The sequence below is a fragment of the Flagellimonas sp. S3867 genome (assembly GCF_014698935.1).
Classification (GTDB): Bacteria; Bacteroidota; Bacteroidia; order Flavobacteriales; family Flavobacteriaceae; genus Flagellimonas.
The window spans coordinates 461,374-692,059 of sequence record NZ_JACVMN010000002.1 but is presented as its reverse complement, the minus strand read 5'-3'; the positions used below and the strand labels follow the sequence as shown (position 1 = coordinate 692,059).

The 230,686-nt window shown below is 38.7% G+C and carries 203 protein-coding genes and 2 tRNA genes (2 of these 205 running past the window's edge); 90 read left to right on the top strand and 115 right to left on the bottom strand.

Features of this window, described 5'->3' with window-relative positions; translation table 11 throughout:
• The 4 genes from IAG46_RS10805 to IAG46_RS10790 form a co-directional block, all read right to left on the bottom strand.
• On the bottom strand, positions 1-146 hold the 5' end (the start) of the coding sequence (locus tag IAG46_RS10805; protein ID WP_190810367.1) for a S8 family peptidase. 1,504 nt of this gene lie to the left of the window's left edge; the window shows 146 of its 1,650 coding nt (coding positions 1-146); its start codon is at positions 144-146; its stop codon lies beyond the left edge, outside the window.
• A 27-nt stretch (positions 147-173) separates the two neighbouring features.
• A complete protein-coding gene (locus tag IAG46_RS10800) occupies positions 174-1,043 on the bottom strand; it encodes an MBL fold metallo-hydrolase (RefSeq protein ID WP_190810366.1) in 870 nt (289 codons plus the stop codon).
• Positions 1,044-1,128: 85 nt separating this feature from the next.
• Entirely contained in the window at positions 1,129-3,351 is a 2,223-nt protein-coding gene (locus IAG46_RS10795; protein ID WP_190810365.1) for a SulP family inorganic anion transporter, read from the bottom strand.
• A complete protein-coding gene (locus IAG46_RS10790; RefSeq protein ID WP_190810364.1) occupies positions 3,348-4,136 on the bottom strand; it encodes a universal stress protein in 789 nt (262 codons plus the stop codon). Before IAG46_RS10790 ends, IAG46_RS10795 begins: the two co-directional genes overlap by 4 nt.
• Before the next feature lie 185 nt (positions 4,137-4,321).
• On the opposite strand from IAG46_RS10790, the gene IAG46_RS10785 reads away from it, so the two are divergent.
• Entirely contained in the window at positions 4,322-6,148 is a 1,827-nt protein-coding gene (locus tag IAG46_RS10785) for a sodium:proton antiporter (RefSeq protein WP_190810363.1), read from the top strand.
• A 24-nt stretch (positions 6,149-6,172) separates the two neighbouring features.
• Here the strand turns inward: IAG46_RS10785 and IAG46_RS10780 are convergent, their stop codons facing one another.
• The 4 genes from IAG46_RS10780 to IAG46_RS17840 form a co-directional block, all read right to left on the bottom strand.
• The gene (locus IAG46_RS10780; protein WP_190810362.1) at positions 6,173-6,748 is read right to left on the bottom strand and encodes an outer membrane beta-barrel protein; all 576 of its coding nucleotides are present in this window, start codon (positions 6,746-6,748) and stop codon (positions 6,173-6,175) included.
• An 87-nt stretch (positions 6,749-6,835) separates the two neighbouring features.
• Positions 6,836-8,374 carry a hypothetical protein gene (locus IAG46_RS10775; RefSeq protein ID WP_190810361.1) on the bottom strand — a complete coding sequence of 513 codons (1,539 nt, stop codon included), beginning with the start codon at positions 8,372-8,374 and terminating at the stop codon, positions 6,836-6,838.
• A 171-nt stretch (positions 8,375-8,545) separates the two neighbouring features.
• Positions 8,546-10,225 (bottom strand): sensor histidine kinase, encoded by a 1,680-nt coding sequence (locus tag IAG46_RS10770; RefSeq protein ID WP_190810360.1) that lies wholly within the window; start codon positions 10,223-10,225, stop codon positions 8,546-8,548.
• Between the two features lie 148 nt (positions 10,226-10,373).
• Entirely contained in the window at positions 10,374-11,018 is a 645-nt protein-coding gene (locus tag IAG46_RS17840; protein WP_368668178.1) for a response regulator, read from the bottom strand.
• Positions 11,019-11,161: 143 nt separating this feature from the next.
• Here IAG46_RS17840 and IAG46_RS10760 point away from each other — a divergent pair, with 143 nt between their 5' ends.
• Positions 11,162-11,416 carry a hypothetical protein gene (locus IAG46_RS10760; RefSeq protein WP_190810358.1) on the top strand — a complete coding sequence of 85 codons (255 nt, stop codon included), beginning with the start codon at positions 11,162-11,164 and terminating at the stop codon, positions 11,414-11,416.
• Positions 11,417-11,447: 31 nt separating this feature from the next.
• On the opposite strand, the gene lepA is transcribed toward IAG46_RS10760, so the two are convergent.
• Positions 11,448-13,244, bottom strand: a complete 1,797-nt coding sequence (lepA, locus tag IAG46_RS10755; RefSeq protein ID WP_190810357.1) for a translation elongation factor 4 — start codon at positions 13,242-13,244, stop codon at positions 11,448-11,450.
• Positions 13,245-13,400: 156 nt separating this feature from the next.
• On the opposite strand from lepA, the gene IAG46_RS10750 reads away from it, so the two are divergent.
• Together IAG46_RS10750 and dusB are read left to right on the top strand one after the other, a co-directional pair.
• Positions 13,401-15,818 (top strand): outer membrane beta-barrel protein, encoded by a 2,418-nt coding sequence (locus IAG46_RS10750; protein WP_190810356.1) that lies wholly within the window; start codon positions 13,401-13,403, stop codon positions 15,816-15,818.
• A 50-nt stretch (positions 15,819-15,868) separates the two neighbouring features.
• Complete coding sequence (gene dusB, locus IAG46_RS10745) at positions 15,869-16,861, top strand: tRNA dihydrouridine synthase DusB (protein WP_190810355.1); 993 nt, start codon at positions 15,869-15,871, stop codon at positions 16,859-16,861.
• Here dusB and IAG46_RS10740 read toward each other — a convergent pair.
• Entirely contained in the window at positions 16,858-18,066 is a 1,209-nt protein-coding gene (locus IAG46_RS10740; protein ID WP_190810354.1) for an ABC transporter permease, read from the bottom strand. The genes dusB and IAG46_RS10740 overlap by 4 nt on opposite strands.
• Before the next feature lie 2 nt (positions 18,067-18,068).
• A complete protein-coding gene (gene rbfA / locus IAG46_RS10735) occupies positions 18,069-18,461 on the bottom strand; it encodes a 30S ribosome-binding factor RbfA (RefSeq protein WP_190810353.1) in 393 nt (130 codons plus the stop codon).
• Positions 18,462-18,562: 101 nt separating this feature from the next.
• On the opposite strand from rbfA, the gene mce reads away from it, so the two are divergent.
• Together mce and IAG46_RS10725 are read left to right on the top strand one after the other, a co-directional pair.
• Positions 18,563-18,970 carry a methylmalonyl-CoA epimerase gene (gene mce / locus IAG46_RS10730; RefSeq protein WP_190810352.1) on the top strand — a complete coding sequence of 136 codons (408 nt, stop codon included), beginning with the start codon at positions 18,563-18,565 and terminating at the stop codon, positions 18,968-18,970.
• Between the two features lie 59 nt (positions 18,971-19,029).
• Positions 19,030-19,106: transfer RNA gene (locus tag IAG46_RS10725), tRNA-Ile, on the top strand.
• Between the two features lie 171 nt (positions 19,107-19,277).
• Here IAG46_RS10725 and IAG46_RS10720 read toward each other — a convergent pair.
• Entirely contained in the window at positions 19,278-19,508 is a 231-nt protein-coding gene (locus IAG46_RS10720) for a helix-turn-helix domain-containing protein (RefSeq protein WP_190810351.1), read from the bottom strand.
• A gap of 128 nt (positions 19,509-19,636) precedes the next feature.
• On the opposite strand from IAG46_RS10720, the gene IAG46_RS10715 reads away from it, so the two are divergent.
• On the top strand, positions 19,637-19,894 hold the full coding sequence (locus IAG46_RS10715) for a hypothetical protein (protein ID WP_190810350.1): 258 nt from the start codon (positions 19,637-19,639) through the stop codon (positions 19,892-19,894).
• A gap of 623 nt (positions 19,895-20,517) precedes the next feature.
• On the opposite strand, the gene IAG46_RS10710 is transcribed toward IAG46_RS10715, so the two are convergent.
• A complete protein-coding gene (locus IAG46_RS10710) occupies positions 20,518-21,024 on the bottom strand; it encodes a hypothetical protein (RefSeq protein WP_190810349.1) in 507 nt (168 codons plus the stop codon).
• Between the two features lie 9 nt (positions 21,025-21,033).
• Positions 21,034-21,342, bottom strand: a complete 309-nt coding sequence (locus tag IAG46_RS10705; protein ID WP_190810348.1) for a hypothetical protein — start codon at positions 21,340-21,342, stop codon at positions 21,034-21,036.
• A 185-nt stretch (positions 21,343-21,527) separates the two neighbouring features.
• On the opposite strand from IAG46_RS10705, the gene IAG46_RS10700 reads away from it, so the two are divergent.
• The 9 genes from IAG46_RS10700 (at position 21,528) to IAG46_RS10660 (ending at position 34,555) form a co-directional block, all read left to right on the top strand.
• Entirely contained in the window at positions 21,528-22,577 is a 1,050-nt protein-coding gene (locus IAG46_RS10700) for a hypothetical protein (protein WP_190810347.1), read from the top strand.
• A gap of 218 nt (positions 22,578-22,795) precedes the next feature.
• Positions 22,796-25,030 (top strand): N-6 DNA methylase, encoded by a 2,235-nt coding sequence (locus tag IAG46_RS10695; protein WP_190810346.1) that lies wholly within the window; start codon positions 22,796-22,798, stop codon positions 25,028-25,030.
• A gap of 35 nt (positions 25,031-25,065) precedes the next feature.
• Positions 25,066-26,514 (top strand): restriction endonuclease subunit S, encoded by a 1,449-nt coding sequence (locus IAG46_RS17665; protein WP_223826653.1) that lies wholly within the window; start codon positions 25,066-25,068, stop codon positions 26,512-26,514.
• Entirely contained in the window at positions 26,511-27,341 is an 831-nt protein-coding gene (locus tag IAG46_RS10685) for a hypothetical protein (RefSeq protein WP_190810345.1), read from the top strand. Before IAG46_RS17665 ends, IAG46_RS10685 begins: the two co-directional genes overlap by 4 nt.
• Position 27,342: 1 nt before the next feature.
• Entirely contained in the window at positions 27,343-28,182 is an 840-nt protein-coding gene (locus IAG46_RS10680) for a GIY-YIG nuclease family protein (RefSeq protein ID WP_190810344.1), read from the top strand.
• 107 nt (positions 28,183-28,289) lie between these two features.
• Positions 28,290-31,070, top strand: coding sequence for a sugar transferase (locus IAG46_RS10675; protein ID WP_190810343.1), 2,781 nt, complete (start codon positions 28,290-28,292; stop codon positions 31,068-31,070).
• A 371-nt stretch (positions 31,071-31,441) separates the two neighbouring features.
• Positions 31,442-32,758 (top strand): hypothetical protein, encoded by a 1,317-nt coding sequence (locus IAG46_RS10670; RefSeq protein ID WP_190810342.1) that lies wholly within the window; start codon positions 31,442-31,444, stop codon positions 32,756-32,758.
• 4 nt (positions 32,759-32,762) lie between these two features.
• Positions 32,763-33,779 (top strand): hypothetical protein, encoded by a 1,017-nt coding sequence (locus IAG46_RS10665; protein WP_190810341.1) that lies wholly within the window; start codon positions 32,763-32,765, stop codon positions 33,777-33,779.
• Complete coding sequence (locus IAG46_RS10660) at positions 33,767-34,555, top strand: OmpA family protein (protein ID WP_190810340.1); 789 nt, start codon at positions 33,767-33,769, stop codon at positions 34,553-34,555. Before IAG46_RS10665 ends, IAG46_RS10660 begins: the two co-directional genes overlap by 13 nt.
• Positions 34,556-35,562: 1,007 nt before the next feature.
• Here IAG46_RS10660 and IAG46_RS10655 read toward each other — a convergent pair.
• The 7 genes from IAG46_RS10655 to IAG46_RS10625 all read right to left on the bottom strand — a co-directional run bounded on the left by IAG46_RS10655 (position 35,563) and on the right by IAG46_RS10625 (position 40,451).
• Positions 35,563-37,149, bottom strand: coding sequence for a type IV secretory system conjugative DNA transfer family protein (locus IAG46_RS10655; protein ID WP_223826652.1), 1,587 nt, complete (start codon positions 37,147-37,149; stop codon positions 35,563-35,565).
• A gap of 4 nt (positions 37,150-37,153) precedes the next feature.
• Positions 37,154-38,182: a MobB family relaxase gene (gene mobB, locus IAG46_RS10650; RefSeq protein WP_190810339.1), complete on the bottom strand. Its 1,029-nt coding sequence runs from the start codon at positions 38,180-38,182 to the stop codon at positions 37,154-37,156.
• A 2-nt stretch (positions 38,183-38,184) separates the two neighbouring features.
• Positions 38,185-38,730, bottom strand: coding sequence for a BfmA/BtgA family mobilization protein (locus tag IAG46_RS10645; protein ID WP_190810338.1), 546 nt, complete (start codon positions 38,728-38,730; stop codon positions 38,185-38,187).
• A gap of 391 nt (positions 38,731-39,121) precedes the next feature.
• Positions 39,122-39,319, bottom strand: a complete 198-nt coding sequence (locus tag IAG46_RS10640; protein WP_190810337.1) for a hypothetical protein — start codon at positions 39,317-39,319, stop codon at positions 39,122-39,124.
• 10 nt (positions 39,320-39,329) lie between these two features.
• Complete coding sequence (locus IAG46_RS10635) at positions 39,330-39,779, bottom strand: JAB domain-containing protein (protein ID WP_190810336.1); 450 nt, start codon at positions 39,777-39,779, stop codon at positions 39,330-39,332.
• Between the two features lie 85 nt (positions 39,780-39,864).
• Positions 39,865-40,302, bottom strand: a complete 438-nt coding sequence (locus tag IAG46_RS10630; protein WP_190810335.1) for a single-stranded DNA-binding protein — start codon at positions 40,300-40,302, stop codon at positions 39,865-39,867.
• A gap of 11 nt (positions 40,303-40,313) precedes the next feature.
• The gene (locus tag IAG46_RS10625) at positions 40,314-40,451 is read right to left on the bottom strand and encodes a hypothetical protein (RefSeq protein WP_190810334.1); all 138 of its coding nucleotides are present in this window, start codon (positions 40,449-40,451) and stop codon (positions 40,314-40,316) included.
• A 211-nt stretch (positions 40,452-40,662) separates the two neighbouring features.
• Between IAG46_RS10625 and IAG46_RS10620 the strand changes: the two genes are divergently transcribed.
• Positions 40,663-40,824, top strand: coding sequence for a hypothetical protein (locus IAG46_RS10620; RefSeq protein ID WP_190810333.1), 162 nt, complete (start codon positions 40,663-40,665; stop codon positions 40,822-40,824).
• A 92-nt stretch (positions 40,825-40,916) separates the two neighbouring features.
• Complete coding sequence (locus IAG46_RS10615) at positions 40,917-42,098, top strand: ComEC/Rec2 family competence protein (RefSeq protein WP_190810332.1); 1,182 nt, start codon at positions 40,917-40,919, stop codon at positions 42,096-42,098.
• Between the two features lie 90 nt (positions 42,099-42,188).
• Here IAG46_RS10615 and IAG46_RS10610 read toward each other — a convergent pair whose 3' ends face one another.
• Genes IAG46_RS10610 through IAG46_RS10575 form a run of 8 tightly spaced genes read right to left on the bottom strand, consistent with a single transcriptional unit; the run spans position 42,189 to position 49,031 of the window.
• Positions 42,189-43,019: a DUF4138 domain-containing protein gene (locus IAG46_RS10610; RefSeq protein ID WP_190810331.1), complete on the bottom strand. Its 831-nt coding sequence runs from the start codon at positions 43,017-43,019 to the stop codon at positions 42,189-42,191.
• A 12-nt stretch (positions 43,020-43,031) separates the two neighbouring features.
• Positions 43,032-43,973: a conjugative transposon protein TraM gene (traM, locus tag IAG46_RS10605; RefSeq protein WP_190810330.1), complete on the bottom strand. Its 942-nt coding sequence runs from the start codon at positions 43,971-43,973 to the stop codon at positions 43,032-43,034.
• A gap of 11 nt (positions 43,974-43,984) precedes the next feature.
• On the bottom strand, positions 43,985-44,599 hold the full coding sequence (locus IAG46_RS10600; protein WP_190810329.1) for a conjugal transfer protein TraK: 615 nt from the start codon (positions 44,597-44,599) through the stop codon (positions 43,985-43,987).
• 24 nt (positions 44,600-44,623) lie between these two features.
• Entirely contained in the window at positions 44,624-45,463 is an 840-nt protein-coding gene (locus IAG46_RS10595; protein ID WP_190810328.1) for a hypothetical protein, read from the bottom strand.
• Positions 45,464-45,465: 2 nt separating this feature from the next.
• Complete coding sequence (locus tag IAG46_RS10590; RefSeq protein ID WP_190810327.1) at positions 45,466-46,047, bottom strand: conjugal transfer protein; 582 nt, start codon at positions 46,045-46,047, stop codon at positions 45,466-45,468.
• Complete coding sequence (locus IAG46_RS10585) at positions 46,037-48,457, bottom strand: TraG family conjugative transposon ATPase (RefSeq protein WP_190810326.1); 2,421 nt, start codon at positions 48,455-48,457, stop codon at positions 46,037-46,039. Before IAG46_RS10585 ends, IAG46_RS10590 begins: the two co-directional genes overlap by 11 nt.
• On the bottom strand, positions 48,444-48,728 hold the full coding sequence (locus IAG46_RS10580) for a hypothetical protein (RefSeq protein WP_190810325.1): 285 nt from the start codon (positions 48,726-48,728) through the stop codon (positions 48,444-48,446). The genes IAG46_RS10585 and IAG46_RS10580 overlap by 14 nt, the downstream gene beginning before the upstream one ends.
• Before the next feature lie 15 nt (positions 48,729-48,743).
• The gene (locus tag IAG46_RS10575) at positions 48,744-49,031 is read right to left on the bottom strand and encodes a hypothetical protein (protein ID WP_190810324.1); all 288 of its coding nucleotides are present in this window, start codon (positions 49,029-49,031) and stop codon (positions 48,744-48,746) included.
• Positions 49,032-49,231: 200 nt separating this feature from the next.
• On the opposite strand from IAG46_RS10575, the gene IAG46_RS10570 reads away from it, so the two are divergent.
• The 3 genes from IAG46_RS10570 (at position 49,232) to IAG46_RS10560 (ending at position 50,958) form a co-directional block, all read left to right on the top strand.
• Positions 49,232-49,867: an N-acetylmuramoyl-L-alanine amidase gene (locus IAG46_RS10570; RefSeq protein ID WP_190810323.1), complete on the top strand. Its 636-nt coding sequence runs from the start codon at positions 49,232-49,234 to the stop codon at positions 49,865-49,867.
• Between the two features lie 288 nt (positions 49,868-50,155).
• Positions 50,156-50,761 carry a tlde1 domain-containing protein gene (locus IAG46_RS10565; protein ID WP_190810322.1) on the top strand — a complete coding sequence of 202 codons (606 nt, stop codon included), beginning with the start codon at positions 50,156-50,158 and terminating at the stop codon, positions 50,759-50,761.
• A complete protein-coding gene (locus IAG46_RS10560) occupies positions 50,758-50,958 on the top strand; it encodes a hypothetical protein (protein WP_190810321.1) in 201 nt (66 codons plus the stop codon). Before IAG46_RS10565 ends, IAG46_RS10560 begins: the two co-directional genes overlap by 4 nt.
• A gap of 4 nt (positions 50,959-50,962) precedes the next feature.
• On the opposite strand, the gene IAG46_RS10555 is transcribed toward IAG46_RS10560, so the two are convergent.
• Together IAG46_RS10555 and IAG46_RS10550 are read right to left on the bottom strand one after the other, a co-directional pair.
• Positions 50,963-52,090, bottom strand: a complete 1,128-nt coding sequence (locus IAG46_RS10555; protein ID WP_190810320.1) for a hypothetical protein — start codon at positions 52,088-52,090, stop codon at positions 50,963-50,965.
• Positions 52,087-52,374 carry a helix-turn-helix domain-containing protein gene (locus tag IAG46_RS10550; RefSeq protein ID WP_190810319.1) on the bottom strand — a complete coding sequence of 96 codons (288 nt, stop codon included), beginning with the start codon at positions 52,372-52,374 and terminating at the stop codon, positions 52,087-52,089. The genes IAG46_RS10555 and IAG46_RS10550 overlap by 4 nt, the downstream gene beginning before the upstream one ends.
• A gap of 183 nt (positions 52,375-52,557) precedes the next feature.
• Here IAG46_RS10550 and IAG46_RS10545 point away from each other — a divergent pair, with 183 nt between their 5' ends.
• The 4 genes from IAG46_RS10545 to IAG46_RS10530 all read left to right on the top strand — a co-directional run bounded on the left by IAG46_RS10545 (position 52,558) and on the right by IAG46_RS10530 (position 60,136).
• Positions 52,558-54,753, top strand: a complete 2,196-nt coding sequence (locus tag IAG46_RS10545) for a peptidase domain-containing ABC transporter (protein WP_190810318.1) — start codon at positions 52,558-52,560, stop codon at positions 54,751-54,753.
• On the top strand, positions 54,740-56,035 hold the full coding sequence (locus tag IAG46_RS10540) for an HlyD family secretion protein (RefSeq protein ID WP_190810317.1): 1,296 nt from the start codon (positions 54,740-54,742) through the stop codon (positions 56,033-56,035). The genes IAG46_RS10545 and IAG46_RS10540 overlap by 14 nt, the downstream gene beginning before the upstream one ends.
• 26 nt (positions 56,036-56,061) lie before the next feature.
• Positions 56,062-57,723, top strand: coding sequence for an AraC family transcriptional regulator (locus IAG46_RS10535; RefSeq protein ID WP_190810316.1), 1,662 nt, complete (start codon positions 56,062-56,064; stop codon positions 57,721-57,723).
• Positions 57,724-57,988: 265 nt separating this feature from the next.
• Positions 57,989-60,136: a prolyl oligopeptidase family serine peptidase gene (locus tag IAG46_RS10530; protein WP_190810315.1), complete on the top strand. Its 2,148-nt coding sequence runs from the start codon at positions 57,989-57,991 to the stop codon at positions 60,134-60,136.
• Here the strand turns inward: IAG46_RS10530 and IAG46_RS10525 are convergent.
• A complete protein-coding gene (locus tag IAG46_RS10525) occupies positions 60,133-60,933 on the bottom strand; it encodes an RteC domain-containing protein (RefSeq protein WP_223826696.1) in 801 nt (266 codons plus the stop codon). The genes IAG46_RS10530 and IAG46_RS10525 overlap by 4 nt on opposite strands.
• A 318-nt stretch (positions 60,934-61,251) precedes the next feature.
• Here IAG46_RS10525 and IAG46_RS10520 point away from each other — a divergent pair, with 318 nt between their 5' ends.
• The 8 genes from IAG46_RS10520 to IAG46_RS10485 all read left to right on the top strand — a co-directional run bounded on the left by IAG46_RS10520 (position 61,252) and on the right by IAG46_RS10485 (position 68,009).
• Positions 61,252-62,418: an HlyD family secretion protein gene (locus IAG46_RS10520; RefSeq protein WP_190810313.1), complete on the top strand. Its 1,167-nt coding sequence runs from the start codon at positions 61,252-61,254 to the stop codon at positions 62,416-62,418.
• 1 nt (position 62,419) lies between these two features.
• Positions 62,420-64,597, top strand: a complete 2,178-nt coding sequence (locus IAG46_RS10515) for a peptidase domain-containing ABC transporter (protein WP_190810312.1) — start codon at positions 62,420-62,422, stop codon at positions 64,595-64,597.
• A 21-nt stretch (positions 64,598-64,618) separates the two neighbouring features.
• Positions 64,619-64,930, top strand: a complete 312-nt coding sequence (locus tag IAG46_RS10510; RefSeq protein WP_190810311.1) for an HTH domain-containing protein — start codon at positions 64,619-64,621, stop codon at positions 64,928-64,930.
• 128 nt (positions 64,931-65,058) lie between these two features.
• Positions 65,059-65,202: a hypothetical protein gene (locus tag IAG46_RS10505; RefSeq protein WP_190810310.1), complete on the top strand. Its 144-nt coding sequence runs from the start codon at positions 65,059-65,061 to the stop codon at positions 65,200-65,202.
• 40 nt (positions 65,203-65,242) lie between these two features.
• Complete coding sequence (locus IAG46_RS10500; protein ID WP_190810309.1) at positions 65,243-65,398, top strand: class IIb bacteriocin, lactobin A/cerein 7B family; 156 nt, start codon at positions 65,243-65,245, stop codon at positions 65,396-65,398.
• A gap of 464 nt (positions 65,399-65,862) precedes the next feature.
• A complete protein-coding gene (locus tag IAG46_RS10495) occupies positions 65,863-67,236 on the top strand; it encodes a hypothetical protein (protein WP_190810308.1) in 1,374 nt (457 codons plus the stop codon).
• 15 nt (positions 67,237-67,251) lie between these two features.
• Positions 67,252-67,800 (top strand): hypothetical protein, encoded by a 549-nt coding sequence (locus IAG46_RS10490; RefSeq protein ID WP_190810307.1) that lies wholly within the window; start codon positions 67,252-67,254, stop codon positions 67,798-67,800.
• 5 nt (positions 67,801-67,805) lie between these two features.
• The gene (locus IAG46_RS10485) at positions 67,806-68,009 is read left to right on the top strand and encodes a hypothetical protein (protein ID WP_190810306.1); all 204 of its coding nucleotides are present in this window, start codon (positions 67,806-67,808) and stop codon (positions 68,007-68,009) included.
• Positions 68,010-68,207: 198 nt separating this feature from the next.
• Here the strand turns inward: IAG46_RS10485 and IAG46_RS10480 are convergent, their stop codons facing one another.
• Positions 68,208-69,428, bottom strand: a complete 1,221-nt coding sequence (locus tag IAG46_RS10480; protein ID WP_190810305.1) for a site-specific integrase — start codon at positions 69,426-69,428, stop codon at positions 68,208-68,210.
• Between the two features lie 413 nt (positions 69,429-69,841).
• Between IAG46_RS10480 and IAG46_RS10475 the strand changes: the two genes are divergently transcribed.
• Positions 69,842-71,065 carry a site-specific integrase gene (locus IAG46_RS10475; protein WP_190810304.1) on the top strand — a complete coding sequence of 408 codons (1,224 nt, stop codon included), beginning with the start codon at positions 69,842-69,844 and terminating at the stop codon, positions 71,063-71,065.
• Positions 71,066-71,383: 318 nt separating this feature from the next.
• Here the strand turns inward: IAG46_RS10475 and IAG46_RS17660 are convergent, their stop codons facing one another.
• Positions 71,384-71,602, bottom strand: a complete 219-nt coding sequence (locus tag IAG46_RS17660; RefSeq protein WP_223826651.1) for a hypothetical protein — start codon at positions 71,600-71,602, stop codon at positions 71,384-71,386.
• Positions 71,603-71,828: 226 nt separating this feature from the next.
• Here IAG46_RS17660 and dcm point away from each other — a divergent pair, with 226 nt between their 5' ends.
• The gene (gene dcm / locus IAG46_RS10470) at positions 71,829-73,055 is read left to right on the top strand and encodes a DNA (cytosine-5-)-methyltransferase (RefSeq protein WP_190810303.1); all 1,227 of its coding nucleotides are present in this window, start codon (positions 71,829-71,831) and stop codon (positions 73,053-73,055) included.
• A 14-nt stretch (positions 73,056-73,069) separates the two neighbouring features.
• Here dcm and IAG46_RS10465 read toward each other — a convergent pair whose 3' ends face one another.
• Positions 73,070-73,846, bottom strand: a complete 777-nt coding sequence (locus IAG46_RS10465) for a BglII/BstYI family type II restriction endonuclease (protein WP_223826650.1) — start codon at positions 73,844-73,846, stop codon at positions 73,070-73,072.
• A 90-nt stretch (positions 73,847-73,936) separates the two neighbouring features.
• On the opposite strand from IAG46_RS10465, the gene IAG46_RS10460 reads away from it, so the two are divergent.
• The 6 genes from IAG46_RS10460 (at position 73,937) to IAG46_RS10435 (ending at position 79,542) form a co-directional block, all read left to right on the top strand.
• Positions 73,937-74,857 carry a DUF1837 domain-containing protein gene (locus IAG46_RS10460; protein ID WP_190810301.1) on the top strand — a complete coding sequence of 307 codons (921 nt, stop codon included), beginning with the start codon at positions 73,937-73,939 and terminating at the stop codon, positions 74,855-74,857.
• Position 74,858: 1 nt separating this feature from the next.
• Positions 74,859-76,964 carry a DEAD/DEAH box helicase gene (locus IAG46_RS10455; RefSeq protein ID WP_190810300.1) on the top strand — a complete coding sequence of 702 codons (2,106 nt, stop codon included), beginning with the start codon at positions 74,859-74,861 and terminating at the stop codon, positions 76,962-76,964.
• A 43-nt stretch (positions 76,965-77,007) separates the two neighbouring features.
• On the top strand, positions 77,008-77,442 hold the full coding sequence (locus tag IAG46_RS10450; RefSeq protein ID WP_190810299.1) for a hypothetical protein: 435 nt from the start codon (positions 77,008-77,010) through the stop codon (positions 77,440-77,442).
• A 96-nt stretch (positions 77,443-77,538) separates the two neighbouring features.
• Entirely contained in the window at positions 77,539-78,459 is a 921-nt protein-coding gene (locus IAG46_RS10445) for a hypothetical protein (protein WP_190810298.1), read from the top strand.
• A 1-nt stretch (position 78,460) separates the two neighbouring features.
• Positions 78,461-78,952: an SLATT domain-containing protein gene (locus IAG46_RS10440; protein ID WP_190810297.1), complete on the top strand. Its 492-nt coding sequence runs from the start codon at positions 78,461-78,463 to the stop codon at positions 78,950-78,952.
• 26 nt (positions 78,953-78,978) lie between these two features.
• Entirely contained in the window at positions 78,979-79,542 is a 564-nt protein-coding gene (locus IAG46_RS10435) for a GGDEF domain-containing protein (protein ID WP_223826695.1), read from the top strand.
• 207 nt (positions 79,543-79,749) lie between these two features.
• Here IAG46_RS10435 and IAG46_RS10430 read toward each other — a convergent pair whose 3' ends face one another.
• Positions 79,750-80,727 carry a ParB/RepB/Spo0J family partition protein gene (locus IAG46_RS10430; protein ID WP_190810295.1) on the bottom strand — a complete coding sequence of 326 codons (978 nt, stop codon included), beginning with the start codon at positions 80,725-80,727 and terminating at the stop codon, positions 79,750-79,752.
• A gap of 158 nt (positions 80,728-80,885) precedes the next feature.
• Between IAG46_RS10430 and IAG46_RS10425 the strand changes: the two genes are divergently transcribed.
• From IAG46_RS10425 to IAG46_RS10415, 3 genes are all read left to right on the top strand, one after another.
• Positions 80,886-81,449 (top strand): hypothetical protein, encoded by a 564-nt coding sequence (locus IAG46_RS10425; protein WP_190810294.1) that lies wholly within the window; start codon positions 80,886-80,888, stop codon positions 81,447-81,449.
• Entirely contained in the window at positions 81,427-82,710 is a 1,284-nt protein-coding gene (locus IAG46_RS10420) for a hypothetical protein (RefSeq protein ID WP_190810293.1), read from the top strand. Before IAG46_RS10425 ends, IAG46_RS10420 begins: the two co-directional genes overlap by 23 nt.
• A gap of 135 nt (positions 82,711-82,845) precedes the next feature.
• Complete coding sequence (locus IAG46_RS10415; protein WP_190810292.1) at positions 82,846-83,157, top strand: hypothetical protein; 312 nt, start codon at positions 82,846-82,848, stop codon at positions 83,155-83,157.
• 453 nt (positions 83,158-83,610) lie between these two features.
• On the opposite strand, the gene IAG46_RS10410 is transcribed toward IAG46_RS10415, so the two are convergent.
• The 8 genes from IAG46_RS10410 to IAG46_RS10375 form a co-directional block, all read right to left on the bottom strand.
• On the bottom strand, positions 83,611-85,215 hold the full coding sequence (locus IAG46_RS10410) for a sulfatase (protein WP_190810291.1): 1,605 nt from the start codon (positions 85,213-85,215) through the stop codon (positions 83,611-83,613).
• Between the two features lie 28 nt (positions 85,216-85,243).
• Positions 85,244-87,469, bottom strand: a complete 2,226-nt coding sequence (bglX, locus tag IAG46_RS10405) for a beta-glucosidase BglX (RefSeq protein ID WP_223826694.1) — start codon at positions 87,467-87,469, stop codon at positions 85,244-85,246.
• A 90-nt stretch (positions 87,470-87,559) separates the two neighbouring features.
• Positions 87,560-88,939: a glucoamylase family protein gene (locus IAG46_RS10400; RefSeq protein ID WP_190810289.1), complete on the bottom strand. Its 1,380-nt coding sequence runs from the start codon at positions 88,937-88,939 to the stop codon at positions 87,560-87,562.
• Positions 88,932-90,305, bottom strand: a complete 1,374-nt coding sequence (locus IAG46_RS10395; RefSeq protein ID WP_190810288.1) for a glucoamylase family protein — start codon at positions 90,303-90,305, stop codon at positions 88,932-88,934. The genes IAG46_RS10400 and IAG46_RS10395 overlap by 8 nt, the downstream gene beginning before the upstream one ends.
• 38 nt (positions 90,306-90,343) lie before the next feature.
• Positions 90,344-92,134, bottom strand: a complete 1,791-nt coding sequence (locus tag IAG46_RS10390) for a LamG-like jellyroll fold domain-containing protein (RefSeq protein ID WP_190810287.1) — start codon at positions 92,132-92,134, stop codon at positions 90,344-90,346.
• Between the two features lie 25 nt (positions 92,135-92,159).
• The gene (locus IAG46_RS10385) at positions 92,160-93,698 is read right to left on the bottom strand and encodes a RagB/SusD family nutrient uptake outer membrane protein (protein ID WP_190810286.1); all 1,539 of its coding nucleotides are present in this window, start codon (positions 93,696-93,698) and stop codon (positions 92,160-92,162) included.
• Between the two features lie 10 nt (positions 93,699-93,708).
• The gene (locus IAG46_RS10380; protein ID WP_190810285.1) at positions 93,709-96,732 is read right to left on the bottom strand and encodes a TonB-dependent receptor; all 3,024 of its coding nucleotides are present in this window, start codon (positions 96,730-96,732) and stop codon (positions 93,709-93,711) included.
• A 234-nt stretch (positions 96,733-96,966) separates the two neighbouring features.
• Positions 96,967-99,615, bottom strand: a complete 2,649-nt coding sequence (locus IAG46_RS10375; RefSeq protein ID WP_223826649.1) for a Two component regulator three Y domain-containing protein — start codon at positions 99,613-99,615, stop codon at positions 96,967-96,969.
• 430 nt (positions 99,616-100,045) lie between these two features.
• Here IAG46_RS10375 and IAG46_RS10370 point away from each other — a divergent pair, with 430 nt between their 5' ends.
• The 3 genes from IAG46_RS10370 to IAG46_RS10360 all read left to right on the top strand — a co-directional run bounded on the left by IAG46_RS10370 (position 100,046) and on the right by IAG46_RS10360 (position 103,651).
• Entirely contained in the window at positions 100,046-101,158 is a 1,113-nt protein-coding gene (locus tag IAG46_RS10370; protein WP_190810283.1) for an AraC family transcriptional regulator, read from the top strand.
• Positions 101,159-101,303: 145 nt separating this feature from the next.
• On the top strand, positions 101,304-102,278 hold the full coding sequence (locus tag IAG46_RS10365) for a hypothetical protein (protein WP_190810282.1): 975 nt from the start codon (positions 101,304-101,306) through the stop codon (positions 102,276-102,278).
• Between the two features lie 263 nt (positions 102,279-102,541).
• Positions 102,542-103,651: an AraC family transcriptional regulator gene (locus tag IAG46_RS10360; RefSeq protein ID WP_190810281.1), complete on the top strand. Its 1,110-nt coding sequence runs from the start codon at positions 102,542-102,544 to the stop codon at positions 103,649-103,651.
• Positions 103,652-103,698: 47 nt separating this feature from the next.
• Here the strand turns inward: IAG46_RS10360 and IAG46_RS10355 are convergent, their stop codons facing one another.
• The 6 genes from IAG46_RS10355 to IAG46_RS10330 form a co-directional block, all read right to left on the bottom strand.
• A complete protein-coding gene (locus tag IAG46_RS10355; RefSeq protein ID WP_190810280.1) occupies positions 103,699-104,058 on the bottom strand; it encodes a cupin domain-containing protein in 360 nt (119 codons plus the stop codon).
• A 121-nt stretch (positions 104,059-104,179) separates the two neighbouring features.
• On the bottom strand, positions 104,180-104,725 hold the full coding sequence (locus tag IAG46_RS10350; protein ID WP_190810279.1) for a hypothetical protein: 546 nt from the start codon (positions 104,723-104,725) through the stop codon (positions 104,180-104,182).
• Positions 104,726-104,901: 176 nt separating this feature from the next.
• Entirely contained in the window at positions 104,902-105,816 is a 915-nt protein-coding gene (locus tag IAG46_RS10345) for a hypothetical protein (protein WP_190810278.1), read from the bottom strand.
• A gap of 17 nt (positions 105,817-105,833) precedes the next feature.
• Positions 105,834-107,567, bottom strand: a complete 1,734-nt coding sequence (locus tag IAG46_RS10340; RefSeq protein ID WP_190810277.1) for a SusD/RagB family nutrient-binding outer membrane lipoprotein — start codon at positions 107,565-107,567, stop codon at positions 105,834-105,836.
• Between the two features lie 19 nt (positions 107,568-107,586).
• Positions 107,587-110,838 carry a SusC/RagA family TonB-linked outer membrane protein gene (locus tag IAG46_RS10335; RefSeq protein ID WP_190810276.1) on the bottom strand — a complete coding sequence of 1,084 codons (3,252 nt, stop codon included), beginning with the start codon at positions 110,836-110,838 and terminating at the stop codon, positions 107,587-107,589.
• Between the two features lie 379 nt (positions 110,839-111,217).
• On the bottom strand, positions 111,218-111,973 hold the full coding sequence (locus tag IAG46_RS10330) for a sulfite exporter TauE/SafE family protein (RefSeq protein WP_223826648.1): 756 nt from the start codon (positions 111,971-111,973) through the stop codon (positions 111,218-111,220).
• A 77-nt stretch (positions 111,974-112,050) separates the two neighbouring features.
• On the opposite strand from IAG46_RS10330, the gene IAG46_RS10325 reads away from it, so the two are divergent.
• Positions 112,051-113,862: a sodium:solute symporter family protein gene (locus IAG46_RS10325; protein WP_190810275.1), complete on the top strand. Its 1,812-nt coding sequence runs from the start codon at positions 112,051-112,053 to the stop codon at positions 113,860-113,862.
• A 6-nt stretch (positions 113,863-113,868) separates the two neighbouring features.
• Positions 113,869-114,957 (top strand): acyltransferase family protein, encoded by a 1,089-nt coding sequence (locus tag IAG46_RS10320; RefSeq protein ID WP_190810274.1) that lies wholly within the window; start codon positions 113,869-113,871, stop codon positions 114,955-114,957.
• An 89-nt stretch (positions 114,958-115,046) separates the two neighbouring features.
• Here the strand turns inward: IAG46_RS10320 and IAG46_RS10315 are convergent, their stop codons facing one another.
• A complete protein-coding gene (locus IAG46_RS10315) occupies positions 115,047-115,670 on the bottom strand; it encodes a hypothetical protein (protein ID WP_190810273.1) in 624 nt (207 codons plus the stop codon).
• Between the two features lie 35 nt (positions 115,671-115,705).
• Positions 115,706-116,293, bottom strand: coding sequence for a riboflavin synthase (locus tag IAG46_RS10310; protein WP_190810272.1), 588 nt, complete (start codon positions 116,291-116,293; stop codon positions 115,706-115,708).
• A 58-nt stretch (positions 116,294-116,351) separates the two neighbouring features.
• Between IAG46_RS10310 and pdxA the strand changes: the two genes are divergently transcribed.
• From pdxA to IAG46_RS10275, 7 genes are all read left to right on the top strand, one after another.
• Positions 116,352-117,410 (top strand): 4-hydroxythreonine-4-phosphate dehydrogenase PdxA, encoded by a 1,059-nt coding sequence (gene pdxA / locus IAG46_RS10305; protein WP_190810271.1) that lies wholly within the window; start codon positions 116,352-116,354, stop codon positions 117,408-117,410.
• Positions 117,411-117,512: 102 nt separating this feature from the next.
• Positions 117,513-118,046 (top strand): DUF177 domain-containing protein, encoded by a 534-nt coding sequence (locus IAG46_RS10300; RefSeq protein WP_190810270.1) that lies wholly within the window; start codon positions 117,513-117,515, stop codon positions 118,044-118,046.
• A 7-nt stretch (positions 118,047-118,053) separates the two neighbouring features.
• A complete protein-coding gene (rpmF, locus tag IAG46_RS10295) occupies positions 118,054-118,254 on the top strand; it encodes a 50S ribosomal protein L32 (RefSeq protein WP_097044276.1) in 201 nt (66 codons plus the stop codon).
• A 175-nt stretch (positions 118,255-118,429) separates the two neighbouring features.
• Positions 118,430-119,425, top strand: coding sequence for a beta-ketoacyl-ACP synthase III (locus IAG46_RS10290; RefSeq protein ID WP_190810269.1), 996 nt, complete (start codon positions 118,430-118,432; stop codon positions 119,423-119,425).
• A 30-nt stretch (positions 119,426-119,455) separates the two neighbouring features.
• Positions 119,456-119,950 carry an acetyl-CoA carboxylase biotin carboxyl carrier protein gene (gene accB, locus IAG46_RS10285; RefSeq protein ID WP_190810268.1) on the top strand — a complete coding sequence of 165 codons (495 nt, stop codon included), beginning with the start codon at positions 119,456-119,458 and terminating at the stop codon, positions 119,948-119,950.
• An 89-nt stretch (positions 119,951-120,039) separates the two neighbouring features.
• Positions 120,040-121,392, top strand: coding sequence for an acetyl-CoA carboxylase biotin carboxylase subunit (accC, locus tag IAG46_RS10280; protein WP_190810267.1), 1,353 nt, complete (start codon positions 120,040-120,042; stop codon positions 121,390-121,392).
• Between the two features lie 33 nt (positions 121,393-121,425).
• Positions 121,426-122,544, top strand: a complete 1,119-nt coding sequence (locus IAG46_RS10275) for an FAD-binding oxidoreductase (RefSeq protein ID WP_190810266.1) — start codon at positions 121,426-121,428, stop codon at positions 122,542-122,544.
• Here the strand turns inward: IAG46_RS10275 and IAG46_RS10270 are convergent.
• The 13 genes from IAG46_RS10270 to IAG46_RS10210 form a co-directional block, all read right to left on the bottom strand.
• Complete coding sequence (locus tag IAG46_RS10270) at positions 122,541-123,203, bottom strand: ABC transporter ATP-binding protein (protein ID WP_190810265.1); 663 nt, start codon at positions 123,201-123,203, stop codon at positions 122,541-122,543. The two genes, IAG46_RS10275 and IAG46_RS10270, sit on opposite strands and share 4 nt — an antisense overlap.
• A gap of 55 nt (positions 123,204-123,258) precedes the next feature.
• On the bottom strand, positions 123,259-125,613 hold the full coding sequence (locus tag IAG46_RS10265; RefSeq protein WP_190810264.1) for an ABC transporter permease: 2,355 nt from the start codon (positions 125,611-125,613) through the stop codon (positions 123,259-123,261).
• 41 nt (positions 125,614-125,654) lie between these two features.
• Positions 125,655-128,036 (bottom strand): ABC transporter permease, encoded by a 2,382-nt coding sequence (locus IAG46_RS10260; RefSeq protein WP_190810263.1) that lies wholly within the window; start codon positions 128,034-128,036, stop codon positions 125,655-125,657.
• A 20-nt stretch (positions 128,037-128,056) separates the two neighbouring features.
• Complete coding sequence (locus IAG46_RS10255) at positions 128,057-130,477, bottom strand: ABC transporter permease (RefSeq protein WP_190810262.1); 2,421 nt, start codon at positions 130,475-130,477, stop codon at positions 128,057-128,059.
• A 17-nt stretch (positions 130,478-130,494) separates the two neighbouring features.
• Positions 130,495-132,894, bottom strand: a complete 2,400-nt coding sequence (locus IAG46_RS10250; RefSeq protein WP_190810261.1) for an ABC transporter permease — start codon at positions 132,892-132,894, stop codon at positions 130,495-130,497.
• Between the two features lie 45 nt (positions 132,895-132,939).
• Entirely contained in the window at positions 132,940-135,426 is a 2,487-nt protein-coding gene (locus tag IAG46_RS10245; protein WP_190810260.1) for an ABC transporter permease, read from the bottom strand.
• 21 nt (positions 135,427-135,447) lie between these two features.
• Entirely contained in the window at positions 135,448-137,883 is a 2,436-nt protein-coding gene (locus IAG46_RS10240; RefSeq protein WP_190810259.1) for an ABC transporter permease, read from the bottom strand.
• Between the two features lie 21 nt (positions 137,884-137,904).
• Positions 137,905-140,337 (bottom strand): ABC transporter permease, encoded by a 2,433-nt coding sequence (locus tag IAG46_RS10235; protein WP_190810258.1) that lies wholly within the window; start codon positions 140,335-140,337, stop codon positions 137,905-137,907.
• Between the two features lie 18 nt (positions 140,338-140,355).
• Positions 140,356-142,728, bottom strand: coding sequence for an FtsX-like permease family protein (locus IAG46_RS10230; protein ID WP_190810257.1), 2,373 nt, complete (start codon positions 142,726-142,728; stop codon positions 140,356-140,358).
• Between the two features lie 21 nt (positions 142,729-142,749).
• Complete coding sequence (locus IAG46_RS10225) at positions 142,750-145,134, bottom strand: ABC transporter permease (RefSeq protein WP_190810256.1); 2,385 nt, start codon at positions 145,132-145,134, stop codon at positions 142,750-142,752.
• Between the two features lie 42 nt (positions 145,135-145,176).
• Positions 145,177-145,872, bottom strand: a complete 696-nt coding sequence (locus tag IAG46_RS10220) for an ABC transporter ATP-binding protein (RefSeq protein ID WP_190810255.1) — start codon at positions 145,870-145,872, stop codon at positions 145,177-145,179.
• Positions 145,873-145,941: 69 nt separating this feature from the next.
• On the bottom strand, positions 145,942-147,192 hold the full coding sequence (locus IAG46_RS10215; RefSeq protein ID WP_190810254.1) for an efflux RND transporter periplasmic adaptor subunit: 1,251 nt from the start codon (positions 147,190-147,192) through the stop codon (positions 145,942-145,944).
• Between the two features lie 8 nt (positions 147,193-147,200).
• The gene (locus tag IAG46_RS10210) at positions 147,201-148,541 is read right to left on the bottom strand and encodes a TolC family protein (protein ID WP_190810253.1); all 1,341 of its coding nucleotides are present in this window, start codon (positions 148,539-148,541) and stop codon (positions 147,201-147,203) included.
• Positions 148,542-148,742: 201 nt separating this feature from the next.
• Between IAG46_RS10210 and IAG46_RS10205 the strand changes: the two genes are divergently transcribed.
• The 4 genes from IAG46_RS10205 (at position 148,743) to IAG46_RS10190 (ending at position 152,838) form a co-directional block, all read left to right on the top strand.
• Entirely contained in the window at positions 148,743-150,107 is a 1,365-nt protein-coding gene (locus IAG46_RS10205) for a sigma-54 dependent transcriptional regulator (protein WP_190810252.1), read from the top strand.
• Entirely contained in the window at positions 150,107-151,456 is a 1,350-nt protein-coding gene (locus IAG46_RS10200; protein ID WP_190810251.1) for a PAS domain-containing sensor histidine kinase, read from the top strand. The genes IAG46_RS10205 and IAG46_RS10200 overlap by 1 nt, the downstream gene beginning before the upstream one ends.
• 103 nt (positions 151,457-151,559) lie before the next feature.
• Entirely contained in the window at positions 151,560-152,012 is a 453-nt protein-coding gene (locus IAG46_RS10195) for a 3-oxoacyl-ACP synthase (RefSeq protein WP_190810250.1), read from the top strand.
• 232 nt (positions 152,013-152,244) lie between these two features.
• On the top strand, positions 152,245-152,838 hold the full coding sequence (locus tag IAG46_RS10190) for a hypothetical protein (RefSeq protein WP_190810249.1): 594 nt from the start codon (positions 152,245-152,247) through the stop codon (positions 152,836-152,838).
• Positions 152,839-152,948: 110 nt separating this feature from the next.
• Here IAG46_RS10190 and arfB read toward each other — a convergent pair whose 3' ends face one another.
• From arfB to IAG46_RS10155, 7 genes are all read right to left on the bottom strand, one after another.
• Positions 152,949-153,353 (bottom strand): alternative ribosome rescue aminoacyl-tRNA hydrolase ArfB, encoded by a 405-nt coding sequence (gene arfB / locus IAG46_RS10185; RefSeq protein WP_190810855.1) that lies wholly within the window; start codon positions 153,351-153,353, stop codon positions 152,949-152,951.
• A complete protein-coding gene (locus IAG46_RS10180; protein WP_190810248.1) occupies positions 153,331-154,323 on the bottom strand; it encodes a sulfate/molybdate ABC transporter ATP-binding protein in 993 nt (330 codons plus the stop codon). The genes arfB and IAG46_RS10180 overlap by 23 nt, the downstream gene beginning before the upstream one ends.
• A gap of 64 nt (positions 154,324-154,387) precedes the next feature.
• Entirely contained in the window at positions 154,388-156,541 is a 2,154-nt protein-coding gene (locus tag IAG46_RS10175; RefSeq protein ID WP_190810247.1) for a prolyl oligopeptidase family protein, read from the bottom strand.
• Positions 156,542-156,612: 71 nt separating this feature from the next.
• Positions 156,613-157,626 carry an aspartate-semialdehyde dehydrogenase gene (locus tag IAG46_RS10170; protein ID WP_190810246.1) on the bottom strand — a complete coding sequence of 338 codons (1,014 nt, stop codon included), beginning with the start codon at positions 157,624-157,626 and terminating at the stop codon, positions 156,613-156,615.
• Positions 157,627-157,813: 187 nt separating this feature from the next.
• Entirely contained in the window at positions 157,814-158,215 is a 402-nt protein-coding gene (gene mscL, locus IAG46_RS10165; RefSeq protein ID WP_190810245.1) for a large-conductance mechanosensitive channel protein MscL, read from the bottom strand.
• A gap of 77 nt (positions 158,216-158,292) precedes the next feature.
• Entirely contained in the window at positions 158,293-159,399 is a 1,107-nt protein-coding gene (alr, locus tag IAG46_RS10160; RefSeq protein WP_190810244.1) for an alanine racemase, read from the bottom strand.
• Complete coding sequence (locus IAG46_RS10155; protein WP_190810243.1) at positions 159,392-160,036, bottom strand: thymidine kinase; 645 nt, start codon at positions 160,034-160,036, stop codon at positions 159,392-159,394. Before IAG46_RS10155 ends, alr begins: the two co-directional genes overlap by 8 nt.
• Positions 160,037-160,195: 159 nt before the next feature.
• Between IAG46_RS10155 and IAG46_RS10150 the strand changes: the two genes are divergently transcribed.
• From IAG46_RS10150 to IAG46_RS10115, 8 genes are all read left to right on the top strand, one after another.
• A complete protein-coding gene (locus IAG46_RS10150; protein WP_190810242.1) occupies positions 160,196-160,870 on the top strand; it encodes a hypothetical protein in 675 nt (224 codons plus the stop codon).
• A gap of 55 nt (positions 160,871-160,925) precedes the next feature.
• Positions 160,926-161,282, top strand: coding sequence for a DoxX family protein (locus tag IAG46_RS10145; RefSeq protein ID WP_190810241.1), 357 nt, complete (start codon positions 160,926-160,928; stop codon positions 161,280-161,282).
• 10 nt (positions 161,283-161,292) lie between these two features.
• Entirely contained in the window at positions 161,293-161,964 is a 672-nt protein-coding gene (gene rsmI, locus IAG46_RS10140) for a 16S rRNA (cytidine(1402)-2'-O)-methyltransferase (protein WP_190810240.1), read from the top strand.
• Between the two features lie 55 nt (positions 161,965-162,019).
• A complete protein-coding gene (locus tag IAG46_RS10135; RefSeq protein ID WP_190810239.1) occupies positions 162,020-163,072 on the top strand; it encodes an AraC family transcriptional regulator in 1,053 nt (350 codons plus the stop codon).
• 92 nt (positions 163,073-163,164) lie between these two features.
• Positions 163,165-163,518, top strand: a complete 354-nt coding sequence (locus IAG46_RS10130; protein WP_190810238.1) for a hypothetical protein — start codon at positions 163,165-163,167, stop codon at positions 163,516-163,518.
• 1 nt (position 163,519) lies between these two features.
• The gene (locus tag IAG46_RS10125) at positions 163,520-163,879 is read left to right on the top strand and encodes a hypothetical protein (RefSeq protein ID WP_190810237.1); all 360 of its coding nucleotides are present in this window, start codon (positions 163,520-163,522) and stop codon (positions 163,877-163,879) included.
• A 33-nt stretch (positions 163,880-163,912) separates the two neighbouring features.
• Positions 163,913-164,386 (top strand): YHS domain-containing (seleno)protein, encoded by a 474-nt coding sequence (locus tag IAG46_RS10120; RefSeq protein ID WP_190810236.1) that lies wholly within the window; start codon positions 163,913-163,915, stop codon positions 164,384-164,386.
• A gap of 89 nt (positions 164,387-164,475) precedes the next feature.
• Positions 164,476-165,051, top strand: a complete 576-nt coding sequence (locus IAG46_RS10115; RefSeq protein ID WP_190810235.1) for a uracil-DNA glycosylase family protein — start codon at positions 164,476-164,478, stop codon at positions 165,049-165,051.
• On the opposite strand, the gene IAG46_RS10110 is transcribed toward IAG46_RS10115, so the two are convergent.
• Positions 165,048-165,632 carry a Crp/Fnr family transcriptional regulator gene (locus IAG46_RS10110; protein ID WP_190810234.1) on the bottom strand — a complete coding sequence of 195 codons (585 nt, stop codon included), beginning with the start codon at positions 165,630-165,632 and terminating at the stop codon, positions 165,048-165,050. The two genes, IAG46_RS10115 and IAG46_RS10110, sit on opposite strands and share 4 nt — an antisense overlap.
• A 213-nt stretch (positions 165,633-165,845) precedes the next feature.
• Between IAG46_RS10110 and IAG46_RS10105 the strand changes: the two genes are divergently transcribed.
• Both IAG46_RS10105 and IAG46_RS10100 read left to right on the top strand, forming a co-directional pair.
• Entirely contained in the window at positions 165,846-166,559 is a 714-nt protein-coding gene (locus IAG46_RS10105; RefSeq protein ID WP_190810233.1) for a hypothetical protein, read from the top strand.
• Positions 166,560-166,561: 2 nt separating this feature from the next.
• Positions 166,562-167,284: a M23 family metallopeptidase gene (locus IAG46_RS10100; RefSeq protein WP_190810232.1), complete on the top strand. Its 723-nt coding sequence runs from the start codon at positions 166,562-166,564 to the stop codon at positions 167,282-167,284.
• Between the two features lie 7 nt (positions 167,285-167,291).
• On the opposite strand, the gene IAG46_RS10095 is transcribed toward IAG46_RS10100, so the two are convergent.
• The 3 genes from IAG46_RS10095 to IAG46_RS10085 form a co-directional block, all read right to left on the bottom strand.
• Complete coding sequence (locus IAG46_RS10095) at positions 167,292-167,879, bottom strand: DinB family protein (RefSeq protein WP_190810231.1); 588 nt, start codon at positions 167,877-167,879, stop codon at positions 167,292-167,294.
• A gap of 105 nt (positions 167,880-167,984) precedes the next feature.
• On the bottom strand, positions 167,985-169,517 hold the full coding sequence (locus IAG46_RS10090; protein ID WP_190810230.1) for an alpha/beta hydrolase: 1,533 nt from the start codon (positions 169,515-169,517) through the stop codon (positions 167,985-167,987).
• A gap of 121 nt (positions 169,518-169,638) precedes the next feature.
• Positions 169,639-170,241 carry a carboxymuconolactone decarboxylase family protein gene (locus IAG46_RS10085; RefSeq protein WP_190810229.1) on the bottom strand — a complete coding sequence of 201 codons (603 nt, stop codon included), beginning with the start codon at positions 170,239-170,241 and terminating at the stop codon, positions 169,639-169,641.
• A 55-nt stretch (positions 170,242-170,296) separates the two neighbouring features.
• On the opposite strand from IAG46_RS10085, the gene IAG46_RS10080 reads away from it, so the two are divergent.
• From IAG46_RS10080 to IAG46_RS10065, 4 genes are all read left to right on the top strand, one after another.
• Positions 170,297-170,719, top strand: a complete 423-nt coding sequence (locus tag IAG46_RS10080) for an OsmC family protein (protein WP_190810228.1) — start codon at positions 170,297-170,299, stop codon at positions 170,717-170,719.
• Positions 170,720-170,818: 99 nt separating this feature from the next.
• Positions 170,819-171,172, top strand: coding sequence for a four helix bundle protein (locus IAG46_RS10075; RefSeq protein ID WP_190810227.1), 354 nt, complete (start codon positions 170,819-170,821; stop codon positions 171,170-171,172).
• A 40-nt stretch (positions 171,173-171,212) separates the two neighbouring features.
• On the top strand, positions 171,213-172,901 hold the full coding sequence (gene recJ / locus IAG46_RS10070) for a single-stranded-DNA-specific exonuclease RecJ (protein ID WP_190810226.1): 1,689 nt from the start codon (positions 171,213-171,215) through the stop codon (positions 172,899-172,901).
• A 6-nt stretch (positions 172,902-172,907) separates the two neighbouring features.
• Positions 172,908-174,164 (top strand): MFS transporter, encoded by a 1,257-nt coding sequence (locus tag IAG46_RS10065; RefSeq protein ID WP_190810225.1) that lies wholly within the window; start codon positions 172,908-172,910, stop codon positions 174,162-174,164.
• On the opposite strand, the gene IAG46_RS10060 is transcribed toward IAG46_RS10065, so the two are convergent.
• The 5 genes from IAG46_RS10060 to IAG46_RS10040 form a co-directional block, all read right to left on the bottom strand.
• Positions 174,161-174,928, bottom strand: coding sequence for a UDP-2,3-diacylglucosamine diphosphatase (locus IAG46_RS10060; protein ID WP_190810224.1), 768 nt, complete (start codon positions 174,926-174,928; stop codon positions 174,161-174,163). The two genes, IAG46_RS10065 and IAG46_RS10060, sit on opposite strands and share 4 nt — an antisense overlap.
• 45 nt (positions 174,929-174,973) lie before the next feature.
• Positions 174,974-175,423, bottom strand: coding sequence for a 6-carboxytetrahydropterin synthase (locus IAG46_RS10055; protein WP_190810223.1), 450 nt, complete (start codon positions 175,421-175,423; stop codon positions 174,974-174,976).
• Between the two features lie 170 nt (positions 175,424-175,593).
• The gene (locus tag IAG46_RS10050) at positions 175,594-176,361 is read right to left on the bottom strand and encodes an enoyl-CoA hydratase/isomerase family protein (protein WP_190810222.1); all 768 of its coding nucleotides are present in this window, start codon (positions 176,359-176,361) and stop codon (positions 175,594-175,596) included.
• 75 nt (positions 176,362-176,436) lie between these two features.
• Positions 176,437-177,771: an MATE family efflux transporter gene (locus IAG46_RS10045; protein WP_190810221.1), complete on the bottom strand. Its 1,335-nt coding sequence runs from the start codon at positions 177,769-177,771 to the stop codon at positions 176,437-176,439.
• A gap of 12 nt (positions 177,772-177,783) precedes the next feature.
• On the bottom strand, positions 177,784-178,284 hold the full coding sequence (locus IAG46_RS10040) for a GNAT family N-acetyltransferase (protein WP_190810220.1): 501 nt from the start codon (positions 178,282-178,284) through the stop codon (positions 177,784-177,786).
• A 53-nt stretch (positions 178,285-178,337) separates the two neighbouring features.
• Between IAG46_RS10040 and IAG46_RS10035 the strand changes: the two genes are divergently transcribed.
• Together IAG46_RS10035 and IAG46_RS10030 are read left to right on the top strand one after the other, a co-directional pair.
• Positions 178,338-179,132 carry a universal stress protein gene (locus tag IAG46_RS10035; protein WP_190810219.1) on the top strand — a complete coding sequence of 265 codons (795 nt, stop codon included), beginning with the start codon at positions 178,338-178,340 and terminating at the stop codon, positions 179,130-179,132.
• A 65-nt stretch (positions 179,133-179,197) separates the two neighbouring features.
• Positions 179,198-179,271 (top strand) — tRNA-Ala (locus tag IAG46_RS10030).
• 679 nt (positions 179,272-179,950) lie between these two features.
• Here IAG46_RS10030 and IAG46_RS10025 read toward each other — a convergent pair.
• From IAG46_RS10025 to IAG46_RS09980, 10 genes are all read right to left on the bottom strand, one after another.
• Complete coding sequence (locus IAG46_RS10025) at positions 179,951-182,947, bottom strand: TonB-dependent receptor (RefSeq protein WP_190810218.1); 2,997 nt, start codon at positions 182,945-182,947, stop codon at positions 179,951-179,953.
• Positions 182,948-182,967: 20 nt separating this feature from the next.
• Positions 182,968-183,948 carry a FecR family protein gene (locus tag IAG46_RS10020; RefSeq protein ID WP_190810217.1) on the bottom strand — a complete coding sequence of 327 codons (981 nt, stop codon included), beginning with the start codon at positions 183,946-183,948 and terminating at the stop codon, positions 182,968-182,970.
• 60 nt (positions 183,949-184,008) lie between these two features.
• Positions 184,009-184,584 (bottom strand): RNA polymerase sigma factor, encoded by a 576-nt coding sequence (locus IAG46_RS10015; protein ID WP_190810216.1) that lies wholly within the window; start codon positions 184,582-184,584, stop codon positions 184,009-184,011.
• A gap of 806 nt (positions 184,585-185,390) precedes the next feature.
• On the bottom strand, positions 185,391-186,608 hold the full coding sequence (locus IAG46_RS10010) for a site-specific integrase (protein WP_190810215.1): 1,218 nt from the start codon (positions 186,606-186,608) through the stop codon (positions 185,391-185,393).
• Positions 186,609-187,110: 502 nt separating this feature from the next.
• A complete protein-coding gene (locus IAG46_RS10005) occupies positions 187,111-187,308 on the bottom strand; it encodes a hypothetical protein (RefSeq protein ID WP_190810214.1) in 198 nt (65 codons plus the stop codon).
• 99 nt (positions 187,309-187,407) lie between these two features.
• Positions 187,408-188,289 (bottom strand): helix-turn-helix domain-containing protein, encoded by an 882-nt coding sequence (locus IAG46_RS10000; protein WP_190810213.1) that lies wholly within the window; start codon positions 188,287-188,289, stop codon positions 187,408-187,410.
• Positions 188,290-188,304: 15 nt separating this feature from the next.
• The gene (locus IAG46_RS09995; RefSeq protein WP_223826647.1) at positions 188,305-188,721 is read right to left on the bottom strand and encodes a nuclear transport factor 2 family protein; all 417 of its coding nucleotides are present in this window, start codon (positions 188,719-188,721) and stop codon (positions 188,305-188,307) included.
• Positions 188,722-188,781: 60 nt separating this feature from the next.
• Positions 188,782-189,249, bottom strand: a complete 468-nt coding sequence (locus IAG46_RS09990) for a YHS domain-containing (seleno)protein (RefSeq protein ID WP_190810212.1) — start codon at positions 189,247-189,249, stop codon at positions 188,782-188,784.
• Positions 189,250-189,272: 23 nt separating this feature from the next.
• The gene (locus IAG46_RS09985) at positions 189,273-189,818 is read right to left on the bottom strand and encodes a carboxymuconolactone decarboxylase family protein (RefSeq protein ID WP_190810211.1); all 546 of its coding nucleotides are present in this window, start codon (positions 189,816-189,818) and stop codon (positions 189,273-189,275) included.
• A gap of 179 nt (positions 189,819-189,997) precedes the next feature.
• Positions 189,998-190,732 (bottom strand): cysteine hydrolase, encoded by a 735-nt coding sequence (locus IAG46_RS09980; protein WP_190810210.1) that lies wholly within the window; start codon positions 190,730-190,732, stop codon positions 189,998-190,000.
• A 404-nt stretch (positions 190,733-191,136) separates the two neighbouring features.
• Between IAG46_RS09980 and IAG46_RS09975 the strand changes: the two genes are divergently transcribed.
• Positions 191,137-191,847 (top strand): SDR family oxidoreductase, encoded by a 711-nt coding sequence (locus IAG46_RS09975; RefSeq protein ID WP_190810209.1) that lies wholly within the window; start codon positions 191,137-191,139, stop codon positions 191,845-191,847.
• Position 191,848: 1 nt separating this feature from the next.
• Here IAG46_RS09975 and IAG46_RS09970 read toward each other — a convergent pair whose 3' ends face one another.
• The 4 genes from IAG46_RS09970 to IAG46_RS09955 form a co-directional block, all read right to left on the bottom strand.
• Complete coding sequence (locus tag IAG46_RS09970) at positions 191,849-194,467, bottom strand: PD-(D/E)XK nuclease family protein (RefSeq protein WP_223826646.1); 2,619 nt, start codon at positions 194,465-194,467, stop codon at positions 191,849-191,851.
• Between the two features lie 174 nt (positions 194,468-194,641).
• Positions 194,642-196,000: an OmpA family protein gene (locus IAG46_RS09965; protein ID WP_190810207.1), complete on the bottom strand. Its 1,359-nt coding sequence runs from the start codon at positions 195,998-196,000 to the stop codon at positions 194,642-194,644.
• Between the two features lie 104 nt (positions 196,001-196,104).
• On the bottom strand, positions 196,105-197,307 hold the full coding sequence (gene kbl / locus IAG46_RS09960; protein WP_190810206.1) for a glycine C-acetyltransferase: 1,203 nt from the start codon (positions 197,305-197,307) through the stop codon (positions 196,105-196,107).
• A gap of 9 nt (positions 197,308-197,316) precedes the next feature.
• Positions 197,317-200,436 (bottom strand): exodeoxyribonuclease V subunit beta, encoded by a 3,120-nt coding sequence (locus IAG46_RS09955; RefSeq protein ID WP_190810205.1) that lies wholly within the window; start codon positions 200,434-200,436, stop codon positions 197,317-197,319.
• A 115-nt stretch (positions 200,437-200,551) separates the two neighbouring features.
• Between IAG46_RS09955 and IAG46_RS09950 the strand changes: the two genes are divergently transcribed.
• Positions 200,552-201,160 carry a superoxide dismutase gene (locus IAG46_RS09950; protein ID WP_190810204.1) on the top strand — a complete coding sequence of 203 codons (609 nt, stop codon included), beginning with the start codon at positions 200,552-200,554 and terminating at the stop codon, positions 201,158-201,160.
• 663 nt (positions 201,161-201,823) lie between these two features.
• Here the strand turns inward: IAG46_RS09950 and IAG46_RS09945 are convergent.
• The 4 genes from IAG46_RS09945 to IAG46_RS09930 form a co-directional block, all read right to left on the bottom strand.
• Positions 201,824-203,722: an amidophosphoribosyltransferase gene (locus IAG46_RS09945; protein WP_190810203.1), complete on the bottom strand. Its 1,899-nt coding sequence runs from the start codon at positions 203,720-203,722 to the stop codon at positions 201,824-201,826.
• Between the two features lie 43 nt (positions 203,723-203,765).
• On the bottom strand, positions 203,766-204,692 hold the full coding sequence (locus IAG46_RS09940; RefSeq protein WP_190810202.1) for a PfkB family carbohydrate kinase: 927 nt from the start codon (positions 204,690-204,692) through the stop codon (positions 203,766-203,768).
• A gap of 97 nt (positions 204,693-204,789) precedes the next feature.
• Entirely contained in the window at positions 204,790-205,425 is a 636-nt protein-coding gene (locus IAG46_RS09935; RefSeq protein ID WP_190810201.1) for a viroplasmin family protein, read from the bottom strand.
• Position 205,426: 1 nt separating this feature from the next.
• A complete protein-coding gene (locus IAG46_RS09930; RefSeq protein WP_190810200.1) occupies positions 205,427-205,990 on the bottom strand; it encodes a phosphoribosylglycinamide formyltransferase in 564 nt (187 codons plus the stop codon).
• 161 nt (positions 205,991-206,151) lie between these two features.
• Between IAG46_RS09930 and IAG46_RS09925 the strand changes: the two genes are divergently transcribed.
• From IAG46_RS09925 to pyk, 5 genes are all read left to right on the top strand, one after another.
• Positions 206,152-206,385: an acyl carrier protein gene (locus IAG46_RS09925; protein WP_009778413.1), complete on the top strand. Its 234-nt coding sequence runs from the start codon at positions 206,152-206,154 to the stop codon at positions 206,383-206,385.
• Positions 206,386-206,486: 101 nt separating this feature from the next.
• Positions 206,487-207,737: a beta-ketoacyl-ACP synthase II gene (fabF, locus tag IAG46_RS09920; protein WP_190810199.1), complete on the top strand. Its 1,251-nt coding sequence runs from the start codon at positions 206,487-206,489 to the stop codon at positions 207,735-207,737.
• 10 nt (positions 207,738-207,747) lie between these two features.
• Positions 207,748-208,485: a ribonuclease III gene (gene rnc / locus IAG46_RS09915; protein ID WP_190810198.1), complete on the top strand. Its 738-nt coding sequence runs from the start codon at positions 207,748-207,750 to the stop codon at positions 208,483-208,485.
• 112 nt (positions 208,486-208,597) lie between these two features.
• Complete coding sequence (locus tag IAG46_RS09910) at positions 208,598-209,062, top strand: IPExxxVDY family protein (RefSeq protein WP_190810197.1); 465 nt, start codon at positions 208,598-208,600, stop codon at positions 209,060-209,062.
• Positions 209,063-209,064: 2 nt separating this feature from the next.
• The gene (gene pyk, locus IAG46_RS09905) at positions 209,065-210,507 is read left to right on the top strand and encodes a pyruvate kinase (protein WP_190810196.1); all 1,443 of its coding nucleotides are present in this window, start codon (positions 209,065-209,067) and stop codon (positions 210,505-210,507) included.
• Positions 210,508-210,525: 18 nt separating this feature from the next.
• On the opposite strand, the gene IAG46_RS09900 is transcribed toward pyk, so the two are convergent.
• Complete coding sequence (locus IAG46_RS09900; protein WP_190810195.1) at positions 210,526-211,047, bottom strand: PAS domain-containing protein; 522 nt, start codon at positions 211,045-211,047, stop codon at positions 210,526-210,528.
• A gap of 173 nt (positions 211,048-211,220) precedes the next feature.
• On the opposite strand from IAG46_RS09900, the gene IAG46_RS09895 reads away from it, so the two are divergent.
• From IAG46_RS09895 to IAG46_RS09880, 4 genes are all read left to right on the top strand, one after another.
• Positions 211,221-212,069, top strand: a complete 849-nt coding sequence (locus IAG46_RS09895) for a helix-turn-helix domain-containing protein (protein WP_190810194.1) — start codon at positions 211,221-211,223, stop codon at positions 212,067-212,069.
• Between the two features lie 90 nt (positions 212,070-212,159).
• The gene (locus IAG46_RS09890; RefSeq protein WP_190810193.1) at positions 212,160-212,318 is read left to right on the top strand and encodes a hypothetical protein; all 159 of its coding nucleotides are present in this window, start codon (positions 212,160-212,162) and stop codon (positions 212,316-212,318) included.
• A gap of 32 nt (positions 212,319-212,350) precedes the next feature.
• A complete protein-coding gene (locus IAG46_RS09885) occupies positions 212,351-212,899 on the top strand; it encodes a carboxymuconolactone decarboxylase family protein (RefSeq protein WP_190810192.1) in 549 nt (182 codons plus the stop codon).
• A gap of 37 nt (positions 212,900-212,936) precedes the next feature.
• Positions 212,937-213,329 carry a plastocyanin/azurin family copper-binding protein gene (locus IAG46_RS09880; protein ID WP_190810191.1) on the top strand — a complete coding sequence of 131 codons (393 nt, stop codon included), beginning with the start codon at positions 212,937-212,939 and terminating at the stop codon, positions 213,327-213,329.
• A 50-nt stretch (positions 213,330-213,379) separates the two neighbouring features.
• Here the strand turns inward: IAG46_RS09880 and IAG46_RS09875 are convergent, their stop codons facing one another.
• On the bottom strand, positions 213,380-213,958 hold the full coding sequence (locus IAG46_RS09875; RefSeq protein WP_190810190.1) for a TetR/AcrR family transcriptional regulator: 579 nt from the start codon (positions 213,956-213,958) through the stop codon (positions 213,380-213,382).
• A gap of 140 nt (positions 213,959-214,098) precedes the next feature.
• On the opposite strand from IAG46_RS09875, the gene IAG46_RS09870 reads away from it, so the two are divergent.
• Positions 214,099-214,548 carry a small multi-drug export protein gene (locus IAG46_RS09870; RefSeq protein WP_255512540.1) on the top strand — a complete coding sequence of 150 codons (450 nt, stop codon included), beginning with the start codon at positions 214,099-214,101 and terminating at the stop codon, positions 214,546-214,548.
• Positions 214,549-214,571: 23 nt separating this feature from the next.
• Here IAG46_RS09870 and dinB read toward each other — a convergent pair whose 3' ends face one another.
• Positions 214,572-215,672, bottom strand: a complete 1,101-nt coding sequence (gene dinB, locus IAG46_RS09865; protein WP_190810189.1) for a DNA polymerase IV — start codon at positions 215,670-215,672, stop codon at positions 214,572-214,574.
• Between the two features lie 27 nt (positions 215,673-215,699).
• Here dinB and IAG46_RS09860 point away from each other — a divergent pair, with 27 nt between their 5' ends.
• Together IAG46_RS09860 and IAG46_RS09855 are read left to right on the top strand one after the other, a co-directional pair.
• Positions 215,700-216,173: a CYTH domain-containing protein gene (locus tag IAG46_RS09860; protein WP_190810188.1), complete on the top strand. Its 474-nt coding sequence runs from the start codon at positions 215,700-215,702 to the stop codon at positions 216,171-216,173.
• Complete coding sequence (locus tag IAG46_RS09855) at positions 216,173-216,844, top strand: lysoplasmalogenase (RefSeq protein ID WP_190810187.1); 672 nt, start codon at positions 216,173-216,175, stop codon at positions 216,842-216,844. Before IAG46_RS09860 ends, IAG46_RS09855 begins: the two co-directional genes overlap by 1 nt.
• Here the strand turns inward: IAG46_RS09855 and IAG46_RS09850 are convergent.
• The 13 genes from IAG46_RS09850 to IAG46_RS09790 all read right to left on the bottom strand — a co-directional run.
• The gene (locus IAG46_RS09850; protein ID WP_190810186.1) at positions 216,841-218,136 is read right to left on the bottom strand and encodes a Zn-dependent hydrolase; all 1,296 of its coding nucleotides are present in this window, start codon (positions 218,134-218,136) and stop codon (positions 216,841-216,843) included. The two genes, IAG46_RS09855 and IAG46_RS09850, sit on opposite strands and share 4 nt — an antisense overlap.
• Positions 218,137-218,248: 112 nt before the next feature.
• Positions 218,249-219,268 carry a phenylalanine--tRNA ligase subunit alpha gene (pheS, locus tag IAG46_RS09845; protein WP_190810185.1) on the bottom strand — a complete coding sequence of 340 codons (1,020 nt, stop codon included), beginning with the start codon at positions 219,266-219,268 and terminating at the stop codon, positions 218,249-218,251.
• 139 nt (positions 219,269-219,407) lie between these two features.
• The gene (locus IAG46_RS09840) at positions 219,408-221,261 is read right to left on the bottom strand and encodes a SulP family inorganic anion transporter (protein ID WP_190810184.1); all 1,854 of its coding nucleotides are present in this window, start codon (positions 221,259-221,261) and stop codon (positions 219,408-219,410) included.
• 18 nt (positions 221,262-221,279) lie between these two features.
• Positions 221,280-221,909, bottom strand: coding sequence for a carbonic anhydrase family protein (locus IAG46_RS09835; RefSeq protein WP_190810183.1), 630 nt, complete (start codon positions 221,907-221,909; stop codon positions 221,280-221,282).
• Positions 221,910-222,009: 100 nt separating this feature from the next.
• A complete protein-coding gene (locus IAG46_RS09830) occupies positions 222,010-222,321 on the bottom strand; it encodes a hypothetical protein (RefSeq protein WP_190810182.1) in 312 nt (103 codons plus the stop codon).
• A 63-nt stretch (positions 222,322-222,384) separates the two neighbouring features.
• Positions 222,385-223,143, bottom strand: coding sequence for a tetratricopeptide repeat protein (locus IAG46_RS09825; protein WP_190810181.1), 759 nt, complete (start codon positions 223,141-223,143; stop codon positions 222,385-222,387).
• A gap of 2 nt (positions 223,144-223,145) precedes the next feature.
• Positions 223,146-224,930, bottom strand: a complete 1,785-nt coding sequence (locus IAG46_RS09820; protein ID WP_190810180.1) for a BatD family protein — start codon at positions 224,928-224,930, stop codon at positions 223,146-223,148.
• Positions 224,930-225,802, bottom strand: coding sequence for a tetratricopeptide repeat protein (locus IAG46_RS09815; protein WP_190810179.1), 873 nt, complete (start codon positions 225,800-225,802; stop codon positions 224,930-224,932). Before IAG46_RS09815 ends, IAG46_RS09820 begins: the two co-directional genes overlap by 1 nt.
• Positions 225,795-226,841, bottom strand: a complete 1,047-nt coding sequence (locus tag IAG46_RS09810) for a VWA domain-containing protein (RefSeq protein ID WP_190810178.1) — start codon at positions 226,839-226,841, stop codon at positions 225,795-225,797. Before IAG46_RS09810 ends, IAG46_RS09815 begins: the two co-directional genes overlap by 8 nt.
• Before the next feature lie 3 nt (positions 226,842-226,844).
• Complete coding sequence (locus tag IAG46_RS09805; RefSeq protein WP_190810177.1) at positions 226,845-227,843, bottom strand: VWA domain-containing protein; 999 nt, start codon at positions 227,841-227,843, stop codon at positions 226,845-226,847.
• On the bottom strand, positions 227,844-229,508 hold the full coding sequence (locus IAG46_RS09800; RefSeq protein WP_223826644.1) for a BatD family protein: 1,665 nt from the start codon (positions 229,506-229,508) through the stop codon (positions 227,844-227,846).
• Positions 229,508-230,374, bottom strand: a complete 867-nt coding sequence (locus IAG46_RS09795) for a DUF58 domain-containing protein (RefSeq protein WP_190810176.1) — start codon at positions 230,372-230,374, stop codon at positions 229,508-229,510. The genes IAG46_RS09800 and IAG46_RS09795 overlap by 1 nt, the downstream gene beginning before the upstream one ends.
• Positions 230,375-230,446: 72 nt before the next feature.
• Positions 230,447-230,686, bottom strand: the end of a protein-coding gene (locus IAG46_RS09790) for a MoxR family ATPase (RefSeq protein ID WP_190810175.1). It continues 762 nt past the right edge of the window; the window shows 240 of its 1,002 coding nt (coding positions 763-1,002); its start codon lies beyond the right edge, outside the window; it ends in the stop codon at positions 230,447-230,449.

Genomic DNA, 230,686 nt, shown 5'->3' with positions numbered 1-230,686 from the left:
TGGGTTTCTGAGAGCTCTGTAATTTTTAGGGGAACGGTGTCAATATTTGCTACGGGGGTGGAAACTAAAGTTGTAGCGCCACAGCCCATCAAAAAAATTGATAAGGAAAGCGAAGCGAATGTTAGCCTGGAGTATTTGATGTTCATAATCTTATTTTGTTGAAATGTAAAACTTTATTGTGAATTGAATATTTCATCGAAGGAAAACAATTCGTTCAATCGCACCCCTTTTTCTGTTTGTTTTAGGGTACACAATTGATTGTGTGCATCATGTTCAAAGAACAGAAGTAAATTGCTTTCAACTGCGTTGTTCAAAAATTTGGCCTTTTCTTCCAAGGTCAGTAATGGTCTTGTATCATAGCCCATAACATATGGCAACGGGATGTGTCCAACCGTGGGAATCAAATCTGCCATGAAGACAATGGTTTTCCCTTTATAATTTATGTGGGGAAGCATCATTTTTTCGGTATGTCCATCAACAAAAAAGATACCAAACCCCAATTCTGATGTTTCAAGGAACGAAACATTTTTGTTCTGTTGTACAAAATTGAGCTGTCCGCTTTCTTGCATGGGAAGCAGGTTTTCTTTTAAAAAAGATGCCTTTTCCCGTGCATTGGGTTTTGTGGCCCATTCCCAATGATTATTGTTGGTCCAAAAACGCGCATTTTTAAATGCAGGCTCGTAGCCCGTTCTGTCTTTATTCCATTGGATGCTACCCCCGCAATGGTCAAAGTGCAAATGCGTTAAGAAAACATCTGTAATGTCATCCCTGTGAAAGCCCAATTCCTTTAAGGAATTATCAAGCGAATGATTGCCCCAACGGTAATAGTAGCTAAAAAACTTTTCAGATTGTTTGTTGCCGAGCCCGTTGTCTATTAAAATGAGATTATCTCCATCTTCAATAAGCAAACATCTGGCCGCAAGGTCTATCATGTTGTTTGAATCTGCCGGATTGGTTTTGCTCCAAATGGATTTTGGGACAACTCCAAACATTGCGCCTCCATCTAGCTTAAAATTACCGGTCTCAACAGGATAAATAGTCATTCAGAAAATAAATGCCGTGCAAAATAAGAAAAGCTTGATGCAAATAGTTAAAAAACATTGGTTTATTGGCCGTATTTTAACAAAATTAGTCGTCAGGAAATTGGTTTAGGAGTTTTTGCAGCTGTAATCCGAAATAAATCATGGCCTTGATTTCCTGAACACTCAACAAGCGTTCTTTTTTAAGAATGAATAACGATTTTCCGTTTGACTCTATGTGGTAATAGGGGTTGCTTTCTAAAAACAGAATGAGCTCATCATGAAACAAAGCTCGTATTTCTCTTGTTTTTTCACCACTTAAATAGAATCTTCGGTTAAAGTCTGGATGGTTTTCAATAGAGATGTCCTTGAATCCTGCCAACTTGTAAATTCGTTCCAGAAGCCCTTCTTTGTCCAAAGTAAAGACAGGAAAACGCTGCGACAATTCAATGTGCATTACAGTTGACTTTATAACTTCTTTGGCGACAAAAGCTCCTTCTGTAAATTCAAGGTCGAATACAGAACAATGGTCTTTTTCATCAATAAGATGGTTGTACAAATAACTAACCTCACGTGTCTTAAAAAAGATGAAATCGGATAAAAAACTGGTCTCTATGTTCTTCTCGGCACGATAGTCCCATGCAAGTTCGGCTGCGGTTTCTTCCAGATGGGATTGTCTTCGCGTAAAGTACTTTTCAATGGGTTTTAAAGTTCCCAACGGAAGTATTTTTCGGATGGCGAAGGGGTGTTTTGAATCGGTTTCGTGCTTATCCAGCCCTACAATTTCAATGCTTCCGCCTTTTTTTGAGAAAATATGCATATACGATTCCAGTCCTTCCATAGTGGTATGATCTACAAATCCACACATGGAAAAATCCACAATTACGTTTTGGTCTTCAGGAATGGCATCCAACTTGTTTTTGAGCTTAAAAAAATTGAGGAAGCTACAGAAGTATTTTACACTTACATAGTAATTTTTATCCTCATGCTCTTGAAAAAGCAGCACATTGGGTTTAAAAAAATTTCCAACAAACAGAAATGCGCTTCTATTGATAACAATATGGATTAGTAAAGTGGTAAGGATTCCCATCCCTATACCGGTAATGAGATTGGTAAACAGTGTGGTAATCAAAGTGGCCAAGAAAATTATGATTTGTTCCTTTCCAATTTTTGCAATCTTTCTAAAAGTTTTTGGAGTGGCAAGTTTATAGCCTGTATATACCAGAATAGCTGCTAGCGCCGCCAATGGAATTTTTTTAAGCTGCTCTTGGAACAATAGGATAAAAATGACCAAAAATGAAGCATGGAAAAAGTTTGCAGACCTATTTGTTGCCCCATTATGTACATTGACCGAGCTTCTTGCAATCACCGTAACCACATTTAGCCCTCCGACCAAGCCACTTAATGAAGTAGCGAGCCCCAATGCCTTCAAATCTTTGTTTACATTAGATCGCCGGGTTTGAGGGTCCAACTTGTCAACAGCTTTGATACTCAATAATGATTCAATACTGGCTATAAGGGTAATGGCAAATACGCTGACAATAAATTCTTTCTGCAACACTTTGGAAAAGTCTGGGAAAGCAAGATTGGAGAGCACATTTTCCGGAATAGAAATGAGATAAGACCCATCCATGGGAAATGGAAGGTTGAGCCACCCAAAAGAATAACTAAAACCTACGGACAAAATCAAAATCCACATGGGTGCCGGAATCAATTGAAAATATTGGTTTCTGATCTTAGAGTAAAAAACCATTATAAAAAGACTTATTATTCCAATTCCGGCCGCAACGAGCTCTTCTGCTGTCCCATTTTGGAAAAGATCTGTTAAGCCATTTGGAATTTGAGCCAACAACTTTACAATGGACCCACTTTCATTATTATGACCCACCATAATATGAAATTGCTTTGCAAAGATTCCCCAGCCAATTGCGGCCAACATACCCTCAATGGCGGAAGCCGGAAAAAAATCGGCTAGGCGCCCCATTTTTAGGAAGCCGAGCAATAACATCAATATTCCAGAAACGACAATAGCTGCCAAGGTGAATAAATAGCCTTGATAAAGATCGCCACCTCCCAGTGTAGTAATGGCTCCTAAAAGCACGATGACCAAGCCGTTACCGGGACCAGTGATGGTAACATTTGACCCGCCCAATAAGGCAACGACTGTTCCACCGACAATTGCAGCAATAATTCCAGAGATTGGTGGGGCATCACTTGCAATGGCCAGACCAAGCCCCAACGGAAGGGCAATCAGAGAAACCACAAAACCAGAAAACAGGTTTTTGGGCAGATCTTTGACAAATAGTTTAGTATGGTTGGTTTTTGGCGTCAATTGTTTTTTCTAACTATCAAAAGGTCGGTTGGTAAATCAGATAAAATATATTCTATGTCGTGTGGGAAAACCCGATCAAGCAGACCTGTTTTTTTTGGGGCGTTCATCACCAATAAATCTGCACGGACAACTTCGGCATAATGGCCGATGGAGTATCCTCTTTTTCCGAAAATACTCTGTGTTTTAACTTTTAAATCTTTCAGATAATCCTCGGGTATGGATTTAAGGAGTTTTCTAACCCTTGAGTCTTCGCGATGCCTTAAGCGCTCTTTTTTAATGGCAGCTTTTTTAAGGGATTTATCATCTTCAATGCTTACGGCCACTTCTTTTTGCCGAATTTCTTCAACTATGGTCAATTGTTTTGCGCCCAAAGCATTTGACACGTAAACTGCGATGGAAATAGCCAATGCGGTGCCTTCATCTTCCAATCCATTAACAACTACATGTTTGCACGGCACCCTTTCTTCAGAAGGTTTTATCAACAGCAATACTGAACAACAAACTTTTCTTGTCAACTTTCTGGCGATGGACCCTACATAAAATTGATAGAGGTTTTCATGTTGAAGGGCACCAAGAATAAGAAGATCAATATTTGAATTTTCACAGGTTTCCAACAACACCTGATCTGGCTTTCCTGTTTTCCATTCAATGGAAACCTCAAGACTTTTGTGTTCAATTTGTGATAGAATCTCGAGAATTTGTTGTTCTTTTTCCTTTGTTTTCACACCCACATGTAGCAGCAACAATTTAGCCCCAAAAAAATGAGTTATCCTAGAAGTTTCCATGATATTGATTTTCAAGGAAGGGGAGAAGGCAAATCCAAATAAAACAGTTTTAAAGGGTGGATTCAAGGATTCTTTCTTAAAGATTGAGGCCAATATAACACTTAATCAATTAAGAGCTAAAACGGCTTTTTTATAATAGTTAAATTTTTGAGGGAAAATCTGTATTTTTCAAGAAAACTAGAACAATGCTAGAGCTTGCGGGAATTATTATACTTGGAATTATTGCACAATGGGTTGCATGGCGTTTTAAATTACCTGCGATCTTACCGCTTATTTTGATTGGTTTGTTGGTTGGCCCCATCGCTACATTGTACACGGAAGATGGCGCAAAATTGATAGAACCTATTTGGAATGGGGAAAAAGGGCTCTTTCCTGGCGATGGACTGTATTATTTTGTTTCGTTGGCCATTAGCATCATTCTTTTCGAAGGTGGACTTACCTTAAAGCGCTCGGAAATCAAAAACGTTGGCCCCGTTATTACCAAACTGATAACCTTGGGGTCTTTAGTGACATTTTTTGGTGCAGGTATTGCAGCGCATTATATTTTTGGGCTTTCATGGCAGATCTCATTCTTGTTTTCGGCATTGATCATAGTTACAGGGCCTACTGTTATAACCCCCATCCTAAGAAACATTCCATTAAAAAAGGATGTTTCTGCGGTGTTAAAATGGGAAGGGATTCTCATTGATCCCATTGGGGCTTTGGCGGCGGTATTGGTTTTTGAATTTATAAGTGTAGGTGAGGGCAGTGCTTTCACCCAGACCGCATTGATAGAATTTGGTAAAATCCTGTTGTTTGGAACCACCTTTGGGTTCACGTTCGCCCACGCGTTGGCATTTGCCATCAAAAAGAATTTTATTCCCCATTACTTAATGAACGTGGTATCCCTTTCCGTGGTGCTGTTGGTATTTGTGGAATCGGATGTGTTTGCCCACGAATCTGGATTATTGGCTGTTGTTGTTATGGGAATGGTGCTGGGTAACATGAACCTGCCCAATCTTAAAGAGCTGTTATATTTTAAAGAATCGTTGAGTGTACTGCTAATTTCAATTCTATTTATTCTATTGGCGGCGAACATCAACATTAGCGATATGGAATTGATTCTTAATTGGAATACTGCCATCCTTTTTGCTGTAATTGTTTTTGTAATTAGGCCATTGGGTGTTTTTTTGAGCACGAGAGGTTCTGGGTTAAAATTGAATGAAAAACTGTTCATTGGTTGGGTTGGACCAAGAGGTATTGTGGCCGCGGGTATTGCCTCTTTATTTGGCTCAAAACTATTGGTCAAGGGAGTACCAGGAGCGGAATATATTACACCTTTAGTATTTATGGTCGTTCTGGGAACCGTGCTTTTAAACGCCACCACAGCGAGGGCCTTTGCCAAGATGATAGGGGTATTCTTGACAAAATCGGAGGGAATCTTGATTATTGGTGCTTCAAAAGTATCCAGGTTGATTGGAAACTACCTTAAGAAAAATGACAGGCATGTGGTACTTATTGACAACAATGACACTAATGTTGAAAAAGCAAAAAAAATAGGACTAGAAGCTATGTCGGCCAACATTTTTTCTGATACGCTAACGGATAATATTGAATTGAACGATATGGGCTACCTGATGGCGTTGACAGGCAATTCAGACATCAACAAGTTTGCCATTGACAAATTTAAAAAACAGTTTGGGGAAAACGGGGCATTCCGTCTGGTGAATACCGATGAAATGAAAGACCCGGAAAACAATCCGGAAGAAGGACTTTTTTCTCATACTGATGATTTCATCAAACTTATGGATGCCGTGCGTAAATACCCGGCTATCCATGAAATTGACTTGAGAGACAAGAAACACTATGATAATCTTATCGATATTACCCTAAAAGACAATGATATTGTCCCCGTGTTTACCAAATCACCAGATGGAAGCATAGAAATAATTCCAGCCAACAGTAAAGACTTCACTCCCAAAGGTGATGGACACAAATTGGTGTATCTCGGAAAAATGTTTGACATAGACTAACGCTAAGCCTAAATTTGACAAGACTTAGAATGTACGATATACTCTAACACTGTATTGCTCACTATCATTTTGAAAAGTAAGTTCAGGCCTAATCACAAGTCCTGGTACTGGACGTATGTCAAGGCCTACGGTAATATAATCTTCAAAATCAGAGTTCTCTTCCAAATAAGTGCCATATCCATAATTGGCACCCACTCCAAATGTATCACTCAGATGGTAACCAACTCGTGCACTTACTCCGAGGAAATCAAAACCTTCACCTTCTACGGTAATGTCACCAAATTCCCGATCCTTCCCTACAAAGTGAGTGTAATTAACTTCAGGACCCAAACTAATACATTTAGAAACTCCAAAAGAATAACCGGCAATTGCACCGTAAGTAAATGAGCTGGCATCACCAAGACTTCCCGTGGGTATACCTACACTTACACCTGCGTAATATGAATTAAATGCTTTCTCCAAATCCTCTTCAGTAATTTCATCTACTGAAATTGGAACATCTTGTGTGGTTTCTGTTTTTCTTTGGGCATTGGCAGCTACGACACATACCAAAAGTAATAGGCAAAATAAAATAACGGAATTATGGGTTGTAGTTTTCATATTGTTCTAGTTTAATTTATTCACTTAAAATTTTTGAATTTCGATGGATTGAAACTTATGTGTTTAGGAAGTCATAATTACTGAGCGCTATTTTTTTGAAAGTGAAACACGCCCGCTAAGAATAAAAGCGCCCAAGCTACCTTCTCCAAAAGCAATACTCCGATATCCCACAAATAGTACTATTGCTTCAAGGGGTCTCCAAAAGGGGCCAAGGCTATAGGTAAGACCACCTTCTCCACCCTCAGTTGCGGAAATAGCATACCCCAAACCTGCTTCTGCACCAAAAGCATTGCTGAATTCGTAGGCGGCTATAGCCGTAAGGGGTATATAACTTTCACCTTCTGTCTCAAAGCCGAAGTCTGTTTCTTTTCCCGTAAATCGTGTATAGCCGGCGGTTGCGCCAATTAGGAAATCATCACTTAGCTTATGATAATAAGCTACCTCTGTACCATAGGTAAGCCCATAAAAATCCTTTTCTTTACCAACATTATTTCCAAGGTATACCCCATAAGCAAATGAACCTGCTTCTCTAAAAAACCCACCCTCAGTATTATTATCCTCTTCTTCTTTAGACTCGCCCCATTCAGTATTAACATACTCTTTATATTCATTGACTGCTTTGGGATCCAAAAAAATATTTCTGGTATCCTTTATAAAATGTGAGGATTTCTCAGTTGATTTGGTACCTTCTTCCATATGATCTGGAATGCCGTCTCCATCGGCATCAGGTTGAGGACAACCTCTCAATTCTGGGATACCAGGAACTTTTGGGCAATCATCATCTGAGTCAAGCAATCCATCACCATCCGTATCCGGCTCAGGGCAACCTTTCCATTTAGGAGGACCAGGGTAATCGGGGCAGTCATCATCTTTGTCGTAGATTCCGTCACCATCGGTATCAATTTCATTTGATGTTGAACTAATATCTTGTTGCAGACGGGAATCTTCTTCGTCTTTTTTTTGTGAACAACAATTAAGACTTAATATTTTGAGTGTGGGATTTTCAGGTTTGTCCATGGTCATAACCTTACCCGTAAAACTGCCTTCAGCAGTTGCTCTATATTCGTACTTGGCATCATCAACAAACCGGGGATTATCCGAAATACAATCACATGATACTTTTGTGCTTATTTTAATATCCCATAATGCTTTGGGGTAATTCCATTCTTTTATGTTGGCTTCAAAGTGATAAGACCTTTTACAAAGATAATCTGAAGTGTACTCTTGCTTACTTTCAACAAACCAGTCTACTTCATTATTGGTTAGATAGTTATTATAGTAATCTTTTAATTCATTCTTCGTAGAATATTCAATTTGGCTTACAGATTTACCTGTGAAATATTGAACAAAGGCATCAAAATTTGGCGTATTATGAAAAGCAAAAATAGCTTTGTCTGTATAATCTTTAAAAGGGCCCAATTCAATACCTGAGACTTCAGAATCGAAAATTAAGGAGTTTTGAACACCCTTTACAGCGATTAAAAGATTTGTTCTTAAGGGGTGTAAGGTTGATTTATCATTTGCTAAAATTTCATTTAAGTGTGCTGCGCAAGGTTTGTTAGATTCTTTAGGTCCTTTGGCATTTTTTATAACATCTCTAAATGCATCATGGATTGTTTCTACCATTTCTACCCGTGTTGGAGGACGGTTATTTTGCGAATGAATTGGAAGTGTAAAAATGAGAGTGAAGATTGCTAAAACGAATAATCTTGTCGTAAATGATTTCATAACACTTTTGGTTGGATACTAGAATTATCCAAATAGAAGATTTTAAAGAAGATGAAACAATACCTGAACTCAGGTATATTTTGTAGGAATTATGACCAAGACGGAGGTTCCTTTGCCCCGCTCGGAATCAAAAAGAAATTGTCCATTCATTTGTGTTACCCTAGACCGGATGTTCTTTAGACCAATTCCGCTGCTTTTCTTTTGTTCGGAAGATCCTTGGCCATTATCCTCAAAACTTAGTGTAACAGAATTTTTATGTCCGAACAACTGAATATCGACCAAAGAAGCATTGGCATGTTTGATGACATTCTGAAGCAATTCTTGAACAATTCTAAAAAGATGAGTGGAAATGTTTTCATTGAGGCTTTCGGGAAACTGAAAAGTGTTGAAATTTACTGTAAGTTGCTCCGTCTTCCCAATGGTATCCAACAATTCGTCAATGGCACCTGAGAGTCCTACAAGTGAAATTTCGGAGGGGGTAATACTGTGTGCCACACCTCTCACATCTTCGCATATATCATCAAACTCTTTTTGCATTTTTTCATCATCATATTTGGTGCTGAACAATCTTTTTAAATTGGCTATTTTGCTTCCAATATTGTCATGAAGCTCACCACCCACTCGTTTACGCTCGTCTTCTTGACCTTGTACAAAGGCGTTAAGGAATTTTTGTTGTTGAAGCACAAGTTTGTTCGCGAAGGAGTTCCTTTCCGTATAAATCTGCCCAACAACTAAAGTAAGTGTTATGGTAAGAAAAAAGATTTCGATTGCGGAGGCATAAAAAATTCCAGGGAGACCGTAAAACGAGAACTTTAAGAAACCAAAACTATGGTGCAATACCAATAAGATTGACCCCACCGCCATGAACAGGTATGAAATTGTAAAATAAGCTCCAATTTTTTTGTTGTGTTTAAGGTATACGAAGATTTCAAATACGATTGCACAGATCAAAAACACAAGGGATAGGTACCATAATTTCATAAAGAATTCAATGTGTACAGCATACATGGAATTTGCCATAAAATGAAGGAAAATCCGAAACACAAATTGAAAAACGATTACAATCTCAACACTTTTTTTGAGTTTTGGCAAATACTCCTTCACCATAAGAATCTGTTGGGCGAAAAGAACAAAAAGTACTGTTGATAGTTCAATTGAAATTACATAAATGGCACGCCCAAGATCAAGAGATACGGATGGCAATAACACATTGGTAAAGCCAAGGTAGGAAGCAATGAAAATTAACAGTACCGTTAGATAAAGACCATATAATAAGAAAAGGGTACGTTTTATAAATACAAATAAAAGAGTTGTAAAAAGAAGTGACAACAGAATAAGTCCAACATAAGAGCCAATGGCGATGCTTTGAAAGGAACCGGTGCCATAGTAGGTGTCTTTGTCCTGAATAGAAACATCGGTGGCCAGGGGTTTACCTTTGGATTTTTTAAAGAACAAAAAATAGGCCGCCTTTTCGTTTGGCATTAAGCGCATTGATACTTTCCAGGTGCGTTCTATAGATTGTTCTAATGTCCTTATTCCAATGTTTCCTTCTAGTTTTAAATCATCCTCGACAGCCTTATACACCTTAACATCTTCCAAGAATGGATATGAAAAGGACAAGATGATTTCTTTTGAGGTATTAGAATCATTTTTTAAAATAAACTTAGAATAGGCTTGTACTATATCAAAACTCAGATAAAAAAATGACCTATCGTCATCCATAGGGTTGAATCGATGGAGTGTTTTCATAGAAAACGGAGCATCTTTTTCAGAAACAAAAACCGTTGAAAAATCCTTAAGATTTTTCGAAAATGAGGCTTCACTTATGACAAGGGTATCATTGGAATGTATCGGAAATGAACAAACGGAAAACAGAAGAAAAAGGAACCAGCAATGATTATAACAATTGATTTTCATGGACAAAGGTTACAAGTTTAATACTGCTATCTACCCCCAGTTTGCGGTAGATGTTTTTTTTATGGGTTTCTACGGTCAATGGACTAATATGCATTGTTTCTGCTATATCCGGAACCTTATTGCCAGCGCATAAATGTTTTATTATTTCTTTTTCTCGTGGAGTTAATTGTATCCGTTTGTAAAATTCATCCTGTTTTAATGGGTCTTCTTTTTTGCCTTTCACCACACCTTCGCCATAATAAAAACTGCTTTCTTTAGAAACATGTTTTAGTCCGTCCAGCAGGTCTTCGGAAGAGCAGTTTTTTAGCAAAAACCCATTTGCGCCTTTTGCAATGGACTTGCTAACAATGGTTTTTTTGTTGTACATGGTAAGGATAAGCACTTTTATGACATTTCCCGTTTGCCTCAGCTCTTGCAGAATTTCCATACCGTTTTTATGGGGTAGGTTTAAGTCGAGCAAAAGAATGTTTGGCTTGTGTTTTTCAAGTGAGGCATATAAGTTGGAATAACTACTTACGGCATCCACAACCTGAAACCCGGAGAAATTTTGGATAATTGAACACAAACCATCTATTACGATTTGATGGTCTTCACAAATAAGGATTTTAAGAGGTTGATCGGTCACAGGCACTACATCTGTGAAGTAAGTTACAAAAGATTAGCTGTTTAATGACCTATTCGTCAATTGGTTTGGAGCATTCATGAATTTGCTCCGAAAAAGAAAAAAGGACCCACTTATTTTCACCCAATAAACCATTTAAACTTAAAATGATGAAAAAAATCTCACTATTTGTGGCACTTGCAGGTTTATTATTTGTTGGCTGCTCCAAAGATGATCAGGAAAAATGTTCGACATGTACATTTTCACTGGCGGAATTATCCGTGACTTCCAAATATTGTGATAAAGGTGATGGTAATGTAGAAATAACCACAGATGGTCAAACCCAAACTGTAAGCATGAATGGGGCTACATTTGATGATTTCATAGACGGATTAAAACGGGCTGGCGCAAATTGTAAATAAAAGATGTCAAGGAACAAAATTGAATGTCAAATCAATCATTCAACTTTAAAACGGCCATAAACGCTTGTTGCGGGATTTCCACATTTCCAACTTGGCGCATACGCTTTTTACCTTTTTTCTGTTTTTCGAGCAGTTTTCGCTTACGTGAAATATCCCCCCCGTAACATTTTGCGGTTACGTCTTTACGCAAAGCCTTTATAGTTTCCCTTGAAATAATTTTAGAACCAATGGCCGCTTGTATCGGAATATCAAATTGCTGTCTTGGGATAAGCTCCTTCAACTTTTCACACATTTTTTTGCCAATGGTATGTGCATTATCAAAATGAACCAATGCAGATAAGGCATCTACGGGTTGTGCGTTCAAGAGGATATCAACTCTCACCAATTTGGAAGTTCGCATTCCTATTGGGGTATAATCGAAAGAAGCATACCCTTTTGAAACGGTTTTCAATCGGTCGTAAAAATCAAAAACGATTTCGGCCAAGGGCATATCAAAAGTAAGTTCAACCCGCTCGGTGGTCAAATAGGTCTGATTGGTGATTTGCCCTCTTTTTTCAATGCAAAGCGACATTACATTCCCGACGAAATCGGATTTCGTGATAATCGTGGCCTTAATATAAGGCTCCTCAACCCGATCAACTGTAGACGGGTCTGGCAAATCCGATGGATTATTGACGATCAGTGCGGTTTCCCTGTCTTTGGTGGTAAAAGCGTTATAACTTACGTTGGGCACCGTGGTAATTACCGTCATATTGAATTCTCGTTCCAACCGTTCCTGGATAATCTCCATATGCAACATACCCAAAAACCCACAACGGAAACCAAAACCAAGCGCGGCACTACTTTCAGGAGTAAATACCAAAGATGCGTCATTAAGCTGAAGTTTTTCCATGGAAGACCTTAGTTCCTCAAAATCTTCAGTGTCAACAGGATATATACCTGCAAAAACCATGGGTTTTACATCCTCAAAACCTTCAATGGCATTTTGAGTGGGATTTTTGGCGTCTGTAATGGTATCTCCAACTTTTACCTCTCGGGCGTCCTTTATTCCGGTAATCAAATACCCCACATCTCCCGAGGAAATGATGGTTTTCGGAACCTGTTCCAGTTTCAAGGTGCCAATCTCGTCGGCAAAATAGTCTTTGTTGGTAGCAACGAATTTTATTTTTTGTCCTTTTTTGATTTCACCATTGATGACCCTAAAATAGGTCTCAACCCCACGAAAAGGATTATAAACCGAATCGAAAACCAATGCTTGAAGTGGCTCATCTGGATTTCCATCCGGCGCAGGTACCCTTTCAATAATTGCGGTTAAGATATCTTCAATTCCAATCCCCGTTTTGGCACTTGCCGGAATCACTTCTTCAGCATCACACCCCAACAAATCAACAATATCATCCGTAACCTCTTCAGGACTGGCACTTGGCAAATCGACTTTATTGAGTACGGGTATGATCTCCAAATCATTCTCTAGGGCCAAATATAAATTGGAGATGGTCTGTGCTTGAATGCTCTGTGCTGCATCAACAACCAATAACGCACCCTCGCATGCTGCAATAGAGCGCGATACCTCATAAGAGAAATCAACATGTCCGGGAGTGTCTATTAAATTCAAAACATAGGTTTCTCCCTTGTGCACATACTCCATTTGAATGGCATGACTTTTTATGGTAATGCCACGCTCTCGTTCCAGGTCCATATTGTCTAAAAGCTGATCTTGTTTTTGACGCTCTGTTACAGAACCGGTAAAGTCCAACAGACGGTCGGCCAAGGTGCTCTTGCCATGATCAATATGTGCAATTATGCAAAAATTTCTAATCTTCTTCATTAATAGCTATTACCCAATAAATTGGGAGTGTTTCAGAAATGCAAATATAGGCCTTTTCGACACCTCAGAATGGGATTTTTGGAAATATGAAAAAGGGACAAATGGATGGCTCTAAAATATTTTCTTAGATTTGATATTGAACCCCAAACTCAACTAATGCGAATCACCTGTATTTTTTTATTGGTGTTTTTGACATCTCACATTCTGACTGCACAAACGTATCAGATTAAAGGAAAGGTAGTTGATAGAAGTAACAACGCTATTCCATTTGCCAACATTTTACTGCTTCAAGCTTCGGATTCCACTTTTGTGAAAGGCACCTCGGCCGATGGTACTGGCAAGTTCGCACTTTCTGAAGTAAAAGCTAATGTGTATTTATTACAAGCAAGCTATGTAGGTCGAGGCTCCGAACCTAGGGCTTTGGATGTTTCAAGTGATATTTTGTTGGGAGCACTGGTAATTCCGTTGGAAGAAAACAGTTTGGAGGAGGTTGTAGTGACATCGCAGCGGCCAAAGCTTCAAAGATTAGCAGACAGACTGGTCTTTACGGTTGAAAACACAGTTGTTTCCCAAGGAAGTTCATGGGACATTCTTAAAAGCACACCGGGTGTAATTGTTAACCAAAGCGATCTGCAAATTAGGGGACAGAGCGCAACTGTATACTTAAATGACAGAAAGGTTCAGTTATCGGGACAAGAGGTTAGGGATTTGCTGGAAGGACTTTCTGGGGCCAATATAAAATCCGTTGAGGTCATTGCCAATCCTCCCGCACAATATGATGCAGAGGGAGGGCCTATTTTGAACATTGTTACAAGCAAGAATATTGTTCCGGGTTATAAAGGAAGTGTGAATGGCACATATACCCAGGCAGTTTTTCCAAAGTTTGGAGTTGGAACAAGTCATTATTACAAAACAGAGAAGCTGAATTTATTTGCCAATTATAGCATAAGCCCAAAAAAGGAAATTAGAAAAGCGATCAAGGGCATCAATTTTATTGACTTAAATGAAACTGTATTTTCTAATTGGGACACCAACTATGATCAAACTACCAGATCAAAAGCTCAGAATGCCAGCTTAATCCTGGATTATGATTTTGATGACAAAAACAGCCTTAACCTTGCAACCAACTTAGCAACTAACCCAAATTGGGAAAGAGCTACAAACCTGAACACTCAGATCAGAAATGGACAAAGTCAGTTGGACTCCACATTCACAACCCAGAATATGGAAAATGTAGACAATACCAACTTGGCAGTAGACCTTACCTATGTGCACAAGATGAAAAAACCGGGAGCAAAGCTTTCTTTTAATGGCCATTACACCTATTTTGATGGTGTTTCCAGCCAGAATCTAACCTCTTCATATTTTGACAATGGAGGTAATTTTTTAAGAAATTTTGGATTTGACACAGACGCTCAACAAGACATTCAGATTTTTACGGGCCAAACGGATTTTGCCACTCCAGTTGGTAATGCATCTGTAGAAACAGGCCTTAAGATATCTTCTGTTGCGTCAAAAAATCGGATTGACTTTTCCAATTTCATTGGAGCTGACAACAACGTGGATGCCTCTTTATCCGATCGGTTCAATTATGACGAAAATGTATATGCTGGATATTTAAGTCTAGTAAAGAATTGGGACAAATGGTCAATGAAGTTAGGCTTAAGGGGTGAATTGACGAAGGCCACAGGAACGTCACTTACTTTAAACGAAATAAACACCTTAGATTTTTTTGAACCCTTTCCCTCTGTTTATGTCCTATATTCTCCATCTGCAAAACACAGCTTTGCATTCGATTATGGGCGAAATGTAGATCGGCCAAAATATAATGACTTGAATCCGTTTCGTGTTTTCTTCAATGAAAATGATTTTGAGGAAGGAAACCCTGGATTAAGACCCAGCTTTAGCAATAATTTCAACTTTAATTACACTTTTAACAGCGAACTGTTCTTTGATGTTTATTATCGTGATAATGGAGAGAACATAGCTTATTTTGTTTTTCAGGATAATACCAATCAAACTCTTGTGGAGCTAAAACAAAATGTTTTGGACAGCAAATCATATGGAATTGACCTAACGTTGAGCAAAAGCATTGCACCTTTTTGGTTTTTGTATGCATATACCTCGCTTTTTCATGAAGAGGAAACATTTTTGGCGTCGGAAAGCAATAATCAAGTGTACACAAATTCAATAGATGGGGCTTACGCCTATCTGGCCAATTACCTTACCCTTTCGAAAGACGGAACTTTTACCGGTGAGGTCACAATGACATATCTATCCAAATTCTTATTTGGCTCATATGTTTCTGATGATCAGCTTAACATGACCCTTGGTCTAAGAAAATCTCTATTTAAGGATAGGATTACAATTTCTTTGGCTGCCGAGGATATTCTTGAAAAGTATGTTCCTACCTATGCATCAAGGTACTTAAACCAAGATAATTTTTATAGAAGACGGGCAGAAACCCAGTTCATTCGTTTTGGACTCACCTATAATTTTGGAAATTTCAAACTGAACGACAATCAGCGCGAGATTGACAAAAAGGAAAGGGAACGACTGCAAAATGAGGAATAGCCATTTGAATCTGTGGTATTTTGTATTTTTGCAATCCAAAAAAACAGGATTTGCCAAAAATTGGAGACATAGAACTTCCTAATTTTCCGCTACTTCTTGCCCCTATGGAAGATGTAAGTGATCCACCCTTTCGTGCTTTGTGCAAAGAGCAGGGGGCGGATGTGGTGTACACCGAGTTCATTTCATCTGAAGGATTGATTAGAGATGCGGCCAAAAGTGTCATTAAATTGGACATTTATGAAAAGGAAAGACCCGTTGGAATCCAAATTTTTGGTGCGGAATTAGACTCCATGTTACAAGCGGTTGATATTGTCGAGAAATCCAATCCTGACATTATCGACATTAATTTTGGCTGTCCAGTAAAAAAAGTGGTCAGCAAAAATGCCGGTGCAGGAATTTTAAGAGATATTCCGCTAATGGTTAAATTGACCGAGGAAATTGTTAAGAGAACTAGCCTCCCAGTTACCGTTAAGACCCGATTAGGATGGGATACCAACTCTATAAAGATCGTTGAGGTGGCCGAGCGCCTTCAAGATGTGGGAATCAAAGCTATCGCCATTCACGGTCGCACAAGAGTTCAAATGTACAAAGGAGAAGCAGATTGGAAACCCATCTCCAAAGTAAAGAACAATCAAAGAATGCATATTCCGGTTTTTGGTAATGGCGATGTGGATACTCCTGAAGCTGCGCTAAAGATGCGTGAAAAATACGGATTGGATGGCGCTATGATCGGCAGGGCCAGTATCGGAAATCCATGGTTTTTTGGTGCAGTCAAACATTATATTAAAACGGGAACTCATTTACCCCCGCCTTCGATGACGGAGCGAGTAGAAGCTGCTCGTAGACACTTACAAATGTCAATCGATTGGAAGGGTGAAAAATTGGGCGTTTTTGAGACAAGAAGACATTATACAAACTACTTCAAAGGAATTCCACATTTTAAGGAATATCGAATGAAAATGGTCACAAGTGATGACGCAGCGGATGTATTTGCTGCCTTTGATGAAGTCTTGGAAAAGTTTGGCGATTTTCAATTTGCTTAAGCGGAAATCAACCTTTGGTTTATCCGACTACTCGCAATTTTCGAGGAAACAAACCCTAAAACAACAATAGTTGCCAGGACGATAACGAGATTCATTACATTGTATTCTACAGGATATGCCAAGGAAGGGGTTATTTTTAACCATCCGAAGGCCAATTGAGACCCAATCAAAAGGGATCCGATCAAAACGCCAATTAGCCCTCCTAAAGTGGTGACCAACAAACCCTGTGTAAAATATATCGCTCGCAATTCTTTGATAGTTGCTCCAAGGCTGAACAGGGTTTTTGAATTTTGTTGTTTGTCCAAAATCATCATAATAATAGCTCCAACAACATTGAAAAGCGCAATGATCAAAACCAAGGTAAAGATTAAATAAGTGGCCAGGTTTTCGGTGTTTAGCATGCGATAAAGTGTTCCATTTTGTTCTTGTCGGTTTAAAAGCAGCACTTTATCTCCCAAAATGGATCCAATCTTGTTTTTTACCTCGTCCAATGAGGACTGCTCTTTCAACTTAAAGTTAATACCTGAAATTTGTGTGCTGTCTTTTTCCAATAAAGCTTGCACAAGTGGAAGCTGTGCAATAACATATTTTTTGTCCAAATTCTCTTCAACCGCGTAAACTCCGCTCAGCACAATGGGCAACTCATTATATGGTTTTGAATTCAGACTTTGTTGTGAAAAGGAACCCTCTCCGGGTTTTGGAACCAAAACCGTCATTGGACTTTGGTAATTATCAATAGGAACCCCCAGTTGATTGTAAATACCAATTCCGGCAACACCGTTATATTCCATTACACCCCAATTTCCAAAATATAAAGTACTGTCGACTCCTGTAACCGAACGATAGTTATTGTCCACACCTTTAATATATGCAATGCAGCTCTTTTCTCGAAAAGTCATATAAGCCCGCTCTTCCAATTCCTTTGAATAGTTGGCTAACCCTTCAACATTTTGCAATGCATCTTCTTCACTTTTTGAAATGGAAAAGTACTTGCCCGTGGTCGGAAATGCCTTTAAATCGGGATCAAAGGTGTTGGTAAAGGAAAGACTGAAAGTTTTTAATCCTGCAAAGGCAGAAAGCACAACAAAGAGTGCTGCCGAGCCTATTACAATGACCAAAAAAGTGATAAAATTGATAATATTTACCGCATTTTGGCTACTCTTGGATCGGAGATAACGCTTAGCGATATAAAAAGAAAAGTTCAAGATTAGGATTTCTTTCGTTTATCTAACAAATCTCTATTTTCAATAGGGTTTTCATCCCCTTTAAGGGATTTTTCAATGTTATCAATGTACTCTAGTGAATCATCTAGATAAAAGTTGAGCTCCGGAACACGGCGAAGTTGATTTTTGGTACGCTGTGCTAGATCGTGTTTGATTAAACTTTTATTGGACTTGATTCCCTCGAGTAATTCATTGGCACTTTTATTCGGAAAAATGCTTACATACACTTTGGCTATGGATAGATCGGTGGTCACATATACTTTGGAAACTGAGATCAAGGTTCCCTTTAGACCACCATCTATAGCAGCGCGCTGCAAAATGTCGACAATATCCTTTTGAATGATTCCAGCTATTTTTCGCTGCCGTTGTGTTTCCATAAGTGCAAAATAACGGAATAAATGACGAACCTCATGATATGATACCCCAACAGTACGTATTTTTGATATTAAGCAAGAGAAAAGCAGTTAAAATTGTAGCTATGGATAAAATAGAACATATTGGCATTGCGGTAAAAAACTTGGAAGATTCCAATGCCTTGTTTGCCCAACTTTTAGGAACTTCGCATTATAAAACTGAAGAGGTGGCCTCTGAAGGAGTGCGGACATCTTTTTTTAAATCTGGTCCAAACAAAGTGGAACTATTGGAGGCAACAAACGAAGAAAGCCCTATAGCCAAGTTTCTGGAAAAAAAAGGAGAGGGGATACACCATATTGCTTTTGCTGTAGATGATATTAAAGCGGAAATCCTAAGATTAAGAGAAGAAGGCTTTATAGTCTTGAACGAAACACCTAAAAAAGGAGCTGATAACAAACTGGTAGCTTTTTTACATCCGAAGGGAACAAACGGGGTTTTGGTAGAGCTTTGCCAAGAAATAAAGGTGGAGTAGCACAGTAAAATTTTGCGCTGTAGCAAAATAAGTAGTAATATTGCATCCGCAAAAATGTAGGTCCTATAGCTCAGTTGGTTAGAGCACCTGACTCATAATCAGGGGGTCCATGGTTCGAGCCCATGTGGGACCACCAGAAAACACAAGGCTTCAGAGAGATTATGCTTTTTGAAGCTTTTTTATTTGCACATAATTTGCACATAAAATTGGATTGATCGGCTCCTGAACTTTTTTGGTTTTAAATGATTTCAAATTTTATTTGATACTAGCCATTTGGGAGCTAAGACTTAGAAGAAGGAAGAAGAATTTATTTGATTCCTTTGAAGAACTCTTCTAAGGTTATTCCATGGATTTTGAGAATCCTTATCAAGGAATTAATGGTAAAATTTTCACCTTTCTCTATACGCCAATAGTTTTTTCGTGGAAGCCCGTTCTCCACCGCGAAAGCTTCATAACTTGTATATCCGCTTCTAATCCTTAGCTCCTTAATGCGGTCAGCAATGGCTTTCCTTTCTTTTATATAATTGGCTTTTTGCATGGGCGGAAAGTTGCGGAAAACGCCGGACACATATTACGTCATATATAGCGTGACATTTTTGTTATCTTTGTTTCTGTATTACAGTCTTTTAGATTATAATAGTCAATGGTGATAATCAAATTGCAATAGTGGCATCAATACATGTTAATTTAAAATATGTGCTTTGCTTGACAAAAGAGACGGACGAATTGTTCATGGCCTCGTTAGAAACCTTAATGAAGTCGAATAGCTCTGACTTTATGGTCTACAAAGTGTTTGATAATAAGTTTGAAAATTTGCCGGGACTTGAAGAATGGGCCAATGTTATAGAAATCGATTTGGAAACATTCACCCAGCTTCATTTAAACCTTTGTTACAAGGTTGGTAAGGAGGTTAGAAAAAGATGATTATATTATTCTATCCAGAAACCCAATATAGGAATTGACTTTTAGGTAAAACTCCTCAACACCATAACCCCCTATTGAGAGTAACCTCCTTTCTAGTCTTGCATACTCTTTCATTTCCATGCCATTACTATATTTCAAATAGTTTGACCATAATAATTGTTTGAAATCCTCAGTAGAAGCAATCTCGACTGCAAGAATAATGGGCACTATGTTTTGAGGTTGTATTAAATTCACTCTATAGGCTATATATGGCTCAATTTAAATTTAGTGATTAAGTTAAGCCAAAAGCTCCATTTCTACATAATGATAAGCAGTTTGTATGGAATTTTGTTATAAATTGCTACAATAGACATATTTATTAACCTTTTTTAATTTATTAAATGAAGAAATTAAGTTTAGAACAACTGAAGTTGGAGGATAACAACGTAATTCCTCATGAACAGTTAAACCGCATCTGTGGTGGAAATACTGAACCGTCTACAGGTAGAATAGATATTTTTAGGCAGCCTCTTCCTTGATAAGAAAGGCATTCAACTTTTCCAAAATCCAGCCAATATGTGCTTAGCAAATTCCCATTGGTCTTGGCTAAAAGGAAAACTATCGTTTTATTAAACTTTAAATAATCAAACCTCTTTGAAAAACTTCAAAGCAAAACCACAAAAATCCTTTATTATTTCTTTATCGAATGTGAATTCAGGCCTGTTTCCCAAATAGTTTTTTGATGTAGGAGTAATTTCTTCCCCTTTTTCAAGTTCTTCGAACGAGATACATTTAATATGTTTTTTACTAAGATGAATGATTAATGCATTGTGATAGGGATAATTTTTTGGCAAATCCGATCTCTTAAAATTTCCATTCGCCCTAAACTTTACTTCAACAAAATAAACGTTCCTTGTATTATTGTCTTGAATTACAAAATCTGGCATTCTTCGAATTTCATGAGCTACATCAGACCTTACTCCTTTTAGTAAATCCATTACCCCTGGAATTGTATTTTCCATCCCATATCTGAAAACGTTAAATCCCATACTTAGAAAGAGCTCTTCAACCAGAGTTTCTGCAATTCTTCCCTTGATCATTCCATATCTAAAATTTCTATCCTTTTCGGACAGGCCGATTTTGCCTTCCATGGTTTATCCTCAAATAATGTTGACTGTTTTCAATATGACCAATATTAGATTCAAGCCTCCAATAATTATAATAGACCAGGTCAATTCCCTTTGCCTCTTGGATGATTTTTCTAGATTAGCAATTAATTTTTCATTGAGTCTGCGATTTAACTCTGCATTACCCTGTTCAGCTACTTGTGTATAATAAGTGGTTCCCAAAACAACATTTGAGGCATAGTTTACCCTTGAAATTTTACTTTGACATTCTTCTACAACCTTTTTTATCAAATCATCCGCACAACCTTTCGGATAATCAGCAGGGATATTTACTCTGCTCATCGTTTGTTAGAACTTTTGGATTGAAAACAAGTTAGTAATTATTCGACTGATCTCTAGAAAGATTCTTTATCATTAAATACCTTAACACAAATGTAATGTTATTCTTACGAAATTGTTTTACATTGACAATTGCAAAGTTTCCCTCAAATAACTAACAAACATTCCTAAACGTTAAACCAAGCACCATGATGAAAAAGCTACCTTTTTTATGCACATTCTTGATACAGATATGTACCGCCCAAATTCAGAACAGTTCAGGTAACACTCTTTTCTTTACCGATCGAGCGGAACAGGTCAATGTAAAGGCAACTGGATCCGAAAAATCTCAATCATTCGAACTTGGAATATCAGCCAAGTTGAACTCCTTGTTTTGGAACGACAATTGGTCCTCCATAAGATATTATGGAGTTGACACGAAAAGGAACGGAATTAGTATTAAGGGAAAAGCGGACTCTACGGTTTCTACGTCTTCAGGATTGATATTTAAAGGAGGATTGAGTTCTAAAACAGGTATTTTTAAGGAATCCCCAAACAATAAATGGTTCTTGTCAGCTGGAATTATCAAAGGAACCGATAAAATTAATCGTTATGCACAACGAAAAACGGCTTATTCATTTGGTTTGGCAATGAAGTACACCTATGAAAACAGGTCAGTGTTCTACGATACAATAAGCATGTCAAAGAACGCCAAGTATGCGAGTACCATTTCCATAGATGGCCATCTGGAATTATATCCTCGTTGGAAAGCAAAAGGAGCCTCTGTGGGCTTTACTGGAGGGTACCGTCGCGATACCAACGCCGATGATTTGAATGGTTTCCAAGACCTCCCGTTAGCCTTTACTGATGCTTTAATTGCGCAGCTCTCTCATGAGGATGGTAAGATTGGCAGACATGAGTACCAAAACAATTTTTACGCTAGTGCTTCACTTCCTTGGTTTTTCTATAAGCAACGAAAGGACAAACCGAGCAGTATTGAGCTTTTTTTGGGAAAGACGGCCATAGTACCTTTCTGCCATGTTACCTTTGGTGACCGCAAGGTTCTTAATCCAGGGGTATCCCTTTCTTTTGCTGACATTGGTATGAACCGAGACAGCTTTCAAGATCTTTTTGCAAGCAGCTTTCATATTGGCTTAGATTGGATTCAAAAAGATGGAGAGTGGTCAGGACCTATATTATTTTTCGGGGGTAATATAACAAGCAAGAAACTGTTCAAACATACACCGATTGCTAGATAGTTTACGAAAATTGGTTATAATCAGCTTCTCTCTGTTAGTTTGAAGGAAATAAGTTGGCAATTCTAAATCTCTTTAGCGGTGAGAGTTGTCAATTTCTTTATACAACTATTGAACTAAATTTGTAAGGCCCTTTGCAAGGGCTTTTTTATACTTGACACATTCTTGGCGATCAGAACGGAATATCGTAATTTTCCTACTTGTACAAACTATACCGATCAATGACCATAAATGATATTCTCAAAGGCTCGAAATATTCTGAAGAAATTTTTAATGATGAAGCTGTAGATAGGCTAAATGCAAAAATTGAAGTAAGAGTTTCGAGAGGGAAAGATACTCCATTTGTTAAGTGTCTTAAAAGAAACAAAGATATTCAGCTCAAACCTGAAGAGGTAATACGACAGCTTTTTTTGGACAAGTTGTTAACTGAATATAATTATGGCAGAAGCAGTATTCAGGTTGAATATCCAGTGAATTTTGGAAGACAGACTAAACGGGCAGATATTGTAATTATAGATAAGGAATATGATTCTCCGTACATAATAGTCGAATTAAAAAAGCCAAAATTTACTGATGGGAAGGAACAGTTGCGTTCCTACTGCAATGGTACGGGAGCTCCTTTGGGAGTATGGACAAACGGGGAGCAAATTGAGTATTACCATAGAAAAGATCCTAACTACTTTACTAACTTAATCGACATACCGAAGTCTGCTGAATCCTTATCAGATTTTCTAGATACTCAAAACAGGTTCACTTATTTGGACTTAATTCTTGAAGACAAACTACAAAAGAAATCTTTAAAACAAATCATCCAAGAACTCGAAGATGAGGTTTTGGCTAATGCAGGAGTGGATGCGTTTGAAGAACCTTTTAAGCTGATATTCACTAAACTATGGGATGAGAAAAAGCATCAAAAGGACCTAGGCAAAATTGAAACTTACCTTGATGCAGTTGGTATTGATAATATTTATGACTTAAAGAAAGATGAGTATAAACAGCACTACGAAAAGCTTAAAGAGAAACTAAGCTTACTTGATTTTAGAGCCTCTGGCACAGAATCTGAAGTATACGACCGAATAGATGGACTCTTCAAAGAAACTCAAAAGGAATGGCGTGATATTTTTCAAGAAGGTACCAGCATTGAGCTATCAAGATCTCACACCTCTATTGTAGTTTCCTATTTACAAAATATCAAACTATTCAATTCAAATTTAGAGGTTGTAGATGAAGCCTTTGAATATTTGGTGAACAAGAACAACAAAGGAAATAAAGGACAATATTTCACCCCGAGGTATGTCATAGATATGTGTGTGAAAATGTTAAATCCGCAACCACATGAAACTATGATAGACACAGCTGCTGGTAGTTGCGGATTTACAGTACATACCATTTTCCATGTTTGGCGAAAATTAAACCCTAACGAAAACCATCTTTTTACAGCTGAGGAAAAAACTGATGAACAAAAGGCATATGTACGGGATAAGGTCTTTGCGATGGATTTTGACAAAAAAGCAGTACGGGTTGGAAGAACTTTAAATCTAATCGCGGGAGATGGTGAAACTAATGTGTTACACATGAATACCTTAGATTATGACCGATGGAATGAACTGAAAAAAGAGAAATCTTGGACTAGAACATACGACAAAGGTTTTGAGCGGTTAGAAGCTTTACGTACTGATAAAAAAGAATCTAAAGGAAAGGCTAATTACAAAGAATTTCGGTTTGATATTGTCATGGCCAACCCACCATTTGCAGGGGAAATAAAGGATAATCGTGTTATCAACCAGTATGATTTAGGGCATAAATTGGATGATGATTTTGAACGTGTAAAGGTTCAGGAGAAAATCAGTCGAGATATCTTATTTATTGAACGGAACCTAGATTTTTTAAAACCTGGGGGAAGAATGGCTGTAGTATTACCCCAGGGTCGTTTTAATAACTCCAGTGACAAAAGGTTAAGAGAATACATAGCCAAGCATTGCAGAATTCTAGCTGTTGTTGGATTACATGGTAATACTTTCAAACCTCATACTGGAACAAAAACGTCGGTACTCTTCCTACAAAAATGGAATGATAATCCTGAAGTAGGAGTGTTATGCCCAAAACAAGAAGATTACCCTATATTTTTTGCCACGCAACTGGTCAAAGGAAAAGACAATAGCGGAGAAAAACTCTACTATGCCATTGAAAAAGAAACCACAACTGACCCAAAAGAGGCACGGCAAGATAGGTGGTATCACTACATTGTTGCCCATGATTTGTACAATCATGGAAAGTTTGTCATAGAAAAAGGGTTTAAAATGCAGGTGGACTATGAAACCTCAACGGGCGAAATCATCAAAAAGGGAACCATGCTATCCGAAGACCTTGTAATAGATGAAGGGGAAACAAGTGATGGAATAGCTGAAGCTTTCATGGAATTTTCCAAAAAAGACCCGCATCTCGATTTTTTTTAGAGAGCCCTTTCAATAAAATTCGATACAAGAATTTGTTGGAAGGGCTAGAAATTTCAGAGATTGACTTTTTCGAAACACAGTCAATAGTAGATTTTAGAATTGATTCTAATACTTATTTAAAAGAATATTTAGAGTCTGATAAACTAATTGAATTAAAGAACCCTTTGAAAATAGGGTGTATCTCAAAAAGTGTTCAGAATTTTGGGGCATACTCCTTGACAAATTTTATAAACTTCATAGATTCAGGTATTCCTTTCCTGATGACCGAAAACATAAGACATAATTATATTGATTGGGATATACACAAATATGTCGATAAAGAAAGCCATGAAATGCTTTATAAATCACATTGTAGAAAAGGACAGGTATTGATAACAATGGCTGGAGAATACCTAGGTAGAGTTGCTGTTTATAACAAAGACGAGATATGTAGTTCTAATCAAGCCATCGCTAAAATAACTCTAAATCCGGAACACAACCCCTATATAGTTTCCACTTTTTTGAATTCTGAACACGGACAAAACCAAATAAATAGGTTAAAAACTATTACGGGCCAGCCCAATATCAATATGTCATTAATTAAAGAACTAAAAATACCTGATTTTAGTTTTGATATTGGCAGAGTCATAGAGGGCTTAATTTCCCTATCAATTAAAAAGAGAGAGACCGCATCTCATATATATAATCAGGCCGAACAAATCTTGATGGAAGAAATATGCTTACAAGATTATATAGTAAACCAAGGTCAAACTAATATTAAGACTCTAAAAGAAAGTTTTTTAGAAACGGGCAGATTAGATGCAGAATATTATCAAAAAAAGTATGATGAGATTATCAATCATATTACTCAAAATTATAACTATGAACTATTGGGCGATTTAGTTGATGTTAATAAATCATTTGAACCTGGATCGGATTATTACAGAGACAGTGGAATTCCTTTTTATCGTGTTTCAGATATTACTAAATCTGGATTAAGTAAACCAGCGAAATACTTGCCCGATAATTTTGTTGAGGGAAATGACTCACTCGTTCCTAAAAAAAATACCATTTTATTCTCTAAAGATGGTTCTGTAGGCATTGCTTACAAGTTGGAAGAAAAACTGGATGGATTCACTTCTAGTGCATTGTTGCATCTAAATGTAAAGTCTTCAAAAGTAAATGCGGATTATCTGACGCTCTCCCTTAATAGTATTGTAGTTCAGATGCAAGCCGAAAGAGATGCAGGGGGGTCTATTATACAACATTGGAAACCTTCTGAAATAAAAGATGTGATAGTCCCCATTATTTCTGATAAAAAACAACTGGAAATCCAAGGACATATTCAACAGAGTTTTGCCCTTAAAAAACAATGTGAGCAATTATTGGAAATAGCAAAATTAGGTGTAGAAAAAGCTATTGAGGAAAATGAAGAAAGCGCAATAAATTGCATTAATGATAAGTTGGAGGAATTAGGTGTAAAACTAAACACCGAAAAAGGATGAGCCAACATTTTAAAAAGTGGGTTGAAGACTCAGGCATAGACTACTACACATACTTTATCAAAGCTTGGATAGCTTTTAACTCATGGTATCAACAGAAGTATGGGGCTAATCGTCAATTTAGTACAGAAAGAGCAATCATAAATGAGATAAAGCGCTCGTCAAACGACTTTTCAAATGCTATAGAAAATTACATTGAAGGTACAGGAGATGACAGTGATAACTTTAGAGCTTATTTGGCCAGTTTATGTAAAGCACTGCAAGACTGCACCATAGAAAATGGAGAAGAACGGATTAGTTTCTCACAAATCGTTATAGAAACAAACAGATACAATCAGGTCAACGAAAATCACCGAGGCATCAGATACTTTATTGAAAGAGATGACTCCAACAATACAGTAAGAGTAGTTGTCGAAAACTCAAATGGCACATCCAAGTACTTTCTGGATCAAGCCAGTGGTTATTCAATAGAGGAAATAAAATCCCATAGACAATGGAATGGTTTAACCTCGGCGCAACAAGAGCAATTAGAACAAAACTATCATTCGATAAACCCGAGATTACCTATCAATCTAATTAGGAGACCGCATGAAAAGTTGGAAGGGCAATCCTTTGATGAAAGAAATTACTATGAGTGTGGTTCGTTCGATTTTGTTAGAAATCAAGATAGTTCAAGGAAGGCTGATAGTATCACAAAAGGATTAATCGAAATCTTATACAGATTACGAAATGCCTTATTTCATGGCGAGCTTGATCCATCAGGAGATACAATGGAGGTGTATAAATACACCTATTTAATAATGAAAATGTTAATCGTAAAAATGAGATAGCATGGGAAAAACGATAACCACTTACCTTATTGACGGCAATCCGAAAGGTTCTCAGTCCATTTTTATCAGTAACAAAATCTGTACTGCATTGGTTATCCCAAGAGCCAATCTAGCCCTAATCAATAAAAGAGATGAGTTAAAGAGCCCAGCATTTTACATATTACTTGGAGAAGATAACGAAGCAGAACAAAAGGCTTATTTGGGCGAGACAGAAAATTTTGTTGAACGTATAAAAAATCATGATTACAAAAAAACTTTTTGGCAAAGAGCCATTGTTTTTATCTCAAAAGATGGTGCTATGACCAAGGCGGATGTTCAATACTTAGAATTCTTGGCTATTAAAACTGCAAAAGAAACTGGACAATTCAATTTGGAAGAAAACAAACAGAACCCAAAAGAGCCCAATTTACCGGAGCACCAAAAAGATACTATGAGTGAGTTTTTTGAAGATGTCAGAATCCTTACTTCATTTACTGGTTGTTCAATTTTTGATTTAATAGAAGTTAAGAATCAGCATATCTTTTACTGTAACAGAAGAAAAATAGAAGCCCAAGGTATTTATACCGAAAATGGATTTACAGTGTTGAAGGGCAGTAAACTTGCTATTGATGTCGTGAACTCATTTGACTGGAAAGAGAAAAGGGCAAGAGAAATAGTTTTATCTACTGAACAATCGGAGAGATTCTATATCCTCAAACAGGATAAGACATTCAACAGTCCAAGTACCGCAGCTAGCTTTTGTACTGGAGCAAATGAGAATGGTTGGACAGCTTGGAAAGATGATAAAAAAAACACTCTTGATTCAGTATATAGAAACCAGTTGAATGAAACAATCAGGTGAGAAGATTAAACCATATTTTATCCAAATTAATTATATCAATTAAAAACTTAGTTGTATTAATTAAGGAGTAATAGCTATTAATTGAATTGATTTGAAAGATTATCCTTATGACGGACTCTCCCAATATTTATGAAAAATTAAGCGAGTTATTGCCATATGGAGAGTGGACAATATTGATTATTGCTTTACTTGGATATCTCTTTTTTAAATTACTTGAAAAAGCTTTACCTGCTATCTTCAAACAACTTTCCCAATGGTTCAAAAGTGGTCTTTCTGAATGGCGAGAAAATTTCAAAATAGAAAGTAATCTTAGAAAGTACATATCTAATGCGAGCAAGAGAAATTGGATCACATCTATAAAATCATTATCAAAATATAATTTAAACATTGACTTGATTGATGTTTTTCAACTACCATTATTAAATGGGTTGACTTCTTCTAAAAACGGGTTAAACAGTGTTTTAAGCGAGAATCACTCGTTTGCTATCTTAGGAAAATTGGGAAGTGGGAAATCTTCTATTTGCAATTATCTATCTTATCTCTATGCAAATGATTTAGTTGAAAAAAATCTCGGTATAAAGGACGTGAGGTTACCTTTTCACATTGCTTGTGGGTTAATCAGCGATTTTTCTAAACCTTTATATCATTTAATATCAGATTATTACAATGAAAGAGGTTGTCTTGTTACAGCTGACTTTGTAAAAAAGCAATTAATAAATGGAAGGTGTATTATAATAATAGATGGTCTAGATGAGATTGTGGACTATGGCGACCAAAAGAAAATCAGCAATTTAATTCTTGATTGTAAAGATACTTTTCCTAAAAATAGATTTGTGCTGTCTTGTCGTGAACTAGACTGGGAGGAATTAAAAGTGCCTGGCTTTCAAGGGTATTACATATCCGATTTAGACAAAGATCATGCAAAACAGCTTATTCAGAAATGGTCTTCAATCCTTGGAAAAGAATACGAAAATAATTTAAAGTCACTTACAAAACGTATAACGAATGCGTCAAAGGACTTAAGCAATATATACTCAAATTATCTATTGTTAACTGTACTAATAATATTGAGTGCAAATGGTTTTAGATTTAAGGACAAAAGGACAGAAATATATGAATCAATTATAAGAGTACTACTTAACGAATGGTCTGATTTGAGAGCAGATAAAAAAATTAGTAAGAAAGATATAAACTCTCTATTTAAATTGCTACAAAAAGTATCCTCCTTTCTCTTGTTTTCAGATTCAAATGAAATCCTAGATTTAAACAACCCCAGTTTTTATGACTTTATAAAGACCAAATTGGTCGAATTGTTTGATGAAAATGAATATCAAGAGCCTTTATATGTTCTGGAAAGTTTAGAAAGAACTGGAATTTTGATATCTGTTGGAAAGTCCAAATTTAAGTTTGTAACGAGAATATTTCTTGAATATCTAAGTGCTTTAGACTTAAGGTATAATTTTTCTGATTTATTATTTGAAAAATCCGTAACAAGATATAGTTGCTTCGAAACCCTTTTATTGTTTTTCGAACTAACAGACAAAAAAAATGAGCAGTTTGACAATTTGATTGGCAAAAAAGATAATTGGGGCCTAAATCATTATCGTCTATTATCTGGAATGTTAATTCGGAATCTAGTCCCGCCTGGTGAATATTTGGAAGTTAAAAATTCAACATTGGATTTTTTTGAGAAAACTCTTCTCTCTCAAAAAACTGATAGAATTCTTTTAGAGAATTGTTACAAAATTGATAAAACCAAAACATTATCGCTTTTTGAGAGGTATTTGAAAACAATAAAAACGACTGATGTTAATCATGATTTAATATCATCGATTTGTCAAATCGAAGATGAAAATATAGTTGATTTATTGGAATCTAATTTTAAATCATTAGATTTTAATACTAAAACACTAATTACAAAAGAGCTTGGAAACAACAAACTGTCAAGTGATTTCTTGTGGAAACTTGTTTTTGAAGAGACCATGAAAAATGTAGCTATAAAGTCCTTGACAAATAACAGTTTAGACAACTATCATATCTGTTTAAATATTATAGAGGACAAAATATTACTAAATACGGCTGATAAATCGGGTTTCAAAAATAGTTTAGAAACGAAAGAAATTGTGATTGACGTTCTAAAGGCATTTAATAATCCTGAAACTATAAATTATTTTTCGAATAATTTCAAAAAATTTGAAATAGGATTGCTTAACTATATCCAAAAGGTTTATGGAGAAAAGTATTTTCTTTTAATATCCAAAAATTTCTCAGTCAATAATTATGTTAGATATTTCAAGCGTCCTTTCGACCTGGTATTGGGAGTTATTTTATCTATGTTTTTATTTTTTCCAATTTTACCTATTATTTACTTGTTAAACCTATTTTATAACAGAGGCCCCATGTTCTTTTATCAGGAAAGAGTTGGACATTTAAACAAACCTTTTAAGATTTACAAACTCAGAACTATGAGAATAAATTCTGAGGATTCCGCATTGCAAGCAACCAAAAATGATTTCAGAATCACCCCTTTTGGAATTATTCTAAGGAGATTCAATATAGATGAACTTCCGGTTCTAATTAGTATTTTGAGAGGTGAAATGTCCTTTATAGGTCCTAGAGCTCAGCGACTTATATTTTTAAAAGAACTTAGAAAATATGTTGAACATTTGCCATATGATGAATTAATGAAACATTTAAAACCAGGATATACAAGTATTCGAAATGTCCAGAAAGATATTATTTATGATGAAAATCTTAATGAGGTTTTTGATGGATTTCAAAAGGAATGGGATTATTTATTGAATGCCAGTTTATCATTAGATTTAAAAATATTACTTAAAACCTTTTGGCTCTCAATTTTCAGTAGTACTGCATATAGGGGTTTATAGGTTTATGTGTGTCCGGTAAAATATACCAACTTTAAAAAGGGTGGGTAAGGAAACTGACATATGGACTATTTTGTGATTGCTAAAGATTCATTTTTGACAAATTTATTCTACAAACCATGGTGGAGCTCATTTAATCAATACCATAACACTTCATAATTCATATAAAATTGCAGAAAATCCGTAGAATTTCTAAGGATTTTCTGCAATGGGTTTTCGCGGTCAATTCATATATTACATAGCTTCAAAGAATTGACTTCCTACATTTTAGCTCCCCCGTTGAAAATACCCTTAAATGGGTATTGGTCTGGTATTCTTTAAACTTGACATTTAAACAACTAACCAATGAGAAAAATTATCAAACATTCAACATTATGAAAAACTCAATCATTATTTACTTTCTTTTATTATTCTCTTTTAGCAGTTTGAAAGCACAGACTTTAGATGAAATAGCATATAATCATTATTGGGAAAGACTGGAAAAATTCATTGGAAAAACGGGGTCAAAAGAAAAGCTACATTTATTAAGTGTATACCGTGAAGCGAGTTGGGCGGACTCAGATAATCAGGCAGCTTTATCGGATCTTTATGAATTCGCGTCAATGATTCCGGAAGAAGAATTTGTTATTGAGCCCGGTTTTCACAACTTAAGATTACATGAACAGTATGGAAGATTAATAAGTTATGTAGAGATTCCCGAGGGTCAAACTGCAGAGGAAAAACAATTATTTGTTGAGGCACAGAAGAAATTGGAAAAAAGTACAGAGGAATATTTTGAAGCCTTAGATGAATACAATAGTAAGTTTTATCAGTTTTGGGAATTTTTGGATAGTAAGAAAATTAAGATGGACAATTTTCAGCGGAGGCATTTCAGAAGAATGTATCGAAGAATATTAAATAATGCGAATAGGAAGTACAAAGATGCACATGCAGAAGTTCTTAAATACAGTGACAGATTTAAAACATATAGGGATGCTTTGGTTGCTTTTGATGAGTTTATTGAAAGTGCAAGTACTGCTGCTGCTGATGTTCAGGAAGGTGCAAATTTGTACAATGGGGGAATAAATGTGCTTAGTCAAATTCAAAAATGTACTGATGCTAACGATGATGGGTGGAGCGCGATTACCTTTCGTAAGAATATCACTTCATCTTATACCAAAAACGGTAATTGGAATGTAAATGGCAGTTGGGGAGGGTCTACGTTTTTTGGTGGTCTAGTTTCAGGTGGAGGAGGCCGAACCACTTACGAGCATTATATATCTGAAGATACTGATAGCATTTCCATAAGATTTTGTAATCTTCGATTTGTACCTGTTCGACCAACTCAATGGTACAATGCATCTCTTCTGGAAGGAATAAAAGATGGCACTGTTACTTTGAGAGAAGGTAATCCACTTGAGGATAAACCACTTTATGGCCCAAATGGATACTTTCCCCGTTTGCTAAAGGGAATAGTTGTTGCGAGCGACGTAGATATTATTTCAAGCATCAACAATACCAAATCAAGTGAAATAAGAAAGAAAACAAGAGGCAAAGCAGGTTTTGGAATTGGGAAACTACGAATAGGAGGCAAAGCAGGGAGCAGTAAGGAGTCAAAATGGACAAGTAACACTTCTGGATCATTTAAATCAAGTACTTCATCCGAAAGTCCTATTATAATAGGTGTTTTGACAGAAGATACATCTATGTAAAGACATGATGAAGAATATTTTTAAAGTATTAATTCTTATTGTATTTCTAATTTTTCTCTTTTTATCATCATCGAACACTAGAAGTCAACTATATCAATTAACTCAGTATTTATTTGCTGATAATCCATATGTCAATGTTGATGATAAATTAGCGGGAATTATAAGAAACTACTATTCCGAAAACTGGGGTAAATATCAAATACATTTTCTAGATAATGCAAATTACAACTTCGATAATCAAGGTAAAAATACTGATGAAGACGAGGTGATTTATAGATTAATGAATTTCTACGGTAATGAGCTTGCTTTAGAAAGTGAATTGTACAGGCCAAGTTCGAAAAGTCTAATAGAAGAATATGGACTGCTTTTGGATGATGTAGAAGATGACGAATATGATTTTTACGATGAAATAAAAGAGGAATATGATGGTAACGTAATCCCTACCGTAGATGGTGTAGCAGGAATGTCAGATACCAATCCACCATACAGAAGTTCGGAGGTTTTTTGGAAAGATCTTGCTGAGGATGTGTTCGACAAAATATCCATTAGTAAAGCCAAAATTGTTGTCTCAAGCGGAGAGTACCCTGTTGATATATTGCTATCACACAGATATTTAAGGCTAGATTTTGTAAGAGATTGGTTTTCGGCAAATTTAGTTGATGATGTGTTTTACAGCGATGACAATAAAACTAAATCGAAATACTTTGGACCTAAGGGAAGGCTCAGGTTAGTTCCAAGTCAATTTTGGATTCGTTACAATGACAGGGTTTTTATAAATATACCTTCTGAACAATCAGAAACGATATTAAATTCTATATCTGACCCACAGTTGATACTGACCTTTAACGGAACCACCCAGAATTATACTATTAGTAAAATCAAGCCTTCTTCTAATTCAGATATTGAAGGCTTCAATTTAATGGGAATCATCAATGAATCTGAATCATACATATATGCATTGGTTTCGGAAAGAAGAGTGTACCCCTTTAATAATAAATACTCTTTGCCATGGAAAAACTAAGAGAAGTACTGAAAAGATATAGTGATTTGTCAAAAGTACTATTGGGTGGGGTATTGTGTTTAGTGTGTATAAGCTCTGTGGAATACATTGTAGGTAACGTAAGAGCAGATAAGGCCCTAAGAATAGATAATGACGTATTTGGCATTTCATTGTCGGTTTTCATTCTAACTGTAAGCTCTTTTATAGTTTTGATTCGTAATAAGCGTGTAAATCGTGGATACCTTATGGCAGTTTTAATTGGACCTATATTCGGTAGTTTGGTACTACTACTTGCGTCTATTCGTCCAGGATCTGGCCCTATCTTGAATACAATCAATGTTCCCTACGAAAAAGTAAATAGAGATTCAAACTTATTGGTTTTACCAGTGATATTTGATAATGGTAGTAGCACCTTGAAGGAAGCCGAAAAGGTCAAATTGTTAAACTTCACTAAACTTTTTAAACATTGTGAAACTCATGAAATATTAGTTAGAGGGTATGCTAGTTCAAGACAATTTAAAGAGCAAAGTAATCATCGTAATTATCTTTTGGCTAATGAAAGGGCTGAAATTGTAGCTGGGTTTTTAAAACTTGAAACCGGCAAGAATTTTAAATCTTTTAAATGGGGAAGTTTCCAAGAAATGTTGGAAGGACGAAGAATTAATGATTTAGACCCTAACGATGACCTCATCCCAGAACTTGAATTATTGAACAGAAGGGTTGAGATTGTTTGGAAAGAAGATGAATGTTTACAATCGTTTGCTGCCAATAAGGCATCCGAACTTGTATTAGATTGATTTTCTAAACCCAAATCAAATTAATGGGTTATTTGGAAAAAGATTAGAAAATAGATTAAACCCTTCTTCTTTTTCCAGATTAGAAATAAAATCTAAATCGTTTGACTGATATAAATCGTTGGTCTAAGCCTAAAATGTGAGCCAGATTGTCGACTAAAAAAAAACCCCCTGATAACATTACTGTTTCAAGGGTTTGTTGTGGTACCTCCTTGGTTCTTAAATCCCAAAAAGGTTATTATGAAGAAACAAGCTAAAGCTATGAGTGGGGAAAGCAGATCCCGAATGTTCCATTTGAACAGCTTCAGTTGAAACTTTTTGGCCAGATACTGGTTCATTGAGACCAACAAAAGGAGCACGCTGATTCCCAGACCCCAATCGGCGGGGATAAAAATGGTGTCGTTTTTTATTTCGAAATAGGCATTTTCAACTGAAAAAGCGACTATCAGGATCAATAGAGTCTACAGGGCCTTTGGGAACATCCAAACGACACACTGTTTTGAACTTTCCTTGATCACAGTGTGCTGGTATTTCAATTGTACCAATTGCTGTTCCTTTCTATCCAGTGCCTTTTACCGAGGATTTAATGTCCTTGAAACTGAACCCCCTCAAAAAATCCTGGGCCCCTGATATGAGAAAGGCGATGACGGTCAATGAGGAAAAGAACAGTGGGACCTGGACCCAATGTCGACCGTTTTGGTTTAAAATCAGTTGGAGATCACTGGTTTGTGGGAAATTCCAGAATAGGACATAAAACAGCAAGAGAACGATAATGGATGGGCCATGGGATTTGAATTGTAATAAAACCACTTGTGTCCAACGGATGAAAGCTTTGAAATTCATTGTTTTTGGTCATTTGTCCCTTTTCCCATGACAGGGATAAAAGAGTGATTTATAATGTAGGGGGAAGATTGTTAAATATAAACGAAATACGTGAAATAAAGAGCTATCCAATTGTGTTCCAGTCAATCTTTCCATGCAAAGGATGGAAAGTCTGCTTCCTTTTATACTTACATAAGGATGGATTTGACATCTTCGTGGATCCCATCAAAGTTTGACCTAAGCTCTTCACCAGTTTTTGAACGGGGCTTTGGCAGTTCCTTTTGGATCGAAGGAACCCTGAACCGTACCTTTTTGTCCTTTCCATCGAAGAACACCACAAATTCCCCTTGTCGTAATCCATAGAAGGCATCCGCCCGGGTCTTGGAGACTTCCCTTTCACTTTGGGTCACACGGGTATCGAAATTGAGATTATACCCTTTGTTCACGCTCTTGGACTGTTTTTTGACAATCTCAAAGAAACGCTCGTAGTATTTGGCGGTGTCAGGGTCATTGGCCTTACCAAAGAACTGGTAGGAGAGGTTGCCCAATATGGCCTTGCTCGCCTTGTCCCCGTAGAGCATATCGTTCTGGATCTTGTCCTGTAGCACATAGATAGTAGAAATGTCATAACTACGTAATGTAGCTGGAATACGGTGCATGTTCAAGAGCCGTATGGTGGAAGCCTCCTCGATGAGGAAGAACGAGGTCAGACGGTTTCGTTCGCTCATTTGTTTGGAAATGATATGGATGATGGTCGCTATCACCGGGGATAGGGAGGTTTCTTTTTTTGGGTCGTTGACAATGGAGATCACCGATGGGTTTTTGGTGTTGTTCACGTCCAAGGATACCTCATCCGCCGAAAGGGCCATGAATATTTTCTGGGTGCTGATCTTTTTAAAGGCATTGGCCAAGGTACTCTTTACCCCAGCGGTCTGCCTATCCGAACCTACGCCACTGATAAAGGCATCCGCCATGGCCTTCGATGTCAGGTCGGCACTCAGGAAGCTTACCAATTGCTCTGTGTCCAGATATTGGTAGAGCGCGATCATATGGGGAATGGTGCAATACTCCTGGTAATCCGTTTTCAACCGCCAGATAAGACCACCTATCAGCCCTTCCACGGCATCCTGAAAGAACTTTGAAGTGCCACTGGCACCACTTTCCTTGAGCTCTAGCAGGTTTTCCAAAAGCACACGGGAAATCCCGTGGACACTTTCCTCATCCGGCAAATACCTTGGGGCAATGGGGTTTACACGATTGTATATTGGGTCAAAGGAAACGATATGGAACTTCCGGTCAGTCCCTTTGAAGAGCGGATAGGCCATTTCCGTGATCTCGAAGTTCTTATAATCGTGCATGACCCCACAAAAACGGTTCGCTGCAAAATGCTTAAAAAGGTTGTATACGACACTTTCGGTCTTTCCACTTCCTGCTGCCCCTATAATTGAGATGCCCCGTCGGATATTGTCCAACACGACCCTTGAGCCTTTGGTCTGCAGCACCAACCGATATTTTTTGTCAATGGTGTTGACCTCTCTGTTTGGAATGAAGACATAGTACAAGAGGTTTACAAATCCCCAGGGCAACAATACATAGAGCATTATTCTCAGAAAAGCGTTCATTTCCAATAGGAAGAAAAAAACCGTTCCGATTCCAAGGATCAACATCCATGATACTAAAACTCCATAACGGAGGTACTTGACCAAAAGGAAAGAGATCAAGCATCCAAATGGCAATAACAACAGAACGAAATGTATAACTTTAATGGTCAGCATAATCTTAGATTTCAATGGCCCCCGATCTAATGGCCCGTTGAATACCCTGCTTGAGTTTCATGATGGCCTTATAGGCCAATTGTACCTTATTGGTTGGAATATTGGGGATATGGATTCCGCCATTGTGCAACAGATTCAGGGCAATCTGTTTTTCATTGGAAGGCAATCCCATCAATAGGGACATGAACTTTTTGGGGTCTTGTCGGTACAGTTTTTTGGTACTGTACCGCTCCACATAGTTCCGTTGATAGGAAAACATACGGTCAAAGGTCTTTTCTGCGGATAGGTAGAACCCGTCGCGATGGAACCCCTGTTTGACCTTTTTGCCGTTGAGGATGGTTTCCGATTCCTTGAACTTGGCCCCAGGGGAAAGACTATAGGTATTGGTCATATCCTTTCGGCTTACGATGATATGGATATGGGACTGTGTCCTTTCCTTTTTCATTCCCTCGACCACCATTTTGCCATTGATCTTGTGTGGGGCTTCTTGAATCAAGCGTTCGATTTCCTTTTGGATGGCTTTAGGATTACCCTGGAGCTCCCCACGCTCCACCTTGGCAAGGTCGTTACGGAGTTTGGCGATCTGTTTCCGGTACGGGGCATTTTCGAGCACCTTTTTATCAATACCCCTAAAGGTGCGTTCATGCTCGATCTTTGCATAGTACTTGATGTCATCAACGGTGACCTTTCTGTCCCGATAAAAGGAGGTGGCATAATCCTTCATGATCTCTCGGGCATATCGTCTCAGCGCCTCGGGATTATTGCCTATATGTCTGAGTTCCCGTTGGCTGGGACTCACCACAATGGAATAGAATTTGGGCTCCCTTTTTTTGAGCTTGGCGGTATTGCCGTCGATTTCCGATATGACCCTTTCAGGGGCAATGGCATTTTCATTTTGGTCAAAAAAGGTTTCTTGCCGATCGGGTTCCAAATCTTGGTTCTCTTTTTCCAGATAGGCCACATAGTCCCGTACGCTACTGTTATAGGTCTCGAAACCCCTTCCGATTTTCTGTGCTGTGATGGTGATGTACATGATCAAAGATTTTGAAGTGTTCTCTTATAGTTTTCCAGTTCCCCTTCGGTGATGTCCAACCGCAGATAGGGTTTTCCGAAGGAGGGCTTTACAAGGGTGGCGTTTTCCACCACATATTGGCTTTCCCTTTTGAGCATTTCCATTTTGTCCTTGAGCCGTTCATGGCGGATCCTGGGAACGGTGATCTCTATTGGGGGTCCCTTTTTGGGTGGTCTTTGCTCCACCTTTGGCCTTTCATGTTTGACCTTTTGTTCGAGCAGGGCCTCCAGAATGGCATTGGTGGGCTTGGTCTGAGTGATCTCGATGTCACGGATAATGGCAATGGAGGCCTCTGTACGTTTGATGGAGGTCTCTGTAAGTTTCTGGTTCTTGATGACCTCTTGGAGGAAGCTTTTGCCAAGTCTGTCCAAAGGTGTAAAGCCATGCCATTCAAAAAAGTCCATGACGGATTCAAGTGTGGACGAATAGGATTTGGCCACCTTTTTTGAAAACTGTTTGAACCTTTGGGCGGTCCCTCGCTTGAACCGTATCGTATAAAATTGTTCCATAATCCCTGTTTTTGATATGAATGGGTCATTATTTTTCGCTGTTCATGGGCCTTCCCAAGGGATTTGACCCATTTCTGGTTTTTGAGGGAAAAGCTGTCGAATACGTCCACCCCTTTGTTTATGGGCCTTTGCGGAGCAAACCAAACCCGTAGCGCCGGCTTGCCGTGCTACCCTCTCGCTATTCCGTTTCCCCGCGCGGGCGGGGAAAACTCCATACCAATCCCAAAGTATTGGCCTTGGGTTATCCTGTTGGAAAAACAATGGATTTTAAGAGTTTGGGAAGGAGGGTTTTAGGAAAAATGCAACGATACTGATGGATGGAGTGGAAAATCTTTAAAAAGAAAAAGGGAACCAAAATGGCTCCCCACTTTTTTGCCGGACAATGCCCGAATCAAATATTGAACACATAATCATAAGTGTACAACATCTTTATGGCCTCCTCGTCCATCAGTTTCTCATGATTCCCGCCATTTTTATCACAATATGATTGGATGGAATCCTTATAAAGATGTTCCACATGTTCACGGGCCATCATTAAAAGCTCTTCCTGCATCTCTTGGGTAAGGTGTGAAAAATTCAAATGGATCATGATGTGGAATTTAGAGTTGGCCGTTGTCCGCAAAACTGTAGTATTCCCCGGTTGGGGCAATGATGATGTGATCCAATATCTTGACATCAAAAAGTTCCGCTGCTTTTTTGATCTTGTCCGTAATCCGTCTGTCGTGATCACTGGCCTCTAATTTCCCACTGGGGTGGGAGTGTGAAAGGATCACACCTACGGATAGCGTTTTTAGCACCACGGCAAAAAGGATTCGAAGATCGACCAAGGTTGCCGTGATACCGCCCTGTGATATCTGGTAAATGCCCTTCACTTTATTGCTATTGTTCAACAACACGATCTTAAAGGATTCGTGGACTTCTATCGTATCCTTGTTCCATGTTTGGAACAAGAGTTCCGCTGCATCCTTGGAGCATTTGATCTGTTTCCAAAAGGGAGCGGGGATTCGCTGTTTGTAACGTATGCTTATTTCGTTGACTTGTGTTCCCATTGTATGTTCTTTTGAGAATCTATAATGAAAAAAGAGGGCGGACAATTAGGTGGCGTGCGCCCTCTTTGTGTTCATGGCTATCCGATCAAGCAGCTTTTTCTACTTTGCCATCATTGGCCTTGGAAACGGTCTTTTGTTCCTTGCTATTTGTAGTGGCCTGTTCTGGCTTTGGAGACCCCCCATTGCTTTCCTTGGCTCCCAACAACATGATCTCGGTGGCCAAGATCTCGGTAACGTAGCATTTCACGTCCATTTCGTTGGTGTAGCTGCGTGAGATCAACCTGCCCTCGATGGCAATTTCCTTGCCCTTATGGGCATACTTTTCAATGACATCAGCCTTTTTGTCCCAGGCCACCACATTGTGCCATTGGGTGGACTGCACCTTTTCCCCTTTGGCGTTTCTGTAATACTCGTTGGTCGCCATGGAAAAGCGCACCGTTTTGCTTCCGCTCTCTAGAACGGTAACCTTTGGGTCGCTCCCTATGTTCCCGATCAATTGGACTTTGTTTCTCAATGTACTCATGATTAAAAAATTTAAAGATTACTGTATAGTGAAGCCCTATCCGTCAGGGCATTGAAAACTGATTTACTTATTATATCCAGAGTGTTTTCCTTTTTGTTGTCTTTTAACTTTTGGAATGCTCCCGTTTTATTTTTTTCGTATGATTTCATCGTTATTGTTTTAAATGATTTACTTCCCATAGTGCCGTCATGTATCCTTTTTGTTGCTTATGGTGGTACAACATCCAAGCTTGCAAAGGGCGTATAAAAAGCTGGGGCGGCTTTATGCCGCCGTGACAAGAATGGATGTTGTTGTTTTGCCGTCAAAAAGGGAGAGCCGACGGCCTGGGAAAGGAGATCAATAACGGAGAATCCGAAAGGAATGGGAGCATTTAAGAAATTCAAAATGGACCCCAATGAAAGGCCTGTGTATTATGTTGATAGAATTCACCGAAAAACTTCATTTAGTCAGAAGACATTATTAGGGTACTTGCCATATCTGGACGAAGGATATTTAAAAGTGTTTTTGGCAGACTATACATAATAATTGACCGAATATATGGTTTGTATTGCTTTTTGTAGGAATTGTCTCTATTTTAATGTTTTACGCTGTTGAGAAACTTAAAATCCTTTCATATGGACATATCCAATACTATAGGTGACTTTAAAAAAATCACAATTTATCTTTTCTCCTGTTCATTTCTTTTGAGCAGTCTAGTCAATAAAATTTGTGCCCAAGACCTTGAAATTGTAAATATCAGGGTGGGACAGGGAGATGCAACATTGATACAAGGACCTGTTGCGAGCGATGGTTCACGAATCAATGTCTTGTTTGATGCAGGGGACATTCCCGAAAGGGATGGGGGCAATATAATCAGAGCGGTATTATCGAAACGCAATGTGGACCATATCGATTTTCTAATAGTTTCCCATTATGATGCGGACCATATAGGAGGGTTGGCGTCGGGAGGGGTACACGGAGTGGGCTTTCTGTTAGGGTTTAACGGGCATCCAGGAGCTGTTGGCGATGATGATGGGGATGGGGATGCTGATTGGATAGGACGAAGATTTTTCAAGCCTGACCCTGAGGAGTTTGGGACAGATGATGATATTACAGTGGGAAAATTTGTCGATCGGGGTGATGAAAACCCTCCAACATCCCAAGCATATCAAAAATATCTTCATATTGCCAATGCAAAGGGCAATAGAATTTCCTTGACAACAAGATCGGATGTGGAAAACTTTGAAATTGACCTTGGTAATGGGGCCAAATTAATAGCGCTTGCTGCAAACGGATTCGTGAGGGAAAGGATTGCAAGAGTAGGAAAGGTAAATACAGAAAATGAAAGGAGTCTTTCTTTTTTACTGCAGTATAATACGTTTGACTTTCTTATATCCGGTGATTTGATTGGAAGGAAGCACAGTAAGGAGAATGCAAAAGTTGAAGCTGCCGTTGGGGAATACATTAAGAACAAGGACATAATAGTAGATGTGCTGCATGTTAACCATCACGGTGCAAACAATGGTTCTGAAATTGAATTTTTGAAGGCTATCAAACCGATCATTGCTGTAATTTCGGCAGGCAATGGAAATACACATAAGCATCCTCACAATAGTGCGTTGAAAAGGTTGGACGAAGCACTGGTTTATAGGATCATCCAAACATCATGGGGCAGTACCGAGGCAAGGATGCCGACCAGTATCAGGGCAATTCAGGCAATTTATCAAAGCGATGTTGTTATAAGTACCGGCGGAGATGACTTCACTATTTCCACGTCGAGAAAATTCAAAACGGATAATAATCCACGTCGGCAATAATTAAGGCATAGACAACAATGATATCAGTTTTGCCCAATCCACGCAAAAAAGGATTCTGAACAATGTTCATTTATCTTCCTCTTCTTTATGTCAAGGATCAATGAATTTTAGTGAAATCATTCTGTTGGTAGAACGTTCTGAAAGCACTGCCCGCAACTTTTCCCTTTTATCCAAATGAAACCTTGGAAGGACATAAACAAAACTGGCGGTCTGTCCGTGATCAATTTTCTCAGGGATGTTATGTTTGTAGATGGGCATCAATTCCAATTCTTGGAAGGAAGCCTTTCTTGCCCTTTCCCCACTGACCTTGTACAGCTCTAATTCCCCAAATTCAAATTGGGTGCCTGAGCTGTTCCTTACTTCGAATTGGACGTATGCTCCATTTTCCATGTGGTACATGTTCGTGACGGCCAGCGAGAGTCCTTTGGTCTTTTTCTTGATGTTTTTCCGCTTGGGAAGTCGCAACAGTGCATCACAGGATTCCAGAAACTTTTCTCCGACCCTTTTAACGGGGACGGAAGAATCCCGGACAGTTTCCCTTGGAACTTCTTTTCGGGAAGTTATCCCCATCCCCTGTCTTTCAGTTCCGATACGTTCCGGTTCGGTGATGAACCGATTGGGATACTGTAGTTCTTTGGCATAACGGATGATGTAGGAGTATATGCTGCCGTCATCCGTGATCACCAATAGATTACTGTCCTTTCCGGGAACGGCCTTCAACAATCCCAGGGTCTGTTGTTTTTCACGGTTATAGGTAAAGACAAAATTGCTGTTCCCCACAATGCCCTGTTTGATCTCCGAGGGAAAGAAAAGGGCCATGTTCATATGCTCATTGGCATAAATGGTGTCCAATGTTCTGTTATTGCTGGCTTGGGCGATTACGGTCAGTAACGATCCCAAAATGATAAATATTCTTCTCATGATGTTTTTTTGTTAAGGCCCTTTACGGGCAGCTTTCAATAGGATTTTATAATTTTTGTTCACTGTTGCCCTGACCTTTCGGTTGGAACGTTTAAAGATGTTCTTCAACCCTTTGACCTGGGGGACGCCTGGCACATTGATGTCATCCATGGCATCGTCCACCATTTCTTTGGAGGCCTCGGCCCTAAAGGTGTTCCTGATATAGAGCCCTTCGAGACCGTCACTATAGTCATGGGCTGTTAGTTTTATGGGGAGGTGGCCGATGTTCCCGATGTCAATAACAACCCTATTGGGTTTGAAGGAGACAATGCCAAATACCACAGTGTTCTTAGGGAAGGTCATACCATCTATTGTAATTTTCTCCAGGGTACGGAACTCCAAACGGTCATTTGTCCTTACGGTCTGCTCCCGCCATACCATGGCCGGAAGGACCATTCCATTATCGGTAGCTCCCGGAAGTGGGGATGAGGCAAAGAACAGTTGTTGTTCCACGGCCATTTCCTGAATAGAGGGTGGCTTGGCCACATTGGGTTTTGGTACCATTTTCGCTTGGGCCTTTTTCTTTAGGACCTTTTTCCCCATCTCCTTTTCTTCAAGCGTTTTTCGATAGGTTCCCTTGGAGTAATCAATACGGCCCAATCTATAGATGCTGTCCACGATACGGGCCTTTTCCCTATCGATCAGATCTGGATCAAAGAGCCCCGTGGAATCTAGATACTTTTCATCATAGATACTTGGGGCATTGCTTGTTCTTACCTCCTTGAGGTCATTGATGGCCTCCAGTTTGGAGGTATATTCCTTTTGCCCCTCTTCCAATTGGGGCACCTCTGGGTGGTGCAGTTGGGATCCCGCATCATCTCCACCCGACAGGAAGAGCATGGAATAGACCACCATAAAAGCGATGACCAATCCAATGACGATCCCAAAAACGATTTTCTTTTTATTCAACTTCATAGTGTTGCTCTTTAATATTTGTCATTGACCCTTCTCAATGAATTTTCAAAATAGTTGCCTATCAACAGCCCATGGGCGTTGTTGGGAAAGTTCCGGTCCACCTGGACAAGGCTACCCGAGGTCTTTAGCTCATAGGTATCGGTCACTGTCCCCCGATCGATCTCAAAAATCACTGTTGCCCTGAACGAGCAGCCTCCTTCCCGTATGGAAAGTTCGGTGTCCACTGAAATGACCTTTTGGACCAGGGAATATTGCAAAAGCCTGTTATAGACCCCATCTGCCTTTTTCTGTCGGTACACATTGTCCACGGAACTGTCCCCGAGCCAAAGGGCCTTTTCGATGTTCCCTTGATAATTACTAGCATCGATGCCATAGAAATAATGGTGGAACAGTTCCAAATGGGACAGGGCCTCCACCTCAAGGTTTTCATTCTGATCGGCCCATTTCAAGGGAATGACCGAACCGTCCGTTCCTATGGCGAACGTCCCTCCCTTGCCTTCTTGGTACATCTTATAGGACAGCAAGCTTGAAAAAGAGGTGGAAAGGCTCGAGACGATGACCACGGTCAATACCACAAAACGGTTCGCCCTAAGGATTCCCTCGATGTCTTTGTACATTGTCTTCATATGATTTGAATTTTATGATTGGATTTAGGCGCCAAAAAGTTTCAGTGAGAATGAGGTTGCCCTTCGGTACAGTTTGAACTTCAAGAAGACGATGAACCCAACGGTGCCCAGTTCCACCAAGGGAGCAAAGACGCTACTGCCATATTCCGTTCCAAACAGGTTCACCCAAAAATCCTTGGTGAGTTCCGTATAAAGGGCATTGATAAAGATGTTCACCAAAAAAAATGCAGGCACCAACATATATACTGCGGCATAGAGCTTGAAAAAGGTATATGCTAGGCTCCTGAACTTCTCAAAGACGGCCAAGCTGATGACCAAGGGAAAAAACGCTCTCATGATACCCAAAAGAAAGAACCGTTCCGCCAAAAAAAGTGGATAGATGAACAGGTCCAACAGCCAAAGGAACACACTGATGATAAAGGCCAAGATCCGCATTCCATAAAAGGGACTGACCAGGGCTTCGTACAAAAGGGCCAATCCTTTGCTCGCGGCATCCAGAATTCCCGCTTCCTCCTCAATTGAAATATCCTGTAATTGTAGTGGCAGAAGGTCCGGGGCCGTATTTCGATATTGGTTTTCAATGCTGACCAATATGTTGTCAAAGACCCCCAGGACCTGGTCCGAGAATATGACCAGGATGACCACGGCAAAGTTCTTGGCCAGTTCCGTTGGTGTAAGGCCCCAGGTATGTCCATCCCGCTGCGCAATGCCCTCATTGTACTTTTTCATGATGTTGATCAAGAAAAACAGGATGGCCAGGGCCTTCATGCCTGTAAGGGTATACTGTGAAAAATCGCTTCCCGTGATGGTATCATATACCGCATCCACATATTCCAAACCAATGCCCAGTGCAAAATTCGCCATGATCAATAATTGGTTTTACGCTCGTTGATCATGGCCTGCATTTCACGGAAAGAAATGATGTCGCCATATCTTTTGGTCCTGCGCTGGATCTCGCCCACCATTTCCTTGGAGCGCATTTCCTTTTCCTTGAGCACCGTGGCCCTTTCCGCATCGGTCATTTTCAGAAAGTCACTGGAAAGGATCTGTTCCACGAATTCAAGGTCTTCCAAAGAATTTTCGATGATGGCATTGAAGGATTCCGATAAGCGTCCCACCTCTTCCGGTCGGATGTGCGGTGAGTCCAGGATCTGCCTGAGGTCCTTGCGTACCATATCAAATAGGCGTTTGTTGTTCCGTGTGAGTTCCTGTACGGCCTTTAACTGTTTGATGACATCGCTGACCTTTTCGATGCGCTCTTTCTGTTCCCGTAAAAATTCCACGGTCTTCAAGAGTTCGGCTGTCTGTTTGGCCGATTCAACTATCTGTTTGCCCAAAGTGATAAAGTTGGTGTTGTCATACACGGGCATCCCCTGGCAGGCAGCGCCTGCAGGCATTAAAATGGTGAAAGTCAGGGCAATGCCCAATGTTCTCATTTTACTTTTCATGATGTTCTTGATTTTGATGAATAAACTTTTTGATGGCCGTCTCCATACAGCCGGTTTCTTTATAGAATTCCATAATGATTTTGTTGTCGGGGCCATCTGTCAGGTACGCGGCATATACCTCTGGCGGGACCTCCAACCTGAAAATGTTGCTTTCCTTTCCGATCTTTATGAAGATTTCGGTGTACTTCTGCCTTGCGGAAAGATTGTTCCTGATGGACCTGAGTTGGTTCAGGTCATGGGAGGAAAGATGGAGCCTTTCCTTTAGCGCATCATATCCCTTTTCGTTTCTAAGGCTGTATATGACCTGGGTGTTCTCAAGGATACTGGCCGAGGTGGAATTTATGGGCAACTGGTTTATGGACTGCAGGATGATGCCTATGGCCCCTTCCTGTTTGCGTATGGCCTGATAGTAAAATTCCACGCTCTCCAGTACATTGTCGAACTTAAGCTGTTTGGCGAACTCATCGAAAAGGATGATGCCACGTTCGTCCCTGTTCTTCCAGATGGTACGCTGAACGGCCGTTTTTATGAGCTTGAGCATTACGGAGAGGATCTCCTTGTTGTCCTTGACCTCGTCCAGCTCGAAAACGATCAACCTCTTGTCCTCCAGACGATAGGACTGGTCCTTGCTCGAGGCAAAAAGGAAACTATAGATACCGCCCCCGACATATTCGGAAAGAATGTGCAGGAACCTTTTGATATTGAAATACCCGGGGTGGATCTGTAATCGGGAGAGCCGTTCCTTTCCGTATTTGCCTACAAATCGGTAGAAACCGTCAAGTGAATGCAAGGAACCGGTTTTTTCCCCGTAATAGAGATGTAATATTTTCTTCAGTGCCACCGATGCCTCTTTTGATGGTTTTGTTCCCATTCCCATGAGCTCAAAGAGAAATATGGAAAGGTCTTCCAAATGTTCCGGGGTAACATGATCGGCATGGGTCACGTAAAAGGGATTGATACCAAGGCTCTTTCCATTTTCATATCGGAGCACGGTATAGTGTTCGGGGTAAAGGCTTGCGAACTTGGTATAGGAACCGCCCAGGTCAATAATGACCAGCCGGACACCCTGTTCGAAAAATTGCCTTAGAATGTTGTTGGCCAGAAAGGACTTGCCCTCGCCCGTCGGGGCAAAAATGGCAAAGTTCCGTGCCTTGATACGCTTTTTGTGCTGGTCCCAAACATCCTTCAAGACCGGAATATTGGACTCCCTATCGTTGAACAAGATCCCTGCCCCGTCAGTTCTGTAGTTGGAACTGTTGATCCATAGGCAAAGGGCATGTTTCAGGTCGGTCACATAAAGGTCCTCATTGGAAAAATTGGAGGCAAAACAAGGAAAGCTGTTCAGGATGTAGTTTTTCCGCTCCTTTCCACAGGGACGGTATGGGGCGATATCCAGTTCCTTGAGCTCGGCCCTTATCTTTTTGGAAGTGTTTTCAAGTTGTCCGGCATCCCGGTCCCAGTGCATGACATTGAGGTGTCCACGAACGATCCTTGAACTGTCATCGTTGTTGATCTGGTCAAGAATTTGTCCGATCTTTTTGAGGAGGACCTTGTTCTGTGTTCCGAAGTTGGCGCTTTTTTTGAGCTCTTCAGCTTTCTTCTCCAACCGCTTTCTCCACTGGTGCTTGTCGTCCAGATAGATGATCTGGTTCACGGTATGGTTTTCCTTTAGGAAAAGGCCCAGCCCATCGATGAACCCCTGATGGAAGGTGAAATCATCAGAAGTGAAACGGGCGTTGACCTTACTGGTCTGAACACTGTCCCCAAAGCAGGATTCACTGTTGATGGCAAGTACTTCAAAATGGTTGTTCCCGATGGTGACCCTGGGCCCATCAAGGATCATATCGGTATCATGATCATTATGACCATTGAACTGCTCTTTGGTGAGCGCCATGATCTCATCTTCGGTCATGGCCGACAATTGGATTTTCGCCCCGTTGTTGATATAGTTCACCGAATCGGTCACGGAGGCCAAAAACCGTTTCATGGTATCATCGAGCTCCTTGGGCAGTCCATGGGGCGTCCTGTTAAAGGGGTTGACGTATTTGGGATTGTTCAGCGCCCTGTTCTTTGGACAGGCAAAGAAAAGATAGCTTCTATGTGCCATATGTTCCCTGCCCTTGAAATGATCATGGGTCGCCCGGGACAAAAAGGTATTACTGGGAAGGTATTCCGAAGTGAAGGATGATTTGAGATAAATGTCCTGCTTGTGTACAACGGTTCCGACCGGAAGGGACCTAAAGGCCTGGAACCAATTGCTGTGCAGGTCCTCCAGATCTTTTTCAGAAAGGGAATGGATCTCAGGGAGCAAAACTTTGTAACAGGCCAGCACATTGCCGTTATTGGTAAAGATGACATTGTCCAGGATGTCCAAAATGGGATGATGGGATGCGATGTTAACTTTCGACATGGTTCAATAGATTGTCCCGTTTATTGCTGATACGGTCTGGAAAGACCTTGTTGAAGTCCAATAGGCTCTTGTCTGATGCTGTTTTGGTCAGGCCTACATACCAACAAAGGTTCCATACCATAGCCAGAATGATGACCAGAAGGCTGAAAGAAAAAATGATGATGAGCAGGGATGCCAAAATGGAGAGGATCATTAGGGCAAAGAGGGATATGGGAAGCCCCCATATCCTTGCCCCTTTGCGGATTTCCCTATATATCTTGTACTTTCTCATTGGGAATCAAATAATTTAGACCACGATACCGATGAGATAGGTAAAGATTCCGACCACGGCCCCGGCAATGAGCACGAACACCAATACCCGTGTGATTCCTTTTTTGAGATCCGCGTTCTCGCCAAAAAAGTGGCCCGCGTTGAAAAGGAAGCCAACTAAAAAGATGACCCCTAAAAGCAAGGGAAAAATGGTTCGGATGGTATCGGAAATATCGTTTACCGAATCCTCGATACCTCCGATCTGCGCAAAAGCGGGTATACCTGTAAGGAGCATTGCCCAAATGGATACAACTGTTTTTTTCATGATTTTTCGTTTTACAGGCATCGCCTGTTTGGTTAATAATCGATTGATGAACAAACTTTTTCGAAAAGTATCGTGATGATGGGGAAAAGGATGGAAATACCCTAAAAATTAACGGACTACAGCGTTAAATTTTAAAGAATCACAACTGTTTTTGGGAAACCATTGAATATTGCACAATGAATCTATAAATGTGATTAGCTATGGAACGGACTAAGGCAATGCTCTTATTTGGAATGTTTACCGCCTTTCTGAATACACGGGCGCAAGATGTCATACAAGTAAAACCGATTATTATTGTTGACCCGGGACACGGGGGGCTTGATTCGGGTGCCATAGGGGCCAATGGGCTTAAGGAAAAAGAATTGACCTTGAAGATTGCCCAGGCCATAGTGCACTATAATAGGACCTTGTTGGACAATCAGTATGATATTTACCTGACCCGATACATGGACACTTTGATCTCATTGGGCCATCGTACCAAACTGGCCAAGGTCTTGAATGCAAAAATCTTTGTTTCCCTACACTGTAACCACGCCGACAACCGTGGGACTAATGGACTGGAGGTATACTTGTTCAATGGTTTTGTCCCAAAAAAGAGCTTGACCATGGCAAAAGCCATGGATGGATACTTACAGCAACAATTGGGATATCGGAGCCGTGGTGTAAAGCGGGCCAACTTTCAGGTACTTCGGGACAACAGGGAGGTATGCCCGGCACTGTTGTTGGAACTTGGTTTTTTGTCCAATGAGGATGAAGCAACCCACTTGGAGGGCAAGGAGAAAATCAGGGCATTGGGATTGGCCATATTGATGGGAATCAAAAAGGTATTACGATGAAAATACTATTTGTAGAGTTGTTCCGGATATTGATTGTAGTCATCAGCACTGTGTTAAAGGAGCTTTTGCATTTTATCCTTGAAATTAAAAAGAAGAGACCATAGACATGGTCAAATACATAACCTAGTGGAATCAATGAAATAATTGAATATGATGTATTTATTCACAATTTGATGACAAATTAACTACCTTAGATAGTTAAGAAATTTCCTTTTATAACTGATATTGTTTTCTTGAGAAATGCCGCCAAACACAAACATAAATGCAGGTAATGGAACCAAATCTGAAATGCAAGTTGAACTTAGTCGGCTAAAGCGGGATTTAAGAAGATATGAAGCTACATCAGACCCTGATGATGATATCATTGAAGAATTTGAAGAAAATATAGAAAGATTAAAGAACTATATCAATGATAAGGGAAATTCTACTTTGGCAGATTGTGAGGTCAGTCTAAGTTTCAATGGACAATTTCTTAGGGCGTCAGATGGACACTTTTGGCCCGCTGCATCTGGGAAGAGATTGCCCAACGGCTCGTTTGACTATTCCAATGCCAGACAACGTCTCCCAAATGTAGGCCCAATACCAGAAGGCATCTATTGGTTAAATCCATGTGAACTGAATACAACAAGCCCAAGGCACAGATTGCCCAGTTCGATAGCCAGGTGGGGGAGGGCAAGTATCTTGATTCACCCATTTGAAACAACGCACACCTTTAGTAGAGGAGGCTTCTTTATTCACGGGGGTACTGAATTGGGTTCGGCGGGGTGTATAGATTTGGCTGGGTCTATGTTTGCCATACCAACAACCACAATCACTTCGTTTACCCAGTGGCTTCAAAGGGGAAAGTTTTGTGGACACAAATGTAAGATCAAACTAACGGTAGATTACCCATGATTTATATATTGTTTTTAGGGATACTGATGATTATAGTGGGCTCTGTAGTTTGCATTCGCAATTGGAAAGAGCGTAAAATTGTGGTCGATGACCTTGAGATGCAATACCTGGCAAGAAGTGGGGCAAGAAAAATGCTTTTCATTGGTTCTGTTGTGATTTTCATAGGTGTTGTGCTGATTATTTTTTCTTTGATGTAAGGGATTAAATATCTAAATCACACCATAACATGGGATGTTGGCTAGCAGTGTGCTTTTCATTTTTAATTGTGTTGAAAATACCCCACTTGGGCCTGTTTTTATGCCCCATCCCTTTTCTGACTAGGCCACAGTTTAAAGTAGCATTAAAGAGACCTTTGGACAACATCAGATAATCCCGTTGTTTGATGTTTACTCCCATTTTGTAGGCACCCAGCCTGAAATAATCGGCATCTTTTCCTTTGTCCAAGTCGACCGAAAAACTGAGGTGCTTTGTAATATCCCGTAACTCGGTGTCCTGGATTATAGGGGCAATGGCATTGCTATAAGATGGAGCGTTTAAGGTTCCAACTAGTACTGAAGGGTTGGTGGTATTTAGTTGTTTTTTGTTAAAAAGGGTTGCAATATGTTTGGACTGTAATTTTTGACGGGCCGCAAAAAGTTCCAGATCATTATTGTTGTTGGTGAAGTGTGTGCAGTGGATGTCCAGGTACATCCCAGAGCAGGTTTTAACCCTATATTTTTGCAGGTCAACATCAAATATGGGGTTGCCATTGCAATCAGGAGTATTTACATGGGTCTGAAGGGATTCAAGATTGAACCCCTTTTTGGCCAATACCCCAATACCACGTCCGTATGTGTCATTGGTTGGCAGGAAAACAATTTCCTTGTATGGAGAAGTTTGCTCAGAGGACAGGAAGCTCTGGCCGAACTTTAGGAGTGAATCCCTGTCCTCAACTTCTGCCAATATCAAAACATCGGGGTCCACTTCGAGTATGACCTTGGCCTTGTTATGAATCGCCACATCATCGATTGGTATGGAATCAATTTTTGCCCACCCTTCCCAATGGGTCAAATGGGAGGCCTTGGGCATTTCCATATCAACTCCCCTTTTGATCCGTAGCTGGCCCATTGTATTCTTGATTGTATAATAGGGCGTTTGCTCGTCTTTATCAAATCCCAAAAAATGAGAAAGTATCCGCATCCTGTCATAGTCACTTTGGGAGCTATGTTGCCGTAACATTAAGTTTTCGAACTCTTGGGTCCATCGAACCTTGTTTTCATTGTTATACAGGTTCACCAAACCAATGTGACGGTGGAATATGTTCTGTATGTTGAAGAAAGCCAATTTCACAGCCTGTCCTTAAGAAATAAATTCTTGTTATCCATAAGGATTTTGTGTATTTCCTCTTCATCATAGTAGATAATTCCTCCCAATTTGGAATAGGGGACGGTTTTGTTTATCCTGAAATTTTGAAGGGTTCCCGGACTTATTCCCAACTTGTTCATGACCGTATTGGATTTTATCCAACGATCCAAAGTGATACGGTCATTTTTTAATAGAATCTCTTTGATCTCTTCCAAAAGAGACTCCTTGAATCCCTCTAGATCTTCCTGGGTTAAAATATTTGCTGGCATCTTAACGTGTTTATAATCAGAAGCAAAAGTGTTCTATTTGATTTAATTGTATTCACAAGGATTTCCCCAAGTTGGGCGATAATTTAACATTTGGGCTACTTTAATCGGATTTTTTGTGGGATAACTGATATTATTGGGGTTGTAATTTTCTTATCTACTATATTTAGAGCTTATATTTCTAGCATGTTTCGCACTAGTTTTCCAAACTTTAAGCAATTGGACAAAATGGACTGTGGTCCAACATGTTTAAAGATTATTTCCAAGCATTATGGAAAGGAAGTTTCACTTGAAGACCTTAGAAAATCCTCTTATATTGATAGAGAAGGTGTTTCTTTGGCGGGAATTAAGGAGGCAGGGGAAAGAATAGGTTTAGAAACCTTCTCAGTATTAATTACCTGGGAAGATTTACTCAACAAAGCTCCATTACCATGCATTGTACATTGGGAAGGAAATCATTTTGTGGTTGTATACCGTGTAACAAAAACTAAGGTATACATTTCAGATCCAGCAAAGGGAAAATATACTTTAAGTGCTGGCGAGTTCAAAAAAGGATGGCTTTCAGAAGAGAACCAAGGAGTTGCAATGCTCTTGGAACCAACCGACACCTTTACAAAAGGGAAGCTACACAGCAGAGATGATAGGAACCATCTTATAAAAACTCTAAAGTATCTTTTTGATTACAAGAAATTGTTATGGCAATTATCATTAGGGCTATTATTATCATCCATCATCCAATTGGCTCTACCATTCTTTACTCAAAGTATAGTTGATTATGGAATAGAGAATCAAGATTTAGGTTTTATACAGGTGATTCTTATTGGACAAGTTTTCTTCGTGCTATCCAAAGGAGCGGTAGAAATCCTTAGGGATTGGATTCTATTGCATATCTCCATGAGAATCAATATCCGTATGATGAATGATTATCTTACTAGACTGATACAACTTCCAATATCCTTTTTTACTGGAAGGGGAATTGGGGACTTGGTAAGGCGAATCAATGATAATGAAAGGGTTGAGGAATTCTTCACTAATGGTTCATTGACATTTTTGTTCGATATTTTCAACATCGTCCTTTTTGGGTTTGTATTGGCCTATTACAACCTAAAGATATTTTTGGTGTTCCTCTTGGGTTCTGGAATCTATTTGATTTGGTCATTGGCATTCATGAAGAAAAAGGCTTTGTTGGACACAACTTATTTTGGAACAAGTGCAAAGAGCCAATCCAAGATTCTTCAGATAATTTATAACATAGAGGATATCAAGGTGAATGGATCTGAAGACAGGCGCAAAAAGGAGTGGTACGAGACCCAACTTGACCTTTTCAATATCACCTCAGAAAACCTAAGAGTCCATCAGTTGCAAACCAATGGGGGTCAGATTATCAATGAATTAAAAAATATTGCGATTATCTTTCTTTCCGCATATGCAGTTGTGGAAGGCGTCTTTAGCCTTGGTGTCATGTTGGCCATACAATTCATCATTGGTCAGCTAAACGTTCCTTTAAGCAAAATGATTGATTTCTTGTTGGACTATCAAAAAGCAGAGTTGGCGGTGAAACGTCTTTTTGAAGTATGGAATGAAGAACCTGAAGGGCATAATTTGGAGGGGATTGCGAAGGCTCCACACCGAACCATTACACTTAGAGATGTTTCTTTTAGATATGGTCCTCCTGGAACCAAGGAAGCATTATCCAATATTAACATGGAAATTCCCAGGGGAAAAGTAACCGCTATCGTTGGACATAGTGGCTCAGGCAAATCTACCTTACTAAAGCTTTTATTGCAGTTCCACAGCCCAACAAGGGGAAAAGTTGAAGTTGGGAAAATCTCATTGTCAACAATAACACCCAAGGATTGGAGAGAAATTTGTGGTGTAGTGCTCCAAGAAGGGCAACTATTCGATGACACGATCGAAAGGAACATTACCGAGTCTCGATCAAAAACGCCATTGAATGTAGAACGCTATCAGCGAGCCATAGATTTTGCTATGTTAAGGGGTTTTGTGGACGATTTACCTCATGGTTCTAAAACTAAAGTTGGAGAAAATGGGATAAAATTAAGTGGAGGAGAAAAACAAAGAATATTAATGGCCAGGGCCATTTATAAAGACCCTAAATACTTCTTTTTGGATGAGGCTACCAGTTCTTTGGACTCCATCAACGAAAAAGGAATTCTCAAGAATTTGGAATCCTTCTATAAAAACAGGACAGTAGTTATTGTGGCACATCGGCTTTCGACAATTCGCAACGCAGATAATATCATTGTATTGGAGCATGGAAATGTTGTGGAACAGGGAACACACAAAAAGCTTTTGAAAAGCAAAAGTGTTTATTGGCGATTGGTAATGAATCAAATGGACTCAATAGATGATGGACGATAAGGCTATTTTTTCAGAGAATTTTTTGAACCGCCCTCCCAACTGGATGATGAGGAAGGGAAACGTTATTCTTTTTCTTTTTTTCTCAATGCTTGTTGTCTTTGCGTTCTTTTTGAAATATAATGAGGTAATCAATGCCGAAATATTGGTTACTTGTGAAAACCCTCCTGTTGCTTTATACAGCAAAAAAGGTGGAAAACTGGTTTATGTCAACTTTAGGTCTGGTCAAGATGTGAAGAAAGATGAGATTCTATCGGTTGTGGAAAACCCTTCAAAATGGGAGGATGTATTTCACCTTAAGGAACAGTTGAAAGATACCGACACAAATATGGTTCGCACATTAGACGAGCTCTATCAAAAATTCCCAAGTGACTTAGAATTGGAAGTAAATATCCATATGTCTTATCAGAAATATCTAAAGGCATTTCACAATTATTTGCTTTACTTAAATCTAGATCAGGAGGAACATGAGAATGAAAACCTAAGTTTGAGGATAGGGAGGTTAAAAAGACAAATAAAAATAAAACAGGTTCAGTTAAATGCTGCCAGGAGGAACTATGCTCTTGCAAAACAAAGTAATGATAGGCAGCAAGGGCTTTTGAAAAAAGGTGTAATCTCCCAACAGCAATTGGATGCTAATGAGCAGGAAATGTTGTCCGCACAAAATGATGTTAATAGAATCAAGGAAGAGATTGAAGCATTACATGTTGACACACTCAATTTGAGCGACCAGAGCTTAAAATCATTGAACAGGAACATTATCAATTCATCTTCGTATTTTTCGGAACTCCAATTGGCAAAACAAGAACTAAAAGGCAAAATTGATATATGGGAAAATGACTATGCCCTTAGAAGTCCAGTTTCAGGAACTATTACAGTTTTTGATGTTTGGAACAATCATCAACATGTGCCCAAAGGGGAGCATGTACTTACTATAGTTCCTGATGAAAAGAAGGAGCTCATTGGAAAGTGTAAAGTCCCGATTAGGAATTCTGCAAAAATCCGAAAAGATCAGGAAGTTGTCATAAAACTTGATAATTACCCTTATCATGAATGGGGGCTTATCAAAGGTAGGGTCCTAAACATATCAGAAACACCCAAAAAAGGGGATGAAGTTTATTATTCTGTATATGTAGAGATTCCAAACTTAACCACAACCTATAATAAAGAAATCGAGTTTAAGCAGGAAATGATGGGAACCGCAAAAATTGTTTTGCAGAAAACCTCATTGTTGGAGAGGGTTTTTTATCAATTTAGGGGACTTTGGGCAGATGTAAATTATTAGATTAAAATGTAAAAAATGAAATGTCTATGCAGCGCGCATTGTTTTTTTTATTTCTATTATATTCTTTGATGGTTTGTTCGCAAGAACTTGCCAACGACCAAATATTTCAGCTTTCATTTGACTCTATCCTTAAATTAGAAAATGACTTGGAATATGGAACAACTTATTCTAAGAAGGTTTTTGATACACATATATTGAAAGCCAAATACTTAAAGGACACCAACCAGCTTGCTGAAGCCTACAGGAAAAGGGTTTGGGGAGAGAATTTCGACGGAGCAATTTCCTATGTTGATTCGGCAATTGGATTGATTCCAAGTGTTAAAGACAAACTTTTTAGCTCGAAAGCACATTATACCAAGGGAGCATTACTTTATGAAGCTGATTACCCAGAAGAATCTCTCAAGGAATTCATCAAAGCATTTCATCTGGCTCAAAAAAATGGCAATTACGAATATGTAGTTGATTGCTTGAATATGATAGCTGCCTTAAAAGGTGAGTACGGTCAAGAGGAAGAGTCGATATTACTGCATGAAATAGCTTTAAAATATCTATTACAAAACAAGGAGAGTATAGATTATTTTGATTTGACCTATTTAATTACACTTGACAATATTGCAAGGGGATATCTTGAAAACAAAAAGATAGACTCTGCAAGAGTATTCGCTGATAGGGGGATGAAACTTTCTGAGAAAATGAAAGATGATGAAACGTATAAAAAATTACAAATACTAAAAGCTCAGGCTGATTATTATGACGGGAATTTTATTAAATCAAGAGATTCATTACTAGTTCATTTAAATGATTATGAGGGTTATTCAAAAGCAGACATTCTCTTCTATTTAGGAATGATTGAAGGAAAGTTGGACAATGTTGACAAAAAGCAACGTTATTTTGAGCAATTGGATTCAATTCTTCAAGTTAGCGAATTTCCTCAATTGGATAACGTGAGCAAAGTTTTTCAATTCCTACTAAAAACAGCAATTTCCAATAATGAAAGCGAGAAGGAAAAAAAGTACATTAAAAGACTTATTTACTACGATAGTCTCTCAAAGGAGACTCAACGTAATATCCGTAAGGTAACTTTAATTGATTTTGACCTCCCCGTGGAAGAAGCATCAAAAAAAACTTTTATTGATGAGATAAATTACAAGAGAAAAACCATCAATTTCTTTTATTGGTTTTCAGGAATCCTAGTGGCTTTTCTTTTAACGTTCTATATAAGGCATGTTAAAATACAGAAAAGACTTCGAAACATTATGCACAAAGGAATTGAACCTGAAAAAAGCAACTCATTGGAAAATGCTGCAAGTGATATAGACATTGATTCTGAAGTTATTTCCAAAATTTTATCTATGTTAAACAATTGGGAGGAAAAAAAGGGTTTTTTGAATCAAGGGGTTAATCAAACCTCACTTGCTAAAGAATTGGGGACGAATAGTTCATATCTTTCTAAAATCATTAATTTTTATAAGAACTTGAGTTTTTCCAATTATTTGAAGGATATAAGAATTACATATGCGCTCAATTTTTTAAAAGAGAATCCAAATTTCATTGAAAACAAATCTATAATCCAAATTGCGGAGCACTTTGGGTTCAACTCTCAAGATGTGTTTTCACGAGCAATAAAAGACAAGATAGGCGTTACTCCCGCTATGTTTTTAAAACAACTTAAAAAGGGCAATTTATAAATTGCAGAATCAATTCTTAATTTGCGGCTATTTCTTTAAGTATATTGGTAGATATAATTTATTAAAACACATTATTATGAAACAAACCAGAAAGATTTTTGAGGATAAAAAAATCAAAAATTTAACATCAATTAAAGGAGGAGATGATGGTCCTATTGATAAAAGGAAAGTCAAAAAACAAAATAAATAAAACAAATCTCCACCGAACAGGTTCAAAAATCCCTAACTTTCTGGGTTGGGGATTTTTTATTAAAATACAAATTTGATGAGGGTAAATTTTTGCCTTATTGCATTATCTCTTTTGCTTGTCAAGTGCGAACGAAACCAATCTAGCACGTATCAATATCCCATAATTGAAAATATTGCAAAAACTGAAACTCACTTCGAGACTAAGTATATAAATCAATTTTCCAATCTTGAACATTGGAAGGACACAATGGTTACAAATTGGTTCAAAAAACAAGATGCTTTAACTGAAGCGTATTTTGATGGGGCTAATTATAGGAAGGTTTTTGAAAGACACGAATCACTTGAGAATAGAGATTCTGATCCGGCAAGCAATGTTGTGTATGTAGAAGCTGGATACACTTTTTTCCTTTCTCAAGGTGCCAAAAAAGACATAAAACATCTATACAGAAAAAAAACAAACGACCAAGGACAAGAAAAACTGTACGATCCAAGCACTTATAAAGGAGGTGACTACGAAATAGAGTATTATAAGCCTTCCTATAATGGAGAGTTTGTGGCAATTGCTTTGGGCAAGACTGGCAATTTTTTTAACGACGTTTTAATCTTAGATTGTAAATCCAAGAAAGTTGTTGGCGAATCAATTTTAAATGCAAAACCTAACAAGGCAGGTGGTATTGTTTGGAGCCCCGACAATAAGTGCATATCATATATTGCCTACCCTAACCAAGGAGATGATCCCGATGACAGAAATAGTTATACAGCACTCTATTGTTTTGAGAATCAGAATCGAAGTCCCATTGCTATATTTAAGGATGGGGTAAATGGTATATCGTTGAATCCAGAATATTACCCTGTGCCTCGATTTCGCTCTAGTAAAAGCAATTACATGTTTATTTATAATGGGAATGCTTCAGATTTTTGGGACTGTTATTATTTAAGTATCGAAGATTTTGAAAGAGGTGTTTATAACTGGAAAAAATTATATTCGGAAGATGATAAAATTCTGCATTCCTGGGGGATGGAAAGAAATCACAGATACTATTATAAAAGAATCCATAATAACAATATTGAATTTTGTTCGGTTGATTTACGAACCCCGGACTTTAAAAACCCGAAAATAATCGCTTTTGGAAGTAATGAAAATCAAATAGGAAGTGTTAAAGTCACTAAGGATAGGGTATATTATACGATTAGCACAAATGGGATATCGGAATCCCTCTATTGCGTTGAAAAGGATGGTAAATCAAAAAAAATAGATTTACCAATTTCGGCAGGTGAAATATCCCTTGATTATCGTTCGCCTTACCATGATGATTTATGGGTAAAACTATCAGGATGGACTTCCAATCCCAGAGATTATTATTTAAACAAAGGAGGAAACTTTGAGTTTGTAGAACTCGGAATGTGGCCAAATTATCCTGAATTTGAGAATATCATAAGTGAAGTAGTAGAGGTGACTTCGCATGATGGAACAAAAATTCCTTTGAGCATAGTTAGGAGAAGAGATCATAAGTTTGATTCAAAATCAATGGGAATAATAACTGCTTATGGAGCTTATGGGATATCTGAAACACCGTGGTTTCATTCTCCAGTTGCAGATTTTGTAAATCAAGGTAATATATATGCCTCAGCCCACGTGCGCGGAGGGGGTGAAAAAGGCCCTAAATGGCATGAAGCAGGGATGAAATCAACCAAAGAAAACTCATGGAAAGATTTAATAGCCTGTAGTGAGTTTTTAATCGACAAGAAGTATATTCATTCAAAAAAACTAGGTCTAAACATTAATAGTGCAGGAGGAATAACAGGGGGTATGGCCGTAAATGAACGTCCAGAGTTGTTTGGCGTATTTACGGGATTTGTTCCTACATTGAATGTGATAAGAACTGAATATTTGGAAGAATATGATGATTCAGATATTACTTTTGAATTTGGGACCATTAAAGAAGAAAAAGAGTATAAATCTTTAATCAAAATGGATCCTGTAGTGAATTTGTCTGAAAAAAAGGAATACCCAAGCACTATGTTAATTATGGGTTTTAATGATTATTTAGTGCCGCCCTCAGGACCTGGTAAGTATATTGCTCTTCTACAGTCTTTTAATACTATTGATAACAAACCTTATTTGCTTGATGTAAAATTTGATGCTGAGCACGAAATCGATTGGCTCAATGACTATTCGAGGATGCTATTTTTCACTATGAGTGAACTTGAGAGAAGAAACTAGGCATCTCCTCGTTTCATTTTATTAGAAATAATGTAATTCATTTCATTCAGGAATTTCAACCTATCTTTTTTTCTTGAACATATTTCAATATAGGTGCGATAAAAATCCCCTAAACTAAAATTGAAAATTTTTTCAAAAGCATTTGCAATTTGCTTGATGTCCGCTCTTCCATTGTTGATAGCTCCAGAATAGTATAGGGCATAAACCAATTCTGTCAAAGACACTTTACTCGATGTCCAACTTAAGTTGCTAATTTTATTGACTTCGTCAGAACTTTTCAATCTATTTTGAAGATATATTGATATGCGTTGAAACGCACTTATTTTGGCCAGAAGATAATCATGTGAGGTGTTAAAAATTGGATCAAGAATATAATATGGTTCGGCAGTACCGCAATGAAAACCAGAATATTTTCTTGTAAAGAATTGTTTATCGAAATGGGTTTGCTTTAATCTAGCATATCTTACGAAATCTGAATGGATTCGATAAAAGGCGCTTATATCTTCCATCTTCGTCTTGATGTATTTCCTTTGGGGTTTAAACTTGTCCATCGGAAAGCTTGCTTCAAAGTCAAGTACTTCCATATAATAAATAAGATTTGTAAGTGGGACCTGTTTAGTAAACTTAAAAAATTGAATTTCATCATTCTCATTTTGAAACCCTTGATTGATTACTTTCTCCCTTAATCCGAATAGGTTGGTTTTGCAAATAGGAATGATTTGCTTACAGGCGTCAAGTATATTACCGTGTTTTAATTCAATTTCCTGAATCTGAGTTCTCAGGCAGTTAATGTGCATTTTTCTTTCCATGTCCAAATTGTTAGCACATAAGAGGGTCGAATATTCTTTGGGGATCCTAGTGGTCAAACCAAATATGGAAAAAGTAAATATGAAATAAAAATTTGATTATCAGCACTTTATAAAATCACTCAGATTTTCAATAATTATTTAGGAAGGCGAATTGGTTAATCTGGATTAACCTTAGAATCTATTAGTAGTATCAAATCAATACAAATGGAGGTAATAAATATCGGCAATTTATAAATCACGGAGTCAATTTATAAATGGCAATAACAATGAATTGCATACAAAAGTTCTTTCTTACAATTTTAACCCATGCAAATTTTCCCAAAAGAAATCATTGAGTTCACTACACAGTCCTACATCCCTAAAAATGATGTAAAAAGTAAAGCAATATACGGTGTCATATTGATTTTAGTGCTTATGGCCATTTGCTCATTGCCTTTTATTAAAGTAAAAGTACATACCACGGCACATGGGATTGTTAAGCCATCCAAAGAACGAATCACAATTACCAGCCTTCATTCGGGAAAGGTCTTGTTTTCCATTATTGATAGCAACACATATGTAGAAAAGGGAGATGTGCTTTTAATTTTACAAAGCGATGTTCTGAATGAGCAGATTGCATTAACTGAGTATGAATCTAAAAGATACTCGGAACAGATTAAAGATTTGAAGTATCTTCTAAATACAAAAAGAATACTAAGCGATAGTATCAAATCTTCAAAATATCAAAAAGCCTATTTCCAATATTTAGAGGTTACAAATGAGCATTCTGCACGAATTAAGAAACTAGAGAAAGACTATGAGCGAAATCATAAACTCTTTTTAAAAGGGGTGATTGCCAAAGCAAAGTTTGAGGACATAAAATTGGATTATGATTTAGCTCTGAACACTTTCAGCCAATTTAAAAAAAGACAACAGAATACTTGGCAATCCTCTTTGACAGAATTAGAAAACAACTTGAAAATATCCCAAAATAAAAATTCTCAATACAACAAGAGCAAAAAAGAATTTATAATTACCGCGCCAATGAATGGTTCCATTGTTAATCTATCTGGAGTTGAAAAAGGCAGTACAGTTACTTCAGGGGTTTCTCTTGCAGAAATCTCTCCAGACACGGATTTATTGGCCGAATGCTATGTGAGTCCAGTTGATATAGGTCTTATAGACAAGTCAAAACCCGTCAATTTTCAGATTGATGCTTTCAATTATAACCAATGGGGTCTTGCATCCGGAAATATCCTGGAAATTTCAAAAGATATTGAAATGATGAACAACCAACCTGTTTTCAAACTTCGCTGCAGGTTGAACCAAGATTTTCTCCAATTAAAAAATGGTGCAAAAGGTATTATTGGCAAAGGAATGACGTTCAATGCCAGATTTGAACTTGCCGAACGCACAGTATATCAACTATTGTATGACAATATTGACGATTGGATAAACCCATCACAAAATACTCAGATCACACAGGTCAAGTAACATGGCAAAAATCACCATTAAACAGCATGACATAACCGACTGTGGGGCGGCTTGTTTGGCATCTATCGCGGCTCATTTTGGTTTTCAGATTCCTTTATCCAGGATACGTCAATATGCGGGCACGGATAAAAAAGGAACCAATGTTTATGGGCTTATTAGAGCAGCTGAAAAAATGGGTTTTGAAGCAAAAGGAGTTCGCGGAGATTTTGAAAGCCTATTTAAGATTCCTAAGCCTGCTATTGCCCATATAGTGATAAAAGAACAGTTGCACCATTATGTGGTAATATATGCCGTGACAAAGAACTATATTAAAATAATGGATCCCGGAACGGGAAAGATAAAAAATTGTTCTTATGAAGAATTTATAAAAGAATGGACTGGTGTTTTAGTGCTCTTACTTCCCAATGAGGAGTTCAAAAAAGGGAATGAAAAAATCTCCGTACTAAAACGTTTTTGGCACCTATTGAAACCACATAAACTGGTCTTGGCGCAGGCATTTGTCGGGGCTTTGGTATATACTTTATTAGGTTTTTCCACATCTATTTACCTACAAAAGATAACGGATTACGTATTGGTGGCTAGCAATACCAAACTATTGAACCTCCTAAGTGTAGTGATGATTACCCTACTAATAATGCAACTTGTAATAGGTGCCTATAAAGATATATTTCTTTTAAAAACTGGCCAACAGATTGATGCAAGGTTGATATTGGGCTATTACAAACATTTACTTAAACTCCCTCAACAATTTTTTGATTCTATGCGTGTCGGAGAAATCATATCACGTATCAATGATGCAGTAAAGATTAGGAACTTTATCAATGGCGTCTCCCTGAACCTTACTGTGAATGTTCTTATAGTCATCTTTTCATTTGGGTTGATGTTCACCTATTATTGGAAATTGGCATTGGTAATGTTCATTATCATCCCAGTATTCATACTGATATATTGGATTATTAATAGGCTCAACCAAAAAGTGGAACGCAAAGTCATGGAGGATTCGGCAGATTTGGAAAGCCATTTGGTCGAATCTTTGAATGCTATGGATACTATAAAAAGGTTTGGACTAGAAAATCACGCAAATTTAAAGACTGAGACGCGATTTGTACGTTTGCTAAAGACTGGTTATATGTCGGCACTGAACCATATTTTTTCCAATATTAGCTCCAATACGGTTGCTCAACTGTTCACCATCGTACTTTTATGGTCAGGGGCAGGATTTGTGATAGATAGGCAAATTACACCTGGAGAACTGTTATCGTTCTATGCCATTATTGGATATTTCACAGGTCCTTTGACCAATCTTATTAGTGCAAACAAGGACATACAGAATGCTCTTATAGCAGCCGACCGTCTTTTTGAAATCCTTGATCTAGAAAGGGAAGAGATGGATAAAAAGATAACCCTTACCAAAAAGAAAATCAATGATATTAGATTCACCGATGTAACATTCCAATATGGAACAAGGGTTGAGGTCTTTAAGAATTTAAACTTGACCATTGAAAAAGGAAAGATAACGGCCTTGGTAGGAGAGAGTGGTTCGGGAAAATCAACCCTAATCTCATTAATGCAAAACATCTATCCTATAACCAAAGGTAAGATTAGAATTGGGGATATTGACCTAAAACATATTGAGAACCAAAGCTTAAGGAACTTGGTGGGTGTAGTTCCTCAAAAAATAGACCTTTTTGCTGGAAATGTTATAGAGAACATTGCTGTAGGTGAATTTCAACCTGACTTTGACAAGATTTACAAAATATGCAAGGATATCGGTATTTTGGAATTTATAGAAAGCCTTCCCAATGACTTCAACACATATTTGGGAGAAAACGGTGCTACATTGTCAGGAGGACAAAAACAACGTATTGCCATAACAAGAGCCCTTTATAAAGACCCCGAGATTTTGGTGTTGGACGAGGCAACCTCTTCCTTGGACAGTAATTCAGAAAATTATGTGCAAAGGACCATTGATAATCTACGTTCCGAAGGTAAAACAGTAATTCTTATAGCACACAGATTAAGTACTGTAGTTAACGCAGACAAAATTGTTGTATTGGATAGAGGTAAGAAATTGGAAGAAGGATCGCACTATCAGCTTTATGATAGAAAGGGGGCATATTTTAAACTATGGCAACAACAAGTACCATCATTTTTATCAATACTTAAACCGGTTGATTAAGAAGCAAATAATGTAACTATTATGAGAAGATTGACCCAACAAATAGAGGTTCTTGAACGTATAGATCAATTAATAAGACTTAAGGCGACAGGGAGGCCAAAGCAATTGGCCGAAAGGTTAGGGGTTTCGGAAGCTACGGTATTTAGGGTGATAGAGACAATGAAGGAGATGAATGCTCCAATATGTTATGACTTGACAAGACAAAGTTACATGTACACTGAAGCAACACGTTTTAAATGTGGATTCTATTTGGAAGACTTGGATGAAGCAACTGAACGAAGTCTTTCTGGCGGATATGTCTTTGGGAATATGAAGCAACTGATTAGCTTCTAGTTTTTTTCTTTTGCACTATCAATTTTTGAGGGCAAGAATCCTCATATTTGGATTGTATCACAAAGCAGTGCACATTAGAAATTTCTGGCTTTGAATTCAAAAACAAATTGTTAATTAAAATTTCAAAAATGAAAAATCTTGAAAGCATGAAGGTTAAGGAATTGACAACTAGTGAGGCTAGGTCCAGTAATGGTGGTGGACTAGCCATATTTCTTGTCTTTTTTGCGCTAGGGTATAGTGTTGAAAAATATAAGCACGAGGGGCACTTTTAAAATCCCCTTCCAAAAGAATGTTTAATCTAATTTAAAAATCATGAAAAATTTGAATACTTTGGCAGTAGAAGAATTAAGCCAAAAAGAACTTGAAAGTACCAATGGTGGTTTTGGCGCATTATTAGGAGGACTTGCGTTGTTGGTTGCAGGATCTGCTTTTGCCTATCAACTTGGCAAAGACTTCTATCATATGTAAAATCAAATAAGAGCATAATTATGAATCAAAAAAAGAAACTAACTTTAATTTTATGGGGAATATTTTTGACTGTTGTGATTGCCGCTTTGGCATACACTCTTGGTAAAGATTTCTTCGGAATGACAGCTTCCTAGTATTGTTTCAAATTATAATATAAAGCCTGAGGATTATACCAAAAATTCTCAGGCTATAATTTTTCTTTTACTTTCGAATTCTATTTTATCCAAAAAAAAGGTAAAACAACTTTGTAATTACCAAATAGAGTTTAATTGTCTCCGTGGTTTAAAGTAATCACCAATTCAGTAGCTTTTGGGGACACTCATATTTATTTTTTAGAACTGAAGTTAGTCACTCTCAATATTTGAGAGTCTGCTTCCTCATATTTGTTCCATTAACATGGAACGATAACCAGTTTTTTTGGTTTTGTGTTGCATGAAATTATTGTCAAACTTAAAACCAAAGAAATGAAAAGTCTATTAAAAGAAGTAAGCTATTTTTCCTTCGTACTGATATTGCTATTAATATCGAGTTGTGAATCTGAACAAGAGAATATATCCGAAAATGAGATTCATAATGTAGAACTTACGGATGTAGAAATAATAAAGCAAAATTTCTCTTTAGAAAACTTTAATGATACAACCGGGTTCCTCGAATACAATTTAAAAGTTATGTGGGATAGCCATGTGGAAAATAATATTGACGGAACAATATGGCATGAATTTCAGATTGAAGAACAAATAAAAACGAATGTGGAAAAAGGTGAGATTACGGATATAACATACTCATTGCTTTCGACATTGAATGCCAAAGGAACTCCCATGTACAGATTGGTAAAAATGGCTTCTCATAATGGAGATGCCTATTCCTCGTATTTTGACCTTGTTCCCAATAATTTTACTGGAATGACATATATCTATGATATGAACGGAGATATGACAATGACTCGGTATTATAGAAAAGGAACGCCTTTTCGAGGGATTGTTGAATTGGAAAGTCAAGTTCCAGGCCCTGTTCCTTCTTCCCTAACAGCTAGATGTGATGCAAAGATTGCCTCGAAATCATACTGTGATGGCGCCTCAAATTGCAGGGAGCCAAACCAAACAGGAGGATGTGAGGGACCAACAGGTGGAGGGCAGTATGTTTGGACACGAACTGGAAGCTATGCAACGGACTGGTATAATGATGCAAATGCAGATGGTGTAGGACAATCAACGGAATATTCACATACTCAGCAAGGGGGTGACATTTATGAATGGGTTTGGGTTAATGATGGTGGTTCAGCTCCAGCTCCACAGAATTCATATAGTTATCATGCCCTTGATGGATATAGTAGTAGCGTAAATGAAATACCGAAACCTTCTATTTCACCTATAAGGACTTACGTTAAATTGCCTCCTAGTTGTAGAAGTTTTAACTTTGTTCAGGACAGAGTAAGTTCGAATCAGGTTGCAGCAGTAGTCAATGTGTCATTTAAAATAGTTTATGTTGATCGGTATAATGTTAAGAAATCCACTTTCGCGACTTTCCTTCAACCAATTTATTTTACAATTCCAAGATTTCATTCTGAACATGGAAATCTTCTGGACGGCAGAGGAGCCAATAGAGTTGCAAAAGCTTTAGGGGTTGCTCATAAAAGAACAAAAGCGTATTTTATTGCCACAGGAGCTTCCCAATCGCAGGTACAATCCAAAGCATGGGAGTACATTAGAGATGAACTAAGAAATGGAACATACATGACAGGAGGGGTGGCCAGTTTTACACCCCCATTGGCAGGTTTTGACGGAGAAATTACTCAATACGAAACCACAAGTATTTTCTATGACGATTGCACAAATTAACAGAACTTAACCCTTATGGACTTGCTATGTAACTTGCTGAATGAAATAGCATATCATTATTATCCCCAAGAGTTGGACGAAACAGACACGTCCTATGTTAATACTCTTGAGCATAAAAATTTTCAACGCTTGCATAGCAAATGGTTAGACTTTAGAACTGCATTGGATCCTGTTTGTGACAAATTAAAAGAACATTTTAATCAAGATGATATTGTACTAAATGGTGTGCCCAATCATACCCCTTCTTATCATATTGAAGTTACATTAGACACGAACGAAAAACAAAAAAAAGTAGTTGCCGCATACATTAGTTTGTTCATCCCTTTTTATCACCTTGTGGTGCTTGAAGAAAACAAACAGGATTCCAAAATAACATACAATTATTCAATACCAGAAGGAATAAAATCAATATTCGAAGAGGCAATAGGTAAAACAATGGAATTTCGAATATTCCCAAAGGAATTGTTGAAAATGAAAATACCTAGGGTAGAAATCTACCCGGAGTTTAACTATTTTAATGCTTTCTTTACCGATTGGTACAGAATTACAAATGAAGAAACTTAAAACCCATGAAAAAAAATATCATTTTATTTATTGTTTTAGTAGGATTAGTAGTTTTTGGGTTTGTCTTTGGAGACAGGCTTATCTCTATTTATTATGGGGATACTATTTATTCAACTACTTTTCTCAACGTCCTTATTTATGGTGTAATTTTGCTTTTGCCGGTTGTTTTTTTAGCTTTTCTCCTGAAAAGAAGAGCAAATAAAAAATAACTGTACATTTAAAGGATTGATTGTTCTTTAGAACAAAAGATATTCAGCCTTGTATTAAGTGACCCAGCTCTAACCTTATATTGTTCTTGAAAACTTGTTTATGCCATGCTTGCAATGAAAGAGATTTTTCTTAAGGTTTACAAAGATTAACATCTCGATTATGAACAGGTAAACTTAAATTATAGAATTTGGATTTTGTTAAATATTGTTGAGTGCTTCTTGATATGTGTCCAATATATTGTTGGGGAGTGATTTCAGGTAAATCTGTGTAGTATTGAGCTTACTGTGCCCTAACATGGCCGAGATTGCCTGTAACGGTACCTTGTTGAGCATGGCATGGGTTGCAAAGCTGTGACGAGAGACATATGAGGTCAGTTTTTCTTCGATACCGCATAGCCCGGCAATTTTCTTGAGTCCTTTGTTGAAACGTTTTAACGCCCATTTCTCATCTTTGTACTGGAGCTCCAAGGTGTTCCGTTTGAGGATGGGCAATATAAAATCGCCCTTGTTCTTCCCTTTGGTATAATACTTTAGTATTGCTTTTAGTTGTTCGGTGATTTTTATGTCATAGACCTTGGATGTCTTTTTTCGCTGGAACTTGATCCGCCCATCCACAATGTTTCCAATTTTTAGAAATGCCATATCGATAAAGGACATTCCCAATAGCATATAGGAGAACAAGAAATAGTTTCTGAAATGGAACAAAGGATCATCCTTCTTTAGGTTCAGGGACATGATCTTTTTTATATGCTGTAGATCAATGGCACGTTTTTCAGTGGGCATGGTTCTTATTCTGTACTTGTCAAAGGGATAGGCATCTTTCTCCACAAGGCCTTCCTTGATGCCTTTGTTGTATATGGCCCTTAAGGTTCGCATATAGGAGGCCAGCCCATTAAGAGTGTTCCCATCCTTCGAAAGGTGAAAACGTTCGAACCTTTTCAAGAGGTCATAGTTGACCTCATTGAACCTTAAATCCTTGCCCTTGGTAAAGACCTTGAGGATTCCCAATAGTCCCTTATACGATCTTGCTGTACCATAACGTTGGGAAGCGTTCAATTCAGAGACAAGGACATGGCCGTAATTGAAAAAGGATTCATAAGAGGACTTTTTGACAATCTTGTCCTTCAGTTGGGTGACCGAAAGGAAATCAAGTTCGTTCCTGCGATAAAGGTCATTGATAATTTCCTGCGCCCTGGCTTTTTCGATGATTAGAATATTGTTGAGGTTTGCAACGGATTCAACACCTTTATAGGAACGTTTCACCCTTTCCTTCGATTTTTCCCAATACTCTTCATGCACAGATTGCCCAGTGGAAATTGACGTGGTCCTCTGGAAGTGACCAAGACGAATGATGATTGGGAAAGTACCATCCTTTCTTGTTCTCCTTTTGTCCAAACTGAGTTTTAGACTTGTCTGCATGTTTAAATGTACAAAAAAAATTTGCACATAATTTGCACATAAATTTGTGATATTATGTTATTTCAAATGACAGCAAATATTATTAAATAATTAATAGTCAATGAATTATGATTTGTCATGGAGCTTATTGAAGTGGTAATCGCGCGGCTCATAATCAGGGGGTCCCTGGTTCGAGCCCAGGTGGGACCACAGGAAGATTTCAAAATTTACCTAAAAGCCTGAAAATGAACTGTTTTCAGGCTTTTTCATTTTCATTGATTTCATATAAAACCATGTGAAATCAACCGTTCTGGTGAGTAAATCGGTGAGTACTTTTTTATTCGCAAAAATGCTGCCCAAACTATGTTAAAGAATTGACATTCAATTCTTTGTTCGGATTTGCAATCGATATTAATTATCCAAAAAGCACAGTTATGGAGGCAAAAAACACATTTTCCATCCTTTTTTACCCAAAAACCAGTGACTCCGATAAGAAGGGAATGTCTCCTCTTTTCCTTCGAATCACGGTAGATTCCAAAAGGGCCGAACTCAGTTTAAAAAGAAAAGTGGATCCCGAAAATTGGTGCCCAAATTCGAGCAAGGTCAAGGGAAGGGGTGAAACGGCAGAAGAAATCAATGGTTATCTGGATGAACTCAGAACACGGATCCGGCGCATCCAAGGAGACTTTGTGGCACAGACAAAGCCCTATACGGCATCGATGCTAAAAGGACGTCTGTTGAACAAGGGCAATGAACTAAAAACGGTACTGTCAATTTATGACGGCCACAATGCCAAAGTGAAAAGCTTGATGGGAAAGGATTATACCTATAGTACCTATAGACGGCATGTGCGAACACGAAACCATTTGGAGAGATTCATCCAAAAAGTGTATGGGCAACGGGATTTTTTTATCAAGGATGTAGATCTAGGGTTCATTACCCGGTTTGAGCATTATCTTCATATGGTCGGTGCGGGAGGCCATAATACGATTACCAAGTATGTGACCAATTTCAAGAAGATAGTGCGGATTGCATTTGCCAACAATTGGGTTGTTTCCGACCCTTTCTTCCATTGGAAGGCCAAATGGCAGAAAACCGAACGGGAGGTACTTACCGAGGTTGAACTACAAACGTTGATGGAAAAGGAATTCAAATCGCAGCGTTTGGAACGGGCAAGGGATGTCTTTATTTTTTGCTGCTTTACAGGTCTGTCCTATGTTGATGTAAAAAAATTGACAAGGGACAATATAGCACTAGGGATAGATGGTAGGCGTTGGATAAAGATCTTGCGGACAAAGACCAAGGTCAAGAGTACCGTCCCTCTTTTGCCAATGGCGGAAAGAATATTGGAGAAGTATGAAAAATGCATTCCAAAACCTGAAAACATGCCCTTACTTCCCTTATTGAGCAACCAAAAAACTAATCAGTACCTAAAGGAGATTTCGACATTATGCGGAATAAATAAACGAATAACCTTCCATCTTTCCAGGCATACATTTGCCACTACAGTTACTTTGGCTAATGGGGTGCCAATTGAATCCGTGAGCAAGATGCTGGGGCACCAGTCGATAAGGACTACACAGATATACGCCAAGGTGCTTGACAAAAAACTTATGGAGGATATGGAATTGGTAAGAAGTAAATATGCCAATGCTTGACATGGTCGTCTATCTCTGATAAAAACTGAAAAAAGAACAGTAGTTTCTTGTTTTTAAAACCCAAATCTTACCCAAAAACTTTGCACATGGATTCTGTTCCGATTTTATAGCATTCGGGAAGATAAGCGTAAAGTAAAATTGGAATAGGGTGCACAACCTATTTTCTCGGATGTAAAAAGCTGGTTTGGCAGTGTTCAAGATTTGGGATACGGAGTAGACCAATTTTGAACAGCGAGAGGGTAGCACGCTAAAGCGGTGCTACGTTGCCCAATTTCTGGCCAAAAGGCCAGTAAAATCATGGCTTTTACTTGTTTACAGCTATAAAAGAGAAATCACGGTTTTTGCTGTAAAAACGCTGTAAACCCATGAAAACATTGAAAAACTTTGCTGTAAAAACTCAAAAAAGAGTGTTTTCGGATAGTAATCTTTGGTCCATTCAGGTTTTTTGGAAGCTACCGTAGATGGCTGGGTGTTTTTTGGTGAAATTGGGTCAAATCCTCTCAAAATCCCTATAAACAAGGGGAAAAATTGACCCATTTTTGTTTTGAAATGGAACTTTTGCCTCGCTCTGTAGTATTAGTTTGTGTAAGTATTTGGGACGCTTGCAGCGCGAAACCTAGTTTCGCTCGCTTTTATTTTAATTAAAGTTAGTCGTGAATTCACTTCATCATTGTTGACTTTTTGATAAACTCTTGATAATATAGTTGGCGATGGGCTTGGATCCTAAAGGGCTAACAAGTATATTTGATCAATTACTAAACTAATGGACAACTACTTTAAGGTAATTGAATTATTTGCTGGAGTTGGAGGATTTCGACTTGGTTTGGAAAATAGCACAAAGTTTAAGGTGATTTGGTCAAATCAATGGGAGCCGTCAACTAAAGCACAACACGCCTCCCTTGTTTATGAAGCTCGATTTGGAAAAGAGGGACATAGCAATGAAGACATTGAAAAGGTCCCCACTTCTGAAATACCGGACCATGATATGCTGGTTGCTGGATTCCCATGCCAGGATTACTCTGTAGCTACAACATTACATAACTCCAAGGGACTTATTGGTAAAAAGGGAGTTCTATGGTGGTCAATCCACAGAATTTTAAAAGAGAAGCAGAACAAACCTGGTATTTTGATGTTAGAAAATGTCGATAGATTACTGAAATCTCCTGCCGCTCAAAGAGGAAGAGATTTTGCAATAATGCTTAAAAGCCTTGACCAGTTGGGTTATGCTTGCGAGTGGAGAGTAATCAATGCTGCTGATTATGGTATGCCCCAAAGAAGAAGACGTGTATTTATACTCGGATATCTAAAATCTCAAAAAACTTATAATAATTTATTTAAGAATGACCCCTTTCAATGGTTGCATTTTGATGGAATTTTTTCGAAGACTTTTCCGATAGTGGACGAAGAACAAAAAGAATATACACTTAGCTTAAAAAAATGGAGCCTAACAAGATTGACAGAGGAGTTTAATGTTGAAGGGAAGACATCCCCTTTTCAGAATGCAGGCATAATGGTAAACGGGAAGGTTTATTCTAAAAAGGTAAAATCTAATTATGCTGGGCTATACCGAAGTTTAGGTGATGTATTGGATCATGACAACGTTAATGATGATTTTTACCTTGACGAAAGCGAACTAGATAAGTGGGAATATCATAAAGGAGGGAAGAAGCTTGCAAGAAGAGCAGCTAATGGACATGTTTACTATTATTCTGAGGGTGGGATGAAATTTCCAGATCCGTTAGATAAGGCCTCTAGGACAATAATAACAGGAGAAGGAGGTAAAAGTCCTTCTAGGTTTAAACATGTAGTTCAAACTCCAAAAGGACTGAGACGACTAACTCCTTTGGAATTGGAGAGATTAAATACTTTTCCGGACAATCATACCAAACTGGAAGGCATATCAGATAGTAAAAGAGCTTTTTTTATGGGAAATGCATTAGTCGTAGATGTGGTCAAAAGGTTGGCAAATACTTTAGAAAAAAATCTTTAGTTGAGAAGGCGGATTTACAACATAACCACTTTTCCGATTTTTTTTCTCGGTGCCAATTGGAATTCTTCAATTGTAAATGTTTCTGGCGGGAGAAGTCCAATTATTAAGAGAGGAACGGTTAACAAATTTCTTAAAGGAGCGAGGTGTTCTAGATATTTTTCATAATACCCTATAGCGCTATCAAACCCTCCTACAGCCTTCATTTCTTTAGTTGCTGTAATGATGACCCCAATTCGTGTTTGAATAGCTTTTTGAACATGATTAAGCTCACTTGCGAGTACTGGTTTAATTAAATTCCATGCAGTAACAGTACTATGATTGAATGCAACTTCAACAGAGATATCTTCCTTAGCAAAGTCCAGCCTCCAAGCATCCCCAGTGTAATCATCGTGCTGAAAAATATTTGATTCTGAAGACCATCCTTGTTCAACCAGCCTTTGCTTAATCAAATTGTTGATAGCCTTAGAGATGCTTTTGGGAATTCTGTCTTCACCGTTCATTCCAAATGCGTCGTGTTCTTCAATGATATCTTCGTCAGAAATACCATCTATTACCCTAATTAACTCTTTGTAGAGATTTACAAAGTCGGGTTCCTGTAGGATTGTGCTGGCATGTCTAAATGAGTGAGAGGTAAATCTCATAAGTAAGAATCTATTTTGTGGGAAAATATTAAAAATAGTCAAATTATGATTATAGGAAAACCCCAGAAAAACTAAGGTTTTTCTACAACTGATTTTTATAAAATTAATATATCTTCCCTCCCTTCCCCAAAATTGAATTTTAGTTTTCAAGAATCAAGTGTCACCTGAACGTGAAAATGATTTTTGATTATTGTCCGACTTGAGCTTTTAGTCTGGTAATGTTTAAGAATAGCATTTTTAATGAAATTTGAAATAATAGTAAATGATTTATTCGACAGTCTAAATTTAGACGATACTCTGTCCCCTACAGACAATAAATGGGTTGTTGGAATTTTGAATGATTTTGAAAATGGAGAATGGAGATACGATAAGTTTCAAAAGTTTGTCTGGGATAACATTAAGGAAACAGCTCTTAGTCTCAGCGAGAGAAAAGCACTAATTAATCAAGGAGAAGGCTCAACACTCATTGAATCTGCTAAAAAATTAAGATTAGTTGAAGGGAAAAAAGCTTTTGGAAAAGGGAGTGAAGTAGCCGAAATTGTTCTCTACGGAATAATGAAACATCATTATTCTGCTTTACCAATAGTTCCGAAGATTTATTACAAGCAAAATACAAATGATGAGGCAAAAGGATCAGACAGCGTCCATATCGTGGTAGAACCAAATGAAAGCTTTTCATTATGGTTTGGCGAATCCAAATTTTACAACAGTATTGAAAATGCTCGACTGGATAAGGTAGTGCAATCTGTTAAAGAATCTATAGGGCTAGATAAAATAAAAAAAGAAAATAGCATTATTACGAACCTAAGTGATATTAATGATTTCGACGAAATATCTCCTGAGCTAAAAATCAAAATAAAGGAGAGTTTATCTCAAGATGAATCTGTTGATAAAATAAAGCCAATTCTTAATATCCCAATTTTGCTATTGTATGAGTGCAATCAGACAAAAGGTGTTATTGAATATTCAGAGGAATACAAACAGGATATTCTCAACTATCATAAGGATAGGGCAACTGAATATTTCAAAAAGCAAATTTCGGAATGTTCCGATGTTCATCTCTACGAAAAAATAAAGTTTCACATCATACTATTTCCAGTTGCTGAAAAGAAAAAGATAGTTGAAAAATTTATTCAAATAGCAAAGGCTCATAGAGATTAAAATGGAAGACCAAATATTTCAAAACTACCATAAAATCAATTCTCTTTTAATTGATGATAAAGAAAATGATGCGCGACAGGAATTGATAAAACTACTCGATTATCACAATTCGAATGACATTGAATACACTCCCTTATTAAATCATTTAATAAGGGAGACAGGGCTCTTTCCTTACATGGATTTTAAAACGTCTAGTTGGGAAGAGCGTTTTGTTTATGATGCTTTTAAAGTGGATGTTGGAGAAAAAACACCGCTCACACTCCACCGGGAGCAATCTTTTCTTCTTAAAAAGTTATTACAAGGTTCGAACATTGCGGTCAGCGCACCTACAAGTTTTGGAAAAAGTTTTGTAATTGACGCATTTATTAGGCTTAGAAAGCCAAACAATGTTTTGATAATAGTTCCAACAATTGCTCTTACGGACGAAACAAGAAGAAGGCTTTACAAAAAGTTTGCAAATGAGTATAAAATAATAACAACATCAGATGTTGAGCCTGCAAACAAAAACATTTTCGTCTTCCCGCAAGAACGAGCGATGAACTATTTAAATGTTATGGAATCCTTTGATATCCTAATTGTGGACGAGTTTTACAAGGCCAGCAGCAAATTTGATAAGGAAAGGTCTCCAAGTTTGATTAGGGCTATGATAAAATTGGGCTCTAAATCGAAACAGAAATATTATTTGGCCCCGAATATATCTTCTTTGGACAATAATCCATTCACGGAGGACATGGAATTCATCAAACTGGATTTTAACACTGTTTTTTTGGAAAAACATGAACTATATGGCCAAATAAGTGGCAATAAAGACAAAAGCGAAATACTTCTTCAAGTATTATCTGACAATCCCGGAAAGACACTTATTTACGCCGGCACTTATGCTAATATTGATAGCTTGACTAATCTTTTTTTGGATAGATACGAGCCTACTTCAAACGAACTCTTAGAGTCCTTTTCAGATTGGCTTTCGAAAAACTATGATATTAATTGGAGTTTGACAAAGTTGATAAGTAGAGGAATAGGGGTTCATAATGGAAGACTTCACAGATCATTAAGTCAGATTCAAGTTAAGTTGTTTGAAGAAAATAAGGGTATAGAGAAATTAATTTCCACTTCTTCCATTATTGAAGGTGTAAACACATCTGCTGAGAACGTTGTTATTTGGATAAACAGAAAAGGAAGTGCAAGACTAGATGATTTTACTTATAAAAACATCATGGGTCGGGGAGGAAGAATGTTTAAACATTTCGTAGGAAAGATATTCATTTTAGATGAGCCTCCTAAGGAAGAACAGACCCAATTGGATTTACCATTTCCAGAAGAGATTTTAGGTGATATAGATGAGGTTAAATATGAATCATATTTGACAAAAGACCAAGTAGCGAAAATTCAGTATCACAATGAAGAAATGTCTAAACTTTTAGGAGTCCAAGTATATGAAGAATTAAAATCAGAAGCCGCTTTTCAATCAAGCAACTCAGACCTAATTAAGAAAATTGCCATTGACTTATCTGAAAATCCAGACAGTTGGAATGGTCTTGGTTATTTGAATAGGTTTATTCCTCAAAACTGGGATCGACTTCTATATAGAATAATAAGATTGCAGCCTGGGAATTGGGACACCAGTTACACAACTTTTGTTGAGTTCATAAAAATTGTCGCCTTCAACTGGAGGAAATCAATACCGCAACTTTTGGATGAACTCGAAGAATACGATGTTGGGATCGATGATTTTTTCAAGTTAGAAAGGAATATAACCTTTAAGTTTTCGGCACTATTACAAGACTTGAACATCCTTCAAAAAAGGATACTGAAAAATAAAAATTATGATATTTCAAGGTTCATCACCCTATGTTCCCAAGCATTTTTACCTCGGGTGGTATTTCAACTTGAGGAATATGGTTTGCCAAGAATGATATCAAAAAAGATGCATCATTCCAAGGTTATAAATTTTTATGACCCAGAATTAACTATTCACCAAGCAATCCGAAAATTCAACGACTTGGGCCTTGAGAGAACAATAGGGTCGACCCGGGATTTAGATGAATTCGATTATTATATATTGGATTACTTCTTTGAAGGGATACAAACTTTCAATGACCAATAATACATATAATTAGGACAAATTTCTTTCAATTAAAAGTGAAACCATGAACATAAATAGTAACGAGAGGTTTGTACGTTGGCAACAAATTTTGAGAGACCACTTTAGCTATCTTAAGAATTTGATTTTGATTTTTTCAGTTAGCACATTAGGGTTTCTCCTTTCCTTTCTAAAGGATGAAGAGTTCAATCCCTACTGTTGGGAGAAAACATTTTTCACTTTTGGAATGCTATTAACAGTTTTTTCAGTAATTTTTGGATTGGCATCGTCAATAAGCAGATTGATGGATTTTAAAGCAACAACTAAGAAAATAAAAAATGAATTAAAGTTTGAAGATGAAAATGAAGAGATAAAAAGAATCATGGCCATGTATGGAAATTACACCTGGTATCTGTTTTATTTGCAGCTTCTGTTTTTTGGTTTGGCCACCGTAGCAGCCATAGTTGCGTTTTGTATGATTTATTCAGAGAAACTATTTTAATAAAGAACCAGAACAATAAACCGTTAGTCCAGGGGGAAAGCACGAAGGGACAAAGCAATTTAAATTCATTTGAAGACATGCAGTTAATCTATCAGGGTGGAAAAAGCTATAATAACAAGAGGTGAATTTCTTGAAATAATCAATGGTGTACTAGCCTCAATGGAGAACACTGGTAGGCCAATTACAAGTCTTTTTCCTTCCGATGTCACCAAATATTATTTTGGTAAGCGCACAGAATTCAGTTTAGACAAGTTGATTTCGGTTATTGAAAATGATGATTTAAATTTAAGGAAATCAGTCTCTTTCAAGGTCGTATTTGTATTTTCAATTTTGTCTCATTTCAGGGGTAATTTTTCTTTTTCAAACTACAGGTTTTCTAGACACATTCTCTGGTCGTTGCTTTATGCATCTTTAATATTAGATGAGCAAACTGAGATTTATGTTGGATCTCAGGGGTTTTATGATTTAACCCTGTACAGATATTTCCAAAATGGAAAATTTAAGGTATTGAGAGTTCATTTCTGGGATAAGAGTTCACAGAACATATTAGATCAAAGGTTTAAGATTCACTCTCATATTTGCTATGCGAGGAGTTTAGTATTTAAAGGAGAGATAGAGAATAGCTTGTATACAGTTAAGAATGCTAAGAACGGTGAACTATCCTTGTTCAAACTAAAATGGAGAAGTCCGCGTGAAAAGAAAATGGCCATTAGGACTTCCTACTTGGTAAACACTAACCAACCAGTGAGTTGCATAAAAGATAGTTCAGAGAGTATCTCACAAGGTAATATTTATGATGTAAAGGAAGGTAGTTATCACAGTTCACAACCTATTTTTCACGATGAAAATGGCGACATGGTAATAACTTTATTTCTTTTTGATTATTCCTTAGGAAGTGTTGAGGAGGGTTTCATCCTAGGACCTTCAGGCGAAAAAACATCGGAAACAAAGAGATCTCCAATAAAGAATCGGAATGCTCTATTAGATCGAGTAGATACAATATTTAAATACGGTTAATATGGTAACAGAGAAGCAAAAACTATTTGTTATAGATATGACTAGACGGATTCATACCCTAGAATTTGCCCATCGTTTTGAATCAAAAAGGCATGAACGAAGAAATATTTATTTTGGAACACCTCCAATTATCCTTGGAGCATTAATTACGATTCAATTCTGGAGTGATTATTTTAATATCCTCAATGCAGTCATTGGGTGTCTAATTTCTATTTTGGTTGGATTGCAGACATATCTAAAACCTTCGGAAATTGCTGAAAAACACAGAAAGATGTCAGAGACATACGACAAATTACGTCACAGATTGGAATATTTGATGCTATTTGAAATCGATAACCCCTATACATTTACCTCAAAACTGAATGAGATTAAGAAAGAATGGGATAATCTTGACACAATGAATGTTCCTTATAAGATTTACCGTGAAGCAAGGGCACAAACTAAAAAACTTGGAGTCTATCCTGGGCCGCAATCGTATAAATCAATAGATTGACGACAGCGTATTTGGCTATTAAGGAGATGGATATTTTATCTTATATACTGATTATTGTACTCCTTTGTACAACGTTCTATTATAGAAGACTATATTTAAACAGGTCAAATAGAGATAGTTTGACCGGTTTGTATAATGGAACTAGGTTTACCTCATTTTTAAAGAAAAAAATAAAGACCTCCAGGACCAATAGCGTTCAATTTTCTTTGATTCTTGTCGATATTGATGACTTTAAAGATTTAAATGACACAGTTGGTTATTTAATTGCTGATCAATATTTGCAAAAAGTGGTTAGAATTATCCTAGATGTTATCGGTGCAGGTGAATATGTGTTTCGCCAGTACACTAGAGGAGATGAATTCATTGTCATATGCCCAAATGCACAACTTTCTTATGCTCTTGAAATTTCTAACGTTTTGCGAAAGAAAGTTAATGAAGAGTTTTTGAATTCAGACTTAAATCTTTCAATTTCTTGCGGAGTTACTGAACATAAGAAAGAAGAGAATTACGAAGATCTTCTAAAAAGAGTATATGTAGCGCTCCGAGAAGCCAAAAGTAAGTGCAACAAAAACACATCCATAGGCTTATAGAATCGCAAATAAAGATAAATAAACCTGTATCCTAAAGGAACTCGTGAAATATATTAAGCTCATATTTATTAGAAAATAAGGTCATTTAAAATTCGATATAGTTTTGGTGAGTAATCTAACTCAATTGCAAGCCGCCACATTTAGAATTCTATAAAAAAAGAGTTTTTTAGTGGACTATTTGAAGCATATTTCCTTTTAAATACACGGTTACTTGATATATTTCCAATATTTTGGATGACCTCCTGGTTCAAGTTTTAAGTCCGAAGGGGTTTTGTAATTAAGATAAGGAAGCTTCACTTCACTAACGGGAACTTCAGTTATGCCTAGTTTTTGAGCTGAGAAATACCGATGATGACCATCAACAATATACTTTTTGTCTTCATGTTTGACATACTTTATTGGCTCTTTGACCCCATCTTTTTTAATCTCCTTATATAGGTTCTTCATAGCCTTTTTATTCTTGTTGATATAATGGGTTGGATGCAGTTCATCAGGCGTTATCTGTGTTACTTTGCTGGGAAGCGCGGGGGTGGTTTCCCCTTTTTTTATCTTGATTGCCTTTTTTTGATTTTCAAGTTCAGCTAAGGATTTTTTCTTTTGGAGCTGACTTTTCTTATGTTTCAGGGCCAACTGGTTTTTCTTGTTTTCAAGTTTAGTTAAGCGGATTTGTTTACGTTGCTCCAGCAGCTTGCTGGAATGCAAAGTGTTATTTTTATATCGAGTTTCTTGGGTTTTCTTGAGCGCTTGTTTTCTTTGTTGGATTTGCCGGCGTTCTAAGGCCAATTTTTGCTGCCTTCTACGTTGCAGAACTTGAGTGGCCTCCCGTCTGCTTACGGTGCCAAGGCGCTTATTTTTTAACCTTAACGTTTTGGCGTTGCTTAGATTATAACGACGGCGTAGTTCCGACCGCTGAAAACGGGTGGTAGGTTTATAGGAACGGTAACGAGAGGATCTTGCAACTCTAGATGCTGATGAATAACTGTAGGATCGCGAAGCGCTGGAAGCGGCTCTTGTCCCAGAAAGAGCTCTTGTCCCACTTCGACCAACTGTAGATTTTACTGACTTGTTAAAGGTTTTGGTCAATACTCTTCTTCCCAATCCAAATAGTTGGGCATGTGCTAACTGAACTGGAGTAATTAGGAGGAACAAAAAAAGTGTGAGAACAACGAAGTTTGATTTTTTCATTTTCTTTTTAAGGTAGCAAAAAAACTAGGCAAGAACAAGGATGAAATAGTTAAAAACCACTTAAAGAAAACATCTTTCAGAAAGCACTTAGCTTCCAATAAAATAAGATTTCTATAACATAAGCGCAGATTATTTTTTGTATTTTATTAAGAAAAAAGATGGGTAGACTATGGAAGTATATTTTGGTGGATTTGGCACTTGCAGCTGTATGGGGTTGGGTTACTTCTGAAAGTAGCGGAAATATGTATCAGAGCAATCCTAGAGTTTATTCCGAAGAGGTGTATCGTACACCTCAAGTTCAAAGAATCGAAGAAGAAGTGGCGGAGTATGAAAAGGTTCCGTATAGGTTTAATAGTGAAGATTTAAAAGCCGTTTTTAAGGGAATATATAATAATAACGGAGCTTCCATTGAATTTTCAAATGTTCAATATTCTGCGGACAAGGATACTATTTTCTTTGACTTTGAAATGCTTTTTTCCAACAGCAATCATTATCTGGATTTTTACAGCGGAGATGGTTACATTGTTTCAAGCGAGGAACTAATTGTTATGCAACGAAGTCAAGATAATGTAACACTTTCTGGAGATGCATTAAAGATTTTTAATGATAATTACAGTAGTGATTTAGAAGACGGCTACCTGCTATTTTCAATAGCGGATGAAGGAGAAAGATTGAGTTTTATTGATAAAAGATGGAGTGATGAAATTAAACAAAACTATTAAATTTTCATTGCCATTTTGGGGGGCTATCATTCTGGGATTGATTCTATTAGGGTCTATAGGCTCACCATCCTGGCTTTACTTTAAAGAAACGAAACATTCCAATGAGTTGGGAATCGAACTAAATGAATATTATAACGAAAATTCGGTATTAAAGGACAGTTTGAAAATCCTTAATATGGATATCGTTGAATTGACTACCGCCAAAAAGCGCCTGGAGAGGAATTATAAAAACGACAAAATTACTTGGGAGAGGGAACGCGAACGACTTCTTGAAAGAATTCATAATCAAGACAGCAGTATTGTCGAACTTGAGCAACAACGAGATTCCTTGACTGCGGAAAAGAATCGATTAGCTGCTTTAGTAAGTACAGGCATTGAGGGAATGGAAATGCATCAAATCGATCAATTGAAGAAGAAGATACGTGCCAAAGAGCTAGAATTGAAAAATAAAGATCGAAGGCTATTTGAAATTCGGGAGGCTAAAGAACGAGCAATTGTTGAATTACGAAACGTCAATCAAAGACTTGAGAAAAATGAGTTATTCTTTGATGAAATGTCTAGGACAATTGTCGATTTTTATAAATTCTTAATGGAAATGGACAACGAATATTATGATTTCGTAAAAGACATTGAAGAAAAACTGGGACCAGGAGATGAAGGGGTATTGCTAGCGGAGATGACATCGCATGAGGACAAACCGGTTTGGGTAAATATTCCGGCCAAGGAAAAATATGGTGGCAGTCCCTGGCTTAACGAGATACAGCAACGGATGGAAAATTTAAAACTGAAAAAAGAGAGTGTTAAGAATTGGGAGTCCAAAATACGAGCTACGATGAATGAGTATGATTATTCATTAGGTGTTTCTCAAGATTTGCTTGATGACGTGAAAAGAATGGTAACTAAATTAGAAGAGCGGGATTTAGTGCTATTGGAAAATGAGATTAAGATTCGAAGTAGATATTTACTGATTGCAAGCACAGAAGAACTGAAAAAATTGGGAATACTCAAGCGGCGCGATTGGAAAAGAGCTATTATAAAAAGAAGAATTGACCTAACACGAATACGGAGAGAGGATTTTACACGTATTGATTTTGAATTGGACACCATAATCCAGTTACCGGAAAGAAAGCGCTTTAGAAGCTTAATAACAAATCATGTCTCATGGTCTCGTGCAATTGATTATCGCAACAACACACTTCAAATTGTAAATAAAAATAAGTTTTGGGAATTAAGTAATTACATGATTATCGAAACAGATTAAAAAATGACCGTATTTTGGCAGGCAAGGCTTCTTAATCTACTGTTGTTAACTTCTCTAGGGGTTAATGGCCAAATCTCAGAGTGTGATACTTTTGAAGAAGGGATTTTTACAACCTATTTAAGTTACCCTAATGAAATGGAATGGAAAATTATGCGTAAGGGAAATTCACAAACGGAAGTTCTCATTAAAATTGAAAAGCAACAAGCTTCAGATATGGAAACAGTTGAATTTTATGCTCAACTGGATTGGGTAGATGATTGTTCTTATATAGTAACCTACGATTCCTCTAGACACGCTCTGACAGAAGAGCAAAAACAAGTAAATGACTCAGGTGGAATGTTAGTGGTAATGCAAGGAAAAGAAGGTGATTGCATTGAATATGTCTCGTATATGGAACTGAATGGAGAAGAGATTTCCTCTGATGGGATATTGTGTAAGGATAAATAGTAAGGGCAATAGTCCTATGATGTTGTGGTTTGAAGAGGATAGAGGATTTTAATTGAAAGTTATCAAAGCATTTCTTTTGGCGGATGATGATGAGGTTACAGACTCCACTATATTAAGCTAAATAAACCGATAAATTGTTGGACTTGTAGAGCTGTGGACCTTACTCTCAATAAATTATGCCTATATTTAATTTATTAAACGTTCATTTAAAATCCGACATAGTTTTGGTGAGTTTTTCGGTGAGTAATCAATTTAGAAGAATTGCAAATCACTGAAAATGAGTCAAATATATGAATAGTTCAGTCCCAGGTGGGACCACAAATAATAAAAAAGCTCCAGTTTTCGCTGGAGCTTTTTTATTAAATGCGGTTAAATGTAGTAACAGGACATACTGAACCTTACATATTGTTGGCCGAGGTTTTTAAAAATTATAACAGCTGAATTTTTGAACCTTTAATTAACAGCTCCTCTAAGTTTTTTAAAAGATTCATGTGCACTGCTGACTTTCTCGAGTGAGGCCTTTTCAAATTCTTTTTGGGTGACATTGTAATATTTCTGAAGACTATCCATTTTTTGATGCATCATTTGGATTTGATCAGCATACTTTGGGTCATCAATGGCATTATAAATTTCTTGGGGATCTTCCTCCAAATCATAAAACTCCCAGAAATTAATGTCATCATAAAAATGAATTAGTTTATATCGCTTTGTTCGTATCCCGTATTGCTTTTTCACCATGTGGAACGCCGGATAATCATAATAATGATAGTATATGGCACCCTTGAAATCTTGTTTAGCGCCTTCCACAATTTTACGAAAGGATTCTCCCTGCATATCTGACGCAAGTGCCTTGCCTCCAGCGAAGTCCAAGAAAGTTGGTGCGAAATCAAGGTTTTGGACCATTGCATCAAAGGAAGAATTTGGCTTTATTGCTCCAGGTAACTGCATAAGCAATGGCATTCGAAGAGACTCTTCATACATAAACCGTTTATCGAACCAGCCTTTTTCACCCAGATAAAACCCCTGATCTGAGGTATAAACCACCAGAGTATTATGGTGTAGTTCGTTTTCTTCCAAATAATCCAAGATTTTACCGACACCCTCATCAACCGCTGCTACGGTAGCCAAATAGTCCTGCAGGTATCGCTGTCCCTTCCATAAGGCCAAATCTTTGCCGGAAAGATTGGCTTCATGGAACGCATCATTTTTGGTGCCATATGCTTTATCCCACACTTTTCGCTGATGAGTTGACATTCGGTCAAAATCAATGGTCCAAGGATTATGAGCCAATGTTGGCTCCCCGTACCCGGCGGTCATCTTTAGGTCATGGCCTTCGTACATATCTTTGTATATGGTTTGTTGCTGTTGTTTGGCGGCTTCCTGATTGGAATATGAGTGAAAATAGGTCTCTGGCAGTGGAAAAGTGATGGAATCATATTTATTGAGATGTCGCAATGCCGGCATCCAATTTCTATGTGGTGCTTTATGGTGCACCATCAAAAAGAAAGGGTTATCCGTGTTTCTTTGTTTTAGCCATTCCAAGCTTTTATCGGTAACAATATCCGTAGCATAACCTTCAACAATTGTAGTGTCCTCACCTTGGATAAATTCTGGATTGTAGTAGTTCCCCTGGTCATTTAAAATATCCCAATAATCAAAGCCCGTGGGTTTGCCATGTAAATGCCACTTTCCAACAATGGAGGTTTCATACCCCAATTCTTGAAGATATTTGGGCAACGTGGCCTGGGTATTGTCAAATTTTTCGCCATTCATCCGAAACCCGTTGATATGGCTATGTTTTCCTGTTAAAATAACAGCTCTGCTGGGACCACAGATGGCATTGGTACAAAAACTGTTCTGAAAAATGGCTCCATTTTTTGCCAGACGGTCAATATTTGGGGTGGGAGCAAGTTTGGACAATTCGTGACCATATGCACTTATGGCCTGAAAGGCATGGTCGTCCGCCATTATAAAAAGAATGTTTGGGGGTGTATCAACCTTTTTTTCTTTACAGGCTGAAAGGATTAAAAGAGAAAATAGCAGTATTCTCCAACGCATATTTGTAATCATTTTGATGGACAATATTTCATTTTAAGGTGAAGCATTTTTTTAAAGTGCAGTTGGAATCGGTTCCAAGATAAACTTCAAATTCACCCGGCTCCGCAACAAATTCCGAAGTACTGTTGTAAAATTTTAGATCATTGGGGACCAAGGTTAGTGTTACCGTTTTCTGTTCTCCTTTTTTCAGAAAGACCTTTTTAAAACCCTTCAATTGTCTATTGGGAGGGGTTATACTCCGAACCAGATCCTTAAGGTAGAGTTGCACAACTTCCTCGCCATGAAAATTACCAGTGTTTTTTATAGTGACACTTACTTCTATAGATTCACCTTGAGCAATTTCTTTCTTACTGAGCTTCAAATCAGAATACTCAAATGCCGTATAGCTAAGCCCAAACCCAAATGGAAATAATGGGGTATTTGGGACATCCAGATAGTTGGAAGTGAACTTTTCGAATTTTTCTGGGGCTGGCCTTCCCGTAATTTTTGAGCTATGATAAATGGGAATTTGTCCCACATTTCTGGGCCATGTTGCAGTCAATTTTCCTGAAGGATTGTAATCTCCAAAAACTACATCTGCTATAGCATTACCGGCTTCAATGCCGGGGTGCCAAACCTGCAGCAAAGCTACAGGCATTTCTAATTCTTCTGAAATGGTCAAAGGCCTTCCGCTCATAAGAATAATTGCCACAGGCTTGCCAGTTGCTACAAGTGCATTAATCAATTTCTTTTGACTTTTGGGGATTGATATATCCGTTCGGCTAGCGGCTTCACCGCTCATTTCCGTAGCTTCCCCTAATACGGCAACCACAACATCGGCATTATTGGCTATATCTAAAGCTTCTTTTAACATAGATTCAGGAGAGCGTTCATCAACCTGTATTCTTGGCCCAAAGACATTTACTTTTTTTGCAAAATCAGCATTATCAGAAATGTTGGCGCCCTTTGCGTATTGGATACTTGCATAAGGAGCAACATTTTTGAAACCCTCCAAAATGGTAACTGCCAAATCTGGATTTCCGGTAGGAGCCCAAGTACCCAACATATTATTTCTACTGTCTGCCAATGGACCGATCAAAGCAATCTTTGCTTCTTTTTGTAGAGGAAGAATTTCATAATGGTTTTTAAGCAGCACAAATGACCGCGTAGCGAGCTTCCGCGCCAAAGCCCTATTTTCAGCTGTTAAAATTTCTTTTTCGGGTCGTTTTGAATCAAGATAACGATATGGGTCATCAAAAAGCCCTGCCTTATATTTTGCTTCCAATACCCTTTGACAGGCTTGGGTAATTTCTGCTTCGGTAATTTTACCTTCTTCTACCGATTTTTGAAGGGTGGTTAGAAAACCTTCGCCAACCATATCCATATCCAAACCTGCTTTTAAGGCTAGCTTGGAAACATCTTGTAAATTGCCTAGACCGTGGTCTACCATTTCATTTACCGAAGTGTAATCAGAAACCACAAATCCATCGAATCCCCATTGTCGACGAAGCAAAGTTGTCAACAACCATTTATTACCAGAAGCTGGAACCCCATCGATGTCGTTGAACGATGTCATGACACTAGCAACACCGGCATCCACTGCTGCTTTGTAGGGAGGGAGATACTGATTGAACATTTTTATTTTGCTCATATCCACCGAGTGGTAATCCCTTCCTGCCTCTGATGCTCCATAAAGCGCCATATGCTTTACACAGGCCAGCATGGTATTTGGAGCGCTCAGATCTTGACCTTGATATCCTTTGACCATTGATTGCGCAATTGCCGCTCCAAGATAGGGGTCTTCCCCAGCACCCTCGGCGATTCGGCCCCATCGGGGATCACGTGTAACGTCCACCATGGGAGAAAAATTCCACATAATACCGTCAGCTGTGGCCTCAGTAGCAGCCATTCGCGCAGCTTCTTCAATCAAGTCCATATCCCAGCTTGATGAAAGACCTAGTGGGATGGGATATGTAGTTTTATAGCCATGTATAACATCGGAACCTATCAACAGGGGTATTTTTAGACGTGTATGGTTAACGGCGATTTCCTGTGCCAAACGAACTTTTTCTGGGCCAGCAACTCCAAAAAGACCTCCCACCTGACCTGCTTTTATCTTAGATTCTACGTTTTTGCTGACGACCGCACCGGTTGCAATGCCCCCACCAGGAGTAAGTAGGTTTAGCTGCCCAATTTTTTCTTCAAGGGTCATTTTATCCAGTAGCTGCTCCACTTGGGGTATCGTCTTCTTGGATTGTCCAAAAAGGCTTCCCATTATTAAAAAAAGAAAGAAGGTGTGAAGTGGGTATACTAGAGTTGTTCTCATTGAATCATTAAATTGGATTTATCTTTTAGTGTGAGGATTTTATTTAGTGTATTGAAACCCAAGCAGGTCTAGGCCGTTTTGCACATTTTCATTTTGCATAAAAAGATTCCATAACAATCCGGTTCTGTAATTCTCTATCATAACAATCTGGGGTCCTTGATCTATGGCCAAATAAGCTTCGGCAACCCAAAAATTATGTTCTGGGCTAAAGGCGTCATAAAACCCGGCAGGTCCCCATAATTTATCCTTGTGTCGATAGAAATAGTGCATGGCCCTGAGGGATTTATCAGGTGTGTAAGGAATGGATGAAATGGCTGCTGTAGGTGAAATCACCCCTGTGTCATTGGTAGGATGATGTGCGTTGTAACCAATGTTTCCATCACTGTTCCTGGAATAACTAGCTGTTAAACCCCAACAATCAGCACCGTAATCCTCATAGTTGTTGGGATTTTCAATGCAAAATGCGTAGTTGATATTAGTATGGTTTTGATTTACGTTCCAATAGTTTACATAATCATCTGATAATCCTTTGGGATTTAGTCCCAAATAGGAATAATGCGACCAAAACAATGGTCCACCAAATTGTTGCGCACCCGAATGCTTCACCAAAAGTGGAAAGCCATATTGAATATTGGAGGACTTAATGCTTCCGTTGGAAGCCCAACCGGTGGTATAAACCTCTTTGGGAATGCCATAGTCCGGTGAGGCCGCGGCTAGAATGTAGGTAATCAGGACCTCATTGTATCCTTTAAGCTCAAAATTGATATCAAAATCAAAATTTGGACTCCAATGCCAATAGAGAGCGTTTTTATTTTGGGTATACCAGCTCCATTCTACACCTTTCCACAGACCGTCCGCTTGCTGTGCTAAGGTTTTTTCGGCATCGGAACCGTTTTTGAAATACTCTTTTATGCATATAAGCCCTTGTGCCAAAAAAGCAGTTTCTACCAAATCACCACCGTTGTCTTTTGGGCTAAAAGGGATAACGGAGCCATTGTTTCCATTGATCCAATGGGACCAAGCACCATGAAACCTGTCGGCATTTTCCAAAAAATCCAACAATTTACTCAGGTGTTGCAATCCTTGTTCTCGTGTTATATAGCCCCTTTCAATACCGACGATTATCGCCATTAGACCAAAACCGGTACCTCCCAGGGTGACCACATGGGCATCTCTGCCTGGGTCGTTAGGGTGATATCTTTCTCGAGCACCACCTGAGTTAGGTTCGGCAAAATCCCAAAAATATTTAAAAGTTTCACGTTGGGTGAGATTCATAAGCTCCACATCACTGATAGTAGGCTCAGGAGGGGTTATCGAATCATCATCAGGAAACGGAGTTGGATTATATACATACTCATCCTCAGCACAAGAATAGAAAACAAATGTTATTAGAAGAAAAAGAATAGAGATTTTACCCATTGTCTTTAATATCAGCATATTGAAAATCCAACTTGTCCAAACCTTTTTGAACATCTTCGTTGGCCATAAAAAGCTCCCATAGCAAACCACTTCTGTAGTTTTCAATCATCACAGGAATAGGGCCTTGATCTATTGCAAGGTATCTGGGCAAAAACCAATTTTTTTCTAAGCTGAAAGCATCAAAAGGGCCATATTTGCCTATGAGACTGTCGTGCTCAGTATACAAAAACCTTAAAAAGCGGATACTTTCCTTTGGCGTATAGGGCATTGAGGAAAGGGCAGCAGTTGGTGAAATAACACCGATGTCCATATCCGGCCTGTGGCCGGCATAACCTTTAGGGGAATAACTTGAGGTCAATCCCCAGCATTTCTCTCCATACCCTTTAAAATTTTTGGGGTTCTCCATGCTGTGTTTATAGTGAATAAGGGCATGGTTAACGTTTAACTTCCAATAATCTGCATAAGAATCGGAAAGACCTTTGGGGTTTAATCCCAAATAAGAATAATGTGCCCAAAACAGGGGTCCCACAGGGGAGTTATCATGTTCATAGTGGTTGAGTTCGGTTTCCAGGCCATAGTACACCGTATCCTTGGTGATTCGACCATTTTTGGCCCATCCTTTTTTGTAAACCTCAGCGTTGATGGCATGTGTGGGTGAACTGGCCGCTAAAATGTACATTATCAAGGCTTCGTTATAACCACCCACAGGAAAATCCATATCCCATTGATAATCAGGGCTCCAGTGCCAGTAAAGCACATCTTGCCCCCCTTTGGTGTACCAATTCCATTCCACTCCTTCCCATAGATTTTGAATCTTTTCACACAATTTTAGCTCCCTTTCATTCCCATTCTTGAAATATTCTTTGACGGTTAATAAACCTTGAATCAAAAAAGCGGTCTCCACGAGATCTCCTCCGTTATCCTTGAGGCTAAATGGTGCGGTTTTTCCATCTGGCATCAACCAATGTGGCCATGCCCCATGAAACCGATCTGCTTTTTCAAGAAATGCCACAATTTTTTCAAATCGACCCAAAGCCTGTGATCGATTTATAAAACCCCGCTCAACACCCACAAGAATGGCCATTAATCCAAAACCGGAACCTCCGGTGGTTACAATATCCTTGTCATGGTTGGGATAGATATTATCTATGTGGATTCGTTCCCGAGCAAGACCGGAAACAGGTTCGGCCCCTTCCCAAAAATAGTTGAAGGTCTGTTGCTGAACCAAATCCAAAAGTTGATCATCGGAATAGATTTCATTTGAAATATTCTGCGCTAAATGTTCCTTTTTTGAAGATTTTTGGCCATTGCACCCAGCTACTATGGATGCAACGACCAAAAAAACTGAAATTAAAACTAACCTCATTGAAATTAACTAACTCAATTATTTATTCTGTTCGATTTTTATTGATCAAAACTCATTACGGACTGTACTTCAGATTGAGACAAAGCCTTGTTGAAAAGTCTTAGCTCATCTATACTACTTAAATCCGACAAGTGATTCCATTGATTGAATCTTGGCGCTCCAGAACCTATGGAAAGGAGGTCGCATCCTGTCCAATCCACTCCTGTGAAATCTCCTTGTGCCACTACTTCTCCATCAATATATACCACGCACTCCGAATTTGAGATGGTAAAGGCAAGATGAACCCAATCTGTTGTGTCCGATGGTATTGAGGCTGTTGCCCCTCCATCAAACCATGAATCACCATCACCTCGGCCCACATTCAGCTTGAAGATTTGCCCGTCGCCGCCAGCTTCCCTAAAGAATCGGAAACCATTGGTTCTTAGGTTTTGAATATCTGGAAATTCAGGTCTTTCGGTATCCGGTGGTCCCATTACCAGAATTCCAGCTCTATCCGGGTCTGCATTGAGCTTGTACCACATTGTAGCACTGAATTCCTCTGTTGTCAATCCATTGGAAGGAAATGTCAAATAGGAATCTGTTGCACCACCATATGCGTCACTGCCCGCCACACTTTCACCAGCAAAGGATGGAGACCCTATCGAAGCGGCCTCTGTATCCTTGAATTTTTCGGTATAATCGCCATCAAAAGGCAAGTAGAGCATTTCCCCATCAAAATTACCAACAAACCCACCAGCCTCAGCAGTCATTATATTTTGGATTTCTCCTTGCGGAAGTTCACGGTTGAACATGCGCAATTCGTCCATATTACTTAAATCTGATCTATGATTCCATTGTGTAAATCTGGGAGCTCCAGACATTATGGAAAGTAGATCACAATTGGTCCAATCCACACCACTAAAATCTCCTTGGCTCACAATTTCGCCATTGATGTAAACGGTTGCGGTACTTTGGGTGATGGTAAATGCCATATGGGTCCATCCAGCTTCCGCCGGCAAATCTGCAGCATCGCCACCATCAAACCAAGAATCTCCATCGCCACTGCCCACATTGAGCTTGAACCGTTGTTCACCTCCTGCATTTTCCCTAAAGAAACGGAAACCGCTAGTCCTTAAATTTTGACTATCAGGAAAACCGGCCCCTTCGGTGTCTGGAGGCCCAATGACCAAAATTCCAGCTCTGTCAGGGTCAGCATTTACCTTATACCAGAATACAGCACTAAACTCATCGGAGAGCATTCCATCGGTTGACAATTCGAGGTGAGCGTCAGCAGCTCCTTTATACGCATTAAGACCTACAAAGCCTTCCCCGGCGAATTCTGACGAACCTACTTGGGTAGCGGGTCTTAGACCTATCAAATCAAAATAATCACTATCAAAGGGCATATAAAGCACCTCGCCTGCATATAATGGAACATAGGCTGGTTCTTTCACAAAATTTACAGTGACCGAGGTTGTTTTGCCATCGATATCTGTTGCGCTAACGGTGAATTGATGGTCGCCATCATCCAACTTATCGTAGGTTATATCATCTACCAAAACCCTGCGGTAGTCCTTAAAATTATTAAGACTTCCTATATTTTTTCCATCCAACAGAGCATCCACTTTGGCTACTTCAATATCGTCGGTTACCTCAAAGTCAACGGTTATGGAAGTGATAGCTTCCAATACTTTTATTGTTGTTCCTTCTACCGGGAAATTTATGGTGACTTGTGGTGCCGTAGCATCAGCACCCGGGTCTACCAAGGTGAGGGCATCAATGCCCTGATCACAGGCCATAAACCCAATGAGAGAAAAGGATAAAACAAAGATTTTAAACAAATTTTTCATAATTCTAGTCTTTTAGGTTTATGGTTTAGTCCTCCAAAATTGGAAACTGGTCTACTTGCTCTTGTGGGTAGGGCAGAAAGGCCTGACTTTGTGTAAAGGTCCTGCCATCATAGCTCAAATCACTGGTCCTTTCCAACCTTATCATGTCGTAATAGCGTTTGCCCCATTCCATGGATAGTTCGGCAAATTTTTCATCCAAGACTTGATCTAAGGTCACTCCCGATACGGGAGACATCCCAGATCTTGCACGGACCAAATTCACGGCTTGATCTGCAGAAATTCCAGACCCAGAGGCTCCCTGGGCCAATGCTTCTGCATACATCAACAGGATTTCCGCATAGCGAATGATATTGAAATTTTTATTACTTCCGTACGCAGTCCTTCCGGGAATCAATTGGTTGGAGGGTAGATAATGTTTACCACTAGCAAAGAGTGCCCGAGCATAGTCATTGATCACATCACCATCCCTTGTTGTGTTTGATATAAAGGAAGGCAACGAAGCATAATTTGGGTCTGTTTGCAATTCTGCTATTCCCCTGTCCGTAAAAAGAACACTGGTTTCCAAACGGACCGTTTCACCTCTGTCGAGCATAAATTTTATGAATTTCATACTAGGCTCAAAGAAGCCCCACCCGCTAGATGCGCCATCAACTGACGGAGTCCATCCTTGTGGTCCGTACGGAGCATATAAATGGCCTTCACGGTCACCCTCACCTTGTCCAAAGTCAGAATATTGCATGTCCAAAATGATTTCATCGCTTAACTTTCCTGGAATTTTAAAGAGTTCGTAAAAATCAGGATACAGGCTAAATTTGTTCGAGCTTATAATTTGGGAACATGCATCAGCTACAACCTGATAGTTTCCCAGCTCTTGATTGGCCAAAGCTTTAATGGCCAAAGCTGTATATCGCGTAGCACCACCGGGAAGGTCTGTTCTTTCATTGGGACGCATATCCACCAGAAAAGGCAGCGCCTCATCCATTTGGTCCGAGATGTGCTGCATTACCTGGTCCTGGGTTGGAAGGGTTTCCACATCAAGTAATTCTGAAGTTTCGGAAGAGGTAGGAATAAAAACTTCGCCCCAAACCTGTGCAATGTGAAACAACATAATGGCCCTTAACACCTTTGCTTCTGCAATATATTGGTCGCCAAGTGCCTGACCATCTGCATCGGCCAACTCTTGATACCGGGCTATTTGATCCATTCCTGTATGGGCGGTTATTATATCGGCATAGATATTTTGCCATACGGAATTGTACATCCAATAGTCCTTGTTATAATTAAAAAGGTCGGTTTCTGCGAAATCTTGTTGATCACCTAGGCCACCGGCATTTACGTCGTCGCCGCGAACTGCAATTAAAAGAGGCTGTTCCCAACCCCTGGATTGAAATGCTTCATAAACTCCAATAATGGATAATATCATATCCTCGGTTTTCGTAAAATCCGTGCCTCCAGCAAAATTGTTGTTTAGCTCTGGTTCATCCAATTTATCTGAACATCCTATCGCAGCCAATAGGAATAAGGCCGACAGGGTAATTGTTTTTATTTTCTCGATTAGCTTCATTTTCTTTTTTTTAAATTTTTACATTGACTCCAATAGTGTAGACTGCCGGCACGGGGTAGGTTTCGTTGTCCACTCCGTTTGGCACTTCAGGATTAAATCCATTGTAGTTGAACAAAGTCAGTGGTTTTTCGGCGGTCGCATAGATTCTCACTTGGGGAATTCCTTTTTGGGCTCCGTCCTTGTTTATGGTATACCCAAGTGTTATGTTTTGAATTCTAAAAAAGTCACCGTCTTCTATGAAGAAGTTGTTGAGGCGCTGGTTCCACCCCTTTCTGATTCCTGCTGATGAAGGGTAGCTATTTGTGGTGCCCTCACCATGCCATCTATTCACTGCAAAATCGCGATCCCAGTTGGTATCGTTGGTGAAAATCACCTCTCCTCTTTTCCTATTTAGAATGGAATTGCCGCCTTGTCCAATGGCGCTTGTGGAAAAATCCCAATTCTTATAATTGAACCCAAAGTTAAATCCAAAGGAATAAGAAGGCAAGAAAGAGCCAAGAACGGTGCGATCGTCGTCATTAATATCTCCATCACCATTGATATCCCTATAAATGAAGTCGCCTGGCACCAAATCATTGGCCACCGCTACAGGATCGGCCTGTATTTGAGCATCGTTTTGATAGACGCCTATGACCTCTCTTCCAAAAAACGCGAATATGGATTCTCCTACTATGGAGCGTTGACGAAACTCTGCTGTTCCGGCGTCCAAAAATTCGGCCCCGCCCAAACCGAGAACTTCATTGTCCAAAGTGGCAAAATTGGCCCCAACGGAATAGCTGAAGTCATTCGATACTTTTTTATCCCAATTCAAAGATATTTCCAAACCGGTGTTTCGTATTTCACCAACATTCTGTCGTGTTGCACCTGGAATTAGTGGTCGAAGCACTGGAATTACCGCATCTTTGGTATCACGGACATAATAATCGGCCTCTACTGAAAGGTTATTATTGAACATTCTAGCTGAAAGGCCGGCATTGATTTCTTCGGTAACTTCCCATTTTAAGGCTGTAAAATCACTACTGGTATTCAGACCGCTAAAAAGGATATCGCCCAAAGCTGTTGTCACCACTTCGGAGGTTATAGATCCTTCACTGGAAGGAATCCTATCATTGCCCAATTCACCCCAACTTCCTCTCAGCTTCAAATAGGTGACCACATTGTTTTCTGGAAAAAAGGCTTCTTCAGAAGCTACCCAACCTGCACCCACGGTTGGAAAGTAACCCCATTTTTCTTGGTACTTATTTGTGCCATCGGCTCGGAAGGTGCCATATAATAGATAGCGATTATCAAAATTGTAGGATATCCTTCCGAAGTAGGAAAAGCCAAATTCCCTTGCCCCACCATCAAACGTGTCTTCTTCCACAATAGTTTGGGCCAGGTTAATAAAATAAGCTTCTTCACCAGTCAAAGGAAAATTAAGTCCTCGGGCTTGAATTAAATCCAAGGCCTCATCCCTGAAAGAGGTGCCAGCTAAAACGGTTAGGTTGTGCTTTTCAAACGCATCGGTAAAGGTCAACGTATTGTCCCATATTTGGTTGGAGGTGGTCACACTTCTTTTTAGAAGGCTTGCATCTACCCTTTGAAAATTGTCCCCAATAAAGTAGGGCAATCTTACCTCTCTTCGGTTGATACTCTCAAAGTTATGGTTGTATGCTGTTCTAAACTTTAACTTTTCAGGAACTAGGGAGACCTCCGCGTAGAAATTGGCTACAATATTCCTTATTTTGGACCTGTTCTCACTGAAATCCATAATGGGAAATGGGTTTTGACCTCCTCTGTAACCTAAATCCTGGGCATTTGCATATGCTGTGGGGAAAACATTTGGATCTTCTTCTAAAATAGGGTCAAATACTGGTAAAATTGGTACAGCAAAATATGCTCTCCGCCAAGCAGAGTTTTCTGCATCAAATCGAGTTGAATTACTAAAGACCACACTTCCTCCAACTTTTAGCCAATCATTGGCCTTAAAATCAAGTTTTGCCCTTAGGTTAAAACGCTCGTATTCGTTCTTCATCTTCAAAAGACCATTTTGTTCGAAATAATTGGCACCAATGGCATAGGTGGCGCTATCGCTACCTCCCGAGATACCTATACTGTGATTTTGTATCAAGGCCAAACGCATTACTTCATCATACCAATCTGTATTTACATCAGGGACGTTGGGGTTTATTCTGCTTCGTCCGTACCGCTGCATCGCATTTAAAATAAATTCTGCATCAGGTGCGGACCCCGATTCCAAAGCCAAGTTGGTAAACTGCTCCGCGTTGGCCATTTTAAGTACATTTTGAGGCACCTGATATCCGGAATAACCATCGTAATTAATTTGTGTTTTCTGGTTGAATTTGCCCGATTTGGTCTCTATCAATACGACCCCATTTGCGGCTCTAACACCATAAATGGCAGCTGCCGAAGCATCTTTTAGTATAGAAATGGATTCTATATCCGTTGGGTTTAAAAAGGCTATATCATTAAAAAAAGCACCATCAACTACAAATAAGGGACCGGATGCTCCGGTATCGTATGAACCAATACCCCTTACACGAACAGTTGGCGATTGTCCAGGCCCTCCATTATTCACTATTTGCAGCCCAGCTACCCTTCCTTGAAGTGCTTGCATAGGCTGCCCAACAGGAGCAAGGTCCAACACCTCCGAATTTACTGTGGTGATTGCAGAGGTTAAATCTTTTACCTTAAGTTCACCATACCCAACTACCACAACTTCGTCAAGAAATTGTGTGTCTATTTGGAGGATGGCGTTTAAGGAGGTTTGCCCGTTTACCGAAAGCTCTAATGAGCTATAGCCAAGATAGCTAAACACCAAAGTTCCTGAGGGATCAACATTACTTAGCGAGTAGTTCCCGTCAAAATCGGTTTGCACACCATTTGTTGTACCCTTTAAAACAACAGAAGCTCCAGGCAAAGGTCCTCCTTGTTCATCGACAACGGTTCCTGAAACGGTAATATTACTTTGCCCAAACACAATAATTTGGGAGAATAAAAGCAAAATCACCAATAATTCGTTTCTAATTTTCATAATCATTTAAAAGTTGAGTTGTGTTTTTGCTAAATTAACAATGGCTTGTGGTTGGCATGTCTAAAAGGAGTACATAAAAAATACATCATATCCCTTTAGCTCTGTGAAGTCCTTTTTTAGGGGCTTTGCAGTAGTTTAAATGATTAAAAAAGAAGGAATTTTGAAATTTTGATGTAGTAATGATGTATTTGGTTTTAGCCGAAAGGTGTAAGAAAACTTCTGCATTCTAAGCACTTAGAATGTTATTAAGAAGTTGGATAGACTTTTTGTGCTATCAATTTCCAGTTTTTTGCGCAATCTGTACCGATGTATTTCAACACCTCTAACAGAAATGGCCATTAGCGGGGCTATCTCTTTTGTGGACAAATTCATTTTAAGATAGGCACAGAGTTTAAGATCTTTTGGGGTGAGGTTAGGATATTGTTTGAGCAGTCTTTCAAAGAAATCTTCATGGAGTTCCTTGAAATTGACTTCAAAGCGTTTCCAATCGTCCGTGTCTTGAATTGAGTTGTTGAGCTTTTTGATAAAGGAACGATACCGTTGTGAATTGGAAAATTTGTCCTTGTTCACAACTAGCATATTCTTGAGTTCAAGAATCATCTCGTTCTTTTTGGCAATGTTCAAGGTAGTACTGGCCAATTCATTTTGTTTAAGTTTTATTTCCCGTGCCAGCTTATCTTTTTCCAAAGCGGCCATTTGCTCTTTTTGCTCTTTTTTCATCTGTAGTTCGAGCTCCCTTTGTTTTCTTTTGAATTTTCTTCGGTTGTAAAATCTAACCATAAGCACTATGCCAATTCCAATAAGAATGTATAACAAAATGCTTCCTTTGGATAAATACCAGGGCGGAGCTATTTCAAAAAGGAATGAAACAGACTGGGAGACTTTGCTTCCTTGTCCCACCGTAGATACTTTGAATCGGTATTCCCCATGTGACAGGTTTTGAAATTCGATGGTTCCCTCTTCGGTAAACTCAGCATAACTTTTGGGACCTATCAATTCATAAAAATATCTAGGCTGAATCAATTCAGGGGAAGACACTTCAAAAGATATAACCTGAGAATTTTTATAGGGGATCTTAATTGAATTGCCATCACTGGGATAAGTGGTTTTTTCATCTTTGACCAGATTCAGTTTTGGAGTGGGAAGACTTGTGCCCTTAAGCCAATTTTGTATGGCGCCCCTATTGATCATGGCAAACCCATCACTTAAAGTGACATAGGAAATAGAATCGTTTATTTTAATGATGTTTTGGGAATCGGGTGCCAATCGTTCGTTCAGCGAAAAATCACTAATGGTCAAACTATCTTGCTTTAAGTTTGTATGAATGATTTCCTTTTTGCCTTCACGGTTCACAAATGAGAAATGGCTTTGATCATAAAAAAGAAGCTCGTGATCATTGAATTTTTGAAATTCATCGAAAACTACTATACGATCTACTATGGGGTCATATTTATACCATGAGTTTTCACCCCGGAAAACAATCTGGTTTTTGATATTATAAAGCTTAATGTTGTATTCACTGGGCGCATTTTGATTAAAGTATTCCTTACTATCAATGATATTTTCATACTTGTCGTCAATTTTTAATCTAGAATATCCTTTATATGGATGAGCAACCCATAGAATATTTGGAGTCTCAAAGCAAAGGTGCTTAACAGGTTCTTTTATATCGCTAATTCTATACGAATCCCAATTTCCATTGTCGCCTTTTTTATACTTGACCAAGCCATTATAGGTTCCTTGGATGTAAACGGAGTTTTGTTCGGGCACTCTTGCAAAACCATATCCGCCAGAAAAGGGAGATATTTTTTCAAATGTATTGGGGCCAATTCGATATGTTCCCGTATTGTGACCACATAATAAATCTCCCTCAACAACTTCCAGATCCCAAACATGGCCTTGTGAGCCATTAACAAACTTAATTTGGTCACCATCAAAATAAAACACGCCGGTGTTACTACCCAGATATAACTTGTTTTGGTGAAAAGCCATGTCATAGACCATCCCCAAAGTACCCGAGAAATCCGTAAAATAGGTTATGGGGTTGTTTAAATTGGTGCGCGCCAAACCATTGTCGAGACCTAGCCATAATTGATCTTGGAAGCGCTGCATGGACAACACAGTATTGTTCTGAAGTCCAGCCTCTCTGTTTAAAATCTTAGATTCACCAGTAAGGGTATTATAGAGATACACTCCATTTTTAATGGTGCCAAAGGCTAATGAGTTTTCGGCCAATTTCAAGATTTTGTTAAGTTGATGTTGTTTTAGGTTTTGGTTAAGTCCAACATTCCAAGGCACAATATCTTGACCGTTCCACAGATAGCAACCATTGAGTTTGGTTCCAATTAGAATGCCACCGTTAAAAGTGATCATATCGGTCAAAGTTTTTCCAAAAAGAATGTCTTGGTTATTTAGTGGAATCAAATGTTCTCCGATCACTTCAAAAAGCCCTTCAGTTCCACCGGCAACGATTAAACGATTTTCACTGACTAAAATGTCCGATATAATCTGAGGGGGATCTATATATGTTATTTTGTCGCCCGAATAACTATATATTGTTGAAAATGACCTAAAAACCACTTGATCTTCCACTGAAAGTATTTCCCAGAATTCCTCACTGGTAAACTCATGGTCTTTTATGAGATGGGTTAATGAAGTATATTGAAGTTCTGCTAAGTTGTTTTTCTTCCAAAAACCAAATTCCTCATAAGACCCAGTGAAAATTTTATCATCTACCACCGCTACCGACCTAATTATGGTATTATTTGGCAATTTATTTAGCACCCACTTTTCACCATTAAAATGAAGCAGACCTTTATTGTTGGCCACGAAAAGCTCACCTTCATCGTTGACGGCCAACCCCCAGTTTTTACTCGCTCCCATGTATTCTGAAAGTTTGTAGTTATATATGGGCGGCAAAAGGTTTTGGCTAAAACTCGATGTTGAGACAGTCAAAACCAGGATAAATAGAAAATATCTCCACATTTTTAATGGGCTTTATGCACCGATTCCCAATTTAAATAATAATAGTAAGGCAAGGGCAATATGACTCAACAATTTAGGAGCTTTGAAGAGATATGCTCAATAAAAGGATTACAAAAGATCGGTGTGAGGGCGAATGGCTCTTATTCTCTTGAGTTTTTTGTTTATTATTCTAGGGCGGTATCCGACCTTGAGTTTTTTAAATTCATAACAAATACAAAGCACATTGTAGTTTATCTGTGCTCTATGGTCGATTCCTTTGTTAATCCCGACGAAACTTAACAGCCCTTAGACCTATTTTGCAGTAACTTTAAGTAAATTAAACTTTGCAATGAGATTATTGGAAACCATACTCATATGTTTTGCTTTTCAGGCATTTATTTACTCAGGTTTTCTTTGGTTTAAAAAAAGTGGGGTAAGGCAGGCAAATTGGATCTGGGCAATTTTCCTTTTCCTTTTCGGCTTGAACATTATATATAATGTTTCGTTTTGGTTATATCCGGATAGCTCTATTGTACTTTCCTTGAATTGGGTTTACTATCTACCTTTTTCACTTTATGGACCACTCTTTTACCTATATATCAAAACCTTGGTATCTGACAAGAAACCAAACGGAAAGGAAATTCTTTTACATTGTATTGTTCCAATTTTGGTGCTGACAAACTTCATTCGGTACTATGTACTTTCTACGGATGAAAAGCTTATGATAGATAATCAAGAGTTGGACCCCGGAGATTATATTTTTATTTCTGGAGACATTGTTTTCTACTTCTTGATTGCATCAACAATAGCATATGCTTTGGGCTCTTATTTGACCAATAAGAATAAATATGTGGCAGACAAAGAAATGAAACTTTGGCTGAAGTTGGTTTCGGCGACCTTTGGTTTTTTTGCCATCTCTTGGCTCTTGTATTTTGCACTTTTCAAAACAGGCCTCATAGATCAATCTCAAGATTATTCGATTACCATTATGATGGGAGTGTTTATTGGCTTGACTTCTTATTTTGGGTTTTACCACAGTGGTGTATTCAACGGGAAAGCTTTAAAAAAGATTTTCCCTATAATTAAGTATAAGAAATCGGGTCTTTCAAAAAGCGTTTTAAATGATTACAAAACAAAGCTTCTTGACTTAATGGAATCTAAATCGCTTTATCTGGAGAGTGAACTAAAGCTAACGGATTTGGCTGTAATGATGAATCTTTCTCGACATAACACCTCGCAAATTATAAACGAGTGTTTTCAAATGAGCTTTTACGAGTTTGTGAACAAGTATAGGATTGAGGAGGCGGAAAGGATGTTGGTAGATGACAAGGACCACGAAATGAACATTACAGACATTGCCTATCAAGTGGGCTTTAATAATCGTATATCTTTCTATAATGCATTCAAAAAATACATTGGTATAACCCCCACGGAGTTCAGAAACCAGAACATGGCCTCATGAACTTTTAGCACACTTCCATTCAATTGAGTGTTAATTCCGACGGATATTAACACCATCTGCCTGCAATCATACAAACTTTGGTATATAATAATACTCAGATCAAAGGAAAACTGAGGTTGATAGCTAACGTATTAAACTTATTTAAATGAAAAACAAAATTTATTTACTGGTATTGGGGATTTGTTTGAATGCTTTTGGGCAAACAGAACTTCCAAATGAAAACGAGAATTATTTTAATTTTTGGGTAGGCAAATGGGATGCCACCTGGGATGAAGAGGATGGTAAGATCGGAAAGGGAATCAATATTGTTACCTCCACGTTAGATGGTAAATCCATTCATGAAAACTTTGCGATTACCGAAGGTTCACAAAAAGGATTTAAGGGTGCAAGTATATCCATGTACGTTCCTTTTTTAAAGAAATGGAAACAATCGTGGAATGATAACCTACAGAGTTATTACGACTTTACTGGAGAATTTGAGGGCAACAAAAGAATTTTTAAGACGGAGCCAATCAAAATTAAAGAGAAAGAGGTAATTCTAAGAATGGTTTTTCATGATATCAAAAAGGATTCCTTCACTTGGGACTGGGAAGCATCTGTTGATGCGGGCAAAACATGGAAGCAGAACTGGCAAATATTTTACACAAGAGCCAAGGATGATAAAATAAGTGGTCTTTCCCCAGAAAAACCCGATTTTACAAGTTTTATAGGAAATTGGAATTGCGAGGTATATAATCTGGACAAAGATGGAAATTGGAATGTGGCCAATGCAAAATGGGAATGGAGGACTATACTAGATGGAAAAGCGATTCAAGATTACTGGGAATCACCAACCGTAAAGGGCACTAATATTAGAACCTTTAATCCTAAAACAGGAAGTTGGATGAATGCTTGGGTAAATGATCAAAGCAATACCATTTCAGAAATTTGGACAGCCAACACCAAGGATGATGGTACCATTGTTATGACTGATGACAAGAGGAGCTTTGAAATACGTTTTTACAATATTAAACAAGACTCCTTTGACTGGAAATGGGATGTTCGACAAGAAGATGGTAGTTTAAAGACCATCTCAAAGATCAAGGGTAACCGAGTAAAGACCACTAGCTCTAAATCTTAAGTAGAAGTCCTTTTCTTTTTGGCAATAGCCAATGGGGGAAGCACCTCCCTTGCATGGTTGGCGTTGCACCAAAAAATTAGCACAACTCCTCTTCCTTTTTTGGAAGAGGAGTTTCGGGCTGTCTACTATCTATTGGTGTATTAAAAAGCAGATGATTTTCGGTACTGTGATACCCGAATATAAATATAAATTCAAGCAAGTCCCGATGTAGATTTACTGGCCCAACTTCCCATTATAGTATCTTTAGTACAAGATATTTTGCTATGAATATTTGGGAAATCACAACCATTAGTTTTGCATTTCAAGGGCTGCTGCTTTCATTCTTTTTTTTTGGAAAAAAAAGCAGACCACGTTACGGAAATATTCTGTGGGGTATTTTTTTGATGTTTTTTTCTTTCAATCTTTCATACAACACTTGGTATTGGGCCTATCCCGATTCTTTTGTAACGAACGCATTTAGCAATGTATATTTTGTGCTCTTTTCTCTTTATGGTCCGTTGTTTTATTTCTATATAAGAAATTTGACCACTGGGTTAAAAGTTAATTTGGCTAAGGACTTTTTTCATTTTATACCCGTCTTCATTGTAGTGTTGAACTTTATAAGATTTTATGGATTGTCCGTTGAAAAGAAAACACTTATCCTTAATAAAGGAGAGTTGAATAATTATCTTTTTATCAATAATGAAGCTTTGTATGTAATACTTTCAGTTGTGTTAATGGCGTATGCCTTTTTCTGCTATAAGACTTTTAAAGCGTATTATGCCAAAGACAAAGAAATCAAACTTTGGTTAAAATTAACAACAGTCACTTTTTCGCTTTTCGGACTGGCCTGGGCAGGTTATTTTATAATTTATAAGATAGGAGTTCTGTCCAATAGTGCCGACTACTTTATCAGCTTTTCGATGATTGCTTTTATAACCATGACCTCATATTTTGGGTTTAGTTTTACGGAAGTTTTTGATGGAAAACCGCTGAACAAGGTTTTTCCTTTAATAAAATATCAAAAGTCAGGACTATCAAAAAAGGTTTTAAATGAGTATAAAGAAAAACTACTCCTTATTATGGAGTCGAATTCGTTGTACTTGGATTGCGAGTTGAAATTGACCGACTTGGCTGATAAGTTGAATGTGTCTAGGCACCATGCCTCTCAAATCATTAATGAATGTTTTGGAATGAGCTTTTACGAATACGTAAACAAGTATAGGGTTGAAGAAGCGGAAAAAATGCTGGGTGATGAAAAAGCTTCTGACTTGAACATTTCTGATATTGCGTTCAAAGCAGGTTTCAATAATAGGATGTCCTTTTACAATGCGTTTAAAAAATATGCGGGTGTTACTCCTTCAGAGTATAGAAACCGTAGTTTGGCTTCGTAAGAATGTAATTAAAATGACTTGAGAAGATATTTTGTTGGGTTTTGAATTTAATAGAAAATGACCCATACAAATAAATCGGATGTGAAATCAACAAACTTATGATCCTTTCCAGCTTCTGCAAATAATAAGTCACCTTGTTTAAAATCTATGGTTCGGCCATCATAGAAATACTTTCCGCTACCTGTTGCAACAAAATAATATTCATCTTTGGTATGCGGTTTTTGCATATCGATGCGATCCGGGTGGTACAGATAAATTTTGATTTCTTCTTTATCAACAATATTTATAAAACGCGGTTCTTTGGGTTCATCTATCAGTTGAATTATACTATCCAATTGAAAAGAATCTGGTTGGGCAACTTCGGCCAGCTGTGCTTTTACGGACGTAATAACCATAAATAATAACATAAGAGCCAATAGTTTTTTCTTCGGATGCAAAATAATTTTCACCACTCCATTTCAAGATTATCTTTAGATGATTCAGTTAACTTTTTCTTGGACATCACAATGGGATTATTGCACTTTTTAATCACAGCAATATTCTTTTGTAGTTGACCCTCCAAAGAAGTTTCCAACTTTTCCCATCATCATAGGTGCTTTCCCAGTCCCAAGTGAAAGAGTCTCTTTTTATATTCTTAAACACCATTCTGGAAATGACATTTTTGCCATTGATTGTTGTAGGTTTGGTCTTGAAGATCCTATCGGTTCCATCTATTTCACCAAGAAAATCATAATATCCACCTTGGTTATCTGCCCAAGCTTGTTTCCATCTACTTAAATGTGATTGGTAAACCGAAATGCTAGTTCCTTTGAAACCCTTGTTTTGTCCAGCAAGAACACGAAAATCTTCATGAATTACTATTTCATCCAGTATTTTTGCAATTCTGTTGACACCTTTGCCCTGCTTTCCGTCGCCTTCGTCCCACGTGACCTCCCATTTGCCTACCCAAAAATCAAAAGCAGTTTCAGGAAAGGTTGGATCAAGAGGTATTTTATGTATCGAATCTTGGGAGAAACCAACATTAAAATTCATCATTACAAATGAAGCCATTGCCAAAATCAAAATTCTACTCATAGTGCGGATTTAAATGGTTACTATAAAATAACTAAATGGAATTCATAGATCAGTAAATCTAAATCGGATAAATACACTGACAGATTCCTTATGAAGGAAGATTGAAAATAACAAACCAAAAAGCCCTGGAACATCAGTTCCAGGGCTTTTTATATAAACATAAATTTAGCTGCTTATCAGTTTTTGACCAAAGTAAAAGCTTGATTTTGGGAAGAACCTGAAAAATCCAAACTAAGATTTATGTCTCCGGTGCAAGTGCCTATCGTACCATCACCAGTCACTGTGGTAAAAAAACCTCCTCCGTAATCCCAAGGCTCATTTGAACTCACCGTAACTTTTCCAGTGGCTGGGTCTATAGTAACAAGCAGGTAAGAGGTGGCGGTATTAACAACAAATGGTCGTACCGTATTGGGTAGCCTAAAGGTGAAGTCCCCATCTTCCGATGGCAAAAATTCAGCTGGCACAACCTCTCCTCCTAGATAATCGGCCCAGGCATCGGCGGTAACGGTATAATTTCCCGAAAAGAGAGAAGCATCTGTTAGCTCACAAAAAAACTGGACTGAATAGGCAAAAGGAGAGTTCAAAAAACTTCCATTCAATACAGTACCCTTTCCTCTATTGGTAAATTCTCTTCCATCGGATAGTTTGGCCACAAGACGGACAGAAAAAGAATCTGCACTATCGTAATCTCCATCTTGGAGGCCTAGAGCAGAGAGTACTTCGTCCAACGTGGCAGCAACCTCACCTCTTGGAAAACCAAAAGGGCCTAGTGAAAAAGAATCTGCAGATATTGTTTTGACCAAAGTTTCGGTACCGGCATTTCCATCATCAACAAAAGTTATGAATACATCTATCTCGGTCAAAAGATTGCCGTTTTCTACATCCTGTGCTTCAAGGGTAACGCTCCATGATTTTGAAGTATCAAAAAAATCGAAGGTGCCACTATTCACGGATAGGGTCCGGAGCACCAAACCCCGTCCAACTGTAGCGTCTACCTCATCGATTAATTTATCATCGGTGCTGCATGACGCCAATAGTATTATTGCTATTGACAAAACAGCATATTTCGAGGTGTTTTTCATCGTTTTCATATTATAATTTTTCTTTACTAGTTTGCTCTTGGAAATGATGGCCCGGCTGGATTGTTATCCCAGAAAACCTGAACACTTACATTTGGCTTTTGTGTGATATTCGAGTTTGAAGTAACCACTCGGTTAGGATAGAACATGGATCTTGGCAAGCTGCCAGGGTCGGGCTCTCTGTTGGGTTGTAAGGTAGATGGGAATCCTGTACGTCTGTAAAAATTGTACGCCTCAATACCGTTGCCGTAATGTGCTAAGAAGTGGTTTTCTGCAAAGATGTCCCATTGGTCATCGCCAGTGGCATTTCCAAAGGCAGTAATCACACCGTTGATAAAGCTTTCAAAATCAGCATCGGCGGGTTCAAACGACAAATCTGAAACACCGTCGTTTGCCACAGAAGCACGAACCTTGGCAATTTGCTTTCTCACCCCAGCTTCTAAAAAACCTTGGGCAGTAGCTACGTCTCCAGCTATCAGGGCTAGTTCTCCTCTCCAAAAATCTACCATAAATGCGTTAAGAATTGGGGTAATTCCAACTCCACCGGCACCTTGCGAAGCTGCATTTGTCTGGCCAATAGCACTGAAACTATCATCATCAAATCGTCCACCGGCAGGATAAACGCCCCATGTGCTTCTTAAAAGACCATCAGGGGGTGTGCCTTGATTATCGCCGTGATCTCTACCCCAATAACCGTTTGTCAGAGCGCAAAAGGTAAACCCTCCATCAATATAGTGTTGAGGTGGTGTTTGTAGGGAACATCGAAGTGTTTGCTCATCTGGTGCTGCTCCATCCTGTCCCGGAACAATACTTACCTGACGATAGAAATAATACCGAATCCGTGGATCATTATTGATCTGCATTTGATTAACCAACCAATTCGAAGTATAATCCCCAGCCCCGTTGGAAACGTAGTTTAGTCCATATCTGGGGTGTCTGTTATCCGGTTGGGCCGCACTGGTTGCTGGCCAGTTAAATTCAAAATCATCTACAGAATCGGCAATATAATTCCCTGAAGCAACAATAGCGTTAAAGGCAGTAATTGCACCTGGATCAACCAAACGTGTTTGAAGGTACAGTTTCATCTTTAAGGTATTGGCAGCCTTTACCCATTTTGTATAATCATTATTGTAGTAAAAATCTACTGAAGGCGTACCTGCCGTTACGTTTGTGAAATTAACAATAGCTTGATCCAAAAGTGAAAAAGCCGCTTGGTATACTGATTCACCACTATCTAATTTAGGGTTAACAATATCAGGAGCCTGTACGGCCTCACTATAGGGAATGTCCCCAAAGAAATCTACCATGGAGGAAATTATATAAGCTTCGATAAACTGGGCAATTCCAATATGTCGGGTTAACCCTGCTTCTTCTGCTAATGGCGTCATCAATCTTATATCAAAAAGGATTCCTCTATAAGCGTTGTCCCACTCATCATCCACATCACTATCTTGATAGGTGCTTGCATAGTTTCTACTTGACATTTGCATTATCCGGGTTAGTTGCATCCCTATTGGAGACAAACCATCACCATTTTGAAAGCCACCTGTTGTAAAATTATCATTGGGATCTCCGCTTGCATCCCCATCCAATTGCCTTACAAAATCTTCTTGAATTGATACAAGAAATAAATCTGGGCTAGCCTGTTCTGGAGTTAAAAAGTTAGGGTCTTGGGTTAGGTCCAGTTCGGTGGTCTCACATGATGTCATCCCTAGAAACATTAAGGACAGCACCAGCATTGTATGTATGTTTATTTTCTTCATTTTGTTTTCTTTTTTCATCTTAGAATGTTGCTTTTACACTGAGTCCATATCTTCTTGAGCTTGGCCCATTAAGAAATTCAAATCCAAACCCGTTGCCTACTCCTGTCCCGGAGGTATTGGGATCAAAATTGGCTCCATTGGGGGTATTGATGGCGTCATACCAGAGGTTTTGACCTGAAATTGTAAAGGATAGGGCACCAAAAGGAGTGTTGTCCAAAAACTTTTTAGGCAGAGCATAGCTCAATGAGGCCTCTTGCAAACGTATTACGGTGGCATCATACACTTGTAACTCCGATGGCCCATTCAGAACGTTGCTGAAAAAATAATCCGAGTTGTTTATTTGAATATCGTTTACCTCACCATCGGGCCTTACCCCAGGCAAAACAAAAGTGTTTAAACGATCTACGGTTTCTACAATAAGTCCTCTTCCCAGCAGTGTTGATATGGTACTGGACCAGATATCGCCACCTTGGGTATAGTTCCATTGAAAGCCAAGAGTGAAGTTTTTGAATGAAAGCGTATTAATTAAGTTGGCTACCCAATCTGGATTGGGGTCTCCAATAACTCCGTTTTGAGGGTCTGTGGCATAATCACCCACAGAATCAACGACTAAATTACCGCTAGCATCCCTCAAGACTCTAGATCCAAAAATTACACCTAACGGCTCTCCTTCTATTGCCGCGTTGCCTAGGTTTCCAAATCCAGAATATACAATTTGGTCAGTGTTTTGACCGAGATCGGTAACTTCAGTTTCGTTGGCTGTAAAATTCAAATTGGAGGTCCAGGAAAATCCTCCTTCTTGTTTAGGCCTGAACCATTGGATTCCTAAATCGACCTCAACACCTTCACCTTGAATTTCACCGACATTTGTATTGGTTCTGAAGAAACCTGAAGAGGGATCCAAAGGTTGAGATACAATTAAATCTGTGGTAATTCTTTTAAATAAGGATAGGTCAAGCGTAATCCGGTTTTGCCACCATCTTGATTCTATACCCACCTCAATCTCATCTATTCTTTCAGGTTTTAAATCGGGATTACCAAGTGTGAGCGGACTTGTATTGGTTACAATATTGCTTCCAGTATTGTCTTGAAAATCTTGAGCATCAAGAATCAAACGATTGGCTACAGGAAAGTTGTCGGAATTGGCATCAGGAAAACCTGCTGAAGTACCGTAACCTGCTCTAATTTTAAGATAGTTTAGTATGTTTTCACTTTTTAAACCATCAATTGCCGTCGTAGGCACGAAAGAAAGACTTGCACTGGGATAAAAAAGCGCTCTATTTGCCCTAGCCAAATTTGAAGCCCAATCGTTTCGGCCAGCCAAGGTTAAATAAATGTACTTGTCATAATCAACTTCGACCTGACCATACGCCCCAACCAAATTTCTTTCAGCCGAGCTTTGTATTTCGTTTTGATTCAAAAAATTGAAATGTCTTAGAACTCCGAAAACTTGCTGGTTGTCACTGGCAACCCCACTTTGGTCAAAAAGCTCTCTTCTTGAGTTTACTCCTAGGTTGAAAGTTGCTCCAATTTTTTCAGTGATATCATAATCTCCGTTAATTGCAACATTATGATCCCAAATGGTATTTGTATTGTTCCAGGTTTCATAGACACCACTTGCTAAACGAGGTTGTGGAATATTCCCATTAATGCCTCCTTTATTCTGGAAATTCACATTGTTTTCACTGTAAACGTCAATACCCGCCCTATAAATAACATTTAGATTATCATTAATTTCATATTGAATGGTGGCTTGACCGAACACGCGGTTAGTTTCTTGCCTTGTACCAGCATTATTGACAGTCCATAAAGGATGTTGGATGTCATTACCGTTTCGGTAATAGACGCTTCGTCCGTCAATTGGACTTTGAAATGGAAGATTGATTAAATCAATACTTCTAGGTGTGAAGAACAAATCACCGAATACCGAGGACCCGGACCCGGTTGCACCATTACCTTGGCTCAATGCAACTGGTGGTGAAATAAATTTGGTCCTGGCAAAATTCAATGTCCCAGAAACCGTGAATTTGTTACTGAGAACTGCGCGCCCCCCAACACCTAAATTGTTTCTGTTTAAACTATTACCGGGAGTAAAGCCTTGATCTTTAAGATGTCCATAGTTAGCATTGTATGTTACTTTGCCATCATCCGATGCTCCACTTACATTGATTGAAGTATTAGCTACTGTACCTGTTCTAAAGAAATTTCCAAAACTATCATATGGCCTCCACTCATATCTAACTCCTGCAAATTCAGGAAAACCTTGTTGACCTGCGACAGAAAGCGTATAAGGATGTGGAAGAGTTCCTTGTGCGTCAAAAGCATTGCTGTTTCCCCAACCGGCTATTCCGCCTCTATCAAAACTTGGTCCCCAGTTACTAAAAAACCAACCAAAAGCTTGATCAAAACCGTTACCAAACTGGTTTTGATAATCTGGGGTTGAAGCTATCTCGTTGAAGAACAATGAGGAATTTACAGTAATCTCAGTCTTCTTTGCTCCTTGCCCTCCAGCTCCGGCTTTGGTGGTGATAAGGATTACCCCATTACGGCCCAATGAACCATAAAGCGTTGCCGCTGCCAAACCTTTAAGAACATTGACATTTTCAATGGCATTCGGGTCAAGATCTAAAAATCTGCTGGACCCATTATTTCCATTAATAAAATCTTGTCTGTCTCCCTGTCTGCCCACACTATTGGTGTCGGCATTAAATGGAACACCGTCCACAATGAACAACGGTTGGTTACTTTGACTAAAGGAATTGAATCCACGAATAATGATATTGGTTCCTGATCCTGATAGCCCACTTTGTTGGGTGATATTAACACCCGACGCCTTACCTTGCAATGCTCTACCGATGTCACCTTCGGCCCTCTGCTCCAGTTGCTCTGAACCAACTTCGGCCACGGCGTAGCCTAGAGCTTGTTTCTCCCTTTTGATACCCAGGGCAGTTACTACAACCTCTGCTAGAGCCTGCGTGTCTTCCTGCATCTGCACATTTATTGTATTTGGAACGCCTACCGTTCTTCGCTCATCGCGCTGACCGATATAACTAAAAACCAAGACTTGGCCAATGTTTGCGCTAATAGTGAAGTTGCCGTCAAAATCGGATTGAGTTCCGTTGGTAGTTCCCTCAACCACGATATTAACACCTGGCAATGGGACTCCTGTTTGGTCGGTCACAGTACCAGTAATTGTCTTTTCTTGAGATTGGGCGGATGCAAAGCAATATAGCACCAGAACCAATGCCCCGAATAGTTTCTTTACTTTCATAGAGTTAAAGTTTTGTTAGTAATTGTAAAATGAGTTAGACAATTGAGAAAGGTGGGCGGAAGAAAAGGTTCTGATAGCTAATTCAAATAACTTCTCTATAAATGAGAACAAAACTTAATTTGATTGTTCTTTACTTTAGAAGAAGTAAGGCCTCTCACCGCCCTACCTTTACAATTGCGTCGTAAAAGAATTGAAATAAACTAGCAGCATTGATTATGCCGATGGGTAGTTACAGATTATCCGACGTAAATTGACATTTACAACTATGAACAAGAAAAAAATGGAATCCGAGATTATTTGTGCTAGTTTCGGTAACCAAGGGGTGTTTCATGCAGGTTGGCACCTTTTCAAGCCATAAGCCACCTGAAAAAATAGGATGCTATTTAAAAAGAATTGCAACCGCTCCAATTGCTGTAACAATTAGAATGAATCTCTTGTAATTCCGTTCGTTGATTCTCTTTAAAATAAAAATCCCCGAAAGAAGGCCTAAAGCAAGAGCGGGCAATAACTTCAAATCGATAAGCAAAGTTTCTGCTGAAACGGTTTTCCACACAAAAACGTGAAACGGTAATTTAAATGCATTGGTTATAAGGTAAAGCCAGGCGGCGGTGCCTACAAATTCATTCTTGGGCAAACGCATGGCCAAAAAGAAAATATTGGTAAAGGCACCTGCCAAATTACCTATCATGGTGCAAATGCCCGCTACAATTCCTATTGGACCTGCAAATGCCCAATGTGTGGGAATGCTGGTAGATTTTCGTCTATCCCACCAAATCAATGTGGCGAGGCTTATAAATATGACAACGACCATACCCAACTTAAACTCTTTTTCCGGTAAATCCTTGCCAATAAATACCCCGATCAAGATTCCAGAAATCATCCATGGCAAAAACCGAAAAATATACTTCCATTGGGTATGCCGATTATAATAGAGAACAGCAACAACATCACCCACCATTAAAAGAGGCATTATCAAACCGGTGGATTCCCTGGCTCCAAAAGCCAATGCCAAAAGAGTCACATTAAATGTGGCAAGACCTTTTAGTCCTGCTTTGGATGTTCCCATTAAAAAAGCCGCTGTTGCGCCCATTATCCATGCAACAAACGTCGGTTCAGAAGTTATATATATAACCAAAGCAGGTGTTTAGCGAACAAAACGCAAAGGTATTTCAAAAAAACTTTACCTTTAGTGACTTACCAATTAATAACCAAATGGACATTCAAACTTTAGATTATTTCATAATCTTCGGATTCTTTGCAATTGTACTTTTCATAGGAATCTACGTTTCAAAAAAATCAGGAAAAAGCTCATCGGAATATTTTTTATCAGGCAGAACAATGCCGTGGTGGTTGTTGGGCCTTTCCATGGTAGCGACCACATTTTCTACAGACACACCTAACTTGGTTACCGATTTGGTGCGTACGAACGGTGTTTCGGGCAACTGGGGCTGGTGGTGTTTTTTGGTTACTGGTATGCTTACTGTATTTGTTTACGCAAAGCTTTGGAGGAAATCCAACGTAAAAACCGACCTGGAGTTTTATGAACTTCGATATGGTGGCAAAGCAGCAAGTTTTTTAAGAAAATTCAGAGCCATCTATTTAGGAGTACTTTTCAATGTGATCACAATGGCTTCCGTCACTTTGGCAGCTATTAAAATAGGTGGGGTGATGCTGGGGCTTGAGCCATGGCAGACTGTTGTAGCAGCTGGAGCAATTACAGTTGTTTTTAGTGCTCTTGGCGGATTTAAGGGGGTTGTTTATAGTGACTTCCTATTGTTTTTTGTGGCTATGGCCGGCGCCATTGGAGCGGCGTATTATTTGGTAAACCTTCCAGAAGTAGGGGGTATTCAAGCCGTCATCGAAAATGAAAACGTAAAAGATAAAATGAGCATTTTGCCAGATTTTAGTGACAAAAAGGCCTTGATAACTATGCTTATAATTCCTTTGGCGGTTCAGTGGTGGAGCTCATGGTATCCAGGAGGAGAACCCGGCGGTGGTGGATATATCGCACAACGAATGTTGGCGGCCAAAAATGAAAACCATGCAATCGGGGCTACGTTCTTTTTCAATATCATGCACTATGCATTAAGACCTTGGCCATGGATCGTGGTGGCATTGGCATCACTGGTAGTGTTTCCTGATATTGCCAGTATTTCAGCTGCATTTCCAAATGTGCCAGCGGATAAATTAGGACATGATTTGGCATACTCTGCAATGTTGACCAAATTACCCAGCGGCTTGTTAGGGGTTGTTTTAGCTTCATTGGTGGCAGCTTATATGAGTACCATTTCCACGCAATTGAACTGGGGGTCGTCCTATATAGTTTTTGATTTTTATAAACAGCAGATAAACCCTAATGCTTCAGAAAAACAGATGGTAGCTGTGGGTAGGATTTCAACAGCGGTATTAATGGTTTTAAGTGCATTTTTAGCCCTGGCTCTACAAAATGCAATGGGAGTTTTTAATCTGCTGCTTTCTTTTGGAGCGGGTACAGGACTTATCTTCATTTTACGTTGGTTTTGGTGGCGTATCAATGCTTGGAGTGAGATTACAGCAATGTTCTCTTCCGGTATCTTGGCAATTTTATTAGAAACCACTTCATTAAAAGATATTCTTTTCAACCCAGAAACTGGAGTATTTCCTGATTGGGGAGAATTACCATTTATAATGGTTGTTACTTCAATAATTTGGCTTGCGGCCACCTTTTTAACCCAGCCAGAAAGTAAAGATGTTTTGAGAAGTTTCTACAAGAAAATCCAACCTGGAGGTCCAGGCTGGGCAAAAATCATTGAAGAAGCCGAAGTTGACAATGTTGAAATCGTTAAAGGGGATGAGAAATGGAGTGTTCCTGCTGGAATTTCAGCGATGCTGCTTGGTGTTGTTCTGATATATTCTATAATGTTTGCCACGGGCTATTGGATTTATGGAGAAACCAACTTGGCAATGATATTGACCGGTGTTGCAGCTATTTCCGGATTTTTACTTATTAGAGCTTGGAATAAAATGAAGGACAATATTTTATAACACAGTATGAAACAACGGGTACAATCTGTCGATATTTTTAGGGGAGCCACCATAGTTTTAATGATTTTGGTGAACACCCCAGGAACTTGGTCCAACGTGTATGCACCCTTGCTGCACGCAAAATGGCACGGCTATACACCAACGGATTTGGTATTTCCTTTTTTCCTTTTTATAGTCGGGACATCCATTGTATTTGCCTATCAAAATAAAGAAGCAAACAAAGCAACCTATAAAAAGATATCCATTAGGGCATTAAAACTTATTGGTCTAGGACTTTTTCTTGGAGCATTTACCATTAGCTTTCCCTTTATAAAAGAGTTTGCCCAAATTCGATTTCCAGGCGTACTCCAGCGTATAGGCGTAGTGTTCTTTTTTGCAGCGATTCTTTTTTTGAATTTGGATTGGAAAAAACTAATTGTTACAACTGTTTTTCTGTTGATAGGATATTGGCTGCTTATGGCTTTTGTTCCCGTGGAAGGCATTGCATCTACGTTTGAACGCGCACCTAATAATTTGGCCAACTATCTCGATGTGCAAGTATTTGGCACTCACAATTACAAGCCAGATTATGACCCGGAGGGATTGTTGAGCACCATTCCAGCCATTGTGAGTTCAATTTTGGGGATTTTCACAGGATTGGTATTGACATCCAAACAAGAAAAAAAGACTACCATCCTATTCGGTTTAGGAGGGGCCCTATTGATCATAGGTCACCTTTGGGATTTTATCTTCCCCATCAACAAAGCGTTATGGACTAGTAGTTTTGTGTTGGTTACAGCTGGGTGGGCCAATGTGGTTTTGGCTTTGATTTATTATTTGACCGATGTAAAAGGAATAAAATTCGGAAGTATATTCCGTTATGCTGGGGCCAATGCTATTGTTGTGTACTTCCTTTCAAGTTTTATAACCAAATTATTTTATTCCATAAAGGTGGATGGAGACACCTCCCTACATGGATGGCTTTTCAATAAAATCTATGTTCATGATTTTATTTCAATGGAGTTTTCGTCATTGCTTTACGGATTGAGCGTGGTGTCTTTTTATTGCTTAATAGCCTATGTGTTGTATAAAAAGAAGATCTTTATTAAGGTCTGATCTGATGTAGCATGGAGACATTGGACAACTTTGTTTTTAACAACAAGAACAAGAAGGGGTAATAACAATGGATTGCGCTAGAAAATTTATTAGCTGTTAAATTTCTTTATTATTTTTTCTACACGCTTTCTTTTTGTCTCTTTCTCAATATCACCCAACCTTGATGTGAGCGATTTAACAAAACGCGTTTTATTCTGGTCGTTAATTATAGGTATTGCTCTTTCGGCATACATTGGTAGTTGATTTGTTGGGCTTTTTAGAAGCTGTTCTATCAACAGAGGAAAAGTATTTTCTGCATAATCTTTTAGGGAACAAAGTGCTATTAAAATATTAATAGCATGATCTTTAGTGATAACAGAACCTTTGTCCGCTGCTGAAAGAATGGTAGGGAGCGAGGTATAAATTTCTTTTGGTCGTTCCCGTGCAATTGTTCCAAGTGCTGTCATGGCTCCCCATTGCAGTCTATTGTTTTTGCTGGATAATAGAGCAATAAACTCATTGATATAGTTAGAAATAAGGTTGGGTGCCTGTTCACCTATTTCATAAAGCACTTTGATACAATCATTTTGAATGGCTTTTTTACTGGAAAGATTTTCAATCAATACGTTGATTGCTTCCTGGTCTTGTGACAATACAATTTCCTTGGCCAACTTCTGATTGGGCGCTTCATCTCTTCGTTCAAGGGAAGATGCCAATTTATCAATAACACTCATTGTCAATTTCAAGTTTCTTTGATGATTATTAACTATTATCTAATTTCTATCAACCTAGACACATACTTCCCGATTACATCAAACTCCAAGTTTACTTTAGTTCCTACTTTGTAGGAATGAAACCGGGTATGCTCATGGGTATAGGGGATAATGGCCACACTGAAACTATCTTTTTTCGAGTTGACAACAGTTAAGCTAACCCCATCCACAGTAATGGACCCTTTTTCTATGGTGACATTGTTTAAGGTAGAGTCATATGCAAAACCATAGATCCAGCTACCATCCTTTTCCTCAATTGAAATGCAGTTTGCGGTTTGATCCACGTGTCCTTGAACAATATGCCCATCCAATCGCGCCCCCAGTTTCATGGCGCGTTCCAGATTTAAGGAATCCCCAACAACTAAATCACCCAAATTGGTTTTGTTAAGTGTCTCTTCTATGGCGGTCACTGTGTAAGCATCATCATCCATAGAAACAACGGTTAGGCATACCCCATTGTGGGCAACACTTTGGTCAATTTTTAATTCGGGTGTGATTTCAGAAGCTATGGTCAAGTGCAAATTTCCTCCATCATTTTCAAGCTTCTTCACCTTTCCTAATGTCTCTATGATACCTGTAAACATGAATCTTTTTAATTAAGTAGTTTTGTAGTGTAAATGTAGCCATATCGGCATTGATTATATGAAGGAAAAAGGAAAAATTAAACTGGGAATCTCCATTGGTGATCTCAATGGAATTGGATGCGAGGTGGCATTAAAAACTTTTGAGGACACGAGGATGTTGGATTTTTGCACTCCTGTAATTTTTGCATCCAACAAGACCATATCGCAACAAAAATCGGATTTGGGGATAAACATTTCATTCAACGGTGTCCGAGACGCATCCCAAGCCATTGATGGAAAAATCAATGTTATAAATGTTTGGAAAGACGCCCCAAAGATAGAATATGGCCAGGCCACAGAAGAAGGAGGGAAATATGCCATTGAATCGCTACGTGCAGCAGTCACTGCGTTAAAGAACAACAAGATTGATATCTTGGTAACAGCCCCCATCAATAAAAATAATATCCAATCAGAGGACTTTAATTTCCCTGGGCATACCGATTTTCTTGCCCAAGAGTTAAAGGGTGAAAGCCTTATGTTCATGGTTGCCGGTAGTTTAAGAGTCGGCTTGCTTACAGATCACATCGCGGTTAAAGATGTAGCCGAGGCAATAACCCCAAAACTAATCCGAGACAAAGTCGAGACCATGGAAAATTCCTTAAAAATGGATTTCGGCATCCGACGACCAAAAATTGCACTGCTGGGCATAAATCCCCACAGCGGGGATAATGGCACTATTGGGGAAGAAGATGATAAAATTCTAAAGCCAGCCATACAAGAATTGTTCAACAATGGTATTTTGGCCTATGGCCCATATTCTGCTGACAGTTTTTTCGGCTCCAATTCCCATCAGAATTTTGATGCCATTCTAGCAGCATACCATGACCAAGGCCTTATTCCGTTCAAAACACTTTCCTTTGGAAAAGGAGTGAATTATACCGCTGGACTAGATAAGGTTCGCACCTCTCCCGATCATGGAACTGCATATGAAATTGCAGGAAAAGGCCAAGCAGATATGGGCTCGTTCAAGGAAGCGGTATTTGCGGCAATACAGATTTTTAGGAACAGGGAGGATTATACTGATCTGAATAAAAATCCATTGCAAAAGCAAAAGATAAAAAAGCAAGTTAAAAGTTAGAGAGTGGAGTTTAGATTTATTGAAATTGAATTGGAGTTTTCTAAATAAGTAGTATCTTTGCCCGCGCCTTTAGAGGCTGGTACACAAACCTTAAGTGTAGAAATGATGAAGCTGAAGAATTTTTTTATTCCGTTTACGGGACTAAAATTGGGGAAGCACAAGTTTGAGTATCAAGTAGACAATACGTTCTTTGAATCTTTTGAATACCAAGAATTTAATGCTACTTCAATAAATGCCACCACCATATTGGAAAAATTAAACAATATGATGGAGTTGGATATTGAAGCTAGCGGAACGGTTAATGTAGATTGTGACTTGACAGGTGAACCTTTTGATCAGCCTGTTAGCGCGAAACTGCATCTTGTCGTTAAGTTTGGGGAAGAGTACAATGATGAGAATGATGAAATTTTAATCATTCCCCATAGCGAGTACCAAATAAACATTGCACAGTACATTTATGAAATGTTGGTACTTTCCGTCCCTCAGAAAAGAGTGCACCCCGGGGTGTTGGACGGAACGTTGAAATCAGAAATCTTGGAAAAGCTGGAAGAATTACAGCCAAAAGAAAGCAAAGAACAAACAGAAGGCACAGATCCCAGATGGGACGATTTAAAAAAGTTACTAACGGACAAATAGGTTTATAATGGCACATCCTAAAAGAAAAATATCTAAAACCAGAAGGGACAAAAGAAGAACCCACTACAAGGCAACAGCACCCACCATTGCCAAAGATTCTGTAACAGGAGAAATGCACCTGTTCCACAGAGCGCATTGGCATGAAGGAAAACTGTACTACAGAGGACAAGTTTTGATTGACAAGACAGAGGAAGAAACTGCTGCCTAGTTTAATACACTTTAAATAATATATTGACTCCCGTTTTTTAACCAACGGGAGTTTTTTTATGGAATCAGGTGAATTTCAAAAACAAGCCAATTTTTGGTCAGAAGTCATATAAAATGACTAATTTTCACCGCTTTTGCGTCAAATAAGGGCGTTTTTGACAAAAAAAGACACTAATATGAAAAAAACAACAGCAGCCATTACAGCTGTGGGAGGTTATGTTCCCGACTTCGTTTTATCCAACAAAGTGTTGGAGACTATGGTGGACACCAATGACGAATGGATCACTACAAGAACAGGAATAAAAGAGCGTAGGATTCTTAAGGGAGAAAACAAAGGAACTTCATATTTGGCCATTAAAGCCGCAGAAGATTTAATACAGAAAAGAGGGGTAGATCCAGCCGAAATTGATTTGGTTTTGGTGGCTACGGCCACGCCAGACCTACCTGTTGCCGCCACCGCAGCTTTTGTTGCTTCGGAGATTGGCGCTGTCAACGCATTTTCATATGATCTGCAAGCAGCATGTTCAAGTTTTTTATATGGAATGTCTACCGCTTCCAGTTATATTGAATCGGGGAGATATAAAAAAGTGCTGTTGATTGGCGCTGATAAGATGTCTTCCATAATTGATTATACCGATCGGACTACCTGCATCATTTTTGGAGACGGAGCAGGCGCTGTTCTTTTTGAACCGAATGAAGAAGGATTAGGGCTCCAAGATGAGCACTTAAGAACAGATGGTGTTGGCCGCCAGTTTTTGAAAATTGAGGCCGGAGGTTCCATTTTACCAGCATCTGAAGAAACAGTAAAAAATAAGCAACACTTTGTGTTTCAAGATGGAAAATCCGTGTTCAAGTTTGCGGTATCCAACATGGCAGATGTTTCTGCTTTGATCATGGAACGCAATGGCTTGACCCATGAAGATGTACATTGGTTGGTGCCTCACCAAGCAAACAAACGAATTATCGATGCTACGGCCAGAAGAATGGGTCTGGACAATGACAAAGTGATGATGAATATTCACAAATACGGAAACACCACCTCGGCGACCTTACCATTATTGCTCAACGATTATGAAAAGCAATTGAATAAAGGTGACAATCTTATTTTTGCAGCTTTTGGAGGAGGCTTTACCTGGGGGTCCATTTATTTAAAATGGGCATATAATTCTTAAATTAACAACTAACTGACTAAATCATATTCCATGGACATTAAGGAAATTCAAAGTTTGATCAAGTTTGTCGCCAAATCTGGCGCTAGCGAGGTAAAGCTGGAAATGGAGGACATTAAAATAACGATACGCACCGGAAGTGCACCCTCAACACCAGAAACTACCATTGTACAACAAATTCCTATGGCGCAAGCACCAGCAGTTCCGGTTGCCCAGGCCCCTGCAGCTGTTGAATCAGCAGCTCCAGGCAAAGAAGAAAGTTCTGCAAGTACAGCAGACGACTCAAAATATATTACCATTAAATCCCCAATAATAGGAACCTTCTACAGAAAACCTTCTCCGGATAAACCGGTATTTGTTGAGGTGGGAAGTACCATAAATCCTGGAGATGTCCTTTGCGTAATTGAGGCAATGAAACTTTTCAATGATATTGAATCCGAGGTTGCTGGTAAAATCGTAAAGGTATTGGTTGATGACTCCTCTCCGGTAGAATTTGACCAACCCTTGTTTTTGGTAGACCCATCTTAATTTTAAGTTTAGAAGTTTAGAATGTCTAAAGTTTAGAAGAAGTTTTTTAAACGATAAATTACTAAACCATAAACTCTTAAACTAAAAGCATGTTTAAAAAAATATTGATTGCAAATAGGGGAGAGATTGCACTTCGAATCATTCGGACCTGTAAAGAAATGGGTATCAAAACCGTGGCTGTGTATTCCAAAGCCGATGAAGAAAGTCTTCATGTCCGTTTTGCAGACGAAGCAGTATGCATTGGACCCGCACCAAGTCATGAATCCTATTTGAAAATACCAAATATTATTGCCGCGGCAGAAATCACAAATGCTGACGGCATTCACCCCGGATATGGATTTCTTTCAGAAAACTCCAAGTTTTCTAAGATTTGTAAAGAACACGATATCAAGTTTATAGGTGCCTCTGGTGAGCAGATTGACAGAATGGGAGATAAGGCCACGGCCAAGGAAACCATGAAAAAAGCTGGAGTACCTACCATCCCTGGATCAGAAGGTTTGCTCAAAGATGTAGCAGAAGCAAAGAAAATAGCCAAGAAAATGGGTTATCCTGTTATGATCAAGGCTACCGCAGGAGGCGGGGGAAAAGGCATGCGTGCGGTTTGGTCAGAAGATGAAATGGAAGGCCATTATGAAAGTGCGGTACAAGAAGCGACCGCTGCTTTTGGAAATGGCGGAATGTACATGGAAAAATTGATTGAGGAGCCCCGTCATATTGAAATCCAAATTGTTGGAGATCAATATGGAAAGGCTTGCCACTTATCAGAAAGAGACTGTTCCGTTCAGCGTAGACACCAAAAGCTAACGGAAGAAACACCTTCCCCATTTATGACCGACAAGTTGCGTGAAGAAATGGGAAAAGCAGCAGTAAAGGCAGCAGAATTCATTAAGTATGAAGGAGCGGGAACCGTGGAATTTTTGGTGGACAAACACCGAAATTTCTATTTCATGGAGATGAACACCCGTATTCAGGTTGAGCACCCCATTACCGAACAAGTTGTTGATTACGATTTGATTCGTGAGCAGATTTTGGTAGCGGCTGGAGTTCCAATTTCAGGAAAAAATTATTTCCCCAAGCTGCATTCCATTGAGTGTAGAATCAATGCGGAGGACCCTTACAACGACTTTAGACCCTCGCCGGGTGTCATTACAACGCTTCATACTCCTGGAGGACATGGAATTCGTTTGGATACGCACGTTTATAGCGGGTACAAAATTCCACCGAACTATGATTCTATGATTGCCAAGTTGATCACCACTGCCCAAACAAGGGAAGAGGCCATCAACAAAATGCGAAGAGCCTTGGACGAATTCGTGATAGAAGGGGTAAAAACAACGATACCATTTCATAGACAATTAATGGAACATCCAGACTATTTAGCTGGAAATTATACCACCAAGTTTATGGAAGATTTTGAAATAGATCCAAAATACCAAGATTAAATTAACCCCGATGAAAGTCGGGGTTTTTGTTTTATGGAACTAAGCTATTGGGAATACAAGACTTGGTTGTCCGATGTGGACTTTACTGTTGTTGGAAGCGGTATTGTTGGCCTAAACTGCGCTTTACAGCTAAAGGAAAAGTACCCCAAAAGCAAAGTTTTGGTACTCGAAAAAGGCGTGTTACCCCAAGGTGCCAGCACTAAAAATGCTGGATTTGCTTGTTTTGGAAGTATTTCAGAGTTATTGTCAGATCTTGAAGATCATACGGAGGAAGAGGTGTTTGAGCTTGTGAGAAAACGGTGGAACGGAATTCAACTTTCGCGCCAACTTCTAGGCGATAAATCTATAGGTTTTGAACAGTATGGCGGACATGAACTTTTTCTTATAAGCAATAGAGAATTGTATGAGCGCTGTCTTAATGGAATAGATAGGCTTAATCAAATGTTGACTCCAATCTTTGGAGAAAATCCATTTCAAAAAACAGCGAATAGCTTTGGCTTTGAAAATATCTTTGACAATTATATAACCCATACGCTTGAAGGTCAGCTTAACACGGGTATGCTCATGGATGCTCTGCTTCAGAAAGCACTAAAACAGGGTGTTCGTATCTTAAATACAGTTGAGGTAATAGAGTTTAATGATTCAAACGGCAGCGTATCCATTCAAACTGATGCTTTTTCCTTTAAGAGTAAAAAAGCATTTGTGGCCACCAACGGATTTGCTTCAAAATTGCTTAAAAAAGAAACGGTTCTTCCCGCAAGAGCTCAAGTGTTAGTGACCAAACCCATAAAAAATCTGAAAATAAAAGGCACTTTCCATCTCGATGAAGGTTACTACTATTTCCGAAATATTGATGATCGTATTTTGTTTGGTGGCGGTCGAAACCTTGATTTTAAAGCCGAGGAAACCACAAAATTTGGTCGCACATCAATTGTCCAAAACAAACTGGAACAGCTACTTGAAACCGTAATTTTACCAAACCAACAGGTTGAAATAGACCATCGATGGAGCGGAATCATGGGTGTTGGCCACCAAAAAACACCCATTGTTAAACCGGTTTCCAACAATGTGTATTGTGGAGTTCGATTGGGGGGTATGGGTGTTGCCTTGGGCAGTTTAATAGGTAAAGAACTGGCAGAACTAGCAGACTAAATCATTCTTCCATCCAATAGATTGATAATTCTAGAACCGTGCGAAGCATTTTTTTCGGAATGTGTTACTTGAATAATGGTCACACCTTCATCGTTAAGCTGTTTAAACAAGCCCATAATTTCTTCACCCTGAGCCGAATTTAAATTTCCCGTAGGTTCATCGGCCAAAATTAACTTGGGGTTGGAAATCAAAGCCCTAGCGATACCAACAAGTTGCTGTTGTCCTCCACTTAGTTGAGCTGGGAAGAGATCCTTTTTCCCCACTATATTGAATCTGTCGAGCATATCTGCGACCATAGCTTTTCTTTCAGACCCCTTAAATTTTTTATAGAGCAAGGGCATTTCCAGATTTTCCTTTACAGTAAGTTCATCCAATAAATGATACGATTGAAACACAAAACCTATATATTCTTTATACAAATTTGCTCTATGTTTCTCCTTAATTGAATGGACAGATTCATCCAAAAAATGATATTCTCCTTCATCAAACCCATCCAGCATTCCTATTACATTTAGCAGCGTAGATTTTCCAGAACCCGAAGGTCCCATAACGGAGATAAATTCTCCTTCCTCAACGGTTAAGGAAATATCTTTCAGTAAAAAAATACGTTGGCCACCCGAGTTAACCCATTTGAAAATATTATTTAATTGTAGTAGCATTATTTTAGTATTTAGTAACAAGTATTAATTTTTATTATCTTTTTAGGATATAGGATTACTCCTCCCGCAACCCATCTACTGGGTTTCTGTTTGCCGCTTGTATTGCTTGGCTCCCCACGGTTAACATTGCCACCAATAAGGCTGTCGCCCCGGCAGCTAGAAAATACCAAACTTTTAGGGGAATATGATAGGCAAAACCTGAAAGCCAATTATTTGCCACTAGATAGGCAATGGGTAGGGCAATTAGAATAGCAACCAACACCAATTTGGCAAAATCACTTGAAAGCATAACCGTAACCTCTGCAACAGTTTGTCCAAGAACTTTTCGAACACTGATTTCTTTTTTTCTTCGTTCGGCAGTAAACATGGCCAAACCAAAAAGACCCAAACAAGAAATCAAGATGGCCATTCCCGCAAAATATTTTGATAGGGTTGCGACACGCTGTTCCGATGCATAAAGAGCTTTATAGTTGTCGTCCAAAAACTCGTATTCGAATTGAAACCCTGGATTAAAGGCCTGATAAAGCCCATTAATTTCTTCAATAGCATCTCTCTCTTTTCCTGCCTCAATTCGAACCATTACTTTGTTTATTTGTGGCATAATGGCCATGAACAAAGGTTCTACTTTATCATGCAACGATTTAAAATGAAAATCCTTAACAACTCCGACTATTTCTATCCTTTGCTCTACAATTTTACCAATAGGATCTTCTAGCCCCATGGCTTTTATCGCAGTTTCGTTAAATATCACTCCTACACTATCCCCATAAGCTCTATTAAAACCACGACCAGCCACTATTTGCATATCCATTGTTTCAATAAAGTCGTAATCCACACCTACAATCTGAAAGCCTATCTCATTTTCTGGATCCATTCCTTCCCATTCCAAAGAAGTACTCCAGTTGTGTCCAATCATGCTATGGGTAGTGCCCGATGCATTTTTAATTCCGGGTAATTTTTTCAGTTCGGCTAAAAATGTTGGCAATTGTTCCTTAATCTTACCTTCTGCCTTAAAATAGACAATGTTATCCTTGCTATACCCTAAGTTCTGGTTTTGGGCAAATTGGATTTGATTGTAGACTACAATAACGGAAACAATCAAAATGATGGAGAGGGCAAACTGCACAACGACCAATCCTTTTCTGGTCCATAATTCCCCTACAGACCTATTAAGTTTACCCTTTAGGACGGCAACCGCATTGAATCCTGAAAGATAAATGGCGGGGTAACTACCTGCCAAAAGGCCTGTAACTATGGTGATGCCCAGTGTTAATACAACAAGATTAAAATCAAACGATAATGCTAATTGTTTCCCTACAATAGTATTAAATCGGGGAAGAAGCAAGGCTACCATAAAAAGGGCAACAAATAATGACATAATCGACATTAAAACAGACTCACCAAGAAACTGAAACAGGAACGTTTTTCGTTTAGCTCCAACAGCTTTCTTTACACCTATCTCTTTTAATCTTTTTGATGCCCTTGCGGTAGACAAGTTCATGAAATTGATGCATGCGATAATCAAAATCAAAATCGCTATCATTGAGAATAACTCAACATATTCTATCCGACCCCCAACCTGTTTTCCGTTTTTATAGGTACCATGTAGATAATGCTCTGAAAATGGAATCAAGACAGATGTTCTGAGGTCATTTTCATTTCTTTCTTTTCTGATTTTTGCTACCTTGGAGTTAAGCGCTTCTATATCGGCTCCCTCTTTCAACAACACATATACCTGAGGACCCGTACTATTCCATGTATCTGTATTGATTGAGTTCCAAGGGGCTTCATCAGTATATGCCTTATCTGATAATGCAAAATCGAATTGAACCGTTGAATTGGAAGGAGCACCTTTAAAAATTCCGGAAACTTGAAATTGACGGTCTTTTTCATACTGGATGGATTTACCAACAACATTGTTGGTAGTACCAAACAGCTTAATTGCCAAATCTTTGGAAATAACGATAGCATTTGGATCGGCAATTATTTTGTTCTTATCACCTTGAATCAACTCATAGGAAAATATATTGAAGTAGTCCTTACTTACGAGCTGCCCCTGAGCTTTGAGTGTATTATCACCCACCGATAAGGTGTGCTTGCCAAACCAACCGGGAAGAATCACCGCCGATGCGTATTCCACTTCGGGCATTTGGGCCACCAAAAACTCGGCCATTGGGGCTGAAGATTCAACCATTGTTTGAATGCCATCGCTGAACTCAACATTTTCGGCTACTTGATAAATACGATCATGATTTTCATGAAATTTATCTACTCCTAACTCATCACTTACCCAAAGAGCAATGAACATTGCACAGGCCAATCCTGTTGACAACCCAATAATATTGATCAAAAAAGAGCTTACATTTCTTTTGATGCTCCTAAAAAAAAGTTTGATGTTGTGTTTTAACATGATTTCTGATTTTTTGATTGATGTCCCGATCATTGCCGGGATTACTCGTCCCTTAGAACGTCAACTGGATTTGCCATAGCAGCTTTAAAGCTTTGCCAGCTCACAGTTGCCAATGCAATTACCATAGTTGTAAAACCTCCAACTCCAAACACCCACCAGCTTATTGAAGTTTTGTGTGCAAAGCCTTCCAACCATCTGGTCATGGAAAACCATGAAATTGGAACTGCTATTAAAAAAGCAATAAGCACCCATTTTATAAAAGCGGTATTCAACAGGGTCATAATTTGACCAATTGTTGCACCATTTACTTTACGTATACCTATTTCTTTGGTTCTTTTGGCCATAGCGTATGCCGAAAGTGCAAAAAGGCCAATACAAGAAAGAATTATTGCCAAAATGGAGAACCAGGTAATCAGTTTGTTTACTCGTTCGTATTCTTTGTAATACGCATTAAGCTTGTTATCAGAAAAGAAGTAGGTCAAGGTAGCATCTGGTAGTAGCGTCTTCCACTTTTCTTGGAGTAGATTGAGCACTTGGAGGCTTGCTCCTTTTTCTGTCTTAATTGTTAAATAGTCCCAATCCGTAAGATTATTCTGGGTAGAGTAAAAATGTGCCAATGGTTGATTATTGTGTTGTGCGCCTTGGTAACTGAAGTCATCTATGACACCAATGATTTTATACTGTTTTCCACTGGCGGACCCTTCACGGATAATTTGTCCTTCCGCTCTTTTAAAACCAAGTTTGTCCATGGCAGTTTTGTTTAAAACCACAGTATTTTCCAGTGATGTAGAATTTTTATCAAAACCTTGGCCGCTCAAAATTGGGATACCGAGAGTTTTAAGATAATTTTCACCAACGTAGGACTTTCTTAAGCTTATTATTGATAGCTCACTTTTGCCTTCAGGATAAAATGAATTGTAGTTTTCATCATAATCCCCTGGAATGCTCCCCGTAAAACCAATTGATGTTACATAAGGACTTGCTTCTATTTCCTTTGAAAGGATATGAAGATTTTTAGAGGCAGCTTCCAGGTCCTTGAACTGCCAATAATCTGTTTGGGCGATAATAACATTTTCTTTGTCAAAATTTGGGTCCTTTTCAATCATAAAATTGACTTGTTTTTGTATCAAAAAAGTTCCAGAAATCAAGACAATGGCAATAACAAATTGAATAACTATGGATGAATATTTGGCGAATGAAGGTTTGTTTTTTGAAAGCACTTTTCCTTGCAGATTTTCAATAAGTTTTCCCCGTGCCCAAATTAAGAAAGGAACAAAAGCCGAAACCAGACCAACGATTAACCATATGGATACCAATACGATTATCAAAAAGGTCAATTCTGATGACTTAAAGATCAGAGTGGTCTCAAATATTGTATTGAAGGATGGTAGTAGTAGGAAATGCATGAGTACTATCCCAAAAAGCAGAGCAACTAGACTTACCAGCATTGACTCTGTCAGGATTTGTTTGAACAGCGAATTTTTATTGGCCCCATGAACTTTTTTTACACCTATTTCCCTTGTTCTCGAAAGCGCATTTGTAATGGAAAGATTGATGAAGTTGACAAGGGCAATACCCATAATCCCCAATGCTATCAGCCCTAATATAATAATCAATGTTTGATTGGATTCAATAGTTGCGTGATAGTCTGCAAAAGGCAATAGATGAAGCTTTGCCGTATTTTTTCCTACGGGAAGAAAATTTTCTGCTACAATTTTTTGAAGTTTATCTTGGATGTTTTTTGGTCGAATACCTTCTTGTAGGACAACGTAAGTTTCAGAAAATGTGTTGTACCAATCATGTACGTCGATGATCCAGGGTGAGAGTTCTTCCCCTGTTTTATAGGAAGCAACAATATCAAATTGTACAGATGAATTTTCGGGAATGTCAACAACGCCTTTTACGGTCATAAAAACATCATCAAAACCTACTTGAAATTGTTTACCCACCGCGGAAGTAGTACCAAAGTACTTTTCTGCCAATGGCTTGCTTATAACCACGCTGTATTTTTCATCTAGAACCCCTTTGGCGGAACCTTCTAAAAAAGGGAAGTTAAATATGGAAAAGAAGCCATTGTCTACATAAAAAATATTTTCGTAGAAGGCTATATTGTTATGGCTTAACCTATAACCATCCCAATCAAAAATTCGTGTTCCATTGGTTACTTCCGGTATTTCCTCCATGATTTTGGGCAGTACCAGACCTTTGGTCTGAATCCCATCACCACCTTCATACCTTTCCTGGACCCTATAGATATTAGCCAAATTCTCATTGAAACTGTTGTAGGTGACATCCTTGTATACATATAAGGATAGGACTAAAAAAGAAGCAATGCCAATACCCAAACCCAAGGTGTTGATTACGAATGTTCCCTTGTTTTTTTTAATGTTTCGTAAGAATAACAATATGTTGTGTTTAAGCATAGCGATTCTTTTTTAATCTCTTATTCATCTCTAAGCGATTCAACAGGGTTTGTGGTAGCGGCTTTAAAACTCTGCCAACTTACTGTTAGTAGTGCTATAGCAAGGGCAGTGAAACCTGCCAAAGCAAAAACCCACCAACTTATAGTTGTTTTATAGGCAAAGCCCTCCAACCATGTGTGCATTGCAAACCAAGAAATAGGAATGGCAACAACAAACGCCAGCCCTACCCATTTTATAAAATCTTGATTCAGCAATTGCAAGATTTGTGTTATGGTTGCTCCATTGACTTTTCTAACTCCAATTTCTTTTTTTCGTTGTATGCAGGTGTATGAGGTCAATCCAAATAGCCCCAATGAGGCAATTAGGATGGCCAATAGGGTAAATATCTGAAAAGCCTTAGCGAACTTTCGGTCCTCGTTGAACAGTGCTTCGAACTTCTGATCTAGAAACGTGTAATTATAAGTGCTAACCGGAAAAACCTGATGCCAAATACGTTCTAGTTTGCCCAGAGCCTTATCCACTCCAGTCATGGTAATGGCTTTTTCATCCAATTTTATAAGAACATTCTGAGTGTTTCTATCGTGCCTGATTATAGTGGGAACCACAGCAGACTTCATACCAAGATGATTGTAATCTTTAACTATGCCACTTACGGTCCAATCCTGTCCCCAAAATTTAATGGTTTTGCCAACAAGGGCATCCATATCTATAATACCCATAAAACGAGCCATTTCTTCATTGACCACTACATTGTTACTCCGTTTTTCAGTGGTTTGCAGAAATGTATCCCCTGCTACAAAATTCATTCCCATCAAATTAAAATAATCAGGCCTAGCTCCATAGTTATACCAAATATGTGTTTCATCGGTGTGTCCATCAGGAAAAGTAAGTCCGAGGTTGGAATTCATGTTGGAAAAATTATCGCCAGGATAAGTGCGGGCACTAGTAGCATCCGCTATATATGGATTTCTTTTCATCTCCTCCAACAGAACGTCAAAATCTTGATAGAATATGGAGTCGTATGCACGGTCTAACACCTGACCATTCAAGGCTATTACCTGATTGAGGTCGGCACCAATTGGCCGGTTTTTTAAATAGTTAATCTGCTTGTTGGCCACAAAGGTGCCGACTAGCAGCACAATGGTTGCTATAAATTGGCAAACGATAAGGCCTTTTCTAAAATCGAGACTGTTTTTTGATGTCTGTACCTTTCCTTTCAAAACTTTGGTCGGGTTGTATTTACTCAATACAAACGCGGGGTAAAAAGCAGCCAAGGAAACTCCAGCTATCAAAATGAAAAAATAGGGTGCTAGAGATTTTAGCGGCACAGTGGCAAAACTTAAGTTTTGCCCAATAAATCGATTAAAACTGGGAAGCAAAATATAGACAGCCATAATTGCCAAGATTATTGCTATGCAATTGATTAAAGCGGATTCCAACAAAAATTGCCATATCAATTGAGGCCTTCTAGCTCCGACTACTTTACGAATACCAATTTCCTTAGCCCGCTCCAAGGATTTACTGGTGGATAGGTTCATATAGTTTATCCAACTTAAAACGAGTGTGATAAAAGCAATAATCGCTAGGAGTTTTACGCTACTGGCACTACCATTTGCCTCAGCTTCATAAGGCTTATTAGAATGCAGGTGAATGTCTTCAATTGGTTCCATATGGTGCTTTTCCTTAAACTCGAACCCTTCAGGAACAAACGCCATTACTTTTTGATTAAGCAACTTTGCATCTGTATTTGGTGCAACTTTTATGTAAGTGTAGTATTCATTTTGATTCCAAGTGAACTTCCAATCGTTCTCAAATATTTTCCAAGTGTGAAATGTTTTAAAGGAAACAAGCAAATCATTTTTAATGTGGGTATTTCGATTGGAATTGTCCATGACTCCAGTGATTGTAAAAGTCACCGAATCATCACCTGCAATTTTAATGGACTGTCCAATTGGATTTCCATCACCAAACAATTTTTGTGCTATGGCTGTACTTAACACTACAGAATAGGGCTCATTAAGCGCAGTTCTTTGATCACCTTTGACCAAACCGCGATCAAAAACATCAAAGTATTCGGAATCTGCCAAAGACCCAACAATACCGTCATAAGGGGTATTATTGTGCATTACCACTAAATTCCGAATTCGTCTGAACCGCACAAAACTCTCAATTTCAGGAAATTCCTCCTTTAACGTAGGGCCACTTACTATATATGCATTAGCATCCCCAGGAACATACTCACCTCCTTCTAAATAATCCATAAAGACCCGATACACATTTTCGGAACCATCGAATTTGTCATAGCTTTTCTCATAATTTACATAGAGCATAATCAATACGAAAGAGGCAATGCCAATGGCCAGACCAAAAATGTTGATAAAGGAATACAGCTTGTTTTTGAGCAAGTATCTTGTGGCGATTTTTAAAAATAGATTAAGCATTGTTCTTTCGGTTTAGATTACTCCGTTCGAAGACTTTTTACCGGATTGGTCTTGGCCGCTCTTATAGCTTGGAAACTCACGGTAACTACGGTAACCAACATGGCACCGATCATTGCAAGGGCAAAGATCCACCATTCAAGAATTACCCGATATGGGTATTCTTGGAGCCAACCATTCATAACATAATATGCAATAGGAACTGCGATAAAACAAGAGACAACAACGAGCTTCAGAAAATCTTTGGAAAGCATATTCCAAACATTGAATACAGAGGCACCCAATACTTTTCTAACGCCAATTTCTTTGGTGCGTTGTTCCGCAACAAATGAGGTAAGTCCAAAGAGTCCAAGACAGCTTATCAGTATGGCGAGCGCCGTGAAAATTCCTGACAACCTACCGATCCTTTCTTCGGCGGCAAATTTTTTGCCGTATTGTTCATCCACAAAATCGTACTGAAATGGAATATTCGGAAAGTGCTCTTTAAATACCCTTTCTATAATTGCAATGTTCTGCTGGGCACTTTGTTTGGGATTCAACCGAAGATTGTAATAACTCGCGTTTTCGTATTTATCAAAAACATACATTCCTTGCTTTACGGGTTCATAAGGTGATTGTGCGATCATATCTTGAACCACTCCAATTATTTTGAGCGGCTCCTCAGGATCTTCATCAGAATCATCTTTGATAAATTTTCCGACCGGGTCTATTATGCCCATATATTTCACCGCTGTTTCATTTAACAACACCGCATTGGAATCTGAGGCGAATTCCCTGGAAAAATCCCTTCCGGCCACTATTTTTAGGTTTAAAGACTTAGCATATTCGGTGGAAACTGCCGTCCAAGCCAAATCTTCTTGGAACCCTTCCGGTTTCCCATCCCAAATAAAGCCACTTCTGTTGGACCAGATTCGAGTGGTTGGACTGCTAGAGGTTGACATTTCAATGGCTGCGCCGGAACCTAAAAACTCACTTCGAATCAAATCGTATTTACCTGAAAAATCTTGGCTGAAAGTGGGAATTTGAACTAAGCCTGCTCTGTCATAACCAATAGGTCGGTTTTTAGCATGATTTATCTGCTGCATTACAATTACAGTTCCGATGATAAAGGCCACAGACACTGTAAATTGAAAAACTACTAGAATTTTTCTTGGAGTTCCTGCATGTTTTCCGGCCTTAAAAGTGCCTTTTAACACATCAACAGGTCTAAAAGAAGAAAGATATAGGGCCGGATAGCTACCTGCCAGTAATGCGGTCAGTAATATGAAGACAAGCGACATGAGCCAAAAAGAAAGATTGCTCCAGGGAAACTCGATTTCTTTGCGAGCTAATTCGTTAAAGCCATTTAATGACAACAAAACAACAAAAACAGCAATGGTAAAAGCAAATAAAACGACAAGGAAAGATTCACTCAAAAACTGATTGATCAATTGCTTTCTTTGTGAACCTATTGATTTCCTAATTCCTACTTCTTTAGCTCTTTTTTCCGATCTAGCTGTACTAAGGTTCATAAAATTAATACAAGCCAAAAGCAATACAAATGCACCAATAATCCCAAACAGCCAAACATATTTTATTCTGCCTCCAACTCGTTTCCCGTTCTCAAATTTTGACCGTAAATACCAATCCTTCATTGGAAGAAGGAATAATTGAGGATTAAATTCCTCGGTATCTTCGTTCAAGTTCTTTTTTACATCTTTTATGGCTGCCGTAATTTTTTCCATGGAAGTGTTTTCGGCAATTTGAACAAACATCTGAAAGGAGTTGTTCCCCCACTGATCCTCAGCGTTATTAACCCACTCCTGAGTGGTTACATACTTTTCCCAAGGCATAAGAAAATGGGCGTCATAAAAGGAAGTATTAAAAGGGATATCCTCATAGACAGCTGTCACCATCATATCATATTGGCTATTTACTTTGATGACCTTACCAATGGGATCTTCACTACCAAATAATGCCTGTGCTGTTTTTTCCGCAAGCATAATGGAGTTTAGTTCCCTAAGCCCATCTTTTTCCCCGCTCAGAATTTTTAAGTCCAGCATTTCTGGAGCATCTTTCTGTATAAAGTTGCCATCTCTGGAAATGCTGTTATCCTTATATTTTAGGTACTGGGAATTGGTCCAAGAAGACATTGCCAAGTGTTTGAAATTATCCATATAGCTTTCTCGGAAAGCCATTTCCAAAGGGCGTGGAATTGCAGGACCAGTTCCCGTAAGATTATTAAAAGTTTGGGATTGCATTACCTGGGCAATCTCATCCTTCTTTTCAAAATAATCGTCGTGCGAAAGTTCATCTTGAATCCAAAGCCCGATGATCAGCGCTACCGCCATCCCTAATGCAAGTCCACCAATATTGATTATGGTATAGCTCTTATTTTTTGTGAGGTTTCTCCAGGCAATTTTGATATAGTTCTTTAGCATGATTCTTCGTTTTTTGATGCTGAAACAAGTTCAGCGCAGGATTGATTATTCGGTTCGTAATGATTCAGCAGGATTGATCAAAGCAGCTTTTAGGGATTGTGCCAAAATTGACAATGTAGCCACGAGCATTACCACTAGTAACGGAACAAGGAACATCCAAAGCCCCATGTCAATTTTAAAGGCATAATTCTCCAACCATTTTTTGGTAATAAAATAAATTAAGGGCAGTGCAATAACACTTGAGATCAATACCAGACTCAACAATTTTTTAGGTATTATGATCAATGCTTGCCCAACTGAGGCGCCCAAAACTTTACGCATACTGATTTCCTTAATTTTTTGCATTGCCATATGGGATCCCATTCCAAAAAGACCAAGAGCTGCAATAAAAATGGCCAAAATAGAAAAGAGCAAACAAATGGTTCCAAATTTTAGATCCGCCTGATATTGCTTGTTGAAATATTCATCAACGAAGAAATGTTTGAGCAGATCATTGGGAAAGAAACTTTTGTATGAAGCTTCTATGTCAGATATAGCCTCCTTTACATTGTTTCCACCAAGAATATTTATGGTGATATAATCGGCGTTGTAATAGTCAAAATAAAGAAAGACCATTGGTTCGTATGCATTCTGAAGCGATTGTTGGTGATAATCTTCGACCACGCCAATTATTTCTGCATTTCTCTCTGTTCTTAACTCAAAGATCATACGCTTGTTAATGGCCTCTTCTGGTTCCGAAAAGCCTAAAATTTTAGCAGCGGACCTATTAATGATTACTCTACTGGTTTTCGAATTTTGGGTGTTGGCCTCCTCGTTGTAAAAATTGGCATCTTGCCTGTTATAATCTCTTCCTGCAATCAAAGCAACACCATACGTTTTAAAAAAGTCATGGTCAACGCTCACATATTTTGCTGCGGATGCTGTTTCCTTAAGATCTTGGGGTTTCCGAATTAAATTACTCCAGGAAACGGGTTTACCTGGGATTTCATTCGATAACGCTACACCTCCAATTTTTGGATTTTGCATCAACTCCCTTTTGAAAGATGTAATCTTATGTTGCATGGTAGAATCGGAATAGATAGGAGCGCTTATCACCAAGTTTTGGTCCGCTTTAAATCCCAAATCCTGGTTTTGCATATAAGAAAACTGATTGTAAACTATAAACGTACCCGCAATCAGCGCAATTGAAATAACAAATTGAGTAATAACAAGGGCTTTCCTTAGGGTGTTGCCCTTAGCTCCATGATGGAAGTTTCCCTTTAGCACCTCGATAGGGATAAAATTGGACAAGACAAAAGCAGGATAGAGACCCGCCAAAATTCCTCCGCCTAAAAATATACCCAAGACGGTTAGCCAAACCTCCCGTTTGGCCCACATTGAAAAGTCCAACACCTCAATTCCTACCAAGGTATTAAAAGGGGACATCAATAAGCTTATGAAGAGGAAAGCCAAGAGCAGGGCCAAAAAATTGATCAAGAGCGATTCATATAAAAATTGCTGAACCAATGCCTTTTTATTGGCACCCACCACTTTCTTTAGACCAACTTCCTTGGCTCTTTCCATGGATTTGGCTGTGGACAGATTAATGAAATTAATAAGTGCTATAGCAATGATGAAACCGGCAACGATAAGCAAGAAATTCAAGGTTCCTCGACTGTTGTTGGCAGAAATCTCTTTGTCGATGTTGGATGTTAAGTGAATATCCTTTACCGGTTGAAGATCAAAACGTGCTTCGAAACCATGTTGGTTCATGATATCACTAAGGTAGTTTTGGACAAAGGCAGGAAACTTAGATTGGATTGCCTGTGGTTCTGTACCAGCCTTTAACTTTACATAACTATAAAATTCGGGCCATACCCAGCTATTGTCAAAATCCCCTTCCCTTGGAAATGTGGCGTAGGAAACTACAATTCCTAGCGGTAAATGCGTGTTTAATGGTATGTCGTCAAATACACCATTTATCTTTAGTTCAAAACCATTGTTAATTTTAATGATCTTGCCCAAGGGGTCCTCATTTCCAAAGAACCGTTTTGCAATCTCCTTGGTCAAAACCACGGTATTGGGCTCTTCAAGCGCATTTGATGGATTACCATGTAGCAGAGGGAGGTCAAACATGTCCAAAATAGCATTGTCGGCAAAGCAAATGTGGTCGTCATTGGCATCCAATTTTATTAAATCACCATTTACATTCTCATAGGATAGAATTATTGTTCCGGATGTAACAATAGATTTATCCACGATGCGAGCATAGCTTTCCACTTCGGGAAAATCCCGTTCCATGGCAGGACCCACTGCGGGATGGTTGGTAGCTACAGTGTAAAAACCCTTATCTCCTAAATTGGAGGTAAGGGTTACACGATATAGATCATCGATATGTGGTATAAACTGATCATAGCTTTTTTCAAATGCGATGTAACGGGCCAAGAGCATAAAAGCGGTTATCCCTATGGATAACCCAAGAATATTGATTCCTGTAAAAAGCTTGTTTTTTAGAAAAAAACGGAAAGCAATTTTAATGTGATTTTTAAACATGATGCTCTCATTTTAAATAGTTTATTCGGTTCTTAGACTTTTGACAGGATTGACCACCGCTGCTTTTATACTTTGATAACTAACAGTAAAAATCGCGATGGTAACGGCCAATAAAGGAGCGATTATAAATACTTCCCATCCTATGGATATGCGATAGGAAAAATCTTGGAGCCATTTATCCATGGCAAACCAACCAATGGGCAATGCCACCAATATGCCAACAGCGACCAAGCGTAGAAAATCTTGGGTCAATTTATAGGTGATTTGGCCCACACTGGCACCAAGCACTTTTCTAACACCAATTTCCTTGGTTCGCTTTTCCGCATTGAAAGCCGCCAAGCCGAATAGGCCCAGACATGCAATTAAGATGGAAAGTGATGTAAAAATGAAAAATATATGACTTAGTCTTTGTTCGGCTTTATAGGTTCTGTTGAAAGAATCTTCCATAAAATAATAATCGAAGGGTTGGCCCGGAGCAAGTTTGTTCCATACCTCCTCAACACCGGCAATTGCGGTCTGAAAATCAGCTGTACTCAATTTAATAGCCATAGAGCCTGCAAAACCTTCAAGGTGTAGGCTAAGTCCTTCGATGTTTTCCCTGAAAGGGGAAAAATGAAAATCCTTAACAACCCCGATAATGGTGTAAAACCGTGCTCCTTCCTGTCCTAGATCAGGAGTATACCTTTTTCCAAGCACTTCCTCTGGGGAAAGCCCAATCGTTGTAACAGCAGATTCATTGATAATTATACTGGTTGAATCGTTTTTAAATCTTTTATCAAAATTTCTACCTGCAATGATCTCAAATCCAAGAGTGGATACGTAATCGTGGTCAACACCCCAAGTTTGCATACTTACCGCCCTTTCTTGGTCGGTTAACCCATCTTCAGGAGCAAAAGTACTATCGCCACGTGAAGAAGGTGTTGGGAAGAAACTACTCAGAGTTACATTTTTGACATAGCCCAGTTTATTTACTTCTTCTTTGAATGAAGCTCTTTTGTTTCCAAGGGTGTATACATCATTAATAATTAGAACTTGGTCTTTTGAAAAGCCAAGGTCTTTATTTTGGATATACTGTAATTGCTGATAAACGACTAAAGTACCCACAATCAGAAATACGGAGATGGCAAATTGGAAAATGACCAAGCCATTTCTCACCCTACTACCCCCCATACTGTTACTGTTCGATCCTTTAAGCACTTCCACGGGAATAAATTTTGACATAAAGAATGCAGGATAACTTCCTGAAAAAAGACCTAAAACTATTCCTGAAACAAATAGTATTAACCAGAAAACAGGGTTGTCATAGGGCATGGAAATATCTTTATTTGCCAAATCGTTGAAGAAAGGGAGGGCAACTATGGCTACAAGAATTGCAACCAGGAGTGCTCCAAAAGAAACCAAACCAGATTCCACTAAAAACTGTCGGATCAAATCGGTCTTGTTTGAACCCAAGGTTTTTCTAACACCAACTTCTTTAGCTCTTTTTAAGGAGTAGGCGGTTGATAGGTTCATGAAGTTTACACAAGCCAAAATCAAAAGAAAGACTGCTATAAAACTTAAAATATAGATTCCTTGGATATTGTTGTTGGGACTTATTTCTGCGACCCTGTCCGAGTTAAGATGAATGTCGGTTAAAGGAATGGTGCTATAAATTAAATGATTGCCCGCGGCCTTAAACTGTTCTTCGGTAATACCGGGCATAAATTGTTGTACTCCGGGAATTACATATTTTCCTAAAAAGTTTCGCAGTGGCTCTTGAATGTCGGCCACATTGGCTGTCGGTATTAATTTGATATAGGTTTGGTAATTGTTACTTCCCCAATTTACAATCCGCGAATCTTCATAACCCGCCATAGACATGAAAATCGTATGGTCCCTTAAAAAAGAGTTTTTTGGTAGATCATCAATAACCCCGGTAACCGTAAATGTTTGGGTATTGTTCAATAGCAAGGTTTGTCCTATGGCATTACCAATATCAAAATGCTTTTCTGCGGCGGTTTTGGTCAGAACTAACGTGTTCGGTGAAGACAATGCTGTTTTTATATCACCGGCCAATAGTTTTATGCCAAACATCTTAAAAAAGGTAGAGTCTACAAAAGTGGATTGCAATTCCTTTACATTAACCTCTGTGCCAGAACGCTTCATGAGCACACTTCCCCTTGTACGAAATCTTGTGGTGAGTTCCACTTCTGATAAATCGTTGCCTATGGCTTCTGCAATCGGAGCGGGAGTAACCGCAAATTTCCGGTCTTCTCCACCAAATTTGATATCTGCATTTATTCGGTGGATGCGATCAGCATCGGTAAACATGGTATCGTAACTCAGCTCGTCAATAATATATAAGCTGATAAGCAGACCTCCAGCTATACCAATGGCGAGCCCAAAAATGTTCAAGAATGCGAAGAAGGGCTGTTTTTTAAGACTTCTCCAGGCTATTTTAAAATGGTTCTTTAACATGATTATTTGTTTTAAGATTGATTAATCTGTCCGCAAGCTTTTAACGGGATTTACCACCGCGGCCCTAATGCTTTGATAACTTACTGTCATAATTGCAATGCTGGTTGCCATAAAAGCCGCGAGTATAAAAACCCATGCACTGATTTCTATCCGATATGAAAAATCTTCCAACCATTTGTTCATTATAACCCATCCAACAGGCAGGGAAATCAGAATGGCCACTCCAACCAACTTTAAAAAATCTTTGGTAAGCCTTACCGTTATCTGACTTACACTCGCACCTAAAACCTTTCGTACGCCGATTTCCTTGGTTCGTTTTTCTGCATTGAAGGCTGCTAGTCCAAAAAGCCCAAGGCAAGCAATAAAAATTGATAAGATGGTGAATGTGATAAAAATTTGTCCTAGATTTTGATCTGCTTCATAGGTGGCGTTGAATGCGTCGTCCATGAAGCGATAATCAAATGGTTGACTAGGGGCAACATCAGTCCAAATGTTTTCAATAGCAGCGATTGTGGTTGAGAAATCACTTGCATTCAATTTGACCGCCATAGAGCCATTTGAGCGTCCTATTTTTAAACAAAGCCCACCAATATCTCGTCTTAAGGATTCGTAATGGAAGTTTTTAATAACACCAACAACAGTTAAGTATTGGGGGTTATCAGACCCTAGATCTCGCGATAATCTCATTCCAAGAGCTTCCTCCGATGATATTCCCAGTATGTCAACAGCGGCTTCGTTTAAGACCATTGCTGTGGAGTCAGCGGCAAATTCTTTGTTAAAATCACGGCCCGCCAAAACTTCAATGTCAAGGGTTGATAAATAATCATGGTCTACATCCCAAACTTGTATATTAATTGCGTTATCCTGGCTCATTTGACCCTCTTTGGCAAAACTGGTATTGCCTCTAAATGAAGGTGTGGGCAAAAAACCAGAAATGGTTGCCTTTTTTACCTGCGCCAATTGCGACACCTGTTCTTTAAATGACTGTAATTTGGGTCCTGCTATAAAAACCTCATCAATGATTAAAACCTGATCTTTGGTGAACCCCAAATCTTTACTTTGAATATAATTGAGTTGTTGATAGACTACAGCAGTGCTAATAATCAATAAAACGGAAATGGAAAACTGAAAAACAACGAGCATATTCCTGACCTTACTTCCACCCACAGTTTTTTCACCCGAACCCTTTAAAACAGATATTGGCATAAATCGCGACATAAAAAATGCGGGATACCATCCAGAAAATAACGCTAAGACTATTGTTGAAACTAACAAGACTATCCAGAACAATGGATTGGCAAATGGAATTTCGATGGCCTTGCCCGCCAAACTGTTGAATAGAGGCAAAACCAGTGCGGCTAAAACCAAGGCAAGTATAAGAGACAAAAAGGAAATTAGACCTGATTCCATTAAGAATTGTCTTAAAAGAGCAACTTTTGAAGAACCCAATGTTTTTCGTATCCCAACTTCTTTGCTTCTTTTTAGGGAATATGCAGTGGAAAGATTCATAAAATTTACACTGGCCAGAACAAGTAAAAACAAACCAATAAAGGAGAGTATATAAATATTCTGAATACTACTATTGGCACTCATCTCGGCTTCCAAATTGGAATGCAAATGAATATCGGTTAGGGGGATGGTACTCAACTTATAGTGGTTGCCCGATGCCATAAATGCTTCTTCGGTGATTCCAGGGAAAAACCTTTGTGCATAAGGGATTATATATTTTCCCATCATGGATTGTAATGGTACTTGAAAGTCCTCTATGCGAGCGTTGGGAGACAATTTTATGAAGGTTGGATAGTTATGGCTTGTCCATTCATCGGTTTGTGCATCCTCCAACCCTGCCATTGCTATGAAAACTGAGCAGTCCCTTAAAAAAGAATTTTTTGGCATGTCGGCTATAATCCCAGTTACGGTATAGGTGCCTGAATTGTTCACTACCAATGTTTCTCCTAATGCATTTGAACTACCAAAGAGTTTCCGAGCAGTTGTCTCTGATATGATAAGTGTATTGGGTTGAGTCAGTGCGGTAGCCTTATTCCCTTCGATAAGCTCTAACCCGAACATTTCAAAAAAAGAAGCATCAACAAAAGTAGCGGCATCTTCCTTGGAGTTTCTTTGGGTGTCGCTTTTTCGTATTAGGGTAGAGCCAAGGGTGTTGAATCTTGTGGCAAGCTCCACTTGTGGAAAATCGGCCACCACGGCATTGGCCATAGGCGCGGATACTTCAGCCATTACACTTTCCGTACCACCAAATTTTACATCTACATTGATTCTATGTATTCTATCGGCATCTTTAAACATGGTATCAAAGCTCAGTTCATCATGGATAAACAAAGCAATAAGCAATCCTCCTGCAATTCCAATAGCAAGGCCTATAGTGTTGAGGCAAGTAAAAAAAGTTTGATTTTTAAGACTTCTCCAGGCTATTTTAATGTGGTTTTTAAACATGACGCTCGTTTTTGATTGTTATTCGGTTCTTAAGCTATTTACTGGATTGGCCATTGCAGATTTAATCGCTTGAAAACCAATGGTCATCAAGGTTACTAATAAGGTCAAAGCACCAGCCAGCCCAAAGGCCCAGACTGGAATATTTATTCGATACGCAAAATCATCTAGCCATTGGCTCATAAAATAATAGGCCAAGGGCGATGCAATCAATATTGCGAGGGCAATCAACTTTAAAAAATCTTTTGAAATCAAGAAGGTGATACTGTTAATGCTTGCGCCCAATACTTTGCGGATACCAATTTCCTTGGTGCGCTGTTTGGCCATAAAGGTGGCTAAACCAAATAGACCTAAGCAGGACAATAGAATGGAGATCATGGCAAAATAGCGAGCCAAAGTGGCTGTTAGCATTTCTGTTCTGTAGTTTGCGGCGTATTCTTCGTCAAGAAAGTCATAGTGCAAGGGGGTGTCTGGCAATACTTTTTCAAAAACGGTCTTCACGGAAGCCAAGCCTTCTTCAGTTTGTGCGGCATCCAGTTTAATCATCAGCTCACCGGCATTTTCGGGCTCTAATAAAAAGACTGTGGGTTGTATAGGCTCATAGAGTGATCTGTTGTGAAAGTCTTTGAGCACCCCTATTATTTGTCTTTGAGCACCCCAGAATTGAATAGTTTTTCCAATAGGATTTTCACCCAGTTGCATTATATCTACGGCTGTTTGGTTAACAACTAAGTTCAATGTGTCTTTTGAACCTTCGCGATAATAGTCACCTTGGTTTAAGGGGATGTCAAATGCGCTTGGGAAGTTATGTGCGGTCCATAACAGGGTAAATTCAATATTCTCCTGCTCTTGGGTTTTTCCAGGCCAGCTAACACCACTACTCGATGCAGGAGTTGCTAGGGGGGAAGGGCCGACCAAAGTAACAGCTTCAATACCAGCAGAAGCTGTCAATTCACTCTTTAAGGCCTGATATTTTTCAGTAATCACTTGGTCCTGATGTATGGATATGATATGATCTTTGGCAATACCTAAATCCTTCTGGTTAACATAATCTATCTGATTTTGAATAACCAAGGCGGAAATAATCAACAAGATGGACAGTGAGAATTGTAATACTACCAAACCCTTTCGCAAGGAGATGGTGTTCTTCTGTTCTTTGCCGGCTCCCTTAAGGGCCTCAATGGGCTTAAATGATGAAATAATCAGGGAAGGATAAGCTCCAGAAAGCAAAGTTGTGAAAGCAAAAACCCCAAAAATAATAATCCATAGTTGCGGACTAGTGATATCAATGGCCAGTTGTTTCCCTGTAAACGTATTTATTGAAGGTAAAAGCAGTACCGAAATCAATAAGCCCATAAAAAAGGCAAGGGAGGTAATTATGGAAGTTTCCATAAAAAATTGCCCAACAAGCATATTTTTCTTAGCTCCAACGACCTTTCGTACGCCTATTTCACTTGATCTTTTGGTGGCGTAAGCTGTAGAAAGATTGATAAAATTAATACAGGAAATTATTAGAAGAAAAATAGCTGCCAAAGTAAATATCCGCACATACTCAATACGTCCACCAGCTACTTTTGCTTGTTCATCAAAACGGTTATGGAGATAATTTTCAGAAAACTTCTGTATGAGAATACCTTCCTTGAACTCACCCGAGATGTTTTCTTGAAAGAGTTTCTCGGTCTTTTTTGCTACCTGTGCTACATCCGCATCTTTACGTAACAAAAATGCACCCTGCATGCCATTGTTTCCCCATTCTAACATCCAGTCATTCTGACTTAGGTGGTGTTGAAAGCCGTAGTAAAAATCGTTTTGAATGGAAGATTGCGCTGGAAAATTCTTGTATACGGCTTCTACAGCAAAATCGCCATTGTCATAAATATGGATAGGGCTTCCCAAAGCTTTTTGAGGCCAGTCATCACCCCAAAACCGTTGAGCCAAACGCTCCGAAATTGCAATAGCTTCTGGCTTTTCATCCAAGGCATTAATATCTCCAACTAGTACAGGAAAAGAGAAGGAGTTGAAAAAGGCGGCGTTGGCAAACGCCCCAGGCGCCCTAAAATCTGTATTTTTAATGCGGAGGTTGTCCTCAAAAGTCCTCCCAAGAGTAATGTATTCTTCAATTTCTGGAAGTTGCTCTTTAGCAGTTTTCAACAGAGGATAAGATATGCCACTATAAACATCCAAAACACCCTCTTCCAACGGAATGGTTCTTTTTACTAAAAAAATCTGGTCATCTTTTTCATGGAATTTATCCATGCTAGATTCATCAAAAACCCAAAGCAGCATTAAAAAGGAAACCGCAATTGCAATGGATAGCCCAATTGTGTTTATGAATAAATACACCTTGTTTTTGAGTAATGTTCGCCAAGCGGTTTTAAAATAATTCTTTAACATGATTGTTCGTTTTTTGATTGGCTATTCGGTTCGTAAACTTTTCACTGGACTGGCCACCGCCACTTTTAAGGTTTGATAACTTATCGTCAATAATGTGATGATCATTATCGATAGTATAGCGAAGGCAAATACCCACCAATGAATTTCTGTTCTATAGGTGTAGCTCTGAAGCCATTGTTCCATTAGGTACCATGCAATTGGAGTAGCAAACACTCCTGCAATCAAAATCAATTTGAAAAAATCTGCTGTGAATAGCGCCAGAATGTTGGCAACGTTACTTCCCAATACCTTTCGAATACCAATTTCCTTGGTGCGCAGGCCAACGAAAAAGAGGATTAAGCCATATAGCCCTAAACAACCGATTAAAATGGCCAGACCAGAGAAGACTTTGGACAATGATAGATAGCGTTGCTCCGATTCATATTGTTCAGCTACCCTTTCATCCAAAAAGTGGTATTCGTAGACATAGTCTGAAAAAGTATCGGTCCAAACCTGTTCAATTTGAGCTAATGTGGATTTGGTATTATGCATGTTTATTTTAAAGGCCAGTTCGTTATACCAATTGTTGTTGGCACCAATGAATATTGGACTTATTTCTTGGGTAAAATCAGCATCATGAAAATTTTTGACCACCCCAACAATGGTAGCTTTGACACTACCGCCACTTGCTTCGATTTTTTTTCCAAGTAATTCTTCTGAAGATGCCAACCCCAATTTTTGGGCAAACCTCTCGTTGACCAGAACTTCACTTAGCGAGTCATTTTTAAAAAAATTCCTACCTGCTATAAGAGGTATATCAAATGTATTTATGAAATCAATGTCTCCGGCCTTTAACTCAATGCTGAATTCTTCAGGTTCTGGTCTATTATGAAATTTTATACTGGTGCCCCAACTACTGTCTGCTCCACCAGGACTGCTCAAACAAGCGGAGGTACTCTGTACCCCAGAAATTTGATTGAAGCGGTCTTTCAGTCCTTGTAACTGTAAGGGTTCCATGTCTTCTGGGATATCAACCATAACTACAGACTCCTTGTTAAATCCTAAATCGGTATTTACAGCATAATCTATCTGCCGTGAGATAATCAAAGTTGCCGCAATAAGTGTAATGGAGATTGCAAATTGGGCCACAACTAACACTTTTCTTGTGGTATTGCCTCCGGTATCATTATGACTTAGTTTTCCTTTTAGTGCCAATACGGGAACAATTCGCGACATTAATATTCCGGGATAGCTTCCGGATAGAAAAGAAACTATGCCCAAAACCAAAATCAGAAATGCAAAGAATCGGATGTTCAGTAAGTGATATACTGATAATTCTATCTGAAAGAGGTCATTAAAAGAAGGAAGAAAAAGAACGGCAAGCCCTACACCAATAAGAATTGCAAAAAGGCTTATTACAAATGTTTCTGATAGAAACTGCCAAAACAAATGCTGTTTAAAGCTTCCCAATACCTTGCGAACTCCAATTTCTTTAGATCTGTAGAATGCTTGCGCCGTAGAAATATTGATGAAATTAATACACGCGATTACAATCAAGAAAAGGCCAATAATACCAAAGACCCATAATAAAACCGGATTAAGACCTCCATAAAGCGGATCAAAGTGCATAATGGATAGTGGCTGTAATCTATAGACGTGCTTGTTCTTGGTTTTGGCTCTATGTTTTTTTGGAAGCTCTAAAAGAGCGGTTTCAATATGATCAATGTTTTGGTTGGGCTTTAATAGCGAAAAACATTGCAGATTGGTGGTAATGCCATTCCAATTTTCCGTAGCAGCAAACTCAAAAAAATCTTCTAAATTTTGAAAAGAAATGAAGACCTCTGTTTTTAAAAAGGAAGTTTTCGGAATGTTCTTTAAAACCCCCGTTATCTGTATTGTTTTGTCATTTTCCAGCACAAAATTCTTCCCTACTACTTCGGCGCTCCCATACATTTTTTGAGCTAGAGCTTCCGTAATAATTGCGGTATTAGGAGCGGAGAGGGAGACTTCGTTACTGCCGTTTAGTAATGGATAGTTGAAGATTTGGAAAAAATCTTCTTCCACAAAGGCCACATTTTGTTTAAACTTGTCAACTTCTCCATTTCTTTCAGAATGCAACACAAAGCCATGTTGCGTAACAATTTTTGCTACTTTTTCAGCGTATTGATAATCTTCCCGAAAAGTTTTAGCAAATGCAGGAGGAACACTAGGATCGTACTCGACTAAATCCCGGTGTTCCTCAGTAACCATACGATAAATTCTATCAGAATTTGCATGGAAATTATCGAAAGATAGGTGGTAGCTCAAGAACAAATAGATGAGAACACTGCTGCCAAACCCAATGGCAAGCCCCAAAACATTTATGGCCGTGAACACCTTCCTTTTTAAAAGGTTTCTCCAGGCGATTCTGATATAGTTCCTAAACATGGTTTCGTTTTTTTGATTGTTGTGATTGATGAATAAACTCGATTATACCATGGCGCCTATTTCCCTATTTTTACTTTCCGTTACAATTTGACCATCGAATAGGTTGACTACCCGGTGTGCATAATGCGAATCTCTATCCGAGTGTGTTACCATTACAATAGTGGTACCTTCTTGATTGAGTTCGGTAAGTAGATTCATGACCTCAATACCATTTTTGGAATCCAAATTACCGGTTGGCTCATCCGCAAGAATCAATTTTGGATTGGTGACCACCGCTCTTGAAATGGCGACGCGTTGTTGCTGTCCACCAGAAAGTTGTTGTGGAAAATGCTTTTCACGATGCGCAATTTTCATGCGCTCCAAAACCGCAGTCACCTTACTTTTTCGTTCAGCTTTGCTCATTTTCAAATAGATCAAAGGCAATTCAACATTTTCGTAAACTGTTAACTCATCGATGAGGTTAAAACTTTGGAAAACAAATCCTAAGTTTCCTTTGCGAAGTTGTGTGCGCTGGCTTTCTTTAAGTCCACTGACTTCGTGACCAGCAAATTCATAGCTGCCATCGGTTGGGTTGTCCAACATTCCAATGATATTCAGCAATGTTGATTTTCCACATCCTGAAGGCCCCATAATGGCTACAAATTCTCCCTCTGCTACGTTGAGGTTAACACCGTTAAGGGCGAGTGTTTCTACTTCTTCTGTTCTAAAACTTTTTTTAAGCTGCTTTATCTGTATCATTTTCTGATTGTTATTCGGTTTGATTTATGTTTTAAAGACATCGTCACTGTACCTTCTGTGACAGTCATTTTATTTTAAGACTATTCTTTCTGCGGTTCCGAAACTGTCATAGTTGCTAGTAATTACGGCTTCACCAGGTTGTAATCCCTCCAATACTTCAAAATATCTAGAGTTTTGTTTCCCGATTCTGATGTTTCGTTTTAAGGCTTCATTGCCATCTGTTCCAACTACAAAAACCCATTGTCCTCCCGTACTTTGGAAAAACCCACCTTTTGGCAATAACAAAGCATCACTAGAGGCACCTAATTGCAATCTTATGTTGTAGCTCTGACCTGCTCTGATGGTTTCGGGTTTTTCCCCGGTAAAAACTAGGTCCACCTTAAATCTACCGCTTCGAACTTCTGGATAAACTTTTCGCAACCGAAGTTCATATTCCTTATCGTTTCGCTCCAAAGTTGCAGACAGATCTCGTTTAACACGGTCAATATAATGCTCGTCTATTTCCGCTTCTATTTTAAAATCGGTTAGGACATTGATTTGTCCAATACGCTCCCCTTGTGAAATGTTCTGTCCAATTTCGGCGTCCAAAAAGCCCAATTGACCATCGGCAGGAGCCCTAACATTCAAGTGGTCTAGACGTTCATATACCATGGACAATGTTTTTTTCATTCGAGAAAGATCCGTGTCGAGCCCGGCCAATGAGGTTTTCCTCATTTCGTTGTCTTGCTCAGTCTGAAGCTTCACAATCTCATGTTGTTTTATGGAAAGCTCATAATTTTCCTTGGACAAAAGATATTCCTCCTTGGATATAAGTTCCTCCTTGTATAAAGCTTCATTCTGTTCGTAGTTTCGCTTTAAGCGTTGCAGGTCATATTCGGCAGTGGCCAAAGATCTTCGTCCTTCAACTTGTCTTGAATCGAAATTAAGTCTGGTGGAGCGCAGATCATTCTGCTTTAGGGCCAGATTACTTTCACTGGCTAAAATCTGTTCATACAGGCCCATGTTTTCCAATTTTAGGATGATATCTCCTTTTTTGACCATGGTTCCTTCCTCAATCAGTTTTTCAGAAACCCGTCCGCCTTCATAGGCATCCATATAAATTGTGGCAATTGGCGCAACATTACCATTAATGGTAATATAATCATCAAACTTACCTTCGGTAACCTGTGCAATAGAAAGACGTTCTTTATCGGTTCTATAGGTAGAAACAGAACTTGCAAAGATCAACTTGTATCCAGTGAACAATGCCAGCAAGCCCAAAGCTATGTAGCCGTAATGTTTTGGTTTAAGTCCTCTCTTTTTTTCTAATTTTATATCCATGGTTCTTTTTAGTTGATGTTAAAAATGGGCAGTCCGTTATAAAAATCGATTGTGCTTTTGTTCACTTTAAGCCTAAGGCCCACCTGTAAGTTCTCATTTTGTGCAACGCCGAACAAGTTCTTGGCCTGAAAAAGATCTAAGGCATTGATCAATCCTTTTTCATACCGTTTCTGCGCTATGGCAAAGGCCAATTCTTGTGCCTGCACCTTTTGTTTACTCTGCTCAAATTCATCTTCCAACGCACGATTGGTCTGCACTAATTGTTGCAGAAGTTGAAAGAGTTCTTGTTCCTGGATTTCCAGATTGTTCTTGGCCTGTAAATAGGCTATTTTTTGTTGTTTTACCCGGGAACGATTGGACCAGCCATTGCTGATGGGAATACTAAGTTCTGCGCCCACAAATTTTGACGTATTGTCTTTGAGTTGAGTTCTAAAGGGAATAATATTTCCATTATCGTCCACATTGGTTTCAAAATAGCTGGTTCCAATACCGGCAATTAAGGAAAGGGAAGGGTAAAGACCTCCTCGGATAGAGTGTAACTGTTTTTTGGCAGCGTTGACTCGAAATTCCTGTGATTTTACAATTGGGACAAAACCTCGTGCTACATTATATAAGGAGTCGACCTCAATTTCTTGATTGCTGATTTCCTCGGCAGCGTCCAAACTGGGCTGCAGGGTAATATCGTTTTCCTCGTTCAGGTTCATTTCCTGAAGCAAGGTAAGTTTGGCAATGGCGAGTAAGTTTTTGTTTTGGGTCACCAAAAGTTTATCTCCCAATAAATTGGATTCTGCTTCGTACAAATCTGCACCGGCCATCATTCCTAAATCCACTTGCCTTTCTACCAGATCATAGTTGGATTGTGAAATTTCTTGCTGTTCCAACGAGTTGGTCACCAAGCCTTCATAAAACTTGATGTCATAATAAGCACTCATCACCCGAAAAGCCAAAAGAAACTTTTCCTGTAGAACATCTTCTTGAGTTGCTTTATAAATGAACTTTGATGCTTTAATGGAATTCAATTTTTGAAAACCTTGAAACACCTCCAGATTAGTACCTAAGGAATAATTATTTCTAAAGAACTCCGTATTTACAAAATCGTTGGTATTGGGATCTTCTGAACGACCAAATTGAACCGTGTAAGAAGTAGAACCATTTATACGGGGCAATAAATTTCTTATGGATTGTCTATAAGTTTCTTTGCCTGAATCTTTGGTGTACGAAGTATTTTTTACCTGAAGGTTGTGTTCGATGGCATAGGCAACGCACTCATCCAAGGTCCAAACCTTTTGGGATAACCCCGCAAAGGATATTAGAAAAATTAGTGCTGTTATGTATGTTTTAAATGTCATGGTTTTTATACTGTGCCAAACTATTTACCATTCTTATGCCAAAGAATTAAATCATTGCAAATCAAACAGTTAAAAGGTTGTTAGAAAACCCCATAATAAAGGAGTGTAAAATTTTTGTACAAAAAATGTCCAATTATTTTACACTTGCAAAAAATTTATAATTTCAATTTGTAGTTTTAAACATCTAAGTTTTGAAGCCGTATGACAGACGCCAATATTTTGGTAGTAGATGATAATAAAAGTGTACTGAGCGCATTGGAGATTCTATTGCAGTTTGAGTACAAAAGTGTTCAGACTCTTTTTAATCCAAATCAGATTTCTTCTTTCCCAAACCTTAAGGAAATTGACATTGTGCTGCTCGACATGAATTTTTCAGCAGGGGTAAACACCGGAAATGAAGGGTTGTTTTGGCTAAATGAAGTCAAGAAAAAATCTCCGAACACCTCAGTAATTATGATGACGGCCTACGGGGCTGTTGATCTAGCGGTTACTGCCTTGAAACAAGGAGCTTCCGATTTTATTTTAAAACCATGGAACAATGAACGTTTGTTGACCACGGTGAAATCGGCCTATGAATATCGAAAATCCAAGGAGGAGATTCACAAACTCAAAAAGAAGGAAAGCCATTTAAAGCAGGTAATCAATGATGATAAGAATTTTATCATTGGCAATTCCAAAGCATTGACCTCGGTACTGAACCTTGCAAGAAAAGTGGCCAAAACAGATGTGAACGTTTTGATCACTGGTGAAAACGGCACAGGGAAAGAGTTAATCGCAAGGGAATTACATCGCTTATCACCTCGTAAGGATGAGGTTTTCATTGGGGTGGATATGGGTTCTATTGCCGAGAATTTGTTTGAAAGCGAACTCTTCGGACACATAAAAGGCTCCTTTACAGATGCGAAGGAAGATCGGGCAGGAAAGTTTGAGGCGGCCAACCAAGGATCTTTATTTTTGGACGAAATGGGCAATTTATCCCTACAGATGCAGGCCAAGTTATTATCCGCCATCCAGAACAAATCGGTGACCAGGGTAGGTTCAAACAAACAAATTAATGTTGATATTCGATTAATATGCGCTACCAATTGTAATTTAGAACAAATGGTTGTCGATGGACTTTTCCGGGAAGACCTTTTATATCGAATAAATACCATTAATATAGAAGTACCACCTTTGCGGGAACGCGAGGGTGACATTTTTATTTTAGCCGATTTTTTCTTGAAACGTTTTGCCAATAAATATGATAAGCAAGGTTTGCGGATGAACAACTTGGCCCAAGAAAAACTTATGGACTACCAATGGCCAGGTAATGTGCGTGAATTGCAACATACCATGGAGCGTGCGGTAATCCTTTCCGAAGGAAACGTTTTAAAACCTTCGGATTTTTTATTGCACAGCAAGCCTTCGCAATCTTTTGAACACGGCCCGGCAACTTTAGATGAAATGGAGCATCAAATGATCATTAAAGCACTGGACCAACATGATGGCAACTATAGTGCAGCAGCCGATCAGTTGGGAATTTCCCGTCAGACCCTTTACAACAAATTGAAGAAAAAGAACAAATAATGGCCAGCAGAAATTTTTATTTTCAGCTTATTTTTAGGGTGATTGTCATTACTCTCGCGGCCTTGGCCCTGGCTTTTTCAATTGTAAGGGAATGGTATTTTACACTGGCATTTTCCGTCTTTTTTCTTGGAACACAAGTATATTTTCTAATCAAGTTCATCAATAGTACCAATAGAAAAATTGCCTATTTCTTTGATGCCATCCGCAATGAGGATTTTACACTTCGATTTCCGGAACGGGTATCCATTGAATCCTTTAAAGAACTCAATAAGAGTTTAAACAGGGTAAACGACCTAATTCAGGAAGTGCATTTACAGTTGCAGATCAAAGAGCAATATTATCAGGAAATTTTAAAGCAGGCCAGCATAGGTATTTTGACCTTCAATGAGAAAGGACATATTCTTTTTGCCAATCCCACCTTGGAAAAACTATTGAACTACACCCCACTTAACCACATAAAACAATTGGCCCAAGTAGATGAAAAACTGTATCAAGTATTTAAATCGTTCAAACCTTTTGAAAGAAAGCTGTTTCAATTAACCAATGAAAGAGAGCAGATACAATTGGCACTTAAATCCACTCCATTGATGTTGGATGGAAAATCGTTGCTTTTGGTTGTGGTGCAAGATATTCATCAAGAATTGGATGAAAAGGAAACAGAATCTTGGGTAAGGTTGATTCGTGTGCTTACGCACGAAATCATGAATACAATTACCCCCATTGCCTCAATTTCGGATTCTATTATCAAATATTATCGGAATAATGGCGAGATAGTTCCCATGGAAAAGTTGGATGAAAGCCAGATTAAAAATACTTTAAAAGGGCTGGAAGTCATTAAAGAACAGGGTGGAGACCTAATGGATTTTGTACAATCATATCGAAGCTTATTGAATGTTCCAGAACCCAACAGGGCCATTATTGATGGCGTTGGATTATTGGAAAAAATAGATGTATTAATGTCGGCTCGTTTGGATGCCAAAACAAAATTCTCGGTAAGTTGTTCTCCTATTGACCTGGAATTTTTTGTTGATGAAAAACAACTCACCCAGGTCTTGATCAATCTAGGAAAAAATGCCCTTCAATCTGTAAAGGAGACAGAAAATGGTCAAGTTAACATGGTTGCAGGGATAGATAATGATGGAATAAAGTATATTGAGGTTAGGGACAACGGACCTGGAATTCCTCCTGATTTAATGGACGAGATTTTTGTTCCTTTTTTCACCACGAAAAATGAAGGCACTGGGATTGGACTAAGCCTTTCCAAAAGGGTAATTCAAATGCATGGAGGAAACTTAAAAGTTCGCTCCATTCCCAATAAGGAAACCGTTTTTAGATTAACTTTCAACTAAAAATAATATGTCAACCTGAACTTGTTTCAGGTTCTCAATATCTCCTGCAATGAGATTCTGAAATAAATTCAGAATGACGCTATAAAGAGAGTTATAACACAAAATGACCAATATCAAAGAACAACTTTTAAAATTCTGCCAGGATGGCCTTATTGAAAAAACAGCCCGTTTAAAAAAACGAAGTGCGGAGTTGCAAGAATCACTAAGTTCCGAAACCAAAAGCAGCGCTGGGGATAAACATGAAACCGGTAGGGCGATGGTACAACTAGAGCAGGAAAAACTAGGAAAGCAACTAGTGGAGTTGGACAAGACGAAAGCAACGCTTCAAAAGGTTGATATTGCCAAAGATGCCGAGAAAGTCGTATTGGGAAGTCTAGTGAAGACCTCTGTTGCGGATTATTTTATTGCCATTTCCGCAGGGCCGTTTAAAAAGGAAGGGTTTTCCGCTTTTTGCATTTCGGCCAGTGCCCCAATTGCCCAATTGTTATTAGGAAAAGAGCAGGGAGACGATATTACTTTTAATGACACAAAGATGGAAATTCTTGAGGTATTGTAACTTGATTTCAATGTCAGGTCGAGATGTCATCCTGAGCTTGTCGAAGGACGAGACCTATTTAATGTAGTTGTGAAGACTTCTCGACTGCGCTGGAAGTGACAATTACGATGGTATTCTTTTCTCTTTTAGGGGGAAGGTGTTCACTAAAGTGGACGGAAAGGGTCATGCCATCCCTTTCGTCTTTCCACCTTTGGTTGAAATCCACCTTCCCATAAAATGGGAAGAAACAATTATGAAGTCAAAAGCACTATCCGTCAATTTTATCAGGATTTTAAGCATTGAATTCTTGAACTTCAATTGTATGACAAGAAAAGCACTTATTTTGAGTTTGATACTTTCTCTTTTAGGATACTCTTTAATGCAATCACAAACTGAAAAAAGTGATTGTCCTAATTTTTCAGATTTAAAAGATTTCGACACGGACAAGATAGTTTTGACTTTAATGGGCCATCTTAAGGAAAGAGATAGTATAAATGCCAAAGCAGGGGGAATTGTATCGTTGTTTCATTACCCTGATGTTTTAAATTTTGAAAGCGGGTGTGATTTTCCCACTAATCATGAGGACATAGAAATAACATTGGGAATTCTTATTCAACGACCTAATTCCCAGCTGATTTTGGAGATTAATTCCCATCCAAGCGAATTGGAGAAATATCCTGGAATAAATTTAAAAAGAGGAAAGACTGTAAGTAAGATTTTCGCACATTATGGTATAAAAGAAAATAGAATCCATATTCAAGACTATGGAGCACTCCGTCCATGGGCCACAAATGAAAGTGAATACGGCAGAAGCATTAACAGATATGTTGCCTTAACGATTAGATGAAATGACTTATGAGAACAGAATCTTTAGAGCATTTAACTCCAAAAGGAGGTCATATAGTCTTTGAAAAAATCATGTTCAAATGGATTTCGAATTTGCTCGAAGTGACAAAATCAATCCCAATCCGGTTTTTTACGACTCGCCTTTTTGTAGGCATCCTTTTTTTTGGACTTCAACCGTTTCTCAATAGAAGATTTTGAAGGCTTTGTGGTTTTTCTCTTTTTTGGAATCTCCAAAGCTTTTTTCACAAGTTCAAAAAAGCGCTTTATTACAAGTTGTTTGTTTTTATGCTGACTTCGAGCTTGGTCGCATTGAAGAATCAAAACCTCATCTTTGGTTAATCGTTTCCCCAATTTCAACAATAACCTTTCTTTTTCAGAGGGCGATAACCCCAGGGAAGATTGAAGAGAAAATGTCAATTCTACCTTTGAGGAGACCTTGTTCACATGTTGCCCACCTGCTCCGCTACTCCGAATGGCCTTAAACTGAAGTTCTTTATGGATTTGTTCTTTGTTCAATTTGTAGACGTGCATTGATGGTGTCCAAAGATACATTAAGGAAAACGGTATCTTCTGGCTTTAGCTTTTTGGAAGTATTAAAGTATAAAATGGTTTCTTCCACCGAAGCTTCATTCAGATAGTGACTTCCCTTAAAAAAGGAATTAGTTACGGTAACTTCCAATCCTGAGCCTTTTGATATTTGAAATTCATGTGGGTAGACCAATATAGATCTATCTATGGCCGCATATGCTTTCAATAATTTTATGGGAATCTGATTCACTTCTCCAAATAGTGAAGCGGTATAGTAATTTGGAGGATTTTTATACAGTTTTTTGGTTTTTTCATCCGCGATAATTTTGCCATTTTCCAAAATAACGGTTCGGTCTGCATATGGCAATACATCATTAGGGTCATGGCTGGCGGTAAGAACAGCTATGCCTTTTTCCTTTAGATATTGAAACAAGTTTCTTCGGAGTGATGTTCGTTTAAAATTATCAATATGCCCGAAGGGCTCATCTAACAAAAGTAGTTCGGGCTCCTGGGCCAGCACTCTGGCCAAGGCAACACGCTGTTGTTGTCCACCACTCAGGTTTTTGACCTTTGTTTTGGCGAAATCCTTAAGCTCAATTAGTTCCAATAGCACCTGAATACGTTGTTGGTGTGTTTCGCTTTCAAAGACGGATAAATGTTGTCCAATATTCTCTTCAACAGTCGTAAACGGCATCAAATCAAAATCCTGTGAAAGGTATTTCATATAAGATTCACCTGGAATCAAATTGAAATTGGGTCCTAAAATTTGCTTTTCATCCCAAAAAACAGAACCTTTTTCAATATGTAAAAGACCATAGATGATTTTCAGCAAAGTACTTTTCCCCGAGCCGCTTTCCCCCATCAAAGCTACATGCTCACCTTTGGATACTTCAAAGGAGATATGTTCCAATATTGTTTTGGAGTTATAAGAGAAAGAATCTACATGAACTTTTAACATGGTGAGTTTTGATCAGAAAAAATCCGCTTCTATAGAAACGGATTTTTATCCAATTGAAGTATTTCTAATCTTTGAATTCTTTTAAAACAGCTTGATTTGGAAGCTTGTCATAGCCCATATTAAATAAGGTGAAGCCGAAAATATCCGCATATTGCTCAATGGTTTTACTCACAGGGGTACCTGCCCCATGCCCTGCATTTGTTTCAATACGAATCAATGCGGGATTGTCCCCTGCTTGCTTCTCCTGCAGTTCGGCGGCGAACTTAAAACTATGCGCCGGAACCACACGATCGTCATGATCTCCGGTAGTGACCAATGTTGCGGGATAAGCAGTTCCTAATTTAATATTATGTAAAGGCGAATACCCTTTTAAGTAGTTGAACATTTCCTCACTTTCTTCCGAAGTACCATAATCGTAGGCCCATCCGGCACCTGCTGTGAAGGTATGGTAGCGAAGCATATCCAATACGCCTACTGCTGGAAGAGCCACTTGCATTAAATCAGGTCGTTGGGTCATAGTGGCGCCAACTAAAAGCCCTCCATTTGACCCTCCTCGAATGGCTAAATATTCCTTGGAAGTATACTTGTTTTCAATCAAGAACTCCGCTGCGGCAATAAAATCATCAAAAACGTTTTGTTTCTGTTGTTTGGTACCGGCAACATGCCATTTTTTACCATATTCTCCTCCACCTCTTAGATTTGGAACGGCATAGACGCCTCCTTGTTCCATCCAAACCGCATTTACGATACTAAAAGAGGGTGTTAAACTAATATTGAAGCCTCCATAACCATATAAAATGGTAGGATTTTTACCATTAAGCTCTACTCCTTTTTTATAGGTTATGATCATCGGAACCTTAGTCCCGTCTTTGGAAGTATAAAAAACCTGTTCAGATTGGTAATCCTCCGGATTAAAATCAATTTCTGGTTTCCAGTATTGTTCATAAGCTCCCGTTTCTACATTGTATTTATAGGAAGAGCTTGGAGTGTTGTAATTAGTGAAGGAAAAATAGAATTCCTTTTCTTCTTTTTTACCACCAAAACCATTGGCGCTTCCTACTCCAGGAAGTTGGACTTCACGCACTAATTTGCCATCATAATCATATTGTAGCACCTTTGAAATGGCATCGACCATGTACTCGGCAAAAAAGTAACCCCCTCCAGTTCCTGCCGTAAGAACGTGCTCAGTTTCTGGGATTAAATCTTTCCAATGCTCCGCGGAGGGTGCGGTAGCCTCCGTCATCACAATTTTCTTGTTGGGTGCATCCATGTTTGTGACCAAATATAATTTGGAGCCTACATTTTCTATTACATAAGTATCTGAATCGGTATGATCCAAAACAGTGACCAAACCACTATCAGGTTGGGTCAAATCCATCAAAAACAGCTTGTTTCCGGAGGTTGAGGTCGAAGCAGTGATAAACAAATACTTTTCATCCTCGGAAACGGAACCCCAGACATAGCGATGTTTCTCCTCTGGAATTCTGCCAAAAATGATTTTGTCCTCCGATTGCGGTGTTCCCAGTTTATGGTAGTACAATTTGTGTTGGTCAGTTTTTGCTGAAAGCTCACTCCCTTTGGGTTTGTCATAGCTGGAATAGAAGAAGCCATCGTTACCTTTCCAAGAAATTCCACTGAATTTGATGTCCACCAAGGTATCTTCAACTACCTCTCGGGATTCCGCATCAATCACAATGCCTTTGCGCCAATCACTTCCGCCTTCAGAAATAAGATAAGCGGCTTTGGAACCATCTTTTGTGAAGCTCAACGACATTAGAGACGTGGTTCCATCCTCAGAGAAAGTGTTGGGATCAAGGAACACTTCTTCCTCACCGCCTTCTTTTTTTCTGTAGACCACATATTGGTTCTGCAAGCCATCATTTTTATAGAAATAAGTGTAATCACCTTCTTTGAACGGCGACCCCAATTTCTCATAGTTCCACAGCTTTTCCAAACGATTCTTTAAATCTTCTCGAAAAGGAATCTGATCTAAGTAACCAAAGGTTACAGCATTTTGTTCTTTGACCCAGCCTTCGGTCTCAGGACTTCGGTCATCTTCCAACCATCGATAAGGATCTTGTACTTCAGTTCCAAAATAGGTGTCGACCGTGTCAACTTTTTGAGTAATGGGATAATTCACAGAAATGGGCTCTCTTTTTGTTATTGTTTCGCAGGCAGCGAATATTGCTACAGCAGCTATTAGACTTATTTTTCGCATTTTTTTCAGATTGATTCTGATAAAAATACCATAAATAAATATTTGCCCGTGTTAAGGGTAGCTAATGTTTATTATGAAACAGCTTCTGAAGCAGAAGAAACCAAACTGTTCTCCATCAAATATTCCGCAATTTGAACTGCATTGGTAGCAGCACCTTTTCTAAGATTGTCTGATACCACCCACATATTTAAGGTATTGCGTTGCGTTTCATCACGCCGAATTCGACCAACAAAAACATCATCTTTTCCATGCGCATAAATGGGCATTGGATAGGTATTGGTATCTGGATTATCTTGAACCGTAACTCCTGGAGTTTCGCTTAATAATTTTCTTACTTCTGATAGTTCAAAATCGTTATGGAATTCCACATTCACAGATTCTGAATGACCACCAGCTGTTGGAATTCGAACTGCGGTTGCTGAAACGGAAAAAGTTCGGTCGTTCAATATTTTTTGAGGCTCCCGGGCCAATTTCATTTCCTCCTTGGTATAACCATTTTCCATAAACACATCGCAATGCGGCAGTGCATTACGACCAATGGGGTATGGGTAGGCCATTTCACCTTTGACACCTGCAATTTCGTTTTCTAGTTGCTGTACAGCTTTAACTCCGGTTCCCGAAACGGATTGGTATGTGGAAACCACAACACGTTTCATTTGATATTTTTTGTGCAAAGGATCTAGCGCCATCACCATTTGAATGGTGGAGCAGTTGGGGTTAGCTATAATTTTATCTTCGGTTGTTAGTTCGTGTGCGTTGATCTCCGGCACCACCAATTTTTTGGTGGGGTCCATACGCCAAGCGGATGAGTTATCAATTACAGTTGTACCCACTTGTGCAAATTTTGGCGCCCATTCTAAAGAAGTTCCACCTCCCGCAGAGAAAATAGCGATATCTGGTTGTGCAGCAATGGCATCGTTAAGTCCTATTATTGTATATTCTTCGCCTATATAGGTCAGTTTTTTGCCTACAGAACGTTCAGAGGCAACCAACAACAACTCTGTTATCGGAAAATTACGCTCTGCCAATACTTTCAACATCACTTCACCAACCATTCCTGTGGCACCTACAACTGCTACTTTCATTTTATTTTCTTTAATGAAGGGACAAAGTTAGGGCAGAATAACTTTTAAACAAGCATTTTATAGCACCGTAATCATAAAATAACAAAATGTTATAAATAAAACAACCGTCAGCATGTTAGCGAAACAAACTGACGGTTTTTAATGTTACTACTGTGATGTAGCGATTGCCCTTATGGGCAAACAGTTTTTATTTCTTTAGAGCATCCCTAATTTCAACCAACAATTCCTCGGTAGTCGGACCCTTTGGAGCTTCTGGAGCTGGCTCTTCTTTCTTCTTCATTTTGTTCACTCCTTTTACGATCATGAACATTACAAATGCCACAATGATAAAGTCTATAACATTAGTTAAGAAATCACCATACATAACAGCGACTTCTCCTACTTTTTCTCCTGCATCATTCATAGTTCCTTCGTTAATAATATATTTCAAATCTTTGAAATCTGCATTGAAAATGAGACCGATCAAGGGAGAAACAATTCCACCCGTAAAGGAAGCAACCACCTTGTTAAAGGCAGCACCCATAACGAAACCTACGGCAATATCCACTAGGTTTCCCTTCATTGCAAAATCTTTGAACTCTTTAAGCATTTTGTATAGTTTAACTGGTTAATATGCTTACAATGTAATTAAAAAAAGGGTTTTTCACCAACTGTAAGGCCTAAAAATCATTGGGTTACAACTCTCTTTACCCGAGAGGATATGGCTGTAAGAATTTCATATGAGATGGTGTTGGCCGAAGCAGCAAAATCCTCCGCTGAGTAGTTTTCACCAAAAACAATGACTTCATCCCCTTCTTTACAATCGATTTCAGTTACATCGACCATGATCATATCCATGCATACGTTACCGATAATGGGTGCTTTTTTTCCATTGATGTACACATGGGCTTTTCCATTTCCGTATTGTCTGCCAATACCATCTGCATGGCCTAGTGGGAGGGTAGCAGTAATTCTGTATCGGTCAGATTTATAGGCACGGTTATAACCAACACTTTCATGAGGTTCAATTTTATGCATTTGGGAAATGATGGTCTTGAGGGTAGCCACAGGTTTAAGTTCCGCATCAATCTGGGCATCATTGCCATAGCCATACAACCCTATTCCACTGCGGACCATTTCGAATTGAGCTTCTGGATAATTGATAATACCCGAGGTATTCAACATATGTCGAAAAGGGACAGAGCCCAATTTTTGGCTAATGTCCTCACATATTTTTTTGAAGATATTGATCTGGACATTGCTAAATTCTTTTTCCTTGGAATCTTCTGAAGCTGCCAAATGGGAGAAAACGGATAGTATTTTCAATTCATTTCGCTCCTGCAAATGTTTTAAGATGTAATCCACATCGTTTTCCCAAAAACCAAGTCTGTTCAACCCCGTATTGAATTTTATATGAACCGGATATTCTTTTAACTTTTTATCGGCTGCAACTTCTAAAAAGAGGGTTAGAATTTTTGGAGAATACAGGCTGGGTTCTAGAGAGTGATCTATTAGCTCACCAAAATTTGTCGGTTGGGGATGAAGCACCAGGATGGGCAGTTTTATGCCAGCTTCTCTTAACAAAACGCCTTCTTTTACATAGGCAACCGCTAAATAATCTACCTCCAGACTTTCCAGTTTTTGGGCAATGACAACCATATCGCTACCATAGGCGAAAGCCTTTACCACGGCCAAAAATTTGGTATCGCCCTTAAGTTTGGACTTTAAAAACATGTAGTTGTGTTCCAAAGCATTTAGGTCAATATGCAAAGTAGTTTCACCAACTTTATCCATTGGCGGTCTTCTTTTTTGTTTTGACTTCTTCAGCCTCAACATCCATCTGACTAACTTTCTCCCTAAGCATGGCCTTATAAAAAGCTGCTCTGCTCAAAGGTTCGTATTCTCCTGTTTCGCCAAGGAGTACAAGTTTTTCGTCATTGGATTTTCGAAAGCTATAGTTGGCCAGGTTTCCGGTACGGGTGCAAACGGCATGTACCTTGGTTACATATTCGGCGGTGGCCATTAATGCCGGCATAGGGCCAAAAGGATTTCCTTTAAAATCCATATCAAGACCAGCTACAACTACTCTGACACCTCTGTTGGCAAGATCATTGCAGACGGTGACGATCTCATCATCAAAAAATTGGGCCTCATCAATCCCTACTACATCACAATCATCTGCCAATAACCGAATATTTGCTGCTGCTGGAACCGGTGTGGAGCGAATTTCATTGGCATCGTGCGAGACCACCATGTCCTCATTATAGCGCGTGTCAACTATAGGCTTAAAAATCTCTACCTTTTGTTTAGCAAATTGGGCACGTTTTAATCTTCGTATAAGTTCCTCGGTCTTTCCAGAGAACATGGAACCGCAGATAACTTCTATCCATCCAAATTGTTCTTTAGGGTTTACGGTGTTTTCGAGAAACATAATGTACTTTTAAACGAAATTGTGTGGTTTTTTCGTTTCTATTATGGGAAAGCACAAAACTACTAAAAAAATATGCCCCAATTTTAGATTAAAATTTAACCTTTTGTTCGTAGTGGCATATTTAAAATGATTATATTTTTATAGTAAAGATTAATAGTGATGATAAGGAAATTAAGGGAAGAGTTGGTAAAATTATCCACGGATATTATAACCGCGCGTGAAGATAAAGAGTTGGTTGAATTGTATGACAAGGCAAAGGGCATTTATGAGAAACTGGCCGTACTTAAGTTTATAGATGAGAAGTTAAGTGATATTGAGGTCGATGTATCCAAAAATGTTATTGCATCAAGATTCGAAAAAATGGCAAATGCTGTATTGAGTGGCAATATAGCCGTACCGGAGAGCAACCCTCATGAAGATGAAGATGATCTCATTACACCAGGAATGGACACTATAAAAGACATGGTCTCTGAAATGCCCACCGAAGCTGCTTTGGAACAGGTTTTCACAGAGTTTGTGGCCAAACCGGATACCATGAAGAATGAAAAAGAAATTCTTTCTCCATCAGAAAATACAAAACCAAAATCATTGAATGACACCCTGGTGCGTGACCTCCAAGTTGGACTCAACGACAAACTAGCTTTTGTAAAGCACCTGTTCGATGACAATATGAACGATTATAACAGAGTTCTATCACAGCTTAACACCATTGACACTGAAGAGCGTTCTATATCGTTCATTAACAATATGGTAAAACCGGAGTATAACAACTGGGAAGGCAAGGAAGATTACGAAGCAAGGTTGGTGGCTTTGGTTGAGCGTAGATTCGTTTAGACCCTTTTCCATTTACTTTTTATATTTTTAGGAATCGCATCCTAAAAACACCATTATGAAAATCAAAAAAATTGCCTTTTGGCTGTCGACAATATTGTTAACGGCACTAATGTGCTTTTCTGTCTACAACTATTTTTTCAATCACGAAGCCATTAGAGGTTTCTTTGAGGCCATGGGATACCCTACCTATATTATTTACCCATTGGCCATTGCAAAGCTATTGGGATTGCTCGCTATTTGGGGCAATTTTTCCAAATGGTTAAAAGAATGGGCCTATGCGGGATTCTTCTTTAACACCATTCTTGCTTTTTTTGCACATTATATGATTGGTGATGGCAGTCAAATGGGAGCCGCTCTGGGCTTTGTTTTTGTTTTGACATCCTATTTTACAGGAAAGCGGGTAAGGCCGTAACTTTGGCCCTATGGGAAAATTGTATTTGGTTCCAACACCTATTGGAAATCTGGAAGATATCACTCTCAGAGCTATCAAAGTGCTGAAAGAGGTCGATTTGATCTTGGCGGAAGACACCCGCACCAGTGGAAAATTGCTGAAACATTTTGATATTGCTACACCATTGCAAAGCCACCATATGCACAATGAGCACAAACAATTGGAGGCAACCGTGCAAAAATTAAAAGGTGGCGCAACTCTGGCCTTGATTTCGGATGCCGGAACCCCGGCCATCTCTGACCCAGGGTTTTTATTGACTAGAGCCTGTGCCCAAAATGATATTGAAGTAGAGTGTTTGCCAGGGGCCACAGCCTTTGTACCCGCTTTGGTAAACAGTGGGCTCCCAAATGACCGATTTGTTTTTGAAGGATTTCTTCCTATTAAAAAAGGCCGGCGGACAAGACTGCAAATGCTGGCCGAAGAATCAAGGACCATGGTATTTTACGAATCCCCACATAAACTGATCAAAACATTGACCCAATTTGTAGAATATTTTGGAGCGGAAAGAGCTGTTTCAGTTTCACGTGAATTAACAAAAATGTATGAAGAGACTATTAGAGGAACCGTTACGGAAGTTTTGAATCACTTTATTGCCAAACCACCTAAAGGTGAGTTCGTTATTGTGGTCGGCGGAAAGGCATAAACTGTTAGTTAACCACTACATTTCCGACTTACATTGGCAATAACCAAAAGCCAAAGTGGTACAAAAACTATATCCAGAGATAAACAAAGTGTACTTTATCAACAAGTACACACTGTTTCATATTATTTCAGGTTCAGGGACGATTCAGGTCGATTTTAAGAACTACAACGATTGGCATGATAAGGCCATTTATTTGGAAAAAGGACAGTATATCAAGTTCTTTTCGGATGATTTTGTAGTCAGAAAAATTGAGTTTCCCAACAAGTCCATTTTTGAAAAGAAAGAAGTTCGAGTACTTTTTAAGCATTTGATTTCTTTGGGGTATATCAACTTTAACGAATGTGAAGAGTGTAAAAGATATCTGTCCAACACGGTATTTTCAGAGAACACGTCAGAAATCATTGATATTTCCTCAAAACAATGGTATTGGCAAAATCCGTTTAAGGCAAGCAAGCAAGAATATCAGATTATTTTCGATGTTAAAGATATTATTGACGAAAACTACTATGGTAATTTCACCAACAACGACCTTACCAAAATAATGACTGAAAAGGGGTATGATGCCCAATCTTTAATTAAAGATAAAATTGGTTTATCCGTCAAAACATTGATTTCCAACAAAAGATTGATGGAAGGCAAAAAGAAAATCGTTTTTACGGATAAGAGCATTCAGGAGGTTTCCTATGAAACCGGTTACAATGACCCTGCATACTTTAACAGGGTATTTAAGAACACCACAGGAATGACCCCGTTCCAGTTTCGAAACGATTTTGATTACGAAAACAGGGACACCTTTGCCCAAAACCTTATCGAATTGCTTAAAACCTATCATACTGAGCAGCGTTCCCTTGGTTTTTATGCCGATAGAATGAATCTTTCTGTAAAGGCGCTTTCCAAAAAAACGAGGACCAAAATGAACGCGTCACTGGGGCAGTTGATCAGAAACGAGTTGATTTCAACATCAAAAAAACTGTTGAATCAAGATGCACCCATAAAAGAAGTGGCCTTTGCATTGGGTTTTGAAGAGGCAAACCACTTCTCGAACTTCTTTAAAAATTATACAGGGAGCACTCCTACCGATTACAGAACCAAAAAGTACAATTCTTAGCGTCTTTTTTGTACGTCTTTCCCGACCTCCCTTGCTGAAATTTGCAATGTAATTACAAACTAAAATTTGTTTAATCATTAAAAATAACAGTAATGGATATTAAATCATTAGCCACCGAAATGGATGGCATTGTAGGCAAAGGAGCCATTGTAGATGCAGTAAAACAGTTTTTTGCAGAAGACGCAACAACGTCTGACTACAATGGATTAGCGACCACAAACAAACAACAAATGGTCGAAAAAATGGAAGGCTTCGCAGGAGCGATTGCCCAAGTGAACGGTATTACCCATCACCACACCATTGTGGATGGAAATGTATCGGCTTCCGAATTCACTTTCGATTTCAACATGAAGGATGACAGTAAAATCTACTGGCACGAGATCATTCGACGTATCTGGAACGATAACGGAGAAGTAATCCAGGAAGAATATTTCAACGCTCAGTAAAATGAAGTTCAGATGTATTTCTCCAACACTACACGGCGTGGCCGATTATTCAGCCGGGATCGGTTTGATTTTGGCTCCCTTTTTACTAGGGCTCGGTGGAACCAACAATTTGGCCCTTTGGATATCAGTGATAGCAGGAACCGCAGTCTTGGTAGTAAGTGCTTTGACGGATTATAAGTTAGGAGCATTACGAACCATACCTTTTCAAGGTCATTTAACAATCGATCTAGCGGTAGCAATAGCCTTTATGGTAATCCCTTTTGCCCTTGACTTTCAAGGGTTGGACGCACACTATTATTGGGTGAATGCAGCGGTTGTTTTTACCGTGGTTTCCCTTAGTGCAACAAAAGAAGAATTATAAAACAACATACAAACATTTATTAAAAACAAAACAATGAAACATTCAATTAAAACAACTGTAATCCTTTTTGCTTTAGCAATAAGTTCAATCAGCTTTGCGCAGGATAAAAAATCAAATAATATTGACAACAGTAACATAGCCTTACAAGGCTATAGCCCAGTATCTTATTTGGATTTGGGAATTGCCCAAAAAGGTTTAAAAGAACATAAATCTGAGCATAACAAAGTGGTGTATTACTTCACTAACGCCGAACAAAAGAAGAAGTTTGAGAAGAACCCAAGCAAATATTTACCTCAGTATGGTGGTTTTTGCGCCTTTGGAATGTATGCTGGTGCCAAGTTTAGACCAGACCCCAATAAATTCATAGTAAAGGATGGCAAATACTTTTTATATCTGTACAATTTAGAGTTGGATGCACAGCAACTATGGTTGGCAGAAAACAATCACAAAAAATTGGCGAACACTGCGAACACTAATTGGAGCAAACTGAAGAATACCTATAACTAGAGTTTTCATGATAGGTTGTGTGATGAAATACCTCGACGTTGAGTTGGGGTATTTCTTGTTTTTAGGTAAATTCCTATGGATTTAAAAATATGAAACAACTACTTTCCGATATTCGTAAGTGTGAAGTGTGCATAGATCACCTTCCTTTAGGTCCAAGGCCCATAGTGGCGGGGCATCCAGATGCTAAAATTCTGATTATTGGCCATGCACCAGGAACAAAAGTGCACCAAACGGGTGTTCCTTGGGATGATCAGAGTGGAAAACAACTCAGAAAATGGATGGGCGTTACCGATGAAACCTTTTATGATGAAACCAAAATTGCCCAGATGCCCATGGGGTTCTGTTACCCGGGAAGGGGCAAAACCGGAGATTTACCACCACGTTCCGAATGCGCTCCGCAATGGCATAATTCCCTTTTGGAAAAATTGGCTAACATAAAACTGACCATTTTGATCGGCCAATATTCCCAACGTTATTATTTAGGGAGCAAAATGGAAAGAAATTTGACCGAGACCGTTCGAAATTATAACAATTACGCACCTGAATATTTTGTGTTGCCACATCCCTCTCCCAGAAACCGATTCTGGTTGAGCAAAAATCCGTGGTTTGAAGTTGAGGTAATTCCGAAACTTCAGGAGCATATTTCAAAACAATTGAATCTTTAATACGAAGCACTGGCCCGCAACCGACTAAACGTTTCCGGTTTCATGTTAAGGTAAGAGGCCAAATATTTTTGTGGAATCACTTTTAGCTCATCGGGGCAACGCTGCATAAAGGTTTTATAGCGTTGTTCTGCGGATAAGGTCAACAGCTCAACTTCTCTGTGCAACCTTCCAAATAATATTTGCTGAAAGAATTCATGCCCCCACGCATAAAAATCCGGGTGTTTTTCAAACAAGCTTTGGTAATCCTTGAACGAAATAGCCACCATTTTTGAAGGTTTCAATGCCTCGAGAAAAGTGTCGGAAGGCTGTTTTTTGATAAAAGAATCAAAAGCTCCGGAGGGACTTCCCGAATACGAAAAACCAAGAACCACCTTTTCACCTTTTTCGTTCAAAATGTAAATGGCCTGTACACCTTCCAGCACAAAATAAAAATACCGCTCCACATTCCCGGCTTCGGTGATAAGGTCATATTGGTTAAACGTCTTTACCGACCATAATGATTTAAAATGATGTTCTTCTTGTTCGGTCAAAGCAACCTGAGGAAAAAATGCCTTTAAGTGAAGAAAAGCTTCATCATTCATACAAGTAGCGAAATTTCTTTAAAAATAGCCATTATGATTTAGGATGTAAAACCACTTGCCAGACTGAGCACAGTTGAGACCGCGGGGTTCGTTATTGAGTATTAAAAATCTTCCCTTACGCAGTTTGATAGGTTAATAAAAACCTAATTATATATAATTTAAGAATGATTGCAATGGAATGCGCATAGTTTGGGGGGCTATAAACCACCATTTATGAAAATAAAACTACTACATCTAATTCCAATTTTCATTCTTTTTTACACCAAGGGATTTTCTCAAAAGGATGCAAATCCTAAAAACAATAATGTAGAATTCTCAACGGGCTTCAATTCGGGCTCATTAAAGAATTTAGAGTTTGCGCCGGTATCTCGTTATGATTATAATGGCCTGTTTTATAGGTTAAACTATGAGCGTAAAAGTAGAAATGAAAATTTATTTGAAATACAGGTCGACTATTTAACCACAGAATTAAAATCAGCCGCAATTCCACAACTAAATACTGACTATTCTAAAATTGGGTTGGGGCTTTCGTATTTAAAACAAATTTTTAATAAAGGCTTTTTTTCTACACACATAGGATTACAATCTCAAACTACTGCCTCTTTATACAGAGATAATTATTATTTAGTAGATCAAGAATTGGGCATAGCAACCCGATTTACATATCAGTTGAGCAAAAAACAATATTTAACTTCTAAACTAACCATTCCTTTAGTCATATTAAGACTTAGGGGAGATTTTGGCTTAGATGCGTATTTATTAAATCGCTATCAGAGCGCACTGTGGAATTTGGAATATGGGTATTCAATCTCAAACAATTTTGGCTTACGTCTAAGCTATGATTTTAAATACAATAGACTTCAAATACCAAATGCATTCAGAGAATTGCAACATCAGGTCAACGTGGGCATTAATTTTAAATTTTAATCATGAAATGTAACTTACCTATAATTTATGTTTTTTACTTTCTATTAATTTCAATACCAACATCTTGCTCGGATACTTTAATTGGTGATGAAGGAAAATTGGATGAAGACACTTATTTAAATTACCAAACAAAAACAGATTTAGAACTACCTTTTGAGGAAGAATGGTATGTGTTTGTTGGCGGCAGAACACACTCAAACGGAGGACATCATTTTATTACTCGGGGTACAGGTCAAAGGTATGCTTATGATATTGCTGTAGTGATTGATGGAAGTAGTTTTTCAGGGGATAGTAGTAAAAATGAAAGTCACCATTGTTTTGGAAAGCGCTTATATGCTCCTGCCGATGGGAAAATAATAGCCCTGGAAAATAACATTGATGATAATTATGTTTCAGGTACTGTAAATAATGATATTAATGATAGTAATCTTGCGGGCAATTATATTATAATAGACCATTTAAATGGCGAATACTCTATGTTGGCACATTTTAAAAAAAGCACTATAACAGTTGCTATTGGGGATACAGTTGTTAAAGGACAGGAAGTGGGGAAAGCAGGAAATAGTGGAAACTCTACTGGCCCACATTTGCATTATCATTTACAAAATACACCCAGCTATCTTAATGGAATTGGGCTGCCTGCCCAATTTACCAATTACTATGAAGACGATGTATTAACAGAGAGAGGTGAACCAGAGAGAGGTCAAACTGTGGCAAAAAATTAAACAATTTCTAAAAACTTAAGTCCGTTTCCCCTAAAATCTCATCAATCTGCAGCATATGCCGTTCCATATGGCAGAGCAAAAACTCAAAACACTCCGGTAAATAAAAATTGACAATGGGCCCAATGGCCGAAATAATCTTCACCTGGGTCACATCCTTATTTCTACTTTTAAGAATGGCTTCTTTTAAATGGGCATGACAGGTAAAAAAGGTCTCAAAAACGGTGTCTATTTTTTCTGGGGTCAGCGTTTGCTTGTCCAACAAAGGCTCAAAACGTTTTAGGGTTTTCATTTTCCATTTGCGAACACCATTTTTGGGTCGCTGACCGGCAATCACAATTTTTTGCCACCATCTGGCCTTAAATTCCGAAGGGCCAGAATCAATAGCTGGTAATTTGGTATAGGCTTCATCCAGTCTGGGCATGTAGATACCGTAAGCAATGTTCAAATGTTCTAGGACCTCTACAATATTCCATGACTTTAGGTTTGGAGCAGTGGTCAATTGCGAAAGCTCCAGTTCTTGTAGCGTTTTTACCTTATTTATAATGTAGTTCAGGCGCTGAATTTGATTTTCTGGGCTAAGAAGTAAACTTGCCATAACTGCTCGTTTTTTGATTGGGTCAAAGTTCAGCTATAAACAATCAACAAATATTGATGTAAATCAAGAAATAGGACTCTTGGCAAAGTTAGCCTGATCACAACACTATTTTTCAAGTTGTTTTAATCGCTTGATCGCGTTTTGATTTTGAGCATTCAACTCCAAGGATTTTTTAAAGCTTTCAATGGCTTTTCCTTTGTTTCCCATAAACAGGTAGCCTTCGGCCAAACTATCAAATAGATTGGCGGAATCAGGATAAAGCTTCGCTGCCAACAAGAAAACATTTATGCCTTGTTCTGAAGTCTCAGGATTAAAAACGAGTTGCAATCCAAGAGTGTTTAAATTGCCTTCTGGAAGCTGAAAAGAAGGGTTTTTTTCCTTGACCGAAAGATATAGTTCCATAAGGTTTTTGTAGTCCTGCTTTGCTGCCAGATCATTAAAATCCTGAAAGGAAAATGTATCTCCTTTTGGTTGCTTGGAAGTATAGGAAATTAAACCCTCTTTAATTCCGTTGTCTGAAGGTTGGTTTTCAATGAACGTTAAAGTGGTATCATCATCTTTTAAAAAGGCGTTTAAAAAGTTTAAGGCATAAACGGAAACCCATTTATACGATTCCATGATTTCTGCATCGCTTTTGTCCTGCCTTTTATCCCTATTCTGGAAAAGAACCCCCAGTGTGCTAAAATAGGAATGGGTCAGGTCATGAAATCTTAATCGGAACGCCCTGCTTTTGGAGATACTGTCATACAGTTCAAATTTAGTATTGAGCTCAGCATCAATGTTATCTTCTTTCAGTACTTTTTCTGGAATGCTCTTTTGGGCCATGTGTATGTATGGAACATCTACTCCGCTCGCATCAAAGAATGGCGATTTTTTTAGCAGTGCATACCTATACCTTTCCGAACCGTCTATACTTACAACCGCTTTAATGTTCTTGTTTCTGGTTTGGGCAATGATGTTTGCAGGGCCGCCAAGGCTAAATGCCATTACTGCAATTTTATTGCTATTGGCATTGGGAAGTTTGGCAACCTCCTTTATCAAAAACTCCACATCCCTTGCCTGAGTTTCCATTTCTTTAGCACCGTTATTACTAAACCGTCTATTTTCAGTTCCTCGGCTTGGGCTTGCCATCACAATGTAACCGTGACTGGCCAAATATTCGCACAGGGCAAAATTTTCAATGGAAGAGGCCATGAGACTTGGGGCATAGACCACCACTGGGAATTTACCGTGGGCAAATTCCAGTTTTGGATAAGCTGTTGCTTTTTCTTTTAGGTGATTTTGGTTTGCAGGGGTATTGGCATAACTAAACCAATTTAATATATGCTCATCAGGGAGGTGTTCCCATTCCTCTTCTTCCTTTAAAATTTTTAAGTAATCTAAAACCTTTAGCTGTTTGATGTCATCAGTATTTTGATTGGCGGGATACCATATACTTACTGGAATAGGTCTTGCTATTTTAGTGTTGCTATAATCATAGATTCTACTGTAGGTCCTGGTACTATCCGAAGTGGTATAATGGAGAAACCCTACTTTGTGTTTTCCATTGCTAAGATTTATTTGCTGTAAAGAGGTCTGACTAAATACCTGATTGGTTTGAAACAGTATTAGAATAATAAGAACAAAACGTGATATCATAGTGTATGACCTAGTTTTAAAAAAGATACTGATTTTTATTAATTGTTACAGTTTCTTTTTCAAGTTCAGCCATAAGTCTGTGTCAAGAAATCTAAAAGCAAAGCATTCTAATATCTCAAATCTAATATCTAGATCCGTCATGCTTCCCTTTTTCCCAACCCGTTTTTTCCAGATATTGTTCAGCGCTCTCTACAGCACCATCCTCAATTGAAGTGCCCATGGAATCGTTCCAACGGTTCAGGTATCCAAACAATGAAATCACCCCAAGCATTTCTACAATTTCACCCTCATTCCAATGTTCGTACAAACGTGTTTTTATATCTGCATCAACAGCATTTGGAACCTGCGAGGCCGCTAATGAAAAATCCAAAGCAGCGCGTTCGGCGTCAGAAAAAGCAGCATGGGTTCTGTATTCCCAAATATTGTCCAACTGCTCTTGCTCTGCTCCATATCGTTCTGCCGCTCTAATGGCGTGTGCTTGGCAATAACGGCATCCGGTGGCATTGCTGCTCACCCACGCAATCATACGTTTTAGAGCCGAAGTCACTCGTCCTTCATTTGCCATAACAGCCTTGTTCATATTGATAAATGCCTTGGAAATTACAGGTCTATGCTGCATGGTCAATACAGAATTTGGGCAAAATCCAAGCGTCTCATTAAAGAATTCAGCTAGTTGTTTGGTTTCTGGGTCGTGGTTGGGGTCAAGTGGTTTTACTAATGCCATATGTGCGTTTTTAAATCGTATTTTTGAAGGCTACAAGAAACAAAAATTTAATAGCATGACAAATCATATCACGACCAAATGGTTGGGCGAAATGGCCTTTGAGAGCAACAATCCATCAGGACTTAATTTAAAGATAGATGCAGGCCCTGAAAGTGGGGGAGATGGCGCTGGTTTTAGACCTAAAGCCCTAATGCTTTCATCTCTCGCTGGGTGTTCCGGATTGGATGTGGCCTCGCTTATCAAAAAAATGAAATTGGAAGTGGATGATTTTTCGATTGAGACCATTGCTAATTTAACAGACGAACACCCAAAATACTACGATGCCGTAACTATCGAATATCATTTTTATGGCGCAAATTTGAATGAGGCCAAACTCAAAAAAGCAGTCGATTTATCTATTGAAAAATATTGCGGTGTTATGGAGATGTTCAGAAGGTTTGCCAAATTGGATGTTCAGCTGATTTATCATCATAAGTAAGCACAAGTTCAAGCTCAATTTTTGAAGTTCAAGTACAAATACTGGAATTTCCTTACATTTAAATACATTTTCAGCCTCGATAATCAAATCATAGCAATTATGGATAACAAAAAGTTTGATTTAGAGGATAGGTTTGTTCAATTGGCGGCGGAAATCACTTTGTTTTGTAAAGGGCTGCCTTCAGATTTTACAGGACAATATTATGGAAATCAGCTGCTCAGGTCTGGAGGCAGCGCAGCATTGAATTTTGGAGAAGGTCAAGGAACCAACACAAATAGAGACTACCGTTTCAAAGCATCATTGGTTTTAAAGGAATTGAAGGAATCAAGAGTGAACCTTAGAATTTTGAATAAGATCAACTATGGTTCAGAACAAATTCAGAACAAACTTTTAGATGAAACTGAGCAATTAGTTAAAATCATCTCATCAATTATCAAAAACAAAACCCCCTGAATTTAAACTTGAACTTTTTCTCTGAACTTGAACTTCGCCTATGAGATGGACCATAAAACCCAAATCTGACCCCAATGAAATTGACCGCCTTTCCAAAGAGTTAAATGTTGATGCATTGATAACCCATCTGTTATTGCAGCGTGGCATTTCAACATATGAAGAGGCAAAAAGATTCTTTCGTCCCGAACTATCACATTTGCACGACCCATTTCTGATGAAGGATATGGATAAGGCAGTGGCACGGATTGAATCAGCTATAGCTAAAAACGAAAACATTTTGGTATATGGCGACTATGATGTGGACGGCACCACTGCAGTGGCGCTTTTATCCTCATTTCTACAAGAAAATTATCCCAATGTGGCCACCTATATTCCGGACCGTTATTCCGAAGGATATGGAGTGTCGTTGCAGGGCATTGATTTTGCTTCGGACAATGATTTTACGTTGATTGTTGCTTTGGATTGTGGGGTAAAGGCCATTAATCAGGTAGGATATGCCAAGGCAAAAGGGGTTGATTTTATAATTTGCGATCACCATAGACCAGGAGATACATTGCCGGATGCCATAGCAATTTTGGACCCAAAACGTGTCGATTGCTCATATCCCTATAAAGAACTTTGTGGTTGCGGAGTGGGGTTTAAATTGATTCAGGCATTGGCCTCAAGAAATGAAAAAACCATAGAAGACCTTATTCCTTATCTGGATTTGGTGGCTACAGCTATAGGCGCGGATATTGTTCCGATAACCGGTGAAAATAGGGTATTGGCATACCACGGACTCAAAGTGATTAATGCCAATCCAAGAATTGGGTTTAAGGCTATCATAAATCAACTCAAAAAGAGCGAGCTTACCATAACCGATGTTGTTTTTATCATTGCTCCAAGAATCAATGCCGCAGGCAGAATGAAGCATGGACAACATGCAGTGAATCTTTTAAAAGAAAAGGATTTGAGTACGGCCCAAATGTTTGCTGCTGAAATTGAAGAGTTTAATACAGATAGGAAAAACCTTGACAAAGAAATAACTGAAGAAGCGTTACAACAAATTCAAGATAATGATGAGGAAGAGCGATTCACCTCTGTAGTTTATAACAAAGATTGGCATAAAGGAGTTATTGGCATTGTGGCATCCCGGCTTACCGAAACCTATTACCGACCTACACTGGTATTTACCAAGAGTGGGAAAAAGTTGGCCGCCTCAGCCCGATCTGTTAAAGGTTTTGATGTATATAATGCGCTGGAAAAATGTTCTGAATGCATAGAGCAATTTGGCGGGCATAAATATGCCGCAGGATTGACCCTTTTGGAGGAGCAATATGAAAACTTCAAAAAACAATTTGAACAGGTGGTGGCAGAATCCATAGACCCTAAGCTGTTGGAACCCGAATTGTCTATCGACGCGAAAATGGATTTAAACCAGATCAATCCAAAATTGATGCGAATCTTAAAACAGTTTGCTCCTTTCGGACCTGGAAATATGACCCCGGTTTTTATGGCTGAAAAATTGAGTGACACTGGATACGGACGGGGTGTTGGTGAAGATGAAAAACATTTAAAACTTATAGTTGTTCAAAATGGTTCATCCCCAAAATCGGCAATTGGTTTTAATTTGGGACAAAAATTGGAGAAGGTAAAAGCGCAAAATTCTTTTGATGCCGTTTTTTCTTTAGATGAAAATAAATGGAACGGTAATATTACCCTTCAACTAAAACTACGAGATATTCGATAACCAAAAATGGATCCATACGCAGCACTTCGATATAAGGAGTTCAATATTTTTTTGGTTGTTCGTTTTGCCATGGTATTTGCATGGTCCATGCAGTTTATTGTAATAGAATGGCAGGTATACTCCATGACCAAAGACCCTTTGTCATTGGGAATAATTGGGTTGATGGAGATAATCCCGGCTGTTGGAATGGCCCTATTCGCTGGTCATGTTGTAGACCAAAAGGAAAAACGCAATTTATTGATCAAGTGTATTTTGGGGTTTTCAGTAATAAGCCTGGGACTGTTTTTGATCAGTGACCCAGATTTGGAAGCTTCAGTAAGCCAAAAAACAATTTTATATGCCATCTATCTTTTGGTTTTTTTTGGTGGATTGGTAAGGGCATTTATCGGACCAACAGTATTTTCATTGATTGCATTGATCGTACCCAAGAAGATTTATCCAAATGCTGCAACTTGGAGTAGTTCCACATGGCAGTTATCATCAGTAGCGGGTCCTGCAATAGCTGGTTTTTTAATTGGATGGATCGGAGTTCATTGGTCCATGTGTGTTATTTTGGTTTTCTCATTGATAGCCTTGCTCTTTCTTCTAAAAATTTCAAGAAAGCCGATCCTGAATCCAAACATAGGCGAACCTGTTCTAAAAAGTTTAAAAGATGGATTGAAATTTGTGTTTAGCAGCAATGCCATTCTTGGAGCTTTGACCTTGGATATGATAGCAGTATTATTTGGAGGAGCTGTAGCCCTATTACCTATTTACGCCCAAGATATTTTGCATGTAGGCTCCGAAGGGTTTGGAATTTTGCGGGCGGCACCGGCGGTTGGGGCATCCATTACAATGTTGGGGTCTACTAGGTTCCCATTACATAAAAAGGCAGGCAAGAAGTTACTTTTAGCGGTATTTGCCTTTGGCATTAGCATCATTGTTTTTGGAGTTTCCACCTTATTTTGGGTTTCTGTGGCAGCATTATTTTTAAGTGGGGCAGTGGACGGCGTTTCTATGATCATACGCCAAACCATCTTACAATTAAAAACTCCAGATAATATGAGAGGACGAGTGGCCTCGGTAAATTCCATTTTTGTAGGATCATCCAATGAACTTGGCGCTTTTGAAAGTGGGGTGGCCGCCAAACTTTTGGGTACCGTTCCTGCAGTAGTATTTGGTGGATGTATGACCTTGCTTACGGTCGGAACAACCGCTATAGTTTCACCAAAGTTTAGAAAACTGGACCTTCAGAGTGATATTGAGGAGCATGAAAAGGATTAATCTTCCAATTTTTTGAGTGACAACTTCTCACCATCAAAAACAGCGTAAGTAAAATAGGAAATCCAATCGCCTAAATTGGTATAGGTTGATTTTTCGTTCAATTTAATTTCCATGGGAAGATGGCGATGTCCGAAAATAAAATGATCGTAATGTTGGGTTTCTAATTTTCGTTTGGCATAGAGAATCAACCATTCTTTGTCCTCTCCCAAAAAAGAAGCATCTGCATCCCCCGATATAATTTTGTTGTTCACGGAGAGATGTTGCCCCAATCGCATCCCTAAATCAGGATGCAACCATTTAAACAACCACTTGGCAAATGGATTTGTAAAGACCTTTTTCATTCGTTTGAAGCCCTTGTCACCAGGCCCCAAGCCATCACCATGTCCAATGAAAAAAGAGGTATTGTTGATACGATATTGTTGCGGCTTATGGTAAACGGGAATGTTGAGTTCTTCTTCAAAATAGCCGTTCATCCATAGATCATGGTTTCCCACGAAATAAGAGATTTGGATGCCCATGTCGGAAAGCTCTGCAAGTTTGCCAAGGGTCCTTGTGAAACCTTTGGGGACCACGGTCGTGTATTCAAACCAAAAATCAAAAAGATCACCCATTAAAAAAATGGCAGCAGCATCGTCTTTTATGGAATCCAACCAGGCTACAAACTTTTTCTCCCGCGGTAAACTTTCTTTCAGCGTAGGTGCACCCAAATGATTGTCACTGGCAAAATAGACTTTTTTACCTGATGGAATGGTCATGTTTTTCATTGGTCTGTAAATATAAGAATTACCTCTTGGGAATATGGTAATGGTTTAGTTATCCGTTGCATACCATTCTGCGAAAGAGGTTTCGGTTTCTTGAAGTTTAATGGAATGTAACTGAATGTTCTCAGGAAGCCCTGCCTTTATTTTTGACGCAAAATCAAGCACCATATTTTCACTTGTAGGTTGGTAATCGGCCAAAATGATGTTGTGCCCTCTTTCTGTCAATTCATTGGCAAGTTCTATATGCGGGGAATTTTTATTAAAAATAGTGGCGTGGTCAAATTTGTCCACTATTTCTTCACTTACAAGTTTTTTAAGGTCACCAAAGTCGATAACCATCCCATTTTTCACATGATTCGCATCTGAAATGGGAGTGCCAATAACGGTTACAGAGAGTTTGTAGCTATGTCCGTGAACATTTCTGCATTTACCATCGTATCCGTAGAGAGCGTGACCAGCTTCAAAGTTGAACTGTTTGGTAATTCTGATTTTCCCCATAAGAACACCTTATTATACAAAGGTAATAATCATTCAGAGGGAATCTTTTGGCTATCGCTTAAATTTTCTACGGTTACGAATTCTGGTAACGATATAAACAATAATGACCAATAGAGCCACTAAAGGAAAAACGATATCACTGTTTAACAAAGAAAGAATATCCATCATAATTACTTCTTAAACTTCTCCAATGCGTTTTTAGTATTTGGAGATAAAGAAAGTCTTCCTGATTCTTCTGCACGTTCTATCAATAATTTATCCCAATGTGCTGTGCCTTCCCATAGTATCTGCTTCATTATGGTAAGAGCTTCAGGGTTATAAGACGCTAATTTTTGGGTGTGGAAATCCAGTTCTTTGTCCATTTCGGAAATAGAATTGAAAACTTTGGAAAATAAACCTTTCTCTTTGGCCCAATAGGCATTTTTCCATTCGGTTGGGGATAAAGAAAGTTCAGCTAAACCTGCTTTTCCAATTTTTCGTTCCACTGCTGGTGCGATGACCAAAGGTGCAATACCAATAGAAATTTCTGATAATTTTACAGATGCTGCTTCGGTCGCATAAACAAAGTCGCAAGCCGATGCCAAACCCACGCCTCCGCCAACAGCCTTTCCTTGAACTCGTCCAATAATGGGCTTAGAGCATTTTCGCATGGCGTTGATTACGTTGGCGAAGCCACTAAAAAAGGCTTTTCCCTCGTCAAGATTTGAGATGGCGACCAGCTCATCAAAAGAAGCTCCAGCGCAAAAGGCACGGTCTCCTTCGGATTTTAAAACGATTAAAGAAGTGTCAGGATTTGTTGAGAGCTTGTCAAATTCCTTGGCCAAACGCGCCAATAGTTCTGAAACAAACGAATTGCTGGCCGGATGACCAAATTCAATTGTGGCGATTCGATTTTCAATCTTGGTATAGAGACTTCCGCTGATCCTGTCTGTGGGCATTATTATCAATTATCAATTATCAATTATCAATTGTCGGTTGTCAGAACTCTGAACTCTGCATTATGGAACACTAAATTAACTGTTTTGCACCAAGGGTTTGAATTTTCTTCTAAATTTCCATACCAAAGCCAAGCCCCGAATCATCATCCATACAACAAAAGCAATCCAAATGGCATCAAATCCCCAACCGAGATATTTCCCAAGATATAAAGTGGGAATAAAGCCTAAAAAGGTGGCCGTGAGAAGTACATTTCTTAAATATTTCATTTCGCCCAATCCTTTAAAAAGACCATCAAAGACAAAAGCCAAAGTGTTCATTGGCAACCCTAGAATAACAATAAAAAAGATTCCATAAAACGTGTTTAAGACGACGGTTTCATTTGAAAAAATATGTCCAATTGGTCTGTAAAATATGAATCCAAAAGCCATCAATACAATACTGATCACCATTCCGTAGGTAATTATTTTCTTGGCCAATTTCCATAGTCCTTTGTAATCGTGAGCACCCAGTAATTTACCGCCAATACTATTGCCTGCAGCTCCGTATCCATCAATAAAAAAAGCCGCAAACAACCAAAGGTTAATGGCAATGGTATGGGCGCCAATAAATCTATCGCCCAATGCGGTGGCCTCACGAACCGCGATGATCAATGCGGCATTCAGGGCCAAAGCTCGTACAAATAGGTTAAGGCTCATAAAAACCAATCGTTTGAGCTCTTTGTTCAGTGGAAAAACAAGTTTTAGGCTTATATCGGTTTTCTTTAGTAACAGGATAAAAACCAAAACGGCCATCACGGCTTGAGAGATAAGACTTGCCCAGGCGGCCCCTTCCAAATACATGGCAGGAATGAATCCGTCAATACCATAAACGAAGATAAAGTCCAGAACAATGTTAAGGACCGCTCCAATTATGGCAATTATCATGGGATAAAAGGTGTTTTGAAGCCCCCTGAAAATACCAAAAATGGCAAAGGTGAATAGGGTAAGCGGAAAGCCCCATACACGAATGGAGTAATACGAAATACAGTATTCCAATATTTTTCCACTTGCTTCGAACAAACTGAAAATCTCTTCGACAATGAAAATGGTAGATAACAACAGCACAATGCTTAAAAGGATATTGAAAAAAATAGCCTGGGCCGGGAGATTTTTTACTTCTTCCAATTTTCCCGCTCCAAGATATTGTGAAATTATTGCTGAAATAGAACTTCGGGTTTGCCCCAAAACCCAGATGAGCATCGACAAAAAAGAACCCACAATTCCTGCTGCGGCCAATGATTCAAGTCCATCTACAGGAATGTTGCCCACAATTGCCGTATCGGTAATGGAAAGAATAGGCTCTGCAATACCAGAAATGGTTGCAGGAACCGCGAGTTGGTTTATGGTCTTAAAATTGACTACTGTTTTCAAAGTCAGCGCAAGTTACAGCACTAATTCATAACAATGAAAAGGATGTTCGCTTTGTTTTGGAAAGAAAATATCTCCTAATCTTTTATAACCCCGTTGTTCATAAAATCTTTGATTTCGTTTGTTTTGGGAAAAGGTGTCCAACCGAACGGATGCGAAGTCATTTTTACGGGAATATGCTTCGGCATAATCCATAAATTCTTGTGCAAATCCCATTCCTTGGTAGTTTGGATGGATACAAACACGATGTATATAGGTGCTGTTTCCGTTTGGGGTAAGCCATTGGATAGGTACATATTCATCATCCATATGTGTGGAGATTACTATTGCCCCGATAACTTTTCCTTTATGCTCTTTTACATAAAGTTCTTCTCTTTTCAAGTCGTTTAAAAAGGCGTTCTTGGTAGGGTAATGTTCATTCCATTGATGAATTCCTATTTGTATCATTTTGTCCGCACAGGCGCGGGTTATGGTCAGGATATCATCTATTTCAGATATCTTTGCACGTCTAATCATGAATTGGTTTCAATTAAATTGTAAATTTAAGCTATAATCATAACCACCAAACAATGAATAATATACTGGTACCTATAGGCACATCTCCAAATTCAAAGGAGACACTACAATATGCAACTGACTTTGCCTCCAACTTTGGAGCAAAGGTTTTTGTTATGGATGTGTTTTCTGTTTCTTCAGCTGCTGGTAGTTTGGCCAATGTGAAGGAAAAAGTTGCTAAAAGCAGCAAAGAACAGATCAAGGAAGTTATTGATGAGGTAAATACCAAAAATGTAGAACTGAAGATAGCCACATATAATGGTGATATTGTTGATGGTTTAAATGACATAAACAATGAGTTGGGAATTGACCTAATAATTATTGCTCCTCGAAGCAATGACATTAAGGAGGAGCTTTATTTAGGACATACGACCGGGAGGATTGTAAAGCAAACCAATATACCAACATTAATTGTCCCAAAAGGAACTGCATTTAAACCGGTCAAAAGTATATTGACTGCATTTGGGTCAGGCATTCTAAAAAGGAACAGGGTGCTTAACCCTTTGGTTGCCATTAAAGATAAATTTAGGGCAAAAATAAACTTGCTATTGGTTAAAAGGCCAGGATATTCTGAAGAGGATTTGCAAGTTAACACAGCACTTTTGGATATAAGCGAACAGCTAATCATAACGGAACAGGGCACCACGTATTTGGGAGTTTTGGAACATTTTCAAAAACAACAGCCCAATTTGCTTTGTGTTTTTCGAAGAAAACGAGGTTTTTTCAAGAAGCTTTGGGAGAAAAATACAGTCCCAAAATCGGAATTTTTTGTTCCTATTCCGGTGTTGGTGCTAAGCGTTAAAAAATAGCATAAAGGCAAAAAGTTCTATTTTGAAACCTTGTAAAAATGTCTTTCCTTTGCGTCGCTTTAAACGGGGGATTAGCTCAGCTGGCTAGAGCGCTTGCCTGGCAGGCAAGAGGTCACCGGTTCGACTCCGGTATTCTCCACTAGTAAATAAAAGGCTTCAAGAGTTTTAGACTTTTGGAGCTTTTTTCATTTGCACGCAATTTGCACGCAAATAAGAGGTATAATGAATTTGATATTTGTTACCAGCCCCCTGTTGAAAATTTAGCCAATTTCATATCACAAAATCTCTTAGATTCCATATAAAAATCATAATGATTATATTGAAAAGAGAGGATTCGGGGGGCTCATAACTTCCTCTTATGTGGATAACTTTGATTTTTTTAAAAGGGAGCGAGTGAACTTGTCCCCACCTGGAATCGAACAATTGCTATATATCTTTGATTCTCAATAAATTAATTGAGAATTCATTGGACAAGTTACGTATCCTAAAGCGTGTCAAAACATACTAGAGCGTATTTTAAATCAAATATCTCAAAATTTGATTATAAATCACATCTCCATTCAAGTTCTGCCGAACTTCCTTACCCCTATGCTCCCGCTGCAAAAGAAACAAGCACAGAACCATCACTGAACTCAAAAGATTAGCTTCGAACATTTCAATATCTCTTGAAGATATTTCTGGTATAAACAAGCTTTACTTTATTGGCTTTAAAAGAAATAAAACACAGTTCTAAAACAAATTGTCAAAATATTAAGAAGGGGCCTAAACTCAATTCCCTAATAGATTTAGATTCAATTCCTTTGAACGAGCTAAACAGGTTAAAATTTAAAAGAAAGGCCTCCATTAATAACAGTTCCATTGAATCCAAATTGATTGACTTCCCAAGGATACCTAAACCTTCCGCCTAAATCTGTTACAAAATCTCCTTTTGTATCAATTTCATCAGGAAATACATTTAAAAGGTTGTTTACAGAAAGGCTGGCTGAAATCTTATCACTGAAGTCGTGATTTATAATCAAATCGGTAAGGATTTTACCGGCAAAAGTTTGATCAAAGGCTGCATCATCAGTTGGAAGATTTGAGCCTCCTGGGCCCAGTGGTGCGCCATTAAGACCATTGTTTGCATGTTTCCAACTTACTTCTCCAAAGTAGGTGTTGTTTACAATGAAATTCCATTTGTCAATTTCATAATCCAGCCCTAAGAGAATCTTCGATTTAGGTCTGGCGGAAGTAATCCTTGACTGTTCCTTGCGATTGAAAATATCATATCCATTTTGGGCCAATAAGGTTGGTGTGTTGATTTCATCAACTATTTTGGTCTCATTAAAGTTTGCTGATATATTAAGTTCTAAAGTACCATTGCCAAAAGGAATATTTCTGTAATTGGCAACAACATCCAAACCGGAAGTTTCGGTGTTAACAGCATTTACAAAGAACTTAAGGCTGGTTATATCATTATCTAACAAAATTTGTTCAACAGGATTAGTATTGACGTCATCCCCATCAAAACCAATCTCTCCTGTAAACAATACACGATCATCCACCTTCACATTATAATAGTCAACCGAAACAGAAAGATTTTGTATAGGTCTAAATGTGATTCCGGCGGAAATGTTTTTTGATGTTTCGGCGGTCAACTGAGGTACACCAAGACCATCTCTAATGACTGGGTCAACATTGTTAAAGGTGCCCTGATTGGAAACCGTTCCACCGGAAACCAGTGTCTGTACATTGCTTAAATAAATTTGATGTAAGGATGGTGCCCTGAAACCTGTACTGTATGATGCGCGAATGGCGCCTTTTTCTTCGCCAAAAAGATACCTTCCACTAATTTTCCAGGAAGTATTATCCCCAAAATCACTAAAATCTTCATACCTGATGGCGCCTCCGATAAGGAATTCCTCTGTGACATCTACTTCTAGGTCTCCGTATAAACCATAGTTATTTCGGCTTTCATTAACCACATTGCTTGGCTGAAGACCAGGAAAAGACTGAACGCCTCCGCCTACATAGGATGCTGATTGGCCAGCTTTGGATGTAAAACGTTCTTCTTTTATCTCGGCTCCGAAACTCAAACTTAAGTCTCCAAAACTTCGCGAAAAATCCAAGTTGCCCAATAGGTTTCCGAATGTGTAGGCCCCCACGTCAAATGAGGTTGGGCTACTTGCTCCCAAAGCAGGATTTAAACTATTGTTGACTTCATAATCAACCGCATTTCTTCCGTGTGTACCACTGATATCAGTATTAAACCCAAGTACTTTTGTTTTCACCCCGACCGTAAAGTTATTGTCTCTGATATCGGTTTCAAAAGTTGGTTGAAAACCGTTGTATTCCTCATTGGGGCTGTGTAAAAGATTAAAAGGGTCAGGAACCCAGTAAGGAGCTCTGAACAAGGCAAAACTCTTTCCTTTTCTATAAGTAAAACCTCCAAAGGAGTAAAACTCACCTTTTCCATTTTTGAACGGAATACCGGCGTTGTAACTTAAATTGATGCTTTTCGACTCAGGTTGTCCGACCGTCATTCCCAAATCTGGATTATCCTTTAACCACCCTGACCACATGGGGTCATCGGCAGCAACACCAAAAAGTACATCTTCTCCAGGTTCACCAGCTCTATTGGTTAAATCTTGTTGGTAATAGGCAAATGTTAAGTTGGCATATCCGATATCATCAATGTTCAATGTGGTGTTCAAATCGGCTCCGAAATTAAAACCATCTCCTTCGGTAGTAACTCCGGAGTTTACATTGACAGAGGTGTACTCCACATCTTTTTTAAGTACCATATTGATTACACCGGCGATTGCATCGGATCCATATTGTGCGGATGCTCCATCTCTCAAGACTTCTATTCTTTCAATAGCGGCGGCGGGTACACTTTTTAGATCTACCCCGACCTCACCTTTACCGGGTGTGTCGTTAATATAGACCAAGGCGCTTTGGTTTTTTCTTTTTCCATTTATCAGTACCAAGGTTCTACTTGGTCCCAAACCTCTTAGATCTGCTGGATCAAAATGTGCCGTAGCATCTGAAATAGTCTGGTTTGTTGAGTTGAATGAAGGGACTTTGAATGTAAGCATTTTATCCACGGTAGGTTGTCCCGTGTTTATCAGTTCCGCCACTCCTATATTATCTACCGGAACTGCAGAGTTCAATACCGTTCTTGGTTTGGACCTGTTACCGATCATGACAACTTCATCCAATAAAATCCCTTCCTCCATCAATACATTTATGGTACTCTGTCCTGAAGCATTGATTTCTTGGCTATTGTAACCGATGGAACTGAATACAATAACCGCATTTTCATCCAATACATTTATGGTATAGTTGCCGTCAAAATCCGTGGTGGTTCCGTTTGTGGTGCCTTTTTCTATAACATTTACACCTATTAGGGGATTCCCATTGTTATCGGTGATTTTTCCCGAGATTGTGTGTTGAATATCGACTGTATTCTTTGCCGTCATCAAATCCACCTTGATTTTTTTAAGGTATTCTCTGTTTTTTTTCGATGCTGTATAAACAACATAGTAGCTATTGCCTAAATGGTCGATGTTTACTTCAACCTTCTTTTCTAGCTTACCTAGAGTTTTCTTTAGTTTGGCAATGTCAAATTCGTTGGGATTCAATTTTTTGTCTGAAATCTCATTGGGATTGTACGTGAAAAAGATTTGGTGTTCTTCACTAATGAGAACCAAAAAATTGGTAAGGGAGATCATTTGGTCATCCACTTCATTTATGTTCTTTGCCCACAATGTATTGTTGGCAATAAAACAGAAGCAAATAATCAGTAAAATTCTAATGTTAAAACGCTTACCCATGACTTAAATTTTTAGTTGAGTTATTTTTTCATTTTTATAGTTAATTCTTCATTATCAATTGTAATGATTGTGTTCGAAGCTTTTTCAATAGCTTGTATGCAGATTATTAAGTTTTTAGTGGGAATACCTCCGGTTATAATTTGGTTGGGGCTTTCCCCATCAAGAAATTTTGCCTTCAATCCATAGGTGTCCTCTATCCTTTTTACTACTTCATAAAGAAGTGCGTTTTCAAAAACAAGGGTTCCATCTTTCCATGATGAAACCTGTCGGTGTTTTTCTATGGATTTATGTTTAAGTACTTGATCAGTGTCCTGCGAATAGGATATTTGATCACCAGGAACCATTGCTTTGATAAGACCATTTTTCAATTTTATTTGAATGTTGCCCTCATCCAAGGTGACATCGGTCTTATTATGTTTTGCATTTACATTGAATTCGGTGCCATATACCTCTACGCTAAGGTCATTGGTGTGGACATAGAATTTGGCGTTTGATGCTTTTTTCTTTTCTACCTTAAAATAGGCTTCTCCCTCCAACATGATATTTCTAGAGCTGGTCTCATCAAATGTTATACTTGAATTTGCATTTAACATTACTTCAGTGCCATCGGGAAGATTTACTGCCATCAATTGTCCATATCCCGTTTTATAATTGATGGTGTTGTTTTGAGATAGGAAAAAATAAGAAGCAATAAGCAAACAGACAGAGGCTGCCACGGCTACATATTTTGCCCAGTTGAATTTATTTAGGGGCCTGTCTATTTGGTTTATCGGAAGTTTGTTCCAAGCCTTATCGATCTCATATTGTGGCAGACTTTCTTTTTTAAAGGCAATGCCCAGGATTATATTTTTTGCATCAATGACCAATTCTGTTTTTCCCGGATTGTTTTTAATCCAGTCTTCCCAGAAGACCACATCATTTTGGTTTTGCTTTTTGGCCCAGTTTACGAAAGACGAATCTGAAACAAAGTCATCGATCGTGTTAAACTCTTTTGAAAGCATATAAAGGTCTTTTATATACTTAGAGGCGCATGGATTTAAAATATACCCTCTAAAAAAGAATTATTTTAAAATGTGAAGAAGTTTTTGGTGGTCAACTTTTTTCCTCAACCATGAAAATGCCTTTTGAAGGGTGTTTGAGACACTTTGGTAGCTAATATCCATTATAGACGCTATTTCTTTGACCGTTAATCCATTGTAATACTTTAAGAAAATAGCTTCTTTCTGTCTTTCAGGTAATTGATTGAGTAAAATGACTAACTGGGAGTTCTTTGTGCCAAAAGTATATTGATCGGTCTGTAATTCTTGCTCGTAAAACAGAATTTGGTTTTGTTTTTTTACTTTTTCCATCTTCTTTATATCCTTGTTCCTCTTGTTTAATGCCTTAAAAAGCCTTCTTCGGTAAGAAACAATTAAATAGGAATGAATGTTGACCACTTGGTCAAGGCTTTCCCTCTTTTCATATAAATAGGTAAAAAAGTCTTGAAGGGTATCCTCAGTCAGTGTTTTTGAGTTCGATATTTTGTATCCGTAAAAAAACAAAGAAGTATAGTGGATTTTAAAAATAGTTTCAAATGCATTTTTGTCCCCATTTTTAAACCTTGTCCATAAAATGATATCTATAGCATCTTTTGACAATTTGTAATAATTAAAGAATTTAACATATTTATTATTGCTTTGACAAAATTAATCCCAAATATATAATTTTTTTATTGCAGGTGTCCTGAATAAAAAGCAACTTGGCCTTGCTCTTGATGTAATAGGATTTTTTACAGTTAATTCAGTGATATTTTTGATTTGAGTACACCATGCTTTTGGGCTATAACTTGTAAAGAAAACTATGAATAAGTAAATGGCTTAATAGCGCAAAATGAAAAGCGAGTGAAACAAAGTTTCACGCTGCAAGCCCCAGGTCTTACCAGGGACTAATACTCCTGAGCGAGGAAAAAGTCCAATTTCAAAACAAAAATGGGTCATTTTTTTTCTTTGTTTATGCGGCTTTAGAGAGGATTTGAACCAATTTTCAAAAAATGCAGATTAGAAAACAGTGGTCAGTCTATCAATGGGGGTTAGCTTAAAAATACCTTTGCTTTGCGCACAATTTTTAGATTATTACTGTAAATTTTTTCAATGTTTTAAGGGGTTGCCAGGCTTTTTATAGTAAAAAAATAAAAATTATTTCATGAGAACAAACTGGCAAAATCCCTAATTTCATTGGCCTTTTGGCCGGAAATTGGACAACGTAGCACCGGCTTGCCGTGCTACCCTCTCGCTATACCCCCAACTCCCTTTTCGGTCGTTGTTCGGTATACCTTCGGCCTGGCAAAAAGCAGGCTGCACCCTATCGTGTTTTTGTTTTACGCTTATCTATCTGAACGCTACAAAAACCCGACAGGAACTATGCGCAAAGTTTAGAGGTAAGAAATGGGACAAGTAAAAACAATCTATAATTCAACAAGCTTTTTATTGTAATCATCCAAAATTTCGCTGGGCAAGGATTTCAGGTAGACTTGAGTGGTGGATAGTCGATTGTGGCCAAGCATTGCGGAAATTGCCTGTAGTGGTACATCTTGCAACATGGCTTGGGTGGCAAAACTGTGACGGGACACATAAGATGTCAACCGTTGCTCGATATTACATTTAACCGCAATCTCTTTAAGTCCCTTATTATATCTTTTTCTGGCCCATAAAACATCTTTGTACTGAAGTTCAAAAATTCCTCTCTTGACTATGGGAAAGATAAAGTCAGATCTGTCCTTGTTGCCAAGATAAAATGAAAGTATTTCCTTTAGCTGGGGAGTAATACCTATATCATAAGGTTTGGAAGTTTTTCTTCTCTGGAATTTAAGACGGTTATCAACAATATTTTGAACTTTCAGAAATGCCAAATCCATAAATGAGATTCCATATAACATATAAGAAGCCAGGAAATAGTTTCTATAGTGAAACAAGCTATCCGATTCTTTCAGCTTTAAAAGCATTATGGATTTAATACTATCAGCATCAAGAGCTCTTTTTTCTGTTGGAGTGGTTTTAATTCTGTAATGGGTAAAAGGATAAGCATCTCTAGTAACGACATCTGATTTGATGGCCTTATTGAAAATTGCCTTAATCGTCCTCATATAAGTGGAAAGAGCATTTATGGAGTTTCCCCTCGAATAGTGCCAATTCTCAAATCTTTTAAGAAAGTCATAATTGACTTCGTTGAACTTGATATCATTTCCAGCGGTAAATTTTTCTAACACCTTGATTACTGCATAATAAGTATTTGCATTTCCAAAACGTTCCGCCTTTTTTAAATCATCTATAATGTATTTACCATATTCAATAAACGATTTAAAAGAGGAGGTTTTTACAATTTTATTTTTGAGTTGTAGAATTGATAAAAAGTTGAGTTCGTCCTTTTCATGTAGGTCATTTATTATATCTACAGCCCTGGTTTTTTCTTTCAAAAGCAGATTATTCAATTTGCTAACTGACGAAGTGCCTTTGAAAGCTCTTTTTATTTTTTCGTTTTTAACATCCCAATATTCTTTGCTAACAGATTGCCCTAAACTTATCGAGGTGGTTTTACGAAAATGTGTCAATCGTAAAATGATCGGATAGGAGGCATCTTTTTTCTTCCTGCGAGTGTCTAAAGAAAGTTTTATATTGGTGTTCATCTCAGTCAAAGGTAGAAAAAAATTTGCACGCAATTTGCACGCAAATAGATGATTTTATTTAATATCATAAATATATATTTTTAATTAATGTGCTGATAAATAGTCAGTTATATGTTATCTTGATTCGGTTTGGTGTGCAAATCCTCTTGCTGGCAGGCAAGAGGTCACCGGTTCGACTCCGGTATTCTCCACTTAATAAATATAAGCCTTCACAAATGTGAGGGCTTTTTTTATCCATGTTAATGCACAGCTTGTGCACACTTTTGAAAATTTCTTCAATTCACGTTAAACTTTTACATAAATCGACCACATTGACCAAACAGCTGAAAACTGACAATCTGATGGACCCGTTTCAATAGTTCATTTATCATCTCCTCCTCCAAATCATAGTCACTTAAGTTTTTTGTGGGATTTTGGAAGCTAATGCTTGTTCTTTTGTGACCTATATCTTGTAAAACTAGTTTCATAAGAATATCGTTGATCGCCAAATAATCATCCGTCATTATTTGAGCAATGTATCTGGGTTCAAAAAAAAGAATTGCCGTAAGGGGTGAATGGTAATCCCATGTCTGGATACAATTTGTTGCGTATTAATTTCATGTAACAACAAAAATCCATTTTGTAAGATCCTTTCTTTTAGCGTTTCATAGACTTCAACAAAAAGCACACCTAACCCCTTGTGCTCAACTGTTGATTTCATAATACTATTATTTATAATTGAGTGCAGATGCTTTCTGTCCTAAATTATACAATTGGACGGTTGCAAAAAGTGATGAAAACGTTTTGTCAGAAAAGTACTTTAGGCATTGGCCCGGGCAAAACCTACAGTATCTCTGTAGATTTTGGGAGAAATATCTGCATTGTTCTTGAAGAAACGACTAAAATAATATTCGTCCTCATACCCTAAGTTATAAGCAATTTCTTTAACGGATTTATCGGTAAGGTACAATTCTCGCTTAGCCTCAATGATGATTCTTTCCGAAATTAAATTGGTCATCGTCTTGTTGAAATGGCTTTTAGTAATCTTTGCCAATGCTTTTGGGCTAATATTCAATAATTCTGCATATTCTCCCGCGGAATGTTTTGACTTATAGTGCGTTTCAATAAGGTTTTTCAATTTTTGGAGAATAAAAGGCTCCTGATTATCTGGAAGTGCCTCCAGTTCTTCTGGCTGTTGACTTGCTTTGGACCTAGAAGCAGTAATCAAAAAGATTTTTAAGTAAGAAACCAACAACTCATATTGTGCCAAATCCGCTTTATGTACTTCTGTTGTCATTTGAGCGATCAACATTTCAAATTGGTCTCTGGTTTCATCGGTAACACAAAGCACGGGGGGATTATAAATGTTGTTGAAAAGAATTCCATTACAAGCCACTTGTTCATTATGCTTATGAATACAAAAAAAATCTGGATGAAAATTCAATACTACACCTTCCAGCTTTTCCTTTTCTTGAAACATAAACGGTTGATAGGGAGTTATGGCAAACAGGGTATCCGCGGTAAAGTCGTATTCTGCAAGATCTATTTTAGCGGTCCCGCTTCCCTTTTTGATCCAAATTAGAGAATAGTAATTTAATCTTCTAACATGATCAAACTGCCCATTATCTTCAAAATTTGCAAGCTTAAAGGCCAAATTGCCAGTCTGTTCGTTTATGAGGGTGTTCGTGTTAAAAATATTCATAAACCAAAATTACAATTATAATTTCCTATCTACTTCGTCTATTTTTAAATCATTGATGCTGGCATAACGTTTCTGCATTAGTCCATTTTCATCAAACTCCCAATTCTCATTTCCATATGCCCGAAACCATTGATTTTCTTCTGTTTGATACTCATACTCAAAACGAACGGCAATTTTATTTTCGGTATATGCCCAAAGTTCTTTCTTAAGTTTATAGTTACGCTCTTTCTTCCATTTTTCATCTAAAAAAGAAACAACTTCTTCCCGCCCATTAATGAATTCTGATCTATTTCTCCATTCGGTATCCACGGTATAGGCTTTTGATACTTTTACCGGATTTTGACTGTTCCATGCAATTTCTGCCAGTTGTACTTTTTCTTTTGCGGTAGCTTTGGTAAATGGTGGTAACGGAAACTTTTTCTCTATTGCCATTTCGTTCGTTTTTTTGTTGAAAGGGAAGCAAGCAATAACCGTGCTTCCCTAAGTAATGATTTATTTGCCCATACTAACCTTTGGCCAGTTTTTGTGTGCAGCCTTTTTAAGTTCAGTTGTACGCGAATTCCAATCCAGCACCGTATTGAATTGCTCTCCATTAAATGGAGCATTGAAAAACAGGTACAGTTTTCCATCTACAATGTCATAAGTTTCTGGATCTGTTGGAAATTTCGCGGTTTTGGCCCCAACACCCCAGGCACAATACCCTCCAAATTGCGGTAAATACTTCTCTGGTGATTTTTGAAAGGTTGCTCTATTGTCCTTCGTGTAAAAGTAATAGGTCACTCCATCGTGTTTTGCCGAGAAGTTCTCGAATCCACGTTTTGCCTCTCCTGAAAAATAGGATACCACATCGTATCCTCCAACTGCAACTCCATTAGCATCCACAGGTGCTATTTGTGCCTGTGCGGTGTGACCAACTATTGTGGTCACTGCCAGAATAAATAATAATTTTACTTTTTTCATTGTTTACTGTTTTTAGATTTTAATTAAACTTGTTTAGTTTCCACAACCGGAAAATCAATCTCCGTTGCTGCTGTATTATTGAAATAATTGGTTAGAATATTTAAAGCTACATGAGCAACAATTTCTCCAATTTCTCCATCGGTGAACCCCTCCGATTTTAGCACTGCCACATCTAAGTCACCAACTCTACCTCTTTTGTTTACCAAGGTTTTAGCAAATACCAGCGCAGCTTCAATCTTAGAATCACTATTTCTTCCTTCTCTAGCCTCATTCAAGGAATTGGTATCGATATGCACCAATTTTTCACCTATAAATGAATGTGCCGATAAGCAATAGTTGCAGGCATTAGTTTCTGCTACGGCCAAAGCAATGAGCTCTCCCAATTTTCCGCCCAAAGTACCTTTACTCAACGCATCGCTAAGGTTAATGTAGCCTTCTAGCACCGCCGATGAATTTCCCATTGTGCGCATCATGTTAGGAACCATTCCCAATTTGGCCTGTATTCCATCAAATAATTCTTTAGACCTTCCGGTTGCTTCCTTTGGATCTAATGCATTTAAACGTATCATATAATTTTTTTTGTCATTATTGACATTACAAAATTGCAACGCTGTTATGTCAAATAAAATAGAGGATTATCACAAGTAAATGGACAATTTCCCTGATTTGTTTGGATAGTTTTACTGGTGAATCAACAAGGGGCCAAGCATGTGTTCAGCCCCTTGTATCATCAAACCTCACCATCAATCTACTTCATGTTATTTTTCTTCAACTCTTTTACCAAATCGTTTGTGGTAAATACCTTGCTGGAAATCATTTTATAATTTGTTTGTGCAGCTTGATTACCATCCAATCCAGGTAATTTTGCAGACGCAGTGGCGTCACCCACAACGGCAACCTCAAAACCGTTCTCGACCAATTCTCTCATGTGGGATTCGGCACATAGATTTCCGGACATTCCTGCTAAGATTACTTTGTCGATTTTCTGTTTTCTTAATTGAAGGGCAAGATCATTGGATTCGGATCCAAAAACCTTATGGGGACTTGTCACCACTACTCTGTCCCTATTAATATATTTTTTGTAGCGGGGAAGCCAATCCGCTCCGGATCCTTCAAATCCTTCTACGTTCAATTGATCACCACGATCAAACATGCTAATATTATGCATCAATTTCTCAAGCACGCCTTCAAACTTCCAAACATGATCATGCTTGTAGTAGTAATGGGGAGAAACAAAAACAGGGATGTTGTACTTTTCTCCCAATTTGAAAATTGTCTCCAAATTTTCGATGGTGTTGTTTTCTTTTACGCTTTCTCCAACCGCTCCCCAGGCAACACCTTGAGGGCTTAAGAAATCGTTTTGTGGGTCTGTGATCACTATTGCTGTGTTTTCATCAATAGTAAATCCTGGTTCGGGTAACTGTGCAAATACCCCGGTAATTCCTGTAGCAAAAACTACAAATGTTCTAACTAGATTTTTCATTGTGTATTACTTAAAATTGTTAAACTTAATTTTATGACACAAAGATGAGGCGGTAATGAGGGTTAAAAAATGGATGATGTACGCCAGTCGATGGACAATTTTCTGCCCAATGATTTGTGTAAAAGCGAATTAATTTGAAGATTATCAAAAGGTTGTATTCCTCTATGGGAAACCGACCTATAGGTAATAGCTCTTTAAGGTGATATATGAATTAATTTAAAGCCCCTAACTTTTACGCTTTTATAAACAGTTCTTGTCTGACTTCTAGTTGAACGCTGTTAAAGTTTGGAATAGGTAAGAGATTGTTAGTTCGACTCCGGTATTCTCCACTAAAACCATCCCAAAGGGATGGTTTTTTAGTTTATACCAAAGATTTCCCGATTTTTACAATTAAAGCTATAATTATGGAATTAAAAGGCAAAGTCGCTTACATAACTGGAGGAACAAAGGGAATTGGATTGGGCGTAGCAAAATGCCTATTACAGCAAGGAATGAAAGTAGCCATTAGCGGAAGAAAGAACAAAGGGGTTGATGCAGCCTTAAAAATGCTTGAAGAAGATAAAAATGTGCTCGGAATTTGTTCAGATGTTACAGTAATGAGCGATGAAGAGAATGCTATAACCCAAATAATGAACAAATGGGGCCGTTTGGATTTGGTGTTGGCCAACGCAGGAGTAGGCCATTTTGCTCCAATTGATGAAATGGGAGAGGACCAATGGCATCAAATGATCAATACCAACTTGAATGGAGTGTTCCATACCTTGAAGGCCTCTGTTGAGGCATTAAAGGCATCCGAAGGTTATTATATGACCTTGGCAAGTTTGGCAGGGACTAATTTTTTTGCCCAAGGAGCAGGATATAACGCCACAAAGTTCGGAGTGGTTGGGTTTACCCAAGCAGCTATGCTAGATTTACGAAAATATAATGTTAAGGTAACAACGATAATGCCCGGTTCTGTGGCAACCCAGTTTAATGGAAACGAACCTTCAGAGAAGGATGCATGGAAAATTCAGGCAGAGGATATAGGCAAGCTTGTTGTCGATTTGTTACATATGCATCCACGTACATTACCGAGTAAAATAGAAGTACGCCCAACACGCCCGGATTTAAAATGATTTAGATTTCCTTTTCCGTAAATGGAATGCTTGGATTACAGATTTCAAGAACAAGCTTTTCTAAGAACGTTTGAAAGGTACGTAGTGTCTCTGAGGATATTGAAGTGCCATCTGAAGTAAAAGATAAAAACCCTTGTCCTAAGTTTTTGAAAGAATAAATTCCTGCAAGGAGGTCTACGGTATTTTTTTCTTTTGTGAATAACAGGGAGTAGCACAGCAATTGAAAAGCTTTGCTTTTGTCGTAATCGGTAATCAACTCTTCCCAGTTTAAAACCTTTACATTTTTGGGATCAACTCTTCCTGTTTTATAATCCACTATTCTGGTTACCCCATCGATTTCATCAACACGGTCCAAAGTACCCTTGAGCTTGACAGGAAAACCCAACCCACTAAAATGCAACTCAACCTCATATTTTTTTTCCAGTTCCAATATGCGAATTTGATGTTTGGTCAATGAACTCTTTTCTAGTTCAATAAAGTTCTTTAGGTATTTGATAACTACATTAAAAACTAGAAGAAATCTGCCTTTTTTAAGGTCTGCACCCGGTAATAGTTTTTTAAAATTTTGTTGTACGATGTTTGGAACCAAAAGAATTGCTTCGGACAGTTTTTCAGGAGTCAAAAATTGATCTAAAAAAGGACTGTACAACTGCTCCAAACTGTCATGAACGATGGTTCCAAAGGTATTGGCGGCAATACTTTCCTCCACTTCATCAGTGTCATTTATTTTGAGAATGTTTCTCTTATAGAAATCTATAGGGTTTCTTATATAATTAGTCAAAGATGTGGGCGAAAAACCCGTCTGTGCCAGAGTTTTTATTTCTTTTTGAAGTAATGTCTTAATAACTTCTACTGGACTGTAAGGTGCTATTTTAACCTCTGGAGAAGCAATGTTATGTGATATATAGGAAGCAATTGCTTCATCGGTCAATAATTGTGAAATCAACCTACTTTTTTCGCCCCCTTCCAATACATCAGGTTCTGTATTATAGATGATATGAATATGCTTTGCCCTTTGAATTAGGCGGTAAAAATGATATGTATAGATAGCATCTTTTTCTTTATACGTGGGGAGGCCGTATTCCCGTTTTACATCGAAAGGAATAAAGGAGTTATTGGATTTTCCGGATGGAAGAATACCCTCATTGACTGATGTTAATATCACTGTCTCAAAATCTAGATTTCTACTTTCCAGCATTCCCATAATCTGTAGTCCGGACAATGGTTCCCCTATAAAGTCCAAAGTTTCGGCAGAAGCAAGTTGTTTAAAAAAACTTTTTAGAGATTTTAAATTTGTAATAAAATCAACATCCTCAAGATGTACGTGCAATTGATTGAACAGGGCGTAGAATCGATATAGATATTCAAGCTCCAAAGCATTGTCTGAAGTTTGAAAATATGATTTTAAGTGTTGGATTAGATCTAAGCAATTATCAATCCATTGGGAAGGCGAGGGAATTTTTTCGGGGAATATAGTATTGACAGCATGGCCAGAAGGACTATATTTTGATATTATCGGGGTATTTAGATATATCCAATTGTTTTTCTTTATATCGACCGAAAGACTTTTTAGGAAGACGAATTCTTCAGATTGGGTAATACTATAGGTATACGGGTTAGAAAGAAATTCCAAAACATCGGTATAAAACCATCCTCTTTCAGTCTTTGATATGTTAAGCTCAAGAAAGGACATAAAAAAAGAATAAAGTACAGTCTTATTTAGTGAAAGTCCCATGGTGATGTTGGCTTCTTCAATATTGGAGGGTATGGCTTTAAGAATGGGATTCAACAAGGTTTCGTCCGCAAGTACCAAAGCAGTGTTTTTCAGCTGGTTTTGAGAGTCATTTCCAATAGTGTTTAGCAAATTCCCAACATATTTGGCTTGGGAAATACTTTTGGGAACTCCCGTGATAGATATTTTCTTAGGGTCAAGAAAACTATTGTGAACACCTAGAATTTCATTTTTATCATAATATGGCCATTCCTGTTGATAGCCTCTAATAAACAGTCCGGCATCATGTATTTTGTCATTGAGAAAGTGAGCATCGATATCCCAATAAATATGATTTTGTGGTTGGTGCAATAAATGCTGAATTATTCTAGATTCTGCAGTATTTAAGGCGTTAAAGCCGACAAAAATTAGGGAATTGGTTTGATGGTCTTCGGAATAGGTTTCCAAATTTGCAACTGCTGTTTTATAGACAAGGCCTTGGTATCCTTTGTTTTTTTCTAAAAGGGAAGCGGTAAAGGTGTTATAAAGGAATTCTAGTTGATTCCATAACTGCAGATAGTTTTGGACCAATTCGGTCTTTTCACTTTTTAAGGACCAATGGCTTAAATCTTTTATTGCCGAAAGATAATTTAGTATGTCATCGGCGGGAATAAGGTAACGGTCAATTTCATTGAAATCCTGGATCAAGGTTTGACCCCATTTCAGAAAAGAATTGAAATCATCATGCCTTTTAAGCCTTGTCTTTTTATATGCTTTAAAGAGCAATAATAATAGATCAATCGAGGAAGTTGTAGAAATACCTGCAATGTTGGCGATGAAGTCCTCAATGGATAAAATTTGGGGGGCAAAAATATTTTTGGAAATCCTTGAAGAAAGATGTTTTTTCAAGAATGTTCCAGAACGTTTGCTGGGAAGGATGAAAGTGCATTGTTCAATAGACACTTCCTTTTGGTGTAAATTATCCAGTACGTATGCTAGAAAGCTTTGATGCATGCACTAAAAATAAAAAAGGCTCTGCATTTGCAGAGCCTTTTTTTGAAAAGAAAACGTTTTGTTCTCTAATTATTTTATCAAGTTGATTTCAACTCTTCTGTTTTGCTTTCTACCAGCTCTTGTGTTGTTGGTAGCGATTGGCTTGTCTTCACCGTAACCGATTGCAGTCAATCTACCAGCAGATATTCCTTTGTCAATCAAGAAATCTCTTACTGAGTTAGCTCTCTTTTCAGAAAGTGACTGGTTCAATTTAGCACTACCTACGCTATCAGTGTGACCTTCAACAGTAAACTTAGCGTTAGGATACTCATTCAAAATTTGGATGATATCAACCATTACTGAAGTAGACTCAGCTTTGATAGAAGATCTACCAGTATCAAACAAGATAGTTCTAGCGTAATCGTTCAATTGCTTCTGAACTTCTTCTGTTACTTCTGGACAACCGTTGTTAGCAACTGTACCAGCTACTTGAGGACACTGATCGTCTTTGTCAAGAACGCTGTCACCATCGCTATCTGGCCATGGGCATCCATTGTTGTCAGCAGGACCAGCTTCGTTAGGACACTGATCATCTTTATCGGCAACACCGTCACCGTCAGCATCAGGACATCCGTTCAATGCAGCAAGACCAGCTTCGCTAGGACAAGCGTCATCTTTATCGGCAATTCCATCGCCATCAGCATCAGGACAACCGTTCAATTCTTTAGAACCGGCTTCATTAGGGCAGCTATCTTTGCTGTCTTCGATACCATCTCCGTCAGCATCAGGACAACCATTGAAAGCTTCCAATCCAGCAACTTCTGGACAAGCATCATCTTTATCGTAAATACCATCACCGTCAGTATCAGTTCCACCAAATTTGATGGTGATACCTGCCATGTGCTGGAAGTGTTGCATTAAAAAGTCTTCGAAAGCATGCTTGTACTGAGTTTGCAATGTAAGACCGATGTTTTCTGAAAACCAGATGTTTGCACCGATACCACCATTAACAGTACCAGCACCGATCTCATCAATCCAAGTATAACCACCACCTATCTCAAGAAAAGGATCGATTGTAGTGTTTTTAAGGAAATTGTACTTTAAAGTACCATCTACAGCGTAGTGAGAAAGATCGTCAACAGACAAATCTCCATTGTTTTCGATTCTGTTCAAAGAACCTCTTGCACCAACAGAAAAGCCATCACCGATATACTTGGATACGGCTACATAGGAAACAGATGGTAAGATGTTCCAGTGATCAGAAACATTAAAGTACTCGTCGAATAGCGTAGTACTTGAAGCAAGGTTGTCAGCATCGTTTGTTGGGTAAAAGTCAATAGCGTTTACCCCGAAACTAACTTGCCATGGATTATTCTCGTCTTGCGCTTGTATATTGTTAAAACCCAAAAAAACAAGGGCAACAATCAATAATTTGCTAAGATGTTTCATGCTCAAAATTTTAAGTTTAAGTGTTTATCAGCAGCAAATGTAAGTTGTTAAGACTTATTAACAAAATCAAATTTTCTTTTTTTTTGGTGCATTATATAGGATTTTTATTGCAGTTCAACGATTTTGAGGGCTTTACCCACCTTAATAAACGCATTTACCGCTTGATCTAAATGATGCTTTTCATGTGCTGCGGACAACTGTACCCTAATTCGTGCCTTACCCTTTGGGACCACAGGATAGAAGAAACCGATGACATATATGCCCTCCTCTAATAACAAGTCTGCCATTTGTTGCGAAAGTTTGGCATCGTATAACATTACGGGAACGATTGCGGAATCCCCATCAATTATGTCAAATCCTGCAGCTTTCATCCCTTTTTTAAAGTATTCCGTGTTTTGCTGAAGTTTATCACGTAGTGAGGTGTCGGTATCCAACATTTCAAAAACCTTGATCGACGCACCAACAATTGCAGGTGCCAGTGAATTGGAAAATAAATAAGGGCGTGATCTTTGCCGTAGCATTTCAATGATTTCCTTTTTGCCCGTTGTGTATCCTCCCATAGCACCTCCAAGAGCTTTACCCAATGTGCCGGTAATAATATCAATTCGGCCCATAACCCCCTTTTCTTCCAAGGTTCCTCTTCCGGTTTCTCCAATGAATCCTGCGGAATGACACTCATCTATCATAACCAGGGCGTCATATTTGTCCGCTAAATCGCAAATTTTATCAAGCGGAGCCAAAAGACCATCCATGGAAAAAACACCATCGGTAACAATAATTTTAAATCGGGCACTGTCTTCTTGACTTTGTTTCAATTGCTCCTCCAAATCTGCCATGTCATTGTTTGCATAGCGATATCTTTTTGCCTTGCAAAGTCTAACTCCGTCGATAATGGAGGCATGGTTCAAAGAATCGGAGATTATCGCGTCCTCTGCAGTCAACAAAGGTTCAAACACACCTCCGTTGGCGTCAAATGCAGCGGCATAAAGAATGGTGTCTTCCGTTCCATAGAAATCGGCAATTTTCTGTTCCAACTCCTTATGGATGTCCTGGGTGCCACATATGAATCGTACAGATGACATTCCAAAACCATGGGAATCCAAAGTATCTTTGGCCGCTTGGATAACATCAGGATGGGACGAAAGCCCCAAATAGTTATTGGCACAGAAATTAATTACTTCCTGGCCAGTTGAAATTTTTATTACTGCATCTTGAGGAGATGTAATGATCCGCTCTTTTTTAAATAATCCTGCCTCTTGTATGGCTTGAAGTTCTTTTGTGAGGTGTTCTTTGATTTTTCCGTACATAATATTTGTTTAAAGAAAAAGGGGTTTTATTTCGGGTTCAATGTAGACAATTATGGCGTCTTTTATGATAAAATCCATGCCTTGTAAGGCTAGGGAATATGTTAAAATCTGTTCTTTGTGGGTAGGGCTTGGTTTGCCGGTTTTATAATCGATAATGGTAATTTCATTGTCTAAAATCACCAATCTGTCTGGCCTTATGGATTTACCATCCGTTGTTAGGATTTCTTGCTCGTTCAATGCCTCAAAGGATGGGGAATAGTACTGCTTTAAATTGGGATGTTCTACAACCGCATTAAGTATTTTGGAAACATCATCCACTTGTTTTTCTTCTAATTGCCCTTGGGATCTTAATTGTTCAACAACATTCGCAACATCATCCGCAATTTTGACCAAACTTAGCGCAAAATGAATCAAGTTCCCCGCTTTGACGGCATCACTCTTTTCATTGTCCCATAATCGACTGGATTTGGTAGAAATGGCAAAGCGTTTCCCTTCCTTCTGTCTTGTTATATATGGAATGGTCAAATTTTTAAGCGAAGACTCCCTGGACGTTGAATCTTGCCCCATAAGTTCCCCAAAAGTGTAAAAGCCGTTCTCATCTTTAGAAGTTTTACTTTCCTGTAAATAACTTTGGAATAGATCTGAATAGGAAACCGCCTTGGCAAGAGGTGAAATATTTTTGGTGGTCTCGGAGATAATGAACATTCCCTTTTCAGCACGCGTTAGGGCAACATACAATACATTAAGGGCGTCCAATTCCGTTTTGCTTGCTTCATCTTCAAAAAGGGCGGATGCATCTGCATTATAATATTGCATGTCTTTCGTGGTATTGATCAAAAACTCATCTAAGCCCAAATCTTCTTCCTTGTTGGTCTTGCCCACCCAGGATTTCTTTTTAATTCCAGTTCCGTTAATCGACATATTGGCAAAAGGGAATATGACAATTGGGAATTCAAGGCCTTTAGCTTTGTGAACTGTCATAATTTTTACCGCATTTATTGCTTCTGGAGCTGTCAAGGAAAGACTTTGCTTTTTTAAATCCCAATGGTTCAAAAAAGAATGGACACCAGGGCCTGCCTTTTTTTCAACCTCCAATACTTCATCCATTAAGAAATTGACATGGGCGGAGGCCGTTCGGGCCAAATCAAATTGAACGATTGCCGATTCAAGAATGATGAGCGTGGGGAGACTTTTTACCAATTGAAGATCAAACCCATAATCTTTCTGTACAAACCCTTTTATATTATTGATGTGCTGTTTGATGAAATCATGTTTGTCAGGGACCTCCGTTCCTAAAAATGAAAGAACTTCATAAGTAGCTTCCTTATCCATTTCATTTTCAATCAATTTCAATAGCGATATGAGAAAAGAAACGACCTCACTGTTTTTCAACAATAATGATTCTGAGGAAACTACGGGGATATTGTTTTCCGAAAGAAAATTGGCCAAAAGCATTCCATATTCATTTTTTCTGACCAAAATGCAGATGTCCGAGTACGTATAGTTTTTGGATTTGGCTTCTGTTATGGCTTCCATCACCTGGGAACAATACATCTCATTTTTATGTTTCGATGTATGGTCCAAAAAGGATAGTTGGACAAAGCCACCCAATTTGTTATTTGGTTTTTGTTGCCCACTCTCTAAAAACAAATTTTGATATTCAGGATTTTTTAAAAAGGGAGCTATTGTGGTAAAGAAGCTGTTATTGAATTTGACAATTTCGCTGTAACTCCTCCAATTGGTATCCAATGTCCGGACATTTGGAGGTATTACAAAAGGATGATGTTTTTGATTCAGTAAATTTAAGAATTGCTCTGCCCTTCCTCCTCGCCAACGGTAGATTGCCTGTTTTACATCTCCAACCAAAAAAAGCGTCCCATGTTCCTTTTTTTCATTTTCACTTTCAAGGGCATTCCCGATTAATGGAATCAAATTTTCCCATTGCATCCGGGAAGTGTCCTGAAATTCATCAATAAAATAGTACCGGTATTTTTCTCCCAATCGTTCATAAATAAAAGGAACAGGCTGATTTTTTATTTCATTGGACAACAAAGAGTTCATGGCTGAAATAGGGATGATGTCTTTTTCATCCTCTATGTTTTTTACCTCTTTGGCAATTTCATTAAGTACCGTTAAGGGCACAATATTGCCATAAATGTTTTTAAGATACGCTCGTTGGTATAAGCTGTTTTTAATGCTGGAATAGCTTTTGAGAATGGTGCTGGACAAATGCGAAGAATCCCTGGAATCGCTAGCTTTTAGAATTTTATTCTCACTCAGGTTTTGTTCAAGCTTATTGTTGTACAGAATTCTAACATTGAATACCTCTTCAATGATTTTTTTAAAGTGGTTGGGCAACGTTTGCCTTGGAAAATCATCTGGGATGAAACCTAAATCTTGAATTTCTTCCAGAACGGTCATTGCTTTTTCAGTGGCATTCTTTTCAATTTCCTTGATCTGTGCAAGAATGCCCCTTTGTACATCCTTTAATTCACTTATTGATTTTGAATGCAACTTATCAATATGTGTGGAATGATTTTCCTGAAAGAGCAACTTTCCTATCTCAACAAGATCACGACCAATGTTCCAGCTTTTATTGTCATCGATTTTTTCAAGCGAGAAAGCAATTAAAACTTCGGTAAGTTCCGCGTCAGTTCCTGCCCGTTCCAGTAATTGCCCTACGGCCTGTTCTAACAGAAGTTCGGTATCCAGTTCCACTTCAAAATTCTGTGCCAACTGAAGATCCCGGGCAAAAGTCTTTATGATTTTATGATTGAACTTGTCAATGGTGGAAATCTCAAAAAAGGAATAGTTGTGCAAAATTCTTTTGAGCACCAGTTGGGCGCGTTGCCGAAGTTGGATCGGCTCTAGTGAAAGTTCTTTGCACAGATTGTGGAACAAGCTACTCCCGTTTTCAAAATCTTCTGTCCGACCAAAATCATATAGATTTTGAAGAATACGGCTTTTCATTTCCGCAACCGCCTTATTGGTAAAGGTAATGGCCAAAATCTGCCTAAACTTTAAGGGGGAGCCATCGGACAACAATAATTTAAGGTAGGCTTTGGACAAGGTATACGTCTTGCCAGAGCCTGCCGAAGCGTTGTATATTTTAAAGTTGGAAACCTCCAAAAGTTTTTATGGCAAATTACGGATTACCTTGCTGAACTTAACAATGATTTGCGGGAATATATAGCTTAAAACCGTATTTTTACAGAACGATTAATAACTTAAAAACAAAACAATTATGGCTTTTGAATTACCAAAATTGCCCTATGCATACGATGCTTTGGAACCACATATAGATGCGAGAACAATGGAAATACACCATACCAAGCATCATAATGGATATACCACAAAACTTAATGGCGCAATCGCTGGAACAGATATAGAGGGAAAAGGAATTATGGATATCCTTTCCAACATGGATATGTCCAACGGAGCGGTTCGCAATAACGGTGGTGGTTTTTATAACCATTGCTTGTTTTGGGAAGTGATGTCACCAAATGGAGGAGGAACTCCAAGTGGGGATTTGGCTTCGGCCATTGTTGATGCTTTTGGCTCTTTCGACGGTTTCAAGGAGCAATTTAGTGCTGCCGCCGGAACTAGATTCGGATCTGGTTGGGCATGGCTGTGCGTGCACAAAGGGGGTAAGCTAGAGATTTGTTCAACCCCTAATCAAGACAATCCCATTATGCCTGGAATTGGTTGTGGTGGACATCCCGTTTTAGGATTGGATGTTTGGGAACATGCATATTATTTGAACTATCAAAATAGAAGACCTGAATACGTTTCGGCATTCTTCAATGTAATCAATTGGGGCAAGGTAGCCGAAAACTATGCGGCCAATAAGTAGTTAAGTCAAAACAAACATTAAAAAAGGCCGGGCGCCATTAGGTTCCCGGCCTTTTTATTTCATAAAATGAATATAATAGAAAAGGGCGGGGAAGCCCCCACCCTTTTCGTCCCAAATCTTACCATAAACTTAACCTACTTATGCTATGGCAAAACTAAATTACTGGTATTGTGAGAAATAACAAAAGTTTTTGAGGAAATTTTTGCTTTTAAAAATAAAAGTAAAGTTGAATTTGACTAAGGAAATCAGATAAATGGTTGGGGTTCAAACATAAAGAAGGCGGAGTTGCCTCCGCCTTCTTTCCCCAAATCTTACCATGAACTTAACCTACTTATGCTATGGTCCTCCAAATGTAAGCCAAGGCCGGGTTTATTAGAAAAGCTTTTAGATGAAACCCCTTTTATTTGGTTGAATTGCCAACCTTGTCGGGTGGGAGTACTATTATTAAGGAAAAGGATTACGAGGATGTGTTGTTGGATTACTATAAAATAAAAAAGGTGGAATAGCTTCCACCTTTTTTGCCCCAAATCTTACCATGAACTTAACCTACTTATGCTATGGCAATACTAAAGTAGGCTCGACATTTGCCTATTGTACAAAAAGCCGATAACCTGCATATATCATCGATGAAATGCACTATTGATTTTTCCGAACAGAAATTAATTAATAAGCTCTTTGATTTTTGCCCTCGTAAAAGTTAATAAAGGCCCTATTTACCACCCTATTACCGCCAGGGGTTGGATAGTTTCCTGTGAAGTACCAATCGCCAAGATTTTTTGGACAGGCTTCATGAAGGCTCTCAATGCTCTGGTAGATAATATCCACTTCTGCTTTTATTCCCTTCGGACTTAATATCTGCGCAATCTTTTTTGAAATTTGATGGGCCGTAAAAGGTTTATAAAATTCTTTTACATAATTGACCACTTCCGTGTCCTCGGTTTCAGTTTGCGTAAGGCATTTTTCGTAGATTTCTTTGATAATGTGGGTAGTCCCATGTTCTTCATGTAGCGCCTGGGCAGCTTTAAATGCAACAAAGTCTTCCAACTTGGCCATATCAATTCCATAGCAATCAGGATATCGTATCTGTGGGGCAGAGGAAACCACAATTATTTTTTTGGGAGACAGCCTGTCAAGAATCTTAAGGATGCTCTTTTTAAGGGTGGTCCCTCGTACAATACTATCGTCTATAATGACCAAGTTGTCATTTTCTTCAACCGATCCATACGAGATGTCATAGACATGGGTCACCAAATCGTCCCTACTACTATCTTGTGTAATAAATGTTCTGAGCTTCGCATCTTTGATGGCCACTTTCTCAATTCGAGGGCGTACGTCCAAAATCTTGTGAAGTTCCTCCCCCGTAATGTTAGGACCCATGGCCAAAATTTGCTCTTCTTTAAGTTTGTTAAGAAAATTTTGAGCCTCTTTCACCATTCCGAAAAAAGAAGTTTCGGCCGTATTGGGAATATAGGAGAAAACGGTATTGCTCAAATCACCGTCTATAGATTTTAAAATTTGAGGGAATACAAGCTTTCCCAGCATTTTTCTTTCTTGATAAATTTCTTTATCGCTACCTCTGGAAAAATAGATCCGTTCAAAAGAACATGCTTTTCGCTCTACCGGTTCTTTGATTTGCTCAAAATGGGTGCTACCATTTTTCTTGATGATCAAAGCATGTCCGGGATCCAGCTCATGAACATCTTCATAAGAAACATTAAAAACGGTTTGAATAACAGGTCGCTCTGAGGCAACGACCACAATTTCGTCATCCTTATAATAGTATGCGGGACGAATACCCGCTGGATCTCTTACCACAAAGCCGTCGCCATGGCCTAATAGACCTCCCATGGTGTAGCCCCCATCCCAATTCTTGGATGATTTTCTAAGGATTTTGGCAACATTCAATCGTTCTGCGATCAATGGTGATGCTTCCCTTTTATTGTAACCCTCCTTCTTGATTTGCTTATAGAGTTTGGCCACCGCATCATCAAGAAAATGGCCAATTTTTTCCATTACTGTAACGGTATCGGCTAATTCCTTTGGATGTTGTCCTAGCTCCACTAAATTGTTGAAAAGCTCATGTACATTGGTCAGGTTAAAGTTTCCAGAAACGATAAGATTACGGTGCATCCAATTGTTCTGGCGTAGAAAAGGATGAACATTCTCAATGCTATTTTTCCCAAAGGTACCATACCTTACATGACCCATGAGTAACTCTCCGATATAAGGGATGTTCTTTTTTTGCAAAGCAACATCGTTCTCGTACTCGGGGTTTTCCGTTATGGCAGCGTTTATACGATGATTGATTTGGGCAAAGATATCTTGAATGGGTTGCTGTTGCGCAGAACGTACCCTACTCATGTATCGCTCCCCAGCATTCATGTCGAGCTTAATGCTTGCAAAACCGGCACCATCTTGACCCCGGTTGTGCTGCTTTTCCATCATCAGGTACATTTTGTTTACACCATAAAAAGCGGTGCCGTACTTTTCCTTGTAGTATTCAAGAGGTTTAAGCAAACGGATCATTGATATTCCGCATTCGTGCTTAATTGCGTCACTCATAACAAACCAAAATAAAAAAGCCCCGATATATCAGGGCAGGTATTTACGTTAATTCTATATTGAATTGTGTCAATTCTTTAAATTGTAACAAGCGGTTGTCCACTTCTTGCTTTTTCAGTGTCAACATTCGTTCCGTTCCAAATTTTTCCACACAGAACGATGCTAGATTGGAGCCATGTATGATGGCATTTTTCATACTTTCAAACGAAATATTTTTGGTTTCGGCCAAATAACCGGCAAATCCACCTGCAAAAGTATCCCCGGCTCCGGTTGGATCAAAAACTTCTTCCAAAGGCAATGCAGGAGCAAAGAAAATATGGTCCTTATGAAATAAGAGTGCACCGTGCTCCCCTTTTTTTATGACCACATATTTAGGTCCCATTTCCTGAATTTTTGCAGCGGCCTTTAGCAGTGAATGCTCATTGGTCAACTGACGGGCCTCCTCATCATTTATCGTAAGTACGTCTATGCGCTCAATAACCTTCATTAATTCATCCCAAGTGTTGTTCATCCAAAAGTTCATAGTGTCTGCTATGATTAATTTTGGTCGTTTTTTGAGTTGATCTATTACTCCGGTCTGAATATCGGGATGAAGGTTTCCGAGCATGACCACATCGGCATCTGTGAACTCATCAGGAACTACCGGATTGAAATTGGCCATGGTATTAAGTTCGGTGATCAAGGTGTCCCTAGAGTTAAGGTCATTATGATACTTCCCTTTCCAGTAGAAGGTCTTCCCACCTTTTACAATTTCAATTCCCGAAACATCGATGTCTCGCTCGGTAAAAAGGTCGATATAATTTTGAGGAAAATCATCCCCAACAACCGACACCACGGCAGATTTTACTTCAAACTGCGAAGCGGCCAAACCAATAAAGGTTCCTGCACCACCTAGTATTTTATCGCTCTTGCCAAAAGGGGTTTCAATGTCATCAAAGGCCACACTTCCAACAATCAACAATTTGCCCATCCACTAAAATTTGCTGCAAATATACACTTTAGCTATTCCATTTATAGCAACTGTGACTGTTTTTAAGATAATAGTTGGAAAACCAGATTCTCTAGACTTATTTTCTGCCGAAGTCAGCAGGAATTTCTCCCCAAGCACCCGTTTCCCATTTTACAATTGGCGTGTTGAAACGATTTTTTTTAAGCCATTCCTCAGCTCTTGCAATAAGTTCAAAAACATTGGCATTTTTAGCATTTTTCTTCAGTTTGGTACCGCATTTTTTCTTTCTCACCCAGCCTATTGCTATTCTAGAATCGGAATAAATGATGCGATTGCTGTTTTTGCTTTTTAAAAAAGCAAGTCCGTGCACAAGGGCCAAAAATTCGCCAATATTGTTGGTTCCTTGTTCAAAAGGTCCCTGCTTAAAAAGGACTTTCTTTGATTTGGTATCAACACCCTGGTATTCCATTTTACCTGGGTTTCCGCTTGAAGCGGCATCCACCGAAATAGAATTGTAATTGGGCTCTCCTATTTTTAAAAGCTCTTCGGGAGATAACTCTTTCTTCTTTTTGGACTTGCCCTTATACTCCAGATAATTACTGTTAAAGGCCTTTTTGGCTTCTTTAAATTCTGGAAAGGATTTGTATTGTGCGCCTTTGAAGCCTTCAATTTGCGCTTTGCAATCGGCCCAAGTCTCGTAAATTCCTGGGTGTTTGCCTTTCCAGACTACATAAAACTTTTTCTTGGCGCCCATATTACGTCAGAAGTTTTTCAATGACTTTTGGAAAATGTTCATATTCTAATTGATGCACTTTTTTTGCAATATCATCTACACTATCTGAAGACTCGACCCTTGTTTTGGCTTGAAATATGATTGCACCTTCATCATAATTCTCATTTACATAATGTATGGAGATGCCGGTTTCTGGATCAGAATTTTCTTTTACGGCCTGGTGCACTTTGTTTCCATACATTCCTTTTCCTCCATATTTTGGTAATAGGGCAGGATGTATATTAATGATCTTATTGGAAAAAGCATTGATGAGTGGAATGGGAATTTTCCATAAAAACCCTGCCAAGACGATCAAATCGGGTTTCAAACCTTTAATTACCTCAACAAAATTATCGGAGCCTGAAAATGCCTCCCGGTTAAAATAATAAGCAGGTATTCCCAGCCTTTCACACCTTTCCAAAACTTTGGCGGTTTTCTTGTTGGTTAGTATCGCAACAACCTCGGCCGTACTGCCCCTCTTGAAATAAGAGAAGATATTTTCAGCATTTGAACCACTGCCCGAAGCTAATATTACAACTCGTTTCATTCTGTGAAAATAGATTCAATTTAGGACTGACTTTATAGGGCTAAAGTAATGTACTGAACCATAAGATGTTTAATTTAAGGCACATTTTATCGACAAATGGTGTATTTAATCCAAAGTTTTATATTTTTGCCAACGATTAAATTTTTAAAACCGATATAATTATGTCAGACATTGCATCAAGAGTAAAGGCTATCATCGTTGATAAACTAGGTGTAGATGAAAATGAAGTAGTAGCTGAGGCTAGCTTTACCAACGATTTAGGGGCGGATTCCTTGGATACTGTTGAGCTTATCATGGAGTTTGAAAAAGAATTCGACATTCAAATCCCTGATGATCAAGCAGAAAACATTGCAACTGTTGGTCAAGCCATTAGCTATATAGAAGAAGCGAAGTAATATACATGATATTTTACTAAAGATTTTAAATTATCCATGTGATGATCATCGCATGGATAATTTTTTTTTAATTTAGGTACTAAAGGGTAAAAAACAGTTCAATGCAGTTAAAGCGAGTAGTGGTTACCGGAATGGGCGCACTTACACCCATTGGTAACAATTTAGAGGCTTATTGGGAAGGACTTAAGAATGGCAAGAGCGGTTGCGCTCCCATTACTTACTTCGATACCGAAAAGTTCAAGACCAAGTTTGCTTGTGAACTCAAAGGCTATGAGCCTCAAGACTTTTTTGATAGAAAAGAAGCCAGGAAGCTGGACAGGTTTGCTCAGTATGCCCTAGTTTCTTCGGATGAGGCGATTAAAAACTCAGGACTTGACCTAGAAAAGGTTGACAAGTTCAGGGTAGGTGTTGTTTGGGGAGCCGGTATTGGAGGGCTTGAAACTTTCCAAAATGAAATGATTGGTTATGCCGCAGGTGATGGAACACCAAGGTTCAATCCTTTCTTTATTCCAAAAATGATTGCGGACATCGCACCGGGTAATATTTCCATTAAGCATGGATTTATGGGCCCGAACTATACAACGGTTTCTGCCTGTGCATCATCAGCCAATGCAATGATAGATGCCCTCAATTATATTAGACTGGGTCATTGCGACATTATTGTTACCGGAGGTAGTGAAGCTGCCGTGACCATAGCTGGTATGGGTGGATTTAATGCCATGCACGCATTGTCTACACGAAATGAAAGTCCGGAATCTGCTTCAAGACCTTTCGATGCAACCAGAGATGGTTTTGTTTTGGGAGAAGGGGCAGGAGCCCTAATTCTTGAGGAATACGAACATGCTAAAGCACGTGGAGCAAAAATTTACGCCGAAGTTTTGGGTGGAGGTCTTTCTAGCGATGCCCACCATATGACCGCCCCCCATCCCGAAGGGATAGGTGTAGTGAAGGTAATGGAAAACTGTTTGCAGAATGCCGGCCTTAATCCAGAAGATGTAGATGCGATAAATACGCATGGAACCTCAACCCCTCTTGGCGATGTTGCTGAATTAAAGGCAATATCCAAGGTGTTTGGCACACATGCTCCAAATATCAATATCAATTCAACCAAATCCATGACTGGGCACTTATTGGGTGCAGCAGGAGCCATTGAAGCCATTGCTTCCATTTTGGCCATGGAACACAGTTTGGTACCACCGACCATTAACCATAGTGTTGTGGATGAAAATATAGACCCTTCCTTAAATCTGACCCTTAACAAGGCACAGAAACGGGAAGTAAACGTAGCAATGAGCAACACCTTTGGATTTGGCGGGCACAATGCATGCGTGTTGTTTAGAAAAATAGGGTAGATTGTAAGAAATGAAATTTACTTCCAAAATATTTAATTCCCATCCGAAAACGGATGGGGATTTTTTTTGGGGGATAAAGCAAATCCTTGGCTTTAAGCCAAAGGATATTGATATCTACAAAAAAGCTTTTTTACATCGTTCTGTTAACAAAAGAGATGCCCGTGGAAACCCCATGAACTACGAAAGATTGGAATTTTTGGGAGACGCCATGCTGGGAACTATCATTTCCAAACACTTATATAACGAAGTGCCCGAAGGAGATGAGGGATATCTTACCAAAATGCGCTCCAAAATTGTAAGCAGAAAGCACCTGAATGAGTTGGGCAAGGATTTGAAACTTTTAAATTATGTGGAAAGTAGAATCCCAAAATCCCATTTCGGGGAAAATATCCATGGTAATGTGTTTGAAGCATTGGTAGGAGCCATTTATTTGGACAGAGGGTACCAGTATTGCGAAAAATTCATCAATGCTAGAGTGATAACCCCTTATGTAGACATTGAGCAATTGGAGGGTAAGGTGATTAGTTACAAAAGCCTGGTCATAGAGTGGTGTCAGAAACAGAAGAAAACATTCCATTACGATGTTTATGAAGATACAGGTAATGATGAGCTTAAACATTTTGCCGTAAAACTCACCATAGGAGATAAGATTACTGCAAAGGCCCGCGCCACTTCCAAAAAGAAGGCCGAAGAAAAAGCTTCAAAAAGAGCATATTTTGCACTCCAGAGCAAAATTGAAAATCCATAGCATTAAATAAGTGTAAACTCAAACGTTTTCGTTGGCTTTTGTTGGTGTATAGTTTTCTTTGAACTAGGCTAGAAAAGGTATTAAGAGTATATTTACGGTTCGCTTTTTGCTCATGTTGACAACGCACAAGATATCTGCTGACTTTTATGATGATAATTTTCAGCTCATTGCCATTCATTGTGGTTTGGAAGACTACGCCATGGGATATGCGATTAATTCCATTTGCGAATTACATTTAAAACGCCTGAAAAACGACCTTGAATTAAACCAAAGCCTTTCGTTTTCAATTTTTGAATGGGAAGATGCCCTAAGCGATAACTATTGGACACTCATTGCCAATAAGTGTGCAATTATGGAAATAATGCCCTCCACCGGATTATTCGAAACAAACACTTCCGTAAGAACGGATTATTTGATCAAGGAAAAAAGGGAGGTAGATTATTTTTTGAAAGTGGATGCGGGCTGCGAATTGTCCATTGACCCATATGTAAGGTCAATAAACAAAATACCAAGTGTAGTTACCGCCTATCGGCTTAATGCACAAACTTTAAAATCGAAAAGAAACTTAATCTTTTAGTAATGCCAAGTAGGAAAAAGACCAAAATATTAGCAACATTAGGACCAGCAACAAGTACCAAGGAGGTACTCAGGAAGATGATTGAGGCAGGGGTTGATGTTTTTCGAATTAATTTCTCTCACGCATCACATGATGATGTGGCCAAGAGAATCAAAATAATTAGGGAACTCAATGAAGAAATGGAGGTAAATACATCCATTCTAGCCGACCTGCAAGGTCCAAAATTGAGAGTTGGAGTTATGGGCGGTGAAGCCGTGGTGGCACCTGGTGATGAGATTACTTTTGCCACCGGAGAACCTTTTGAGGGCAGTGCCCAAAGGGTATATATGAACTATTCCAGTTTTCCTAGGGATGTGAAATCAGGAGAGCGTATTTTATTGGATGACGGAAAATTGATTTTTGAAGTTAAGTCAACCAACGGGAAAGACGAGGTTAAGGCTACCGTGATTCAAGGTGGCCCCTTAAAATCAAAAAAAGGAGTAAACCTTCCCAACACAGCTATTTCTTTACCAGCACTTACGGAAAAAGACGTCAAAGATGCCATATTTGCCATTAGTCAAGAAGTAGACTGGATGGCGCTCTCTTTTGTGCGTCACAGCCAAGATCTTATGGACCTTCAGAATCTGATAAGCAAACATACAGAGCATAAGATTCCGATCATTGCAAAAATTGAAAAACCCGAAGCGGTAGATAACATTGATAAAATTGTAGCGTACTGCGATGGGTTGATGGTCGCAAGGGGAGATTTAGGTGTGGAAGTTGCAGCACACGAAGTTCCATTGATTCAAAAACAATTGGTGCTAAGAGCCAAAAAAGCCCGGATACCTGTGATCATCGCTACCCAAATGATGGAGACCATGATTACAAGTTTAACTCCGACCAGGGCAGAGGTAAACGATGTTGCCAATTCTGTAATGGACGGAGCCGATGCGGTAATGCTCTCTGGTGAAACCTCGGTTGGAAATTATCCTGTTCAGGTGATTGAGAAAATGTCAAGTATTTTGGAAAGTGTGGAAGGCTCAAATTTGATCAGTGTTCCGCAAACCCCACCTCATATTCGTACCAAAAGATATATTACAAAGTCCGTTTGTTACCATGCCGCCATTATGGCAAATGAAATTCAAGCTAAGGCAATTTCCACTTTGACAAATAGTGGGTATACCGCTTTTCAAATTTCGGCATGGAGACCAAGCGCCCATATTCTTGTGTTTACTTCAAACAGGAGAATTCTTACCCAGTTGAATCTGTTATGGGGAGTTAAGGCTTTTTATTATGATCGCTACGTTTCCACAGACGAGACCATTGATGATGTTAACCAAATTGCCTGTAAAAAAGGATTTTTGGATGTGGGAGATATGCTAATAAGTTTAGCTGCAATGCCCATTAAAGACAAAGGAATGGTAAACACGCTACGGGTCACTGAAATTGAAACCTGCAATTTCTAACCAGCAGAGGATAAATTGTTAAGCGACCTCTTTTTCAAATGCAATAAAGTTGACCACTTTTCCTTTTTTGTCAAAAATGGGAGAACCTTGTATCCAACATTTATAGGGAGCCCCATTTTTTCTGTAATTGACTAAGACAACTTCAAAAGGCTCACGATTTTTAATAGCCATTGAAACCAACTTTCTGGTTTCTTCGTTGGTTTCTGCTCCCTGAAACATGCTAGGCTTTTTTCCAAGCACTTCTGTAGGGCGATAACCATTCATACCGTACATATTCTGGGAGGCATATACAATGTTGAGATTTGGGTCTGTGACTACCACAACGTGCTCTTTTCTCAAAATTTGATCGCGAATGGAAAGCGCTCCATGCCAATTTTTTTTTGCTGCAAGATGAGTAAGATTTTTAAGATCATGTAAATTTTCACAGACCTTATTAAAGTGACTTGCATGAAAATCGAGGGAGTTGATAGTGAAGCTTTTTATTTCCGAATTTGAATAGAAATTATTGGCGGCCTCATCATAGTATTTTAACTTTTCCATATCCAATACTATAAAAACTATCGAGCTTGATAAAATCTGACCTAAACATTAACAATATTGTTTAAAGATTGGACCATATTAGGTCTTAAACCCGATGTAAGTATCAACAAATTAACTGGACTAATATTGCGAAAACCGTTATTTTTAAAGAAGTAATAAGAAGGATTGGCCCAATGAGATATGAATACAAAGACCCAAAATTAGGATCGATACTTGGCCTAACAGATGATATCAAAAACGATAATCTGCGGTTTACCTCCACAGCGAATACCATTAAATTTCTTTGGAATAGAAATGAGGAACCACTGACTATTATTGTAGATGATTTGGAACTGGAGCTTAGTCCAAATCAGTTGGTCACGGTTACCTACTTACAACATGTTTCCTTTTCCAAAACTCATTTACCTCTTTCGGCCATTCTTTTTAACAGGGAGTTCTATTGTATTTCAGATCATGATAGCGAAGTTTCGTGTAACGGAATTTTGTTTTTTGGAACCCAAGATTTGCCCATTATCTCGGTTCCGGCAGACCAATTAAAAAAATTTAACCTTTGGTTCGATGTTTTTGTGGAAGAATTCTCCACTCCTGATAACATCCAAGGTGATATGTTACAAATGTTGTTGAAACGATTGATTATAATGAGTACCCGTTTGGCTAAAGAGCAGCTCATTGTAAAAACCCTAAAGAATGATCAAATAGATGTGATCAGAAAGTTCAATTATTTGGTGGACATGCATTACAAAACAAAACGAAAAGTGAGTGAGTATGCCGAAATGCTGTTCAAATCGCCCAAAACATTGTCCAATCTTTTTTCCATATACAATCAAAAACCACCCCAACAGGTCATTTTAGAACGACTGGCCTTGGAAGCTAAGCGGCTTATCCATTTTACAGATAAGCAGAATCAAGAAATAGCCTTCGACCTTGGGTTTAACGACCCGGCCCATTTTAGTCGTTTCTTTAAGAAAATGACCCAAATGACACCTTCAGAATACCGTGAAAACACCTTGGAAATTGCCTAAAGGAAATTTGGGCAAGCCATCGGGAAATTCCTGCTAACAATCCCCTTCCGTTCTGCTACATCTTTGCAGTGTAATTAAAACTAGATAAAGATGAAAGCGAAGGAAAAATCAATTTTTAATCTCATCGAGATTTTCAGGACAGTAAAAAAAGCTGCTCCCCAACCCATCATGTCTGAAGCGCATTGCGCTCAAAAACATCACCATGATTTCTACTGTGATGCCGAAAAACCATTTGTAAAGAATTTTTAATCCATATAACAACACATTAAATATTTAGAATTATGAGCACATTCAATGTTCCAAAAAGAGAAGAAGTTAGTGAAGCTAACCAAGCCATATTTGATAACTTGGAAAAAGCAGTTGGTTTTGTTCCCAACCTTTTTGCCACCTATGCACATTCAGAGAATGCATTAGCCAACTATTTGAACCTTTCAAATGCCAAAACTTCATTGAAGACCAAAGAAAAAGAAGCAGTTAATCTTGCGGTAAGTGAAGTAAACGGGTGTTTGTATTGTTTATCTGCACACACTGCAATCAGCAAAATGAATGGTTTTTCAGATGACCAAATCCTGGAACTTAGATCTGGGAGAGCCTCCTTTGACAATAAGTTGGATGCATTGGCAAGATTGTCTAAAAACATTACTGAAAATAGAGGTACAGCTGATGCTGCTGTCGTTGAAAATTTCTTTGCTGCTGGATGGAACAAGGAAAATTTTATTGACACTATAGTTTTAGTGGGTGACAAGACTATCTCTAACTATATAAACAACGCTACGGAAATTCCAGTTGATTTTCCTGTGGCACAACCGCTACAAGCTGTTGAAGCCTAATAAGAATAATTAACACAATAATTTAAATAAGATAAAAATGAAAAAAGTAATTGCAATTTTAGTATTGACCGTTGGAGTAGTATTTTCAGCAAGCGCACAGGACAAAATGATGAAGGATGCGTCGGTAAAAACCGTAGCATTGGAACAGACTTCAGGCGAGTTTACCCAAAAACAAATCACTATTTCCGAAGGAACCTATGTTTTCGATGTTACGAATAATGGTGTCGGACATGATGTTGGTTTTGTATTGGTTAAAAAAGGTCTGGATGTAAGTAAGCCAGAAAACCATATTAAAACCGCTTACGTTACCAAAGCGGTAAAAACTGGCACATCGCAAACTTCTAAGCCTACGAAGTTGGAAAAAGGAGAGTACGTATACTTCTGTCCTTTGAACCCAACATCCACCGACAATACCTTGGTTGTGAAATAAGCAAATAGACTTATATAAAAGAGCTCCTTGGTTTAGGGGGCTCTTTTTGTTTAAACCAATTCCGAATTTGCAAAAAGTGATTGTGCAATGCTCCGCGACATATAGATGGGCCAATCGTTTTTAAAAAGATAGCTCTCTGTAATGGCACTGTCATACAAAAGATAAAGCCCTCCTGAGATTTTTTCAGTCTCCGCTTTTGAGATATTATTGATATTCTCATTGACCACTTCTCCCAAATACAGTAACAACTCCTTCTTTTGACGCTGAATCACTCCCAGAAGTTTTTTTTGTTTAGGAGAAAGCTCTCCCAAGGTCTTTAGCCCCCAACAGCCATGAAAATTTTCATCTCGGTACATATCCCTTAAGAAATCGAAAATAGCCAACAACTGATTCTTCCCTTTCTTTCGTTTCGAAATATAGCTTTTCAAAGAAGTCAAAAAACCTTCATGCCGCTGTGTTAAATAAGCAATACAAATATCCTCTTTGGATTTAAAATGACTGTACAAGGTCGCCTTTGCAATCCCGGATTTGGCAATTATTTCATTGATTCCGGTTGAATTGTAACCATTTGCATAGAAAAGTTTACCAGCGGTACTGACAATTTTTTCGCGAAGTGTAGTTTTTTCCATAGGTTAAAGATAAAAAAGACTGGTCTGTCTAGGTTGTTTTCGGTCAAAACATGCATTCTTTTTCTAATTCTAAGACTTAAAGGTCTTTTTAACAGTGGGCGATGCTGTTTTCATGTAGTTTTGCAAACTAAAAAATTGCACTGTTGGACTTATTGACTTCTATACTTTGGAGTTTATCCCCTTTTGGCGAGGCCAAGGTGGGCATACCCTATGGTATCATGAAAGGCCTTAATAGCTACGTGGTTTTTGTTGCTTGTTTTTTGGCTAATGTTGCGGTCTTTCCGTTGATGATGTTTTTTCTTGAATATATTAACCGTCATTTTATAAAATGGCGATTTTATAAAAAATCGGCAATATTTATTGCCAAACGAGCTAAAACAGGTTCAGGAAAGAAAATTGAAAAATTTGGTTTTTTCGGCCTAATGTTTTTTGTGATGATTCCTTTACCAGGAACAGGAGTGTATGCCGGCAGTATCGCTGCTTACTTATTCGGAATTGAAAAACAGAAGGCTTTTTGGGCCAATACCATAGGCATTTTTATCTCATCGGTTTTCGTATGGACCGTCTCCATTTCGATGAACAAAATGTAGTGGAAATACTGAACAAGTACTTTTTAAAAATCAAATCGTAACTGAACCAATACGGTTTCATCCTGTTGTTTCTCTTCTTTTTTCTCGGTGTTGAGGTTGGCTAAGGAAATGCCCAAAAGACGGACCGAATTTTCCAAAGACGATTGATACAACAACTCTTTGGCTGTTTCCAAGATCAATTCTTGGTCGGCGATATAATAAGGAAGTGTTTTGCTCCGTGTCTGCAAGGTAAAGTCACTATACTTGATTTTTAGGGTGATGGTTTTCCCTGCAATTTTGGATTTTTTCAACCTTCTTTCAAGCTCACTGGCGATGTTTTCCAGTTTTTCAAGCATAAAGACCTCACTGCTCAAGTTTTCCAAAAAAGTACGTTCAGCACCAACAGATTTAGGAGTACGATGCGGTTTTACTTCACTATTATGGATTCCACGAACAACATCATAGTAGTATTTTCCACTTTTACCAAAGTGACCATCAAGGAATTCTGTGGTTTTTTGCTTCAAATCGTTTCCTGTAAAAATGCCCAGCTTGTACATTTTTTCTGCAGTTACCTTTCCGACCCCGTAAAATTTTCGGATATCGAGGTTCTCTAAAAACGCGATAACTTCTTCAGGGTTGACCGTTTTTTGACCATTGGGTTTGTTGTAATCACTAGCTACTTTGGCAATAAATTTATTTATTGAGATACCTGCGGATGCAGTTAAACCAGTTACATCCAATATTTTTTGACGAATTTCTTTGGCAATGAGGGTGGCGGATGGATTTCCTTTTTTGTTTTCTGTCACATCCAAATACGCCTCGTCCAAAGAAAGCGGTTCAACAAGGTCTGTATACTCAAAAAAGATGCGTCGCACTTGTTGTGACACCTCTTTGTAACGGTCAAATCTGGGTTTTACAAAAATGAGTTCAGGGCAATTCTTTTTGGCAATATAACCCGCCATGGCACTTCGCACTCCAAATTTTCGTGCTTCATAGCTAGCTGCGGAAACTACCCCACGTTTTGAACCTCCGCCAACTGCAAGGGGTTTCCCTTGCAACTCAGGATTGTCGTGCTGCTCAACAGATGCATAAAAAGCATCCATGTCAACATGAATGATTTTTCGTAAAGGAAAATCAAAGTCCATATTCAAATTTAGGGTATATTTAGTTTGATGGAACACTTGGAAATTGAACGAAAGTTTTTGGTTAGGACAGAAGCGTATAAGGAAGAGGCACGCTCACAAACCCGGATTGTTCAAGGGTTTTTAAATACCCATCCTGAACGAACGGTGAGAGTTCGAATTAAAGGAGACAAAGCATTTTTGACCATTAAAGGGATGAGCAATAAATCTGGGACCACACGGTTTGAATGGGAAACAGAAATCACCACGGCAGAAGCAGTGAATCTAATAGATCTTTGCGAGGCAGTAATTTTAGAAAAAATCAGATATGAGGTGCCAAATGGTGATCATATGTATGAAGTAGATGAGTTTTTAGGTGAGAACCAAGGCCTAATTATTGCTGAAATTGAGCTGAACCATGAAGATGAGATTTTCGGGAAACCTAAATGGTTGGGCAAAGAAGTCACGGGGGACATTAAGTATTACAACTCCCAGCTAAGCAAAAACCCATTTAAAGAGTGGTAATGGAAAAAGCGAGGTCAAGAAAGGCAATAAATATATTGAGCTTGATTTCTGCCGTAGCTGCAATGCTTTTCGATTTTTTCGACAATACACTGCTCTTTTCCATCTTCAAACCCTTGACCACGATCTTAATTCTGTCCCTTTTGTTTTTTGTGCAAAATGAACAATTGTCCAAGTTTAGGAACATCATAATTGCCGCATTGGTTTTCTGTTTGATAGGGGACGTATTCCTTTTAAAAGAAGAGTATTTTGTTTTTGGTCTAGGAGCATTTTTAATTGGCCATGTATTGTTCGCTACAGGATTTATAAATCTTGAAGGATTTAATTTTCATTGGATATCGTTCTTGATTCTGGCAGGAATAGGAGGGGGATTGTTTATTTGGCTTCAGCCTGATCTGGGCTCTTTTGCACTCCCTGTTGGAATCTACGTTATCGTTATCATTTTTATGGCTTGGCAAGGTATGAGTCTAAACTTCCACAATCCCAATAAAGTCTACAGGTTGATTGGAGCAGCAGTTTTATTGTTTATGTTTTCGGACACCATGATTGCCATCAACAAATTTAAATTCCCTGTTAAATTTTCGGGATTACTGATTTTGAGCACCTATTGGTTGAGCATTTCCTTGATTGCGAATGCTGCCTATTTCATTTTGGATAGAAGAAAAAGTGTTTAATCCAATTTTTTGTCCAGAGCTAAAAGTGTTTGAAGCAATACATTGGCACCATTGGCCATGTCTTTGGCAGAGGTGAATTCTTTTGGTGAATGACTAATGCCCCCTTTACTTGGAACAAAAATCATCCCGGTTGGAGCAATGGTAGCCATGTCTTGGGCATCATGACCGGCTCCACTCGGCATATATTTATGAGTTAGTTTCAGTTTAGTTGCCGAGGTTTCAATTTCTTTTTGAATAGCCATATCCGTCAATGCCGGAGCAGCGGTAGTATCCAAAGGTCTGAACTCAATTGTAATGTTGGATTGTGCGGCTATTTCTTCTCCCTTGGTTTTAATGGCTTGAAACACATTTTCTATAACTGCAGAGGAAAGGTCGCGAATTTCCAAACTTGTTACCACCTTGCCTGGAATAACATTTGGAGCACCAGGTGCAGCCTTGATCCGACCAACGGTTCCAACCTGGGAACCTTCAAAACTATTGGTAACCTCATTAACCGCTACTATGAACTTGGCGGCTGCCAATAATGCATCTTGTCGTACATTCATTGGGGTGGTACCTGCATGATTTGCAAAGCCTGTAAAAACGACATCCCACCATTTAAGCCCCACAATACCTTCTACGATGCCAATATTGAGATTTTCCTTTTCAAGGATTCCGCCTTGCTCAATATGTAGCTCCAAAAAGGCGGCCATATCCCCTTTTTTTCTATGTACATCTGCTATTCTGGTGGTGTCACCTCCCAATCGCATAATTCCTTCACCCATTGAAAATCCTGTTGAATTTACAACTTCCAATGCACCTTTTCCTAAGTGACCTGACATGGCGCGACTGCCCATTACCCCGCCTTCTTCGTTGGAAAAGATAATAACCTCCAAAGGATGCTTGGTGTTTATTTTGTTCTCGTTTAAGGTTTCAATGACTTCCAATGCCGCCATGGAGCCAACACATCCGTCATAATTGCCACCGTTGGGAACCCGATCTATATGAGAACCAAAAGAAATGGGTTTAAGCCCAGACTTTATTCCCTTTCTGAAGGCGACAATATTTCCCGCAAAGTCAATGGACACCTCTAAGCCTTGCTTTTCCAAAGTTTCAATAACCCATTTCCGAGCTTTGACATCAGCTTCGCTAAAAGCCACTCTTTCTGTTTCGCCATTTGTTTGAAGACCAAATTTTGCGAGTTCAAAAATGCGATTTTCAAGTCGATCTTGATTGACTTTGGTAATTGGCTTTTGGGAATGGATAAAGCTTGCTCCTAAACAAACGAGCCAGATAGTTAAGCGATGGGTCATAAAAACAGTTTTAAAAAAGTTTGGTGATTGACCTAAATATAACCAGAAAAGAAATAACCAAGCAGAGCTTGAGATCCTTTAATTATTTGTCAATAAACAAGGAAAGCAATGCTTATAGTGTGGATTTAAACTGTTCCAAAAACCGTACATCGTTTTCACTTAACAATCGGATATCCGAAATTTGGTGCAATAACAATGCAATGCGGTCAATACCCATTCCAAATGCAAATCCGGAATATTCTTCGGGGTCGATATCGCAATTTTTCAAAACATTGGGGTCCACCATTCCGCAGCCCATGATCTCCAACCACCCCGTACCTTTGGTCATACGGTAATCGGCTTCGGTTTCCAATCCCCAATACACATCAACCTCTGCACTTGGTTCAGTAAAAGGAAAATAAGATGGACGCAGCCTGATTTTTGACCTGCCGAACATTTGCGAGGTGAAATATTGAAGTGTTTGCTTAAGATCGGCAAAAGAGACATCCTTATCTACATAAAGGCCCTCAACCTGATGGAAAAAACAATGTGATCGGGCAGAAATAGCTTCGTTCCGGTACACCCTTCCCGGAGAGATGGTTCGAATAGGAGGTTTGTTTTCTTCCATATAGCGCACTTGAACCGATGAGGTATGCGTGCGTAAAAGAATATCTGGGTCGGTTTGTATAAAAAAGGTGTCCTGCATATCCCTGGCCGGATGGTATTCGGGTAAGTTCAATGCTGTAAAGTTGTGCCAATCATCCTCTATTTCTGGTCCTTCGGACACATTAAACCCAATACGGGAAAAAATATCGACAATCTGATTCTTTACAATGGAAATGGGATGCCTTGCTCCAAGTGCAATGGGTTCTCCGGGACGTGTTAAGTCTCCATACTTCCCTTTCAGATCAGCTTGGTTTTCCAGCGAAGCCTTAAGCGTATTTACTTTTTCAGTTGCAGCTCCCTTGAGTTGGTTGATGACTTGACCAAATTCTTTCTTCTGTTCGTTAGGAACATTTTTGAACTCGGCAAAAAAGGAATTCAAAAGCCCTTTTTTCCCCAAATACTTTATTCGGAAAGTCTCGATTTCCTCTTTTGAGGTTGAAACAAACTTTTCAACTTCTGCCAGGTGTTCTTTTATGGTCTCGATCATGGTCGGCTGCGCTATTGGCCGACAAATTTAGCAAATTGTGTTTGAATACGGGCAATGATTGAATTTACCTATCGCAACCAAAAATAAAGATGCCGTGCATCGCATGACTTGCAATGCACGGCATCCAATGTAAAAGTCTTTAGTCCGAATCTTGTATATTGGCTGTGATTCGATCCATACAGGGTCGAAATTTCTCGAAAATATCTTCCCTTGGAATGAGGTCGGGGATGATATCGATTCTTTCCATCATGTATTTGGGTTGATCTAAAACACCTACTAGCAATACTTTGACATTCTTTTTATTCAAATCCTGTAAAACATCTTCCATGGCATAAAGACCTGATTGATCCATATACTGCATCCGGTCCATTCGAATGACCACAGTAGAAGCGGTAATGGGAATTTGTTCTGCCAATTGTTGAAAATCACTTGTTGAACCAAAAAATAGAGGGCCTTTGATGTGTTTGATGAACACTTCCTCCCTAAGTTTTGCTGGAAAGTTTTTCTCATCGGCCCAGGGCTGCTCTTTTAATGGTTTCACATTGGATCTAGTTGCAGTAAGGTCACCTATTTTTTTCATGAACATTAAAGATGCGATTACCAAACCAATACCTACAGCATAAACAAGATTCCAAATGGAGGATAGTACCAAAACCGTTAGCATTATGATTACTTCCGAACTTAACTTTATTGGACCAAACTTAATGTCTTTTGGCAAAAACGGGATGGCCTTTAGGCCTTTGTAATCCATTACACCTATACCCACAGTGACCAAGATACCGGCCAAAACGGCGGCTGGAATCTGTGAAGCAATTGGTCCGAGCGCTAAGAGTATTACGAGTAAAAGTATACCTGCCACCATACCGGATAAACGCGTCTTACCCCCAGAATTGATATTCACCACAGTTCTAATTGTGGCACCGGCTCCTGGAATTCCTCCAAATACTGCAGCAATACTATTACCTATACCTTGACCGACCAATTCTTTGTTTGGTTTATGTTTGGTCTGCGTCATATTATCGGCAACTACAGAAGTCAGTAATGAATCTATGGCTCCTAAGAGCGATAATGTTAAGGCTGTGAAAATATACGGGGTAATTGCTGAGAAACTAAACTCTGTAAAGATTTCAAGTTGTGGAATCGGCAGCCCTTCAGGGATTTTTTCGATTGGTCGATAGCCCAAATCAAATCCAACAGCTACTCCGGAAACCACGATTAAAGCTACAAGGGTACTGGGTATAGATGTAGTTATCCTTTTAAAGCCATAAATAATGACGATTGTTGCAATAGCAAGGGCCAATTCCAGCCAATTGATATTCTGTAGTGCACGAGGAAGAACTTTGATAGTTCCAAGAACCCCGGAGGCATCACTTGAAGCGAGAGTTTTGGCTTCTTTTTGCATGTCCTCAAGAGTAATTTTATTAGCTCTTCTAATGGTTTCCTCAAAGTCTTCCAAGACCAGGATTCCTTCTCCAGCTTCTTCTTTTAGGATGTTTTCCAGAATCTCTTCTTCGGCTGCCGCCTTAAACTGGCTTACGTATTCGGCATCTTCTTTGGGATAATAGCCAACAGCGGGCAATATTTGCGTCACCAAAATAATGACCCCGATTGCCGTCATAAATCCGGAGACCACCGGATAGGGAATATATTTAATGTATTTTCCAAGACCTATGAGACCAAGACCGATTTGCATTAATCCGGCCAAGAGAAATACCGCTAAAATTATCGGAAGTGCTTTGGCAATATCTCCATCATGAACTGCCAAAATACCGGCTATGATAACCATACTTACGGCTGTCATAGGTGCGGTAGGCCCTGAAATCTGGGTGTTGGTCCCTCCAAAAAGCGCAGCAAAAAAACTAATGAAAATTGCGCCATAGAGCCCAGCACTTGGACCCAAACCTGAACTTACCCCAAAGGCAAGGGCCAAAGGCAATGCAACGATACCTGCTGTAATTCCTCCAAATAAATCTCCTCTAAAATGTTTGAACATAATAACTTATTTGAATAATTAAATTAAGGTTACTGCTCCGGTTGAAAGAGCGTATACCCCTCCTGCAATTTTTATTTCACCGTTATCTTCCATTTCCTTAAGAATTGGACTTTTCTCCCGAATACGATCTATGGTCAATCTTACGTTATTCTCGACCGTTTGGGCCACAAATTTGGCGTTTGAGGAATTGGCCTCGCCCTCCACTTGCTCCGCGGATAGCTTAACGGCTGGCAAAATATTACCAAGCATTGAAGTAATGTTACCTAGTTCTACACCATCGCAGGCTGCTTTAACAGCTCCACATGCCTCATGTCCTAGAACAAGAACCAGCTTACTTCCTGCAGCCTTACAGGAGTACTCCAAACTTCCCAAGATATCGGTGTTTTCAAAGTTTCCTGCTACACGAGCCACGAAAACATCTCCAATTCCTTGATCAAATACGGTTTCAACCGGCACACGAGAGTCTATACAAGATAGAACTACGGCTTTAGGGAATTGTCCGGTTACAGTACTTTCACGCTGTGCCTGATATCCTCTTGTTTCCATATTGCTAGCAGTGAATCTGCTATTCCCACTCATCAAATCTTCAAGTACGGAGTCTGGGGTTAATGAAGATTGTGTGGCTTTATCCAATGTTTTTGTGATCATAATATTTTAAGTTTTGCATACTTGTACAGTACGCTAGTTGAATTGTTTGAAATAATAATATGAGAAGCGTCCTTTGAATTTAATGGACTTGGTACTATAATCAGATTAAGAATAGCTCTGGAGGAGGCAACAATATATCTTCCTTAAAATCTGAATTTAACAGAAGATATCCCGTAATTTCCAGACCATTTTTTTGTTGAGCAAGATTATTAGGAAAAGGCATTGAGGTCATAAATAAATCCTTTTCATCAAATTTTATTTCAGACTCTTTCTCGGTATTGTTTTCTTCTTCACCTGTATCAGCCAGAATGGCAATATTACAATCTCCATCCATTAAGGGAGCCAGTGATGGAGCCAATATTGAAAATATCAGCAACAAAGCAATAAATGGGAAGGCAATAGTTTTTAGCAAGTTGTTGTTTTAAGCAAAAAAACAAAAATAAGCGCAGAACAAAGAATTAGTGTTAAAGAACTTCTAAAAATCCTTTAATGGCATAAGATTATCATCGAGGATCCATCCGGTCTGCCCGTCTGCGATTCTAATTTTGTTCCAATCGTTGAAGTGTTCCAAAACATTCACCTTGGTCCCTTCATGTAATGTAAACACAGCTTCACTATTGGTATTGGGTTCTGAAGTGACTTTTACTTCTTTGCTAAAAATAATGGCAGGGTTGTCATTTTTGAAATCCTGGTATTGCAAATAGGCCAATAATACACATACAACACCTAAAATCAATGAGAAAATGCCAGTTATGAAAGCTATGCGTTTATGCGTGGCAAAGCGTAAAAAGAAATAGGCGAGATAGGCCAATACGAACAAAATGGTCAATGAAACGGCCAAATAAGACCATTGGTCAAACGATAAAAAGTTGACCAAACTTTCATAAGCTTGTGCAATTTCGGTCTTGGGCATTTCCTCAACGGCGTCCAAACGCATATTTTGCGCATAACTCAAGTTATTCATTATTTCGCTATCGTTTGGTTTAAGAAGCAGTGCTTTTTCATAATAGAAAATACTGGGGCCAATTGCATTTAACTTGTAGTGACAATTTCCCAAATTGAAATACAACTCGGCAGAATGCTCTCCATTCTCAAGAATTCGTTCATAGCTTTCTACGGCTTTGGAATATTCACCTTTGTTGTATTGTTCGGTAGCCCGATTAAAGAGCGCTGTATTTTGTGCCATTCCAATATAGAATGAGAAAAAACAAACCAGAAGGACTAATTTTCTCATATTCATAATTGCTTGTCCATTTTGGAGATTACTTCACTGGCCTTTTCATAATCATTTTGCATTTTTACATCTGAAAATGGGCTGTAACGTGCCATTTCACAACTTTTCAGCAAGCTTATAAAGCCTTCCACATATTGCGAGTCGACATTCTTTTGAGCGAGGATATCAGTAATTTTTTCCTTGCTGAATTCCGAGGTTTCGATCTTCAATTTAGCCTTAAGGTAATTGTGCAGGCCTTTTTCCAAGGCCACATAAAAGGCTTCTTTATTTCCAAGCTCTTTCTTTGCGGTGGAAAGATATTTTTTAGCAAGCTTGTTGGCCCTTTTTATTTTATTGCCCACAACATCACTTGCAATGGCCTCCCTTTTCTTAAAAGAGAAGATTGCGATCGGAATCAGTAGTAATGGTGCAAAAAGCAATAGGTAAAACTTGTTCGATCTAAAGAAATAACGGGTTCCAATCTTGGTAAGGTTTGGCCTGATCTTTATAAAATGGAATTGTTTTCCGGTCGGGACCACAAATTGCTTATTGGTATTGGAAACTACACTATTGTCTGAAGAAGACCCAACTGGACCTTCCAAAACCTCAATGTTTATTTCATCAGAGTTTAGTGTTACATATTTTTTGCTCTTTGGATTGAAATAGCTAAAAGAAATACTGGGGATTGGGTATTTTCCACGGTATGCAGGGACAATGGTGTAATGGTTTGCAACCTTCCCTTCCATTCCTGTACTAAGGGTTCGCACTTTTTCATCGTATTCAGGTTCATATACTTCTAGAGCACTGGGCAATTCGGGTTCAGGAAGTTGAAAGAGTTTAAGGTTTCCTTTTCCTTTCACCTCTACCTTGGCCTGCAATGATTCGGAGGCGTTCAAATGTTTTTTACTTGCAGATACCGAGAACTCAAAATTTCCGACCGCACCACCAAAATTGACCGGTTTACCAGCTTCAGGTAAGGCCTTTACTTTTAGAGTTCTTCTTCCGGCGGAAACCGTTTTACTTGCCTGTTTGTATATTCGTCCTCCAAAAAAGTCGCGTCGATTTGTGGGAACATCAACAAAAATTTCCAGAGATAGTGGTTCAATTTCCAGATTTCCAGATTTTTGAGGATAGAGCACAACCCTTTTTAATACCACGTAGCGATAGGGCTTTCCTTGGTAGGTGCCATTTTGGGCCGTATGTTTGGTTACGGGAATATCTTGACTCCAAAAATTGTTGTATTTGGGATTGTCCAGAGGACGATAATTGGTTACACTAATATTTGGACTTACATATAGTTTGTAAATCACGGTTACCGCTTCGTTTAGGTAAGGATTGGACTTGGAAACTTCTGCAACTAGATGTAGGCTCTCATCTGCAACATCGTCAACTGTTTTGGAATCATTGGGTTTATCCACTGCGGCTGTTACCTCAACGATTTTTGGCAAGGTTTTGTACGTTTCACCATCAATTTCAATGGTTGCCTGCTTAATGCTGTACTTCCCCCTGGCTGTGGGTACAAGTATATACGAGTACGACTTTGAAAAGCTTCGCTTTCCATTTAGCCATGATGAACTAATAGATTGAGATGGCCCCATGACCACTTTAAAACCTTTAAAGGGAGGTGGGTAAAAATTATCCCCATCCTTGTTCATTGTAAATTCTACTCGAAGGCGTTCATTGATACCCAGCTTTTCTTTGCTAAGTTTCATTTCAAAGGAAACTTCTCCATCTTGCGCATGGGAATAGAACCCCACCAAAAGGAAGGTCTGAAAGAGTACCAATATTTTGCCCCACGACTTTTGCATCACCAATCTTTCTCGTTTTTGACTTTTTTACCCCGAACTTTTCTAGCTTCCATTTTCTCCTGCACTTTCTTTTCCTCGTTTTGCATTGCTTCTAACAAGTTTTGAATTTGCTGTTTGGAAAGCTGGTTAGGTCTTGGTTGTTGCTTTTGATCTTCAGGTTGATCGCCTTCTTTGGGCTTTTTTTCTTGTTCTTTCTTTTTATCTCCGTCACCTTCTTTATTTTCTTCAGGCTTATTTTCCCCATTGTCTCCTTCATCTCCCTTATCCTTGTTCTCATCTTCATTTTGCTCTCCTTCGTTCTCCTTTTTGTTATCGCCCTCGTTATTTTGATCCTGGTTCTTATCCTTTTGATCCTGATTGTCTTTATTATCTTGGTTTTGGTCGTTTTTCTGTTCGTCCTGCTGTTTTTCCAGCATTTTTTTGGCCAATGCCAAATTGTATCGGGTCTCATCATCATTAGGATTGTTCCGCAGTGCTTGTTTATAAGCATCAACTGCTTGCTGATAATCCTTCTTTTTCATGAGAACATTGCCCAAATTATGATAGGCTTTATGTTTTTCGGGTTTTTTCTCACTTTTCTCACCTGTTTGCTTAAACCGGCCAAAGGCCTCACCATAACTCTCCCTGTTGTAATAGGCCGTACCTAGATTGAAGGGAGCAACGGTATTTTCACTACTTTTTGATATGGCTCTTCTGTAATCAGATTCAGCTGTGGGAAAATCGTTGGTAGTAAGTTCCTTGTTGGCCTCCCAAGTAAGGTCGGTAGAGTTCCTTAGCGCCTTCTGTGCTTCCTTGGCGGCTGTATCATCTTGTGCGTGTACAACTATTCCAAAGAAAATTAGCAAGGCAAATACCAATCTAATCTTACGCATCGTCATATTCATTAAAAAGATTTAGCTTTTTCAACCATTGTGTTTTTCTATCCATAAGGAAAACATCCAAAAATAAAAATAAAAGGCCTATGCCCAAGAACCACTGGAATTGGTCTTTGTATTCAGCAAATTGCTTGGCCTCAAACTCTTTTTTGTCCATCTGGTTCAATTGCTCTTTGATGTACTCAACGGCCTTTTCAGTGTTGGTTCCATCAATATATTCTCCGTTGCCTTCACTGGCAATATCGGACAATATCGTTTCATTGAGACGTGTGATCACCACTTCCCCCTGATTGTCTTTTTTCAAACTTTCGACCACCCCATTTCTTTTTATCGGAATGGGTGAGCCCTTGGTTTTACCTACGCCAATTGTAAATACTCTAATACCATTTTGTGTGGCATACTCAACGGCATCGATTGTCGAACTTTCTGAATGGTCCTCACCATCGGATACAATAAATAATACCCTATTGGTCTGCTCATCATCATCATAATAGGTACTGGCAAGATCAATGGCGGCATTGATCGCCGTTCCTTGCGAAGACAGCATATTGGTGTTCATGCTCTGCAAAAACATCTTGGCAGCTCCGTAATCTGTTGTAATGGGCAACTGGGGATAAGCTTGACCCGCATAGGCAATAATTCCAATTCTGTCACTGGTCAATTGGTTGATAATCTCTGAAACCAATCTTTTTGCTTTTTCCAAGCGGTTTGGGGCTATGTCCTCGGCCAACATACTTTTTGAAACGTCGACAGCGAATACAATATCGACCCCTTCGCGTTTAACTGTTTCCAGTTTTGTGCCGATTTTCGGATTGACCAATCCCAAGATTAAAAAAGTGAGCCCCAACAAAAGAAAAATCAACTTTAAAGCTGGTTTGAATATGGATTTGTTTGGAGCTAATCTTCGAAGCAATTTGGCATCGGCAAATTGTCGCTGTGTCTTTTTTTTCCAAACTTGAAGAAAGAAAAAAGCCAGGGCCATTACCGGGATGATGGCCAAAAGATAGAAATATGCTTTTTCGTCAAGCTGAATCATAGATTATATAAAACTTTTAAAGATTGAGTTTCGCAACCCCCATTCCAACAAGAGCAATACTCCTGCCAATAATATCAGTGGCCTAAACTTTTCTTCGTATTTATAATATTTGAATTCTTCAATCTCGGTTTTTTCGAGTTTGTTGATTTCATCATAAATTTCTTCCAATTTCTCATTATCGGTTGCTCTAAAATATTTTCCTCCTGTAACATCGGCAATCTCTTTGAGAAGGTTTTCATCGATTTTCACTTGTTGCATCCCATACCTAAAAGTACCATCTCTTTTATAGCCTATCGGGGTCAATGCATTTCCATTTGTTCCCAATCCGATGGTATAAGTTTTGATTCCAAATTCCACTGCCAAATCTGCGGCGGTCGAAGGTTCAATAAAACCAGAATTGTTTACGCCATCAGTCAACAGAATAATCACTTTGCTTATAGCCTTGCTCTCTTTTAATCGATTTACAGAGGTGGCCAATCCCATACCAATGGCAGTGCCATCTTCCAATTCGCCATAAGATATTTCCCGAAGGGCACTTAAAACGATTGACTTATCGCTTGTGATAGGGGTTTTGGTATAGCTTTCGCCAGCATATCCCACCAATCCGATACGATCATTGGGCCTTTGTTTGATGAAATCTCCTGCTACGTCCTTCAGTGCTGAAAGCCTATTGGGCTTCAAATCTCTGGCCAGCATACTTGATGAAACATCAATGGCCATAACAATATCAATTCCCTTTGTCGTTTTGGTTCGGGTTGATATGTCTTCGGTCTGGGGTCGGGCCAAAGCGGTAATTATTGCCGCCAAAGCCAGAAGGCGAAGCACAAACAGTAGCGGTTTAAGTTTGGAGGCCAAACTGCCCACTGTGAATCCTTTGATGCTCGAAATTTTTAGCGAGGCCATTTCCTCCTTCCGTTTGAAAAAATACCATAGCAAAGCCATTGGAAGCAATAAGAGCAACCAAAAAAACTGAGGGTTTGCGAATTCTATATTTTCAAACATTTATACTTGTGTTTTTACATCTAATGAGCTCAATATTCTTGTCACTATTTCTTCAGCATATTCATCTCCATCTTCCCATGTTAGGGCTATTTGTTGGATAAATCCTTTGCCTCCGAACAAAAGAATATTGTATTTCAATCTTTTCGATTTTTGGGTGGCAGGATTTTTAAAATTTCCTGATCCGAACATTTTAAATCCCGCAACACCTGATTTGGTCGTGAATTCCTCCTGCTTGGTTATGATGTTTTTTATGCCCAGCTGTTCAAAAATCCCAAGTGCAGAGCCAATAGCACCTTCAAAATCTGGGTCTCCTTGGTTGTTTTTAAACATGACAGATGTACTACTTATGGAAAAATGTTGAAAATAGCTGCCATAGGTAAAAGTTTGCATGTCTTGAATGCTGTCCAAAACCTGTTGTGGCAATTCAACCTCCTGTCTAACCAGAACATCTGGAGTTTCCAAATCAATAGGCGGATAACCGTATGAACTTGCTACCCATTCACTTTCTAAAAGCTCTTTGGTGGGATGCCCAATAACGGTATCCTTAACTTCTTTGAATCCATAGTAGGCTACAGAAAATGCACCTCCCAAAAATAAAACTCCGATAAAGATGGCAGCTGCCCAATAGATTTTTTTACGCTGCTTTTTCTTGGCAAGCTCTTCCAGATATTCTTCTGTAAGCATCAATTCTTCTTCTGTAGGCTCAGGAAGTGCATCATGGGTTTTAACCACAATCTGCTCAACCATTTTTCTATCTTCTTCAGCTACCGTAGTGGGGGGTTTTGATTTGGCAAATTTGACCAAATCTGCGGTTTCCAATATTTTTTGAAATTGGGTAATGGTGTCATTTTCCAATTTGAGTTCTCCAGCATCTTTTAGCATTTCCAATTTGGCGATTAATTGCCCTGTAGTGCTTTCCAATGCGGAAACATGTACGTCCTCTTCTAGATACGAACGTACAATGTCGGTAAGTTCTGAATAGTATTTTTTGTACTCATCTTGGATGAGGTATCTGGAATTCTCTAGCCTTTTTAATTCCAACAATGCACGATCATATGGAGGAAGCAAAGCTTCTTTTTCCTCCTCTGTCATTGGTTTTTTTCTTAAATAGAACCAATAGACCAATCCACCAACAATTAAAAGTCCCAACAGGATAACAAGAATCCACTTCCATATTTTGGCATAGCTTTTTTCGACCTGGATCAACGGTTTTATGTCGAACATTTTCTGTTTGGTGGTATCGACCACCACATCGGCTACTTTAATATGGAACGAATCCGTGAAAAAGGGCTGTTCGTTTATGGCGATACGTTGCGAAGGAATGGTGTAGGCGCCGCTGTCAAATTGTGTAAGAGCATATACTTTTTGAAGAACGACCTTGTTTTTATTCTTTACCGTATCCTTCATGATGGCCTCGACGGTTTCTAAGGGAGAAAATGTTTGCCCTTCTGGAAAATGAACAATGTTTAAGGAATCTGTTTCAACCGTGATGGTATATTGAATCTGTTCTCCAATTTTAATGGAGGTCGTATCAATCTGGGAAGATACTTCGGAATCATCTTGCGAAAATCCTATAACAGGAATAATTAAAAACAAAAGAGCCCAAGCCACTGATAATAAATGGCCATGCAGCTTCTCAAATTTTGTTTTTCCTATTTCTGGCATTATCCTCTTCGTTTAAAATAGCCCAACAATTTTTTCACGTAGCTCTCGTCCACCCTACAACTAATCACCCCAGAACCTGATTTTTTGAATGAATCTTGAAAATAGTCCACTTTCTCTTGATGAAATTTACCATAGGCATTTCGCACTTTTTTGGAACGTGTATTTATTAATTGTAACAACCCTGTTTCCGCATCCTGCATCTGCACCATGCCCAAATTGGGAATTGACGCTTCACGCTCATCAAAGACCCTGATACCGGTAACATCATGTTTGTTGCCTACAATGCGAAGCGTATTATCATAATGATCTGCGATAAAATCTGAAAGAACAAAGACAATGGCTTTTTTCTTCATCACATTGGTCAGAAACTTTAGAGCTTCGGCAATATTGGTCTCACTACTTTTCGGCGAAAACTCAAGAAGTTCCCGAATGATTCGTAGTACGTGACTTTTGCCTTTTTTGGGAGGAATAAAGAGTTCCACTTCATCAGAAAACAGGATCAAACCCACTTTATCATTGTTCTGCATGGCTGAAAAAGCCAAGGTGGCAGAAATTTCTGTTATGACTTCCTTTTTGAACTGGTTTGATGTTCCAAAGAGCTCTGACCCGCTCACATCAACCATTAACATCATGGTAAGTTCGCGTTCTTCTTCGAAGACCTTTACATAAGGTTCGTTATATCGAGCGGTAACATTCCAATCTATGGCCCGGACATCATCACCAAATTGATATTGCCTAACTTCACTAAAGGTCATACCCCTACCTTTAAAGGTAGAATGGTACTCCCCACCAAAAATATGGTCGGAGAGACGTCTCGTCTTTATCTCAATTTTACGTACCTTCTTAAGTAGCTCTTTTGTATCCATTTGGCTCAAGGAAATATGTTGCTCTTGTCACGTTGAAAGCTGGTCAGCTGTTGGAACAAGAAATGTTGAACCCTAAGGTACTTCTACCTCGTTTACAATCTTGTTAATAATCTCCTCTGAAGTGATATTCTCAGCTTCGGCTTCATAGGTTATTCCGATACGGTGTCTAAGCACGTCGTGAACAACTGCTCTAACGTCCTCAGGAACAACATACCCCCTTCTTTTTATGAATGCGTAGCATTTGGAGGCATTGGCCAAATTGATGCTTCCCCTTGGAGAGGCACCAAAACTGATTAGGGGTTTGAGGTCTTC

Bases quoted from the DNA above. Each gene is read 5' to 3' on its own strand.
- IAG46_RS10800 (WP_190810366.1), bottom strand. From the start codon at position 1,043: ATGACTATTTATCCTGTTGAGACCGGTAATTTTAAGCTAGATGGAGGC.
- IAG46_RS10790 (WP_190810364.1), bottom strand. From the start codon at position 4,136: ATGGAAACTTCTAGGATAACTCATTTTTTTGGGGCTAAATTGTTGCTG.
- IAG46_RS10785 (WP_190810363.1), top strand. From the start codon at position 4,322: ATGCTAGAGCTTGCGGGAATTATTATACTTGGAATTATTGCACAATGG.
- IAG46_RS10780 (WP_190810362.1), bottom strand. From the start codon at position 6,748: ATGAAAACTACAACCCATAATTCCGTTATTTTATTTTGCCTATTACTT.
- IAG46_RS10775 (WP_190810361.1), bottom strand. From the start codon at position 8,374: ATGGTAGAAACAATCCATGATGCATTTAGAGATGTTATAAAAAATGCC.
- IAG46_RS10770 (WP_190810360.1), bottom strand. From the start codon at position 10,225: ATGAAAACACTCCATCGATTCAACCCTATGGATGACGATAGGTCATTT.
- IAG46_RS10760 (WP_190810358.1), top strand. From the start codon at position 11,162: ATGATGAAAAAAATCTCACTATTTGTGGCACTTGCAGGTTTATTATTT.
- lepA (WP_190810357.1), bottom strand. From the start codon at position 13,244: ATGAAGAAGATTAGAAATTTTTGCATAATTGCACATATTGATCATGGC.
- IAG46_RS10750 (WP_190810356.1), top strand. From the start codon at position 13,401: ATGCGAATCACCTGTATTTTTTTATTGGTGTTTTTGACATCTCACATT.
- rbfA (WP_190810353.1), bottom strand. From the start codon at position 18,461: ATGGAAACACAACGGCAGCGAAAAATAGCTGGAATCATTCAAAAGGAT.
- mce (WP_190810352.1), top strand. From the start codon at position 18,563: ATGGATAAAATAGAACATATTGGCATTGCGGTAAAAAACTTGGAAGAT.
- IAG46_RS10720 (WP_190810351.1), bottom strand. From the start codon at position 19,508: ATGCAAAAAGCCAATTATATAAAAGAAAGGAAAGCCATTGCTGACCGC.
- IAG46_RS10710 (WP_190810349.1), bottom strand. From the start codon at position 21,024: ATGGAAGGCAAAATCGGCCTGTCCGAAAAGGATAGAAATTTTAGATAT.
- IAG46_RS10705 (WP_190810348.1), bottom strand. From the start codon at position 21,342: ATGAGCAGAGTAAATATCCCTGCTGATTATCCGAAAGGTTGTGCGGAT.
- IAG46_RS10700 (WP_190810347.1), top strand. From the start codon at position 21,528: ATGATGAAAAAGCTACCTTTTTTATGCACATTCTTGATACAGATATGT.
- IAG46_RS10695 (WP_190810346.1), top strand. From the start codon at position 22,796: ATGACCATAAATGATATTCTCAAAGGCTCGAAATATTCTGAAGAAATT.
- IAG46_RS10685 (WP_190810345.1), top strand. From the start codon at position 26,511: ATGAGCCAACATTTTAAAAAGTGGGTTGAAGACTCAGGCATAGACTAC.
- IAG46_RS10680 (WP_190810344.1), top strand. From the start codon at position 27,343: ATGGGAAAAACGATAACCACTTACCTTATTGACGGCAATCCGAAAGGT.
- IAG46_RS10675 (WP_190810343.1), top strand. From the start codon at position 28,290: ATGACGGACTCTCCCAATATTTATGAAAAATTAAGCGAGTTATTGCCA.
- IAG46_RS10670 (WP_190810342.1), top strand. From the start codon at position 31,442: ATGAAAAACTCAATCATTATTTACTTTCTTTTATTATTCTCTTTTAGC.
- IAG46_RS10665 (WP_190810341.1), top strand. From the start codon at position 32,763: ATGATGAAGAATATTTTTAAAGTATTAATTCTTATTGTATTTCTAATT.
- IAG46_RS10660 (WP_190810340.1), top strand. From the start codon at position 33,767: ATGGAAAAACTAAGAGAAGTACTGAAAAGATATAGTGATTTGTCAAAA.
- IAG46_RS10655 (WP_223826652.1), bottom strand. From the start codon at position 37,149: ATGCTGACCATTAAAGTTATACATTTCGTTCTGTTGTTATTGCCATTT.
- mobB (WP_190810339.1), bottom strand. From the start codon at position 38,182: ATGTACATCACCATCACAGCACAGAAAATCGGAAGGGGTTTCGAGACC.
- IAG46_RS10645 (WP_190810338.1), bottom strand. From the start codon at position 38,730: ATGGAACAATTTTATACGATACGGTTCAAGCGAGGGACCGCCCAAAGG.
- IAG46_RS10640 (WP_190810337.1), bottom strand. From the start codon at position 39,319: ATGATCCATTTGAATTTTTCACACCTTACCCAAGAGATGCAGGAAGAG.
- IAG46_RS10635 (WP_190810336.1), bottom strand. From the start codon at position 39,779: ATGGGAACACAAGTCAACGAAATAAGCATACGTTACAAACAGCGAATC.
- IAG46_RS10630 (WP_190810335.1), bottom strand. From the start codon at position 40,302: ATGAGTACATTGAGAAACAAAGTCCAATTGATCGGGAACATAGGGAGC.
- IAG46_RS10625 (WP_190810334.1), bottom strand. From the start codon at position 40,451: ATGAAATCATACGAAAAAAATAAAACGGGAGCATTCCAAAAGTTAAAA.
- IAG46_RS10620 (WP_190810333.1), top strand. From the start codon at position 40,663: ATGGGAGCATTTAAGAAATTCAAAATGGACCCCAATGAAAGGCCTGTG.
- IAG46_RS10615 (WP_190810332.1), top strand. From the start codon at position 40,917: ATGGACATATCCAATACTATAGGTGACTTTAAAAAAATCACAATTTAT.
- IAG46_RS10610 (WP_190810331.1), bottom strand. From the start codon at position 43,019: ATGAGAAGAATATTTATCATTTTGGGATCGTTACTGACCGTAATCGCC.
- traM (WP_190810330.1), bottom strand. From the start codon at position 43,973: ATGAAGTTGAATAAAAAGAAAATCGTTTTTGGGATCGTCATTGGATTG.
- IAG46_RS10600 (WP_190810329.1), bottom strand. From the start codon at position 44,599: ATGAAGACAATGTACAAAGACATCGAGGGAATCCTTAGGGCGAACCGT.
- IAG46_RS10595 (WP_190810328.1), bottom strand. From the start codon at position 45,463: ATGGCGAATTTTGCACTGGGCATTGGTTTGGAATATGTGGATGCGGTA.
- IAG46_RS10590 (WP_190810327.1), bottom strand. From the start codon at position 46,047: ATGAAAAGTAAAATGAGAACATTGGGCATTGCCCTGACTTTCACCATT.
- IAG46_RS10585 (WP_190810326.1), bottom strand. From the start codon at position 48,457: ATGTCGAAAGTTAACATCGCATCCCATCATCCCATTTTGGACATCCTG.
- IAG46_RS10580 (WP_190810325.1), bottom strand. From the start codon at position 48,728: ATGAGAAAGTACAAGATATATAGGGAAATCCGCAAAGGGGCAAGGATA.
- IAG46_RS10575 (WP_190810324.1), bottom strand. From the start codon at position 49,031: ATGAAAAAAACAGTTGTATCCATTTGGGCAATGCTCCTTACAGGTATA.
- IAG46_RS10570 (WP_190810323.1), top strand. From the start codon at position 49,232: ATGGAACGGACTAAGGCAATGCTCTTATTTGGAATGTTTACCGCCTTT.
- IAG46_RS10565 (WP_190810322.1), top strand. From the start codon at position 50,156: ATGCAAGTTGAACTTAGTCGGCTAAAGCGGGATTTAAGAAGATATGAA.
- IAG46_RS10560 (WP_190810321.1), top strand. From the start codon at position 50,758: ATGATTTATATATTGTTTTTAGGGATACTGATGATTATAGTGGGCTCT.
- IAG46_RS10550 (WP_190810319.1), bottom strand. From the start codon at position 52,374: ATGCCAGCAAATATTTTAACCCAGGAAGATCTAGAGGGATTCAAGGAG.
- IAG46_RS10545 (WP_190810318.1), top strand. From the start codon at position 52,558: ATGTTTCGCACTAGTTTTCCAAACTTTAAGCAATTGGACAAAATGGAC.
- IAG46_RS10540 (WP_190810317.1), top strand. From the start codon at position 54,740: ATGATGGACGATAAGGCTATTTTTTCAGAGAATTTTTTGAACCGCCCT.
- IAG46_RS10535 (WP_190810316.1), top strand. From the start codon at position 56,062: ATGCAGCGCGCATTGTTTTTTTTATTTCTATTATATTCTTTGATGGTT.
- IAG46_RS10530 (WP_190810315.1), top strand. From the start codon at position 57,989: ATGAGGGTAAATTTTTGCCTTATTGCATTATCTCTTTTGCTTGTCAAG.
- IAG46_RS10525 (WP_223826696.1), bottom strand. From the start codon at position 60,933: ATGCACATTAACTGCCTGAGAACTCAGATTCAGGAAATTGAATTAAAA.
- IAG46_RS10520 (WP_190810313.1), top strand. From the start codon at position 61,252: ATGCAAATTTTCCCAAAAGAAATCATTGAGTTCACTACACAGTCCTAC.
- IAG46_RS10515 (WP_190810312.1), top strand. From the start codon at position 62,420: ATGGCAAAAATCACCATTAAACAGCATGACATAACCGACTGTGGGGCG.
- IAG46_RS10510 (WP_190810311.1), top strand. From the start codon at position 64,619: ATGAGAAGATTGACCCAACAAATAGAGGTTCTTGAACGTATAGATCAA.
- IAG46_RS10505 (WP_190810310.1), top strand. From the start codon at position 65,059: ATGAAAAATCTTGAAAGCATGAAGGTTAAGGAATTGACAACTAGTGAG.
- IAG46_RS10500 (WP_190810309.1), top strand. From the start codon at position 65,243: ATGAAAAATTTGAATACTTTGGCAGTAGAAGAATTAAGCCAAAAAGAA.
- IAG46_RS10495 (WP_190810308.1), top strand. From the start codon at position 65,863: ATGAAAAGTCTATTAAAAGAAGTAAGCTATTTTTCCTTCGTACTGATA.
- IAG46_RS10490 (WP_190810307.1), top strand. From the start codon at position 67,252: ATGGACTTGCTATGTAACTTGCTGAATGAAATAGCATATCATTATTAT.
- IAG46_RS10485 (WP_190810306.1), top strand. From the start codon at position 67,806: ATGAAAAAAAATATCATTTTATTTATTGTTTTAGTAGGATTAGTAGTT.
- IAG46_RS10480 (WP_190810305.1), bottom strand. From the start codon at position 69,428: ATGCAGACAAGTCTAAAACTCAGTTTGGACAAAAGGAGAACAAGAAAG.
- IAG46_RS10475 (WP_190810304.1), top strand. From the start codon at position 69,842: ATGGAGGCAAAAAACACATTTTCCATCCTTTTTTACCCAAAAACCAGT.
- IAG46_RS17660 (WP_223826651.1), bottom strand. From the start codon at position 71,602: ATGGGTCAATTTTTCCCCTTGTTTATAGGGATTTTGAGAGGATTTGAC.
- dcm (WP_190810303.1), top strand. From the start codon at position 71,829: ATGGACAACTACTTTAAGGTAATTGAATTATTTGCTGGAGTTGGAGGA.
- IAG46_RS10460 (WP_190810301.1), top strand. From the start codon at position 73,937: ATGAAATTTGAAATAATAGTAAATGATTTATTCGACAGTCTAAATTTA.
- IAG46_RS10455 (WP_190810300.1), top strand. From the start codon at position 74,859: ATGGAAGACCAAATATTTCAAAACTACCATAAAATCAATTCTCTTTTA.
- IAG46_RS10450 (WP_190810299.1), top strand. From the start codon at position 77,008: ATGAACATAAATAGTAACGAGAGGTTTGTACGTTGGCAACAAATTTTG.
- IAG46_RS10440 (WP_190810297.1), top strand. From the start codon at position 78,461: ATGGTAACAGAGAAGCAAAAACTATTTGTTATAGATATGACTAGACGG.
- IAG46_RS10435 (WP_223826695.1), top strand. From the start codon at position 78,979: ATGGATATTTTATCTTATATACTGATTATTGTACTCCTTTGTACAACG.
- IAG46_RS10430 (WP_190810295.1), bottom strand. From the start codon at position 80,727: ATGAAAAAATCAAACTTCGTTGTTCTCACACTTTTTTTGTTCCTCCTA.
- IAG46_RS10425 (WP_190810294.1), top strand. From the start codon at position 80,886: ATGGGTAGACTATGGAAGTATATTTTGGTGGATTTGGCACTTGCAGCT.
- IAG46_RS10420 (WP_190810293.1), top strand. From the start codon at position 81,427: ATGAAATTAAACAAAACTATTAAATTTTCATTGCCATTTTGGGGGGCT.
- IAG46_RS10415 (WP_190810292.1), top strand. From the start codon at position 82,846: ATGGAATGGAAAATTATGCGTAAGGGAAATTCACAAACGGAAGTTCTC.
- IAG46_RS10410 (WP_190810291.1), bottom strand. From the start codon at position 85,215: ATGCGTTGGAGAATACTGCTATTTTCTCTTTTAATCCTTTCAGCCTGT.
- bglX (WP_223826694.1), bottom strand. From the start codon at position 87,469: ATGGGAAGCCTTTTTGGACAATCCAAGAAGACGATACCCCAAGTGGAG.
- IAG46_RS10400 (WP_190810289.1), bottom strand. From the start codon at position 88,939: ATGGGTAAAATCTCTATTCTTTTTCTTCTAATAACATTTGTTTTCTAT.
- IAG46_RS10395 (WP_190810288.1), bottom strand. From the start codon at position 90,305: ATGAGGTTAGTTTTAATTTCAGTTTTTTTGGTCGTTGCATCCATAGTA.
- IAG46_RS10390 (WP_190810287.1), bottom strand. From the start codon at position 92,134: ATGAAAAATTTGTTTAAAATCTTTGTTTTATCCTTTTCTCTCATTGGG.
- IAG46_RS10385 (WP_190810286.1), bottom strand. From the start codon at position 93,698: ATGAAGCTAATCGAGAAAATAAAAACAATTACCCTGTCGGCCTTATTC.
- IAG46_RS10380 (WP_190810285.1), bottom strand. From the start codon at position 96,732: ATGAAAATTAGAAACGAATTATTGGTGATTTTGCTTTTATTCTCCCAA.
- IAG46_RS10375 (WP_223826649.1), bottom strand. From the start codon at position 99,615: ATGGGAGCGAGTAAAAACTGGGGGTTGGCCGTCAACGATGAAGGTGAG.
- IAG46_RS10370 (WP_190810283.1), top strand. From the start codon at position 100,046: ATGAGATTATTGGAAACCATACTCATATGTTTTGCTTTTCAGGCATTT.
- IAG46_RS10365 (WP_190810282.1), top strand. From the start codon at position 101,304: ATGAAAAACAAAATTTATTTACTGGTATTGGGGATTTGTTTGAATGCT.
- IAG46_RS10360 (WP_190810281.1), top strand. From the start codon at position 102,542: ATGAATATTTGGGAAATCACAACCATTAGTTTTGCATTTCAAGGGCTG.
- IAG46_RS10355 (WP_190810280.1), bottom strand. From the start codon at position 104,058: ATGTTATTATTTATGGTTATTACGTCCGTAAAAGCACAGCTGGCCGAA.
- IAG46_RS10350 (WP_190810279.1), bottom strand. From the start codon at position 104,725: ATGAGTAGAATTTTGATTTTGGCAATGGCTTCATTTGTAATGATGAAT.
- IAG46_RS10345 (WP_190810278.1), bottom strand. From the start codon at position 105,816: ATGAAAACGATGAAAAACACCTCGAAATATGCTGTTTTGTCAATAGCA.
- IAG46_RS10340 (WP_190810277.1), bottom strand. From the start codon at position 107,567: ATGAAGAAAATAAACATACATACAATGCTGGTGCTGTCCTTAATGTTT.
- IAG46_RS10335 (WP_190810276.1), bottom strand. From the start codon at position 110,838: ATGAAAGTAAAGAAACTATTCGGGGCATTGGTTCTGGTGCTATATTGC.
- IAG46_RS10325 (WP_190810275.1), top strand. From the start codon at position 112,051: ATGGACATTCAAACTTTAGATTATTTCATAATCTTCGGATTCTTTGCA.
- IAG46_RS10320 (WP_190810274.1), top strand. From the start codon at position 113,869: ATGAAACAACGGGTACAATCTGTCGATATTTTTAGGGGAGCCACCATA.
- IAG46_RS10315 (WP_190810273.1), bottom strand. From the start codon at position 115,670: ATGAGTGTTATTGATAAATTGGCATCTTCCCTTGAACGAAGAGATGAA.
- IAG46_RS10310 (WP_190810272.1), bottom strand. From the start codon at position 116,293: ATGTTTACAGGTATCATAGAGACATTAGGAAAGGTGAAGAAGCTTGAA.
- pdxA (WP_190810271.1), top strand. From the start codon at position 116,352: ATGAAGGAAAAAGGAAAAATTAAACTGGGAATCTCCATTGGTGATCTC.
- IAG46_RS10300 (WP_190810270.1), top strand. From the start codon at position 117,513: ATGATGAAGCTGAAGAATTTTTTTATTCCGTTTACGGGACTAAAATTG.
- rpmF (WP_097044276.1), top strand. From the start codon at position 118,054: ATGGCACATCCTAAAAGAAAAATATCTAAAACCAGAAGGGACAAAAGA.
- IAG46_RS10290 (WP_190810269.1), top strand. From the start codon at position 118,430: ATGAAAAAAACAACAGCAGCCATTACAGCTGTGGGAGGTTATGTTCCC.
- accB (WP_190810268.1), top strand. From the start codon at position 119,456: ATGGACATTAAGGAAATTCAAAGTTTGATCAAGTTTGTCGCCAAATCT.
- accC (WP_190810267.1), top strand. From the start codon at position 120,040: ATGTTTAAAAAAATATTGATTGCAAATAGGGGAGAGATTGCACTTCGA.
- IAG46_RS10275 (WP_190810266.1), top strand. From the start codon at position 121,426: ATGGAACTAAGCTATTGGGAATACAAGACTTGGTTGTCCGATGTGGAC.
- IAG46_RS10270 (WP_190810265.1), bottom strand. From the start codon at position 123,203: ATGCTACTACAATTAAATAATATTTTCAAATGGGTTAACTCGGGTGGC.
- IAG46_RS10265 (WP_190810264.1), bottom strand. From the start codon at position 125,613: ATGTTAAAACACAACATCAAACTTTTTTTTAGGAGCATCAAAAGAAAT.
- IAG46_RS10260 (WP_190810263.1), bottom strand. From the start codon at position 128,036: ATGCTTAAACACAACATATTGTTATTCTTACGAAACATTAAAAAAAAC.
- IAG46_RS10255 (WP_190810262.1), bottom strand. From the start codon at position 130,477: ATGCTTAATCTATTTTTAAAAATCGCCACAAGATACTTGCTCAAAAAC.
- IAG46_RS10250 (WP_190810261.1), bottom strand. From the start codon at position 132,894: ATGCTAAAGAACTATATCAAAATTGCCTGGAGAAACCTCACAAAAAAT.
- IAG46_RS10245 (WP_190810260.1), bottom strand. From the start codon at position 135,426: ATGTTTAAAAATCACATTAAAATTGCTTTCCGTTTTTTTCTAAAAAAC.
- IAG46_RS10240 (WP_190810259.1), bottom strand. From the start codon at position 137,883: ATGTTAAAGAACCATTTTAAAATAGCCTGGAGAAGTCTTAAAAAACAG.
- IAG46_RS10235 (WP_190810258.1), bottom strand. From the start codon at position 140,337: ATGTTTAAAAACCACATTAAAATAGCCTGGAGAAGTCTTAAAAATCAA.
- IAG46_RS10230 (WP_190810257.1), bottom strand. From the start codon at position 142,728: ATGTTAAAGAATTATTTTAAAACCGCTTGGCGAACATTACTCAAAAAC.
- IAG46_RS10225 (WP_190810256.1), bottom strand. From the start codon at position 145,134: ATGTTTAGGAACTATATCAGAATCGCCTGGAGAAACCTTTTAAAAAGG.
- IAG46_RS10220 (WP_190810255.1), bottom strand. From the start codon at position 145,872: ATGATACAGATAAAGCAGCTTAAAAAAAGTTTTAGAACAGAAGAAGTA.
- IAG46_RS10215 (WP_190810254.1), bottom strand. From the start codon at position 147,192: ATGGATATAAAATTAGAAAAAAAGAGAGGACTTAAACCAAAACATTAC.
- IAG46_RS10210 (WP_190810253.1), bottom strand. From the start codon at position 148,541: ATGACATTTAAAACATACATAACAGCACTAATTTTTCTAATATCCTTT.
- IAG46_RS10205 (WP_190810252.1), top strand. From the start codon at position 148,743: ATGACAGACGCCAATATTTTGGTAGTAGATGATAATAAAAGTGTACTG.
- IAG46_RS10200 (WP_190810251.1), top strand. From the start codon at position 150,107: ATGGCCAGCAGAAATTTTTATTTTCAGCTTATTTTTAGGGTGATTGTC.
- IAG46_RS10195 (WP_190810250.1), top strand. From the start codon at position 151,560: ATGACCAATATCAAAGAACAACTTTTAAAATTCTGCCAGGATGGCCTT.
- IAG46_RS10190 (WP_190810249.1), top strand. From the start codon at position 152,245: ATGAAGTCAAAAGCACTATCCGTCAATTTTATCAGGATTTTAAGCATT.
- IAG46_RS10180 (WP_190810248.1), bottom strand. From the start codon at position 154,323: ATGTTAAAAGTTCATGTAGATTCTTTCTCTTATAACTCCAAAACAATA.
- IAG46_RS10175 (WP_190810247.1), bottom strand. From the start codon at position 156,541: ATGCGAAAAATAAGTCTAATAGCTGCTGTAGCAATATTCGCTGCCTGC.
- IAG46_RS10170 (WP_190810246.1), bottom strand. From the start codon at position 157,626: ATGAAAGTAGCAGTTGTAGGTGCCACAGGAATGGTTGGTGAAGTGATG.
- mscL (WP_190810245.1), bottom strand. From the start codon at position 158,215: ATGCTTAAAGAGTTCAAAGATTTTGCAATGAAGGGAAACCTAGTGGAT.
- alr (WP_190810244.1), bottom strand. From the start codon at position 159,399: ATGGATAAAGTTGGTGAAACTACTTTGCATATTGACCTAAATGCTTTG.
- IAG46_RS10155 (WP_190810243.1), bottom strand. From the start codon at position 160,036: ATGTTTCTCGAAAACACCGTAAACCCTAAAGAACAATTTGGATGGATA.
- IAG46_RS10150 (WP_190810242.1), top strand. From the start codon at position 160,196: ATGATAAGGAAATTAAGGGAAGAGTTGGTAAAATTATCCACGGATATT.
- IAG46_RS10145 (WP_190810241.1), top strand. From the start codon at position 160,926: ATGAAAATCAAAAAAATTGCCTTTTGGCTGTCGACAATATTGTTAACG.
- rsmI (WP_190810240.1), top strand. From the start codon at position 161,293: ATGGGAAAATTGTATTTGGTTCCAACACCTATTGGAAATCTGGAAGAT.
- IAG46_RS10130 (WP_190810238.1), top strand. From the start codon at position 163,165: ATGGATATTAAATCATTAGCCACCGAAATGGATGGCATTGTAGGCAAA.
- IAG46_RS10125 (WP_190810237.1), top strand. From the start codon at position 163,520: ATGAAGTTCAGATGTATTTCTCCAACACTACACGGCGTGGCCGATTAT.
- IAG46_RS10120 (WP_190810236.1), top strand. From the start codon at position 163,913: ATGAAACATTCAATTAAAACAACTGTAATCCTTTTTGCTTTAGCAATA.
- IAG46_RS10115 (WP_190810235.1), top strand. From the start codon at position 164,476: ATGAAACAACTACTTTCCGATATTCGTAAGTGTGAAGTGTGCATAGAT.
- IAG46_RS10110 (WP_190810234.1), bottom strand. From the start codon at position 165,632: ATGAATGATGAAGCTTTTCTTCACTTAAAGGCATTTTTTCCTCAGGTT.
- IAG46_RS10105 (WP_190810233.1), top strand. From the start codon at position 165,846: ATGAAAATAAAACTACTACATCTAATTCCAATTTTCATTCTTTTTTAC.
- IAG46_RS10100 (WP_190810232.1), top strand. From the start codon at position 166,562: ATGAAATGTAACTTACCTATAATTTATGTTTTTTACTTTCTATTAATT.
- IAG46_RS10095 (WP_190810231.1), bottom strand. From the start codon at position 167,879: ATGGCAAGTTTACTTCTTAGCCCAGAAAATCAAATTCAGCGCCTGAAC.
- IAG46_RS10090 (WP_190810230.1), bottom strand. From the start codon at position 169,517: ATGATATCACGTTTTGTTCTTATTATTCTAATACTGTTTCAAACCAAT.
- IAG46_RS10085 (WP_190810229.1), bottom strand. From the start codon at position 170,241: ATGGCATTAGTAAAACCACTTGACCCCAACCACGACCCAGAAACCAAA.
- IAG46_RS10080 (WP_190810228.1), top strand. From the start codon at position 170,297: ATGACAAATCATATCACGACCAAATGGTTGGGCGAAATGGCCTTTGAG.
- IAG46_RS10075 (WP_190810227.1), top strand. From the start codon at position 170,819: ATGGATAACAAAAAGTTTGATTTAGAGGATAGGTTTGTTCAATTGGCG.
- recJ (WP_190810226.1), top strand. From the start codon at position 171,213: ATGAGATGGACCATAAAACCCAAATCTGACCCCAATGAAATTGACCGC.
- IAG46_RS10065 (WP_190810225.1), top strand. From the start codon at position 172,908: ATGGATCCATACGCAGCACTTCGATATAAGGAGTTCAATATTTTTTTG.
- IAG46_RS10060 (WP_190810224.1), bottom strand. From the start codon at position 174,928: ATGAAAAACATGACCATTCCATCAGGTAAAAAAGTCTATTTTGCCAGT.
- IAG46_RS10055 (WP_190810223.1), bottom strand. From the start codon at position 175,423: ATGGGGAAAATCAGAATTACCAAACAGTTCAACTTTGAAGCTGGTCAC.
- IAG46_RS10050 (WP_190810222.1), bottom strand. From the start codon at position 176,361: ATGCCCACAGACAGGATCAGCGGAAGTCTCTATACCAAGATTGAAAAT.
- IAG46_RS10040 (WP_190810220.1), bottom strand. From the start codon at position 178,284: ATGATTAGACGTGCAAAGATATCTGAAATAGATGATATCCTGACCATA.
- IAG46_RS10035 (WP_190810219.1), top strand. From the start codon at position 178,338: ATGAATAATATACTGGTACCTATAGGCACATCTCCAAATTCAAAGGAG.
- IAG46_RS10025 (WP_190810218.1), bottom strand. From the start codon at position 182,947: ATGGGTAAGCGTTTTAACATTAGAATTTTACTGATTATTTGCTTCTGT.
- IAG46_RS10020 (WP_190810217.1), bottom strand. From the start codon at position 183,948: ATGCTTTCAAAAGAGTTTAACACGATCGATGACTTTGTTTCAGATTCG.
- IAG46_RS10010 (WP_190810215.1), bottom strand. From the start codon at position 186,608: ATGAACACCAATATAAAACTTTCTTTAGACACTCGCAGGAAGAAAAAA.
- IAG46_RS10005 (WP_190810214.1), bottom strand. From the start codon at position 187,308: ATGAAATCAACAGTTGAGCACAAGGGGTTAGGTGTGCTTTTTGTTGAA.
- IAG46_RS10000 (WP_190810213.1), bottom strand. From the start codon at position 188,289: ATGAATATTTTTAACACGAACACCCTCATAAACGAACAGACTGGCAAT.
- IAG46_RS09995 (WP_223826647.1), bottom strand. From the start codon at position 188,721: ATGGCAATAGAGAAAAAGTTTCCGTTACCACCATTTACCAAAGCTACC.
- IAG46_RS09990 (WP_190810212.1), bottom strand. From the start codon at position 189,249: ATGAAAAAAGTAAAATTATTATTTATTCTGGCAGTGACCACAATAGTT.
- IAG46_RS09985 (WP_190810211.1), bottom strand. From the start codon at position 189,818: ATGATACGTTTAAATGCATTAGATCCAAAGGAAGCAACCGGAAGGTCT.
- IAG46_RS09980 (WP_190810210.1), bottom strand. From the start codon at position 190,732: ATGAAAAATCTAGTTAGAACATTTGTAGTTTTTGCTACAGGAATTACC.
- IAG46_RS09975 (WP_190810209.1), top strand. From the start codon at position 191,137: ATGGAATTAAAAGGCAAAGTCGCTTACATAACTGGAGGAACAAAGGGA.
- IAG46_RS09965 (WP_190810207.1), bottom strand. From the start codon at position 196,000: ATGAAACATCTTAGCAAATTATTGATTGTTGCCCTTGTTTTTTTGGGT.
- kbl (WP_190810206.1), bottom strand. From the start codon at position 197,307: ATGTACGGAAAAATCAAAGAACACCTCACAAAAGAACTTCAAGCCATA.
- IAG46_RS09950 (WP_190810204.1), top strand. From the start codon at position 200,552: ATGGCTTTTGAATTACCAAAATTGCCCTATGCATACGATGCTTTGGAA.
- IAG46_RS09945 (WP_190810203.1), bottom strand. From the start codon at position 203,722: ATGAGTGACGCAATTAAGCACGAATGCGGAATATCAATGATCCGTTTG.
- IAG46_RS09940 (WP_190810202.1), bottom strand. From the start codon at position 204,692: ATGGGCAAATTGTTGATTGTTGGAAGTGTGGCCTTTGATGACATTGAA.
- IAG46_RS09935 (WP_190810201.1), bottom strand. From the start codon at position 205,425: ATGGGCGCCAAGAAAAAGTTTTATGTAGTCTGGAAAGGCAAACACCCA.
- IAG46_RS09930 (WP_190810200.1), bottom strand. From the start codon at position 205,990: ATGAAACGAGTTGTAATATTAGCTTCGGGCAGTGGTTCAAATGCTGAA.
- IAG46_RS09925 (WP_009778413.1), top strand. From the start codon at position 206,152: ATGTCAGACATTGCATCAAGAGTAAAGGCTATCATCGTTGATAAACTA.
- fabF (WP_190810199.1), top strand. From the start codon at position 206,487: ATGCAGTTAAAGCGAGTAGTGGTTACCGGAATGGGCGCACTTACACCC.
- rnc (WP_190810198.1), top strand. From the start codon at position 207,748: ATGAAATTTACTTCCAAAATATTTAATTCCCATCCGAAAACGGATGGG.
- IAG46_RS09910 (WP_190810197.1), top strand. From the start codon at position 208,598: ATGTTGACAACGCACAAGATATCTGCTGACTTTTATGATGATAATTTT.
- pyk (WP_190810196.1), top strand. From the start codon at position 209,065: ATGCCAAGTAGGAAAAAGACCAAAATATTAGCAACATTAGGACCAGCA.
- IAG46_RS09900 (WP_190810195.1), bottom strand. From the start codon at position 211,047: ATGGAAAAGTTAAAATACTATGATGAGGCCGCCAATAATTTCTATTCA.
- IAG46_RS09895 (WP_190810194.1), top strand. From the start codon at position 211,221: ATGAGATATGAATACAAAGACCCAAAATTAGGATCGATACTTGGCCTA.
- IAG46_RS09890 (WP_190810193.1), top strand. From the start codon at position 212,160: ATGAAAGCGAAGGAAAAATCAATTTTTAATCTCATCGAGATTTTCAGG.
- IAG46_RS09885 (WP_190810192.1), top strand. From the start codon at position 212,351: ATGAGCACATTCAATGTTCCAAAAAGAGAAGAAGTTAGTGAAGCTAAC.
- IAG46_RS09880 (WP_190810191.1), top strand. From the start codon at position 212,937: ATGAAAAAAGTAATTGCAATTTTAGTATTGACCGTTGGAGTAGTATTT.
- IAG46_RS09875 (WP_190810190.1), bottom strand. From the start codon at position 213,958: ATGGAAAAAACTACACTTCGCGAAAAAATTGTCAGTACCGCTGGTAAA.
- dinB (WP_190810189.1), bottom strand. From the start codon at position 215,672: ATGGACTTTGATTTTCCTTTACGAAAAATCATTCATGTTGACATGGAT.
- IAG46_RS09860 (WP_190810188.1), top strand. From the start codon at position 215,700: ATGGAACACTTGGAAATTGAACGAAAGTTTTTGGTTAGGACAGAAGCG.
- IAG46_RS09855 (WP_190810187.1), top strand. From the start codon at position 216,173: ATGGAAAAAGCGAGGTCAAGAAAGGCAATAAATATATTGAGCTTGATT.
- IAG46_RS09850 (WP_190810186.1), bottom strand. From the start codon at position 218,136: ATGACCCATCGCTTAACTATCTGGCTCGTTTGTTTAGGAGCAAGCTTT.
- pheS (WP_190810185.1), bottom strand. From the start codon at position 219,268: ATGATCGAGACCATAAAAGAACACCTGGCAGAAGTTGAAAAGTTTGTT.
- IAG46_RS09840 (WP_190810184.1), bottom strand. From the start codon at position 221,261: ATGTTCAAACATTTTAGAGGAGATTTATTTGGAGGAATTACAGCAGGT.
- IAG46_RS09835 (WP_190810183.1), bottom strand. From the start codon at position 221,909: ATGATCACAAAAACATTGGATAAAGCCACACAATCTTCATTAACCCCA.
- IAG46_RS09825 (WP_190810181.1), bottom strand. From the start codon at position 223,143: ATGAGAAAATTAGTCCTTCTGGTTTGTTTTTTCTCATTCTATATTGGA.
- IAG46_RS09820 (WP_190810180.1), bottom strand. From the start codon at position 224,930: ATGCAAAAGTCGTGGGGCAAAATATTGGTACTCTTTCAGACCTTCCTT.
- IAG46_RS09815 (WP_190810179.1), bottom strand. From the start codon at position 225,802: ATGCGTAAGATTAGATTGGTATTTGCCTTGCTAATTTTCTTTGGAATA.
- IAG46_RS09810 (WP_190810178.1), bottom strand. From the start codon at position 226,841: ATGATTCAGCTTGACGAAAAAGCATATTTCTATCTTTTGGCCATCATC.
- IAG46_RS09805 (WP_190810177.1), bottom strand. From the start codon at position 227,843: ATGTTTGAAAATATAGAATTCGCAAACCCTCAGTTTTTTTGGTTGCTC.
- IAG46_RS09800 (WP_223826644.1), bottom strand. From the start codon at position 229,508: ATGCCAGAAATAGGAAAAACAAAATTTGAGAAGCTGCATGGCCATTTA.
- IAG46_RS09795 (WP_190810176.1), bottom strand. From the start codon at position 230,374: ATGGATACAAAAGAGCTACTTAAGAAGGTACGTAAAATTGAGATAAAG.